At 46.9% G+C, this 230,686-nt stretch carries 156 protein-coding genes and 4 pseudogenes (1 of these 160 only partly in view); 72 read left to right on the top strand and 88 right to left on the bottom strand.

What is annotated here, in order from left to right:
• Window positions 1-4, top strand: the 3' portion of a protein-coding gene (locus tag CSD97_RS02450) for a DEAD/DEAH box helicase (protein ID WP_022401898.1). The gene continues 1,952 nt to the left of window position 1, outside the view; the window shows 4 of its 1,956 coding nt (coding positions 1,953-1,956); its start codon lies off the left edge, out of view; it ends in the stop codon at window positions 2-4.
• Between the two features lie 89 nt (window positions 5-93).
• Here the strand turns inward: CSD97_RS02450 and CSD97_RS02445 are convergent, their stop codons facing one another.
• Window positions 94-582, bottom strand: coding sequence for a Dps family protein (locus CSD97_RS02445; RefSeq protein WP_061412240.1), 489 nt, complete (start codon window positions 580-582; stop codon window positions 94-96).
• 140 nt (window positions 583-722) lie between these two features.
• Between CSD97_RS02445 and CSD97_RS02440 the strand changes: the two genes are divergently transcribed.
• The 3 genes from CSD97_RS02440 to ahpF all read left to right on the top strand — a co-directional run bounded on the left by CSD97_RS02440 (window position 723) and on the right by ahpF (window position 4,184).
• Window positions 723-1,649: a hydrogen peroxide-inducible genes activator gene (locus CSD97_RS02440; protein ID WP_098031941.1), complete on the top strand. Its 927-nt coding sequence runs from the start codon at window positions 723-725 to the stop codon at window positions 1,647-1,649.
• A gap of 195 nt (window positions 1,650-1,844) precedes the next feature.
• Complete coding sequence (ahpC, locus tag CSD97_RS02435) at window positions 1,845-2,411, top strand: alkyl hydroperoxide reductase subunit C (RefSeq protein ID WP_005826106.1); 567 nt, start codon at window positions 1,845-1,847, stop codon at window positions 2,409-2,411.
• A gap of 213 nt (window positions 2,412-2,624) precedes the next feature.
• Window positions 2,625-4,184 carry an alkyl hydroperoxide reductase subunit F gene (gene ahpF / locus CSD97_RS02430; RefSeq protein WP_005833897.1) on the top strand — a complete coding sequence of 520 codons (1,560 nt, stop codon included), beginning with the start codon at window positions 2,625-2,627 and terminating at the stop codon, window positions 4,182-4,184.
• A 38-nt stretch (window positions 4,185-4,222) separates the two neighbouring features.
• On the opposite strand, the gene CSD97_RS02425 is transcribed toward ahpF, so the two are convergent.
• From CSD97_RS02425 to CSD97_RS02395, 7 genes and pseudogenes are all read right to left on the bottom strand, one after another.
• Complete coding sequence (locus CSD97_RS02425) at window positions 4,223-6,361, bottom strand: S46 family peptidase (RefSeq protein WP_005833898.1); 2,139 nt, start codon at window positions 6,359-6,361, stop codon at window positions 4,223-4,225.
• 16 nt (window positions 6,362-6,377) lie between these two features.
• Entirely contained in the window at window positions 6,378-7,748 is a 1,371-nt protein-coding gene (locus CSD97_RS02420) for a TIGR00341 family protein (RefSeq protein WP_005826112.1), read from the bottom strand.
• Window positions 7,749-7,800: 52 nt separating this feature from the next.
• Window positions 7,801-8,433, bottom strand: a pseudogene (gene dinD / locus CSD97_RS02415) (DNA damage-inducible protein D); the annotation flags it as partial.
• Window positions 8,434-8,613: 180 nt separating this feature from the next.
• Entirely contained in the window at window positions 8,614-10,056 is a 1,443-nt protein-coding gene (locus CSD97_RS02410) for a lipopolysaccharide biosynthesis protein (protein WP_009037445.1), read from the bottom strand.
• A gap of 42 nt (window positions 10,057-10,098) precedes the next feature.
• Window positions 10,099-11,136: a Holliday junction branch migration DNA helicase RuvB gene (ruvB, locus tag CSD97_RS02405; protein WP_034525480.1), complete on the bottom strand. Its 1,038-nt coding sequence runs from the start codon at window positions 11,134-11,136 to the stop codon at window positions 10,099-10,101.
• A 51-nt stretch (window positions 11,137-11,187) separates the two neighbouring features.
• Window positions 11,188-11,856, bottom strand: a complete 669-nt coding sequence (locus tag CSD97_RS02400) for a DUF4276 family protein (RefSeq protein WP_016272130.1) — start codon at window positions 11,854-11,856, stop codon at window positions 11,188-11,190.
• A 1-nt stretch (window position 11,857) separates the two neighbouring features.
• On the bottom strand, window positions 11,858-13,243 hold the full coding sequence (locus tag CSD97_RS02395; RefSeq protein ID WP_016272131.1) for an ATP-binding protein: 1,386 nt from the start codon (window positions 13,241-13,243) through the stop codon (window positions 11,858-11,860).
• 299 nt (window positions 13,244-13,542) lie between these two features.
• Between CSD97_RS02395 and CSD97_RS02390 the strand changes: the two genes are divergently transcribed.
• The gene (locus CSD97_RS02390) at window positions 13,543-13,977 is read left to right on the top strand and encodes a DUF6078 family protein (protein ID WP_005833904.1); all 435 of its coding nucleotides are present in this window, start codon (window positions 13,543-13,545) and stop codon (window positions 13,975-13,977) included.
• Between the two features lie 178 nt (window positions 13,978-14,155).
• Here CSD97_RS02390 and CSD97_RS02380 read toward each other — a convergent pair whose 3' ends face one another.
• Window positions 14,156-14,923 carry a DNA alkylation repair protein gene (locus CSD97_RS02380; RefSeq protein ID WP_098031915.1) on the bottom strand — a complete coding sequence of 256 codons (768 nt, stop codon included), beginning with the start codon at window positions 14,921-14,923 and terminating at the stop codon, window positions 14,156-14,158.
• Between the two features lie 131 nt (window positions 14,924-15,054).
• Here CSD97_RS02380 and CSD97_RS02375 point away from each other — a divergent pair, with 131 nt between their 5' ends.
• From CSD97_RS02375 to ybeY, 3 genes are read left to right on the top strand one after another with little or no spacing between them, the layout of a single operon-like run.
• A complete protein-coding gene (locus tag CSD97_RS02375) occupies window positions 15,055-16,059 on the top strand; it encodes a M20/M25/M40 family metallo-hydrolase (protein WP_005826125.1) in 1,005 nt (334 codons plus the stop codon).
• 25 nt (window positions 16,060-16,084) lie between these two features.
• Complete coding sequence (locus tag CSD97_RS02370; protein ID WP_098031914.1) at window positions 16,085-17,317, top strand: nucleoside recognition domain-containing protein; 1,233 nt, start codon at window positions 16,085-16,087, stop codon at window positions 17,315-17,317.
• Between the two features lie 60 nt (window positions 17,318-17,377).
• Window positions 17,378-17,791, top strand: coding sequence for an rRNA maturation RNase YbeY (ybeY, locus tag CSD97_RS02365; protein ID WP_005826129.1), 414 nt, complete (start codon window positions 17,378-17,380; stop codon window positions 17,789-17,791).
• Window positions 17,792-17,862: 71 nt separating this feature from the next.
• On the opposite strand, the gene CSD97_RS02360 is transcribed toward ybeY, so the two are convergent.
• From CSD97_RS02360 to CSD97_RS02295, 14 genes are all read right to left on the bottom strand, one after another.
• The gene (locus CSD97_RS02360; RefSeq protein ID WP_057281859.1) at window positions 17,863-18,399 is read right to left on the bottom strand and encodes a hypothetical protein; all 537 of its coding nucleotides are present in this window, start codon (window positions 18,397-18,399) and stop codon (window positions 17,863-17,865) included.
• Between the two features lie 90 nt (window positions 18,400-18,489).
• On the bottom strand, window positions 18,490-19,626 hold the full coding sequence (locus CSD97_RS02355) for an aldose epimerase family protein (protein WP_098031913.1): 1,137 nt from the start codon (window positions 19,624-19,626) through the stop codon (window positions 18,490-18,492).
• 30 nt (window positions 19,627-19,656) lie between these two features.
• On the bottom strand, window positions 19,657-21,687 hold the full coding sequence (locus CSD97_RS02350) for a hypothetical protein (protein WP_098031912.1): 2,031 nt from the start codon (window positions 21,685-21,687) through the stop codon (window positions 19,657-19,659).
• Window positions 21,688-21,720: 33 nt separating this feature from the next.
• Complete coding sequence (locus CSD97_RS02345) at window positions 21,721-24,447, bottom strand: family 78 glycoside hydrolase catalytic domain (protein ID WP_098031911.1); 2,727 nt, start codon at window positions 24,445-24,447, stop codon at window positions 21,721-21,723.
• Window positions 24,448-24,452: 5 nt separating this feature from the next.
• The gene (locus CSD97_RS02340) at window positions 24,453-25,460 is read right to left on the bottom strand and encodes a family 43 glycosylhydrolase (protein WP_035447558.1); all 1,008 of its coding nucleotides are present in this window, start codon (window positions 25,458-25,460) and stop codon (window positions 24,453-24,455) included.
• Between the two features lie 27 nt (window positions 25,461-25,487).
• Window positions 25,488-26,456, bottom strand: coding sequence for a glycoside hydrolase family 43 protein (locus CSD97_RS02335; RefSeq protein ID WP_098031910.1), 969 nt, complete (start codon window positions 26,454-26,456; stop codon window positions 25,488-25,490).
• Between the two features lie 3 nt (window positions 26,457-26,459).
• Window positions 26,460-27,428, bottom strand: a complete 969-nt coding sequence (locus tag CSD97_RS02330; RefSeq protein ID WP_057256598.1) for a glycoside hydrolase family 43 protein — start codon at window positions 27,426-27,428, stop codon at window positions 26,460-26,462.
• Window positions 27,429-27,672: 244 nt separating this feature from the next.
• A complete protein-coding gene (locus CSD97_RS02325) occupies window positions 27,673-30,315 on the bottom strand; it encodes a family 43 glycosylhydrolase (protein WP_098031909.1) in 2,643 nt (880 codons plus the stop codon).
• A gap of 84 nt (window positions 30,316-30,399) precedes the next feature.
• Window positions 30,400-31,977: a RagB/SusD family nutrient uptake outer membrane protein gene (locus CSD97_RS02320; protein ID WP_035447546.1), complete on the bottom strand. Its 1,578-nt coding sequence runs from the start codon at window positions 31,975-31,977 to the stop codon at window positions 30,400-30,402.
• 22 nt (window positions 31,978-31,999) lie between these two features.
• Window positions 32,000-35,050 (bottom strand): TonB-dependent receptor, encoded by a 3,051-nt coding sequence (locus CSD97_RS02315; RefSeq protein WP_035447543.1) that lies wholly within the window; start codon window positions 35,048-35,050, stop codon window positions 32,000-32,002.
• Window positions 35,051-35,349: 299 nt separating this feature from the next.
• Window positions 35,350-39,303 carry a hybrid sensor histidine kinase/response regulator transcription factor gene (locus CSD97_RS02310; protein ID WP_061412244.1) on the bottom strand — a complete coding sequence of 1,318 codons (3,954 nt, stop codon included), beginning with the start codon at window positions 39,301-39,303 and terminating at the stop codon, window positions 35,350-35,352.
• 105 nt (window positions 39,304-39,408) lie between these two features.
• Window positions 39,409-41,226: a sugar-binding domain-containing protein gene (locus CSD97_RS02305; protein ID WP_061412246.1), complete on the bottom strand. Its 1,818-nt coding sequence runs from the start codon at window positions 41,224-41,226 to the stop codon at window positions 39,409-39,411.
• A 331-nt stretch (window positions 41,227-41,557) separates the two neighbouring features.
• The gene (locus CSD97_RS02300) at window positions 41,558-43,048 is read right to left on the bottom strand and encodes a RagB/SusD family nutrient uptake outer membrane protein (RefSeq protein WP_061412247.1); all 1,491 of its coding nucleotides are present in this window, start codon (window positions 43,046-43,048) and stop codon (window positions 41,558-41,560) included.
• 19 nt (window positions 43,049-43,067) lie between these two features.
• Window positions 43,068-46,229, bottom strand: coding sequence for a TonB-dependent receptor (locus CSD97_RS02295; protein WP_005826161.1), 3,162 nt, complete (start codon window positions 46,227-46,229; stop codon window positions 43,068-43,070).
• 295 nt (window positions 46,230-46,524) lie between these two features.
• Between CSD97_RS02295 and mnmG the strand changes: the two genes are divergently transcribed.
• The 6 genes from mnmG (at window position 46,525) to deoC (ending at window position 52,683) form a co-directional block, all read left to right on the top strand.
• Window positions 46,525-48,399 (top strand): tRNA uridine-5-carboxymethylaminomethyl(34) synthesis enzyme MnmG, encoded by a 1,875-nt coding sequence (gene mnmG / locus CSD97_RS02290; RefSeq protein WP_005826165.1) that lies wholly within the window; start codon window positions 46,525-46,527, stop codon window positions 48,397-48,399.
• Window positions 48,400-48,455: 56 nt separating this feature from the next.
• Window positions 48,456-48,980 (top strand): adenine phosphoribosyltransferase, encoded by a 525-nt coding sequence (locus CSD97_RS02285; RefSeq protein WP_044468052.1) that lies wholly within the window; start codon window positions 48,456-48,458, stop codon window positions 48,978-48,980.
• Between the two features lie 122 nt (window positions 48,981-49,102).
• Window positions 49,103-50,923: an excinuclease ABC subunit UvrC gene (uvrC, locus tag CSD97_RS02280; RefSeq protein ID WP_008662172.1), complete on the top strand. Its 1,821-nt coding sequence runs from the start codon at window positions 49,103-49,105 to the stop codon at window positions 50,921-50,923.
• A gap of 80 nt (window positions 50,924-51,003) precedes the next feature.
• The gene (dtd, locus tag CSD97_RS02275; protein WP_005826171.1) at window positions 51,004-51,456 is read left to right on the top strand and encodes a D-aminoacyl-tRNA deacylase; all 453 of its coding nucleotides are present in this window, start codon (window positions 51,004-51,006) and stop codon (window positions 51,454-51,456) included.
• Complete coding sequence (locus tag CSD97_RS02270; protein WP_005826173.1) at window positions 51,456-51,794, top strand: nucleotide pyrophosphohydrolase; 339 nt, start codon at window positions 51,456-51,458, stop codon at window positions 51,792-51,794. The genes dtd and CSD97_RS02270 overlap by 1 nt, the downstream gene beginning before the upstream one ends.
• On the top strand, window positions 51,781-52,683 hold the full coding sequence (gene deoC / locus CSD97_RS02265; RefSeq protein ID WP_009037467.1) for a deoxyribose-phosphate aldolase: 903 nt from the start codon (window positions 51,781-51,783) through the stop codon (window positions 52,681-52,683). Before CSD97_RS02270 ends, deoC begins: the two co-directional genes overlap by 14 nt.
• Before the next feature lie 85 nt (window positions 52,684-52,768).
• On the opposite strand, the gene CSD97_RS02260 is transcribed toward deoC, so the two are convergent.
• Window positions 52,769-53,743 carry a polyprenyl synthetase family protein gene (locus CSD97_RS02260; RefSeq protein WP_008662178.1) on the bottom strand — a complete coding sequence of 325 codons (975 nt, stop codon included), beginning with the start codon at window positions 53,741-53,743 and terminating at the stop codon, window positions 52,769-52,771.
• 87 nt (window positions 53,744-53,830) lie between these two features.
• Between CSD97_RS02260 and polA the strand changes: the two genes are divergently transcribed.
• The 3 genes from polA to CSD97_RS02245 all read left to right on the top strand — a co-directional run bounded on the left by polA (window position 53,831) and on the right by CSD97_RS02245 (window position 58,114).
• Window positions 53,831-56,686 carry a DNA polymerase I gene (polA, locus tag CSD97_RS02255; protein ID WP_034525482.1) on the top strand — a complete coding sequence of 952 codons (2,856 nt, stop codon included), beginning with the start codon at window positions 53,831-53,833 and terminating at the stop codon, window positions 56,684-56,686.
• A 278-nt stretch (window positions 56,687-56,964) separates the two neighbouring features.
• A complete protein-coding gene (locus CSD97_RS02250; protein ID WP_005826180.1) occupies window positions 56,965-57,357 on the top strand; it encodes a DUF3836 domain-containing protein in 393 nt (130 codons plus the stop codon).
• Between the two features lie 133 nt (window positions 57,358-57,490).
• Entirely contained in the window at window positions 57,491-58,114 is a 624-nt protein-coding gene (locus tag CSD97_RS02245; protein ID WP_005833925.1) for an HD domain-containing protein, read from the top strand.
• A gap of 270 nt (window positions 58,115-58,384) precedes the next feature.
• Here CSD97_RS02245 and CSD97_RS02240 read toward each other — a convergent pair whose 3' ends face one another.
• Entirely contained in the window at window positions 58,385-60,001 is a 1,617-nt protein-coding gene (locus tag CSD97_RS02240; protein ID WP_057097381.1) for a family 43 glycosylhydrolase, read from the bottom strand.
• A gap of 252 nt (window positions 60,002-60,253) precedes the next feature.
• Between CSD97_RS02240 and ychF the strand changes: the two genes are divergently transcribed.
• The 6 genes from ychF (at window position 60,254) to CSD97_RS02210 (ending at window position 68,956) form a co-directional block, all read left to right on the top strand.
• Entirely contained in the window at window positions 60,254-61,357 is a 1,104-nt protein-coding gene (gene ychF / locus CSD97_RS02235) for a redox-regulated ATPase YchF (protein WP_057097379.1), read from the top strand.
• Window positions 61,358-61,434: 77 nt separating this feature from the next.
• Window positions 61,435-62,247: a carboxypeptidase-like regulatory domain-containing protein gene (locus CSD97_RS02230; RefSeq protein WP_005824864.1), complete on the top strand. Its 813-nt coding sequence runs from the start codon at window positions 61,435-61,437 to the stop codon at window positions 62,245-62,247.
• A 14-nt stretch (window positions 62,248-62,261) separates the two neighbouring features.
• Window positions 62,262-63,182 carry a ketopantoate reductase family protein gene (locus CSD97_RS02225; protein WP_005833928.1) on the top strand — a complete coding sequence of 307 codons (921 nt, stop codon included), beginning with the start codon at window positions 62,262-62,264 and terminating at the stop codon, window positions 63,180-63,182.
• A gap of 86 nt (window positions 63,183-63,268) precedes the next feature.
• Window positions 63,269-64,171 (top strand): prolipoprotein diacylglyceryl transferase, encoded by a 903-nt coding sequence (lgt, locus tag CSD97_RS02220; RefSeq protein WP_022401919.1) that lies wholly within the window; start codon window positions 63,269-63,271, stop codon window positions 64,169-64,171.
• 101 nt (window positions 64,172-64,272) lie between these two features.
• Window positions 64,273-66,609 (top strand): alpha-xylosidase, encoded by a 2,337-nt coding sequence (locus CSD97_RS02215; RefSeq protein WP_057097378.1) that lies wholly within the window; start codon window positions 64,273-64,275, stop codon window positions 66,607-66,609.
• Between the two features lie 169 nt (window positions 66,610-66,778).
• Entirely contained in the window at window positions 66,779-68,956 is a 2,178-nt protein-coding gene (locus tag CSD97_RS02210; RefSeq protein WP_098031908.1) for a glycoside hydrolase family 3 C-terminal domain-containing protein, read from the top strand.
• 111 nt (window positions 68,957-69,067) lie between these two features.
• On the opposite strand, the gene CSD97_RS02205 is transcribed toward CSD97_RS02210, so the two are convergent.
• The 10 genes from CSD97_RS02205 to CSD97_RS02160 form a co-directional block, all read right to left on the bottom strand.
• A complete protein-coding gene (locus CSD97_RS02205) occupies window positions 69,068-71,695 on the bottom strand; it encodes a glycoside hydrolase family 78 protein (protein WP_005833932.1) in 2,628 nt (875 codons plus the stop codon).
• A gap of 15 nt (window positions 71,696-71,710) precedes the next feature.
• On the bottom strand, window positions 71,711-73,861 hold the full coding sequence (locus tag CSD97_RS02200; protein ID WP_005833933.1) for a GH92 family glycosyl hydrolase: 2,151 nt from the start codon (window positions 73,859-73,861) through the stop codon (window positions 71,711-71,713).
• Between the two features lie 142 nt (window positions 73,862-74,003).
• A complete protein-coding gene (locus tag CSD97_RS02195) occupies window positions 74,004-75,137 on the bottom strand; it encodes a glycoside hydrolase family 76 protein (RefSeq protein WP_061412255.1) in 1,134 nt (377 codons plus the stop codon).
• A 14-nt stretch (window positions 75,138-75,151) separates the two neighbouring features.
• Window positions 75,152-76,300 (bottom strand): SusE domain-containing protein, encoded by a 1,149-nt coding sequence (locus tag CSD97_RS02190; RefSeq protein ID WP_005833935.1) that lies wholly within the window; start codon window positions 76,298-76,300, stop codon window positions 75,152-75,154.
• A gap of 33 nt (window positions 76,301-76,333) precedes the next feature.
• Entirely contained in the window at window positions 76,334-77,944 is a 1,611-nt protein-coding gene (locus CSD97_RS02185) for a RagB/SusD family nutrient uptake outer membrane protein (RefSeq protein WP_005833936.1), read from the bottom strand.
• Between the two features lie 15 nt (window positions 77,945-77,959).
• The gene (locus tag CSD97_RS02180) at window positions 77,960-81,136 is read right to left on the bottom strand and encodes a TonB-dependent receptor (protein ID WP_005824843.1); all 3,177 of its coding nucleotides are present in this window, start codon (window positions 81,134-81,136) and stop codon (window positions 77,960-77,962) included.
• Between the two features lie 142 nt (window positions 81,137-81,278).
• A complete protein-coding gene (locus CSD97_RS02175) occupies window positions 81,279-82,742 on the bottom strand; it encodes a glycoside hydrolase family 125 protein (protein WP_098031907.1) in 1,464 nt (487 codons plus the stop codon).
• A 19-nt stretch (window positions 82,743-82,761) separates the two neighbouring features.
• Complete coding sequence (locus tag CSD97_RS02170; RefSeq protein ID WP_098031906.1) at window positions 82,762-83,991, bottom strand: glycoside hydrolase family 76 protein; 1,230 nt, start codon at window positions 83,989-83,991, stop codon at window positions 82,762-82,764.
• Window positions 83,992-84,216: 225 nt separating this feature from the next.
• Window positions 84,217-86,283 carry a beta-L-arabinofuranosidase domain-containing protein gene (locus tag CSD97_RS02165; RefSeq protein WP_098031905.1) on the bottom strand — a complete coding sequence of 689 codons (2,067 nt, stop codon included), beginning with the start codon at window positions 86,281-86,283 and terminating at the stop codon, window positions 84,217-84,219.
• 147 nt (window positions 86,284-86,430) lie between these two features.
• On the bottom strand, window positions 86,431-90,060 hold the full coding sequence (locus CSD97_RS02160; protein WP_098031904.1) for a glycoside hydrolase family 38 C-terminal domain-containing protein: 3,630 nt from the start codon (window positions 90,058-90,060) through the stop codon (window positions 86,431-86,433).
• A gap of 331 nt (window positions 90,061-90,391) precedes the next feature.
• Here CSD97_RS02160 and CSD97_RS02155 point away from each other — a divergent pair, with 331 nt between their 5' ends.
• The 3 genes from CSD97_RS02155 (at window position 90,392) to CSD97_RS02145 (ending at window position 100,854) form a co-directional block, all read left to right on the top strand.
• Complete coding sequence (locus tag CSD97_RS02155; protein ID WP_098031903.1) at window positions 90,392-92,341, top strand: glycoside hydrolase family 97 protein; 1,950 nt, start codon at window positions 90,392-90,394, stop codon at window positions 92,339-92,341.
• A gap of 160 nt (window positions 92,342-92,501) precedes the next feature.
• Window positions 92,502-96,569: a hybrid sensor histidine kinase/response regulator transcription factor gene (locus CSD97_RS02150; protein WP_022401927.1), complete on the top strand. Its 4,068-nt coding sequence runs from the start codon at window positions 92,502-92,504 to the stop codon at window positions 96,567-96,569.
• Between the two features lie 22 nt (window positions 96,570-96,591).
• The gene (locus tag CSD97_RS02145) at window positions 96,592-100,854 is read left to right on the top strand and encodes a glycoside hydrolase family 2 TIM barrel-domain containing protein (RefSeq protein WP_098031902.1); all 4,263 of its coding nucleotides are present in this window, start codon (window positions 96,592-96,594) and stop codon (window positions 100,852-100,854) included.
• A gap of 94 nt (window positions 100,855-100,948) precedes the next feature.
• Here CSD97_RS02145 and mutS read toward each other — a convergent pair whose 3' ends face one another.
• The 5 genes from mutS to CSD97_RS02120 all read right to left on the bottom strand — a co-directional run bounded on the left by mutS (window position 100,949) and on the right by CSD97_RS02120 (window position 106,957).
• The gene (gene mutS / locus CSD97_RS02140) at window positions 100,949-103,564 is read right to left on the bottom strand and encodes a DNA mismatch repair protein MutS (RefSeq protein ID WP_098031901.1); all 2,616 of its coding nucleotides are present in this window, start codon (window positions 103,562-103,564) and stop codon (window positions 100,949-100,951) included.
• 686 nt (window positions 103,565-104,250) lie between these two features.
• A complete protein-coding gene (locus CSD97_RS02130) occupies window positions 104,251-105,063 on the bottom strand; it encodes an SPFH domain-containing protein (RefSeq protein ID WP_005824816.1) in 813 nt (270 codons plus the stop codon).
• 449 nt (window positions 105,064-105,512) lie between these two features.
• Window positions 105,513-105,977 (bottom strand): DUF3836 domain-containing protein, encoded by a 465-nt coding sequence (locus CSD97_RS02125; protein ID WP_117719961.1) that lies wholly within the window; start codon window positions 105,975-105,977, stop codon window positions 105,513-105,515.
• Between the two features lie 211 nt (window positions 105,978-106,188).
• Window positions 106,189-106,329, bottom strand: a complete 141-nt coding sequence (locus CSD97_RS18890) for a hypothetical protein (RefSeq protein WP_005824809.1) — start codon at window positions 106,327-106,329, stop codon at window positions 106,189-106,191.
• Window positions 106,330-106,600: 271 nt separating this feature from the next.
• A complete protein-coding gene (locus CSD97_RS02120) occupies window positions 106,601-106,957 on the bottom strand; it encodes a cupin domain-containing protein (RefSeq protein WP_005824807.1) in 357 nt (118 codons plus the stop codon).
• Between the two features lie 199 nt (window positions 106,958-107,156).
• Here CSD97_RS02120 and CSD97_RS02115 point away from each other — a divergent pair, with 199 nt between their 5' ends.
• On the top strand, window positions 107,157-108,422 hold the full coding sequence (locus CSD97_RS02115) for a S41 family peptidase (RefSeq protein ID WP_005833947.1): 1,266 nt from the start codon (window positions 107,157-107,159) through the stop codon (window positions 108,420-108,422).
• A gap of 85 nt (window positions 108,423-108,507) precedes the next feature.
• Here CSD97_RS02115 and CSD97_RS02110 read toward each other — a convergent pair whose 3' ends face one another.
• The 3 genes from CSD97_RS02110 to CSD97_RS02100 form a co-directional block, all read right to left on the bottom strand.
• Entirely contained in the window at window positions 108,508-108,933 is a 426-nt protein-coding gene (locus CSD97_RS02110) for a DUF3836 domain-containing protein (protein ID WP_005824804.1), read from the bottom strand.
• Between the two features lie 290 nt (window positions 108,934-109,223).
• Window positions 109,224-110,090 (bottom strand): hypothetical protein, encoded by an 867-nt coding sequence (locus CSD97_RS02105; protein WP_098031900.1) that lies wholly within the window; start codon window positions 110,088-110,090, stop codon window positions 109,224-109,226.
• Between the two features lie 110 nt (window positions 110,091-110,200).
• A complete protein-coding gene (locus CSD97_RS02100; protein WP_034532712.1) occupies window positions 110,201-110,899 on the bottom strand; it encodes a response regulator transcription factor in 699 nt (232 codons plus the stop codon).
• Between the two features lie 171 nt (window positions 110,900-111,070).
• On the opposite strand from CSD97_RS02100, the gene CSD97_RS02095 reads away from it, so the two are divergent.
• Window positions 111,071-111,544, top strand: coding sequence for a metalloprotease family protein (locus CSD97_RS02095; RefSeq protein ID WP_244284009.1), 474 nt, complete (start codon window positions 111,071-111,073; stop codon window positions 111,542-111,544).
• Window positions 111,545-111,546: 2 nt separating this feature from the next.
• Here CSD97_RS02095 and CSD97_RS02090 read toward each other — a convergent pair whose 3' ends face one another.
• The 25 genes from CSD97_RS02090 to CSD97_RS01975 form a co-directional block, all read right to left on the bottom strand.
• Entirely contained in the window at window positions 111,547-113,772 is a 2,226-nt protein-coding gene (locus CSD97_RS02090) for a HAMP domain-containing sensor histidine kinase (protein WP_008662206.1), read from the bottom strand.
• 136 nt (window positions 113,773-113,908) lie between these two features.
• Window positions 113,909-115,993, bottom strand: coding sequence for a DUF2961 domain-containing protein (locus tag CSD97_RS02085; protein WP_098031898.1), 2,085 nt, complete (start codon window positions 115,991-115,993; stop codon window positions 113,909-113,911).
• Between the two features lie 11 nt (window positions 115,994-116,004).
• On the bottom strand, window positions 116,005-119,466 hold the full coding sequence (locus CSD97_RS02080; RefSeq protein ID WP_244284011.1) for a glycoside hydrolase family 38 C-terminal domain-containing protein: 3,462 nt from the start codon (window positions 119,464-119,466) through the stop codon (window positions 116,005-116,007).
• Window positions 119,467-119,472: 6 nt separating this feature from the next.
• Complete coding sequence (locus tag CSD97_RS19000) at window positions 119,473-119,616, bottom strand: hypothetical protein (RefSeq protein WP_005824785.1); 144 nt, start codon at window positions 119,614-119,616, stop codon at window positions 119,473-119,475.
• Window positions 119,617-119,656: 40 nt separating this feature from the next.
• Complete coding sequence (locus CSD97_RS02075; RefSeq protein WP_098031897.1) at window positions 119,657-120,829, bottom strand: glycoside hydrolase family 76 protein; 1,173 nt, start codon at window positions 120,827-120,829, stop codon at window positions 119,657-119,659.
• A 23-nt stretch (window positions 120,830-120,852) separates the two neighbouring features.
• Complete coding sequence (locus CSD97_RS02070; RefSeq protein ID WP_022400933.1) at window positions 120,853-121,998, bottom strand: DUF4185 domain-containing protein; 1,146 nt, start codon at window positions 121,996-121,998, stop codon at window positions 120,853-120,855.
• 22 nt (window positions 121,999-122,020) lie between these two features.
• Window positions 122,021-123,964 carry a glycoside hydrolase family 172 protein gene (locus CSD97_RS02065; RefSeq protein ID WP_005824777.1) on the bottom strand — a complete coding sequence of 648 codons (1,944 nt, stop codon included), beginning with the start codon at window positions 123,962-123,964 and terminating at the stop codon, window positions 122,021-122,023.
• A 122-nt stretch (window positions 123,965-124,086) separates the two neighbouring features.
• Window positions 124,087-124,965: an Ig-like domain-containing protein gene (locus CSD97_RS02060; RefSeq protein WP_005824774.1), complete on the bottom strand. Its 879-nt coding sequence runs from the start codon at window positions 124,963-124,965 to the stop codon at window positions 124,087-124,089.
• A gap of 20 nt (window positions 124,966-124,985) precedes the next feature.
• Window positions 124,986-126,908, bottom strand: coding sequence for a RagB/SusD family nutrient uptake outer membrane protein (locus CSD97_RS02055; RefSeq protein ID WP_005824772.1), 1,923 nt, complete (start codon window positions 126,906-126,908; stop codon window positions 124,986-124,988).
• Window positions 126,909-126,924: 16 nt separating this feature from the next.
• Window positions 126,925-130,026 (bottom strand): TonB-dependent receptor, encoded by a 3,102-nt coding sequence (locus CSD97_RS02050; protein ID WP_098031896.1) that lies wholly within the window; start codon window positions 130,024-130,026, stop codon window positions 126,925-126,927.
• A 179-nt stretch (window positions 130,027-130,205) separates the two neighbouring features.
• Window positions 130,206-131,399, bottom strand: coding sequence for a glycoside hydrolase family 172 protein (locus tag CSD97_RS02045; RefSeq protein WP_022400938.1), 1,194 nt, complete (start codon window positions 131,397-131,399; stop codon window positions 130,206-130,208).
• A gap of 31 nt (window positions 131,400-131,430) precedes the next feature.
• The gene (locus CSD97_RS02040) at window positions 131,431-132,879 is read right to left on the bottom strand and encodes a glycoside hydrolase family 125 protein (RefSeq protein WP_009037497.1); all 1,449 of its coding nucleotides are present in this window, start codon (window positions 132,877-132,879) and stop codon (window positions 131,431-131,433) included.
• Window positions 132,880-132,980: 101 nt separating this feature from the next.
• Complete coding sequence (locus CSD97_RS02035; RefSeq protein ID WP_022400940.1) at window positions 132,981-134,963, bottom strand: glycoside hydrolase family 97 protein; 1,983 nt, start codon at window positions 134,961-134,963, stop codon at window positions 132,981-132,983.
• A gap of 41 nt (window positions 134,964-135,004) precedes the next feature.
• Entirely contained in the window at window positions 135,005-137,983 is a 2,979-nt protein-coding gene (locus CSD97_RS02030; RefSeq protein WP_022400941.1) for a GH116 family glycosyl hydrolase, read from the bottom strand.
• 27 nt (window positions 137,984-138,010) lie between these two features.
• A complete protein-coding gene (locus tag CSD97_RS02025) occupies window positions 138,011-140,107 on the bottom strand; it encodes a hypothetical protein (protein WP_055288458.1) in 2,097 nt (698 codons plus the stop codon).
• Between the two features lie 22 nt (window positions 140,108-140,129).
• On the bottom strand, window positions 140,130-141,536 hold the full coding sequence (locus CSD97_RS02020; protein WP_022400943.1) for a DUF4185 domain-containing protein: 1,407 nt from the start codon (window positions 141,534-141,536) through the stop codon (window positions 140,130-140,132).
• Between the two features lie 94 nt (window positions 141,537-141,630).
• The gene (locus CSD97_RS02015; RefSeq protein ID WP_225982630.1) at window positions 141,631-142,044 is read right to left on the bottom strand and encodes a DUF4945 domain-containing protein; all 414 of its coding nucleotides are present in this window, start codon (window positions 142,042-142,044) and stop codon (window positions 141,631-141,633) included.
• A 24-nt stretch (window positions 142,045-142,068) separates the two neighbouring features.
• Window positions 142,069-143,877, bottom strand: coding sequence for a RagB/SusD family nutrient uptake outer membrane protein (locus tag CSD97_RS02010; RefSeq protein ID WP_022400944.1), 1,809 nt, complete (start codon window positions 143,875-143,877; stop codon window positions 142,069-142,071).
• Between the two features lie 13 nt (window positions 143,878-143,890).
• Window positions 143,891-147,109 carry a TonB-dependent receptor gene (locus CSD97_RS02005; protein WP_057097367.1) on the bottom strand — a complete coding sequence of 1,073 codons (3,219 nt, stop codon included), beginning with the start codon at window positions 147,107-147,109 and terminating at the stop codon, window positions 143,891-143,893.
• Between the two features lie 97 nt (window positions 147,110-147,206).
• Window positions 147,207-148,388 carry a glycoside hydrolase family 172 protein gene (locus CSD97_RS02000; protein WP_057097365.1) on the bottom strand — a complete coding sequence of 394 codons (1,182 nt, stop codon included), beginning with the start codon at window positions 148,386-148,388 and terminating at the stop codon, window positions 147,207-147,209.
• Window positions 148,389-148,416: 28 nt separating this feature from the next.
• Window positions 148,417-150,057 (bottom strand): ribulokinase, encoded by a 1,641-nt coding sequence (locus CSD97_RS01995; RefSeq protein ID WP_009037506.1) that lies wholly within the window; start codon window positions 150,055-150,057, stop codon window positions 148,417-148,419.
• An 11-nt stretch (window positions 150,058-150,068) separates the two neighbouring features.
• Window positions 150,069-151,499: an L-fucose:H+ symporter permease gene (gene fucP, locus CSD97_RS01990; RefSeq protein WP_055288462.1), complete on the bottom strand. Its 1,431-nt coding sequence runs from the start codon at window positions 151,497-151,499 to the stop codon at window positions 150,069-150,071.
• Between the two features lie 25 nt (window positions 151,500-151,524).
• Complete coding sequence (locus CSD97_RS01985; protein WP_008662244.1) at window positions 151,525-152,748, bottom strand: DUF6786 family protein; 1,224 nt, start codon at window positions 152,746-152,748, stop codon at window positions 151,525-151,527.
• Window positions 152,749-152,762: 14 nt separating this feature from the next.
• Window positions 152,763-154,550: an L-fucose isomerase gene (locus tag CSD97_RS01980; protein ID WP_005824683.1), complete on the bottom strand. Its 1,788-nt coding sequence runs from the start codon at window positions 154,548-154,550 to the stop codon at window positions 152,763-152,765.
• 77 nt (window positions 154,551-154,627) lie between these two features.
• Window positions 154,628-155,632, bottom strand: a complete 1,005-nt coding sequence (locus CSD97_RS01975) for a LacI family DNA-binding transcriptional regulator (protein ID WP_005824684.1) — start codon at window positions 155,630-155,632, stop codon at window positions 154,628-154,630.
• 230 nt (window positions 155,633-155,862) lie between these two features.
• Here CSD97_RS01975 and CSD97_RS01970 point away from each other — a divergent pair, with 230 nt between their 5' ends.
• Both CSD97_RS01970 and CSD97_RS01965 read left to right on the top strand, forming a co-directional pair.
• Window positions 155,863-156,927, top strand: a complete 1,065-nt coding sequence (locus CSD97_RS01970) for a hypothetical protein (protein ID WP_055288463.1) — start codon at window positions 155,863-155,865, stop codon at window positions 156,925-156,927.
• Window positions 156,928-157,221: 294 nt separating this feature from the next.
• Window positions 157,222-158,295 (top strand): annotated as a pseudogene (locus tag CSD97_RS01965) (IS4 family transposase); the annotation flags it as partial.
• 91 nt (window positions 158,296-158,386) lie between these two features.
• On the opposite strand, the gene CSD97_RS01960 reads toward CSD97_RS01965, so the two are convergent.
• Window positions 158,387-159,265 (bottom strand): DMT family transporter, encoded by an 879-nt coding sequence (locus CSD97_RS01960; protein WP_055288464.1) that lies wholly within the window; start codon window positions 159,263-159,265, stop codon window positions 158,387-158,389.
• 548 nt (window positions 159,266-159,813) lie between these two features.
• Between CSD97_RS01960 and CSD97_RS01955 the strand changes: the two are divergent.
• From CSD97_RS01955 to CSD97_RS01945, 4 genes and pseudogenes are all read left to right on the top strand, one after another.
• Window positions 159,814-162,078 (top strand): annotated as a pseudogene (locus CSD97_RS01955) (class I tRNA ligase family protein); the annotation flags it as partial.
• Between the two features lie 24 nt (window positions 162,079-162,102).
• Complete coding sequence (locus CSD97_RS19225; protein WP_334312626.1) at window positions 162,103-162,786, top strand: class I tRNA ligase family protein; 684 nt, start codon at window positions 162,103-162,105, stop codon at window positions 162,784-162,786.
• Between the two features lie 5 nt (window positions 162,787-162,791).
• Window positions 162,792-163,694 carry a YitT family protein gene (locus CSD97_RS01950; RefSeq protein ID WP_005825197.1) on the top strand — a complete coding sequence of 301 codons (903 nt, stop codon included), beginning with the start codon at window positions 162,792-162,794 and terminating at the stop codon, window positions 163,692-163,694.
• A gap of 37 nt (window positions 163,695-163,731) precedes the next feature.
• Complete coding sequence (locus CSD97_RS01945) at window positions 163,732-164,310, top strand: non-canonical purine NTP diphosphatase (protein ID WP_005833965.1); 579 nt, start codon at window positions 163,732-163,734, stop codon at window positions 164,308-164,310.
• Between the two features lie 93 nt (window positions 164,311-164,403).
• On the opposite strand, the gene nadA is transcribed toward CSD97_RS01945, so the two are convergent.
• Window positions 164,404-165,342, bottom strand: a complete 939-nt coding sequence (gene nadA / locus CSD97_RS01940) for a quinolinate synthase NadA (RefSeq protein ID WP_057097360.1) — start codon at window positions 165,340-165,342, stop codon at window positions 164,404-164,406.
• Window positions 165,343-165,806: 464 nt separating this feature from the next.
• Here nadA and CSD97_RS01935 point away from each other — a divergent pair, with 464 nt between their 5' ends.
• The 3 genes from CSD97_RS01935 (at window position 165,807) to CSD97_RS01925 (ending at window position 168,490) form a co-directional block, all read left to right on the top strand.
• Window positions 165,807-166,334, top strand: coding sequence for an RNA methyltransferase (locus tag CSD97_RS01935; protein ID WP_009037513.1), 528 nt, complete (start codon window positions 165,807-165,809; stop codon window positions 166,332-166,334).
• Between the two features lie 323 nt (window positions 166,335-166,657).
• Entirely contained in the window at window positions 166,658-167,620 is a 963-nt protein-coding gene (locus tag CSD97_RS01930; RefSeq protein ID WP_005825206.1) for a YitT family protein, read from the top strand.
• Between the two features lie 129 nt (window positions 167,621-167,749).
• Window positions 167,750-168,490: a DUF5131 family protein gene (locus tag CSD97_RS01925; protein ID WP_009037514.1), complete on the top strand. Its 741-nt coding sequence runs from the start codon at window positions 167,750-167,752 to the stop codon at window positions 168,488-168,490.
• Here CSD97_RS01925 and CSD97_RS01920 read toward each other — a convergent pair.
• The gene (locus CSD97_RS01920; RefSeq protein ID WP_005833968.1) at window positions 168,485-169,117 is read right to left on the bottom strand and encodes a DUF4294 domain-containing protein; all 633 of its coding nucleotides are present in this window, start codon (window positions 169,115-169,117) and stop codon (window positions 168,485-168,487) included. The two genes, CSD97_RS01925 and CSD97_RS01920, sit on opposite strands and share 6 nt — an antisense overlap.
• Before the next feature lie 97 nt (window positions 169,118-169,214).
• Between CSD97_RS01920 and CSD97_RS01915 the strand changes: the two genes are divergently transcribed.
• From CSD97_RS01915 to CSD97_RS01905, 3 genes are all read left to right on the top strand, one after another.
• Window positions 169,215-171,260, top strand: a complete 2,046-nt coding sequence (locus CSD97_RS01915) for a helix-hairpin-helix domain-containing protein (protein WP_098031894.1) — start codon at window positions 169,215-169,217, stop codon at window positions 171,258-171,260.
• 138 nt (window positions 171,261-171,398) lie between these two features.
• Entirely contained in the window at window positions 171,399-172,172 is a 774-nt protein-coding gene (locus tag CSD97_RS01910) for a radical SAM protein (RefSeq protein WP_008662280.1), read from the top strand.
• A 10-nt stretch (window positions 172,173-172,182) separates the two neighbouring features.
• Window positions 172,183-172,692, top strand: coding sequence for a flavin reductase family protein (locus CSD97_RS01905; RefSeq protein WP_009037517.1), 510 nt, complete (start codon window positions 172,183-172,185; stop codon window positions 172,690-172,692).
• Window positions 172,693-172,697: 5 nt separating this feature from the next.
• Here CSD97_RS01905 and CSD97_RS01900 read toward each other — a convergent pair whose 3' ends face one another.
• Window positions 172,698-173,537 carry a DNA/RNA non-specific endonuclease gene (locus tag CSD97_RS01900; protein WP_057259077.1) on the bottom strand — a complete coding sequence of 280 codons (840 nt, stop codon included), beginning with the start codon at window positions 173,535-173,537 and terminating at the stop codon, window positions 172,698-172,700.
• 7 nt (window positions 173,538-173,544) lie between these two features.
• The gene (sulP, locus tag CSD97_RS01895; protein ID WP_005825218.1) at window positions 173,545-175,227 is read right to left on the bottom strand and encodes a sulfate permease; all 1,683 of its coding nucleotides are present in this window, start codon (window positions 175,225-175,227) and stop codon (window positions 173,545-173,547) included.
• A 321-nt stretch (window positions 175,228-175,548) separates the two neighbouring features.
• On the opposite strand from sulP, the gene rbr reads away from it, so the two are divergent.
• Window positions 175,549-176,127, top strand: coding sequence for a rubrerythrin (rbr, locus tag CSD97_RS01890; protein WP_005825226.1), 579 nt, complete (start codon window positions 175,549-175,551; stop codon window positions 176,125-176,127).
• Window positions 176,128-176,420: 293 nt separating this feature from the next.
• On the opposite strand, the gene CSD97_RS01885 is transcribed toward rbr, so the two are convergent.
• The 4 genes from CSD97_RS01885 to CSD97_RS01870 form a co-directional block, all read right to left on the bottom strand.
• Window positions 176,421-178,604, bottom strand: coding sequence for a DUF3857 domain-containing protein (locus CSD97_RS01885; RefSeq protein ID WP_098031893.1), 2,184 nt, complete (start codon window positions 178,602-178,604; stop codon window positions 176,421-176,423).
• A 30-nt stretch (window positions 178,605-178,634) separates the two neighbouring features.
• The gene (locus tag CSD97_RS01880; protein ID WP_098031892.1) at window positions 178,635-180,383 is read right to left on the bottom strand and encodes a transglutaminase domain-containing protein; all 1,749 of its coding nucleotides are present in this window, start codon (window positions 180,381-180,383) and stop codon (window positions 178,635-178,637) included.
• Window positions 180,384-180,401: 18 nt separating this feature from the next.
• The gene (nadB, locus tag CSD97_RS01875) at window positions 180,402-181,973 is read right to left on the bottom strand and encodes an L-aspartate oxidase (RefSeq protein ID WP_005825234.1); all 1,572 of its coding nucleotides are present in this window, start codon (window positions 181,971-181,973) and stop codon (window positions 180,402-180,404) included.
• 76 nt (window positions 181,974-182,049) lie between these two features.
• Complete coding sequence (locus CSD97_RS01870; protein WP_098031891.1) at window positions 182,050-183,969, bottom strand: tetratricopeptide repeat protein; 1,920 nt, start codon at window positions 183,967-183,969, stop codon at window positions 182,050-182,052.
• A 221-nt stretch (window positions 183,970-184,190) separates the two neighbouring features.
• Between CSD97_RS01870 and CSD97_RS01865 the strand changes: the two genes are divergently transcribed.
• Both CSD97_RS01865 and CSD97_RS01860 read left to right on the top strand, forming a co-directional pair.
• Window positions 184,191-184,565, top strand: a complete 375-nt coding sequence (locus CSD97_RS01865; protein ID WP_009037523.1) for a hypothetical protein — start codon at window positions 184,191-184,193, stop codon at window positions 184,563-184,565.
• A gap of 33 nt (window positions 184,566-184,598) precedes the next feature.
• Entirely contained in the window at window positions 184,599-184,991 is a 393-nt protein-coding gene (locus CSD97_RS01860) for a PH domain-containing protein (protein ID WP_005833977.1), read from the top strand.
• 33 nt (window positions 184,992-185,024) lie between these two features.
• Here the strand turns inward: CSD97_RS01860 and CSD97_RS01855 are convergent, their stop codons facing one another.
• The gene (locus CSD97_RS01855) at window positions 185,025-185,630 is read right to left on the bottom strand and encodes a hypothetical protein (RefSeq protein ID WP_005833978.1); all 606 of its coding nucleotides are present in this window, start codon (window positions 185,628-185,630) and stop codon (window positions 185,025-185,027) included.
• A 202-nt stretch (window positions 185,631-185,832) separates the two neighbouring features.
• Here CSD97_RS01855 and CSD97_RS01850 point away from each other — a divergent pair, with 202 nt between their 5' ends.
• Window positions 185,833-186,579, top strand: a complete 747-nt coding sequence (locus tag CSD97_RS01850; RefSeq protein ID WP_005833979.1) for a LytTR family DNA-binding domain-containing protein — start codon at window positions 185,833-185,835, stop codon at window positions 186,577-186,579.
• Window positions 186,580-186,732: 153 nt separating this feature from the next.
• On the opposite strand, the gene CSD97_RS01845 is transcribed toward CSD97_RS01850, so the two are convergent.
• A complete protein-coding gene (locus tag CSD97_RS01845; RefSeq protein WP_098031890.1) occupies window positions 186,733-187,944 on the bottom strand; it encodes a hypothetical protein in 1,212 nt (403 codons plus the stop codon).
• Window positions 187,941-189,257: a DUF4270 family protein gene (locus CSD97_RS01840; RefSeq protein WP_022400618.1), complete on the bottom strand. Its 1,317-nt coding sequence runs from the start codon at window positions 189,255-189,257 to the stop codon at window positions 187,941-187,943. The genes CSD97_RS01845 and CSD97_RS01840 overlap by 4 nt, the downstream gene beginning before the upstream one ends.
• A 242-nt stretch (window positions 189,258-189,499) precedes the next feature.
• Here CSD97_RS01840 and CSD97_RS01835 point away from each other — a divergent pair, with 242 nt between their 5' ends.
• Both CSD97_RS01835 and CSD97_RS01830 read left to right on the top strand, forming a co-directional pair.
• The gene (locus CSD97_RS01835; protein WP_005825248.1) at window positions 189,500-190,579 is read left to right on the top strand and encodes a kelch repeat-containing protein; all 1,080 of its coding nucleotides are present in this window, start codon (window positions 189,500-189,502) and stop codon (window positions 190,577-190,579) included.
• 25 nt (window positions 190,580-190,604) lie between these two features.
• Window positions 190,605-190,937 (top strand): DUF4907 domain-containing protein, encoded by a 333-nt coding sequence (locus CSD97_RS01830; RefSeq protein WP_005825250.1) that lies wholly within the window; start codon window positions 190,605-190,607, stop codon window positions 190,935-190,937.
• On the opposite strand, the gene CSD97_RS01825 is transcribed toward CSD97_RS01830, so the two are convergent.
• A complete protein-coding gene (locus CSD97_RS01825; protein WP_061412812.1) occupies window positions 190,934-191,881 on the bottom strand; it encodes a hypothetical protein in 948 nt (315 codons plus the stop codon). The genes CSD97_RS01830 and CSD97_RS01825 overlap by 4 nt on opposite strands.
• A gap of 188 nt (window positions 191,882-192,069) precedes the next feature.
• Here CSD97_RS01825 and lpdA point away from each other — a divergent pair, with 188 nt between their 5' ends.
• Window positions 192,070-193,428, top strand: coding sequence for a dihydrolipoyl dehydrogenase (gene lpdA / locus CSD97_RS01820; RefSeq protein ID WP_098031889.1), 1,359 nt, complete (start codon window positions 192,070-192,072; stop codon window positions 193,426-193,428).
• A 34-nt stretch (window positions 193,429-193,462) separates the two neighbouring features.
• Window positions 193,463-193,885, top strand: a complete 423-nt coding sequence (locus CSD97_RS01815) for a DUF2007 domain-containing protein (RefSeq protein WP_005825260.1) — start codon at window positions 193,463-193,465, stop codon at window positions 193,883-193,885.
• Window positions 193,886-193,893: 8 nt separating this feature from the next.
• Here the strand turns inward: CSD97_RS01815 and CSD97_RS01810 are convergent, their stop codons facing one another.
• Complete coding sequence (locus CSD97_RS01810) at window positions 193,894-195,165, bottom strand: M1 family aminopeptidase (protein ID WP_022400617.1); 1,272 nt, start codon at window positions 195,163-195,165, stop codon at window positions 193,894-193,896.
• A gap of 177 nt (window positions 195,166-195,342) precedes the next feature.
• Here CSD97_RS01810 and dacB point away from each other — a divergent pair, with 177 nt between their 5' ends.
• A complete protein-coding gene (dacB, locus tag CSD97_RS01805; protein ID WP_022400616.1) occupies window positions 195,343-196,782 on the top strand; it encodes a D-alanyl-D-alanine carboxypeptidase/D-alanyl-D-alanine-endopeptidase in 1,440 nt (479 codons plus the stop codon).
• A gap of 97 nt (window positions 196,783-196,879) precedes the next feature.
• Here dacB and CSD97_RS01800 read toward each other — a convergent pair whose 3' ends face one another.
• On the bottom strand, window positions 196,880-197,791 hold the full coding sequence (locus CSD97_RS01800) for a helix-turn-helix domain-containing protein (RefSeq protein ID WP_022400615.1): 912 nt from the start codon (window positions 197,789-197,791) through the stop codon (window positions 196,880-196,882).
• Window positions 197,792-198,013: 222 nt separating this feature from the next.
• Here CSD97_RS01800 and CSD97_RS01790 point away from each other — a divergent pair, with 222 nt between their 5' ends.
• Genes CSD97_RS01790 through CSD97_RS01780 form a run of 3 tightly spaced genes read left to right on the top strand, consistent with a single transcriptional unit; the run spans window position 198,014 to window position 203,773 of the window.
• Window positions 198,014-199,120 carry an efflux RND transporter periplasmic adaptor subunit gene (locus CSD97_RS01790; RefSeq protein WP_034523281.1) on the top strand — a complete coding sequence of 369 codons (1,107 nt, stop codon included), beginning with the start codon at window positions 198,014-198,016 and terminating at the stop codon, window positions 199,118-199,120.
• A 37-nt stretch (window positions 199,121-199,157) separates the two neighbouring features.
• A complete protein-coding gene (locus CSD97_RS01785; protein ID WP_098031888.1) occupies window positions 199,158-202,337 on the top strand; it encodes an efflux RND transporter permease subunit in 3,180 nt (1,059 codons plus the stop codon).
• 29 nt (window positions 202,338-202,366) lie between these two features.
• Complete coding sequence (locus tag CSD97_RS01780; protein WP_022400613.1) at window positions 202,367-203,773, top strand: TolC family protein; 1,407 nt, start codon at window positions 202,367-202,369, stop codon at window positions 203,771-203,773.
• A 431-nt stretch (window positions 203,774-204,204) separates the two neighbouring features.
• Here the strand turns inward: CSD97_RS01780 and CSD97_RS01775 are convergent, their stop codons facing one another.
• Together CSD97_RS01775 and CSD97_RS01770 are read right to left on the bottom strand one after the other, a co-directional pair.
• Window positions 204,205-205,701 carry an acetyl-CoA hydrolase/transferase family protein gene (locus CSD97_RS01775; RefSeq protein ID WP_022400612.1) on the bottom strand — a complete coding sequence of 499 codons (1,497 nt, stop codon included), beginning with the start codon at window positions 205,699-205,701 and terminating at the stop codon, window positions 204,205-204,207.
• 73 nt (window positions 205,702-205,774) lie between these two features.
• Entirely contained in the window at window positions 205,775-206,155 is a 381-nt protein-coding gene (locus tag CSD97_RS01770; RefSeq protein ID WP_005825277.1) for a hypothetical protein, read from the bottom strand.
• A gap of 394 nt (window positions 206,156-206,549) precedes the next feature.
• Between CSD97_RS01770 and miaB the strand changes: the two genes are divergently transcribed.
• Window positions 206,550-207,923 carry a tRNA (N6-isopentenyl adenosine(37)-C2)-methylthiotransferase MiaB gene (gene miaB, locus CSD97_RS01765; RefSeq protein WP_098031887.1) on the top strand — a complete coding sequence of 458 codons (1,374 nt, stop codon included), beginning with the start codon at window positions 206,550-206,552 and terminating at the stop codon, window positions 207,921-207,923.
• 102 nt (window positions 207,924-208,025) lie between these two features.
• On the opposite strand, the gene CSD97_RS01760 is transcribed toward miaB, so the two are convergent.
• Entirely contained in the window at window positions 208,026-208,529 is a 504-nt protein-coding gene (locus CSD97_RS01760; RefSeq protein ID WP_098031886.1) for a DUF3836 domain-containing protein, read from the bottom strand.
• A 372-nt stretch (window positions 208,530-208,901) separates the two neighbouring features.
• Here CSD97_RS01760 and CSD97_RS01755 point away from each other — a divergent pair, with 372 nt between their 5' ends.
• From CSD97_RS01755 to metK, 8 genes are all read left to right on the top strand, one after another.
• Window positions 208,902-209,801 (top strand): class I SAM-dependent methyltransferase, encoded by a 900-nt coding sequence (locus CSD97_RS01755; RefSeq protein WP_057089640.1) that lies wholly within the window; start codon window positions 208,902-208,904, stop codon window positions 209,799-209,801.
• A gap of 82 nt (window positions 209,802-209,883) precedes the next feature.
• Window positions 209,884-210,759 carry a permease-like cell division protein FtsX gene (locus CSD97_RS01750; protein ID WP_005833998.1) on the top strand — a complete coding sequence of 292 codons (876 nt, stop codon included), beginning with the start codon at window positions 209,884-209,886 and terminating at the stop codon, window positions 210,757-210,759.
• An 83-nt stretch (window positions 210,760-210,842) separates the two neighbouring features.
• Window positions 210,843-211,082: a DUF3098 domain-containing protein gene (locus CSD97_RS01745; RefSeq protein WP_005833999.1), complete on the top strand. Its 240-nt coding sequence runs from the start codon at window positions 210,843-210,845 to the stop codon at window positions 211,080-211,082.
• A gap of 156 nt (window positions 211,083-211,238) precedes the next feature.
• Window positions 211,239-212,030: an undecaprenyl-diphosphate phosphatase gene (locus CSD97_RS01740; protein ID WP_005834001.1), complete on the top strand. Its 792-nt coding sequence runs from the start codon at window positions 211,239-211,241 to the stop codon at window positions 212,028-212,030.
• 115 nt (window positions 212,031-212,145) lie between these two features.
• The gene (gene truB / locus CSD97_RS01735) at window positions 212,146-212,853 is read left to right on the top strand and encodes a tRNA pseudouridine(55) synthase TruB (RefSeq protein ID WP_005825294.1); all 708 of its coding nucleotides are present in this window, start codon (window positions 212,146-212,148) and stop codon (window positions 212,851-212,853) included.
• Between the two features lie 116 nt (window positions 212,854-212,969).
• Window positions 212,970-214,028 carry a tRNA preQ1(34) S-adenosylmethionine ribosyltransferase-isomerase QueA gene (queA, locus tag CSD97_RS01730; RefSeq protein WP_005825296.1) on the top strand — a complete coding sequence of 353 codons (1,059 nt, stop codon included), beginning with the start codon at window positions 212,970-212,972 and terminating at the stop codon, window positions 214,026-214,028.
• Window positions 214,029-214,030: 2 nt separating this feature from the next.
• A complete protein-coding gene (gene folK / locus CSD97_RS01725) occupies window positions 214,031-214,507 on the top strand; it encodes a 2-amino-4-hydroxy-6-hydroxymethyldihydropteridine diphosphokinase (protein ID WP_005825297.1) in 477 nt (158 codons plus the stop codon).
• Window positions 214,508-214,808: 301 nt separating this feature from the next.
• Entirely contained in the window at window positions 214,809-216,101 is a 1,293-nt protein-coding gene (gene metK / locus CSD97_RS01720) for a methionine adenosyltransferase (RefSeq protein ID WP_025834620.1), read from the top strand.
• A 104-nt stretch (window positions 216,102-216,205) separates the two neighbouring features.
• Here the strand turns inward: metK and CSD97_RS01715 are convergent, their stop codons facing one another.
• Entirely contained in the window at window positions 216,206-218,152 is a 1,947-nt protein-coding gene (locus CSD97_RS01715; protein WP_098031885.1) for an ATP-binding protein, read from the bottom strand.
• Window positions 218,153-218,307: 155 nt separating this feature from the next.
• On the bottom strand, window positions 218,308-219,030 hold the full coding sequence (locus CSD97_RS01710) for a helix-turn-helix domain-containing protein (protein WP_005825301.1): 723 nt from the start codon (window positions 219,028-219,030) through the stop codon (window positions 218,308-218,310).
• Window positions 219,031-219,210: 180 nt separating this feature from the next.
• Here CSD97_RS01710 and CSD97_RS01705 point away from each other — a divergent pair, with 180 nt between their 5' ends.
• The 11 genes and pseudogenes from CSD97_RS01705 to CSD97_RS18800 all read left to right on the top strand — a co-directional run bounded on the left by CSD97_RS01705 (window position 219,211) and on the right by CSD97_RS18800 (window position 230,509).
• On the top strand, window positions 219,211-219,354 hold the full coding sequence (locus CSD97_RS01705) for a hypothetical protein (RefSeq protein WP_229081966.1): 144 nt from the start codon (window positions 219,211-219,213) through the stop codon (window positions 219,352-219,354).
• Between the two features lie 101 nt (window positions 219,355-219,455).
• Window positions 219,456-219,770, top strand: a complete 315-nt coding sequence (locus tag CSD97_RS01700; RefSeq protein WP_008662326.1) for a hypothetical protein — start codon at window positions 219,456-219,458, stop codon at window positions 219,768-219,770.
• 47 nt (window positions 219,771-219,817) lie between these two features.
• Window positions 219,818-220,681, top strand: a complete 864-nt coding sequence (locus CSD97_RS01695) for a DUF4373 domain-containing protein (protein WP_057097298.1) — start codon at window positions 219,818-219,820, stop codon at window positions 220,679-220,681.
• A 184-nt stretch (window positions 220,682-220,865) separates the two neighbouring features.
• Window positions 220,866-221,354, top strand: a complete 489-nt coding sequence (locus CSD97_RS01690; protein ID WP_005825310.1) for an HU family DNA-binding protein — start codon at window positions 220,866-220,868, stop codon at window positions 221,352-221,354.
• 158 nt (window positions 221,355-221,512) lie between these two features.
• Window positions 221,513-221,953: an N-acetylmuramoyl-L-alanine amidase gene (locus CSD97_RS01685; RefSeq protein ID WP_005825313.1), complete on the top strand. Its 441-nt coding sequence runs from the start codon at window positions 221,513-221,515 to the stop codon at window positions 221,951-221,953.
• A gap of 26 nt (window positions 221,954-221,979) precedes the next feature.
• Entirely contained in the window at window positions 221,980-222,081 is a 102-nt protein-coding gene (locus CSD97_RS18805) for a smalltalk protein (RefSeq protein WP_005825315.1), read from the top strand.
• Between the two features lie 106 nt (window positions 222,082-222,187).
• Window positions 222,188-225,448, top strand: a complete 3,261-nt coding sequence (locus CSD97_RS01680; RefSeq protein ID WP_005834034.1) for a hypothetical protein — start codon at window positions 222,188-222,190, stop codon at window positions 225,446-225,448.
• 14 nt (window positions 225,449-225,462) lie between these two features.
• The gene (locus CSD97_RS01675; RefSeq protein ID WP_244284008.1) at window positions 225,463-228,501 is read left to right on the top strand and encodes a DUF6443 domain-containing protein; all 3,039 of its coding nucleotides are present in this window, start codon (window positions 225,463-225,465) and stop codon (window positions 228,499-228,501) included.
• A complete protein-coding gene (locus CSD97_RS01670) occupies window positions 228,498-229,085 on the top strand; it encodes a hypothetical protein (protein WP_225982724.1) in 588 nt (195 codons plus the stop codon). The genes CSD97_RS01675 and CSD97_RS01670 overlap by 4 nt, the downstream gene beginning before the upstream one ends.
• A gap of 62 nt (window positions 229,086-229,147) precedes the next feature.
• Window positions 229,148-229,687 (top strand): annotated as a pseudogene (locus tag CSD97_RS01665) (RHS repeat-associated core domain-containing protein); the annotation flags it as partial.
• Between the two features lie 684 nt (window positions 229,688-230,371).
• A complete protein-coding gene (locus tag CSD97_RS18800) occupies window positions 230,372-230,509 on the top strand; it encodes a hypothetical protein (protein ID WP_005825331.1) in 138 nt (45 codons plus the stop codon).
• The last annotated feature ends 177 nt before the right edge of the window (window positions 230,510-230,686 follow it).

Below are 230,686 nucleotides of genomic sequence, written 5' to 3'. Positions count from 1 at the left end.
GTGATATAAACTATAGAAAGATAATAGGGTGATAAAACCGGCAGCATCCGCTACCGTTTTATCACCCTATCCTTTTTCACAACTCTTTATCCTTTATTTCGTACAGCTTTTCGTACTGAATGCAACGAGCATCCAAACCATTTTCTCCTGCTCTTTCAAGTAGCCGGTCATCAAATCTGCCGTCACGTCATCGCCGGCTTCATTTGCCAGTTCAATTACCTTTCTCTCTTCACCAATCAGGTAGCCGTAAGTCTCGAGGATATGGTCCACAGCCTCACTGCCGCAAGAGATATCGGATACTTCCTTCACGTTAGCAACCTTCAGGTATTCACTGAACTTATTCTCGGGCACGCCACCCAGCATCAAGATGCGCTCTGCAATCTCGTCAATCTTCTCGGCGGTATCGTCATACATACTCTCGAACTTCTCGTGCAGCACAAAGAAGCCGTGTCCCTTGATGTTCCAGTGCATACCGCGCAGATTGGTGTAATGTACCTGGAAGTCGGCCAATAATTGGTGCAATGCTGATGTTACGCCAGCCACTTTCTTTTCATTCAAATGCAAGTAATCTAAAGTTTTCATAATTCTATTGTTTTAAATATTTATACTATTTTTCTTTTGGGTATTGCAAAGATAAGGGGTAAATCAAGGCTTGTCAAACAGATAATTTCTATCTTTGCATAGACGAACTCTATACATAACCTTCAAATGCCTTGTTCATCATGACTTTACAACAATTGGAATACATCCTTGCCGTCAACCAGTTCCGCCACTTTGCCAAAGCAGCCGAATATTGCCGCGTGACACAGCCCACCCTCAGTGCCATGATTCAGAAACTGGAAGAGGAACTGGACACCCGGATTTTTGACCGCAGCCAGCAGCCGGTATGCCCCACTCCCGTCGGTATCCACATCATAGAACAAGCACAGAATATATTGGTTCAAGCCAACCGTATAAAGAATATTATAGAAGAAGAAAAACACTCACTGACCGGCACCTTCAAGCTGGGCATACTTCCCACCGTAGCTCCTTACCTCCTGCCCCGTTTCTTTCCGCAGCTGATGAAGAAATACCCCAACCTCGACATCCGGGTAGTCGAAATGAAAACAAACGACATCAAGAAAGCCCTGCAGACGGGAGAAATAGATGCAGGTATCGTAGCGAGTCTGGCAGGTATGGAAGAGTTGCAGCAGACGCCGTTGTTCTATGAACAGTTCTTTGCCTACGTGTCGCGCGAAGATGCCCTCTTCAACAACGAGGTAATCCGTACTTCCGACCTGAACGGCGAACAGCTTTGGCTGCTCGACGAGGGCCATTGCTTCCGCGACCAGCTGGTGCGCTTCTGCCAGATGAAGTCGGCACGTGCCAGCCAGCTTGCCTATCACTTGGGCAGCATGGAGACCTTTATGCGCATGGTAGAAAGCGGCAAAGGCGTGACCTTCATCCCCGAACTGGCCGTTCTGCAACTGGGCAATGCCCAGAAAGAGCTGGTACGTTCCTTCGCCATCCCCTGCCCCACCCGCCAGGTCGTGCTGCTGACCAATAAGAACTTTATCCGCCACACGCTGCTCGAAGTGCTGGTTAAGGAGATAAAACTTTCCGTACCCAAGGAAATGCTCTCACTGAAAGCAACCCAAGCAGTCGTATAGATTTCATCTATCGCTCCATAAAATCTTTCAATCGGATTTTTTGTTCTATCGGGGAAAAATGCTATATTTTTGCAAACAGAAAAAGCGAAGGTCGGTTGCACCTCAGCATCATCAAGCAAACTGGCTTCTACATTCTGTCTGCACAATCTTCGCATTGGTAAAACAAAAAACTAAACCTATTAAAAGAGAAAAATTATGGAACCGATCATCAACTCACAACTCCCTGAATTCAAGGTTCAGGCTTTCCAAAACGGAAGTTTCAAAACAGTATCCCACGAAGACGTAAAAGGTAAATGGGCCATTTTCTTCTTCTATCCGGCAGACTTTACCTTCGTATGCCCTACCGAGCTGGTAGACATCGCAGAGAAATATGACCAATTCCAAGCAATGGGCGTAGAAGTATATTCTGTAAGCACAGACTCGCACTTTGTGCACAAGGCATGGCACGATGCTTCCGAAAGCATCCGCAAGATTAAGTACCCCATGCTTGCCGACCCCACAGGCGTGCTGAGCCGCGCATTCGGCGTGATGATTGAAGAGGAAGGCATGGCATATCGCGGCACATTCCTCGTAAATCCCGAGGGTAAAATCAAGATTGCCGAGATACAGGACAACAACATCGGACGCAATGCCGACGAGCTGCTGCGCAAGGTAGAAGCTGCACAGTTTGTTGCCACACACGATGGAGAAGTCTGCCCTGCCAAGTGGAAGAAAGGAGCGGAAACTTTGAAGCCGAGCATCGACCTTGTAGGAAAGATTTGATAAGTAATAGGAGGAGCGGGCGCTTTCACCATAGAAAGACGTCCGCTTTCCTTTAAGACGTCCGCAGTACTTGTACAGAAGTACTGTAGTACTTTCAAAGGAGTACCGCAGTACTTTCGAAGGAGTATTGGAGTACTTCCTCACAAGTTCTGCAACTACTCTATATCAAACATATTAAAAGACTATTTTCTCACCCCAAACACCCTATTAATCATGTTAGAAACAACTATATTAGACCAGGTGCGGAGCGTATTCCAGCATTTGGAAGCCCGCTACGTCTTTCACATCACCTATCATCCAGGTCACGAGCAGGCACAAGAGCTTATCGGATTCTTGAAGGATGTGGCAAGCTGTTCCGACAAGCTCTCCTGCCGGATGAGTGAGATAGAGAACCCCGTGTTGGAGTTCACATTGCTGAAAGACGATGTGGAAACCGGCATCAAGTTCCGCGGCATCCCCGGCGGACACGAGTTCACTTCCCTCCTACTTGCCGTGCTGAATGCCGATGGAAAGGGGAAAAATCTGCCGGACGAAGCAATTCGTCGCCGCATCCGGGCGTTGCAAGGCGACATCAGCCTGCAAACGTATGTATCGCTTACTTGCACCAACTGTCCGGATGTGGTGCAGGCACTGAACATCATCGCATTGCTGAATCCGCACGTCACCCACGAGATGGTGGACGGGGCGCTTAATCAAGAGGAAGTGGATGCGCTGAAGATACAAGCCGTGCCGTCAGTCTACGCTAATGGCAAGCTGCTTCACGTAGGTCGCGGTTCTTTAGGAGAGCTTTTGCAGAAGCTGGAAGAAGCCTTCGGCAGTGCTCCGCAAGAGGACGAAGCGCCGATAGAGAGAGATTTCGACGTGCTGGTATTGGGCGGCGGACCAGCCGGAGCTTCCGCAGCCATCTACTCTGCACGCAAGGGCCTACGGGTGGCGATTGTTGCCGAGCGCATAGGCGGACAGGTAAAAGAGACGGTAGGCATAGAAAACCTTATCTCCGTGCCGCAGACTACTGGTGCAGAACTTGCCGACGCACTCCGCACACATATAGAGCACTATCCGATAGAGATTTTCGAGGAGCGTAAGATAGAGAAAGTAAAGTTGCAGGGAACGGAAAAAAGTGTCTCCACCGTAGGCGGCGAGGTGTTCCATGCACCGGCGGTAATCATTGCCACAGGGGCAAGCTGGCGCAAACTGAATGTGGAGGGCGAAGCGGAATACATAGGACGCGGCGTGGCATTCTGTCCGCATTGCGACGGTCCGTTCTATCAAGGCAAGCATGTGGCGGTTATCGGTGGAGGTAACTCGGGGATTGAAGCTGCCATCGACCTGGCAGGCATCTGCCGGAAGGTAACGGTATTCGAATTTGCCGATACACTGAAAGCCGACCAAGTGCTGCAAGAGAAAGCCCGGAGCCTGCCGAATGTGGAAATCTTCACCTCGTCACAGACCGTAAAAGTCGATGGAAACGGGGAAAAAGTAACTTCTATCCGCATCAAGGACCGCCTTACCGGCGAGGAACGCGACTTCCCGTTAGACGGCATCTTCGTGCAAATCGGTTTGGCAGCCAACAGCGCTCCTTTCCGCAACAAGCTGGAAACGACTCCGACCGGGGAGATTAAGATTGACGCTTTCTGCCGTACCACACTTCCGGGGGTATATGCGGCAGGGGATGTATCGAATGTTCCCTACAAGCAGATAGTCATTGCCATGGGCGAAGGGGCAAAGGCAGCACTCTCGGCATTCGATGACCGTATCCGTGGAGTGATTTAGAAAATATCACCCATAAAAGTATAGGCAGGGGGCACACGTTAAGGATTGGCAAGCTTCAGTTCCTGAATCAGATTTCCTGCCTTCCCATACTTCTCAATCATAAACAGTATGTAGCGTACATCCACCCCGATGGTACGCTGCATCTTCGGCTCATAAAGGATGTCGCTGCTCATGGCTTCCCAGTTCCCATCGAAGGCAAGCCCCAGAAGTTCTCCTTTGGCATTGAACATGGCACTGCCGGAATTGCCTCCCGTAATGTCATTATTGGAGATAAAGCAGACATTCATTTCTCCCTTCTCATCGGCATATCTACCAAAATCACCGGAGGAAAGAAGGGATAGCAACTCAGGCTGCACTTCAAAATCCACATCGCCTGCATGGGCTCTGACTTTCTCCAGAATACCTTTCGCGGTGGTATAATAATCATATTCCGCTCCGTCGAAGGGGGCATAACCGCAGACAGTGCCAAAACTCAAACGCATGGTGGAGTTGGCGTCGGGATAGAAGTTACGGGATGCGTACATACGTCGCACGGCAGAGTTGAACAAACGTTCATTCCGCTCGATTTCACCGGAAGCCTGCTGTACCTGCATATTCATCTCGAATAGCTTCGTGATGAGGTCGATGCCCAAGTTGATGGCAGGGTCATTATATATCTGATAGGTGGTGTCCTGCTCCAGAAAACGCTTCAATCCACGGGGGGTGGTCAGCTCCGAGCGGGCATAAAGACTATCCACATAGGTACGCTCGTTACCTCCGTATTCTGTCGCAATCGTCTGGTAGAGCTCGGGCAGATAGGTGGAATCCACTTGGGAGCGGTATTCTTTCAACAGTGCTGTAAACACTTCCTTGTCAATGCCCAAGTCCAGATTGGCATATTTCTCAACGATAGCTTTCAGATTGGCAACCACCGTTTTCTCTTCCCCCTCAAAGTCGAAGTTGAGGATGGACAAAGCAAGCTGCACCAGTTCCGGACCGTTCAGGAAAGATTCGGCAAAGTAAGCTCTGGCACGATAAGCATCACGGCGGCTCTTGTAGTTCAGCTCCAGGTCGGAAAAAAGATGCAGCAGATGTTCCCGCTCCTCCGGTGTCTGCTGTATCCAGCGACGGAGTTCGGTCTCCATGGCACGCTTCTTGTCCAGCACATGCAGTTTCTTGATGGTGCGGTTCACTCCTATGCTGTTCTTCCAATAATTGGAACTTTCGTCGTATTTGGAAGCGTACTTGATGCGGATGCTGTCACGGCTATCCATTTCACGCTTCCAGATGGCCTGCTTCACACCACGGACATCTATCTGAGCCTGGTTGGTGGTGGTCATCATCTCTTCGATGCCAAAAGAGGAAAGATAGCGTTCCGTACTGCCCGGATAGCCCATCGTCATACAGAAGGAACCCTCACGATAGCCGTCCAGGGATATCGGAGCCACGTATTCGGGATGGTAGGGAACATTGTCGGGAGAGTAGTCGGCAGGACGGTTGTCTTTGCCGGCATAGATACGGAATACGGCGAAGTCGCCCGTATGGCGTGGCCATACCCAGTTGTCAGTGTCCCAGCCGAACTTGCCCACTGAAGAAGGGGGTGCAAATACCAGACGCACATCATTGTAGTCGCGATAAACGGAAAGCCAGAATTCATTGCCTCCATAGTAAGCATCCACAATGCCTATCAGCGTGGAGTCTTTACGAGAAACCTCTTCGCCAATGACCAGCATCACCGAATCTACTACACTTGTACGCTCAGATTCGTTCATATCCGGTTTTACTGCTCCAAGTACCCGACGGGTCACGTCTTGCTGGTGCAAGAGGAAGCGGACGTAAAGTTCCGGATTAGGCAGTTCTTCACTAAGATTACGTGCCACAAAGCCGTCTTTCAGATAGTCGTGCTCCACAGACGAGTGTTGCTGTATGCTGCTGAAGCCGCAGTGATGATTGGTAAACACCAGCCCGTCCCCGGACACCACCACTCCGGAACAAAAGCCTCCGAAGCTGACTACCGCATCCTTCAGAGACGGGCGTTTCGTATTGTATAGCTTGTTGACAGACATCTGCAAGCCCAACTCTTTCATGGTCTGGCGTGTCTGCTTGTTCAGATTTCCCAGCATCCACATCCCTTCATCCGCTTGTCCCGGCAGAGAAAAAAGGAAGCAGACAGCTATCAGTATAAATCTTATTTTCATTCCGTCAATTCTTGTATTATTCAGTAATCAGCCTCAATTGCTTGGCACCCGTACGCGCCTTGAGCCACTCCGCAATCTTTTCCTTCTCGTGCGCACCCGGATGCTTGCCGAATTTCAAGACGGCAAGGGTCACAGTATCCACCCGTACAGAATCTACCGCCAGTTCAATCGCATGAGATATTGATACGGTCTTTACCGACGGGTAGAGCACTTTCAGTTCCGGAATAATCTTCTTGCCCAATTCATCGAAGGTTTTGTATCTTTCCAAATTCTGCTCCAGTGTGGCAATCTTCTGTTTCTGTTCCACCAGACGCTGCTCGCTGTTCTTGTAGAAGTCTTCCATCACCATGGCACGGATGGAAGAAATATCCACTGCTTCATTGTTCATGCCTTGGAGGACTATCAGCTTGGTATTGTCCAGCTTATAGTCTTTCATCTTGCTGCGGGCAATGGCGATGGAAGCTTCGGGCACCTCCTGCCCAATCAGCACGACACGTATTTCGTGGCCCTTGCCCTCGTGATGGATTTTCTTGTCCAGCACCTGCGTATTCTCAAAGGAGAGCTGCTCGTTGACAAAACGGTTGGCAGCACTCTCAAAGAAGGTATCCTGGACGATACCTACCGTCAGATAGACAGCGGGACACATGGTCAGGATAGCAATCAGGACGATATATTTACGTACTTTCTTCTCCCGGTTCTTATCCACAAACTCCTTGCGCTGGAAGTGCATCACGCGCACGCCCAGGAAAGTGGCAAGACTGATAAACACGGAATTGATGAAATAAAGATAGAATGCACCGAGGAAATAAATCAAGTTACCCGTTGCCAGCCCGTAGCCTGCCGTACAGAGAGGCGGCATCAAAGCCGTAGCAATGGCAACACCCGGAATCACATTTCCTTTCTCTTTGGTAGAGAGCGCCGTCACACCTGCCAAGCCACCCATCAAGGCGATGAATACGTCATAAATGGTGGGTGACGTACGTGCCAGCAATTCCGACTGCCCCTCGGCAACGGGACTCACCAGAAAGAAAATGGTAGCAGTGGTCACACTGAACAAGGTAGTTATCAAGAAGCTCTTCAAAGACCGCTTCATCAATTCAAAATCATTCAACCCCACAGAAAGCCCCACGCCCATGATAGGCCCCATCAGCGGCGAGATGAGCATGGCACCGATAATCACGGCTGTGGAGTTTACATTCAATCCCAACGAGGCCATGAATATGGCGAATATCAGAATCCAAAGATTGGCTCCTTTGAATTCCACTCCCTTACGGATGGAATCTACAGTTTCCAGTTCATTGTCCTTGTCTTTACGCAAATCAAGATAGTCTTTCAGAAAAGTCTTGATAGCGAAGGTATTTCTGTTGTCGGTCGTCTTTTCTTCCATTATCAATTATCAGTTTTCAATTTTCTCTCAATGAAACGCCTCGTAAAACACTGCTGGTCATCTCGGCAGCAAAGTCCTTTGCCTTAATGCCAAGAGTTGGCAAGAAATCTGCCAAAGCACGTTTTTCCGGTGCCCCAAGTTTACGTTTAAGCATAGCAGTGTTCATGCGAAAAAGAGCTTGGTCGCCCTTACTACGTATGATTCCGAACCCCTTGTCATCCACACCACGCTCGTAAAGAACACCAAAGAGGCGTTTCTCTGTCTCTGCCAACTTATGGCGAGCCTGGACACGGTCGTAGTCAAGAAGTCGTTGCTCTATTACCTCTGCCACACGTGTTTGTACAGCAAAGTAATTTTGGGCAAAAGCAATCTCCGACTTACGAGGGTCACCATTTTGTGCCACGAGGTAGCAGGCATAGCGAGTGAGCATAAAGTCTTCAATGTCCTTTGATGCACCTTTAGGCATAAGTATCGTTTTACTGATGCCGGTAAAATGATTACTCGTCTCTACACCAGCGTTTTGGCAAGCCTCCTTAGCTTTTCCTAAAACATTCTCAAACGTTTGCCATTTGGCATAGCCCAGAATGGGATATAATTCGCGAGCACTCCAGCACTCCACGCCTTCGTATTCACACGCAATGGATTCGAATCTTGCGAGGAGATTCTGAATTGCTTCTGATTTAATCATACTTGATTCTGAATTTATTGTTTGCTCTTCTGCACAATCCTTGATTTCAAAACAATCTTTATGCGATTGATTTTTCTGTCCATTGTGTCACTTCAGTTTTAATAACAGTACAAAAGTAATGCTTTTCTTGACAAAACTGTTAAATACGCAATGTTTATCAATCTAACTTCTCTAACCTCACTTCACCAGCCTACCAATGAACGGAATCTGCCTCAACGGCAAGTCGCACTTCACGATATAGGCCACAAAGAGCAGCAACAAAACGGTACGGTACGCCATACGCAGGTAAATATTTTCTATCGGGACATATTCGGCAGCCAGATAGAGTACTGCCGCAAGCAGCACATAACTACCGATAGCCCTCAGGTCATACTGAATGGGATACTTCTTCTGCCCTACGAAATAGGACAGAAGCATGGCGATGCCATAGCCACAGAATCCTGCCCAGGCACAAGCCATATAACTGTATCGGGGAATCAGAAGTATGTTCATCACTACCAGCACCGTGCAACCTATCAAGGAGAAATAAGCTCCCCAACGCGTTTCGTCAATCAGCTTGTACCAGAAGGAAAGATTGAAATAGATACCCATAAAGATTTCGGCAGCCATCACGATAGGCACTACCCGCAATCCCGGCCAGTAATCAGGGCCGATGATATAGCGCAAAATATCCAGATAGAACATGACAGCCAGGAATGCCAGCAGTGTAAAGATGATGAAAAACTTCATGGCCTGCGCATATACCTGCTTATTGTCTTTGTCCCGGCTCTTTCCGAAGACAAAAGGCTCGTATGCATAGCGGAAAGCTTGTGTAAGCATCGCCATCACCATAGCAATTTTGCTGGCAGCTCCATAAATGCCCAACTGCACGGTAGCTTCCGCCTCATCCGGATAGACAAAAGGAAAAATAATCTTATCGGCCACCTGATTCAAGATACCCGCCAAGCCAAGTACCAGTAACGGCAGACTGTAAGCAAGCATCCGCTTCAACAGTTTTTTATCCAGCACATAAGCAAACCCGCGTAACTCCGGAATCATGCAAAGCATAATGGTAGAGGTGCATATCAGATTGAAAAGGAAGGCATAGCCCACGTCATCCCCTTTCATCCCTACATAATAGACCAGATTCAGTGCTATATTCAGGAAGATAAACAGCAGTTTGAGTGCCGCAAACTTAATGGGACGCTTCTTGTAGCGCAAATAAGCGAAAGGAATGCTTTGAATAGCATCCATCGCCACCACAATCATCATCATGCCCACGTACCAGGGATGCTCACTGTACTCCATCCATCCGGCAATAGGGTCGAGAAACAGCAGCCCCAATGCAAGGAAAGTAAGCGCCCCCATACTCACACTGAGTAATGTCGTGGAGTACACACGCATCGGGTCATCCTCCCCTTTATTGGCAAAGCGGAAGAAACCGGTTTCCATGCCGCACGTCAATAATACCAGCATGAGGGCCACCCACGCATATACATTCGTCACTACGCCATAGCCGCCGCTCTGTGCAGACATCGCCATGGTATATACGGGCACCAGTAGGTAATTGAGGAAACGCCCCACAATACTGCTCAGCCCATAAATGGCAGTTTCTTTTGCCAATGATTTTAATCCGGCCACTTCTTTTTAATGATTAATGGTTAGTGATTAATGATTAATGAATCACTCGTCGCCAAACAAGGTACGCTGGCTACTATAGAGACTCCGCCCCAAATGCTTGTAGGCAAGCTCCGTCACCTCACGCCCACGGGGGGTACGTTTCAGGAAACCCTCTTTTATCAAGAACGGTTCATAGACTTCCTCTATCGTGCCGGCATCTTCGCCCAAAGCGGTGGCAATGGTGGTCAGTCCCACCGGGCCGCCTTTGAACTTGTCAATGATGGTGCAGAGTATCTTATTATCTATCTCATCCAGACCGTATTTGTCGATATTCAGGGCTTCGAGGGCAAACTGTGCGATTTCCGTATCGATACTCCCCGAACCTTTCACTTGGGCAAAATCGCGTACACGCCGCAGCAATGCATTGGCAATACGCGGTGTGCCACGGCTGCGGCTCGCAATCTCGGCGGCAGCCCTTACGGAGCAAGGCACATCGAGGATGCCGGACGAACGACGGATAATGCCGCTCAACACATCATCATCGTAATATTCCAGATGCAGGTTGATACCGAAACGGGCACGCAACGGAGCTGTCAACAGACCGCTACGCGTGGTAGCTCCCACCAACGTGAAAGGATTCAAATCAATCTGTATGCTTCGGGCAGAAGGGCCTTTGTCTATCATGATGTCTATGCGGTAGTCCTCCATGGCTGAGTACAGATATTCCTCCACTACGGGGCTCAACCGGTGTATTTCGTCGATGAAAAGTACATCATTGGGCTCCAGGCTGGTAAGCACTCCCGCCAAATCCCCCGGCTTGTCGAGTACCGGACCGGAAGTTATCTTGAAACCTACGCCCAGTTCGTTGGCTATGATATTGCTGAGTGTTGTTTTTCCCAATCCGGGAGGGCCGTGAAGCAACACATGGTCCAGCGCCTCGCCACGCAGGCGGGCAGCTTTCACAAATATGCGCAGATTGTCCACCACCTTGTCCTGCCCGCTGAAATCCTCAAAATTCAACGGACGGAGAGCGTTCTCGAAATCACGTTCTCGGCTGGTGACGGGCTGCTGGTTGCGTATATCAAAATCTTCTTGTTCCATACTATCTATCATGTTCCAAACACTGCTTTATTTCCTATTGATTTTTCCACATTACCGTAACAATCCCAACTGTCTGTAGGCTTCTCTGACCTCATCCACAAATTGCCTATATGAAGGAAGCAGATGCAACTTTTCCAATTCCAACCTCGCACCAATGGAAGCATATAGTTCACTAATATCCAAATCCTTCCTATGCCTACGTGTCGTAGTCCGATTAGATTTACCTATGGCTTGTATAATGGTAGCCTTAGGATCAAGATAAAGTTCCGGCATACGATTTATACCCAATTCTTCATCCGACATCCTTGTACCCATTTCCTCTTTTAATAGTTCTTTGTCAGCAAGCATCCATGCTTCTACCATCCTCACTGGAACAATAGGAATCAGACTCTTGCAAATCTCCCCTTTCTTATCAGACAAGAACTCTTTGGCCGGATTTATCTTTTCAGCATAGGCTCTTTTAGTATCCTTACTATCAGCATCTGTATGGACACAAAGTATATCCATACCCATCTCTTCCATTCCTCGACGTGAAGCTTTCTCTACATATTCATTAAAACTAAGTCGCACTTTTTCCACAGTCAAGCATTTCACGTATGGTTCTAAATCATTCTCGCATTCAAAAGCCACATCAATAAAAGTCCTTTCCACCACACTCTGCAAGAAACGTACATCCGTAGGGCCTTCCGTGATTAATCCAATAAATAATTGTCTAGCCATATTACCACTCCTTTAGGGTATTTTCTAAGTACTCCTTAATCATTTGCAAAGAAAGCTTTCGTTCTTGCTCAGAGAAATTGATAGTCAATTGCCCTTCTTTAGGAACTTGTATAATTTTCGAAACATCGAGTTTCACCTTATTGCCCGATGGCAAAGAAAGCACTCTTGATTTCATCTCCGCAAAATGGATGGAAACATTCAAATCATCTTCCCATTTCTGAATTTCACCGACAAAAACGGTAGAATGCGTATTCACAATCACTTGTCTTAAAGGTAGATCATGGTCTTCAAAGTTAGTGGTCAAATCCTTCAATAATTTCGCCATTGATTTTATCCTAAATGGGTGAATGCCATTCTCCGGTTCTTCAAAACAAAGCAAACCGGAGTATTTCATATCGTGTTGCAGGATGCAAAGCGTAAGCAATCGCAACGTACCCTCGGACAACACGCGGGAAGAGTATTTCTTTCCGTCCACATTCTTCAGATAAATGATATACTGCTTGTTTTCTGTATCATCTTCTACAAAGACCTGGGTATAGTTGGGAATAAAACTATTTAATTCACGAGATATCTCTACCAATGAATATTTATCTTCCTGCTGAATCCTAAATAATGCTGCAGCCAGGTTTTTCCCAGAAACACCAATGACATCTTCTCCCGTCCTCTTACTTGTGGGTTGACGTAAATCCTCCGGGTTCAACTGTAAGAAACGCCAACTGATCATTTCCTGCTTCACGGCCAGAATATGGCGGAAATCAACAGAATCAATGCTGCTCAATACCGTACGCGTAGCATTTCTCAGGGGAAAACTTCGCTTGTTACCTCCACCACCATCTTGAGGAACAAATACCGTAGGCAATTCATTTTGCTCTTGTGTATAGATATAAGGTTGACCACGTTTCCCTGTAATTACTTTAGGTCTCCAAAATTCTATTTGTTCTTTAGGCAAAAGTTTTATCCATTTGTCTTCTTGATGTTTCAATGTAGCCAAATGTTCATAAACAACTTCTAAATCATCAATACCACTGGAGTTTACAAAGCGATGTATTTTTAGTTCATAACGCAACCTCGTATATTTCAATCTTGCAGTAGCTCCCCAAGCATCAGTCACTTCACGATTTACCAGCACTTCCACACAAAACTCCATTTCATCGGCATAAGCATGTTCATCATACTGAGTGAATAGTTCAAACAAATCACCTCTTTGCCCTTCTCTGAATGCTGTATGTATTTTGTCCACTTCAGCCAAGCGTGACAACAGATTCAATGCATCAAACAAGTTACTCTTCCCAGCAGCATTTGTTCCTGCAACAATGGTCAAAGGGGTAAACTCCATTTCAAAATTATGAAATGACTTAAAACCATTTATTTTAAGATAAGTAATCATAGGGATATTCCTTTTGTTTCCTGCAAAATAACGAATTTATTTTGAGATAGCACTCATCCCCTTTCTTTTTTCACATAAGTAAAAGGCGTATGACATACCTGGTACGCTCCATACAACGGAATATTATGCTGCCCGGAGGCAAATTACAGAAAAAACGATAGAAGTAGCAAGATATATACTTGAAATATATTTGCAGGCTCACACTTTCTTCCTACATTTGTGCAGAATAACCAGCCATTTACTGACAGCAAGCCGAATCTCCCCCCTGCTGAAAGCACAATGCATAGAACACGCTACTTATGAAAGAAGAAATATCCTTTACCCAAGTCCCCTTCGACTACCCCTTATGCCTCAACGGGCAATGCCCCAAGGCTGCCACCTGCCTCCGCCAGCTCGCCATGCAGAGCATGCCTACCGAAAAGGATTACTGGAAAATCATCAGCCCCAAACGCCTTGCCACCGTCAAAGGGGAATGCCCCTTCTACCGCTCCAGTCAGAAGGCGCGTTACGCCAAAGGCTTCATGAACATGCTGAACAGCCTACCCTACAACAAGCGGGGAATCGCCATCGCCAACCTGATAGCCGGCTTCGGCCAACGCACCTACTACCGCGCCCGCAAAGGCGAACGCCTGCTGCTCCCCGAAGAGCAACAATCCGTACTGAACGTCTTCAGACATCTGGATGCCGGCATGGCTACAGAATTTGATAGTTACGCAGAAGGCTACCTTTGGTAACACACTGACCATCAGAGACTAATTTTGCCAACTCTTTGCCTCACCTTTGGCAAAACTTTGCCATGCCTATGGCAAAAGTTTGCCAACGCGGTGGCAAAGTCTTGCCAATAAGGTGGCAAAAACTTGTCAACTTGTTGGCAAGAAGAGCAAAATACAGTTTAACGATTTTCATTCCCCATCAGCGCTTCATAAACTCCTTGCGCTCCTCCTCTGGAAACTTCTCTATGGCATAGCGCAACATCGTTCGCGGCATCGTCCTGCAATGCTTCTCCAAGAATTGCACCAGCAAGTCCTTGTCCCGCTTACCCATCTCCCGGAGCATCCATCCTACCGCCTTTTGCATCAAGTCATGCTTATGATGGAGCAGCCGTTCCGAAAGGGCTAATATATCGATGAAATCACCATTTTTGATAAGTGTATAGGTAGATACCACGGCAATGCGCTGGTTCCAAAGCAGCGGACTATCCGCCAGCCGGTAGAGGTCTTTGCGAGGTTTGTCTTTCAGATATTCGCCCACAATGCCGGGGGCAGACAAATCGACCAAATCCCAATTATTGATACGGGCTGTCTGCGAAAGGTAAAAGTCATAAATCTCCTTTTTCCCCTTTTCATCGCTCTTTTTGAACCGCTCCACCAACATCAGCAAGGCACAAAGGCGACACTCGTGCCATTCACTCTGAAGCAAGGCTGCCATTACCCCGAAAGGTTCGTGCTTGTGCTGCTTTGCCACCTGCCGGGTGTTGGGTACCACCACTCCCAGAAACTTATCCCCCTCGCCATACTGCCCCTTTCCGGTCTTGAAGAAACGGGGAAGATACTCCCTTTTCACCGGGTCGATATACGCCTCCAATTCCTGCTGAATCTGTACCGAGATGCACGCCACTTCTTCTGCCGAAAGCACACGTTCGCACAAGACGGTTTCCACTGCTTCATTCTTCTTTTTCATCCTTCTCTCATTTGATTTACACGGATTTGAATTCATCCACCAATGGACAAAAATACAACATTTATATAGAAACTATGGAAAGTTATCTTTAATTTTGCAACCGGTATGTCCAATCCTTAAAACCGTACGACATGTATAAAGCTGTTTTGGGAGCAATCTGCTGCCTTTCTTTCGCACTATCCTTACATGCACAATCTCCACAAGAAAAGGGGTTGCAAAGCATCAGCCGCACTTCAGCCAAGGCTATTGTCGGCTTTCTGGCCGATGATGAGCTGCAAGGACGCGAAGCAGGCATGCACGGTTCACGACTGGCTGCCCGCTATCTGGCATCCTGCCTGAAAGAAGCCGGCATTGCCCCGCTGGAAAAGGACAATTATTACCAGCCCTTCGAGGCTTACAACAAGGAACGCCAACAACGGGGACGGTGGCAAGTGCATCCCGACTCCATCGCCATCCTTAAACAAGGCGTCCACCGCATCCTGCAGATGAGTAATGTATTGGGAACCATCCCGGGAGAACGACCGGATGAATATGTCATCGTAGGTGCCCACTTCGACCATCTGGGTGTGGACGAGACGCTGGCAAACGACCGGATATACAACGGTGCAGACGACAATGCCTCCGGTGTCTCTGCCGTCCTGCAGATAGCCCGTGCATTTCTTGCCACCGGACAGAAGCCTCTGCGCACGGTCATCTTTGCCTTTTGGGATGGGGAAGAAAAGGGATTGCTCGGCTCAAAATACTTTGTACAAAGCTGTCCTTTCATCAGCCAGGTGAAAGGTTATCTCAATTTCGACATGATAGGCCGTAACAATAAGCCCGAGCAGCCTCAACACGTTGTCTACTTCTACACCGCCGCCCACCCCGTATTCGGCGACTGGCTGAAGCAGGACATTGCACGCTACAGCTTGCGCCTGCAACCGGACTACCGCGCCTGGGACCGCCCCACGGGAGGAAGTGACAATGCTTCTTTTGCCCTGTGCAACATCCCCATCATCTGGTACCACACAGACGGACATCCCGATTATCACCAGCCTTCGGACCACACCGACCGGCTGAACTGGGAAAAAATGATAGAAATAACCAAAGCAGCTTTCCTCAACGCCTGGAATCTTGCCAACGAAAACAAATATTAATCCACTAGAAACAAAGTAACGATACATGGTTTTAAATTACATCTGGGTAGCTTTCTTCGTCATCGCATTCATCGTAGCCCTCTGCAAACTCATTTTTATGGGTGATGTGGAGATATTCACAGAACTCGTCAACTCCACCTTCTCCTCTTCCAAAACAGCTTTTGAAATATCCCTGGGACTGACAGGAATACTCGCCCTCTGGCTCGGCGTGATGAAAATAGGCGAAAACAGCGGCATGATCAATGCCCTCTCCCGTTGGCTGAGTCCGGTATTCTGCCGTCTCTTTCCCGAAATACCGAAAGGACATCCTGCCATGGGCTCCATTTTCATGAATCTCTCTGCCAACATGCTGGGGCTGGACAATGCCGCTACTCCGATGGGACTGAAAGCCATGAAGGAACTTCAGGAACTAAACCCGAAAAAGGATACTGCCACCAATCCGATGGTAATGTTCCTTGTCCTCAACACCTCGGGACTGATACTTATCCCCGTCAGCATCATGATGTATCGCTCGCAGATGGGTGCCGCCCAACCCACGGACATCTTTATCCCCACACTGATAACGACTGCCATCTCGACCATTGTCGGTGTCATTGCCGTCAGCATTGCACAACGCATCAACCTGCTGAACAAGCCCATACTTATCCTGATTGGCTGCATCAGTCTTTTCTTTGCCGCACTCATTTATCTGTTCACACAGATTAGCCGTGATGAAATGGGTGTATATTCCACTTTAATTGCCAACATACTGCTGTTCTCCATCATCCTGCTGTTCATCCTCTGGGGGCTATGGAAGAAAATCAATGTATACGATGCCTTTATAGAAGGAGCCAAAGAAGGCTTTACCACTGCCATACGCATTATCCCTTATCTGGTTGCTTTTCTCGTTGGAATCGCCGTTTTCCGCACTTCCGGCGCCATGGATATACTGGTGAACGGTATCGGTTATGTAGTAGGACTATTCGGTGTAGATACCAGCTTTGTAGGTGCCCTACCCACTGCCCTGATGAAGTCACTGAGCGGCAGCGGTGCCAACGGACTGATGATTGACACCATGAAACAGTATGGCGCCGATTCATTTGTAGGACGCATGAGTTGCGTGGCACGTGGCGCTTCGGACACCACATTCTATATTCTTGCTGTGTATTTCGGCAGCGTAGGTATCACCAAAACGAGGAATGCCGTGACGTGTGGGCTGATTGCCGATTTTTCCGGCATCATTGCAGCGATCATTATCAGTTATATGTTCTTCTTCTAAAGAAACTGTCTTAATCACAGGAATGTAATTTCAATCGTAAATCGCAAAATTGTAAATAAAATGATTAGTTATCAGACAGACGGCGTGGAAATGCCTTCCATCAAGAAGCGTGAAACAACGGAATGGATAAAATCCGTAGCCGCCACTTACGGAAAAAGAGTCGGTGAAATAGCCTATATCTTCTGCTCGGACGAGAAGATACTCGAAGTGAACCGCCAATATCTGCAACATGATTATTATACAGATATCATTACCTTCGACTATTGCGAAGGAAACCGTCTCAGCGGTGACCTCTTCATCAGCCTTGATACCGTACGCACCAATGCGGAACAGTTCGCCGATAACAACTACGAACGTGAACTGTACCGTGTCATCATCCACGGCATCCTCCACCTTTGCGGCATCAATGACAAAGGGCCGGGAGAACGGGAGATTATGGAGGAGGCGGAGAATAAGGCGCTGGCGATGCGGTAATTCCAAAGAATAAAAACTCTGTCTTGATAAAGTGCTGATTTTACCAAGACAGAGCATTTAAGAAAAACAAGTTACTTTGTCAACACAACGACAACTAACGGGTGATATTTGTCTGCTCCTAATTCGATGCGGGCATCCACACCATCTATAGTTACTCTAATAAGTTCAACACTGCCATAACCATCATTATACTTCCAATGGGAAATAATAGAATGTTCCTCTCCGTCACCAAAGATATAGGGACAAACAAACGTACGCCTCAATACTTCAGGCTTCTTGTCATATTTATATCCATCCCATAGTGCATCAAAGATTGCCAAAGTAAAAAGTCCGTCCCTGCTTTCCACATAGATACAGTCCGGTCCGGTAAAGTCATCTTTAGAATCGGGTTCTACCAATTTATAGGAGTAATCTTTCTCTCTCAAAGCAGGCTTACCATTTCTTCCAAGACCGGTTTGCATTCCCTCAATCAAATCATTGCCATTTTCATCGACAAATGCTAAATTGTATCCATAATGAATAGGAGGATAAGAGTCTTCCTCACTTTTGCAACCCATGAAAATCAAAGGGAATAAAGTAGCCAATAAAAAAACACTAAAGTGTCTCATTGTATATTATATTTTAGATTCACAAAAAAGGCCATACAATAAGAGGGTATCAAAACGGTTGATAGCACACAGATGACACATCCCCTATATTTATTTCTTCACCGAGAAGCGATAAATGCAATGACTGTCATACTTCTCTCCCGGCTTCAGCAATGCAGAAGGCCATTCCGGCTTGTTGGGCGTATCGGGATACTTTTGAGTCTCCAGACAGACAGAAGCACGATGACCGTACACAATACCTTTCTTTCCGGTCAGTGTGCCATCCAGGAAGTTACCGGCATAAATCTGAATGCCCGGTTCGTTGGTATAGACATCAAGCACAATACCCGTTGAGGGAGATTCGAGGGTGGCACACGGGCGGGTGACATCGCCCTTCGTATTGAGTACCCAGTTGTGGTCATAGCCCTTGCCGTTCTTCAACTGCTCAAAGTCATTGTCGATACGGGCGCCAACAGCAGTAGGAGTGCGGAAATCCATATCCGTACCTTCTACGGAAACAATCTCACCGGTAGTCATGAAGGTACTGTCCACGGGGGTATAAGCATCTGCATCGATAGTGAGCAGATAATCCGAATTGGACTTGGAGGGGTCACCGTCCAGGTTAAAGTAAGAATGGTTCGTCATATTGACAACAGTGGTACGGTCTGTTTCGGCACTGTAACGAATGTCGATGGCATCGTCATCTGTCAGCGAGAAAGTGACCTTGCAGATCAGGTTACCCGGGAAGCCCTCCTCTCCGTCTTTCGACAGATAAGTCAGTTCCAAAACCTGATTACTCAACTGGCGGGCATCGAACACTTGATATTGGTATCCCTTGGGACCTCCATGCAGGCAATGACCGTAATTGTTGCGCGGCAGCTGATACTCTACCCCATCCACTGTAATCTTACCCTGATTGATACGGTTGGCATAACGTCCGATGGTAGCGCCGAAATCCGAAGGGAACTTGATGTAGTCCTGAATGGAATCGAAGCCCAGCACCACATCACGCATAACGCCATCCTTGTCTGGCACCATCACTGATACAATACGTCCGCCGAAATTCGTAATACAAACTTCCATACCATTCTTATTCTTCAAAACAAACAAGTCTGTCTGCTTGCCATCCACTTCCGTACGGAAGTTCGCAGGTTCCAGTCCAGAAGCAGTCTTTTCGCTCGCCTGCTTGCCCGTGCAAGCCGATGCCAATAGCATCACGCTTGCCAACAAAGTCATCATCTTATTCATAAATACAAATATTGGTTACTGTTTAGACTATCATTTTTTCAACAAGAACTGCTCCGCACGTCCCGGAGTGAACAACTCCCACAAAGAAGCAACCGTCCAGCCCGGAGCGAAGATATTGTTGTAATATCCCTTTCCGTTACGTCCGTAATCCCAATTGGTATGCTGCACCACTTCCGGGTAATAGCCTACTTTGGCAATGCCGCACATGTGTCCTTCATATGGCAGTAACTGGCGCATGGAAGTGGAAATCACCTCGGCAAAGTCAGAGAAGCGCGGCTCGTTGTACTCCTTGGAGAGCCAATGCAGCACATCGGCAAATTCGAAGATAAATACATCGATATGGTTATTCTCTACCGACACATTTCCCCAACCACGGGTTTTCAAGCCGATATCTCCCAGCATCTGACCTTCGGCAAAAGGAACATCCCAAGTATAATACCACGACAAAGCAAAATAAGCGGCTTTCTTTGCCAGACCGGCATAGTGTGCACGCTCTTCTCCTTTGGTAACCAAAGCCAGGTAATAAGCAGCCGTAGCAGCATACAAGGAGGCTTCCTTGTCCTCGCAGTTGGCATCCAGCGTAGAAGAGAAATAATCGGCTTTGGATATCAGTTCCTTCTCCAGATAGTCTACCGTACGCTTGGCGCTTGCCAGATAACGTTTGTCCTTGAAATACTTGGACGCCATCACCAAAGGCAATGTTGCCGAAGGCGTGCTACCACCGCTGGCATCCACGATAGAGAAATCATCCTTGAACTTGCGCGGGAAGCTGCCGTCCTCGTTCTGCAACTTGAGGAAGCTGTCCAGCATGCCCCTGATGCGTTTCTCCCATTCGGGGTGTTTACGCTTCTGCTGTTTCTCATAGTTCAAATAGTTCAAGATGGCATACACTCCCTCGGACTGACGGCGGATGCTATGTCTGGTTTCCTTGAAGCCGCGGTTGTAGTGTACCACTTCGTTGAAGAAACCGGCAGGCGAAAAACCATTCTGGAGATAAGTGTCAAAGATATGGTTGGCATTATCCACCAGGTCTTGGCGATTCTGCTGTTTGCCATACTCCAAAGCATTGAAAGCGTTCAGCAACGTACGTCCCACAAAGCCCACTTCGGCAACATCGGTATTGGCACAAGTAGCAGTCTCCAACTCTACACCGGAGTAATAATGAGTGGGGGTATTGCTGACATAGCTTTCCACAAAGAAGTTGCTCATCACCTCCTTCATGCGGTCTACCGTGTAAGGTGTGTCAACCGGTTTCGGGCGGTTAGTGTCATAACAATACTCCCAGGTGCGCTGTACGCATTCCGAGAAATCGGCAGCATTCCTTTCGGACACCTCCCAAGTCATGGAGATGCTGTCGCCCTTACGCAGCAACTGGAAAGCCTCAACGGCAGGAGCCAACGTCAATTTGCGGATATATGTCTTCGGTGCTTCCTTATAGGGGAAACCGTATGCCAAGACAGTCATACCATCCACATTGCAGAAACCGGTATATCCGATGGAAGTCTCACCGGACAAGATTACCTCTCCCTCCTTATGAGTGGTCAAAGCTTCCTTGTCGAACTTGTCAATACGGATAACCGACATGGACGTACCACTTGCCGGATTGAAAGCTGCCGTCAGCGGAGTGCTCAAACGGTCCTCACGCACCAGCCAACTGTCCGATGTGTGGAAAGAAGGAGCTTCCTTCGGCGAACGCAGGTTGCGGCGATACCAGAAGCCCGGCATGTAGAACTGGCAGTCTGAATGCTTGTAACCGGTCTTTATCTGTTCCCCGTAGTTGAAATACACATTTTCCAGCGCCTTGAGTGTGACGGTAATGCGCTGTTTGCCATCCTTGTCCACCACCTGGCGGATGATGTCCAACGGTAACTTTTCCGAAGCCCGGCAGCTGTACATACCATCCTGCATCTTCTGCAAGGCCAGCGGATATTGCTTGGCATCATTCCCCGGCACTTTCAAGGAAATAGAAGCAGAGATGTCTTCCGGAGCAGCATTTGTCGCTCCGGCACCCGTAATGCCCACCAAAAGCATTACCCCCAAAAACAATCTTTTTAGTCTCATAGTTACATCTGTTTTATTGTTGTTAGAAAAATATCATTCAGACATGAATACATACTTGCCGGAGCCCAATTCGACTACCAGCTTACCGTCAGCCTCCTCCACGGAATGAATCCCCGCCTGACCGGCATCTACCTGTACATGGAAGTCAAGCGGCAGCTTGACCGTAGCGGTTGTATTGGCAGGAATCTCAACGTTCCACTCCAGCTTATTGCCATCACGTTTCCAGGAACTTCCTATTCTGCCATAAGGCGATACATGCGAAGCATTCACATAATTCAGTTTTTCCGGGAATACCGGTTCCATCAGAATCTGCTTGAACCCGACGGAAGCGGGAGTATTCTTTATGCCGGCAAGATCCTCATAGAACCATATCAGCAGATCTCCCAAAAGCATCACATGGTTTCTTGAATTCATCGCCGGATTTGCCGTGTCACCATTCCATAATTCCCAAATGGTGGTTGCACCCTTCTTAATCATGTAGCCCCATGAGGGATAAGTGTCATTGGTCACTATCTTATAGGCAAGTTCCAGTCCACCGTACTCGGTAAGTCCGCGCATCAGATGCTGGATGCCAAGCACACCGGCACTGACATGTCCCTTACAGTCTTTTTCCGTCTTCTCCACGACATTGGCAAATACTTTATCTTCATATCCGTCGGGAACCAGGCCCAGTCTAAGGGAAAGCAGGTTTGCCGTCACCGTATTGTTGTCATACTGTGCAGTCTCAGTATTGAAGAATTTCTTGTTATAAGCGTCCTTGACCTTAATGGCAAGTGCTGCATACTCTTCAGCATCTGCCGGAAGTCCGTTCATTTGCGCGAACTTCTCCATCAGTTGCAGAATGCTGTAAAACACCGTTGTACTCAGCACTTCGCCGTTCGTCTTCCGGGCAGGGTCCTCCGAATGAATCAGCTCCGGCGACTCGGGAGGCATGCACCAATCCCCGTATTCATCCTTCACCAGAATATAGTCCTTCATTTTGGTCTCCGTCATGTGGTTTACCCAGCGCTTCATGGACGGATAGCGCCCTTTGATGGAGCTATCATCGCCAAACTGGCGGTAAAGCATGTCGGCTACGTAAAAATAGGCAGCCGGCCAAGTCACGTCATCATGGAAGATGGTCCAGTAACGGGGAGATACCACAGAGATACTTCCATTTTCATTCATGGACTCTTCTATATCCACCAGCCACTTCTTATACATCAAGGCATTGCCGAAAATGAAACTTTCACCATAGGCACCAGTAGTGCGGTCGCCCAGCCATCCAAGACGTTCATCACGCTGGGGGCAGTCGGTAGGCATACCGCGATAGTTTCCACGGATTCCCCAATAGGCATTCTTGTGAAGTCTGTTAATCAACTCCTCAGAAGTCTCGAACGTACCGTTCGTTGCCATTTCATCATACACCACCTTACCGGTGAAATCATCCGCTGCCGGTTCATAGTCCAAACCGGATATTTCCATAAAACGGAAACCATGGTAAACAAACAACGGTTCCCAAACAAACTCACCGTCAGCGGCAGGAGTATAAATATCCGTGACAAGGGCACTGCGCAGGTTGTCAAGATACAGTTCCGTACCATTGTCCTTCAGCACTTCGGCAAAACGCATAGTAATGGGCTTGTCCTTCTTGCCACGCAGTTTCACCTGCTGTATTCCTACCATATTCTGCCCCATATCCACGATATATCTTCCATCACCTACCGATTTAACGGATATTGGCTTTATCTCCTCCATCACCTTCAGACTCGGAGAGAGCTGTGCCACAAGTTTTCCTTTGGGAGCCTCCATCCGTTCGGCCAACTGCCATCCGGAATCATCATAGCCGCTTTCCGTCCATTTACCCAATTCCAAGCGGGCATCGTAATGTTCACCGTCAAATTCGTTGTTCGCAGTTATAGGACCGTGGTTCGTCGCTTTCCAGGAATCATCGCTGACTACCGACACCGTCTCACCATTGTCGCACTCTATATTCAACTGCGCCATGAGACGGGGCAAACCAAAACCTACCATCCCATTGGCGCGCATGGAAAAATAGCGGCCGTTGCCCAGAGCCACGCCTATCGCATTGGTACCGGACTTCAACAAGGGGGTGACATCATAGGTCAGATAAGATACAGAAGCATCGTACCAGGTAGGCAAAGGACCGAATACATCATTTCCAATCCTCTCGCCATTCATATAGCATACGGAAGAGCCTACTCCCGAAACATAAAGGACTGCACGCTTCGGCTGTGACGGCAAATCAAACTCCTTCCGCAGATAACGTGCCGGAAGGATGGTCCGCTCACCGTCCAGTTTCAAGTTTGTACTGTCGTTCAGTCCAATCCAGCCGGCTTTCCAGTCCGAACTGTCCAGCAAAGCCATTGACCAATATTGGATACTACTTTGCGCCTTGTCACCGGTATTTGTCCATACAGTGACACGCCACCAATATTTCTGTCCCGACTCCAAAGACGCCCCTGCGTACTTCACTAGCACCGATTGGCCAGACTCCACACGACCGCTGTTCCATACCAGCCCGGAGCCGGCCTGCAAGCCCTTTTCCGAGTCCGCCACTTCAATCTGATAAGCAGTCTGCATCACATCCTGCTTGTCGGTTACCAGTTGCCATGAGAAACGGGGAGCCGATACAGCTACTCCTTCGGGATTCTTCCGCATTTCAACAGTGGTTTCCTCCACTTTCAAGGAACTGCCACCCGATACTTGACAGCCCATCATCAATAGGGCCAACAAGGAGACTAAAATAGATTTCTTCATACTTGTCAGAATTTCGGTTTCTCCGCTTCCGTGGATGCAACGGAGCCTTCTACCGTCGGCCATCCGTCTTCCCAGCTAATCTTATCCAACATCAATACACGGCCTTCAGGCTTCTTTGTGCTCACCGCATGATAGAAGAACCAGTCATTGCCGGCATTGTCCGTCACAATCTCCGAATTATGACCGGTACCCACAAAGGAATTGCTTTTCTGAATCAGCACTTCGTGCTTGTTATCCATCATGCTACCGCCATTCTTGTCGACATAGGGGCCGAAAAGATTATCTGAACGGCCTACAACAGTAGTGTAAGTACTCTTCAATCCCTCACAACAACTTCCTATGGAAGCGAAGAAGTAGTAATGCCCGTCCTTCTTGTGAATATAGGTACCTTCGTAAGCGGTTCCTGCCACTTGCTGCGGTGTGGCGCCGTCCTTCAGAGAGAGTCCGTCATCAGACAGTTCAATCGCATAGATTCCTCGAAAACTGCCCCAGAAAAGATATTTCTTCCCTCCATCCTCTATATAGAAAGGGTCGATGGAGTTCTGTACATTGATTTCATTGCTGCGGAACATCTTTCCGTGGTCCGTAAAAGGTCCCTCAGGCTTATCGGCAGTAGCACAACCGATGCCGCAAGTTAACTCGCCTCCCCAAACAGACATAGAATAATAGAGCACGTATTTATCACCTATCTTGTTGATGTCCGGCGCCCACAAACCGCCGTTCGGCTCAAAATCAGGCCGCGTACGGTCGGTAAAGGCAGTACCTACATACTCCCAATCCACCAGGTTCCTGGAACGGTGAATCGGCAGATTGCGTATGTCCTCGGTGGCATACAGATAGTAGTATCCGTCATCTCCCTCAATGACAGAAGGGTCTGGCAAACTATAATCTATCACCGGATTGCGATAAACATTCTTCGGCTGTTGTTCTTCCGGTTTATCCTCTTTCGTAGCCGATGACGAGGAACAGGCTATCAGACTGCATAACACTGATAATACAAGAAACTTCTTCATACAATGTATTCTTTTCATTCTTTCATTTTACTTTTCGGGTGATGTACTGCCCAATACCTGCGGACGGACAAGAGTGCCGCCGATGGAAACCGTTCCCTGGTCGGAAATGGCAAAATCCTTGATGTACGAAGTGCGCGGCTGTACCTTCACAGAATCCCAGTGTGCATGGAAAATATACTTCCAACTGCCGTCCTTGCAGCGGAAGGGCGCTCCGTGTCCGGTGCCCGTCAAGCCGTCGGCACGTTGCAGAATAGGGTTTCCCTCGTATTTCTTCCACGGTCCCATCGGGCTGTCCGAAGTGGCGTAGCCCACACCGTAGTTCTTGCTTTCAAAGTGATTGGCCGAATAAACCAGGTAATATACATCCTCTTTCTTCAAGACGGAAGGACCTTCGGCAACCCTGGCGGGCTTGTCCTGCGAAAGCTCCCAAGGCTCTCCCACCTTAATGCACTCCGTCAGCGTTTCCTGCTTAATGCCGGTCAAATCATCGTTCATCTCTGCCACCCAAATAACGTTGCCATCTGTAAAACGCACGAAATAAAGGTAAGGCGTACCGTCATCATCAATGAATAGAGAGGTATCGATACTCTTCTCATCCCATATCGGCTGCTTCACTTCCTGACGGAACGGGCCTTGGGGAACATCTGCCGTTGCCACGCAGATATGCTCCTCGGTGGAGTAGAACAGATAAAACTTCTTTTTCGATTCGATGTAGTAGACCTCCGGCGCCCAGAATCCCCACGTACCGTAGGAATCTGCGGCCGACAACGCCTGGCCTTCACGCGTCCAGTTTTTCAAGTCATCGGAAGAGAAGCAGGCAAAGCCTTCTCCTTCTACCGTACCTCCAGTGCCGTAAGCATAATACTTACCTTCGTAAAGCATTACGTAAGGGTCGGCAATCGGCAGATAGTCTGATTCTACAACCGTCTTCTCCTTGCATCCTGCAAAGCAAAGACAAAGCAACAGTAGCAATATATAATTCTTTTTCATATCCATCTCTTATTTTACTATTTTGGGCGTCATATAGTCCTTGCTGATTCTCATGCGGTCCACACCGTCCACTTTCTCGAAAGAAACGTCACTGATGTACATGGCACGTGGGTGGATACTACTCTTGTCTTTATGGGCATGGAAAACGATACGAAGCTTGCCTGCCTTGTCTGTGAAGGTGGCACTGTGCCCCACTCCAACCAGTTCTCCGGGTTTCTGCAGCAAAGGATTCTCCTCGTATTTGGTCCAAGTACCCATCAAATCGGTAGCTGTGGCGCAACCTATGCCGTAGAAAGGACTTTCATAGCTATTGGCAGAATAGGTCATATAGTAGAGCCCATTACGCTTGATGACAAACGGGCCTTCATTCACACGGGGCCATACCTCCTCCCATGCCTGAGAGACGTGGATGCAAGGGTGCATGGTCTCCTTTTTGATAGTCATGAGGTCTTTCTCCAATTCGGCCACCCAGATGTTGAGCCCGTCGTTGAAACGGTCGAAGAAGAGATAAGGCGTGCCGTCATCATCAATAAACAGAGAGTTGTCAATGCATTTCTCATCGGCAATCATCGGTTCCTTCTTACTTTGGGTAAATGGTCCTGCAGGTGAGTCTGCTGTTGCCACACAGATATGCTCGTCTGCCGAGTAATACATATAGAACTTCCCGTTCACTTCGTAGACCTCCGGTGCCCAGAACCAGCGGTCGGCCCAGACATCCTTCTTCTGGAGCGCCATGCCCTTATACTTCCAAGTTTTCAAATCATCGGAGGTATAGACTTCGATGCCTTCATCCGCATGGGTGCCATAGGCATAGTAAGTGCCATCGTGCAACATGATGAACGGGTCGCCCAAAAGCACCGGCGTTTCAACTCCTTCGACAACAATATCGTCCACATCCTTATAGTCTGAAGAGCAGGACTGGCAGGAAGCCAGCGTGGCCAACAGAAACAGATACATACATATAAAATTCTTTTTCATGATTCTTTCTTAAACAATTGTTATGATGATAAATATTTACTTTCAAGAAGATGTTCCGTTACACCCGTATATTGAACCCTATTCAGTCGTATACTGAATCCTATTCAATCGTATACTGAAATACATTCAGTCGTATACTGAATCACCCCAGTCCATCACACTGATTCACAAGGAAATACAAGCACCGGCTTCTATATACATCTTTCATTACATATATACGGAACGGCACATCCCACGATTGCGTCTAATCGCGCCTCTGCCCTACATGATAATACAACGTACCACTATAAACCGGAGAGCCGCCCTCCGAACAGAATCCGATGCGGGATGCAGGGTAGCGTATATCCAAAGCTCCCAGCTCCCTGCCGTCGACAAACAGATACAGCTTGTCTGCACGACGCACGGCACGAAAATTATAGGATTCCTTCCACAATTCATGTACACCTATCTTATAGATATGGCGTTCCAAATCCTCCGCCTCCTTGTTGATGAAGCGGATGCCTTCTGCCTTTACCGGAGTAAAGGTACAATAATTATATGCAGGATGTTCTGCTATCCCCCTATCTTTGTTTTCTATCGGATGCCATTCGCCGCCATTCAGGTATTCTATGTCGAACTTGCCGAACATGTCATCCACAAATTCGGATTTATTGCCTGCTTCGTGACGATTCAGGTAAATTGTATCCAACCATGCAGGTGCGGCAAAACGATAACCTTTCTCAATGAAGTCGGTATACTTCACATCCGGATAGAGCGTTTGCAGGCATCCCAACGGGAATTCCTTCTTCCAGGCAGTTTTCCCTTTCTTCACGGCTGTCACCTCAAGCATACGGGTGATGCCATCGAACTGAGCCTTCACATAGTTATCCTTATCCACATAAACCGGATAGCTTCCTGCCTTGTCTTGTCCGGACAAGCCGGACAACTGGAAGCTGAATTCATAATCGTTCAAGAAATCGCCCTTCAACAACTCCTCATTCCCCGAAAGCTGGAAATGCACATCATCGAAGCCGATGGTATAGGTAGCCCCTTCGAACAAGGCAGACTTTGTCTCGTCAAATACTCCGGGAACACCCGCTTCTTCCGTCGGAAGAGCCTCTGCAAAGACATGTTTTCCCGGTGTGGGAATCTCATCCAGCCAAATTTTCAGACAGCCACCATTACGCTCAATGCGCAGATGATGGTACACACCCCAACGGAAATCTTCAGGCAGGGCATAGGATTCCTTATTTTCTTTACCGCCGACAAGTGTACGCAGGTACCAACTCCGGTTCTCGGCATCCAAACCTACATAGGCACAGTTATCTGCATCCTTCCACCAAGCAATGACGCCGGCTCCACCCTCGGTCTTGACTCCCGTCTCGAACAAGTAAGCCACGGACGGCTGTACTTGTTGCAACACACCGAACGAAGCTGTCTCGCCTTTGCCCGCAAAGGTAGGCATCGAAGGTTCGGGATGATAACCCATCGTGCGGGGGCTGGTGATACCATCCACAAACAATGTCTTGTCGAAGAACTGGACACGGTTGATATATTGTCCCCGATGCTCATTGTTCTTGTTTGCCATATAAATCAGCCACCATTCAAATCCGTTGGGGCCTCTCAGAATATTGGGCTGCCCGGGAGTCATCAGAATATCGTCGGCAATGCCGTCTTTCATATCGAACAGAGAAACGTCGAAGAATTGCGAACGTCCCTTGTTTGTTTCTACGGCAAGCAGATTCGTGCCTTCCTTCAAAGCAGCACGCAGCTTCTTGTCCAGGTTCACGATACAATAATCACGCCCCTGCTTCTCGTAGACAAGTGTTCCGTTCAGATAAATCCGGGTATCTCCGTCGTGAGCGACACGCAATGCCAGATTGCCGGTTTCGCTACCGGCAGAGAAAGTCTTTCGCAACCATAAGGAGGGCGTATTCCACAAGGTACCCAGATGCCGGGTGGTGGAACCTTTCACTTCACGGGACGAAAAGCCGGTCTCCCCCTTCGCCCAGCCGGAGTCATCGTAGGTCGCTTTTGTCCAATCGCTTCCCGGTTTGCTCTCCGTATAAGCAAACAACGGCTCATACGTGCGGCCATACCGCAATAAATCCACTTGCTTCTCCTCCAGTTGTGTCTGATTGCAGCCTACAACCGGATAGCTATATTTATTACCATTTTGAAAACCTAAAGGAGAGTCTGCCTCAGCAACTCCCAACTGATAATTGCCCCACTCTGTAGAGGTGTGGTTGGCATTATACATCATATAGTAGCGGTCTCTATACTTCATGACCCACGGTCCCTCCGCTACTCTGTTATCCATCGTTTCCCATGTATCCGGCAATGAGGCGAACTGGCACACCGGTTCGCCGGCAAATTCTGCCGGGTTCTTCATTTTACGTCCCCATATGGTATTTCCATCAGTAAAACGTACCATATACATGTATAGTTGTCCATCATCATCTCTGAATATTTTGGGGTCGATACGGTTATCCATCCATGTCTTCTTGTTCGGTTCTGTATAAGCGCCCAAGACATCTTTGCTCTGCGCATGTACAATGTGAACGGCATGCTTGTCCTTTCCCCAATAATTGACTGACCAGTACAAATGAAAATCTCCATTCAGATAGAACATGTCATTGGCATGAATCTGGTCATCTCCGGCTCCGCTGCCTCTGGTCCAGTCATTGTCCATGGATACGACATGGATAGGTTTCCCCCAATGAACCAGGTCATCGGATACATAGAAATCCCCGTTTGTACGGACCCCGCCAATATAATATTTGCCATTATATTTCATTACGCCGGCATCCGCCACTCCCGGAAGTACCGGATTCTGGATGTTCTGCGCAAACAAGCTGCCGCAGCAAGCAAAAGCGAATGGTAATAGTAGTTTTTTACAGACAAGCATATGGTATAAGATTTAAGAAAGAAAAGGCTATGCCGGAAGCATCCTGAATGAGAACAGGCTTCCAGGCATAGCCTTCTTTAGTTATTAATAGTTAGGATTCTGAGTAAGATGTGCAACACCACCTACCGTGCTGTTCATCACTTCATCTCTCGGAATGGGCAAACGTCTGTGCTTACCGACGATGAAGTTATTGAAGTCCTTGTCACGGGCTTTCAGCTCATCAATTCCAGCCTGAGAATCAAGTAATCCCCAACGCTTCAAGTCAGCCCAACGCCAACCTTCGAAACAGAGTTCCAAAGTACGTTCCATCTGCAGGCGCTTGATAAAGGCATCTTTAGAACTCAGGCAGTCTTTCCACTGACTGTCTTTCAACTTGGCCAGACCGGCACGTTCTCTTACCTTATCCACATAAACAGCAGCATCGGCAGGATTAGTACCCGTTTCAACAAGACATTCTGCGTAGTTCATCAAGATATCTGCATAACGCATGATACGATAGTTGTTACGGGCAAAGTAATCTTCTGCATCACGATAGTAAGCAGTATTGTATTTACGTATGTAGCAGTCTTCCGGGTCAGTTCCCCAACCGTCATTCCAATCGGCATTTTCAAATCCATAATATTTCTTCGGTTGATCGGGGAAGTCTTGTGAGAATCCACGGTACAGAATACTACCATACAAACGCAAGTCATTCTTTCCGTCAATACGTTTCTCTTTCAAGAACTCATCTACCAACCAGCGACGTGCCTTACCATCTCCCCAACCTATACCACTCGGAGCATAGAACTGAGTACGCTGGAAACCGAATGCCATACTGGCATCATTACCCGTACCACCCTTGTTTTGGTCATCGAACTGAATTTCAAAGATACCTTCCTTGTTGTTCTCATCCAAGTCAGTGAAATTATCTTCACGATTGGCGATAAGATCGTACAAAGAGCCCTCTTTATCAATCAGCCATTGCAATTGTTCCTTCGCCTTGTCATACTTATGTTGTTGCATATAGGCCTTGCCCAACAATGCTTTGGCAGCGCCTTTGGTGGCACGTCCCAAATTGGCAGCATCCCAAGATTCAGGAAGATAATCCATAGCAAACAGCAAGTCTTTCTCCACTTGATCCCATATTTCCTGCTCGGAAGCGTCTTCCGGAATATAATTGGCATCTTTAGGTTCCAAAGGCATCGTTCCTTTGTCCCACAACAGATTTACCTGAAAATACCACATTGCACGTAAGAAAGAAGCTTGTGCCAATACCTGGTTCTTTGTAGTCTCGTCCATTTCAATATTAGGCACATGACTCAACACTTGGTTGCAACGGAAAATACCTACGTAGAAATGTTCCCAATGTATATTGTTGCCTTCGTAAAAATTATAATTGTTGTAAAGAAAACGTGTCCAGTCACCCAATTCAATCCAAGGAGAAGAACTCCATCCCTCGTCCGAGGTCAAATCGTAGCGAAAAGAGAGCCAACGCATCCAAGTACCTTCCTTATAAAGAAAACTGTAGCAGGCATTTACACCAGCTGTAGCATCTTCCGGCTTATTCCAATAAGTATCGTTGGTCACTTCATTGGGATTATCAATATCCAATAAACTAGAACTGCATCCAGTGCACAATGTCAAGGCACCTGCGAGCATTAATCCATTATATATCTTTTTCATAATTTACAAACTGATTTATAAGTTAAAAGGTCAAATCCAATCCAAACATCACCGAACGGGTATTGGGATAAGCAAAGCTGTCCGTACCACTGTTCCAAACGGAATTCGCACCCTTGAAGTCAGGATCCAGACCGGAATATCCGGTAATAGTAATCAAGTTGCTACCGGTAGCAAACAGACGGAGTTTCTCAACGCCCAAGTTGGTCAGCCACTTCTGCTTGAAATTATAACCGATAGAGATATTCTTCATACGGAAGTAAGAACCATTCTCCAGGAAACGGTCGGCATCACGCGAGTTGCGGAAGTCACCGTAAATGATACGTGGGGTATTGGAGTTAGGATTCACCTGATAAGGCTCTTCGCCCTTCTCAAAGCGGATATAGTTGGAGTTGTCTGCAAACAGACGTCCTTGCCAACGGGATACGTTGTATATCTTATTGCCAAATTGACCGTTCCACATCATACTGAAATCGAAGTTCTTCCACTCTGCATTCAATACCAACGACATTTGCATCTTGGCCCATGGACTACCACAATAATCACGGTCAATATCAGTAATTTGACCGTCATCATTTAAATCAAGATACTTAACGTCTCCCAATTGCGGACGTTTCCCTTCAATCATGATCGGTGTACCGGCAGGTACTTTATCTTCATTAGGTCCCGGTACATGGTTACCTTTCGTCACATAATTGTCTATTTCCTCTTGTGTCCGGAAGATGCCGTCTGTTTTTCTCAGATAGAATTCGGCCAACGACCTTCCCGGCTCTGTTCTGGCTTGACCGGAATCAATAAAGTTTCTTTCCGACCCATCCCGTCCCAAGCTCAGAACTTCGTTATCCATCGTAGTCACATTCAGTAAAGCGCTGTACTTAAAGCCTGAAATCTGGTCTTTCCAACCAAATGTAAACTCGAAGCCCTTGTTGCGCAAGCTGGCAGCATTTTTCCACGGAGAGCCTCCTTGATTACCGGTAGAAATGGCAATCGGAGTCTCAGCCAATACGTCACTGGTTTTTGAATTATAATATTCCGCACTGACAGTCAGGCGTTGGTTCAGGAAACTGGCATCAAAACCTACATTCACCGTTTCTTTTGTTTCCCAAACAAGACCTGCATTCACCAGTTTCACCTGAGTAGAACCCGGAACAATAGCACCACCGAATACAGTTACAATACTCTGGTTGATAGTTCCGATATAATCCCAATCACCAATGGAAGAGTTACCAAGACGACCCCAGTTACCTCTAATTTTCAAGTCATTAATCCAAGGCACATCAAAGAATTCCTCCTTTGAAATTCTCCAGGCACCGGAGAATGAGGGGAAATTGCCCCAGCGGTTTTCCTTAGCCAAGCGAGAAGTACCGTCACGACGGAAAGTGGCAGTCAGATAGTATTTATCATCATAAACGTAGTTTGCACGTCCCAAATAAGAAATCATCGCATTCTCGCTGATGCTGTTTGAATTCTGCTGATTGCTCTGTCCTGCATTCAAAACTGTAAAGTAATCGCCGTTACCCGTCATCGGAAAGTTCAGACGGGAAGCCCACAAACCTTCCCACTCATGGTGCTGGTAAGTAGTACCGACCACGGCATCCACATGATGCTTACCAAAATCCTTATTGAAGTTCAACGTGTGCTCAATCAACATGTTGTAGGTGTTGTCACGTGCCTTCTGGCTTTCCGGATCACGGTGTTCCTGATTCTGAGTCCAGTTACCTTCTCCACGGAACCATGAGTTCTCATAGAAATAAAGGTCAATACCACCATTGAATTTATAAGAAAGGAATTCGAAAGGCTTGAATTCCAACCATAAAGAACCATTCAAACGATTCTGGCGGAAATGACGGTATTCCAAATCTTCACGGGCAATCGGGTTCACACCAAAAGTATTGTATTTGGCAGCATCACCATAGCCATATCCACCCGGATTATTCTCATCATAGATAGGAATAGTAGGCATCATACGCAAAAAGTCATTGTAGGTATTGGTCTGGTTCGGGTCTGTGTTTGTGAGTGAATAAGCCAAGTTTTCACCAAAAGAGAACCAGCCCTTTTTACCTTGTGTATTGACACGGAAGCTATAACGGTCGAAAGTATTTCCATAAGAAACGCCGTCATTGTTATAGTAGCCGGCTGATACAAAATAACTACCGGAGTCACCGCCACCGGAGAGTGATACGTTGTAGTCCTGCACCAATGCGGTCTTCAACACTTCATCCTGCCAGTTGGTATCATACTGTGAGTGTTTCTGAGTGCTGTTTACAGTAGCAATGCCATCTTTGATAGCTTCATTATAGGCAATATCATTATACTTGATATATTCTGCCGCATTCATCAAATCAAATTTCGGGCTCCATTCCAATGTTTCCTTTACGCTTACATTCACCTTCATGGGACCTTTCGTACCCTTCTTGGTAGTAACGATAATCACACCATTGGCAGCACGCGAACCGTAGATGGCAGCAGCAGAAGCGTCCTTCAGAATCTGGATGGATTCTGCATCTGCAGGGTTGAAGTCAACTCCCGGATCTGTAATCATACCATCAATTACCCACAACGGAGAGTTATTACTCAAAGAACCGACACCGCGAATTTCAATAGAGGCATCTTCGCCCGCCCTACCGCTACTGCGTACGTTAATACCGGTTGCCAAACCCTGCATCTGGCTGACCAGTGTTCCTGCAGCGCTTTTCTTCATTTCCTTGGTATCAACAACAGCAACCGCTCCAGTCAAGTCGGACTTCTTCACAGTCTGATAACCGATGACAACCACTTCTTCCAGTGCTTTCGAATCATCTTTCATCACCACGCGCAAGGCAGTTCCCTTATAGACAACTTCCTGCGTAAGCATACCGATATAAGAAAAAACGAGTGTACTTCCTTTCTTTCCACTCACTGAGAAATTACCGTCAATATCGGTAATGGCACCCGTGGTAGTACCCTTCACCAATACATTCACGCCCACCAAAGGCTCACTATTTGCATCCGTCACCGTTCCCGTTATGGTCACATCTTGTGAATAAGCGGTAGCTGCAAACACAACAAAGAATAAGAATAAGATTTTCTTGATCATTTTTTATAGAATTAGATTTTAAAACTATGCGGAAACTAACGTCCGCTTTTAAATACACTGCAGAAAGTGATTAGTCACTTCTGCCAATCATAGAACATTGATTAGGATTTGTTACGTCATAGGCATAGGGGTCATAGTATTATAAATTGTTGGTTTTCGGATGCAAATATATCCGCATAAAGCTAAAATTAATGCAAATATCGCTTCAATCTATGCAATTATAAATCCAAAAAATGCCCCTGAGATGTCTCTCAGGGGCATTTGATTGGATTGTTATATTTAGCAAGCATTCCATGCTATCATTTCACGAAGTCTTTGGGCAGAATACCAAATTGTTTTTGGAAGCACTTGGTGAAATAGGAAGGAGTATTGAAGCCGGTCATATAGCAAACCTCATTGATTTTACACTCTCCTTCCTTTAAAAGCTGCGCCGCTTTCTTCAACCGCTCCAGGCGGATGTAGTCATTGGGAGTCATATCCAATATGCCCTTTATCTTCCGGTTCAGGCTCGACCGGCTCATGTTCAGCAGGCTTGCCATATCATCCAGACAGAAATCTGGATTCTGCATATTGGCAACCACCACTTCCTTCAATGTTTTAAGGAAAGATTCATCTGCCTTTGTCATTGCCATACTGCCCGTCTGCACAAAAGGAGAATTGACAAAAGAAGCCCGTAGCTTCTCACGGTTGTTCAGCAGATTGGCCACACAAACTTTCAGATATTCCACGGAGAAAGGTTTCTCTATATATACGTCAGCCCCCAGCTTCATTCCCTCTATTTTGGCTTGAAGGGTCGTCTTCGCCGTAAGCAGGATAATCGGTATATGGCTATAGTCAAGCTCGGACTTCAGATGCTCGCACAGCTCCAATCCATCCATCTCGGGCATCATAATGTCTGAAATGACAAGATTTACAGTATGTTCCTTCAACACCTTCAAAGCTTCCACCCCATTCACGGCAGTCAGCACACGATATTCCGAAGAGAGCTGTTTCACAACAAATGCCTGCATTTCCAGACTGTCTTCCACCACCAAAAGAGTATACCGGTGCTGTTCCAAGGCAGTACCTGCACCACTTTCCTCAGAGGATTCCCCGCCCGTTACCGGTTCTTTATGCTCCATAGCCACCGTCTGCTCGTGCTTCAACGGAAGTGACAGCAGGAAACAGTTGTTCTCCATCGAATCTTCCATGCACAACGTACCCTCATGGAGTTCGGCCAATGAACGGGCAAGTGCAAGCCCGATACCGGTGCCGGGCACAGAGCGCAAGGTACCGGTTTTATACTGGATGAACGGCTTGAAAATCTCCTCGCGCATCTCTACCGGAATGACAAGGCCGTCATTGCATACAGAAAGCAGCAGTCTTTCACCTTCCGAATATAGCCTGATGCGTATATAGGTCTCCGAATACTTTATCGCATTGGTCAGCAGATTGCTGATAATCTTGGTAAGCCCTTCCCTATCAACCGAAGCATACAAGCTTTCGGGAGTCTCTATACTCAATGCCAGCCCCCTTTCACGTGCCAAAGGCTTGAAACGCTTATACGTCTTTTGTAAGAGCTCAGACACGTCACATTCCACAAAATTCAATTGGAAGCCTTGCGTCTCCGTCTTCCGGAAGTCCAGCAACTGGTTCACCAAGTCGAGCAGCCGGTTGGTATTCAGTTCCATGGTCTCCAAATCATCCCTGATGTCATCCGAAACAGAACGGGAAGCCAGTACATTCTCGAGCGGACTCTTTATCAGTGTAAGCGGTGTACGTATCTCATGCGCCACATTCGTGAAGAAGTCTATCTTCGCAGCATATAACTCCCGTTCCTTTTCCCGCTCAAACTTGTCCATAGCCTGCTGATGCTTCTGCCGGGTCCGTTTTCTGAAATAGATAATTACAGCAGCCAGTGAGCATAACGCCAATACCGTATAAACAGCATACGCCCAGGTGGAGAGATAGAAAGGAGGATGAATATGGATGTCGAGCACACGTTCCGTCGCGTTCCACTTGCCATCGCTGTTGGAACCCTTTATACGCAATGTATAGCTTCCATAAGGAAGGTTTGAATAGTTGATGATGGAATTCCGTCCTACCGTATACCAGTCGCGGTCAAAGCCTTCCAGCTTACATTCAAGACCATTCATTTCGGGTGCCTGGTAACTCAGGGCCGCAACCTGGAAAGAGAAAGAATTCTGGTCGGCATCCAGCTCTATCTCATCCGCATAGGTGATGCTCTTCTCCAAAGGAGAATCCGGACTGTCCACCGAAAGCCGTTTGTTGAACAGATAAAAATCTGTAATCACTACGGGAGGGAGAAAAGTGTTCTCCACAAAAGTTTCCGGGTCAAAGGCTATGAATCCGTTGATACTACCTAAATAGATGCGTCCCTTCTTGTCAATGTAACCGGACTGGAAATTAAACTGGTTGCTCAGCAGCCCGTTTGCCGTGGTATAGACATGTTTGCTCTCCGTATCGGGATTGAAGCAGACCAGACCATAATTGGAAGTAATCCATAAGTTTCCCCGCTTGTCCTCGACCATCTTGTAGATGGTATTACTCGGAAATCCTTTCGACATGTCATAACGGGTAAAATTGTCCGTTTCCGGATTGTAGCGGCAAAAGCCCTCACCCAGCGTCATGAACCACAGACGCTTCCTGCTGTCTTCGTAGATACTGATTACCTTATTGTAGGGAAGAGAGGTCGAATCATTCTCATTAGACAGATAATTCCTCCACTGCTGGCTTCTTACATTGTAGCAGAACACTCCATTAGAAAAAGTAGCAAACCACAGATTTCCGTTGAAGTCCTCCAGAATGTTATAAGTAAACATATTCTTCAGCTGAGGAATCCGGGTAAAGTCATCTGTGGAGCGATTGTACTTCAACAGACCGGACGTGGTGCCTATCCACACGTCTCCCGTAGTGGTCCTGCAAATGGTAAAGGCGTCATTGGCGACCATGGAATTCTCACTCTCACCCTTGGCATAATGTTTCACCTGCCTGGTCCGAAGATTCACCCGATTCAGACCACCGGAGAACGTACCTACCCACAAATCATCCCCGTCCAGGCAAAGGCCGTGGACATTCTGATAAATGGCCGGATGCTCAAAAGGCTCTATCTTTCCGTTTTCCGGATTGTAATTGAACAAGCCTTTGTCTTCGGTACCTATCCACAAGGTGCCATCATTACTTTCACAGATTTCCCGTACACGACGGCCGAAATGCCTGAGATTGTCTCTCGGATAGAACTTCTCGAAATAAGTCCACTGATAAGGGCAATAGTTCACTCCACCGAAATAAGACCCTATCCACATGCCGTTCTCCTTGTCGCAGCAGAGCGAATAAATAGCATTGTCCGATAATGCATACGAATCATCCTGGTCGGGAACGGTCAAATGGGTAATCTTGTCATTCGTCAGATTGTAAATATACAAGCCGGACTCTGCGCCCACCCACAGCTCGTTGTCAGATTTGAACTGCAAAGCCCTCACATAGGTGTTCAGCAGCTTCCGCGTCTTGCCGGTAGTCTGGTTTATCTCTGTCAACCCGTTCAGCGAAGCGATATACACACAATTATGGGGTCCGCTGACCTGCCAGTTGATAATATCATTCTTGAAAATCTCATTTCCTTCCGCATCCTTGAAAGGCTGCAGAGGAGTTTCAAAGTCAGCTTTCGTATAGTAAAGATTATCCGCATACAAGGCCAGCCAACACGTATTCCCATTCAGCCAAAAGCGGGTTACATTGGGCAGTCCCGAATCGTGCAGATGGTTCAGCAACCTCCCTTCATCCGGTTTATAGCAGAACAACCCCTGGTTTTCTACCGATATCCAGATATTATCGTCCTCGTCACTTCCAATCATGGTGACAAAATCCCTGATAACACTGCCATTATCACTGGCCTCATCGAAAGCGGTAAAGGAATCCAGTATCGGGTCGTAAATAAAGACTCCCCCATCGGTACCAATCCAGATATTGCCCCGGCGGTCCTCGTAGAGCGCGGTTATGAAATTCTTGCCTAAACCGGAGTTCTCTTTCTTGTAAATACGGAAAGACAATCCGTCATAACGGTTCAGACCGTCCTTGGTTCCGAACCACATAAAGCCTTTCCTATCCTGCAAAATCTGATACACGGTGTTCTGCGAAAGACCGTTCCGGATATCCATCGTTCTGAAATAGTAATGAACAGCATCCTGCGCACAGACCGGCAATACCGCCCATAGGCACAGACTAAGGAAAAGCTTTATAATCAATCGTTTCATAACAACATTTTTAATGTACAATTTACCATTTACAAAGTACAATTTAACTATGCAGATGACAGCGCAGCCAAATTGTACTTTGTAAATGGTAAATTGTAAATGCCCCTATTTCTTAAGTGAATTGCAGATACGTGTATTTATCTCTTTCACGCGTTTCTCATCCAGCTTTATCACCTTGCGGTCGTAAGTCATCAGACCGTTCACTTCCACCTCCACATCCGTGGTCTGTGTATAGACGGCTGCCGAGAAACCTCTTTTTATCATCTGATACAGCATATCGGCATATTTCACGTACTCATCAGTCACTTCTTTGGAAGAGTTGAACTGAACATATCCCCAATTGCGGTTCGGTTCCCAGATATGGTCTTTCAAGACAAGGCCAATGCCGCCATACTCACCCAAAACCGTGGCGCGCTGTGCATCATACAGATACATTTCCGGTTGGGGATAGTTGTGGAGGTCGAGCATGTCACCGCAAGTATAATGGTTACCGCCACTTGCCGGATTCACCAGGCGGGTCGGGTCATACTGTTTCGTCCATTCGGCTATCTCTACCGTCTTGAACTGCCCCCAGGCTTCGTTGAACGGTACCCATGTACCGATACACGGATAAGAGTAGAGACAATCCATTATTTCCTTCCATTCCTTGTGATAATAGGCTTCGGATTCGGCGGAGCGTTTCAGTTCTGTTCCGTCGAAATAGCGGCGGTTCTGCCATTCCGGATTACGGTCACCGCTCGGCATATCCTGCCATACGATGATACCCAAACGGTCACAATGTGTGTACCAACGTGCCGGTTCCACCTTGATATGCTTGCGAATCATATTGAAACCGAAATCTTTCGTCTTCTGTACATCATACAGCAAAGCCTCGTCTGTGGGAGCTGTATACAGTCCGTCGGGCCACCAACCCTGGTCCAGCGGTCCAAACTGGAACAAAGCCTCGTTATTTAGTTCCAGGCGTACGATGCCATCCGCGTCACGACGGGTGGAGTACTTACGCATGGCAGCATAGCTGTCCACCTTATCCACTACCTTGCCTCCACTTTTCAGAGTCACTTTCAGCGTATAGAGGAAGGGGGAATCCGGACTCCACAACTTGGCATTCCGGGGCATGGACACCTCCACCGGCTCTGCATTGATACTTTTGCCGGTGGCTACCAGTTGATTGCCGTCATACACATTCACTTCCACAAAGTCGGAAGGACATGCACTATTCAATTCAGCCTTCACTGTCAACAGATTACGGTCAATATCGGGAGTGATACGGAGATTCTCGATATGTTTTCCGGCAACCGGCTCCATCCATACCGTCTGCCAGATACCGCTTACGGGAGTGTACCAGATACCTTCCGGATTGCTGACCTGCTTTCCACGGGGTTGAGGTCCTTTATCCGTCGGGTCCCAAACCTTTACGACCAACTGATTATTGCCTTTGCCAGAAAGGGCGGCAGTAATATCGAAGGAGAACGGAGTAAATCCACCCGTATGGCTGCCTACTTTCACATCATTCACCCATACATCCGTTTTCCAGTCGACAGCACCAAAGTGCAACAGCACTTGTTTTCCCTTCCAAGCAGAAGGAATATCAAAACTGCGCTGGTAGACCAGTTCCTGGTTTTCATTGATTCTTTTTCCAACTCCGGACAAGGAGGATTCGATGGCAAAAGGAACAAGTATCTGCCCTTCGAACTCTGCCGGAAGATGCTCACCTTTATTTATAACGGCATAATTCCACAGTCCGTTCAAGTTCTTCCAGTCACTCCGTTCCATGATGGGACGAGGATATTCGGGCAACACATTTGCGGGATTGATCTGGGATGCCCAGTCCGTTTTGATTTTATCACCTGCCGGCTTCCATTGCGCCGAGCTTCCGATTGCAAACAACGTCAAGAATGACGATATGAGGAAAAATCTTCTCATAGTATTATAACTTTTTATTGGTTTCTACGAAAGCAAAGATAAGCCGATTCAGAAAAAAAGAATAGAAATTTCGAGCCAATAAATAGTATTTTTGTGGAATATCAAGGTATTACCGTCTCATTTTATCAAAGAAATTCATCAAAGGCACCTTTTTCCGCTTTTCTTGCCACGCCTATGACAAGGTTTTGCCTTCCCATTGGCAAGACTTTGCCACCGCGTTGGCAAAACTTTGCCATAGGCGTGGCAAAAGTTTGCCAAGGCAGTGACAACTTGTTGGCAAAATACCTCCCTGATATACAAGGAGTAGCAAACAATAGACAGCAGGGAACGACTAATATCCCGGATTCTGCTGGCTCTCCAATGCCGGATTGGCATTTATCTCATCCTGCGAAATGGGAAGCACAATCTTCTCGAAAGTACGGTCGATTGTTTTTCCACGGTGACTCACCGGAATATCTTGAAAATCGTCGTTGAATTCGATGGTTCTGCCCATACGCATCATGTCGAAGAAGCGTTGTCCTTCACCAAAAAGCTCCTTGCTGCGCTCGTCCAGAATCATATCATCGGTAATGGTAGCGGCAGTGGCCGGTGCCAGTCCGGGAGAACGCCTGCGGATTTCATTCAGGTAAACGGCGGCGGCATCTGCGCCTGCTTCCTGCTTCGTGGAGTGCAAGGCTGCTTCGGCGGCAATCAGATATATCTCGGAAAGACGGATTATCTTGATATTGACGGCTGTATTGGTTGCCTTGCCGTCACCTGCCAGGGTGGTACTGCCCATATACTTGTAGCAGGCTCCCTTGCGTTCAATCTCATTGTCCACCCAGTATTCATCGTTGTCCATGATTCCCCAACGCACATCCGTCTCGTCCTCACCCAGACGGTTCAGGAAATAATCGCTGGCAAGATACCAGCCCATGGCATTCTTCAACTGTCCGTAGCGCATCAGGTAAAAGCCCAAAGAAGAAGTTCCCAGGTCTGATTCCTCAGTGGTGATGCCCAGCTCAAAGATGGACTCGGAACCAAACTGCTTGCTCCAGGAAGCCGTCCAATCGGCAGGCTCATACAGTTTGTACACACCGCTTTCTATAATCTCCCGGGCAGCGTTCAAAGCACCGTCATAATCTTCCATATAGAGTTTCACACGCGCTTGCAGGGCTATGTTGGTGTAATAGTCCGCATATCCGCTCTGCTTTGTCTTCTTCTTGGCAAGCAGGGCCGCCCCGTCCGACAAGTCCTGCAGAATCTGGCGATAGTTCTCCTCCACAGTAGCACGGGTGGGCTGGGCGTTCACTGTAAGCGGCTCGGTTACATTGGGAACTCCATAAGAGGTTTTGTTGTAATTGTAAGGAAGCCCGTAGAGACGGACCAAATCGAAATAGAACAGCGCCCTCAGAGTCAACGCCTGCCCTTTGGCTTCGGAAAAGTCTTCCATACTGCCCGATTCTTCCAGCTTCTCAATGTTGCTCAACAAGGTGTTGACCTGCAGAATGCAGTAATATCCACGGCTCCAGAAACCGGAATAAGTATTGCTGTTGGAAGTGTGGTTGAACGTATAGAATGCATCCAGTCCGCGTCCGGCAGCAAAAATCGTGAGGTCACCGCCCTTGGCATCACCGTACATAAAAAGGTTTCTGCCGTAATAGGACGATGAGGTCATCGCACTCATCACACCGTTGATAACCACCTGCGCATCGGCTACCGTACCGACAGCACCTTCTGCATTTCCGGAGTTGGTGGGCTGCATATCCAGAAAATCGTCACACGAAGTGAATGTAAAGGCACCAAGTATCACAAGTGCCAATAAATGATATATCTTTTTCATTGTTAGTTCCTCCAGTTCATTAAAATTTCAATTCAACGCCAACGACAAATGTTTTTCCGATAGGGGTTTCCCAACCACGTGTGCCGTATTCGCTCACTTCGGGGTCTGCCTCCTTGTATTTGGCTATTGTCCAAAGGTTGCTGGCAGTGAAGAAAAGACGGGCATTCTCGATGAAAGCTTTGCGGGTCATGGCTTTGGGCAGCGTATAGGCCAATGAGAGATTCTTCAAGCGCAGATAACTGGCATTGAACAAGTGGCGGCTGCTGTATTGTTGCGGGTCATCGAGGTCTACACCTTCGATACGGGGCTCTGTACCGTTCGTATGGTCTGGCGTCCAAAGGTTGTTGTAGTAGCTTTTAGCACGGATACGCTCCCAATAATAACCGTCGTCGGCCACATCCATGTAGGCTCCATCGTACAAGTCTCCTCCTATCTTATAGGTAAAGCCCAACGAAAGGGCTATGCCTTTGTAGGAGACCGAGGTATTGATGCCCCCATACACTTTGGGAACGGCATTGCCGATGATGGTGTAGTTGGCATTGTTATAGTCATAAGTAGCTCCGCGTCCGTTATACTCAAAATCTCCGGCCTTGCCATTCTTGGGGTCATTTACATAGTAGACGTTCTTGCCGTTGGTCTTGTCCACACCTGCCCATTCGTATCCATAGAAAGCCAGCGTGGACTGACCTTCCCGGTATACATATTGCGCACGGCTGTCGCTACTGGTGGGGTCGTACCAGATAATGTCCGCACCGCCATACAACTCTTTCACCTCAGAACGGAGAAAGGTTGCGTTGACACCGGCACTCCATAACCATCCTTTACTATCAATGATGTCACCACTCAACTCCACCTCTACCCCATGGTTATTGATGCATCCTACGTTCCGCAACGTAGAAGAAAATCCCGTAACCATCGAAATGGGAACATCCTGGAGCAGGTTCTTCGAATCACGGTTGAAGTATTCCACCGTACCGCGCAGACGCTGGCCGAAGAAGCCGAAGTCGATACCCACATTCGTGTTGTAGCTCGTCTCCCAAGATAGCTTGTCATTGGTGACGGTAGTGATTGTACCGCCCGGGTTACCCATGTACTTACTGGTATAGCTCATCAAGCTCATATAGCCGTAATTGTCCGAAGGCAGCGTACCGTTAATACCATAAGAGGCACGTATACGCAGGTTGCTCAGGAAAGAATATTTGCTCATAAAACCCTCGCGCATGATGTTCCACGCTCCTGCCACTGACCAGAAGTTTCCCCAACGTTCCTGCTTGCTGAGCCGGGAAGAACCGTCGCGGCGGTAAGAACCGGAAATGAAGTAGCGTTCATCGTAATTATAATCCAACTTGGAGAGCACGGACACCATCGAGTTTCCCCAGGAATATCCGGCAGAAGTCTGCGTTCCGGCAGTAGAAACTGTATGAATGGTGCTGACCGCAAGATTACTTCCTGTGGCACGCACATAGTCTGTCTTGTTCTTCTCCGCTTCGAAACCCACCATGGTGCCAACTGTGTGTTTGTCGAAGGTGCCGGTATAATTGGCGGTAGTGGAGGTAACCATCTTCTCGTATGTAGTACGGTATTCGTTGACATTCCCATTGTCTGCCGAGCCTTTATAGTGATTGGCACTGTAATAGATATGGTCTTTTACAGTAGTATTGTCGTAAGAGTAGATAGAACGAAGGTCCAGGCCCGGCATCAGATGCAGGGTGAGCGTCTCCGCAGCCATGATTTTGGTACTGGTAGAACCGTTCTCCCACTCTTTGTCATAATAAAGCCCATTGTAGGCGTAGCTACCGTAACGTTCGGTCCAGAGCTCGCCGGTCTTGTAATCAGTGGGCCAGTAGAGTCCCCACAGCAAGTTACGGGTCTGCATGAAGTAATTGCTGCCCGTGTTGCGTGTATCATTATAACCGCTTTTCTTGGTACGCGCCAGGCTGGCATTGGTGGTCAGTTCAAGGAATTTCCCCACCTTCTGGGTGAGGTTCAGGCGACCGGAAACACGGTCGAAGCTGTTCATCTTCAAACGTCCTTCGTCCTGGGTATAGGAAAGGGAAGTGTAATAGTTGGTATTCTGCGTAGCACCACTGACGGACATATCGTAGGTCTGATAAATGGCGGTACGGAAATATGCCTTGTCCCAATCGTAGTATTTGCCTCCACGCCCGGAGTTGTCGTACTCAAGGATATTGACGTTCTCGTAAGCTCCCGTACCATTTGTGGTAAATTGGTAGCCATGTTTGTTGAAACGGCTGTTCAACTGGCCTATGGCATAGGCTGCCGCCTTTTCGTCCGTTTCGCCCTTACCGCTTGTACGGGCATCGTGAAATACGGTGTAGAGCATATTCACATTCTCCTGTACGCTGGCCGTTTCATAGTTGTCCGTTGCCCAGCAGGGCGTGAAGCCCACTTCGGCTTTCAGCGTCACCACCGGCTTGCCAATCTGTCCTTTTTTGGTAGTAATCAGAATGACGCCGTTTGCCGCACGCGACCCATAAAGCGAACTGGCCGCCGCATCTTTCAATACAGAAATAGATTCGATGTCTTCCGGGTTCAACGTATTCATGATGTTGTTGGTAGAATAGAGCTCACCGCTCATCTGCCCCGTATTGCCCGAAGAGACCGGAACACCGTCCACTACATACAACGGTTCATTCCCGGCATTCATAGAACCTATGCCACGGATGCGGATGGCCGGTGCGGAACCCGCCTGGCCGGAATTATTCGTCAGTTGCAAGCCCGCCACTTTACCGTTCAACGCGTTTTCAAAGCTGGTCGTCGGAATGTCTTTCAGCGCATCCGCTTTCACTAAAGAAGCCGAACCTGCATAGCTGCTCTTTTTGGCCGTGCCGTAAGCCACCACCATCACTTCATCCAGCAGTTCCGAATCCGATTTCAGCACCACCTTCATAGCAGGCTTTATGGCAGCTTCTACTTTCTGCATACCTACAAAAGAGACAATCACTGTCTTTGCCGTGCCCGGCACATTCAAGATTGTAAATTTACCTTCGATATCGGTCACGGCCCCCAGCGTTGTACCCTTCACCAATACCGATGCCCCAATAATCGGCTCATTGTTGTCCTCGGCAAATACTGTTCCCGAGACCGTAGACGTCTGAGCCATCACTCCCGCCCCCATAACCAGGCAGACAATGATTAACAAGAAGAATTTCTTTCTCATGCTTCTCTTCCTTAAAATTAGTCAATCAAAACACTTTTTAATATCCAAACGCTGCAAAGGTATGTATCTTTTTCAAAAAGAAAAGCAATAGTATTCAAAAAGCTTCATTTTGATTGTATTTTAAGCCAAACACAAGCAATATGTCTATAACCTAAGCATTCCAAGCAATAAGTATGATGCTGGATACGGAAATATAAGCAATGCCAAAGAAGATATATCCGGATTTTAAGATATGACACGTCCCGGCATACAACTTTTTTCGTAACTTTGCACAGTTTTAAAATACACTGAACGAATGGAGTTTAAGTATGACGTTATTGTAATCGGCGCCGGACACGCAGGATGCGAAGCCGCTGCCGCTGCTGCAAACCTGGGTTCGAAGACTTGTCTTATCACAATGGATATGAACAAAATCGGACAGATGAGTTGTAACCCGGCAGTGGGAGGCATCGCCAAAGGACAGATAGTACGCGAAATAGACGCCTTGGGAGGATATATGGGATTGGTGACAGACCAGACAGCCATACAGTTCCGTATACTGAACCGTTCCAAAGGTCCCGCTATGTGGAGTCCGCGCGCGCAGTGCGACCGCAACAAATTCATCTGGGCATGGAGAGAGATACTGGAAAATATCCCCAACCTGCATATCTGGCAGGATACCGTGCAGGAAATCCTCGTTGAAAACGGTGAGATTACGGGAGTAGTCACATTATGGGGAGTAACGTTCCATGCCAAATGTGTAGTACTCACCGCAGGAACTTTCCTCAATGGACTGATGCACGTGGGACGTACCATGCTTCCAGGCGGACGTATGGCAGAACCTGCATCCTACCAATTAACCGAATCCATCGCAAAGCATGGCATCACCTTTGGACGCATGAAGACGGGAACCCCCGTACGCATAGATGGACGCAGCGTGCATTATGAGGATATGGAAATCCAAGACGGAGAATGTGACTTCCACAAGTTCTCGTTCATGGACACTCATGTACGCCATTTGAAACAGCTCCCTTGCTGGACCTGCTTCACCAACGAAGAAGCACACCGCATCCTGCAGGAAGGTCTGCCGGATTCTCCCCTTTTCAACGGACAAATCCAAAGTATCGGCCCACGTTATTGCCCCAGTATAGAAACCAAGATTGTGACTTTCCCCGACAAACCGCAGCACCAGCTTTTCCTGGAGCCCGAAGGGGAAACAACCCAAGAGCTCTACTTGAATGGATTCTCTTCTTCATTGCCCATGAACATCCAGATTGCAGCATTGAAAAAGATACCGGCGTTCAGAGACCTCGTCATCTACCGCCCGGGCTATGCCATCGAATACGACTTCTTTGACCCCACCCAACTGAAACATACGCTGGAAACGAAGAATATAAAGAATCTGTTCTTTGCCGGACAAGTAAACGGAACAACCGGTTACGAGGAAGCAGCTGGACAAGGAATCATGGCAGGTATCAACGCCCACATCAATTGCCACGGCGGAGAACCGTTCACCCTTGCAAGGGATGAAGCATATATCGGCGTTTTAATCGATGACTTGGTAACAAAAGGTGTGGACGAGCCTTACCGTATGTTTACTTCCCGTGCCGAATATCGCATCCTGCTCCGTATGGATGATGCGGACATGCGACTCACGGAAAAAGCCTGGAAGCTGGGACTCGCCAAGGAAGAGCGGTACAAGCTGCTGACAGAAAAACGTGAAGCCGTGAACCGGATTATAGACTTCGCGCGGAATTACTCGATGAAACCGGCATTAATCAATCCGGTATTGGAGCAGCTCGGCACAACTCCACTGCGCCAGGGATGCAAATTGATAGATTTGATAAACCGTCCGCAGATAACGATTGAGAACATTGCCGAACACGTCAGTGCCTTTAAACGAGAACTGGATAAAATATCCGATAGAAAGGAAGAAATTGTAGAAGCTGCAGAAATACTCATCAAGTACGAGGGATACATCGGACGCGAACGGATTATTGCGGATAAATTGGCAAGATTGGAAAGCATCAAGATAAAAGGCAAGTTTGACTATAATTCCATTCAATCCCTTTCCACCGAAGCCAGACAGAAGCTGATGAAGATAGATCCGGAAACAATAGCCCAAGCGAGTCGGATTCCGGGAGTATCTCCAAGCGACATCAACGTGCTACTGGTACTTTGCGGACGATAGGGCGCAAAGTTCCACGTGAAACAAAGAATTCAATAAACGTATTAAATAAACTGATTATGAGCAAAGAAACTCTTACCAAAAGCATCCGAGAAATACCCGACTTCCCCATTCCGGGAATTCTATTCTACGATGTAACTACCTTGTTCAAGGAACCTGGCGCCTTGCAGGAACTCTCGGACACACTATACGAGATGTATAAGGACAAAGGCATCACCAAAGTAGTGGGTATAGAATCAAGAGGATTCATTATGGGCCCCATTCTCGCCACCAGACTAAGGGCAGGCTTCGTACCTATCCGCAAGCCGGGAAAGCTTCCTGCAGAAACCATTGAAGAAAGCTATGATAAAGAATATGGCAAAGACACCGTGCAGATGCACAAAGATGCCATCAATGAAGACGATGTAGTATTGCTACACGACGACTTGCTGGCAACCGGTGGAACAATGGAAGCCGCCTGCAAACTGGTGAAACAGATGAACCCCAAGAAAGTGTATGTAAACTTCATCATCGAGCTGAAAGAGCTTCATGGCAAGGATGTGTTTGGAGATGATGTGGAAGTGGAGGCTGTGCTGTCGCTTTAGCCATTTCATATTTCACCACAGATTACACAGATTAACACAGATTATTTATCCACCACAAAACACAGTTTTATCAAAGAGAAATCTGCGCTAATCTGTGTAATCTGTGGTGAAACGTCGGTATTATGGAAGAACTCAGAACTAACGACTACCTCAAAGGGATTGTGTCCAACCTTCCCGAAAGTCCCGGTATTTACCAATATCTGAATACCGAAGGGACTATTATATATGTAGGAAAGGCAAAGAATCTGAAGCGAAGAGTGTCTTCCTACTTCAACCGGGAGCACGAACCGGGAAAGACGAGGGTGCTGGTCAGCAAGATTGCAGATATCCGATATATCGTGGTGAATACGGAAGAAGACGCGCTATTGCTGGAAAACAATCTTATCAAGAAATACAAGCCTCGCTACAACGTACTGTTGAAAGACGACAAGACGTATCCCAGCATCTGCGTGCAGAACGAATACTTTCCACGTGTATTCAGAACCCGGAAGATAATCCGTAACGGTTCCTCCTATTATGGCCCTTACAGCCATATACCTTCCATGTACGCATTACTCGACCTCATCAAGCATCTGTACCCTTTGCGTACATGCCACCTGAACCTCTCTCCGGAAAACATACGTGCCGGAAAGTTCAATGTTTGCCTGGAATACCACATCAAGAACTGTGCAGGACCTTGCATCGGGAAGCAAAGCCAGGAAGAGTATCTGAAAAACATCGCTGAAATCAAGGAAATACTCAAAGGGAATACCCAGGAGATAGAACGGATGCTTTTCCAGCAAATGCAGGAACTGGCAGCCGAAATGAAGTTTGAAGAAGCACAGAAGATAAAGAAGAAATACCTGCTGCTGGAAAACTACCGGGCGAAATCGGAAGTGGTAAGCAACGTGCTGCACAATATCGACGTGTTCTCCATCGAGGAAGACAGCGATGAAAAGTCCGCTTTCGTCAACTACCTGCACATTACGAACGGTGCCATCAACCAGGCTTTCACCTTTGAATACAAGAAACGATTGAATGAGAGCAAAGAAGAACTGCTCTCTCTCGGCATCATCGAAATGCGGGAAAGATACAAGAGCCTTTCTCGTGAAATCATCGTGCCTTTTGAGCTGGATATGGAGCTGAAAGATGTCGTCTTTACCATCCCGCAACGGGGAGACAAAAAGAAACTGCTGGAACTCTCCATCCTCAATGTGAAGCAGTACAAAGCCGACCGCCTGAAGCAAGCCGAAAAGCTGAATCCGGAGCAACGGACCGTGCGCCTGCTGAAAGAGATACAGCAAGAGCTGCACCTGGACCGCCTGCCCATGCAGATAGAATGTTTCGACAACTCCAACATCCAGGGTTCCGACCCCGTGGCCGGGTGCGTGGTCTTCGTCAAGGGGAAACCTTCCAAGAAGGATTACCGCAAGTACAATATCAAGACCGTAGAGGGACCGGATGACTATGCCTCCATGAAAGAGGTCGTAAAACGGCGCTATCAGCGCGCTATAGAAGAGAAAGCACCCCTGCCCGACCTTCTTATCACCGACGGTGGAAAAGGGCAAATGAGCGCCGTAAAAGAGGTGATAGACGAGCTTGGCCTGAACATCCCCATCGCCGGACTTGCCAAAGATGGCAAACATCGCACTTCCGAGCTATTGTATGGCTACCCTCCCCAGACCATCGGATTGAAACAGAACACCCCCCTCTTCCGACTGCTGACGCAGATTCAAGATGAAGTGCACCGCTTCGCCATTACCTTCCACCGCGACAAGCGCAGCAAACGGCAGATTGCCTCCGCACTGGACGAGATAAAAGGTATCGGTGAAAAGACGAAAAGCGCGTTGCTCAAGGAGTTCAAAAGCGTGAAGCGTATCCGCGAAGCATCTGCCGAGGAGCTTGCCGCCGTGGTGGGAGAAGCGAAAGCCAAAATCATCCAGACCTATTTCTCAGAGAAATAATGACTGATAAATCAGCCTGCAAAGCCATGCACACAACGAATTAATTCGTAACTTTGTCCCCTCAAAAAGACAAAAACAACATGAGAGTAGTGATACAACGTGCCGGACACGCTTCCGTCACCATCAACGGAACCTGCAAAGCCTCCATTGGAAAGGGCCTCATGATACTCGTAGGCATCGAAGAATCCGATGGAAAAGAAGATATTGACTGGCTTTGCAAGAAGATAGTCAACCTGCGCATTTTCGATGACGAAAACGGCGTAATGAACAAATCCATTCTTGAAGCAGACGGAGAGATACTGGTTATCAGCCAGTTCACCCTCCACGCCTCCACCAAGAAAGGCAACCGTCCCTCCTACATACGGGCAGCACGGCCGGAAATATCCGTCCCACTGTACGAACAATTCTGCCGGGAACTGAGTTTAGCATTAGGTAAAGAAATAGGTACCGGCGAATTTGGTGCCGATATGAAAGTAGAACTGATGAACGATGGTCCCGTGACCATCTGTATAGATACAAAAAACAAGGAATAATGACGTTAGAAGAAGCACAGAAACAAGTGGATTCCTGGATAAAGGAATACGGAGTGCGCTATTTCAGCGAACTCACCAATATGGCGATACTGACCGAAGAAGTGGGCGAACTCGCCCGCGTCATGGCACGCAAGTATGGCGACCAATCCTTCAAGAAAGGAGAAAAAGACAATCTCGACGATGAGATGGCAGATGTTCTTTGGGTACTTCTCTGCCTTGCGAACCAGACCGGAGTGAACCTGACAGACGCCTTCTGCCGCAACTTCGAGAAGAAAACCAGACGTGACCAGACAAGACATATCAATAATCCTAAATTGAAAGACCATGGAGAAGAATGAGCCTACCCAGAGTAAGTATGACGCCGCCCTGGCTAAGTACAACACCCAACTGGATGATGCAGAAATAGCTGCACAAGCTGCCAGAATCATTGCAGAGAAGGTACCGGCAAACAATACACCGGAGGTAAAGAAATTCCTGTTCAACTGCATCGACCTTACCACCCTGAAGAGTGAAGACAGCGATGAAAGCGTCATGAAATTCACCCAGAAAGTGAATAAATTCGACGAAGAGTTCCCCGACCTGAAGAATGTGGCAGCCATCTGTGTATACCCCAATTTTGCAGAAGTCGTAAAAGACACGCTGGAAGTGGAGGATGTAAAAATAGCTTGTGTATCAGCAGGTTTCCCCTCCTCCCAGACTTTCATTGAAGTGAAAGTGGCAGAAACTGCCATGGCACTGATGGAAGGCGCCGATGAAATAGACATCGTTATTTCGGTGGGCAAGTTCCTGGCTGGAGACTATGAAGGCATGTGCGAGGAGATACAAGAACTCAAAGCAACCTGCAAAGAGCACCACATGAAGGTAATCCTCGAAACCGGAGCTTTGAAGACGGCTTCGAACATCAAAAAAGCATCCATCCTTTCCATGTATTCGGGTGCCGATTTCATCAAGACTTCCACCGGCAAGCAGCAGCCTGCCGCCACGCCGGAGGCCGCCTTGGTTATGTGCCAGGCCATCAAGGAATATCACGAGCTGACGGGTATCAAGGTAGGCTTTAAGCCCGCAGGAGGAATCAACTGCGTGAACGATGCACTGATTTATTACACCATCGTCAAGGAAGTGCTCGGCGAAGAATGGCTGAACAACGAGCTGTTCCGTCTGGGAACCAGTCGTCTTGCCAACCTGCTGCTTTCGGAAATCAAGGGTGAAGAGATGAAATTCTTCTAAGAGAAAGCTGTATTTACCTATAAATAAAGCCTGATGGAGTGGGTTCCATCAGGCTTTCTCATATTATCAACCGGAAACAGTTCCGTCATTTTTCCCGCTCTACCACATAATCCAGATACCCGGCTAGCGCTACTTTTACCTCCGTATCGGGCAAAGAAGCCAGCAAAGAAAGAGCCTTTTCCTTATAGTCATACATCACTTGCGAAGCATACTCTATACCACCATTCTGCTTGGTAAATTCGATTAAATGGGCTATTTCGCCAGGCGTTGCCTCCCCATTCTTTATCTTTACGGCAATTTCTTCCGCTGTTTTATCCTTCACGGTATTGAGCACATGAAGCGCAGGTAGAGTCAACTTCCCCTCCACCATATCATTTCCGGTAGGTTTGCCTATTTCCTTGCTCTCGGAGTAATCGAAAATATCATCCTTTATCTGAAAACAAAGCCCGATATATTCACCGAACAGACGCGCAGATTCCGCCTTTTCATCGCTGGCTCCCACCGAGAGAGCGCCCGCCTTCGTACAAGCTGCAAAGAGCACGGCCGTCTTCTTGCGGATAACGTCGAAATAGACTTCCTCGGAGAAATGGAGATTGCTGACGTTGGAAAGCTGCAGAAGTTCACCATCTGCCAAATCCTGCCCCAGGCAGGAGACGATGTCGATAATGTCATGGTTACGGGTCATGCCCACTTGCACCAACGCTGTTGCAAGCAGATAATCGCCTGCCAGTACGGCTACTTTATTATTGAAAATGGCATTAACGGAGAGTTGTCCACGGCGTTCAGTACTTTCGTCCACTACATCATCGTGCACAAGGCTGGCATTATGAAGAAGTTCCAACGCAACCGCAGCATGCAGGGTTGCAGGACATACCTTGCCAAAAAGCTTCGCAGCCAGAAGCACCAGAATGGGGCGCATCATCTTCCCGTTCTTCTGCCGGATATGCGCAATTACGCTGTTCAGCAAAAGGTTGGAACTGGAGAGAGTACTTTCAAAAAGCTTCTTGAAGTCCTCCAATTCCTCAGAAATCGGAGATTTTATCAATGATGAGTTGTCCATGCATCGCTATTTGCCTACAAAAATAGTAATAAAACGGTTAATACGGTATTTTTTTGTACTTTTACCATGAAAAAAAGGATTAAATGTATGAATTCAATCGATAAACTGTTTTTGCTCGATGCCTATGCACTGATATATCGAGCCTATTACGCGTTCATCAAGAACCCGAGAATCAATTCAAAAGGATTCAACACTTCGGCCATTCTGGGCTTTGTAAACACCCTGGAAGAAGTGCTCAAAAAAGAGAATCCCACACACATAGGAGTAGCCTTCGACCCGTCGGGCCCCACCTTCCGCCACGAGGCCTACGAGCAATACAAGGCACAGCGCGAGGAGACACCCGAGGCCATCCGCCTTTCCGTACCTATTATAAAGGACATCATCCGCGCCTACCGCATTCCCATCCTCGAAGTATCCGGCTACGAAGCCGACGACGTGATAGGCACGCTCGCCACCGAAGCCGGACGGCAGGGCATCACCACCTATATGATGACTCCCGACAAGGACTACGGGCAACTGGTATCGGACCGCGTCTTCATGTACCGCCCCAAGCACACCGGCGGATTCGAAGTGATGGGTACCGAAGAAGTAAAAACCAAGTTCAACATACAGACCACCGAGCAGGTCATCGACATGCTGGGACTGATGGGTGATGCTTCCGACAACATCCCCGGCTGTCCGGGTGTGGGCGAGAAAACCGCACAGAAACTGATTGCCGAATTCGGCAGCATCGAAAATCTGCTGGAGCATACCGACCAGCTGAAAGGCGCACTGAAAACGAAAGTGGAGACCAACCGCGAGATGATTACCTTCTCCAAATTCCTTGCCACCATCAAAACAGATGTTCCCATTCAGCTCGACATGGATTCGCTCGTCCGCGAAGAACCGAACGAAGAAGAACTCCGCAAGATTTTCGAGGAGTTGGAATTCCGCACACTCATCGACCGGGTACTCAAAAAGGGAAGCGGCAATTCGTCCTCCCCTACTCCAACCTCTCCGGTACCCGACCTCTTTGCCGGGACTCTGTTTGCCCAGCCGCAAACCTCCACTCCCGAAAATAGCGCCCCGATTCAAGGCGATTTGTTTGCAAATTTTGCGGGCGAGGGGACGGGCGTTTCTGAAAATTCAAACCTGACGCGGTTAGAAATGCTCGATATAGACTACCAACTCATTGATACAGAAGATAAAAGAGCAGAAATTATTCAAAAGTTACTTACAAGCGAAATTCTCTCAATAGATACCGAGACTACCGGAACCGAGCCAATGGACGCCGAACTTGTAGGAATGAGCTTCAGTGATGCCGAAAACCGTGCATACTACGTACCCGTTCCCGCCGAACGAGAGGAAGTCTTAAAAATTGTAAACGAGTTCCGTCCCCTCTTCGAAAACGAGAAATCCATGAAGGTGGGACAAAATATCAAGTACGATATGATTATCCTCCAAAATTACGGCGTCCAGGTGAAAGGCAAACTTTTCGACACCATGCTTGCCCACTACGTGCTTCAACCCGAACTGCGACACAACATGGACTATCTGGCGGAAATCTACCTGCACTACCAGACCATCCACATCGATGAGCTAATTGGAGCGCGAGGCAAAAACCAAAAGAACATGCGCGACCTTCCACCCGAAGATGTCTACCGTTATGCCTGCGAGGATGCGGACGTCACCCTCAAACTGAAAAACGTGCTGGAAAAGGAACTGAAGGAGCAAGGTGCCGAACATCTGTTCTACGAAATAGAGATGCCGCTCGTCCCCGTACTTGTTAATATAGAGAGCAACGGAGTGCTGCTCGACACGGAAGCCTTGAAGCAATCGTCCCAACACTTCACCGTCCGTCTGCAGGAGATTGAGAAGGAAATCTACGAGATGGCTGGCGAGACATTCAATATCAGCTCCGCCAAGCAGGTAGGCGAAGTGCTGTTCGACAAGCTGAAAATCGTGGAGAAAGCGAAAAAGACCAAGACCGGACAATACGTCACCTCCGAAGAGGTGCTGCAAAGCTACCGCAGCAAGCACGACATCATCGGGAAGATACTGGAATACCGCGGACTGAAGAAACTGCTGAGCACCTATATAGATGCCCTGCCCCAGCTCATCAACCCACGTACGGGCCGCATACACACCTCCTTCAACCAGGCGGTGACCGCTACCGGACGCCTCAGCTCCAGCAATCCCAACCTGCAGAACATCCCCATCCGCGACGAAGACGGAAAGGAAATCCGCAAGGCGTTCATCCCCGACACCGGCTGCGAGTTCTTCTCTGCCGACTACTCGCAGATAGAGCTGCGCATCATGGCACACCTCAGCGAAGATAAGAACATGATAGACGCCTTCCTCAGCGGACACGACATCCACGCCGCCACCGCTGCCAAGATATATAAGATAGATATAAACGACGTAACCGCCGACATGCGCCGCAAGGCAAAAACGGCAAACTTCGGCATCATCTACGGCATCTCCGTCTTCGGGCTTGCCGAACGCATGGGCGTTTCTCGCCAGGAAGCCAAAGAGCTGATAGACGGCTACTTTGAAACCTACCCACAAGTGAAGGAGTATATGGATAAAAGCATCCAGGTGGCACGCGAGAACGGCTATGTGGAAACCATCTTCCACCGCAAGCGCTTCCTGCCGGACATCAACTCAAGAAACGGGGTGGTACGGGGCTATGCCGAACGGAATGCCATCAACGCTCCCATCCAGGGAAGTGCCGCCGACATCATAAAAGTAGCCATGGCACACATCTATCAGCGCTTCCAAGCTTACAATCTGAAAGCAAAGATGATTTTACAAGTCCATGACGAACTAAATTTCAGCGTTCCAGAGGCAGAAAAAGAGCTTGTACAGAAAATCGTAATCGAAGAGATGGAGCAGGCATATCGCATGTACGTACCCCTGAAAGCCGATTGTGGGTGGGGAAACAACTGGTTGCAGGCACACTAAACAGCCCAATAACTTTATTTAACTTACAATCAGAAAGCAACAGAAGCAATCCTTTCCAAATACAGTTTGCTCATCAGAATATCCGGCGACCTCACTGCCGGATATTTTTTATTCACCAATCTTGCCAAAAGGAAAGCATACCGAAACCCTCACTACTGACATATTGATAAAATTTAATCCAATATTTATATTTATGTCAATTTAATACGTACCTTTGCAGCGAAATCAATGACATATTGATAGAAAATAGAAAGTTAAACTAAAAAAGACATAAAACCATGAAAGCAAAAGTATCTTTAAAAACAGTGATTGTTTCAGCACTTCTCTTAGTTTGCGGATTAAATGCCTCAGCCGACAATAAGAGCAACCTCATTTACAATTCGGAAGAAGTAAATGGCATGAAAGTGGCAGAGACCGTATACAAGATGGACGGAAACACGCTTGCCAACTATATGAAGTACAATTATAAGTACGACGACCAGAACCGCATGACGGAAAGCGAAGCCCTGAAATGGAACAGCACCAAGAATACATGGGGCAAGGACATGTGCATCCGCTATGCATACCAAGGCAAGACGATGACTACCACATACTACAAATGGAACAACAAGAAAGGCGAATACATACTGGTTCCCGAGATGACAGTAATCATGGACAACCCTAACATGTAATTGACAAACTCTCTCTTAAAGTAAGAAATCTTATTCCTAACAACAATAACCGAAACCTTTCATAAAAGAGCCGGAATGATTCGCACATTCCGGCTCTTTTATTATATCTTCGCCTCCTAAAAAGGAATGCCACATGATACCCAAGCCCCTCATTACCTACATCGAGACAGCAATCATCCCCCGTTACAAGGAGTTTGACAAAGCACACAACCTCTCACACGTCCGCACCGTCATCGAAGAAAGCCTTGCCCTCGCCCGGCAATATCCCGAAGCGGACGAACGCCTGGCATACGTCATTGCCGCCTACCATGACACGGGACTGTGCCGCGACCGCGCCACCCACCACCTTGTCTCCGGCGAGATACTGATGGCGGACTCTACCCTGCGGCAATGGTTCTCCGACACGGAAATCCTCCTCATGAAAGAAGCCGTAGAAGACCACCGCGCCTCTACAGACCACGAACCTCGTAGCATCTACGGCAAGATTGTTGCCGAAGCGGACCGTATCATCGACCCGGACATCACCCTGCGCCGCACCGTGCAGTACGGATTGAAACAGAATCCTGCCGCCGACAAGGAGTGGCACTACCAGCGGTTCCATCAGCATCTCATGGCAAAATATGCACCCGGCGGTTATCTGAAGCTCTGGTTTCCCGAGGGCAAGAATGCGGAACAGCTGAAGAAGCTCCAAGCCATTATCGCAGACGAAGGACAGCTGCGGCAAGTTTTCAACCGAATATTCGAGGAGGAAAAGTAATAGCGGTATCAATGAAGCATATGCCCCATTTCATTTCCGACTATGGAAACGGTTTGTTTCCTATAATGGAACAGAGTGTTCTCTATAAGGAAACAAAGTGTTTCCTATAACGGAACAAATCGTTTTATCCCGTCGAAACAAGTCGTTTCATACAAGAGAAACAATCTGTTCCGACGGGGTGTAACAAAGTGTTCAGTACTGTGAACTAATACAATAGCTCTATTTAGAAGGTCTCACAAGATAAGTATCCGCCTCCATAAGTATAAAGACTTATGGGCGTGCCAACATGAGGAAATCATAAAACTCACAGATGGACTGGCCTTCGGTTTCTGATTCGAAGACAAAGAAGAGCGGCTGCTTTCCCTTATGCAGCTTTGCCGGAATAGAGAGCGGAGCATAGAACTCCCTGCAAGTGCTGCCAGCCTTCACATCCACAAGTCCTATCTCTACACCGCCTTTTGTTGTCCAAGGGCTACCCAGCATGATGCGGATGCGTCCGTCGGTATCTTCAGCCTTCAACCTTAACTGCATCTGCAAAGACTTATCTCGCGGAACGGCATTCATATTCAAGTATTTATATCCTACAATCGACCCACTTGTATTATTCACCACCGGAGCGAACGGGATTTTGTGGTTGTTATCGCCGGCATAGGGATTATTATCCCGGTACACAGGCCGGATGTAAGACCCCGTGTAGACATAATGGGGATAGACCTCTTTGATACCTCCGGGATTGGTGTGCCAACAAGCCAACCCGGCCGAGATGCGCTGCATAGGATTGAGCCCTTCAAGAAGGAAACCCTCAGAGTTGAATTCCCCGCGCGAAATCACGACTTTCCCACCTTTTCCTTTTTCCACCTTTACATCAATGGCCGACACCATAGCCTGGCGTGCATAGCAATCGGTACCTATCTGGCGATGATAGAACACGTACCATTGCCCTCCTATCTTGCAGATACTGCCATGCGTATTTCCACCGGGCATGGCCGAAGCTATCACATTGCCTTTTTCATCATACTCGCGCGCACGGGCATCGATGATTGTTCCGCCATAGGTCCAGGGACCCAGAGGATGCTCGCTATAAGCGTATGCCAGCGTATAGTTGCTGGCGTTCGGCAAGCCATCTTCACCCTCAGCGGTAGTACGGCTATAGATAAACACATACTTATCCTCAATCTTGCGGATGGAGGATGCCTCAAAGAAGCGGAATATACCTTCCTGCCGATAGCCTGAAATCATGTTCTCCACCACTTCGGTACCCGGCTTTACCGTGCACATGGTAGCAGGGTCCAACTCCGCGCCATGCGAAATGCCAAATCCCCAATAACCATACACACGTCCATCATCATCGACAAACACTGCGGGGTCGAATCCCAAACAACCGAAAGTCTCGCGAGGACGCTCCTTATGCCAGTTGCATACCGTAAACGGGCCATCGGGACGGTCGCTTTTGGCAATCATGGAATTGCGTCCACCACCTTGATTATTCGGAAAGAGGTAGTAAGTTTTCTTACCATCGGCATCGGTAGTTACTGTCACGTCAGGGGCAAAAAGCACGTCGTCGGTTCCATCAGCATTCAGTTTATACAGCTCGGGCGACTCATTGACTTTAAATATCACGCCGTCATATCTCCAACGGGTCAGGTCCTCTATGGGTGCTGACCACACCACTTGGTCACGTCCGCAATACATCCACTTGAGATTGTCGTGCGAACCATAAATATAGACACGGTACTTGCCGGGACAGTCAGGATCCTCAAACACATAGGGCTCACCATCAGGAATAAATTCCCAAAGCGGCAGATAAGGATTCTGTGCAGATAATGTAAAAGACAAGCTGATGAGACATGATAAAATCATCAGAATTTTTCTTACTTTGTTTTTCATAATCGCATTGATTTATAGAATGATACTTAAATTTATAATTGCGACAAAACTATCAATTTATCATTTTACTCTCGTGCTTTTAATGCAAATTAACATACCCACTTTCCCCGGTAAGTACTATCTTTGCTTAAAAAAGTGAAGATAGGCTGCACCTCAGCATAAAAAATGAACGCGTTCATTTCATTCTGCCTTCGGTTTGCACTATCTTTGCATCCAATTAACTGAACAATAACTAAAAAACAAGATAACACTATGGCATTAAAAGCTGGTATCGTGGGCCTTCCCAACGTAGGAAAATCCACTCTTTTCAACTGCTTGAGCAGCGCAAAGGCACAAGCGGCAAACTTCCCGTTCTGTACAATCGACGCCCAAATGGGACAAGTGTCCGTACCCGACGAACGACTGACGAAGCTCGCCGAGCTGGTTCACCCGGGGCGTATCGTACCTGCCGTGTGCGACATCGTCGACATTGCCGGACTGGTGAAGGGCGCCAGCAAAGGTGAAGGACTCGGCAACCAGTTCTTGGGCAACATCCGCGAGTGCGACGCCATCATTCACGTGCTGCGCTGCTTCGACAACGGCAACATCGTCCACGTGGACGGTTCGGTGAACCCCGTGCGCGACAAGGAAATCATCGACACAGAGCTGCAACTGAAGGACCTCGAAACCGTGGAAAACCGCATCAAGCGCGTAGAGAAAATAGCCAAGGTGGGTGGCGACAAGGCTGCAAAGATAGAGTACGAACTCCTGCTCCGCTACAAGGATGCCCTGGAACAAGGACAAAGCGCCCGCACCGTCATCCCGCAGAACGACGACGAGGAACAATGCGCCAAGCAGATGTTCCTGCTTACTACCAAACCTGTGCTCTACGTCTGCAACGTGGATGACGTCAGTGCCGCCGGCGGCAACCAGTACGTAGAGCAGGTGCGCGAAGCCATCAAGGGCGAGGATGCCGAACTTATCATCATCTCCGCCCAGACCGAGGCCGATATTGCCGAACTGGAGACATACGAGGAAAAACAGATGTTCCTCGAAGACCTGGGACTGAAAGAGAGCGGTTGCAACCGTTTGATTAAAGCTATCTACAGCCTGCTGAACCTCGAAACCTTCATCACTGCCGGAGAGATGGAAGTAAAGGCATGGACCTATCGCAAGGGATGGAAAGCACCGCAATGCGCCGGCGTTATCCATACGGATTTCGAGAAAGGGTTTATCCGGGCAGAGGTCATCAAGTATGAGGATTATATCAAGTATGGCAGCGAAGCAGCCGTGCGCGAAGCCGGAAAGTTGGGTGTGGAAGGCAAGGAGTATGTGGTGCAGGATGGGGACATCATGCACTTCAGGTTCAATGTGTAATGATATTCATTCCAGATGGCAATGTACAAAGAAAGTACATTGCCATTTTCTAATAAACTCCATACAATAACAATACTGTGAAACAGATTATCTTCCTTTTATTCTTATTGTCCTGTACTGCCGTTTATGCACAACAGCAAGACTCGGTAACCATTCACGGACGGGTGACTGATTACAACGGACAGCCGATAGACAGTGCCAGCGTCTGGTGGCAAAACCCGCAGTTCAATGACATCATAGAAGCCATAACCGACAAAGACGGGCATTACACGGCCCGTATACCCAAAGGGAAATATCAAAGTGCAGCCTCTATTTATCTGCCCTCCTATGCGCACATTGCCATGAAAAGCGGGCTGCCCGAGACTGAACACCGCCTGGAGTTCTGGGCCTGGGATTTCATCGCCGACCGCGACACTACACTCGACATACGTTATCATCGTATGGAAGCTTATGGCCTGCGTGCTTTCTGCATCCCCGGAGCCATGCCTACTTATCAGATATACGTCCGTCCCATGAGCTTGACACGTACCTACCAATGGATGAAAGAAACAAAGCCCGAGTCATTGGTACACGGTGAAAACCTGAGTGACATTGAGCAACAAGAACAAAACAAAGAAGCCAGAGAATGCCAGATGGCTCCCCGCCCCGGGCAACTGAAAGTCACCGTCTGGATAGACGGCGAGAAAGTCCCCGTGCTGATGAAGCAGGAAATAAAAGAATATTTCGACAGCAACGAATATGGCAACGCCTATCTATTGACAGTAGACATGCCCAAGCATCCCAAAAAAGACCTTCCCTACCGTATCTTCAAAGTAGAGCTGGAAGACATGGAAAACGGTGACCGGGGCGAAGGGCTTTACTATATGGAAAAGGAAAACTACGTTCAATAAACCATACACAACAAATGGCAAACAGTAATCTGAAATACCTCATAGCAGGTACCGGCGGCGTAGGCGGAAGCATCGCCGCCTTTCTTTCATTATCCGGCAAAGACGTCACTTGCATTGCACGTGGCGAACACCTTGCCGCCATACGCGGGAACGGTCTGCAACTGCACTCCGATTTGAAAGGTGAACATTGTCTGAAAGTGGCGGCATTTACCGCAGAAGAATTCCAAGGCAAAGCGGATGTTATCTTCGTCTGCGTCAAAGGTTATTCCGTAGACTCCATTACGGAACTCATCAAACGTGCCTCACACGAGCGTACAGTGGTAATCCCCATCCTGAATGTTTACGGAACCGGTCCCCGTATCCAGCGGTTGGTCCCCGGCGTCACGGTGCTCGACGGCTGCATCTACATCGTAGGATTCGTATCCGGACGGGGAGAAATCACGCAGATGGGAAAGATTTTCCGGCTCGTCTACGGAGCACACCGCAGCACGATTGTTTCCCGTGAAACATTGGAAGCCGTGCAACGCGATTTGCAGGAAAGCGGCATCAAAGCCGAAATCTCCGACGACATCAACCGGGACACATTCGTCAAGTGGTCCTTCATTTCTGCTATGGCCGTCACCGGAGCCTATTACGACGTACCTATGGGCGAAGTCCAGAAACCGGGCAAAGTGCGCGACACCTTTATCGGACTGTCACAAGAGAGTGCAGCTTTGGGCAGGAAGTTGGGTATAGAATTCAAGGAAGACATCGTGCAGTATAACCTCAAAGTAATAGACAAACTCGCCCCTGAAAGTACCGCCTCCATGCAGAAAGATATGGCCAAAGGACATCAGAGCGAAGTACAAGGCTTGTTGTTCGACATGATTACGGCTGCAGAGGAACAAGGGATTGAGGTGCCGACGTATAGGATGGTGGCGGAGAAATTCAAATAAACTGCCACGATGAACTGCCAAACGAGATAATTTCATACCTTTGTCCCGAACAACCCCGTAATTCAGTAATTTAATTCTTCATAAATATGTTATCACTACTCACCATCAACTGGAACCCCGACCCCGAACTATTCAACTTCTTCGGCATATCCATCCGCTACTACGGTTTGTTATGGATTATCGGCCTCGCTTTTGCCTACCTTATCGTGCAACACCAGTACCGCGACCGCAAAATAGACGAAAAGAAATTCGAACCTCTTTTCTTCTATTGCTTCTTCGGCATACTGATAGGCGCACGACTGGGCCACTGCATATTTTACGACTGGGCATACTACCAAGACCACTTCGTTGAAATGATTCTCCCCATCAAGCAGACCGCCGCAGGATGGAAAATGACGGGTTACACCGGCCTTGCCAGCCACGGCGGCACGCTGGGCCTGATTATCGCCCTCTGGATGTACTGCCGCAAGACGAAGATGCACTACATGGACGTGCTCGACATGATAGCCGTTGCCACTCCCATCACCGCCTGCTGCATCCGCCTTGCCAACCTGATGAACTCCGAAATCATCGGCAAACCGACCGACGTGCCCTGGGCATTCATCTTCGAGCGCGAAGACATGCTGCCCCGCCATCCGGCACAGCTCTACGAAGCCATCGCCTACTTCATCTTCTTCCTGGGGATGGTCTGGCTATACAAACGCGGACAGAAGAAACAAGAGACCAAGCTCGAAACAGATTTCAGCACCACCAAGCGGAAATCAACCACCGTGCAGGCCGAAGCCTCCCTGCCCTATCACCGCGGTTTCTTCTTCGGACTCTGCCTGACGGAGATTTTCACCTTCCGTTTCTTCATCGAGTTCCTGAAAGAAAACCAGGTGAACTTTGAGGACAGCATGACGCTGAACATGGGCCAGTGGCTCAGTATCCCGTTTGTGATTATCGGGGTATATTTCATGTGTTTCTACGGGAAGAAAGCTTCCAAATAAACATTTCAGCCCTACATAAGCAACATACCCACCCCTTTCATCTGTGTGGATTTCTCTACTTTTACGGCATCGAAACAGTAACCGTAAATCATATATTTATCATGAAAGAGAAACAACTGATGAAAGGGGCAGCTTTTATGCTGCTAGCAGCAACTGTCATCCCGCCCGCACATGCCCAACTGAAAACAAATGCCGGCGTGCAATACCTGCTTTCCCAGTCGAAAGACATGAGCCAGGATTTTCTGGACCTCAGCAACACCTATTTCTTTGCCGACAGCCTGGTATCGTTCGACACCTCCACCGGCAAGGGGACTGTCCAGTGGAAACGCCAGCAACTGATGCCCCGCCAGGCATTCAATGCAAACACCTACCTGCACCAGCCCCTCCAGTCGCTGGACTTCCCGGAGACGGCCTACGACAACAATCCACAACTGACGTTCACCGTCGAACCGGTCAGCGAACGTACCCTCCGCATCCATATGCTTACCTCGCCCATCGTACCGAAAGAAGATGCCGATGACCCCATGCTCATAGGAAAGCCTGCCGACGGACGCTCCTTCTGGAAAGCCGAGAAGACGGATAAAGGTACCCTGTACACCTCCCGATACGGCAGCCTGCTCATCGAGAATTACCCCTGGCGCCTGGTGCTGAAAGATGCCGACGGACGCCTGCTGACACAGACTCGTTGCTGGAGCGACAACGACTCCACACAGGTCAAGGTACCTCCATTCAGCTTCATCAAGCGCGGCTCGGACAACTCACGCAGCATCAATCCCGTATTCAGCCTCGCGCCAAACGAGAAAATCTACGGTTGCGGCGAGTCCGCCACCGCACTGAACAAGGCCGGGCAGAAGGTCAACCTCTTTGTCACCGACCCGCAGGGCCCCGAAACCCCGGACATGTACAAGCCTATCCCCTTCTTTTTCAGTAACCGCGGCTATGGCATGTTTATGCACACTTCCGCCCCCGTGACCTGCGACTTCGGCTGCTCCTACATCGGAGCCACCAAACTCTTTATGGCAGACGAAGCGATGGACATCTTCATCTTCCTGGGTTCGCCGAAGGAGATGCTGAGCGAATACACCGCACTGGTAGGACGGCCCGAAATGCCCCCTTTGTGGAGCTTCGGCACCTGGATGAGCCGCATCACCTACTTCAGCGAAGCAGAGGGCCGCGATGTAGCCCGGAAACTGCGTGAGAACAAGATACCGAGCGACGTCATCCACTTCGATACCGGTTGGTTCGGCGTGGACTGGCAGTGCGACTACGCCTTTGCCGCCGACCGCTTCGACAATCCCCGGCAGATGCTCACCGACCTAAGGTCACAAGGCTTCCGCACCTGCCTCTGGCAACTCCCCTACTTCACTCCGAAAAACAAGTTCTTCCCCGAGCTGGTGGAACGCGGTCTGTACGTACGCAACGGTAAGGGGCAGCTCCCCTACGAGGACGTGGTGCTGGACTTCACCAACCCCGAAACCGTGAAGTGGTATCAGGAAAAACTCGGCAATCTGATTGAAATGGGTGTAAGCGCCATCAAAGTAGACTTCGGCGAAGGTGCCCCGCTGGATGCCATCTATGCCAACGGCCGTAGCGGACTGTACGAACACAACCTCTACCCGCTGCGCTACAACAAAACCGTGGCCGACATCATCAAGAAGCTGCACGGCGAAAACATCATCTGGGCACGCTCTGCATGGGCAGGCTCACAACGCTATCCGCTGCACTGGGGCGGTGATGCCGCCACCACCGAAACCGGTTTCGAGGGAACCGTCCGCAGCGGTCTCTCCATCGGATTGAGCGGGTTCTGCTTCTGGAGCAATGACATAGGCGGCTTCGTGACCCAAAGCCCCGAAAGCCTCTACCGCCGCTGGCTGCCCTTCGGCTTCCTCACCAGCCACAGCCGCGTGCACGGAGCACCTCCCACTGAGCCGTGGTACTACGGGAAAGAGTTCACAGACTATTTCCGCCGTTGCGCCGAGCTGAAGTACAAACTGATGCCCTATGTATACGCACAATCCAAAGAGTGCACCGAGAACGGCTGGCCGATGCTCCGCGCCCTGCTGCTGGAGTATCCCGACGACCCGGGTGCATGGCTGGTAGAGGACGAGTACATGTTCGGCTCCAATCTCCTCGTGGCCCCCATGCTCGAAGAGGGCAGCGGACGGGATGTCTACCTCCCCGGACGGCAGAAATGGATAGACTACCAGACCGGAAAGGTGTATGCTCCGGGATGGAACCATATCGAGTGCGGCACCCTGCCCATCATCATTCTTGTAAAGGACGGTTCGGCCATCCCCCATATCCCCGTGGCACAATGCACAGACCAGATGAAGTGGGACAAGATTACGTGGAAGAAGTATCTGGCAGACGAAAAGAAAGCCGAAGGGTTGCTCTGCCTGCCGCAGGACGGACGGTTGCAACGAATGTCCATCCCATAATCCCCTATCCTTTCATGTACGAGATGCGCATCTCAAGTTGCATGAAATATACATCTCGTACATCATGAGATGCACATCTCGTGCAGACAAAAGGTATAGATTGAGATAACAACCAAGAATGTTTGCTATGACAACCCACTACATTGAATCCATTAAACCCTAATGAACCATGAGAAACAAGTCACTACTCCTCATTTTCTCTCTGCTGCTTTGCCTGCAGACAAGCGCACAACAAACACAAGCCTTCCAAGATACCACGCTCACCGACGAACAGCGCGTGGACCATCTTCTTTCCATCCTGACATTGGATGAAAAGATAAACCTTCTTTCCACCGACCTCGGTGTCCCCCGCCTCAACATTCCCCGTTGCGGACACTACGAAGGACTGCACGGGCTGACCCTCGGCGGGCCTGCCATGTGGGGCGGACGCCAAAGAACGGAAGACGGGAAAGTAGTCCCCACAGACTGCCCCACCACCATATTCCCCCAATCCTACGGTCTGGGCTCCACATGGGACACCGATTTGGTGCAGAAAGTAGCGGAACAAGCCGCTGAAGAAGCCCGCTACTACATGCAGACCACCGGCAACAAGCGTCATGCCCTCGTGATGCGCGCTCCGAATGCCGACCTTGCCCGCGACCCACGCTGGGGACGTACCGAGGAGAGTTTCGGAGAAGATGCTTTCCTCACCGCCCAACTCACCATTGCCAGCGTACGCGGCCTGCAAGGCAATCATCCCCGCTACTGGAAAACTGCCTCTCTGATGAAACACTTCCTTGCCAACAGTAACGAGGACGGACGGGACAGCACTTCCTCCGACTTCGACACGCGGCTGTTCCATGAATACTACGCTTATCCTTTCTATAAAGGCATCACCGAGGGAGGCAGCCGCGCCTTCATGGCCGCCTACAACAGTTGGAACGGCATCCCCATGTCCATCCATCCCTGCCTCGAAGAGATTACCCGCAAGCAATGGGGCAACAACGGTATCATCTGTACGGACGGCGGTGCCCTGAAACTGCTGATTGAAGCGCACAAGAGTTTTCCGAGCTTTGCGGAGGGTGCCGCTGCCGTAGTAAAAGCCACCACAGGACAATTTCTCGACGCATACGTTCCTTACGTCAAGGAAGCTCTGGAAAAGGGATTACTGACCGAAGTCGACATCGACAAGGCTATCCGCGGGAACATCTTCGTCGCCCTCAAGCTCGGCTTGCTGGACGGGGACCACTCCCGTAACCCTTATCTCTCCATCGGAAAGGACAGTACGGAGACACCGCCTTTCATGACAGCAGAAGCCCGTAGGCTGGCACGGGAAGTCACCGCCAAGTCTGTGGTGTTATTGAAAAACAAGAATCTCCTGCCACTCGATGCCGGAAAGCTGCGTAAAATAGCCGTTATAGGCCCGTATTCGGACAAAATCGTGCAAGACTGGTATAGTGGTACCCCGCCTTACGAAACAACGATTCTGAGCGGCATACGCAATGCTGTAAAGGAAGATACCGAAGTCATCCACGCCGAAGACAACCGCATGGACCAGGCGGAAAAGGCTGCCGCAGCCGCCGACATCGCCATTGTATGTGTAGGAAACCATCCTTACGGCACACGTGCGGACTGGAAGTTCTCTCCCGTCCCCAGTGACGGCCGCGAAGCCGTGGACCGCAAATCGCTGATGCTGCCCGATGAAGACTTGGTGAAGCTGGTGCTCAAAGCCAATCCCAATACCATACTGGTGCTCGTCAGCAGTTTCCCCTACACCATCAACTGGAGCCAGGAGCACGTGCCTGCCATCGTCCACATCACCCACTGCAGCCAGGAGCAGGGCAACGGACTGGCCGACGTACTCTTTGGCAAGGTGAATCCAGCCGGACGTACCGTACAGACGTGGGTGAAAGACATCACCGACCTGCCCGACATGATGGACTACGACATCCGCAACGGACGTACGTATATGTACCACCAGGGCCCTGTGCTCTATCCTTTCGGCTATGGTCTGAGCTATTCCGACTTTACGTACGAGAAGATTGAATCCGTCAAGCAAGACAAGAAGAACATCCGCGTGACGGTATCAGTGAAGAATACCAGCGGACGCGACGGAGAAGAAGTCGTACAGCTCTATGCCAGCTATCCGGACTCCAAAGTGGAACGTCCTTCCAAGCAGTTGCGCGCCTTCAAGCGTATCCCCATCAAGGCCGGCGAAACCCGGAAAGTGACGCTTACCGTGCCCAAAGAGGAGCTCGGCTATTGGAACGAAGGAAAGCAGATGTTCGTTGTAGAACCCGGAACGGTGAAGCTGCTGATAGGGGCTTCGTCGGAAGATATACGGTTGGAGGGAAAGATCAGGCTATAAGAATGAAAAAGCCATCCCTTAACATACCGACTATAAAAATTAGCGAGTTATGCCACAACAACGTGGCAAACCCGCTAATTACATATTTGCAAGCATAAATGAAGTACAAGGTCACTTTACAATAAACTCATATCTTCCTGCCGCCAGTTCCACCACCCGTACATTCTCGGCCTTGTCAGGTAAAGTGAGTGTAGCTGTACTGTTAGCGGGCACTGTAACTTCATAATGCACACATTTCCCTTTCCATTCCCAGCGAGAAACAATTTCACCGTAAGGCGACCGATGACGAGCTTCAAACCGTTTCAATCCCTTTATGAAATGGGGACGGAGCAGAATGTTTTGAAAACCAGGTTGCGCGGGATCAGGGAAAATACCTCCCAGCCCCTTGTAGAACCAAGCACCTATTTCACCGAACATCATATGATTGTCCGAGATGTCACGAGTAGCCTGCAAATCCCAGTTCTCGAGCAGCGTAGTGGCACCGTTCACCATCCACCAACCCCATGAAGGATAAGTGTCCTGTACAGCCACCTTATAAGCTGTTTCAGCATAACCATTTTCGCTGAGTGCATTCAGAATAGCTTTAGCTCCTAATACACCCACATCCAAGTGAAAACCGTCCTCCTCTACCTTATGTGCCAAGTTAGCTGCCACTTTTCCTATCAACTCTTCGGGCACAATCTTCCATTGCAAGGGAACACTCAATTCGGTTTGTGAACCTTCGGCATAGATGCCTGTTTCTCGATTCAGGAACTTATCATTGACAGCTTGCTTTATCTCCTCCGACAAGGCATTATAATATTCGTAATCGGCCTGTTTGCCGAAGAGTTTGGCAGCAGCGGCCAAAATCTTGGTATCTACATAAAAGTAGACCGAGGAAGTCAGCTCTTTATTGGATTTTGACTTCACCGGCACCCAGTCTCCGCGCCCCCACGTAGTGAGATGATTGTTAGAGATACGCTCCACATAATCCACATAACGTTTGATGCTCTCGTAACAATCGCTCAAGGGCTTGCTATCACCGTAGAAGAGGTAGATATTCCAAGGGATGATGGCAATAGTACTAGTCCAGTCCAGCCCGTTGTCTGTACCATATCCCCATCCACCAGTTGGAATAATATCGGGCAGCACTCCGTTGGGCTGCTGTTCGTCACGATGGTCGGCCAACCATTTTTCGTAAACGGTAATTCCATCAAAGTTATAAAATGCTGCCTCAATGGCAAAATGACCGTCACCAGTCCAACCGTTCTTCTCGCGCTGAGGGCAATCGGTGGGGTAGCCCATCAGATTGGAAAGGTAAGAGTGATTGGCAGCATGGAGCAGCTTGCCTATCAGTGGACTCGAAGATTCCAAGCTACCTACTGCCGGCACATCACTGTGCATGAAGTAAGCAATCAAGCTGTTTTGGTCAAGCTCAATAGGCTTATCTGCCATTACCTCCACATAACGAAATCCCTTGTAATTAAATCGGGGCATGAACTCATCCTCTTCTCCACTCAGAATGAGAATGTCCGTCTGAAAAGGGTCTTTCTCCTTATCGCCTCGAAAGTAGACATCAATGTTCGAGAGATCGAGGCGGCCATTTGGATGTAAGCGTTCGCCATGTTTGATTCTGACCTCCGTTCCCCGTTCACCCGAAACATGAATACAAGTCACACCGGACATATTTTGCCCGAAATCATAGATGTATGTTTTCTCGTCCACTTTGCGGAAAGAGACGGCGGGGAAAATCTTTACATTACGGATGGGATGTACTTGCTGGGCAGTGACATTGGAAGAAGGTACACTCCGATAGGCTACTCCGCGCCACTTGGAATCATCGAATTCCGGAGTGCTCCATCCTTTCTGCTCCAGACGTGCATCGTAGTGCTCGCCAGTATAGATACTATTAAAAGTGATTGCACCCGACGCTGTCCGCCAACTGAGATCGGTGGGAATAGTCTCCACGCTTCCATCGGTGTAAGTAATGCGCAAGTCCAGACAGAAAGTGGGACGGTTGCGCCAAGGGGCACGGTCGAAGTCCCACACTGCTTTGGATTGATGGTTATACCAACCGTTACCCAAAAGTACGCCAATAGCGTTGTCACCATTCTGTAATTGTGAAGTCACATCATAAGCCACATACAAGTTGCGGCGATCAAAGCGGGTATAGAGAGGGGCAAGGCAGTGGTCTCCTATCTTCTCGCCATTGATGTAAAGCTCATATAGTCCAGCAGCGGCAATATAAGCACGCGCTGACTTTACCTTTTTGCCGGTCTTGAACTCTTTTCGGAAGTAAGGGGCAGGCCCATAATGAATATCCTTGCCATCGCCAATCCAAGCACCTTGCCAATGTTGCATCCCCATCATGCCCGTTTCAAAGTAAGAGACAGGAGAAGCAGTCTCCTTATATTCCATGTCGCTGCAGATTACTTTCCAATAATATCTAGTGAAAGGCTGCAGTTTTTTGCCCGCATAGGCCACAAGCTGATTACGGGAATCGTTCTTTCCACTATCCCACATCCTGCCACAGCCATTGACCACATTCAACGAGTCTTCGTCTACCACAATCCGCCAGGAAGTCTGCACAGCTCCCTGCCTACCATCTTCCATCCGCCAAGAAAGGCGTGGAACGGGATTATCCAAACCTATAGGTCTGTCAAGATGTTCGCTCCTCAGATCAACCAAACGAACCGGAGTCTGCCCTTGTACAGTAATGCAAGCAAAGAATGTGAATAGAAGCAGTATATTTCTTTTCATAACTCCATTGTTTATCTATTCCGTAGTAATCACCAGTTCCTTGCCCTCCCTCAGTTGGTCATGGGTGATAAAGTAACCGTCAATCTTTTTACCGTCATAAGTAATGTCAATAATCTTCTTGCCGCTTCCTTTCTTCACAATCGTAAAGGGACGACCATTCAGATTGAACGTCACTTTATCGAACAAGGGAACAGTAACAATATATTCAGGATCGGCAGGCGAATAAGTGTAAAGTCCAATAGCATTGAGCACATACCACGAAGACATCTCGCCGGCATCATCCATCCCTGCATAAGCCAGCTTGTCGGCACCCATGTCATAGTAGTGGTTCATCAGACTGTCAAGAATGCATTGGGCTTTCTCTTGTTTGTCTATGAAATAATAGGTGTAAGGAATGCTGTGTCCCGGCTGGTTTCCGTGGCAATAGTTTCCGATGAATCCGGTCAGGTTGTGGGCCTCGTAACCTCTCCACGGTTCGCTGAATAAGGAATCCAGTTTAGCCTCCACCGCCTCTTTACTGGGATAGAGCTTAATCATGCCTTCGGGGTCGTGGGGGGCGAAGAAGAGGGCGTTCCATGCATTGGCCTCACGGTACATGTACTGGTAATAGGGATAATACGGATCGAAATCCTGAATCCAGCTACCATCGTCAATCTTACCTCTCCAAAAGCCGGTAGAGGGGTCGAATAGCGTCTTGTAGTTGTTGGAGCGTTCCATCATCAGTTTGTAGTTGGCTTCATCTCCCAGCTCCTTGGCTACCAAGGCTACGGCATAGTCATCGTAAGCATATTCCTGGGTCTTGGTCACAGCCCCTTTGTATTCGTCCCATGTGGGTACATTCACTGTGTCTTTTTCAGCAATCCAACCTCGCTCCATATACTCATCCAAATAGCGACGTCCTCCTTTACCGGGCACCGTAGCATTTTTCAGAATCAACTTATAAGCACGCTCCAGATCGAAATCATGCAAACCACGCAACCAAGAACCAGAAATAAAAGTGGAAGCGTGATCACCATGGAAGAAGGTGGGCATGTAGCCGTCACGCTTCTCACCTTTGTCAATAATAGACCTAATGATGTCAGTAGTCACATCGGGAGAAATCATACCTATGAGTACCAGTTTGTTGCGATAATCGTCCCAAAAAGAAGGGTCAGTGTAATAGTGGAAGCCGTTATTCACTACTTCGCCACGGACATCAGTATATTCATGATTCACATCGCTACGCAAAGCCGGCCATTTAAAAGCATGGAAGAAAGTAGAATAAAACAATCTCTTTTCACGTTCCGTGCCACCTGCAACTTGAATCTTGGAGAGGAGTGCTTCCCAAGCCGCATCAGCTTCTTCTGCCACTTGTGCAAAACTTTTGTTCAACATTTCGGCCTTCAAATTCATTTGAGCATTCTCTATACTCACAAACGAGAAACCAGCCTTCACTTCCAAAGGTTCAACACCTTTGCTGTCGATAAAACGCAGCACAGCCACCTCATGTTTGTCGTCTTTTACCATTTCCACTTGGCCTATTTTATAGTTGGTCTTAGCGTAAAAGTAGATTTTACCATCGCCATCTTGATAACCCGTGAACGTATTATCGTCAACCTTCTCAATCTTCCAATCACGGACATCATTATTAGAACGGCGGATGTCTACCAATAATGACTTATCGTCGCCCTTGCCGAAAGTATATTTATGGTAGGCACAACGCAAGGTACTGGTCAACTCGGCGTTCACTTTATAGCGTTCCAGATAAACTTGGTAATACCCCGGATGCGCAGATTCCTTCTCGTGACTAAACCCGGAGCAATAATTACCCGGAGCGATAGTTCCCACCACTGGCAACATGGGGACATGCAACAAGTTCCAATGCCCTTTAGCAGTATGTGAAAAACCATAAATCACAGTGTCCTCATATTGATAGCCCGCACCGCTACGAAACTGTGTAACGGGGCTGAGCTGCACCATTGCGTTGGGCAAGGTAGCACCCGGATAAGTTTCCGCACCCCATGTACGTGACTTTATTTTGCGCGTATACCCTAAGTCCTCAGGCTCCCACAAAGTAGCCGTACCCAAGAAAGGATTGACATATTCGGTTAATTTCTTCTGCGTACCGCCACAGCCCGTCAGAACAATCAGGGCGAACAGTAGAAATAAATATTGATTCTGTTTCATCTTTTGTGTTTATTTTATATAAAAAACTGTTGTCTCTAAAAACATTATTTCCAAAATAACTGCCAATTAAAACTGGCTCTAAAAAAAAATGTGCCGAAACCCAATAACCAGATTGAGTTTCGACACACTTTTAATTGCTAACTTATTTCAGGCTCTTTTCAAAGAGAGCTTTGGCTTCAATCAAAGTACAACCACTTGTCTGCGTAGTCAGATGGTTGTTGCCGCTATTGTTCATTGCCCAGTTAGTATTATACAGCAAATCAAGTTTATTGATTCCCTTTCGCCACAAGATTTCAGCATTATTGTTAAAGAAAGTGATGAATTTCTTCTTATATATGGGGTCCAAATTCGGTTCCATAATCAACTGCACATAATAACGCATGAAAATACCCTTAAACAAACCTCCGTCACCATCGCCTTCATCACGAAGTAAATTGTTTCCAGTATCTATCATGCTGCTATTACTGATACCGAAATTGGCAGCCTTACGAGCATCTTTCAAATAGGACTCTTCTCCTGTGATCTTATACAGTTCGTAAGCAGCACCCAAGAATGTACCTTGGTTATAAGAAAGAGAAAGTGTACTCAACTCACCCGTTTCACCGTTCACATTATCATAGATGGCGCCGGTAGCAGGGTTAAATAAATTTTCACGCTCCCATTTATAAATATTGACAGCCCAATCCAAATCCTCCTGATTCCCGTTAATACGGTAAAGACGAGCAGCAATCAAAGCAGCAGGGCCGTTGGAACAAGCATTTTTGCTCCATAGCTGGTCGTGAGTCCAAGCAATGCCACCACCTGCGTAATCGTTCCAACCGGTCTTGATTTCATTCCACATCTCTTGAGAAGTTTCCAGATACTTGTTTTCATCAGTAACTTCGTACAAGCGAATCATGGTGAGAGCAATCCACTCCATATCATCATAAAAGTTGTTCCAATAACTGCCACCGTTCTTTGCCTTGATACCGACATACCATTTGTCGAACAAGTCGCTGTACTTGCTATCTCCGGTACGATTGTAAGCATCTATCATCACATCCATAGCATGAGCCTGCGGCCAATAATGGAAATCCTTGATTGAACCGTCATTCCCGTAGTTGAAATAATTCTCTTCCGTATTCCAGAAACGATCTATCAGGGTCACAGAACTGCTGTCGGCAGCCGCATCCCAATCTATGGTGTAAAGCCCCTTATCATACATATACTCATCTTCTATCTCGCACGATTGAAGTGCCAAAAGAAGCAGGGGCAGACAAAATAATATTTTTTTCATAATCTCTCCTTAAATTAGTTGGCCAATTCCACTTTATGAGTATAGTTCTCCACATTGAATATCACACTAATCTTGGTGATGGCACCCGGATTGTGGCCATCGGCCGCACCATCGAATTCATTGTTCAGTTTCCACTTCTGATCCCATTGGTTATCAGGAGTCTCCATAATGTAGAAATAAGGATCTTCGGGAGTAGCCGCACCAGGATTAGAGTCTGTAGTATTCTTGGTTCCCCAATACTGTATACTACCATCAGCATAAGTCATCAAGAACTTATAGCGTTGGTCGCGCCCCCATCCTTCTTGCTTGAACTCAATTTTATCCTGACCGCAGAACACACCGTTTCCAACATAAGGCAATTCAAAAGTTGCGGCACCACTCGGACAGAAGTAGAATTCCATCTTACTTACTTCCCTGACGGTTACAGATGCAATGGAGAAATCCATCTCAATGCGGTAAACTCCCGTCTTTTCTACGGTTGTCTCGCCTTCGCCTTCCATAATCTTATTGCCATTGATATAAAACACCTTGGCACCTTCGGCTGCTCTATCTACCAGTTTGTAAGTCTTTCCGCCTTCCAACTTCGTAAAGACTTCGAACTTATCCTTTTCGGGTGAAGCACACGCCACAGCCTTAGAAGCATCCATACCACCTTCAGTAGCACTTCCGGTCAAGTAAAGCTGTGCCGGAATCTCTTCAAATCCCACCAAGCGAGTGATGGTGAGCTTCTTGCTTTCCTTTGCCATTACAGAATTCAAACCTCTGGAAGCCATTACTGTCCAAACAAGTGTACCCGTCTCACCACTGTTCAATCCGGCAGCCGCACCAACCTTGTTCAATGTCTTGTGGCTGATGGTAGCATAGCTCAAAGAACCGCCATTGTCAGAAAGCACTTTGTAAATAGGCTTAGAAAAATCTCCACCTTCTTTATCGAATACCACTTCATAAAGAGGGGCACCGCTATCTTCAGCCTTGGCCGACTCCCATTCAAAGAACAGGCTGGCGCTGGCCGACGATTGCAAGACTACTTCCTTGCCGTCAGTGGGTTCATACAACTGATTTACTGAGGAAACTTTGGAATCCTTGTATTCCATGTCTTCCGTACAAGACGTAGCAAAGAGGACTGCCGAAAAAAGAGCTATTGTTGAGAATATTGTTTTCATTGTTCTATTGTTTTTAATGAGTTTAGATACACGTTAATTTCCATATCCCGGATTGTTAGGCGCCAGATTGGGATTCAAATTGATTTCACTGATAGGAACTGCCCAAAGATAATCTCTTGCCTCTTCGAACTTGCGAGTGTCAAGCTTGTTCTCGTCCACGAAGCTTGCACCGCGCACCTTGCCCGACAAGTATTCGTTACCAGCCTTCCAACGCTTAATATCATACCAGCGCAAACCTTCCATCGCCATTTCTACACGACGTTCGTCGCGAATAATCTGCCTCATCTCTTCCTTGCTCTTTCCGGCAGGAAAGTTCAAGGCTGCATCGGCAGTAAATCCGGCACGTTCGCGGATGGGACGGATGGTCTTGTTCCATACCTCTTCAGTCATACCGCTTGTTTCGTGAACAGCCTCAGCATACATCAGCAAGATGTCAGCATAGCGCATAGTGATGATATTCATACCGGAATTCTGGTCACCGGGAGCCTGCGGATTATAATACTTACGGGTGAAATAACCGGTAGAAGTGCCGTTTCCACCACCATCGTAGGCATCGGTTCCCGAACCCGGACGAATGTTGATGACTACGTCTTTACTGCCATCGTCCACATTGCCACTCCAGTCATAGCCATCATAAATGATAGTAGCGGTGAGACGTGGGTCACGGTTGTCGTAAGGATAAGCAGGGTTATAATCTGTCCCGGCTTCACTGATAGTCTTTCCACTAAGCATCAGATAAGTGTCTACCAACGATTGCTGCGGCACACGGTTCACGGCACGTCCGCCTCTTGACAAAGGAATCATGTCTACCATCTCACCCCAAGTAATCAAATTGGGTACATAAGAACGGTCCATGATAATCTCTTCATTATACTCATTGGCTTCATCAAAAAGCCCGGCATAATCAGGAAATAAGGCATAAGTACCATATTCGCCCTGTTTGTTCATCAGATTGTCGCAATAAAGCATCACATTGTTCCAGTCGCTATCCATCAAGTAGACACGAGCCTGCAAAGCACAAACGGCACCTTTAGTAATTTTGCCCTTGTCTTCTTCGGGCAATTGGTCGCGAGTGGGAAGCGCATCCTTGATGTCTTCCAATTCTTGGTGAATGAAGCTGATAATGGTTTCGCGGTCTGTACGACTTACACTCCGCGATTCTTCCAGCGTGATGTCCTCCGTAAAGAAAGGTACTGCACCATAAAGGTTAGTCAGACGGAAGTAGAGGCTTGCACGGATATAGCGTATCTCGGCAATCATACGTGCTTTAACAGATGCGTCCATGTTGGGTACCAGATCCACCTTTTCAAGGAACACGTGGCAGGTCTTTATGCCTCCGTAAAGGTCTTTCCATTCATTCTTGAAGATGTCGAGCGAGGGAGTAGCCATACCTTTGCGAATGGCACGTTGGTCGTCCACACTGCGACCGTCGTAAGCATTGTCACTCAAACTTTCATCGCTCCACATACGGCCTGCATTGTACATCTGGCTGTAAGCCATGTTCACCACATACTGGGCTTTGGTGGTGGAAGTCCAATAAGAGTTATCCGTAAATTTGTTTGTCGGTGCGTTCTCCATCTCGTTGCAACTGCAAAGCATCAGAACAGCCATTCCGGCAAAAGCTATATATTTTCTTAGTCTCATAGTTATCTGTTGTTTTTAGAATTCAATGTCTATACCGAAACCATAGTAACGGAGCGTCGGGTAGTTTCTACCAGAATTGGCGCCACTATTACCCATCTTAGAGTCGAACTCAGAAGATTCAGGGTCAATAAACGAGTTATTACTGAAAGTCAGCAAGTTTTGTCCGTTGACATAGATACGTGCCTTTTCCATACCCACCTTGCGGCTCCATGTTTTAGGGAATGTGTAACCAATCTGCAAGTTCTTCAGACGCAGGTATTTTCCATCCATCAAGAATAGGTCGGAACCTTGTCCGTTTCCGTAGTTGTTTCTGTTGGAAGTAGAACCCGGAGCAGTAAGTCTCGGCCAACGTGCATCGGTGTTGGTAGGAGTCCAGAAATCCAGTTGATGCTTATAGATATTATAAGAGTAATTGGCGTGGAACGGTTCAATCAATTCACCACGAAGCATCATGTCACGCTTGCCCACACCCTGCCAGAACATACCGAAATCGAATCCTTTCCATTCTACATTGTAGTTGAAACCGAAAGTAAGACGAGGGAAGGCATTACCCAAGATAAACTTATCCTTCGAGTCGATGACACCATCTTCGTTACGGTCTACAAACTTCACGTCACCCGGCTGTACCTTTCCACCTACAGGAATAGCCGATGCCTCAATCTCCTCGTAGCTTTGGAAAAAGCCGTCCATCTTGTAACCGTAGTAAGACTCCAACGGACATCCTTCACGGGTGATACGGCTCAACTCCTCTATTTGTGAGATTCTTTCGTGACCAGGGTACTTCAGCACTTCATTCCAAGAGTCACCAAGATTGAAGTTGAAGTTATGATTTGCGGCTCCCGTTTTCAAACGATAGTTGATAGAGAGGTCCCAACCTTGATTCTGCATCTCACCAATGTTGTCCATCGCCATATCCGTACCGAATACCGAAGGCACAAGGGGCTTCATTAAAATGTCGCTCGTACGCTTGTAGAAATAGTCGAACGTCACATTCAAAGCGTTATTGAAGAACGAAGCGTCTACACCCACGTTGAAGGTTTTGGTCTTTTCCCAAGTCAAATTATCCTTACCTAACTTAAAACCTGCGCCTGATACTGTCTGGTTGTTGTATGCGTAAGAGTTGTTGTACAGTTCGTAAACAGTAAAACGGTCATAAGTACCAATAGACTGGTTACCCAAGATACCAAAAGAAGTACGCAGTTTCAAGTCACCCACACGTTCCTTGTAAGCCTGCATAAAGTTCTCCTCGCTCAAACGCCAGCCTAATGAAACAGAAGGGAAGAAACCCCATCGGTAGTCTTTATGAAACTTGGAAGAAGCGTCATAACGGAAGCTGAATTCTGTATAATATCTGTCAGCGTAAGAATACCCCACACGTCCCAACAGAGAAGTCAGACTGGTACGGTTGGATTCATCTACAAATGTTTTTCCTGTGATGTTTCCCACAGTACTATTGGTAATGTCTGTACCGATACCCAAGTCGGGATCTACCCCCTTCTTCTCAATCTCATTGCTAGACGAAGTAAACGATTCATTGGTTACTCCAAAAAGCCCGCTGACATTGTGTTTACCGAATGTCTTGTTGTAATCCAACAAAAGTTGGCTATTAATAAGGTAAGCCGTATGATTCCAGTTACTGGTCCGATAGTCAGTATCTTTCACTGGACGTGGTTCGGTAGCCTCTTCATTCAAGTAATAGGATACGCCCAAATTGCGGGTAGAACGCATGTCGTTTATCACATCCGCACCCAACACTCCACGCAACTTCAATCCGTCAATAAGCCGGAATTCAGCATTGACATTAGCGTTCAGATAATTGTTACGATACTTGTTACGGCCACCAGCTTCCAATGCTCCCAATGGGTTAAATTCAGTCAATACATCATTTAACAAATATCTTCCATCTTCCGATTTCATTTTGTAATAATAATAAGTAGGTACACGGGCGGCATCCACTTCCAAACTCCCACCGGTGGTACTTACACTATTATTACGTGTATAAGCCAAAATAGCATTCAGTTTCAAACGTCCCACTTCCGTGCTAACATTGGTACGAAAATTATAACGCTGCACGCCAAAATCACTGTTGCCCACATAATTACTTTCCTGGTCATAATAACCCATGGACACCATGTAAGTAGTTTTATCACTACCTCCAGATACGCTTAGATTGTAATTCTGCTGTAAGGCTGTGCGGACTATCTGATCAAAAAACCAGCTTTCTTCATTTTGATGGGCAGCCAGGTCACGGATTTGATCGGGTGTATACAAAGGAGCCTCTCCAGCATTGGTGGCAGCTAAATTGCGCAAAGTAGCGTTCTGATAGCCTTTCACCGGAGAAAACAAGATATCCGGATTCTGCCATCCCATCATACCACTTAACCGAACTGTCGCACGCTGGTTCTTCTTACCTTTCTTAGTAGTAACCAAAACTACACCATTGGAAGAACGTGAACCATAAATAGCAGCTGTACCGGCATCTTTCAAGATGGAAATGTTCTCAATATCATTGGGATTCAATTTATCGAAACTACCGCCATCAGCTACCAATCCGTCTATGACAAAAAGCGGACTATTGTCATTCACAGTGCTGATACCACGGATATTAAAGTTAGTCTTACGATCATTAGGATTGCTACTGCGCTGCTGGATAACCACGTTGGGCGCAGCCCCTTGCAAAGCATCTGTCATGTTAGCCACGGGACGGTCTTCGATCATGGAAGCCTTTACCTGGTCTACAGCACCTACGGCACTCTTGCGGGTAGTAGTACCATAACCGATGACAATAACTTCATCCAGCACCTTGGTATCCTCCTTTAAGACAACATTCAATTGTTTTTGATTTTTCACAGCAATTTCCTGAGTGGCATATCCCACATAGGAAAAGACGAGAACATCTTGGGCACTACAAACAATGGAATAGTTTCCATCCACATCTGTAATGGTACCCACACCTTCTTTACCCTTAACAGTAACACTCACTCCAATCAGGCTTTCACCTGTGGCATCCTTAACGGAACCTCTCACCGTGGCATTGTTTTGCTGCACCACAGTAATAGTCTCCGCATGTGCATAAACCGCAGGAGCCTGCGCCAGCATAGTCACAGCAGGCAAGGCAATAAGCCAGAACTTATAGTTCCCACCTATCCGAGCCAGCAATGAATTTACTGTGTACACTCGATTCTTTTTCATATTCTTTAAGATTAAACATTATAATAAATCACGATAAAAAAAGGAAAAGAACACAAATAATACCAACGAACAACCAATTCATGCAATTTGTATCCTAATCCTCCTTCCAGCGCACTTTATTGATTTTAAATAATTCCTGTTTTTACAAGCTGTTCAGCAAATCCACTTTACCCTCGTTCACTAATTTCAAAATCAATTCTCCAAACAGCGTATTCTGCCAAGCAAACCATGCACGGGTAAAGTTAGTGGGGTCATCCTTGTGGAAAGACTCGTGCATGAATCCCGTACCGGCATCCGTATCCATCAGCATTTTGATACAAATCTTTATCTCCTCATCATTCTGGCTGGTGAATGCCTTCATCATGATACTCATAGGCCATACCATATCATAACCAATGTGCGGACCTCCGATACCTTCACCGGCTTTACCTTTAAAAAAGTAAGGGTTGCTGCCACTCCACACAAAGCGGCGTGTATTCTGATAGATAGGATCGTTTACGTCCACATCACCCAAATAAGGCATAGCAAGAAGGCTGGGTACATTGGCATCGTCCATTAACAGATGATTGCCGAATCCATCTACTTCAAATGCATAGATTGTCCCAAACTCAGGATGATTGTAAGTGGCATATTTCTTCAGGGCTGCCTCCACTTCGGCTGCTAAATCGGTGCATTCTTTGGCCAAGGATGTTTCCTTGTTTACTTCCGTCAGAATTTCAGCAGCCTTTCTCAGAGAAGAGACAGCGAAAAAGTTGGAAGGGACCAGGTACTGAAGCGTAGTGGCATCGTCCGATGGGCGGAAAGCGGAAACAATCAGTCCCACCGATTTGACCGGAGCACCCAAGCCGTCGTTATTCAGCGTATCCAGAGCACGTTCCGTCTTACGTTGGAAACGGTAAGGGCCTACACCGTCCTTACGCTGCTGTTCCTTGAAAGTCTTCAGGATAGCAGTAATTGCCTTCATCCATTCACCGTCGAAGATACTGCTGTCACCAGTTACTTTCCAATACTGGTAAGCCAGACGAAGCGGGTAACAAAGAGAGTCTATCTCCCATTTGCGCTCGTGCAGTTCGGGCTTCATATCTGTCAAGTCAGTCATCCAGTTGCCACCCGTAGGTCCGTCGTTGAAAGCATTGGCGTACGGATCAATGTTGATGCAAAGGAACTGACGGCGAATGACACCTTCGAGCATCTCTTTCAATTGCGCATCATTGTTGGCTAACTGCACATATGGCCACACCTGCGCACCGGAGTCACGCAGCCACATAGCATGGATGTCACCGGTATAAACAAAAGTATCGGGTTTACCGTCCAGCATGCGAAAGTGTACAGTAGTGTCAAGCGTATTAGGAAAGCAATTCTCAAACATCCACGCCAACTTAGGATTGGTAAGCAGTTTCTTCACGCGAACAATCTCAGCTTCCACCGCTTTTGAGGTGAAAAGGCGTTTCTTCATTTTTGGACGATTGCTCTTGTAAGCAGCAGTCATCTGAGCATAGTTCTCCACACAAGTGTTGTCACCTTTCAGAATAAAAGTGTCTGCCTTAGCATAGCCTTGCATACAGAGCATGGCAACAGCGCACAAGGTAATGTTTCTCTTTTTCATTTGGTCTGATTCGTTTTAATTATAAAGACTGATTAGCGAACACGGCCAAACGCGCGTACATCTCTACCATGGCGGCTTGTGTCAGCAGCCATTTACGATTGTCGCGGCTCTTGCCGGTGAAATCAGTATTGAAAAGGCCGTTCTCTTCACGGGCATGCGTCCAAGCATAGTCCAGACTGCGGGCAAAGGAATCAAGATAAACCTTGTTACCGTCCACCTGATAGAGTTCCATAAAACCACGCAACATAACGGCGGTGAACCACACATCACCCTTCTTCAGCATATGAAACGGTTCTCCCTGTCCGGGGGTGAATTCCATGAAGAAATAATTATGACAAGCAGCAGCAATCGCTTGCGCATCCTTCAGATACTGCCCATTACCGGTAAGCTGATAGAGCAAAGCAGCCGACTGCATCATCTGACCGCTGTTATAGGCAAATTTGGCACGTCCTATCTCACCGTCCAAACGCATGTTGTCGAAGTAAAGGCAGTCTGTTGTGTCCTGCAATGTTGCTTTAGTCCACTCGTACAAACTCTTCCCTTTCTCAAAATAGGAGCTGTCTTGCGTAGCCTTGAAAAGTTTCAGGGCAAAGACGGAACCAGGGGCGTTGGAACAAGTGTTCTTTGATTCCTTCTTCTGTTCGCACCAATAGATACCTCCTCCCAAACAATCGTCCATACCGCTTTCTATAAACTTCCAGATAAGCTTGGCGCTCTGCAGATAGTTCTCTTGGCTAGTCATCAGATAGACGTCTGTGAAGTCAATGCCGAGCCACACGTTGTCATCGTAAAAGCGGTCGGACAACGGAGCGTCCTTGATGTAAGAAGCATACGCTTTGGGCATACGACGAGCATCGAAATATTCAGCAAGTCCCGGAAGCACTTTCTCATCAAGCAACTTCTGATAGTTCCCGAAATCTTTCTTGTTATCTTTAGTGGCCTCCATCAACGCATTCACTGCGGAGAAGGTACCGGAATAAGGCCACAAATAAGAGTAGAGATTGGGACGGTTCTTCTGTTCCTCGGAAGCCAAATAAGTAGCGGTATAGCCTTCCATGTCCGAAGGATAATTCTCACGCAACAGACAAGTGCCCGGTGCGGAATAGTGAGCATATAAGGAATCAAGTGTTTGTGTAGATCTGACCAGCATTGCGTTGTCTGCCACAGCCGGTTCTTTCTGTGTCTTGCATCCGGTTACTGCCAAGGCGCATGCCAATAGGCAGAGGAGTGCTTTCTTGGAATTTTTCATCTTTTTTCTACGGCATTAAATTGTTCGACTTGTTTTTCACTCCGTTGCAGGAGTCTTCTTTTATATAATATATAAACCCTATTAAAAACGATTGCAAAAATAGACAGTAAGGTTAAAAGCCAACTATAAATCCGTGACATAACCGTCCACATTCCGGACATGGCAGAATTCTAAAACAAGTTTGTCACAAAACAGACACACCGTTTCCCCCATACTTCGGAAACATCATTTCCCAACAACTGGAAATTCTGAAATACGCAGGGTTGTACAACCGTAGGGTATCAGCGTGATTTCTTGCTCTCCTCCTTCGGCACTGCCACAGAAAGAGAAAGGCTGGGGCCCTGCCATTTCATTATATACTGTCCAAGTAGGGATAAGACGAGCCTTCATCTTTATTTCAACCGGTGCATTTTCCTGATTCCAAGGAAAGTCCAATTGCTGTTTTTGGCTATTGATACTTACTTGGGCCACCTCGTTCATTCTGTTACGGTCAAAATCCACCAATCCGTAGTTCCATGGATCCGAAGAAGTCACCTGATAATAATAAGAACCATACCAACTATCCTTAAACTCTTTCTTTTCCCAATTTTCTTCCATTTTCAGGGCATATACCAACGGACCTCTTTCAATAGATACTGCGTTTTCATACCAAGTGCTAGTAAAGACCTCCATGGGCAGATACAGTTCAATCTTATCATTCCGCTTCCATATACGGTCTACGATAGCTATTTTCCCACCTTTGACAGTTTGCTCCATCTTTCCATTTACCCGTATTTCAGCTTGCTTGCACCACTTCGGAACACGCAGGTGAAATGGAAATTTCACTTGTTTCACCTTATTCCTCACCTCTTTAATGGTAAAAGTTATCTGATGATCCATCGGATAGTAAGTATCTTCACTGATAACCACCGGTACATTATCACCCACATTGGCTGTTACTTCCGACGGAGAATAGACAATGGCTGCAATGCCGTTATCAGGTGTGGCATACCATAGGTGCTGTGTAAATTTTGGCCAACCTTGGTGCATATTCGAAAAACAACATGGGTATCCGGTCAGAGTGCCAAAAGCAAGGTCTGTCCCTTCATGATCCTGGTCGAAGTTGCGACGATGGCGTGTTACCATCACCTGATTCGGTTGCTGGAAATATTGCTTAGTCATAAAGTCATCGGATATTTGGGCTGGTAAAGCATTAAAAGCAATGCGTTCCAAATGGTCGGCAAAGTCTATGTCTCCTGTAATCTCCACCATTTTTTCCAGCGAGTACATCAACTCTACGGCCGAACACAACTCCGAGCCTTGTGTAGGATTGTTTCCATGCAAAGCCTCATCGCCTCCATACATGCCTTGCGGCTGTCCGTGGAACCGGCGAATATCTCGAAAGCCTTCCTTGACAGCATCAATATATTTCCGGTCGGTATCTTGCTGATAATAAATAATCGGTTCTTTGATGCCTTGTGCCAAATTAACACAGTGTATAGTGCAGGGTCTGCGCAAGTCTCCCCTATCTACCATATCTATGAAACTGAAACTCTGCCGGTGCAGCAAATGCCCCAATTCAAGCAAAAAATCCTCCCCCGTAAGATTATAAAGCCAATATACAGCTTGCAAATTGTCACAAGCACGGAATTCTGCCCAACTGCTCCAGTGTCCTAAAGGTTTTTGCGGCAAGGTATTCAGTTGATAACGGAAATATTTTGTCATAAAAGCGACGACTCTCTTATCGTTCGTTGCCGAATAATACTGCTGTAGGATTTTCAGCACGACCATACGCGGCCACCAGTCTTGCGAGTTATCACGTTGCAGTCCAGGCTCTCCCGGATAATCTTTTTCAGGACCGAAGAATCCGTCCTTACGCTGGCTCTGCAAAGCCCATTCTATCCAAGGTTGCACTTTGGCTTTCAAGACATCATCATCCAGTATATACGCCAAAGGAAGTAGACCGTCTATCCAGTATGGACCGCGTTCCCACTGGTCTCCATCACCACCTAACCAACCATTGCGTTTGCCCATAACCGAAGGGTAAAGAACATCCATCTGACCACTGGCGCCATTTTTCTGACGAACCAGCATTTCGTGCAACCAGCCTTTAGGTTTGATACTGCCTAAAGGAAGTTCCATTAAGGGCTTACGGAGTAGAGGATAGCGATTATTCTTGTAGTTTCCTTCTACTACCTGGCTCAAAAGAGCATCCACTTGTTTCTCCGCCTCAGGCGTAAACCACTTTTGAGCAGATATTGTAAAGAGATTAGCAGCTAATAAACATACAACAGCAAATATTTTAATTTTCATTTTTCAAGGTATTTGTTATTTCCAATAAATTTACTTCAATAGAGTTGTTAACTTACTCACATTAAGCACTTACACCTGAGAATCATCAGATCCTTGTGTCTGTGGTGACAGACACAAGGATCTGAAAAATGGGAATATAATAACTGTTTATTCGTATACTTCCATTTCATAAATGCGCACATCTTTACCAGAAGCCGATTGCATGGGCTGTGTCACTAAAAGACGCAGGTAGCGAACACTTTCAGACTTATTTAGCGTGCGATTCAGTACATTCTTACCATTACCAGAAACATAGTCCAGTGTGCGCCATTCACCATTCTTGTCGCTCTTACCTTGCAGAAAGCAGGAGGAAGTGACGTAGGAATGGTTTTCGCCGGCAGCGTTCAGTAACTTCCAGCCATTAATGCTTCTTTCACCGCCCAAATCAAAGTCTACGTAGTGGGGCATTTCAGCAATAGCACACCACTTTGTGTTTTCGTCGCCATCTACCATGAAAGCCGGCTTCTCTTTCTCGTTCACATAGCTTGAATAGCCCATTACCATGTCCTGCTTCAGAATGTTCACTCTCTCTGTGGAGCTTTCCGTCTGATAGCGATTGCACTTGTTTGCCGTACGGAACAGTTCGGAAGCGGGACAAACAGAAGTAGCAGCAACATCAGTCAAAGTGGCGGCAAAAATAACAATATCCTTATTATCGGGCAATACCACCTCAGTAGCCTTTTCTGGCAGGTCTATTGCGAACTTAAACATGTAAGTGAACTCATACGGCTGATCGCCTTCACCGGAATGGCGGTGCGTACCCACATAGGCAACTTCAGCATCTTTCAGATAACCTTCCGTATGTCCGGTGTGCCCCCACTGACCGATGAAGCCAGTATAAGAAGGAACAATGACTTCCTGCACATACTTGCCTACGCGGAATATCCCCTTCACATCTTTATCAGAAGCGGCAGCAGCAAGGATATAGAGTCTGTTATAAGTACAGTCGGCGGGCAGTTTCAGTACATTGCCCTTGCAAGCCATACCATTCAGCTCTTCACGTGTCTCCAATTTGAAAGGCACTCCATGCACATTCATCTCGGCAGGTATCAATTCAGCAGCATAAGAATAACCAGACTCAAAGTTGGCAGCAGCCTTGAACTCGTTCCAACTGAAGCACTTCTTGTCATAAACAAGGGGCAATGGTTCGGCCACCGTCTGCACCTTTTTATTGGAAGCAAAACGTACCTTGTAGGTCTTAATGCTGTTTGGATTGACTGACACTTCCAAGCGATTTCCACTGAATGTAGCCTTACCGATGGTCTTTTCCGTACCATCTGCTTCTACAGCAGCCACAAGGTTGTCGGCAAAGACAATCGAGGCTTTCTGCGCCTGCTTGCCTGCGGCTTCATACACGCGTACCACATATTCATCTGAACTTTCGGCTTTCTTTAAGGCTTTAATAAGTACATTCCGGTTATCGGAAAAAGCCAATGAATAGCTCTTACCTAATTCGCCGCGATGCTTTCCAACAACGAACGCCTTGATGCGCTGGTTCAGCAACTCAGCATTCTCGCGGGTTTGAACTACGTCCAAAGCGCCCACATGACCTACCAAGCTGTAAGTAAAGGTATGGTGACCGAAGTCCTGACGATCTTGATAAGCATAGTTCTTTTTTGTCTTCGGAGTGTGCAGCAAAGTGAGACGCAGGGTGTTGTTATCAGGCTTGTCCCAGCCATATTTGCTGTCGTTCATGATGGAAACACCATAAGAACCGTTAGCGTCCGTTAAATCTGCCCAATATTGAGCATATACTTCGTAAGCGGTCAAGATGTTGTTTCCTCTCTGCACGCTGCCTACGCCCAAGTCGTAAGTGGCCACCTCATTATTCAAATTGAGGGGAAACTCAGCCTTCAACAGAGCGTTGGTAGACTGCCAGTCCACTTCGTTAGTAAAGTCAATGCGGTGGGCCAATACACCTTCATACAAATGGATGTACTGGCGGAAAAAAGAATCATCGTGACGTTTCTCCACGCAGAGAGTCTTACGTAATGCACCGTTTTCGCAAAGAGTCACTTTCACATCCTCGGTGATGGAGATAGGAGTAGCGTCCACAGTCTCTTTCAATATCTCCCATGCCGGCCATTCGAATGACTTGTTTTCAGTGAAGAGGGCTAAACGAATAGCCTTACCAGCCTTTACCAGTTCCTTGTTGATTCTCTTGTCGAACAGTGAAGTAATGTCACCGTTCTCATTCAATGTCAGTTTGTAGAACGAATTTTCAACACTTGCAGCTTCAACAGCAGACATCTCTTTTCCTTCGCCGGAGAGGCGGACATCGTAAACTGCGTATCCATTGGCGGGTACAGTGGCTTCTACTAACAAGCGGACCTTTCCATCAGTATATGAAACCAACTGAGAAACCACCAACTTGCCTTGTTCGTTATATACAGCCACACTTTTGGGAAAACGGGAAGCCTCCACTTCGATGGTCACCACATCTGTAACCTTGAAGCCCGAAGCGTTATAGAGCACTACGGGAATCCCCTTGACACGAGTATCAAGCTTGCCTGCCACACTTCCCACAGAATGAGTCAGGATACCGGAGAACTGTTTCAGAGAGAGAAGTTCATCGTTCCAAGAAAATTCATAGGCACGGGGAATGCTAGTACCGGTCAAATCATCGTGGAATTGGTGGAATATGAAGCGCTGCCAAGACTCCGTCAGGCTCTTGCCAGGATATTCGGCAACCCCCAAAAGGGCAGCAGCCACAGAAGCACGTTCAGCGGCATCACCCAAAAGTTCATTTTGACGATTATAGAGTTTCATAGCAGCCTGTGAAGTGTAGCAGCCGGTTCCATGAACGTCCATCAGCAATTCACCGTCAAATACGGGGAGCTCGGGATGGCTGCCATAAGGCTGGTAATCCTTGAACAACTGGTCACTGGCTGCACTGATAATCTTCAACGGACCGTCTCCCTTGATACCTTTCTCCACGGAAGCCACAGAAGCGATGGTAGGTGAACCGCCCACATCACCTGTTCCATAGTAGCGGTAAACGGTATTCAGGGGAGTGCATTTGGAGAGTTCCATCAAATATTTATTTTCTGAAAGGTCTTCATTATCCCAACGACGACCGTAATCATATCCGTGAGCCAGCATGACGGACGCTCCATCCACTCCTTTCCACAGTCCGATGGTAAAGGGATGCTTGCTTTTACCGTAGAAAGGATTGTTACGCCAATCCAGCTTCTGTGAAGAGAAACCTATCAGTCCACAATGGGCAGCAACAGTAGGCAATGTCCAACCGAATCCGAAGCAATCGGGAAGGAAGATGTCGGTACTTTCTACCCCCAGCTCCTTACGATAGAACTCCTGCCCCAGCATAATGTTGCGAATAAACGATTCAACAGACGGCACCAAAGTGTCGGTAGCATCCCAACTGGCCCCACTCACATGCCATCGACCTGCCTTTACAAAAGCCTTCATCACTTCGTATTCACGAGGATAATATTCCTTCATCCAAGCATATTTCACTCCACCTTCAAAATTAAAGATATAGTCGGGGTACTGGTTCAAAAGGAAAAGGTTCTGATTCAAGGTATTCCAGACATAATCCTTAATAGTAGTCTGAATGTCCCAGTTCCACTGCGTGTCCAAGTGGGCATCTGCCACCATGTACGCTTTTGCTTTCTTCGGTGCAACGGTCTGAGCCGATAATTGTCCTCCTGCAACGGCCAACATCACGGCTCCCGCTATCAGATGGGTCTTCCCCATCAGTATTCGTCTCTTTTTCATGGTTTTGTTATTATTGTTTTTTCGTAAAAGATAATGTCAATTCGATATAAACCACCGCATTCTTTGTTATAAATGTGCTGCTTCCTCTAGCCGCAAACCGCTCTTTCACCTTCTCTCTTTAGCCTCCATCCGGCAACAATAGTTCTCTGACATGTGGAATGTTGGTAACAAAAATAGCCCATCCTTCACTCTCATACTGTACAGATTCGCGACATAGATATGTAAAAAGTCGTCTGTGGCATGATTTTATATATTTATGTCATAAATAGCATACATTTCCTACAGAATACAAACTACTTTTGTATATTGTAAAAATCCAAAAGCTAAGAACATGAAAAAACAATTCCTACTCTCGGCAGTTCTCTGCCTCTCACTGACCGCTTTCGGACAGAAAGTACATCAACTGGCCTCACCCAGCGGAAACATCCGCATCTCGGTGGAGCTGACCGATCAAATCCAATATGATGTAACCCAAGGAAATCAAACACTGATGGACAACTGTGTCATTGGTCTGGAAACTGCCAACCACCAGCTGGGCATCCATCCTAAACTAAACAAAGTAGTACGCCAAAATGTAAACGAGGAACTGACTCCCATCGTACCCCTGAAATTCTCTACTATAACCAACCGCTACAACCAATTGCTACTGAAGTTTAAAGGAGGCTATTCAGTAGAGTTCCGTGCCTTTGATGACGGATTCGCCTACCGCTTCCTTACTGACCTGAAAGGCGAGCAAGAAATAATGAATGAAATCCTCCGCCTGAACTTTGTGGATGATTGCCTGCTACATCTTCAGCAACCTGACGGCTTTAAGACTTCCTATGAAGAAGAATATCGCCACCAAACAAGCAGCGAGTGGAAAAACTCCAATCGCATGGCTCTGCTTCCCCTTTTAGCCAGCACACCCAAAGGTGACAAAATCCTCATGAGTGAAACCAATCTGACAGACTATCCCGCCATGTTTCTGAAAAACGATGGACAAGGCGGCATTACCGCCGTCTTCCCCCGTCTGCCTCTTGAATTCGGAGAAGACGGTGACCGCAGTCTCAAGATTCTGAAAGAAGCCAACTGCATAGCCCGTACCGCAGGCAAGCGCAGTTATCCATGGCGTTACTTCGTCATTACCGACGATGACCGCAAACTTATAGAAAACACTCTATCCTATCGCCTCGCTGAAAAGAATGTCATAGAAAACACCTCTTGGATTAAACCAGGACTAGCCAGCTGGGAATGGTGGAACGGAGCCACACCCTACGGCCCCGACGTGGACTTCAAAGCAGGTTGCAACCTTGACACCTACAAATACTTCATCGACTTCGCATCCCACTACGGCGTAGAATATATAGTAATGGACGAAGGCTGGGCCATGAACACCCGCAACCCCTATAAACCCAATCCCTCGGTAGACATACACGAACTCATCCGCTACGGCAAAGAAAAAAACGTAGGCATTGTGTTATGGCTCACTTGGCTTACGGTAGAAAACCACTTTGACCTATTCGAAACTTTCGAAAAGTGGGGTGTGAAAGGCGTAAAGATAGATTTCATGGATCGTAGCGACCAATGGATGGTAAATTTCTATGAACGCGTAGCACATGAAGCCGCCAAACACCATCTCTTCGTTGACTTTCACGGTGCTTTCAAACCTGCCGGATTAGAATACAAATACCCAAACGTACTCTCCTACGAAGGCGTAAGAGGTATGGAGCAAATGGGCGGATGCCGTCCCGACAACAGTGTCTATTTCCCCTTCATACGCAACGCAGTAGGAGCCATGGACTATACTCCCGGCGCCATGCTTAGCATGCAGCCTGAAGTCTACCATTCCGAACGTCCCAATTCTGCCAGCATCGGCACACGTGCCTATCAGATGGCACTCTTTGTTCTTTTTGAAACCGGCCTGCAGATGATGGCAGACAATCCTACCCTCTATTATCGCAACGACGAGTGTACACGTTTCATCACCCAAGTACCCCAAACATGGGACGAAACCATCGCTCTCGAAGCCAAAGCAGGAGAATATGCCATCGTGGCCAAACGCAAAGGAGAACAATGGTATATAGGAGGCATGACCAACAACCGCGAACGTGAACGGGTCTTTAACATCTCCCTTGATTTCCTGCAAGAAGGAAAAAATTATCTCATGACCTCTTTTGAAGACGGCATCAACGCTGACCACCAAGCCATGGACTACCGCAAGCAAGAACAATCCTTGAAGAAAGGCGACCATATCACAGTCCGTTTGGCACGCAACGGTGGATTCGCTGCGGTCATTCGCTAATCATATCCATACCTATCTGCTCCGTACAAATACATTTCTAAGGATACGGAGCAGATACAAAGCAAACTGTAAGCCTACAACTAAAGAAATATATTGCAAATATTGACTGTTTCCACCTTAAAATATATCTTTGCAACTCAAAATCAATACAACAAGCCACATGAAAGACATATACTGGAAAGGCCATACGATTTTATTGCTTATCAGCCTCTTATGCTGTTTTCCGGATTTTGTGTACGCTTACAGCCTACGGCAATTCTCCAATAAAAACGGTCTTTCCAATAGTGCCATCCAATCCCTTTACCAAGATAGCCAAGGTGTACTATGGATAGGAACATGCGACGGACTGAACGTGTTTGACGGCAACAATATCCACCTATATACGCCCGTTGATGTGTCACGCAACCTATTGTCAGGCAACATTATCAGCCAGATCGTAGAATCAGAGCCAGGCATACTGTGGTTACAAACCAACTACGGGTTAGACAGATTGGATACATACCGACAGACCTGCCGGACCTTTACCGAATTCAAGGACAACATCTTCTTGGCACGAAGCAACAACAAGTGCATGTTAGTGCTGAAAGATGACGGAAATCTGTATCACTACCAACAAGAGAACCAGAAATTTCTCCAGTTAAACATCTCTTCCATGGATTTTAATAAAGTACTGTCCATGACCATTGATTCCAACAACCTGCTTTGGATATTCGCAACTGGAAACAACACTCGTTGCTATCGTCTGAACCACACGGGAAAAAGCGTGACACTGATTCCGGAAAAGCCATTTGGACATCACGGCTTGAAGCATGCCTTCATCGGAGAAGATTCAGCCTACTTCATTGATGAAACCTATGCCCTCTACGAATATAGTTTCAGCAACCGACAGTGTTACTACATTGCCGACCTGAAAGACGAAATAGAAAAACGAGGTGAAGTATCTTCCATCATCAAACGAGAAAATGACTTCTGTATCGGTTTCAAAAGCAGCGGCTTGATAGTACTGAAATATGAAGCAAACCAAAAGATTAAATACCGTATAGAATACACTGAAATACAGTCGGGCATCTTCTGTCTGATGAAAGACAAATTTCAAGATATCGTATGGGTAGCTACCGACGGAGAAGGGTTATACATGCTTTACAATGACACATTCACCATGACCAACACCCTGCTCAACACTCCCGCATATCAGGTGAACAACCCGGTACGCAGCCTTTACCTCGACCCACAGCAAACCTTATGGATAGGAACCAAAGGCAGTGGCATATTGCGTATACCGAATTATCTTGTCAACAATACACCCGAAAAACATGATCGTCTCATCACCGGTAACAGCACATTGACCGACAACTCCGTCTACTGTTTTGCACCCGGTGGAAAAGACCGACTTTGGATAGGTACGGAAAACGGAATCAATTATTATTCCTACTCTACCCACCAATTGAAAGAACTGGCGGTACAAGCCAATGGAACCAAAGTGAAATATGTGCACTCCATTGATCAAACCAATGACAGTACACTTTGGATTTCCACCGTGGGCGAAGGAATCGTAAAGGTGACATTAGAAAATCAGAGAAAAGATCCTATTGTGAAGCATGCTACACGGACTTTGGTGAGTAACGGACATATGGCATCAAACTATTTTTTCACCTCCTACCGTGAAAGCAGCTCTACGCTGTGGTTCGGGAACAGAGGGCTCGGAGCCTACCGCATTGATGTACGTACTGGAGAAATGGCACAGTTCCGCTTCAACAACTTGGTAAACAGCCAAACCGCCAACGATGTGTTCGCCATACACAAAAACGAGCAAGGCTACTGGCTGGGCACTGGATCAGGGCTTCTCCGCTTCTACTCAAACGAAGACGGAAACCCAGACAGCATCAGTGCAAAGCTCTACACCAACAGCACCGTACATGGTATCTTGGAGGACAACCGAGGCAATCTCTGGGTGAGTACTAATCAAGGATTAATGAGACTCAATCCCCAAGAACAGACCAAGCAGACCTACAACAACGGAAACGGACTGGCCGTGACCGAATTTAGTGATGGAGCCTTCTACAAAGACAATGCTACGGGAATCCTTTTCTTTGGAGGTGTAAACGGCTTCGTCACCGTGAAGCCCGATTCTTACATCACCACGGACTATATGCCCGAAATCAGCCTGAAAGGACTTTCCATCTTCGGTAAGGAATACAACCTGCATGACTTTTTACATTACAAAGACGGGAAGCCCGTGCTACAACTGGACTACAAACACAACTTCTTCCAGCTCAACTTCCGGATAACAGACTACATTAACGGAAACGACTATTTCTACTCCTATAAACTAAAGGAAGCAAGCGACCAATGGATAGAAAACGGAGTTTCACCCAATGCCATCTTCTCCAACCTTTCCCCCGGAGAATATACTCTGTTTGTGAAATACCGCAACAACATCAACGGTAAAGAAAGCCATCCGCAAGCCTTCACCATTTACATCGCTCCTCCCTGGTATCTCAGTACCTGGGCCTATGTGGGCTACTTTTTGTTAGGGTTACTATTATGTACAGGCATAGTCGCCTATGCATTCTATACCTACCGCCTGAAGCGGCAGCACATGATGAAGAAAATGGAACGACAGAAAAAAGAGGAAGTCTATGAATCAAAACTACGCTTCTTCACCAACATCACCCACGAGTTTTGCACCCCCCTCACCCTGATTCAGGGACCGTGCGAGAAGATACTCACCCACAAGGAGACAGATATCTACACGCACCGCTACGCCAAGATGATTCAGCAAAATGTGGAAAAGCTGAATGGTCTCATTGTGGAATTGCTGGAGTTCAGAAGACTGGAAACGGAAAACAAAATGCTCTCCATACAGCCGCAACCTGTTTCCGAAAAGTTAAGGGACATCGCCGAATCCTTCGGTGACATGGCGGAAAACAGAGAAATGAACTACTGCCTTGACATAGCCCCCGAACTGACATGGAACACCGACCTGAGCTGCTTCAACAAAATAGCCGGAAACCTCATATCCAACGCTTTCAAGTACACACCCGACAAGGGGAACATCAGCGTAACATTGTACACGAAAAACGAACGTCTTATTTTGAAGATAGCCAATACCGGCAAAGGCATCACACCGGAAAATCTCGGAAAGATATTCGACCGCTATAAGATTCTCGACTCCGTGGAGATGAACGGCAAAAACTCAAGAAACGGACTGGGGTTGGCCATCTGCAAAAACATGGTGACACTGTTGGAAGGAGACATAAACATCGAAAGCACACCGGGCGAACTGACCACCTTCACTGTAAGCCTTCCCTCGCTCCCCCCCAACGGACAAGAAGTACCGCAAACAGCATACGAAGCGGCTTCTCCAAGCATTCCCACCGAAGAAGTGCAAGAATTGCCCGAAAAATACACCCAAGAATTCGACGCAAACAAGCAGACGGTCATGGTGATAGATGATGACCCTTCCATGCTGTGGTTCGTATCCGAAATATTCACAGAGAAATACAACGTACTCTCTTTCAATAATGCCCAAAAGGCATTAGACAGCCTGGAGCAACGACAGCCAGATCTCATCATCTCAGACGTGATGATGCCCGATATAGATGGGTTATCCTTCACCTCCACCATCAAGCAACACAAGCTGTGGAGCCATATTCCCCTAATCCTGCTCTCAGCACTGCATCACGAAGACGACCAAGTAAAAGGACTGGAATCGGGGGCGGATGCCTATGTCACCAAGCCTTTCAATGTGAAATATTTGGAAAAGATGGTCTATCATCTCATCCGCCGCGAAGAAAACCTGAAGGAATATTATAGTTCGGCACTCAGCACCTTTACCTGGAAAGAAGGAAGCTGCTTGCACAAAGAAGAACAAGAATTCTTAGAGAAAATGACAGAAGTCATTGAAAAGAACTTAGCCAATCCAGACCTGCAAGTAGAACTTTTGAGTAAGGAAATGGGCTACAGCAGCCGGCAGTTCTACCGCAAACTGAAACCACTTACTGACAAATCGCCTGCCGACATCATCAAAGAATACCGCCTCTCCACGGCGGAACGCTTGTTAGTCTCCAGCAACTTCACCATCGAAGAGCTGATGGACCGCACGGGATTCACCAACCGAAGCACTTTCTATAAAGCTTTTTCACAACGTTACGGAATGCCGCCCCGTCAATACTGCGAACGGCAAAAGAAGAACGTGAGGGAAGGACAGGAAATCACTAATACTTAATCATCTTATACCATCTGCATTTATGAAAAGAAGCTCTTTTTTGAGTATCGCATTCACCGGGCTGCTTGCTACCGCAGCCGCAACAGCACAAACTCACGAACAGCCCGAATGGAATGACCTGAACATTTCGGGAGTGAACAAAGAAACGGCATGCCAAACCGCCATTCCCTTTGCCGACGAAGGACAAGCCCTACGCCTGAGCATCGAGGAATCCCCCTATTATCAAACTCTGAACGGTACATGGAAATTCCATTGGGTGGCCGACCCCGAAAAACGGCCGAAGGATTTCTTCAAGCCCGACTACGACGTAAGTGACTGGGATAACATCAAAGTGCCCGCCACATGGCAGATAGAGGCTGTACGCCATAACAAGCCCTGGGACAAGCCTTTGTATTGTAATACCATTTACCCTTTCTGTGATTACAGTAAAGGAGTACAATGGCCCAACGTCATCCAACCTCGCCCGGCAGACTATACTTTTGCCAACATGCCCAATCCCGTAGGCAGTTACCGACGTGAATTCACTTTGCCCACATCTTGGAAGGGCAGAGATGTATTTATTCGCTTCAATGGAGTGGAAGCAGGTTTCTATCTTTGGTTGAACGGTAAAAAAGTGGGCTATTCAGAAGACAGCTACTTACCTGCCGAGTTCAATCTGACTCCCTATTTACAAGAAGGAAAAAACACATTGGCAGTTGAAGTGTACCGTTTCACCGATGGAAGTTTTCTTGAATGTCAAGATTTCTGGCGGTTCAGCGGTATCTTCCGCGATGTATTCCTATGGTCAGCACCACGCACGCAAATTAGGGACTTCTTCTTCCGAACCGACTTGGACGGAGATTATCGTAATGCTACAGTTTTTTTGGACGTGGAAATCACCGGTAAGAAAAGTTCTGCCGAACTCATAGTGAAGCTCTCCGACACAGAAGGAAAGGAAGTGCTATCACGCACTATCCACGCCACAAAAACAGGTAGTACCCATCTGGAATTCGATGTGGAGAACCCACTGAAATGGACAGCCGAAACACCCAGCCTCTACAACCTGACCCTGACCCTAAAACAGAAGGGAAAAGTGACAGACCTACGTAGTGTAAAGGTAGGCTTCCGCGAAATAGAGTTTGCCAAAAACGGACAACTGCTGATTAACGGCAAACCCACTCTTTTCAAAGGTGTCAACCGCCACGATCACAGCCCATTGAATGGCCGTACCGTCTCCAAAGAAGAGATGGAAAAGGACGTACAACTAATGAAAGCGCTGAACGTAAATGCTGTCCGTACCTCCCATTACCCCAACAACCCTTACTTTTACGACCTATGCGACCGCTATGGCATCTATGTATTGGCAGAAGCCAATGTAGAGTGCCACGGCGAAATGCGTCTCTCACACGAGCCACAGTGGGAAAAATCATTCACCGAGCGCAACGAGAACCAAGTGAAACGTTTCCGTAACCACGCTTCCATCGTAATGTGGTCCATGGGCAACGAATCGGGAAACGGAAACAACTTCTCCACTGCTGAAAAGGCCATCAAACGTTTGGATACTACCCGCCCCACCCACTACGAGGGAAACAGTTCCTTCTGCGACGTGACCAGTTGCATGTACCCAAGTGTGGACTGGCTGGAAAACGTAGGCCGTGAACGATTGGAGAAAATACAAAAGGGCGAGATCGTGAAACCTCACGTAGTATGCGAGTATGCCCATGCCATGGGAAATTCCATAGGAAACTTCAAGGAATACTGGGAAACCTACGAACGCTATCCGGCACTCATCGGAGGTTTCATTTGGGATTGGGTGGACCAAAGCCTGCGTATGCCCACTCCCGACGGCAAAGGCTTCTACATGGCCGTAGGCGGTGACTTTGGTGACAAGCCCAACGACGGTAACTTCTGTACCAACGGCGTCATCTTCTCCGACCGTACATTATCTGCCAAATCCTATGAAATGAAGAAGATACATCAACCCATCCGCATAGAAGCATTAGGGAATGGCAAATATAGAATCAGCAACAAGCGATTCCATGCCAATATGGAAGACCTCTACGGGAGATACGAAATAACGGAAGATGGAAGGACCGTCTGCTCAGGCAATCTGGAAGATTTGAAGCTGGAAGCACAGGCAAGCAAAGTCATCACCCTGCCAGACATACCCGCAACGAAGGTACCCGGAGCAGAATACTTTATCAATTTCAGTTTCTGCCAAAAAAGAGATACCGAATGGGCAAAAGCCGACTACGAGGTAGCCACCGAACAATTCAAGCTATCAAGCAGCGAGAAACCTATATTCGTACCCGAAAAAGGAAACATCAATCTAAACGAAACTGCCGACGCATTGGTGGTGAAAGGTGAACGTTTTGAAGCTGTCTTCTCCAAGGAAGAAGGAACTTTATCGGCATATACATTGAATAATATCCCCCTGATAAGTAAAGGACTCGAACTGAACCTCTTCCGTGCTCCCACCGACAACGATAAACAGGTAAGTGGCGATTGGCAACGCAAAGGCCTTTACCAGCTGCAAGCGGAAACCGGCAAATGGGAAACCCACCAAGAAGAGGACAGAATAATCCTGCACATCCGGAACTGCCACAAAGGTAAACTCGGTTTTGAGTATCGCACAGAAATAGAATACACCGTAAATGCCGATGGTTCCATCATGGTGAACAGTGTCATCATCCCGGTATCCGACAGCGAAATCATTCCGCGTGTGGGCTATCGAATGGAACTGCCCGAAGGCTTCGAGCGTATGCGTTGGTATGGACGTGGCCCATGGGAAAACTACGTAGACCGCAAGGATGCCACCCCAATAGGCGTATACGAAAGTACAGTATCCGACCAATGGGTGAACTATGTAAAGCCTCAGGAGATGGGTAACCATGAAGAGGTACGCTGGATTTCCATCACCAACGCCGACGGTATGGGCTTCGTTTTCGTGGCAGGCGACCAAATGGCGGCTTCTGCCCTGCATGTCAGAGCACAAGACATGGCAGACCCCGACCATCTGCAAAAACTGATTCACAAATACGACATCCCGATGCGCAAGGAGACAGTTCTTTGTCTTGATGCCCACAATCGTCCTCTGGGCAACGCAAGCTGCGGTCCAGGCCCGATGAAAAAATACGAACTGCAAGCAACTCCCGTAGCATTCAGCTTCATCATGATGCCTTTGGAAAGAAGCTACACGCAAAGTGAGCTTACCAAGAAAGCACGCGTACAGATGCCTGCATGCATGCCCGTAATGGTAGAACGCGATAACAACGGTTACCTGCAAATGAGTACCGGAACTCCGGACGCGACCATCTTCTACAGCCTTAACGGTAACGAATACCGGGAATACACAGCTCCATTCGAGTTCATTGACGGTGGAAAGATACAAACATACGCTGTTTCTGGAAAATTAGGCAAGAGCCTGGTCACTACTATGGAACTACCCATATTCGTAGACCACTCGGCATGGAAGGTGGTCTCCTCCAGCAGCGACAGCCAAGGAGAAGAGGCGCAAAACGCCATCGATGGGGACCCTTCCACGTATTGGCACACCCGTTGGCACGAACCCATTCCAGAGTTTCCACACAGCATTGTGGTAGACATGGCTTCCCTACTGGTAGTGGACAAATTCATCTACACAGCACGACATTCCAATGATAACGGACACGTCAAAGACTACGAGCTAAGCTTCAGCAAAGACGGAAAAAATTGGGAAAGCACCGTCAAAGGTACATTCTCCAATCTGACGTCTGCCCAAACCATAACATTGGAAACACCCGTCACTGCCCGTTACTTCAAATTCGTTCCCTTGTCCGAAATGCACGGCAGGAAATGGGCTTCGGCAGCCGAACTGAATGTGAGCATCCTGAAAAACATCAGCGGAGCATCCCAGAGACAAATAGTGGTCTCCGTAGACAGCGATGCAGACAACAGCATGAAGCTGGCGGCAGACGGTAACATAAACACCTATTGGCACACGGTACACAACCAATTCTACATAGCTCCCTACCCTCATGAGATACATCTTTCCCTATCCAAAGAGGCCACTATAAAGGGTATCCGCTACACTCCGCGACAAGATAGCGAAGAAGGACGGATAGCTTCCTATGAAGTATATGCAAGCAAAGATGGAAAAAATTGGGGGCAGCCCATTATCTATGGCACCTTCCATATAGGTACAGCAACGCAAACTATAGAATTTACTCCTTGCCGGGCACGCTATGTGAAACTATTGGGATTATCGGCCCATGACAAAGGAAAGAAAGCTGCCATAGCAGAATTAGAGATAATCTTGGAAGAATAATTTTAGAGGAAAAACTATTAACCATGGAGTTTCAGGGCTTGTGCAAAAACTTGTACAAGTCCTGAAATTCCACGTTTTCTCCTATAAGTAAAAATCACTTTCCCTTCACTATCCGCTTAATATCATTCAGCTTGTTCAGTGCCTCCAGCGGCGTCAAGTTATTCACATCCAGATTCAGTATCTCATCGCGTATCTGGCACAGCACCGGGTCGTCGAGCTGAAAGAAGCTGAGCTGCATACCACCGCGTGTCTCTCCCACTTCCACCATCGGTTTGCTGGAAATCCCCTGCTGGCGGTTGTCTGTTTCCAGTTGTTTCAGAATGTCATTGGCACGCTTCACGATGCTTTTGGGCATACCCGCCATTTTGGCTACATGAATACCGAAGGAGTGTTCGCTGCCACCGCGCTCCAATTTGCGCAGGAAGATGACTTTGTTATCTATCTCCTTCACCGAAACGTTGTAGTTCTTTATACGCTTGAAGCTCTTCTCCATCTCATTCAGCTCATGGTAGTGCGTGGCAAACAAGGTTCGGGCTTTTGCCTTGGGATGCTCGTGTATATGCTCCACAATCGCCCAGGCGATGGAAATACCATCATATGTAGAAGTACCGCGCCCCAGCTCGTCGAACAGCACCAGGCTGCGGGGAGAAAGGTTGTTCAGGATATCCGCCGCCTCGTTCATCTCCACCATAAAGGTAGACTCGCCCACGGAAATATTATCGCTGGCACCTACACGGGTGAATATCTTATCCACCAACCCGATATGGGCACTCTCCGCAGGCACAAAACTGCCGATTTGAGCCAGCAGCGTAATCAGCGCCGTCTGCCTCAGCAAAGCAGACTTACCCGCCATGTTGGGACCCGTAATGATGATAATCTGCTGCGTCTGGCTATCCAGCATCACATCATTGGCAATATACTTCTCGCCGATGGGGAGTTGCTTCTCAATCACCGGGTGGCGCCCCTGGCGGATTTCCAGTACGTCGTCGTCGGCAATGACGGGGCGTATATAGTTGTTCTCGCGCGCTGCCGTGGCAAAGGAGAGCAGGCAGTCCAGACGCGCTATCTGGTTCGCATTGATTTGAATGGCGGGGATGAACTCGCTCAATGATTGCACCAATTCTGCATAGAGTTGTGTTTCCAGTACCAGTATCTTGTCCTCCGCACCGAGAATCTTCTCCTCGTACTCCTTCAATTCCTGGGTAATGTAGCGTTCGGCATTGGCAAGGGTCTGCTTGCGTATCCACTCTGCCGGCACTTTGTCCTTATGCGTGTTGCGCACTTCGATGTAATAACCGAAGACATTGTTGTAGCCTATCTTCAAGCTGGGAATCTCCGTCAGCTCACTCTCGCGCTGCTGTATCTGCAACAGATAATCCTTACCGGAGTAGGCTATCTGGCGCAACTCGTCCAACTCGGCACTAACACCGGACTTGATGACACCGCCCTTATTAATCAGCAACGGCGGGTCATTGTCTATCTCCCGGTCTATGCGGTCGCGGATGGACTGGCAGATGTTCAACTGCTCGCCTATATGATTCAAGCTGGCATTATCGGCATCCATGCAAGCCGCTTTGATGGGTTCTATCGCCTGCAAAGCCACCTTCAGCGCCACTACCTCACGCGGAGAGACACGGCCTACCGCCACTTTGGAGATGATGCGCTCCAAGTCACCTATCAAATGCAGTTGCTCCTCTATCAACTCCTTGAAATCGGGCTGGCGGAAGAAGTATTCCACTACATTCAGCCGTTCGTTAATCGGCTGCACGTCCTTCAACGGGAATACCAGCCAGCGTTTCAGCAGGCGGGCACCCATCGGGCTGATGGTCTTGTCTATCACATTCAGCAGACTGCTACCGCCGTCGTTCATCGACCCCATCAGCTCCAGGCTGCGCACTGTGAACTTATCCAGACGGACGTACTTATCCTCCTCGATGCGTGCCAGCGAAGTGACATGCCCTATCTGCGTATGCTGCGTCATGATGAGGTATTGCAGGATAGCTCCCGAAGCGATGATACCGTTCTTGAGATGCTCCACACCGAAACCTTTCAGGTTCTTCACCTCGAAATGCTTCAGCAGCTTCTCGCGGGCGGAAGTCTCGGTAAACACCCAGTCGTCCAGCTCGAAAGTGAAGAACTTGCTGCCGAAGTTCCCTTCGAACATCAACCGCTTGCCACGCTCGAAAAGCACCTCTTTGGGGGCAAAGTTGTTCAGCAACTTGTCCACATAGTCGAAAGGGCCTTCCGCCGTCAGAAATTCGCCCGTAGATATGTCCAGGAAAGCCACACCGCAGGCACCCTTGCCGAAGTGTACGGCAGCCAGAAAGTTGTTCTCCCGGTAGTTCAGCACATTGTCGTTGATGGAGACTCCCGGCGTCACCAGCTCCGTGATGCCCCGCTTTACGAGTTTCTTTGTCAACTTCGGGTCCTCCAACTGGTCGCAGATGGCCACGCGCTTGCCGGCACGTATCAGCTTGGGCAGATAGGTGTCGAGTGCATGATGCGGAAAGCCCGCCATTTCGATGGTTTTCCCCTTGCCGTTGGCACGTTTGGTCAAGGTAATACCGAGGATTTCGGACGCGACGACGGCATCGGTGGAATAGGTTTCATAGAAGTCACCACAACGAAACAGCATGACAGCATCGGGATGCTTTGCCTTCAAGTCGAGGAACTGTTTCATCATCGGGGTAAGGACAATATCTTCGTGCATACAAGTCTTTAATTTTTAATTTCCAGGATTTTGAGCCAAGAGAGCAGAAAATCGTCAAGTAAGGCCCAAAACTTAATGTGACAAAGATAATTCTTTTTTAGAAAACAGCTGCGTAGAGGCTTCAAAACCTTAGCAAGCCTTAACAAAGAGACGTATTTTCCTAAAACATGTTATAAAACAGCCTTTTTTATTTGCTTTATTTGGAGATAAGCAAAAAGTCCGTACCTTTGCAATGTGTTTTTCATAGTATTAGATTTAAGGTTAACAAAGGTTGGAGTACAGCGGTACTCCTTTTTTTATGCCCATACCTTTCGTATCTTTCCCCTTTTCCCTTACAAAAGTACATATTCACTCGGCGAAACGCCCTTTATCTTCTTGAAAACCTTGTTCATGCGATCCCAACAAGGATGAGCAACAGTTGTCTCCCATTTACTACATTCCCTATTTAAGCAACAATTCCTGCAATACTGCATTTTAAATTCTTGCTTACTAAAACTTATTCGTCCGATACTTGTTGAATTATCGTCCGACAATTGTCGGACGATAATTCAACAAGTATCGGACGAATAAATCTTAGCAAATAGAGAGATAGATGGCTTACCGCTTGATTTATTTGTGATTATCCGCGCACACAATCAGTACCTCCCCAAAAGAATCAAGTTGCCAATGGGGTCTCATAGAGATTGTCATTGCAACTTCAGGAATGGCAACGTATTTCCACCGGTAGACAACGGCAATTTCCCGTCCCATTTCTCCACAGCCTTTAGTTGAATCAATTCCGGCGTGATGCTTTGTTGAAGGATACGGTTGGCATCTGCCTTACCCTTGGCGGCAGCTACTACCTTTTCCGCCTCGGCTATAGCGGCTTTCTTTTCATTCTCCACCTTCAAGGCATTCTGCACAGCAGTATTCTTTTCGTCAATGGCAGCTTGCAGCACATCGTTGGGTTTCACGGACGACTGTATGTTGGTAAACGTAAAGCCACGGGTACTGAGACGCTCCTTCAGTAATGCCTCCACCTCCTTCTCGAAAGCCGGACGGTTGTTGATGAGCGAATCCGTCTCATAGAGTCCTGCCACGTCCTTATAAGCGTTCTTCACTTCCGTCAGGATAACACTCTGTTCCAATTCTTCGGTAGTCTTGCGATAGCGTAGAAAAACTACTTTGGCATCCTCCCGCTCAATGAAGTATTCTATAGTAGGGTCTGTCTTGAAGATGGTTCCCTTCTTGTCCTGAATGTCGAAAGGTTCGTAGTCTACAATCTGCGCAAATGCAGGATATTCGAATAGCTGCTTGGCAAAACGGTTGTAAACCACCCATCCGGTCTCCACCTTGGCATCATCTACTCCACGCTCACTACCGGCCAGATTGACGATGATGCCCGTCTGTCCCGAATCAATACGCTCCACGGCAAACATGACCAAGAACAATACTATAATTCCAATGACTGCGACTCCTGCCGCGCCTACTCTCACTGTTGATTTGTTTGTGACTTTCATGGTGTTTTCTGTTAGTTTAATGAGTGAATAATGCTCCAAAGATATTTATAATTGTTTGTTCAAGAAAGGCAATCCGTTATTTTTGGAAGAGAAGAAGGCCTCCCTCCCGCACACAGTGTAGAAAGGAGGCCCATAGTCTCTATATTTTCAGAATTTACTCAGTCACGATACGACCTGCCAACAGTGATTTCTTCAGATAACTTTCAGCACACTATAGGAATTACCCTCACTCCCACTGGACATGGTGCTGATTTCCTTTGCCACTTCTTTCAGTCTTGCCGGATTGCTGTATTTATATATAATTGTAGGATATACCTTTTTACAGAATTCTGTGCCAAATTACTTAAACGTTCGTGTTTGCGAAATAATATTGCCATAATGTCTTGGTTTTTAAAATAAATAGAATAGAAATCGTGTTTTCTTATTTCTCTGCCAATAACTGCACAGATTCACCCGTCATGTGATGGTGCTGTCAAGCTCCAGTCATTGTTCTTTTCGTCCCATTCGTAACTGAGGTAGCGCAAGACACTGCTGTCGGTCTGCCGATAGACGGCTTTCTGCTTGATGTCGGTGTAGGCATTGCTTTGCTCGTTCCAGAGGGCGTATTCCACAGTGACGTCGTCCGTATAGAAGAAGTTAAGACTGTGGTGCTTCTCAAAGCTTTGCGTGGATTCGTTCCATTTCAGCACTTCTTTTTGGGAGATGCGACCGGAGTTGTCGTAAATGTAATTGTACTTCAGGTGGCGGTGCAGGAATTTCTGATTCTCCACTTTGAATACGGTTTGTGTTTCCACACGGCCGTCGTTGGTTTCGGTATTATAGGCAAAGTTGTCTGTACGGTTAACGGCTGCTGCGCTTACTACGTTTACTAAAGAGGTCATTGCGATGATTGCTGAAATTACTAAAGTCTTCATAATGGTTCTATTTTTTAAGTTATACATTTTGTTTCAAGTTCTTGTCTTTGGGGGAGTTGTTCCCTTTCGACATTGCAAAGATAGGAGGTGGTAAAAAGCTTTTAGGTTATCGTTACGTTAATGTTAGGTTAACGGAGATATTTATTACTTTTGCGCCCAAAACAAGAACAAAATGAAAACACGTTTCCTCTTATATCTTTCCTTTTCCAATCTATCGGAGACGTAACTGGATAGGCATACAGCAGACTGTCACCACATCTACTATTGAGAAGTACCATCTTTCTTCTATGTCGTCCCAAACGGTTCGGACTTTCTTCGCTTCGAAAAGCTTGATGGCATTATGCTGGGTCATGATATTATGTTTTCAATTTTTAGTTTTAAGCTCTTTGATTGGGTCCTCGTTATGTGACAGAAACAATGCTCTTTCTTCAATTTAATCATAATTTCTGTTTTATTGCATCAGTTGACATAGTCTGTTTTCTTAGGTATAGTACAAAATATATGATTATTTTGACTTAAAACAAATCGCAGTCAATAAATCACTGCACATCATATGACAATAGGGAATAGCCTGCACCACAGACCATCCCCTATCACCTTAATTCTACTTGTGTGACTTCCTCTTACTTCACCACACCGTCCGTCATCGTAAAGCCTTCCAGAGAGCCGGCTTTCACCTGAATACAAATCACACTGATGGCGCTGTCTGCCGCAGCCGACAATTGGCGTTCTCCTGCCGGAGCCACGCGAAGCCAGTCACCCGCCTGCAGTTCTACGGTTTCTCCGTCAACCACCATGGTGCCGCGTCCGGAGAGGACGGCATAAATTTCTTCATTTTGCTTGTGCGAATGCACAAAAGGTACTCCTGCACCAGCCGGCAAATTGCTGATAGATACTTCTGCACCAGTCAGATTCAATGAATCGTGCAACTCGACACGTGCCTCGCCTGCAGGCACATTTACTTTCTGATAGTTCTTCATAATCACTTCTCCTTAGTATGTTTTGATTTACGGCTGCAAAGTTAGCCAACTACCAGACATCGTACAAGAAGGCACTTGAAGCTCAGTTAGTTACCTCCATGTTACCATTATTGGCAAATAAGGAGTTAGAAAAATAAGATTAACAAAAATTATTACTATTTTTGCCGAAAAAGCAAATATCGACTAAACTCTATAAAACATGAAGATTCTGAAAAAAATTTCAAAAGTAATAGTCATCGTAATGGCTGTACTGGCAACCATTTGGTGTGGTTTGTATGTTTATGCCAACTATTTCTATAATGACAAGCAGATTGATGTAGAAAACTTCTACATCGCGGAACTACCGTTACCCCCCTCGCAGTTTGAAGAAGATTTCAAAGAAATACACCAGATTGTCATGGAGAATTATTCATTATACCAGGCCAAGCATCTGAATATGGATTCATTGTATCAAGCTTGTGACGCCCGCGTTCGCCAGGCGCAGACCACCACAGACTACGGACTGATAGTGCAGGAATACATCTCTGCCTTACAATGCGCCCACGCCATTACCTGCTACAAGAGGTACACAGCCAATCAGCGCGTAGCCTTTATAGAGGATTCCTTGTTCGTTGACAAACCCAGTGACTATCTGACAGAATACGGCTTCCAGGACAAAGACCGGATTATAGCTATCAACGGACTCCCCTATAAACAATGGATTGAACAGAACGAAAAATATACCGAAGCATCTACCGTCCCCCACAGACGGCTCCGTACAGCCTATGATGCGTTCCGTAGTTATGCAGACACCCTAAGAAACTATACACTGCTGAGAGGGGGCGATACTCTGACCGTCACCCTTCCCTTGAAACAAAGGGACTATTTTCCGGATAACGAAGAACAAACTGTGGAGAGCAGGATATTACAAGACAGCATTGGTTACCTTACCATCAAAACCATGATGAACCCCGTCATGGAAGATTTCAAGGCGGTCTATCCCAAAGTCAAGGATTTACCATACCTCATTATAGACGTACGTAGAAACGGCGGAGGAAACAGCATGAATGGAGTAAACATCTGCAAGTACTTCATCCGCGAAGCACAACCACACTGCGTCAGCAAGAGCTACATCATGCAGCCCGAAGCCGACGCCTATAAAGGTAAAATCTATCTGCTGACCGACACATATACGCTCTCTGCTGCCGAGAGCTTCACACTCGACATGAAGGAAAGCGGAAATGTCACCCTCATCGGCGAAGCTACCGGAGGGGATACCGGCAATGGCCCCCGTCCTTTCTGTACCAAACAGCGGACCTATTTCCGTATCCCTACCCGCCAGCCGGACGTCTCTTCTAAAGGTTTCCCCATGGAAGGTATAGGCATACCGCCCCATCATCAAGTATCCCAAACCGTAGCAGATTTCATGAAGGATGAAGATACAGTGCTGAATTATGCTGTCGGACTGATAACAGAGAAACAATAATACATTTCCTCAACGAAAAAGAGCCAAGTATCAAAGGTGTGTCACCTCACGATACTTGGCTCTTTTGTATTTGATATATTATCCTTTATTTGGTACTTGCCAACATCAAAGCCGCATTGCTGTCATTCAGTTCGTAAACGGTAGTTTGCGTATAGCTGTCGTAACCATTAGTTCTACTGTTCCAACGGGCATAGTTCAACTCAACTTCACTGTCAGTGTATTCAACATCCAGCTTGAAATAAGGCACCCAGGCTTCCTTTACGCTATCCCACTTGAAAGCTTCCTTGCTCGTCACACGGTTCTCACTGTCATAAGTGTAAGTGTAGCGGAGGTGACGGAAAAGGTGTCCGTCCTCATTGCGGAAGATAGTCTTGGCGGTCATCAGTTCTCCGGTCATCTCCTCGTTTTTCACATAATCGGCAGGAGTTGTCGCGCTTGCAGAAAAGTTCATTACACTTGCCATTACCACTGCCATCATTACCACTGCTTTTGAAAATACTGTTGCTTTCATAATCGTTATTTTTTATTGTTATTACTTCTTTCTCTGAGGAGGTTGTTGTTTCATAACCGCCTTCGCCTATATATAGTCAATCTGCGTGCCAAAGAATTAAATCACTGATTATCAAAGAATAGCTATTTTATAGTAATGTCCATTTTCGGACAACTGTCCGCACAAAAACGAACAGCAAAACAAAAAATAAACGAAATATCATGAAAGTATTTCTACATTAGCAATAATATTATGTAACAGTAGTAAATTGTTTGATGATTGTCCCTACAAAAAGCTGATTTATACTTATCTTATCTCAATGGCGGCATCTGAAAACGTGGTGGGGCAATAGTCGCTCCGCCACTGCCCCCTCTATTATCAAAGACGGTGTTACGCAGAATCTCATACAAGATTCCACCTACATCCAGACTTAATTTAAACTTGTCGAAATTATAATAGGGAATCACAACGGGAACCGTCTCCCAACGACCGCGATAAGCATCGTAATAACGTTGTACTCCAACTTCCATACCAAAACGTTCGGACATATCCAGAGACATGGTGGCACCGTAGCGGTGGGTATCCATCCCGTAAGTATTTCCTATGGCATACGAACCGAAAACCTTAAAAGCTACACGGTCCGAAGCCTGATACCGCAAAGCTCCCGAAGTATTGAAAGCCTGCCCGGTGGAATGAATCATATTTATCTTCATGGCATCTACGCCAAGCTGGAGCGTCAGCCTTTGGTTAAAGACATGCTGATATCCCAGGGAAGCATTGTTGAAACGTCCGATACCCGATACGCTGGTCTGCCCACCGGAACCGAATAACATACCGTGAGGAAACTGTCTTAATACACCGCTTGTACTGTAATCTCCCCGAAATAGCAGGGAAGGATTGGTCTGATAAGGCAGACGAAGAGACTCTTTCAGTGAAAAATCGGGCAGGGAATAGGAGTGCTCCGGATGAAACATGGAAGAAGGGGCAGAGTTTTCAGAAGGAAGCTCAAAAGGAGAGAATAGAGATTCATTGAATTCCGGCTGTATCTGTATACTGTCACGAATGAAACGTACACTGTCTTCCTGCGCAAAAAGCAATTGCGGCACAAAAGCCAACAGCAGGCAGATTCCCAAACGACCACCAAGACAAGAGATACTGACTTTCCGTTTTATACGCATATACCCTCCTTCTTTATATTCATATAATACTGCTATACAAAAATAACGAAAATAAACCAGAAGAACAGTACATGTACTGCTAAATTATTGCAATATAGAAGGATACATTATTAATTTTCTATCAGTATCAATCCTACTCCTTTCACTGTTTTAATGGTTACCGACTCGTCTTCCGAAAGAAATTTCCGAAGTCTCGTCACAAATACATCCAGGCTGCGGGAAGCAAAGTAATCATCTTCCGTATTCCAGAATTTATCCAAGATAGCTTCCCGGCGGATAACGTCTCCCCGCTTCTCACAAAGCATCTGCAACAAACCTGTCTCGCGCACAGTCAAAGTCTTGTTTACACCCGAAGCATGTTTCAAAGTGGCATGTGTGGCATCCAACACATATTCCTTGCCTATCTTGTAGCATTGACTCGTGTCTTTCGATTTTTTGCCTTTGGAAAGCTTCAATAAGGCGTGGACATGTGCATCCAGTTCTTCGGGAATGAACGGTTTCTTTATATAGTTATTGGCACCGATTTCATAACCTTTTACCACATCTTTAGGAGATATCAGGGCAGAGGAGAACAGAATCGGAGTTTCCCCATCTGTCTCGCGGATACGCTTCACCATCTCGTAACCGTTCATAACGGGCATTTCTATATCAGATACTATCACATCAGGATGTTGTTCTTTCCACTGTTTCAAGCCCTCCTCGCCATTGGCGGCAGTAATCACTTCATAACCGCCTATCATATCTTCCAACCCTCCCTGAACTATATATCTCAAGCTTGCATCGTCTTCTACCAACAATAACTTTATCATAATGCGTTTATTATATATTGCAAAAATAAGGAAAAGAATGAATGCAACAGTCATATTGCTATAAAATAAACGAGGAAAACAACGCCTCTTAACCTAATATTAACGTAGCGATAACTTATGAAGCATGTGCCCCACTCTACCTTTGCAACATCAATACAAAAAATCCACACTATGAAAGCAGATATTTCAATAACAAAAAGCCGAAAAGAGACAGAGATAGTAGTTTCGGGCAAGAGGATTAATAAATACGGCATCATAGCTGCCATAGTATTTGCAGTACCAATGCTGATTCTGTTTCAGTCGATACATGGAGAAACAACCAGCCATCTATCGCTGGTCAGATTCTTCATGTGTATATTGGCAGCTGTCCTGGTAAATCTATTCCTACATAAACTGTTGTTCAGATTGTTTTCGCCGATACGCATGTGGCAATATCGCACCACATGCCTGCTGCCCTTCCTGCTACTGGGTATATTGCCCCTTATATATGGTATGACAAGTGGCAATTATGATGTCACACGATTTGGAATATTACTGGCTGTCATGAGTTTCGACGACCTTTACATCCTCTGGCAATTACGCTCATTCGGCGGAGACTCCTATATTACTGACAAATCAGAAGGATTGAATCTCCACGTGTGGTAAATTTATACAGTCTCAATAGGAAAGTAGAGTGTAAATTCACTGAAGCACCCCTCTTCACTTTCCACTTCTACCCTGCCGCCATGTGCCAGCATCACCTGCTGTACATAATTCAGGCCCAGACCAAAACCTGCAGCACCGCCCCTTCCACTTCGCCCGACTGCTGCAGAACGTTCAAAACGGTTGAAGATAAGAGACTGGTCTTTTAAGGGAATACCCAATCCGTTGTCACACACCTTTATCTTGCAGAAGCCTTTCTCCGATTCGCAAATAATATCTATCTTTACCTCTTCATGGGAATATTTAATGGCATTGTCCAGCAGATTGCCCAACACTTCACGCAAACAGAAGGCATCGGCATACACCATTTCACAACGATGATAAACGGTCGTAAATTCTACCCTTTTGCTGGTTTTCAGAGAAATTTTGGCAATCATATCATCAAGTAAAGGCCGCAAAGGCACCTCTTCCTGATGGAGTTCCAAATGTCCCTCATCCAGCTTGGTAAGTACCAGTACACGATTGGAAAGGGTAAGCAGATGCTCACACTCTTCCATCATCGCCTGCCGGTATTTCTCTTCTTTTCCGGGCTTACCGGACAATTTGCCGCTATTCAGAATATGAGCTCCCATCAGGATGGAACTCAGAGGAGACTTCATGTCGTGTATCATAGCATAAGTAAAATCCTTCTGGAATTGCTCCAAATGCCGCTGTGTACGCAAAACTTTCACCTGGCCGAGAATACAGTCCAACACCACCAAAAACATCACCCAAAGAGGCAGAAACAGATACCATACGGAACTTATGACGTAGCGATACGGATTCTTCACCACACCTTGTATACAAAGGATGCTGTCCTCCTTCAACGGTATAAACCGGGAAGAAATATCCTGATATTTTGCCGAGGCATATCCTGCTTCCACCACTGTACTATCGGAGGGAGCGTAGTACTGGCGGATACCACTCTTATAGGTCATTCCCAAGGCTTCCAACCTGGAAGCAAAAGCAGAATCGAGGTACTGCACGGAGAGAGGAAGTTCCATTCCGCTTTCATTGATGCTGCGCTGCATAATCAAAGCAGAGCGTAGTCGATAATTCAAATCGACCGGATTGTACATATGTACCACTCCAAAGCGGTTCACCTTATACTTCGACTGCTCTTTCTCCAGAAATTCCCTTTGCTCCTTTGCAAAAGGCGATTCAACACTCTCTTCCCATTCATCCTTTCCATCCCTATCAGTCTGTTCGTAGAGCAAAGAAAGGCGGCGTTTCAAGACCTCGTCATAAAAAGCTGCTTCAAAACAATCATTTACCTGATAGGCAGTTTCTTTGAAAGAAGCACGGTACAGATAGACAAACCAGACTACCATCAGCAGACAGCCGGCAATCAACCCGACAATCGAAAAGACTTTAAAAGAATATTGCTTGCGCACCTGCCGCTGCCGTTCGCTTTGCTTAGCTCCCGTAAGCGTATGTTCTGTCATGTCCAGCAAATGTTGCCCCGAGGCTTCTATATCTGCCCACCGGCTCTCCGATATCTGACTACGTACCTCACCTATCGGCAACCTCATCTTCTCTGCCAGCACATAAAAAGCAGACCGCTGCTTCTCAATATCATTACCTTGTTTAAGTATGGAATCCATTTGCCTGGCCCAACTGTACACCAGAAAAACAACCAAGAGAAGCGTAGGAAGGAACAAAAAGACTATATCCTTGACAAGCGGTATAAAAGGAGAAAACATGACAGCTTCAATGGCCTCTCCTTTCTTCTCATTCAACCAGGCTTTTTCCGAAAGAACAGACTTGAACCGTACATATACCGAACGCTTGCTTCTGTCCGTCGCAGGACGGATATTTACAGTCCGGTCTATATTTTTCCATTTCAGTTTCTTCTCTACCAACCTCGCCATCACATCTAATGGAATGGCGACATGATATACATCTTCGAGAAAGGAAGCTGCCTGCTGATAGTTTAAAAACATCTCATCTTCGAAAGACCTGATACTGTCTTTGGATAGATACGAGTAAAAAGGGATAGTCATGTCAGGAAACGGTAAATTATTAATCTCGTTGTCCACCGTTTCGATAAAAGCCAGACGAAAACATTCGTTCAGTGCGCGTTCCGCCTCTTTCTTGGTATTGTCGTAAGCATACATCATACCACCAATCTGCACCACAATTACCAGTAGCAGCCCTACAATAGAAAGGATATAGAGTGAACGAAGTTTCATCTTACCTATTATTTTGAGGACAAAGATAGCATTTTATCATAGAAAAAGAACTGATACAAAAAAGATAGCCTTGGACTTTTATTTATCCAAAGCTATCCATACAAGTACAATCCCTGCGATAGAGACGTCTACAGAATTATTTGCGAAGAGTCAACTTATCAATCCCAAAGAAACCGGTATCATGTCCCGGAGCCAGTGCAATCGACTCAATCTGCAACTCATTCTTTCCTTTTTTCAAATTGACCCGCCCAAGATTCACCAAAAGCAGAGACACTTCTCCATTGGTCAGACTGACTTCCGGAGTAATCACCTTATCATTTACACGAAGGGCAAATGTACCATAATCAGGCGCCACAGTGAACTGTATTTTCGCATAATAAGTTCCTTCCACTTCACTGTCAAAAACTAATGACAGCTTATCTCCCGGTTTAAACTCTTTCCAGTAGAGCTGCATACCCTCACTCCACAAGGGGTGGAAGTTGGTCTGCAATTCAACGGAACCCATATGCCCCGGACGAGGCTGCATGACTTCGCCCTCCACAACCAGACTCATCCCTGAACCGAAAATATCTGACGGTTGGTTGGCAACCCGTTCGCGTACATCGCTCACAAAGGGTTTTGGCTGTATTTCGCCTCCGGGAAGCATATACCAGAAGGTTATCGGAGCATAATTAAGGTGTATATTCGACCAATCGAATAACTCCATGTCAAAGCGCAGGCTCCGGGTAAACGGAATCGCATCCAAACTACGAACACGGGTATTCTGCGCCAAACCTATGTGAGCATAACAACCATCTCCTATGGGTTGGGCAACAAAAGGATGGTTTATCCACGGTTCATAGCGCCCCCAGGCATAGCCATAATAATCTTCTGTACCCGTTCCAAAGTGTGACGGAAAGGTTTCACCGTCCACATACACCTTTTCATCTCCTTCTCCCCACCAACCCAAGTTGGGGTTATAGACAGTAACCGCATCTCCCACATACACGCCCCTACCTTTAAGATCGGCAAACGTAAGGTCCTGGGCAAACTCATCGCCCCGGGCATGGATATGCGTAAACTGCTGCCATGTGGTACCAAAGTGCATGGAGCGCTCATCCCACTGCCACTTTCCACTAACTGCAGCAGCCTTGGATATCTCCACCGGCTGTTCCCCATAATTGGTCAAGGTAATCGTACAGTTCCGCTCGAAAGGCATCACCCACCATGCACTCATCACATCATCCTGCACGGCCCGCGTATACCACGTACCAGTTGCAACGGGATAATAGCCTACCCCAAAAAACTCACCGACCGGAGCCCAGACAGTTAGTTCCCCATCAAAGGCAATGGACAAGACCGTAGAGCGAAGTGCTTGGCGACGGTCATCGGCATCAATCCGCATCGAAAGACGACGAATGGCACGAGAGCCGTCAATCGTAAAACTACGGCTTTCACCCGGAGCCAGAGAAGCCGCCAGATTGAGCGTACTTTCTCTTCCCGCAAGCGGAGTATCAATACCAGGTGTTCCTTCCGACAGCTTCTTATTGACAGCAGCTATCAGCCGGGCATTCTTCTTCAACTCTTTGGCCGAGAAAGAAATCACCTTGACCGGAGAAGTATAAGTGCGGTAATTGATAGCATAGTATACAATGGTCTTACTCTCAATTTTCCCCTCCGGAGTAATCTTCAAGTCCGGCGATTCGATAGTCACCTTGCACCGCTTGGCATAAGGTATGGGCAAATATAAATTATGCCCTCTTTCTTCCATCGGAGCCCCATCGGGTACTGAAGTTGAAAGAGGTTCTCCACAAAGGACTTGTCCGCTCAATATATCACGTACATTGCCTTCAATTACCGGTTTTTCCTCATTGTCTATGTAGATACGCAGAGTCCCTTGTCCCCGATTTATGCCGGAGAAAGTCATCCAGAAACGAACTATGGCACCGGGGCCTTCGGCATCCATCATCACATATTCCGTCCTCCCTCCGTTCTCTTCCTGGCGGATAAACTGTCCTTGGTCGAAATTACCAAACCAGGCACGCTTATCCGTCATGTTATGCGAACTACGGTCGTAGCTGCTGAACTGCTTACACGTATAGGCATTTTCGGGCCAACGCGCCAGCACGGAACGGTCTGTCATCTCATGCAACAATGTCTTAAGAGAGATAACCGGGTCGGCCATAGCCAAACCGCTATAGAGAAATATCAACTGAATTACAAAAACTAGTTTTTTCATCATAACCGATTATTTTAGTAAATCTCCATCTCATTGATGCGTAACACCTTTCCTCCTGCATGCTGCATAGGACGGGTTATCATCAAGCGTACATAGCGTACCTGCGCCGGAGTGTCAATCATACGTGATACGACATTCTGCCGGTTTCCATCTATATTGTCAAGTGTCTTCCATTCTTCAGTCTGGCTGTTTCTGCCTTGCAGGAAGCAAGCGGAAGTAATGTACCCTTTGTCCTCACGGCCTGCATTCACCAGTTTCCAACCGCTCACAGTTTTCGCCTCACCCAAATCAAAATCCACATAGTTCAACGCACTTCCCACTTCACACCATTTGGTATCGACATCCCCGTCAACGATGCGTTCGGGCTTCTCATTATCATTAAAATAGCCGGAATAGGCGATAATCTTCGCGCCCTTCAACAGATTTTCTTTTTCCACCTCCACACTGTTCAACTCCATCTCATTGTCACGGATGGCTGTATGGAACAAGCTAGTGGCAACCTGGACGGGTTTCAGAGTTTCCTCCACCAATGTGGCAGCAAAAAGAACAACCTTTTCATTCTTCGGAAGTATAAGGCTGGCAGCACCTGTCGGAATATCAACACCGAACTTGAACATATAGGTAAACTCATAGGCCTCATCGGCTGTAGGAGAGTGGCGGTGAGTTCCCACATAAGCCACTTCGGCATCCTTCAGATAACCTTTGGTATGTCCCGAATGTCCCCACTGTCCGACAAATCCGGTATAGGAAGGTACAATGACCTCACTCTTGTTCCCTCCGCACCGGAAAGTGGCGGCATAGTCCCCGTCCGTAGCGGCAGCCAGAAAATACAGTTTATTATACTTTTTACCTTCCGGTAGAACAATAGTATCACCATTGCACGTCATTCCGTTGGCGGCATCTTTCTCGCCTAGCTGGAAAGGAATCCCGTTTACAGTCAGGGATTCGGGCAACAGTTCTGCCGCAAACGAATAACCCGACTCAAAATCAGCTTCACCGCGGAACTCGTTGAATGAGGAACATTTACAGTTATAGGACAACGGTAAAGAGGCATATTGCAATTGATAAGCGTCCTCGCCCGATGACTTCAAACGTACCTTGAATGTCTTTATAGAATAAGGCTTTATACTTACAGACAGCCCGTTTCCACTGAATTCGGCCGAACCGATACTCTTTTCAGTGCCATCCGCTTCGCAGGCACTGGCAATCTCGCCTGCAAAAGAAAGTACCGCATCCTGCACCTTCTCACCGCCTATCTCATAGACACGCACTACATACTCATCCGAGTTCTCGGCTTTCTTCAATGCCTTGATAATGACATTGCGGTTATTGGAAGAGACGAAAGAGAACTCCTTACCCAATGTACCCCTATGTTTATCGGTACGGAAAGCTTTCAGCTTCTGGTTCAATATCTCCGCCTTCTCTATGGTGACAGCCTTGTCAAGTCCACCGGCATGACCCACCAGACTGTATGTAAAGCAATGATGCCCGAAGTCCTGGCGGTTCTGGTAAGCATAATCCTTGTCTGTTTCGGGGGTATGCAGCAGGGTCAGGCGGAGGGTGTTGTCGTCCGGCTTGTCCCAGCCGTATTTGCTGTCATTCAAGACAGATACGCCATAGTTTCCACTACGGTCAGTCAAATCGGCCCAATACTGTGCATAGACTTCGTAGGCAGTCTCCGTATTGTTGCCCCGCCTCACACTTCCAAGTCCCAAATCGTAGGTGGCTTCCGTATTTGCCATGTTCAAAGGAAATTCGGCCTTCAATAAAGCATTGGACAACTGCCAGTCCACCTCATTGTAAAAGTCTATGCGGTCGGCACGGCTACCCTCATACAAACGGATGTACTGCTTGAAGAGTGACTCTCCATAACGTTTCTCGATGCAGAGTGACTTGCGCAGCTCACCATCCTCCACCAGTGTCATCTTCACATCCTCTGTGATGGAAACCGGTTCCCGGTCTATAGTCTCCTTCAAGATCTCCCAAGCAGGCCACATGTAGGACTTGTTCTGCGTGAAGAGTGCCAGACGAATGGATTTACCGGGTTTCACCAGCTCCTTGCCGTTCTTCTTGTCAAACAACGAAACGATATCACCCTTTGTATCCAGCGTTATCTTATAAATGGAATTCTCCAATGCATTGGAATCCACAGATACCCGGGTGTCAGCCGACGGACCAGAAGTACGGACATCATATACCGCATAACCGGTAGCGGGCACAATAGCCTCTATCAAGAGTCTGGCTTTACCGTCAGCATAGGACAGCAATTGGGCGGCCACTTTCCGGCCATTCATATCATATACGGTAATCCCTTTCGGTTTCTTTGGCAAGGCAAGTTCTACCTCTGCCACATCGGAAACCTGGAATCCAAGCGCATTGTAAAGCACCACCGGTATCCCTTTCACCCTGGTATCCATCTTTCTTGCCACAGCGTCAATGGAGGAAGTAAGAATACCGGAGAACTGCTTGAGGGAAATCAACTCGTCATTCCATGAGAATTCATAAGCCCGCGGTATACTTGTTCCCGTAAGGTCATCATGGAACTGATGGAAAATGAAACGCTGCCAGTTCTCAGTCAATGCAGCTCCGGGATAGGAAGCCTGGTTCAGCCATTCGGCTACAACGGAAGAGCGTTCCGCTGCATCCCCCAAAAGCTCATTCTGACGGTTGTACAGCTTCATGGCAGCCTGGGAAGTATAACATCCGGTACCGTGAACATCCATCAACAGTTCACCGTTGAACTTGGGCAGTTCCGGATGGCTTGCGTAAGGCTGGAAGTCTTTATATATCCGGTCACTCGTGGCACTGACAATCTGCAACGGACCATTGCCTTGCAAGCCTTTCTCTACGGCACGTACAGACTCCAATGTAGGTGAACCGCCTATGTCTCCCGTACCGTAATAGCGGTAGACCATGTGAAGCGGAGAGTGGCCGGTCAATTCCAACAAGTCCTTGTTTTCCGACAGGTCCCCGTCCTCAAAACGTTGGTTATAATCATATCCATGGGTCATCATGATGGTAGAGCCGTCTATACCTTGCCATAAGCCGACAGTGAAAGGATATTTGTCGTTACCGTAGAACGGTTTGTTGCGCCACTGCAACTTCTGGGAGGAGAAGCCGATCAGTCCGCAATGGGACGCAATGGCAGGAAGTGTCCAGCCAAAACCGAAACAGTCTGGCAAGAAAATGTCCGTGCTCTCCACACCGAATTCCTTCCGGTAATAATCCTGGCCGAGCATGATGTTACGAATCGCAGACTCTATGGAAGGAACCAGCGTATCAGTGGCATCCCAGCTGGCTCCACTGATATGCCAACGACCGCTCTCTATGAATTTCTTCATCTCTTCGTATTGCGCCGGATAATATTCCTTCATCCAGGCATACTTGACCGCACCTTCAAAATTAAAGATGTATTCCGGATACTGCTTCAGCAGAAACAAATTCTGACTGATCGTGTTCCATACATAATCCTTTATTGTGGTCTAGATATCCCAGTTCCACTGTGTGTCCAAATGTGCATCAGACACCATGTAGGCTTTCGGTCTTTGCGCCTGAGCACCATTCTGAGCATAGGTACCGCCACCCATTAGCAAGGCGGATACCAATACTGCAATCTGTCTTTTCATTTTCTGTTTATTTATTGTTTATTGTGTTTAAAGGTTTTATTCATTGCAATTCGCTGATCTCGGCGAAAAGCTCAATCATACAGGCATTCTCCAGTAGACTCTTGAACTGCTCTTTTCTGTTTCCCGACCAATCATTACTAAACAAGCCATTCTCATCACGCGTATAGTTCCAGGCATAATCCGCATTCTCAATCATGGTCTTTATGTACGCCTCATTCCTATCCACCAGATATAGCGCCTTCAAACCTCTGAACAAGATTACATTAAACCAAGGAGTTCCCGGGAAGAATTTCATCTCTCCTGTTGCGATAGGCTGTACCTTCAGAAAGAAACGGCAGGCACCCTCGGCTGTCTGCTGCGCTTCCTTCAAGTAATGCTTCTCTCCAGTTACCTGATAGAGAAGTACACCGGCCTGAATCATCTGCCCGCTGTTATAAGTATATTTGGCCGGATCCACTTTTCCCTGCAAATTCTTGTTGTCCCAATATACAAAGTCAGAAGGGTCACAAAAATTGTCACGGGTCCATTGATAGGTCTTCTTAGCTTGCTCAAGGTATTTTGCATCCTTAGTCAACTTAAACAGCTTCATACAAAGAACAGTAGCCGGAGCATTCGAACAAGTGTTTTTTGATTCTTTCTTCTGTTCGCACCAATAGATTCCTCCCCCCAACTCTTCGGACCATCCGGAATAAATATAGTCATGCAGCTGGATGGCTTTTTCCAGATACTCCTTGTCACCAGTCCGTTCATAGTAATCACAGAAATCAATGGCCACCCAGTCATTGTCATCGTAATAACGATCATTATGACCTGCAAAAGCCGGATACGACTGGTAACAATGGGGAATCCGGGTAGAGTCCCAATAAAGGTCCAGTCCCGGCTTTATCTGCCGGTCCATCAGTTTTCTGTACTTCTTTTGCCCGGAAACCTTATACAAAGAAACACAACCGGATACCAAGGCTGAATAAGGCCACAAGAAAGAGACCTCCTGCTGGTTAACAACAGCGCCGGTATTGGCCGTATATGTAATTCTCTGCTCCGGGTTTCTTGGATAAGTTTCCGTCAGCAGGCCATACTTCTCCACTTTATAGAGAGTAAGTATCTGCTGAAGCAAAGAATCGGCTCGTTGCAGATAGATTTGTTTGCTTGTCTGTGCAGACAAGCAAACCGGTAACGAGAGAGCTATTAATAAAAATAAATTCCTAAGCTTCATATCCAATTCAAGTCAAGTGATTATTATTCCAGCTTCATATCGGCACACATCAGGAAAGCATTGTATGGCCCCCACATGGACATGATGAACCAAAGCTGGTCATCATTGTCTTTCAACGGATGTATGTAAGCGCAATACAAAGCTGGATATCTGTCCGCTTCCGCCAATACTTTCGGCTCGCTCCACTGGACGAGATCCTTCGATGTACAATAAAGAATGGCATGCCTTTTGGTCAAAGGAGTCTCGTCATGATTCGGATCATAATTATAAGTCAGAATCCAACGCTCAAACTTCTTGTGCCATATCAGCGACGCTTCTCCTACGGGACCTCTCAATACCGGAGTAGCGGCAGCCTCATTTCCACGTATCCACTCTTTACTTTCACCGTTCCAGTATTCATAGGCCTTCATATCCAGAAGATCTTTCTCAAGGAAACGCGCCAGATACGCAGCATCACCACGTCCGGCCTGTGTGCCGAGCATATAAATCCATCCGTCACATTTGGCATAAGCCACTTGCGAAAAATGACTGTCGGGAGAAAAAGTCACCTCTTCACGCCGCTCCCATGTCCGACCGTCATCATTGGAAGTATAGACAGAAGAAAAATTGGTAAGCCAGCGTCCATGAGGCGCTCCCCAATCATAGATGTTCATAATATGGACACAATCCGTTTTACCGGCCCGAATAGCACTCGTAGGGATGGAAGTCTGGTATACCTCCGGATTCGTCTTACCGCCCGCACATACCTCAAGCGCCTTACCATCGGCATCAAGCAGCATTGAATCTATTTTAAGACCGTCTGTAAGCTCTGTATCCGATGAAAAAGCCAGTACGTTGGAACGCCAGTTGGAACCATTGCCACCATTTTTATTCACGACAAAACCTTCTCCACTGGTATCTCCGAAAAACATGCCCACACGGTTTCCATCCATATGCCACATTAACCCCAAATCCGTTCCATATACATCAAAGTCAGGTCCGGTATTATTGGGATTCAGCAATGTATCTCCCGGCAAAGGATCACCCGTGACACGGGATATCATACGTACATTATCAATACACAGCGTTTTTTCACTATCAGCATCCTTACAAGCCATATTGCCCGTCAAACTACAGGTAACAAGCCCGAACAGTAAAATTTGTTTAGTTCTCATTCTTATCAATTCCATATACAAGTACACATTCCCACATCTATTCCTTTATTCTTTCCAGGATAATCAGTCCCAGTTCAAACTGGTCCCCACCGTTATTATTTCTCACATGGAAAGTGACTGAATTGGTTTGTTCCGTCAAATTGATGTCTCCTACATGTACTCTGTCTTTAGACACTTCTTTGTCCTTCTTAGTAGAGATCCATCCGGACAGTTGCTTCTGGCGTTGCCAAACCTGGAAGTCGGCACCATTCGGTTTCTCAAAATAGTTTATCAGCACTTTATATTTTCCTTCGGGCACATCGTTCAGCATGATGCGCACTACTCCTCCATGCTGGGTGGTCATACGGATTCCACGCTCATTTGTTACCTGGACACCTCCACCAAGACTCAGCTGCATCAGTTGAGGGAAATAGATATGTTCTGTCGGCTGATATACAGTGCGTAATTCAGCAGTAGGCTCTTCTCTGCCTTGCAATGGCTGGGCTGCATAGAAGAATCCAACAGATGTATAATCTACCGGAAAATTATTTTTTACTTCACCATGTTCCATTCCATGATAGATTTCCTTCTCATAGGACATTTTGTCGGCCAAGAAGAAACGGTATCCACCGGTTCTGGCCATCGGAAGCGAATAATCCAGGCAACCATGGAGGGGGAGGCTGTTTCCTCTGTCCCAACGATCCAATAAAGCATACCAGCCACCGTTGTAATAGTCTTCGGAGCCAGTGCCGTGCAGACGCATTTTATTATCTACGTAAGTGCTGTCATCCCCTTCGAAGAACAAGGTCATTCCCGGACGCAGGCCTTGTGCCTGATGGATGGTTCCTACATAATGTCCTTTTCCTTTTTGTGCAGCAAACTTATGGAAAATGCCGAGAGGAGTTTTCTCTCTACGCCATACAGAATAGAACTTACCCTCTTCCTTCACATTACGCTTATTACTGTTATAGTACACTTTAACGTTTACAGAAATAGGAGATTGCTGAATACCTTCTCTCTTTTTATAAATCATCTTCATAGAAGCTGACTTGTCAAAAGGCATTGGCAGATAGCAGTAGTTGGAAGTACCTTGCTTACCCATTAAGATACTCCGCATTGCTCCTTTTCCATAGGCATATCCAAAAAAATCAGCAACGGGGGCATAAATAGCCTCCACCTTCTCATTATCCCATTTAGCTGAAAGAATCACATCTTTGTATAAACCTTCGAAAGATGTTCCGCCATCAATCGACATACCTACAATACGTCCCGGTTCTGCCATCTCAAAGAAAGAAACTTCTTCTCCCGGACTCAGTGTAAATACCTTTTCTTCCGTCTGTACACCAGCTGATTTTCCAAAGGTATAATTCGTTACAGCAGGAGACAAGTCAGCCCATATTCTATTCACCTCAGCCAACAAATCCTTATCCTGCTGTGAGAATTCACCGGTATAGGTTTCCACCTTCTTTTCCGGCAAGTTACGGTATTGTATCTGAATGAATTCCAATTTAGGTCCATCGAAAACAATTTTGCAGGACTTTTTGTACGTAATGGGCAGATAACAATAAAAACCACCAATTTCATTACCACAAACGGGCTTTGTAAACGGATAAACCTTACCGGAAAACAAATCCGAGAACTTTATTTTCAGACCGGGCTCTTTCTGTCCATCAAAATAGAAATAGAGCATATTGTCCGTCGGTGTAGGAGTCCAGATTCGGTTGATGACTCCGGGGCCTTCCATCTCAGCAATCACCAACTTATCACCTTCCTTACGAAGGAAAGAATAAGTACCCGCAAAACCATCATCATTGCCTCCGGTACGGTCGTAACTCGAGAACTGCTCCACATAAGAGCCAGTGCGATACTCCGGCAATTTATCCACTCTTTTCAATAACTCCAGCTCATCCGTCCATCTGTATGGATTCTGAGCCACGGCATACGAGCCTGCCAATAGAATGGCAGACAAGAAAACAGAAACTTCTTTCAAATTAATTTTCATAAACTATTTTACTATATGTTTTTTAAAAAGGCAAGGAGAGAATGCCTGTTTAAACGGTATCTCTCCTCACTGACAGTATTATTTCAATAGAAAAGATTATGGTCTATAAAACCACATCAATTCTACTCTTCTGAAAGTACCATGGTATTTACGCCAAAGAATTTGGCCCATTGTACATTGTTCGGGCCCGGTTTCATTTCGATATAAACAACACCTTCGTCATTAGGCTCAATACCCTTAATCTCTACCGTTCTATCGAAATTATCGTCATTAACCAAATAAGCAACGCCATCGTTCTTTCCGATTACATGGAACTCGGTTTCAGTTCCACGGTCATTGATGTGACCATAGAAACTGAACGTATATTTTGTTCCTTGAGAGAGACCTGTCACCTTAAATCCACTGAGCGGAATAGCAATACCGTCGCTGAAAAACATATCCTCAGAAGCTGTTTTTGGAAGACCCAAATTATTATTCAAACCGCGAGCCAATTCTCCGGAAAACGGTTTGTCCACCTCGATGCCGAAAGTAGTAGGACGACCTCTATGGTCGAGCATATTTACCAATCCGGGGTCTCTGGGATTCCTATAGTTGTTAAACGGAGCCGGAGAATCAATGACACCAAAGTCAATGTAACACGTCTTAGGAGTCTTGGTAACAGTCAAGTCGCTAAAGTAGCACAACTTGCCATCAGCCGTTTCTACCTTGATGACCGTTTTTCCAACAGCAACAGGTGTAATTACAGCTGCATTATTTTCCACACCTTCAATGGTAGCCACATCGGAGTTGAGGACACTCCACTTCAACTGATAGGAATCGCCTGCCAGGTCATCAACAGAAGCGGTAACTGTGGCAGTTTCGTCAATCTCCAAATAAACCGATGATTGGTCAATACGTACAAACTTACGATTGGACAAGTCCACACTGTTATCATCCGAACAGGATGTCAATGCAGCAAATGCCAATGTCATCGCACTAAAAATGAATTTTATTGATTTCATACTTGTTCTCTAATTATTTATTAATATCCGGGAGCTTGTCTCAAATTGGGGTTGATGTCCATCTGAGCCTGCGGAACGGGCCATAAATACATTCTTTTGTTGAAGGTACGGCTCTTGTAGTAAGTTCTCTTATAAAAAGCCTTCGGATTGTTCACATCATCGCTCTTCTCAGAACCGTCATGATTCATACCATAAAGCTTGCCGCCCAGGTATTTGTCGGCAATCTTCCAACGACGGAGGTCATGGAAACGGATACCTTCACAATTGAACTCTACCCGACGTTCTTGCTGAATGGCGGCACGCATTTCTTCCTTACTCAGCCCTTCCTTCAAAGCGGGAATTCCGGCACGTTCACGAATCAAGTTCACATACTTATATACATCGGGAGTGGGAGCTGGCGAAGACTCGTTCAATGCTTCCGCATAGCCCAAATACGCTTCAGCCATTCTGTATAAGATACCCGGCTGATATACATACTTTCCATCTCTGGGAAGTACATCCAAAGAGATTCGCTTACGGACATTATAACCGTTCTGCGGAGAGTCGAAAGTCATATCCGTATCACGGCCTCCTTGAAGGAAGTCCACACGACGGTTATCAACTCCCAGCCATGCGCCATTATAGATGACGGAAACATAGAAGCGAGGCTCCCGGTTGCAATACATGTTGTAGGTACCTTCTTCTGTTACCGGGCTTACACCGGTTTCTTTATTGGCAAGGTTCGAAGGTCCACCGCCCGGCCACTTCGTGGTTCTATACTCTGTATTGGTAGAGAATCCGTTTTCCACATACCCCGATTCCGGGTTGATAATGGGCGAACCATCCTCGTTATATCCCAATATAGGCATTTCACCGTTCTTCATATAAAAAGCGTCCACCAGTTCCTGAGTAACACCCATAGCGGCATTTCCACCGATACCTTTCGGCAGATGATGAGCCTGCCAGTAGTTCAGGTCCACATTTTCGGGGCGTCCGAAAAGAATCTCCTTGTTGCCTTCTGAGAAGCGTTTCAACGACATGTTGTAGTAAGACATGAAGGGGTCGATACTTCCATCCACATTATACTCATAGTACAGCTTATGTCCGGCCGCTTCGGCTGCCTTTATCAAGTCGAGATGAGCTTTGGCAGCCTTTTCCCATCTTTCCGGCTTGGCTTCGGCATCAAAGAGGAATTCTCCTTCCGAATTCTTCCAGTCCTTGAGATCCGGATTGCCGTTGAACAATGGACTTGCGGCAAATAACAGTGTTTTGGCACGTATTGCCAAAGCCATGATAGAGGTAGCCCTGCCCCAATCGGTATTATTGGGATAGACAGCGGGCAAATGCTCTGACACTTCCAGCAGCTCTTTGTCAATCCAATCTACCACTTCGGCATAGGGTCTTTGGGGAGTCATCATCTCCGATTCGGGCGCATCGACGGAAACAAGCACACCGGGAGTAAACGGTATGGCACCATACAACTCAATCATCAAAGAGTAATAGTAGGCTATCAGGAAACGGACTTCGTACTTCATCTGGTTGACATAAGATTCCTTCAGGTCTTTTTCCGGAAGTACTTTTGCCTCTTGCAAGAAGATAAGGCCGGAACGTATGCGCTTGTGTAATTCTACCCAATAATAGGGGTCCCATGTTGAGATAGGACTCCAGTTTCCGGTGGTGTAGGCATACACATTGCTCCATCCATACGGCGACCAATCTTGGGGAATAGTGATATCATCGCCCATAATGTTATAACCTTGTGCCTTGAAATACCCCCACATGGGGCTGGGAATGGATGAATAAACACCTGCCAACCAGTCCTCAGTCCTTATCTTGTCCGTGAAAATCATCTCCATGGTAAGCTGGTCGTCGGGAGCCTTGTCCAAGAAATCGTTGCAACTCGTTGTCAATGCCAGGGTGCACGACAATAAGACAGCTTTTGCTATAGATTTATATTTTTTCATTTTCTTCGTATCTTAATTAATTGTTGAAATTGATGCTAAAACCCACTGATACAGATTTCATCTGTGGGTATCTCAATCCATCGGTAGTTTCCAGTTCGGGGTCCCAAAGCTTGAAGTTGGAGAACGTCAGCAGATTGGTTCCTCTTGCAAACAAACGGCAGCCGCGGATGCCAATTTTGGTAGTCCAACGTTGCGGAAGGGTATATCCAAGTTCCAGATTCTTCAAGCGCAGGAAACTCATGTCACGCAACCACCATGTGGAAGCTTGTTCATTGTTTGCCACAGCCTTGTCTCCCATACGGGGCCAGAATACATCTTGCCTCGGATTTTCGGGTGTCCAACGGTCGTCAATGTTCGAATAGATGTTACCAGCACCTAAGGAAGAACCCGGCAACCAGGTCTCTCCGCCCAAGAGCTGGTAGGTTTTACCTGTTCCTTGGAAGAATACTCCCAAATCGAACGACTTATAGCTTACTGTAGCTCCAAAACCATAGACAATCTCGGGAATACGTGTACCACCAATGGCTGTTTTATCTACTGCGGTCACTTCACCATCCCCGTTCAAATCTTTGTATTTAATGTCACCGGGACGTAGGTTACTCATATCACTGAACTTCTGTGCCGGAATTCCTTCCTTAAGCATACCGTTTTCATCGAAATCATCTTCCGTAAAGAGCCTTTCGGCTATCAAGCCAAACAATTGCCCTATAGGCTTACCGGTTTGCGAACGGTATGTACCCAAGATGGCGGCAGGTTCGTCTATTTCCACAACCTTATTGTGTGCGTAGGTATAGTTTGCCATAGCGGAAATGGCCCAATCGCTATTGAACTTATGGTTGACATTCAAAGACACATCAAATCCCTGATTCTCGACCTTGCCATAATTGGCCCAAACGGGGCGGTTGAATCCGGTAGAACCAGGTACATTGGTACGCTTCATAAAGATATCTTCACGCTTCTCCTTAAACACATCCACAACAATATTCACGCTATTGTTCCATAACCCCAAATCTAGTCCAGCATTCATCTTAGTCACAGTCTCCCAGGTCAGGTCAGATACACCAATCTCACCTTCCGAACGTCCCAAGCGATATATCTCTGCATCCGTACCCCAGCGATAAGAACCCGTATCAACGATAGTGGAAATATATGCAAAACGTCTGTAATCTGCGCGTCCCCTGATTCCCAACTCACTGTTTCCTGCCTTACCCCAAGTAGCCCTCAACTTTAAATTGGAGATGATACCTGAAAGCGGCTCCATAAACTTTTCCTGAGACACAATCCATCCTATCGCCGCTGCCGGGAAAAAGCCGAAGCGTTTGCCCTTGGCAAAGTTCTCGGAACCGTTATAACCGAAATTCAGCTCGGCGATATAACGGCTGTCATAAGTGTACGAGAGTCTTCCAGCTATACCTTGTGTACGATAAGGAAGCGCTTCTCCGTTGTTGTAGTCCTTTTGATTGTACAAAAACATCCCCCCCACATCATGTACGTCACCGAAAACATGATTGTACGAAAGCATTCCTTCCAGATAGATGGACTGGTCGCCCCATTCAGCTCCTTTTGCATAGCCCAGGAACTCTTGTCCGGTGGTCTGCACATCAGTGATGATGTTGCCCTCTGCATCGCGTGCGGTGGCGGGATTGTAGTAATAGGGGTTCTTGGAACGTGTTACGGAAGTTGCCGAGAACTTGTCGAAAGAGAAGGTTCCTTTGAACTTCAATCCCGGTGTAACGAACTTCAAATCTTGTTCCAACGATACTAAGGATTCAATCTTATTATGATTTAGTTTTTCGTATCCACGCTGCGTGGCCCACGCCCAAGGGTTCTCCTTGTACATCACACGTGGAATGCGCCCATCGGCATAGATAGCCGGATGCACGTAGGGAGGTACACGCATGGCTTGATAGAAAATGCCCTGGTTGGTTTCCGTGTCTCCCGGAGGAGCGTTACGAGTTTGCAGGAATACGCCCACATTGGCGCGGAACAAAGTGGTGGGAGTCACATTCACATCTACATTGGAACGCACCGTATATCGGCTCACCTTCAGGGAAGAGTCCCACTCCTGGTTTTTGTCGCGTTCAATGATACCGTTCTCATTGTAATATCCTGCCACCAACGCATAACGAAGAATGTCCGTACCACCGTTGACACTAACGTTCGCCTTTGTGTTGTCTGCATGGTCTTTGGAGATAACATCCCACCAATTCACATCGGGATAGAGTTCCGGGTCGGTCTGGTTCTTGTAGTTCAGCAGGGTGGCTTCGCTTACAAACGGGTTTCTACCCTGCTCGGCATACATTTCGTTAATCAGTTCCAGATACTTCACACTGCCGATGTAGTCGGGTATCTTGATGGGTTGCGTAAAGGAGTGTTCGAAGCGGACGTTCACCTGCGGCTTTCCAATCTTGCCGCGCTTGGTCTCAATCATCACTACACCATTGGCACCGCGCACACCATAGACGGCACTGGCGGCAGCATCCTTCAACACGGAAAAGGAGGCGATTTCTTCAGGGTCGATGTCGTGGAGCGAACGCTCGACGCCGTCCACCAATACCAGCGGATTGGTATTGCCAGTAAAGCTACTGATACCACGAATCCAGAAGTCGGAGTTATTGAACCAAGGGTCACCGCTACGCTGAACCGCAATCACACCGGGAACCATACCCGCCAAGTTGTTACTAAGCGAACGGCTGGGAGCCGCGGCAAGTTTGGCCGGCTCTATATTGGTAATGGAGCCGACCACAGAAGCTTTCTTCTGCGTTCCGAAGCCCACTACCACCACTTCGTCAAGGGCTGCCACATCTTCTTCCAAAGCTACATCAAGCACTCCTTTGGAGCCTACCGCTACCACTTTATCCTTAAAGCCAATATAAGAGAATTTTAATGACGGCTTATTACCTTTCAACGTAATCGTATACGTACCGTTGATGTCCGTCACCACACCATTAGAAGGGTCTGCCGCCTCCGTCACATTCACACCGATGAGTAACTCACCTTGTGCATCCATCACACGTCCGGTCACCTTCTTAGGCGACTGGGCAAATGCCGAGATACTGATGCACAACAGTAGCATCAGCATCCAGCCCGCAAATTGCTTTTTGGGAATATTCTTCATTTCGTACCTTTATTAATGATTTATTGAATTTGCTGCTCCGTAGAACTATTTTTCCATAGTCGTGCCAATATAGTGGCACAGTTTTGCCAATATAGAGACACAGTTTTGCCAATATAATGGCAAAACCCCGGATATAAATATCAGCCTATGAACGTATAAAAAAAGAGCGTTACAAAAGTTTACTCGTTGCCCCACAGAGTGGCTTTGTTACCCTTGGACTTACGCCAGGCATCCCGCCAACGATGTATATCAACATGGTTGATGAAAGGTTTCGGAGCACGCTGTGCCTTTGTAGGAGCTTCGGGAAGAGCCACAGCCGAATCTTGGTACCAATAAGCCACGGTAGACAAATCCAACGTCAAGTTGTTGTTGGAGCCATGTTCGATGGTTCCCTTCAGGCTCTTTTCAAAGAAAATGGGATCTTCAATGAAGAATCGGTAAACGTGGGTACGACCCAGCCAGCCTATATCATTGTTCACACGGGGATAACCGAAGTAAGGATGCGAGAAGGCTTCTTTAGGACACCAGGCCGTATTGAAGAAGTCTTCCGTACCTGTACCTATCAGCGAGGGAACCTTTTCTCCATCAATGAACCACATGTCGTCACCTTCGCCATACCACATGGGAGTGGGACAATGCACATAGTAATTGATACCTACAAAGTGTCCCTTGCCTTGGGTTTCCATGAACACATAGTTGCGTTCGCCGGTGGTGTTCGGCTTCTGGGCACCGGTAACTCCCCACTCCGTCTCGCCTTCGGGAAGTGCTTCAGTCAGGTTGTGGTTATACCAGGCATGAAAGCGGCCCATGTCCTTGGGAAGCTTCGCCATCTCCAGATAATCCACGTAGAAGTAGAAAGCATCTATGTTGCGGTCGCTCTGGTTCTCAATTTCAATGCGTGCGCCCTTCTCGAAAGGCATAGCGAAATAGCACGACAGACCGGTACCGTTTTCAGGACCGGCCGAAAGAGGCAAGGATGCGTAGTTGTATCTCTCATCCCAGCCTTGTCCGAAGAAAGGGCCGATGGGAGACTCTACCGAAGGATAATCGTTGCCGTCCCAATACATGCGAATGATAATGTCGTTTCTGCTCAAAGTGGGAGGTGGAGGCGCAATCGTCACCCAAATGTGGTTGATGACTCCCGTTCCCTTGATGTCTGCAATGATGCGTTTCTCACCTGGTTTGAAGGGCTCCAAGTGATCTCTGTTACCTCCGGTAGGATCTGTACTGGAGATTCTTTTGTTTTTTACACCCGACTTCAACTTTGCCAAGTCAAACATTTCGTTCGTCATGTTCGACTGTGCAAAAACAGTAGGAAAGTACAATCCCAGAACAAGGGAGAGTAACAAACTGAATTTTGTAATTCTTCTCATAAATTTTTGTTTACATTGATTAATTAGATGATTAATATTCCAATAAATATGGTTTCTCATTGAATGTTTTCCACAGCAATTCTCCAAACAATGTATTGGCCCATGCAAACCAGCTCCTTGTGAATTTCTTGGGGTCATCCTTGTGGAATGACTCGTGCATGAACCCGGTACCGGCATGCGTTTTCTGGAGCATCTGGATACATTGCTGTAACTCTTTATCGTCTTGAGCAGTCAGGGCTTTCATTATCAGGCTCATCGGCCATATCATGTCCGTACCAATATGATGTCCTCCTATCCCTTCAAAATAAGAACCTTTAAAGAAATAAGGATTGTATTCCGACCACACGAATCTTCTGGTATTGGCATAAATTGCATCATCACTATCAACACCACCCAGATAGGGTAACGCCAGCAGATTAGGGACGTTGGCATCATCACTAAGATAAGCCGATCCAAAGCCATCTATTTCAAAAGCATAGATTTTACCGAACTTCGGATGATTCACCACGGCATAAGTCTGCAAAGCATTATAAACTTCTTTACTCAACGCCAACAGTTCATCAGCCAGTACATTGTCTTTGGTTATCTTTTGAACCATTTCGGAAGCCTGCCTCAAACTGGCCACCGCAAAGAAATTGGACGGGACGAGAAAAGGAAAGATAGTGGCATCATCACTAGGCCTGAAAGTAGAGCAAATCAATCCGACCGGATTTACTTTATAGCCCACTCCACCCATAGGAACAGCATCTATAGCCCATTCCGAAGTTCTGCGAAAGCTATAAGGCCCGTTACCATCTTTTCTCTGCTGTTCCTTGCAGACCCTTAAAACGGTTTCTATCGCCTTCTTCCATTGCGCATCGAAAGGAGAAGCATCATTTGTCTTTTTCCAGTATCCATATGCCAGGCGAATGGGATAGCAAAGCGAATCCAACTCGTATTTACGCTCATGAATACCCGGTTTCATCTCCGTATGGTCGCTGTTCCATCTTGTATACTTCGTATCATCATCATAAAAGGCATTGGCATACGGATCCTTCAATATAAAGGAGGTCTGCTTATTGATAACGCCAATTATCAGTCTTTGCAGGTTCTTATCTTCAGACATGAAATCCAAATACGGATATACTTGGGCAGAACTATCCCTTAACCACATGGCATCAATATCACCGGTAATCACATATGTATCCGGTCGGCCATCCTTTTCTGAATAAAAAACGGTTGTGTCCAACGTATTCGGAAAACAATTCCCAAACAGCCAGCCCAGTTCTTCATTCTTGACCTTCTGTTTAAAAGTAGCAATGGCCTTTTCAATGGCAGGACTTTTGAAGTTCCTTTCCGATATAGGCTTCCTTACTGTTGGAAACGACGAAAAAGAGGCAGCTGTCGAAGCTACGCCTGAATTCGCAAACATCAAGTTTTTATTCAGCGCATATCCTGCCCCCAAAAGGCCCACTCTCTTTATAAAATTTCTTCTGTTCATGTTATAAATCCATTGACTAAAAATATTATCCTGGAACAATCTTCTTATCCTAACAAACTAACAACTGATTGAAATACAATTTCAACTGATAAACATCACCCTTATAACCTTCTGATATGTAATAGCGCTCCTCCATCCTTTGCCAGATTCAGTTCAATGATATCCTTCCTTGTAACTTTCCGTACCTGTCTGTCCAGATGGTTTGGATTCCGGTCTACATCCTCTGCATCGGTATAGATCGTTGCTTGGTAGTCTCCCTCACTAAGGAAGTCCAATTCCAATTTCAGATTCCTTTCCGCACCGTTGTTTAGCGAGCCTACCCACCAGTCCGAACCGCTCCTGCGGGCCACCGTGACATGCTCATTCATCTTTGCCAGCGGAACTCTTATCTCATCCCACGTTCCCGGCACGGTACGGAGCACCTCGAACCCCGGTTGACCTTCATAAGCCTTTGGCGTATCGCACAAAGAGGTGAGATGGTTTTCCAAAACCACATACATGGCCAACATATGGCAGCGTGTGCTCATTACATGAGGATTTACATACTGTATCTTGAACTCCGAGCGCGGCAGTGCCCTGAACCCTCCCAGGTGATAGTCCGTCGCTCCCGCCAGCATCCTGGTGAAGGGTATCGCAATGTCATGGTCCGCATTCACCAGCGTGTCCCATTTGCATACTTCATAGTTGAGTGTCCCCTCCCGTGTGAATTCATTCGGATACGTCCTTACCAGTCCGGAAGGCTTGCTCGACCCATGGAACTGTATGAAGAGCCTGTGTCTTGCCGCACATTCCAGTATCTCTTCTTGGATGCGTATCATCTCTTGGTCATTACGGTCCATGAAGTCCACCATGAGTCCTTTTACTCCCCATCCCTCATAGAGCGCAAAGGCTTCTTCGAGTTTGTCGTACAACGGTCTCCAGTGTACCCACAGATGTATGCCAACCCCCTTGCTCCTTGCATATTCCACAATTCTCGGCATGTTCAGGCACGGTATCGGTTTTGTAACGTCCGCATTGGGTCCCGCCCATCCGAAATTGAAGTTGTCATCATAGTACCAAGGAGTCTCCGCATATCCGTAGATTCCATGTGCATCCAAGCCATTGCGTGCTGCAAAATCAATGTAGTACTTGTTTGTATCGAAGTTGTTTCCCGGAGAGAACGTGCTGTCCGGCACGACATTCCCGTTCCACCATGTGAACGTGGTCCTGCAAGGCTTAATCCATGAAGTGTCTTCAATCCTGCAGGGCTCGTTCAGGCTTGTTAGTATATTCGTCTCCAGCAATCCTCCCACCCGGTCTGCAACGGAGATTACGCGCCACGGGGTACGGTGCGGGAAACTGTCTGTCTCGACCTTTATCTTCTCCTGCCCCAGTTTTGGCGAGAGCTTTCCCACCAGTCCACCCTTCTCCTTCACCAGGTACATTCCCGCATAGTCCCTTATGGCCGCTTCAGTTATAACCACTGCCACCCCGTTGTCGAACTCGAATGTCGCCGGCATCTCTATCAGCCTTTTCCTTGCCACCTTGTCATATCTTACATGACTGTATACCCCTTCGTGTGTATTCACATACCCGGGCAGGTACATGAGCAACGCCATCGGGTTTCCTTGCAAGTTGAACTGTGTCCTTTCATCATACATCACGTATGAATCCCATGCTTTCTGTTCCGGAAATTCATATCTGAATGCTATCCCGTCATCGAATGCCCTTACAACCAGGTTTATCAGACGGCCGGAATCTGACCGTTCCTGCATGGGAACGGTCATTTCATTGCAACGGCTACGTACACTACTTGTCTTGCCGACAATGAGCTTGTATGTCTCATCAATCTTTTTACGCTGCACCTTTCCTGCTTTAAGATTCCTTCCGAACTCTCCGCTATCAAAGCTGAAACCAAGCAAAGAATTTGCTATAAGAGACTGCTTCCTATAGTCGATGTCATATGAAACACTCTCCGGCGTTACTTTCAGAGAAAATCTAAGTTTTCCGTCAGGAGACGATACAGACATTCTCTGCTGTGCAGAAACAGCTATAAAACAAAATAGTGCAACACACAAAACAAGAAGTTTCTTCTTCTCTGTCATCTTAATCTGTCTTTGATTGTACATCCCTATCCTAATTGACCTCAATCCACAATCTTGCCTGAAACATTATAGCGTTTCACATCAATGTTGCCATAAACCACGTTCAACACAGGCTTTCCTGCTTTCCATTCAATAGTTCCGAAACCGGTATCAGTACTGATGAAACTTTTGAAATCACCAATCTTAGAATTGATGTACATGGTTTTGTCAACAGCATCATACCGCACTCCTGTAAGCCCCTGCAACATTCCATAGCTTGCCATGGCACGTGCATACCAATGCCCGCACTCTATCTCATTGAATGGGTTTCTTACTCTTCCATCATATCTCTCACGGCATTCACGGACAATATCCAAGCCCTTTTCCACCTCACCTTTCATCATCAAATGACTGGCAACCTGATATTCGATACCGGTCCAGACTTCATTGCTGTATACAAAAGGCAGTGACAGCATACCACCCTTCGGCCATGTGCAAAGCAATAATCCGCCATCCTTACCACAAGCATACACCGGTCTTTGAGGATTGAAATGGTCTACCAAGTCATGTTTCAGATTGTATTTGTGTACGGCCACCAGATGGCTCCTGACCTTTTCATTGTCCAGCACTTCATCCAGTCCGCATACGGAAGCCATCCACATCCCTAAAATTCCATCGGACAGACAACCGGTACCGTATTGGTATTTTGGCCCTTCTTCCTTCAGCAATTTCAGGGCCTCATCGGAATAACTTCCCCCGAAAGACATTACATCAACCGGATTGGGAGCCTGAAGCCCTTCCCACTGAATCTTCTGTATGAAATATTCTCCATCGAAGAGTGCAGTTTCCATATATTTCTTGCCCTTTGACAGCAGGGCCGTATATTCCTTAACGGGTTGCTTCAGCTCCTTGCCCATCTCTATAAACGCAGTCAAAGCTCCCAAATAGAAACTTGTACACATGCCGTCCGGTCCCCAGAACTCGATGTCATAAGTATTGTGGTGCGGCTCTTCAAGATAGCCCTTATGCAAGGGGTCCCATGTACGGATGCAATAGTCAAGACTCTTTTTCACTGCCGGGAAAAGGTCTTTCATCCACTGTGTATCCCCGCTGATACGCCATTCACGGTAAACTTTCATAATCCCGCCCAACTGTCCGTCGGCAGCAGCATGGAAGTTGTGAGGTGGTGCCGAAATAGGCAAGTTTACTCTAAAATTCTGGTGTCCTTCCGTATTCTGGCTTACCCTGAATTCCGTTTCACGCAAGGTTCTTTCCAAAGACGGGAACAAATGGGGCAAAGCCTGTGCATAGTTCCACACATGCGTACAACTTCCGTGACAAGAGCCAAAAGAATCCTGACATCCTTCCCAAGCCCAAAATCTTCCATCCCATTGACGTAATACCGTAGGAGATTTCAATATAGTTAAATTAGTAGCAACAGCCTCCAGTACTTCTGCCGGCAAAGAGGAACTATAGAATGCATCACTGAACAGCCGGCTGTTCTTTTCCAGCATCGCCTGATTTGCATCCCAATAGCCGATAACCTCATTCAAACTCTTGAAACGCTCCGAGTACCAAGGTCTGTAGGTAGCTTCGACATCTCCTTCATCTGCCAGGAATTGTTTTTCTTCTTCAGAAGAATCCACAACCTGCCAGTCTCCCCAACTGTTGCTTTCAAAATCGGCAAGTAAGGTGGATGTAGAAGACAAGTTGTAAATATCTTCATTCCTATTGTCTGTCAACACAAACTGGTCGGCCAGAATATGTCCCCACGGGTAAACATCCAAATCAATGACTTTCACAAAAGCCTTCTTTCCTTGATAAGGTTTCAAATCCCATACGGTTTCACTCAGAGTCTCCGTCTGATTTCCGACCGCCGTCTCTACAATCTTTCCGTCTACTACAAGATTTACAGAAGTACGGTCAGCCTGACTGCCTCCACCTACCAGAAACTTCAGATATCTTTTCCCAATATTGAACTCAGGAGACTGAATAATACCCGTCAGTCCATCTCCACCCTTATCGAACGAGTTCAGCAACTGCTTGCCGACAAAGCCGCTCACAGGTTGCTGACCGGAAGCCGTTCCCTTGCAGGGCATCCCCGTAAATGCCTGTCCTACCTTTCTGGCACCACCGATAGAAAGGTTTGAATCGGGCAGATACCAGCAGAAGTTTACCTTGACTGTTTTTGTCTCTCCCGGCTGCAACGTCAGCGGAACATAAACAGACGCTCCCGGAGCAACACCCTTAACCGGCTGCTTATCAGCGATCCGCCCATAGCGAATATTATCCCAAACCACAGTCTGCGGATCGAACCAGGCACCACGGAACCAACAATGGTCTACAACAGCAGCAGCATTGTCCACATAAATAGCTAGCCCACTGTTGTTCTGATCGGATTCTAAAACAAACCCGTTCTTTACTCCTCGGATAGTACCCTGACCATCAATGAAATTTTTGGTATTATAAGAAAACACGGTTTCGATAGCCTTATCGGAAGTGTTTGTAAACTGATATTCCAGTACTCCAACCGGTAAGCTGGAATTGTCCGCATCCGTCGGAATAAAAGGACTCCAACCCGTAATCTTTGCCACCAAAGGCATATCCTTGTCTCTTAAATCAATAGTCGCAAAAGGAAAACGTGTCTGGAAAACCGCCTCCTCAAAGCGGGGAAGGCCATATGTCTTGTCTCCCCTACCTAAACCACTCTGTGCAGGACCAAATAACTTCCAAGTCGGAACCTGCCCTTCCAATACCTTTGCTCCGTTCTCAACCCCCTTTACATAAATCGCAGCAAAGGTATACGGCTCATTCATCACATCAGGATGGTGCCTGAGAGACACATGCGAAATGGCACCGGTTCCCTCCAAACAGAACATTCCGGCGCCGATTCCCCCTATAGGAAATGCAATCTTATCCAGATATTCCTTTTGATACTTACCGTTAAACTCCCGCCCTTCACTGTTCTGGGACATTGCTTTACCCGGAAACAGTATAGCCACATTAAATAGGGCCAATAAAGTTAAAGTTGATCTTACCATAGCTGAATTATTAATGTTAACGAATCATTATTCTATTTTTCCAAATTTATCAAGGAGGCGGTTGTACGCTTCAGCCGCTGCTCCATTTCCCCAATCATAGATTGTAAACTCACCCATACCTTCACCTGCCGGATTTGTACGGCCGCCATGCCCGTAATTTTCCATTATGAATCCATAATCCTCTGAAGCAAAGAACGGATGAACTTTTTCCCATTGCTGTTTGGTTTGAGGATTTTCAGTACAATACATCATTACAAAAGATGCCTTAAGTGCAGCATATCCCCGTTCTATATACTCTGGCTTATCAAGAAGTTTTCCATATTGAATGATGAGTTCGGAAAAAAGACTTTCGCGTGAATCATTCCATTCACCATCGGCATTCAACACACCAAAACCACCCAATACATTTACATACATGTATGGCGGCTGCCACGATGCTTGGGTCATCAGCAATTCATCAAGTGTACGCTGTCCATAATCAAGATATTCTTTATTTGAGGTAAGACGATAGCACTCCAGTAAGGCTTCAGCTGTCCAGAACATTGAAAAATTATTCTGTTTATGCATATTGTTCCGCAAAACTTTTTTACCTACCAAGTTATCCGAACCGTAACGAGAACAAGACCAATAGGTTTCAAAGTCTTCCCACTTCCCAACCGGGATAATTTCATGGATAACTGCATTCATGGCTTTAAATGCTGCCCGTTTATACTCTTCCTTATGTGTAAGCTCATACAGTTTAAGTAAAAAAGTAACTGATAAAGATGTTTCAGGAGAAGCATTCAAATGGTTCATCGGCTGCATTGTCTTTAAGTCAAGCCAGCCAGGGAAAAAACCATTTTCATACTGTATTCCAAGTAAAGCCATCGCATAATCTTCTGCATAAGCCAAAAGACGGGCATCTTTTTCTAATTCATCATACCACCGAAGCATCAACAATGCTGTCCAACTCATATCAAGAATATGATACGGAGATTCTTTCGGATTCCAGGTATAAGGATTTCTGTTGGAATTTCCCCAATAATAGGTATTCCACCCCTTGCTCCGATTATACTTTTTACCATCAATCTCTACTTCATGCATTTCCGTACCGATAAGTCCATAGAAAAAACCATTCCTCTGCGGAAATGACAGAGCCAGTTCTTTTGTCAAATTTGCTTTTGCAAGAAGCTCCCTATTACCGGTTCTTCTTGCATATCGATATAATCCACTTGCAGAACGCAATGAACTGAACCATGCCTGATTCCAGATAGAACGAAATTCACGTTCATTAATCTCTCCCGGATAATTAGGACTTTGAGTAACATTCACAATGAATACGGGAGCACCCACTTTTTTCCCATCTAACTCAAATTGCTGCCACACATTTTCTGACCATGAATTAAAAGCCCAATTATAAGTATGTTTCACATACGTTTCTAGGTTTTCCTTCACCGGATTACCTTTCTCATATGCAGCATGCCCCCATCGACTCCACATAAATTCTAACGGCTTCTTAAAAGGATTCCGCAATACTTCCTTGCTATCAGAATACATCAAATAAAAGCCTATTTCAATATCTCCTTTTGGGTAAGTAGTTTCTTGATCACGCTCAAACAGAACGTGTTCGAATACATGGTTATTACACATTCCGAGAATAAGTGTATTAGAGGATGCGTCCATATCCATATACCATCGTACAGGAGTCCCCTTCTGCATAATATCCAAATCGGGAATAAGAATAAGAGTTTGATGATCGTCTGCTACAATAAGGGCAGGAGAACGGAATACATGTTGATCGATGACATTTCTATCAGTAGGAGTAAGATGTGGCGCCCAATGGAACGAAGGTAAAAAATCCGGCTTTACGGCTATACGCCAATCACCTTGTTGAACAGAGTTTTTAAGCGAAAAAGAAAGGTTTATGTACAAAGTGTTGTTATCTATCACTTTCACATGGCTTTTTCCTCTCTCAATTCCTAATAAATCATACTGTATAGCATCAATAGCTTTACTAAAATTTTTCGGAAAAACACCCTTATTCAACTCAATTCTCTCTTGTGCATCCCAATGCTCTTGAGCACAGATGCCTATGTTGGACATTATCATCCAAACAAAAGTTATAATTAATGTGCGTGTGTTCATGATATTATATTTATCAATATAATTAAAACTCTCCCATATCAGCCAATTCAGCCTTCATTAAAAAAACATTATAAGGCATCCACATTGACATCGTAAAATATAAATTATCACCAGTTACCGACAACGGATGAATGTAAGAACCATACAATTGGGCATACTCTCTACCATTAGCAAGCTCATAGGGTTCACTCCATGGGCCAGTTATGTCTTCTGCCGTACGCATAGTTATATTATATCTATCTGCATTGAAATAAGCAATTATCCATTTCTTATGTGTCTCGTTATATATAAAAGAAAGTTCACCAACCTTATCTTCTATTAATACTGTTGCCTCATTTTCATTGCCTTTTATCCATTGATTAGTAAAAGCATTCCAATATTCATAAGCTGTCTTATTCTCAATATCTGTTTCATGAAATCGTGCTAATTTAGCATTGCTATCCCTCCCCGTTTGAGTACCTATCATATAAACATATCCATCTTTCTTAAAGTACCCTACCTGGCCAAAAAAACTATAAGATGAGAAGGTTATATCTTTACATTTAGCCCATGTCAAACCATTATCAACCGACTTATATATTCCCGAATAATTTGTAATCCATCCCGTCCAATTTCTCATATTAAAATAATGCACATAATCTATTCCATTAGCACGAATAGCAGCTGTTGGGATAGAAGTCCAATCACCATTACCTGACGAATCTTTTCCCCCATATACTATCTCGCGGGCATACCCTTTATCATCAGTAGCCATATTGCTGAATGACAATCCATCTTCTAAATCATTATCCTCCGAGAAAGCCAGCACATTACTACGCCAACTCCCTCCGTTAGGTCCAGGATTAGCCAGATTAGGCTTAAAGTCATACCCAAAAGTATCACCAAAGAAAATTCCATATTTTCCGGGCTGCATCTCCCAAATAATGCCAAGATCTGTTCCTCCTACATTCCATTTTGTCGCAGTATTATTAGGGTTTGGGAAGTTTTCTCCGTCCATAGAACTACCAGTTACACGAGCAGTACGACTGACGCTTCGGATAAAGAATCCCCAACGGTTATCCACATTCAAAGAAAGGTCATTCGATTTGTTTCCATCTTTATAAACTGCTACCAATATCAATCTAAAATTCTGGGGATCCGTCTTCTGAACCACATAATTAAATACATAATCTGCAGTTAACTCATTTCTATCTATTTTGACTGAATAACTATTTCCTCCACTTTTTCGAACCATCAGATAATCTATGGCATCTATATTCTTAAAATTCAGAATCGTTGAAACAACCTTCGTGTCTTTATTTGGAATCAGAAAAGTTTTCGCAGAGATAATCTCATCAACTGGTATAAAAGGCTCATTTTCCTCTTTATCCGAACAAGAAAACAACAAGAATATAGAGAAAGAAAGAACCATAAATAGAATATTTTTCATAGCGTCTGTTTTAAGTCAGTTTACTGTATCTATAGATGCAGTACACGGGAAGCATAGAAATACCGGACTGCATCTATGATACAGCAAACTTTAATTATTGAATGTCAATTACCTGACCTTCGGAGTATATTCTGCTGGATATTCCGGTTTCTACAACTTCGTCTGTCAAGTTTCCTACCAATTTTACAACGAATCTGTACCTTTTATTCGCATCGATTGCAATGCCTTCGGCAAATGTCCCTTCATTACCAATGGTTATCACATCTCTATAGATGTCATTCTCCACTTTCTGAATACTTACTTCAAGAGGCCTCAAAAACTCATCAGGTATATTATCTGGAATTTGCCATGTCAACTTCACTGTATTCCCTTGTACTGAATAATCAAGGTTTTCCACTTTAGGCAAAATATAATGTGTTCCTTTACTGCCTACAACATCTCTGTCGTAACAACCAGTAAACAATAAACAAGTAAATATTACCATGCATATTCTTACTATATTTTTCATAATCATAATTCTAAAAGTTTAATATTAATATCCCGGATTTTGTGTATAATTACCTTTTGCCCACTTCATCTGAGCCTGTGATATGGGGAAGAATTCATCTCTACCAGCAGTAAAGCGTGCTATATTCATCCAGTCAAATCTATTTCTTTCCACTGCAAAATAAGCATTCATCGTTTTCTCCAGAGTTCCCCAACGCTGCAAGTCGAAGAAACGGCGTCCTTCACAAGCTAGTTCAAGACGGTTTTCCCATTCCATGGCCTTCCATGCAAATTCTTTGGTCCATGTACAATTCACACCAGGTTTATACAACTCACATTTGTAGTTCAGAATATAGCTTCCATCCGCAGTTTTCAGATTCTCAAGACTATTGGCGGCACGCTGACGAATTTTATTAATCAAAGGCAAAGCTTCATCTTGTCTGTCCAATTGAATTAGGACTTCTGCTTTCCATAGTATCACTTCATCATATCTGATTAATCTCTTGTTCATAGAGTTAAACTGCCAACCATCGTACAGCAAACAGTCACAATTAGGATGCGGTAATTCCTTCACAGATTTCAAATAACCATACTCAACACCATTACGAATACCACGGGCCTCAAAAATCAAATAAGGGTCATACTTCCAAGGCTGTCCGGGTGCACATATCGTATGACTGAAACGAGGGTCGAAAGTGTAGCGGTCGAAGAAAGCCTTATTACCGGCATCTACAAGTGTAATATCATCCGAACCATCGGCTTTCTTTATGTAATCACCATAGCAATCATCATTATAGGTATCAAACAACGGTAATCCATTTTCACCAGTCTTGAAAGCATTACCCATTGTATAGCTTGCATGATGGAAACCACAACACTGAAAACCTCCCCAATTCCACGGATGATTCAGTCCTTCACTTCTATTGATTTTACCCCCAGTAGAACTATTATCATTGATAGAATACTGAATCTCCCAAATGGATTCTTTCGTATTGTTATCAGACTCAATCATGAAATTCTCACCAAAATTGCTACATAAGTCCAAAGCTTTACCTTCTTGTTCCGTCAACTTGTTCAGATAAATCAAAGCTTCATTCAGCCGTTCTTTGTTTACATTAATCACCTGATGTCTCTCATCTTGCTCATAAGCCATAAACATCAATGTTCTTGCAACCATTGCCGTTGCCGCATTCTTATTGACTCTTCCTTTATCTATCTGTACTTCTGGAAGATATGACTCTGCATCCTTGAAATCCTTAAGAATTCTCTCCCACAGATACTGATCATTCGGATAGTTCTTGTCCCTATTCGGTACAGCCTCAAAATCTGCAGAAGTACCTGTTATAGTTTCATCCATGTAAGGTATATATTTGAAGAACTCTTTCAGTCTGAAATGAGTAAATCCGCGAAGAAACAGCATCTCACCCATTCGACTGTTCTTTACTGGAAAATCTTCTTCAGAAATCGGCTGCATTTTCTGGATTGCAGTATTACATCTTTGGATAACTTGATAAGAAACATACCAAGGGTAATCAATAGGCCAGCCATTAGGAGTCAAATTCACAAAGGTTTCCATATATCCCCATCCATCGCCGCCGTCCCAGACGCCTCCTCCTCCTTTATAAGAGTCATCAGAACGAAGAGAACCAGACCACCAAGGTGAGAATGGTGAATCCCAAGACGGAATATCTGTCATTCTTGCATAAGCAGCTGTTACAAAGCCTTCCATATCACTTGGTTTAACAAGCAAGTTCTCATCCAAAACTTGTTTGGGATTTACTTGTAGGAAATCCTCACATCCGGTCAAGCCGAATGTAGCGGTTAAAATCAATAATGATGATATAAACTTTTTCATTGTGTTTTTTTAATTAAAATGTAACATTAAGTCCGAAAGTCATTGTGAATGGAGTCAAATATCCATAACCAGACATTTCCGGGTCAAAACTTGTAAATTGGTCATCTCCCCAGAATTTCTTCAAAGTAAATACGTTTCTTGCAGAAGCATATACTCTCAAATTTTTCATCATCATCTTGTTGGTGATTTTAGCAGGAAAAGTATAACCCAATTCTATATTTCTCAACTTCAAGTAAGAACCATCTTCTATATAATAAGTAGACATTCTCTGTTCATTATTGGTCATAACATTTGTCATCGCCGGAATATCTGAATCAGGATTGTCAAACGACCAAGCATCCAATAATCTAGTCGGATGATTTTTTCCGACAGGAACGGAACCTGATATATGCCAAAAATCACTCTGACGCTTCCAATCATTACTTACCTGATTACCAAACACACCTTGGAAAAACATATTCAAATCAAAATTACGATATTTGAAATCGAAAGTGATTCCTCCAAAGAAATCTGGATCGGCTGTTCCGATATACGTTCTGTCAGTCAATTCATCTACACGACCATCACCATCCAAATCTTTATAACGAATTCGACCAATAGCTTTTCCTGGTTGTTCAGCATGGTTATCCACTTCCTCTTGTGTCTTGAAAATTCCATCAGCTACAAGACCATAAAATACATTGGGAGACCTACCAATAACGAAGTCACGGACACCATCTCCCGGATATTTATTAATTACGTTTTCAGGAAGCTCTGTCAATTTCGTCTTATAAGTACCTATATTTGCTGAAATAGTATACTGGAATTCGGCACTTGGGTCATTCCTAAAACTAACTTCAAATTCAAGACCTTGATTATTCATATTTGCACCATTAATCCAAGGTTCTCCACCTTCTCCCATCACAGCAATATAAGGAGTCTGTACAAGAATATCCTTTGTCTTCTTGAAATAGTATCCTAAAGAACCTGTAAGACGTTGGTTGAAAAATCCGAAGTCGACAGCCAAATCCGTCTGCGTAGTAGTTTCCCACTTCAAGTCAGGATTACCAAGCCAAGTTCTCTTATAACCGGAATACAAGGGACCGCTCTCATTACCCTGAATAGGATAAGATGTTCCAAAATAATCTGTTGTAAACGGAGTGGTAGTATATCCTCTCGGAAGACCTTGCACACTTCCGTTTGCTCCCCAGCTAGCACGTAATTTAAGATCGGACAGAAAGTCAAAATCTTCCATAAAAGCTTCATCCTTGATTCTCCAACCAACGGAGAAAGCAGGGAAAGTAGCATAACGGTTATTCTCACCGAATAAAGAAGAACCGTCACGGCGAACGGTAGCAGACAGCAAGTACTTTCCGTTATAAACATAGTTGGCCTTACCAAACAAAGAGAAATAGGTATATTCATCTGCAGAACTACCTAAGTTATATTTCTCTCCGGTAGTTACACCAATATGTGCAAAATCTCTATCTTCCAAATAAATACCTTCTCTTCTTGCAGAAAATCCTTCTTGAACGAATCTGGTTGCCTCAGTACCCAACACAACATCCAAATTGTGTTTACCAGTACTCAATGTATATGACAAAGTGTTAGTCCATACATAACTCAACGGATGTGATTGATAACTGCCTACATAGTTTTCTCCATCGCTATTTCTTCCTCCAGTTTCCGACCAAACACCATCAACAGCACGATTATAAGCATTGCCATAATCAAGACCGAACTGGGTTCTTGCCGAAATGCCTTTCCAAATATTCAAATCGAGGAAAATATTACCAATAATCTTCACATAATTATTGATATTATCCTTATTCATTGTCAATAATCGAACAGGGTTGGTAAAATCATCAAAACCCGGAGCACCAGCCCATCCACCATTTTCATCATATACAGGAGAGGCAGGAGGATTAATCATCGCCCACCATGTTTCACTTTGGTCTCTATACTGCAAATAAGATACTGCAAGATTTTCACCAACTTTCAAATGATTTTTTATCAAACTATATTCAGTATTAGCACGTATCGAATATTGTCTGAAGAATGTATGTATCTGTGTACCTTCATTATTGAAATAACCCAACGAGAACAAGCTTTTGGATTTCTCAGAACCATTAGAAATGGTCAACTGATGATTATGAGAAATAGCAGTCTGAAAAATTTCTCCCATCCAATCTGTATCACTTCCTCTTACAGTTTGGTCTGCATTAAGGTATTCAGCAACTTTAACCTCGTCCAAAACAGCTATTCCATTATCACCTCTATGCCATGTATAATTATACGCTGAAGGCAAAGAAATAGAAGTACCATATACTCTTTCATCATAAGCTTGAGCTTGGAATGCCGCTCTACCATATTGTTCAGCATTCATCAAAGTAGGTTTGTTCAATACAGTATTGATAGAAACACTACCATTATACTCAATGTTTGTCTTACCTGCTTGACCCTTTTTTGTCTGAATCAAAATAACACCACCGGAAGCTCTTGCACCATAAATAGAGGCAGATGCTGCATCTTTCAAAACTTGAATAGATTCAATATCACCAGAATTTATATCACGAAGATTCAAATTTTCAGTAGGCATACCATCCAAAACAATTAAAGGCTTAACTCCTCCCGAAAGAGAAGACAATCCACGAATCTGCACCGTAGTTCCTTCAGCAGGATTACCACCATTTGTAGTGATATGCACACCAGCCATCTTTCCTTGTAATGACTTCATGGCATTGGCAGAAGCATTTTTCTTTAAATCACTCGCATTTGCCATTGCAACAGAACCTGTCAAATCCGCTTTCTTCTGTGTCATATAACCAGTGTATACCACAACTTCTGACAACATTGTAGCATCACTCTTCATGATAACATTCAAAAAGTTTAAGCCTTTAACCGAATATTCTTCCGTTTTTTGACCAATATAAGAAAAGACTAATATTGCCTTATCAGAAGGTATTTTTATAGAGTATTTTCCATCAATATCAGTCGTGGTACCGATAGTAGTTCCTTTAACAACAACATTCACTCCAACAAGAGGTTCATTCGTTCCTTCTTCCAAAACCGTTCCTTGTATTATCCTCTCTTGTTGAATCACGTTAGAAGTATCTATACCATGTCCAGATACTTGAATAAACTCTTTTGTCTCCGATACAGCCACAGAAAGAGGTAAACTATCCCCTGCATAAGCTGTCAATGACAACATTGATACCAATGCCACGAAACCATTTCTTTTGAAATATTTCATAATATAAATAAAAAAGGTTAATAATATAATATTATTTACTATACAATACGTTTTTCCTAAAATTGTACTGCACAGCCTCTATACTCAAACTTTTATTTTACCATCTTGGAATTTCCAAACCGTCCTTGCTCGGCAAGGCCGGGAATTTGGCATGCGGCTCAGCCTGGTACCAGAAAGTGGTCGACGAGATATCCGACTTCTGGTTGTTGTAGCGTCCGTCATGGCGCCATCCCAGGTCCTGTATCGTGACCTTCAGGTCCTTGTCGAAGCGTACCGGGTCAAGGATATGCCAGCGGTACAGCCCGAAAGCGGTCACCGCACGGTACAGCCCGTCGGGACGGATTACCTGGTGCATGCCGGCATAGGGGGTGGTGAACTCCTGGTACTGGCGCGTCTTCTGGTTCTCGAAATTGTACGAGCCGCAGAAGTAGTCCTCAATCCCGGTCCCGCAGATAGTCGGATATTCCCTGTCACCGTCCATGTAGAACTTGATTTCCCCCTCACCCCACCAGCAGTTGTCGTTTACACGCCATGCCAGGTAGGTACCCACGTACTGTCCCTTGCCCTTCACACCGTCAATCAGCGTGTGCAGCGACCCCTGGGTCGGATTGGAGCGGCGGAACTGCGCGTGGAAGTAGGCCTCGTCCTCAGGAACTTCTGTCAGGGTGTAGTTGATTTGGTAGTACAGGCGCATCTCCTCGGCGGTGTTGATGTTCTCCAGCGTGATACGGGCTTTCTTGCGGAAAGGCATCTTCCAGTAGCAGTTGAAGGCGCTGCCCGGATTCACGCAGACGGCCAGTGAGGAGAGCTGTGCATATTCATTGTATGCGCTGCAGAAGAAGTCACCCACCGGACATTCGACGGAAGGCTCCTTCTCGTCGTCCCAGTACATTCTCAGGATGGAGAAGCGCCAGTTCCCGGTCGGTGTCATCCAGATCTGCTGGATGGCTCCCGGACCCTCGATCTCCGCAATCGTGATTGTCTCTCCCGGTTTCACGATGATGAAGGGGTTTACCTTCCAACCCTTGCCCAGGTCCTTGGCCGCATGGTGGGCGTTGGCCACATTGCGCTGATCCTTGTCCCTGACCGGATCGGCCATGCCGCCCTTGCCCTTCTCGCCTGTAAAGTTCTCAGGGCTGATGGAACGTGTCTTGGCATCGGACAGTCTTGACAGGTTACCCATGTTCATGTCCAGACCGTTGAACGGGTAGTTGCTTTGGGCGTAAACACCCACGGTGACCATGCATAAGGCCGCCAAAATTAATGATTTGATTCTCATGTTTTAAATAGATTAATGGTTTGTATACTTAGTTAATGGTTTCAGCAAGTTTTGCCAGTTCAAGATATTTCTTGTATAGTTTTTCGTAGATGAGGGCTCTTTTCTCATCCGGCCGGTATTCAGCCTCGATGTCCGACCCCATGTGCCTTGTCGCCTCATTGATATCCTTGTACACCCCTGCGGCAACTGCCGCGAACATTGCCGCTCCCAAGGCACAGGTCTGTTCCGAGCGTACCACACGGATGGGCATGTCCAGCACGTCCGCCAGCGTCTGCATCACGAAGGGCGCCTTCTTGCTGATACCCCCGATGGCATTGACCGAATCAATGCGCAGCCCCTGGCCCTTCATATGCTCCACAATACGGCGGGAACCGAAGGCGGTGGCTTCCACCAGCGCACGGAATATTTCCGGGGCGCTGGTACCCAGCGTGAGTCCCGCAACGGCACCCTTCACGTTCTGGTCCGCATCGGGGGTACGGCGGCCGTTCATCCAGTCCAGGGCGACAACACCGTCCTCGGAGGGTTCCATGTCCTGGGCCTCACGGGTGAGTTCCACCAGCATGCCGTCCAGAACTTTCTGCCTGGCCTCCCCTCCGGGGATATCTTTCAGTGTCCATGCCAGCATCTTCCTGAACCAGGCGTAGATGTCTCCGAAAGCCGACTGTCCGGCTTCGAAACCGACGAATCCCGGAAGCACCGAACCGTCCACCTGGCCGCAGATTCCCTTGATACAGCGTCCGCCTACCTCGTCTTTGCCGGCAACCATGATGTCGCAGGTGGATGTTCCCATGATACGTGTCAGTATCCCCGGGGCGACGGATGCGCCTACGGCTCCCATATGGGCGTCCAGCGCCCCCACGGCCACGGCGATTCCTCGGGGAAGTCCAAGCCTGTCTGCCCACTCGGGTGTCAGTTCCCCTGCCTTGGTGTCGCTGGTGTGGGTTTCTGTGAACAGATGGGGGAGCATTTCCTTCAAGGCCGGATTAAGTTCTTCGAGAACTTCGCCGGAAGGAAGACCCCAACTGGCATGCCACATTGCTTTATGTCCAGCAGCACAACGGCTACGAAAAATCTGTTCCGGAATAGTGTTACCAGTTACTAATCCAGTCATCCAATCACAGTGTTCTACCCAAGCATAAGCAGCATCCTTTATAGCGACGTTTGTGTTGATAATATGTAAAACCTTTGACCATACCCATTCTGATGAATAAGTACCACCTTCATAAAGTAAATAATCAAGGTTACGTTTATTAATCAGTGCGTTGATTTGCTCAGCTTCTCGAACAGCTGTATGATCTTTCCAAAGAATAAACATAGCATCCGGTTCTTCTGCAAACTCGGGACATAAAGCTAATGGCATTCCTGCCCTATCAGTTAAAGCAGGAGTACTACCAGTTGTGTCAAAACATAATCCACAAATAGAAGCAATCTCTTCTTCCTTCAAATCAGATAAGGCTATATGTACAGCCTCTGTCATGGATTCAATATAATCCAATGGATGTTGGCGATAGCGATTGTTGTGTGCATCGCAGTAAAGCCCCGCTTTCCAACGGGGGTAAAAACTTACCCCCGTAGCCATTTCACGGCCAGTATATGTATCCACTACCAGTGCACGACAAGAATCCGTACCAAAATCAAGACCAATAACGTATTTCTTGTTTGATTCCATAGTCTAAAGCATTATTTGGTTGTTAACTCTTGTTTTCTTGCAATGAAAAACCCATAATAGGCAATCACTGCAAAAGCAACGGCCGGTACAGCATATGCAGCCATAATACTACCTGTCTGGTCGGAGACAATACCCTGAATTTGGGTCAGAACGGCAGCACCGGCAATAGCCATTACCATGAATGAACCGCCGATTTTAGTATCATCCCCCAAACCTGTAAGACCAAAACCATAAATGGTCGGGAACATCAATGACATACATCCGGAAATACCCATCAGGCAATAGACGCCGAAACTGCCCTTACCGAACATGGCACCCAAACAACACATTACAGCAAGAAGCGCAAGTCCTATCAAGAGTTTATAAGCTTTCACGTACTTCATCATTGCAGTGCATACAAACCTCATGGTCACAAAGAGAATGAGCGACATGATATAGTAAGTGGCCGCAGCCTGTTCTGCCGTACGCGGCAGCAAGTCATCCAATCCAAGCCATTCACAACAATTATAGAATGCGGCAGCTACCGGTTCCACTCCCCGTAATGCATTTACAACAGCATCTGCAGAAGCAGAATCTCCTAAAGAAGCCAATACACCGTCAAAATTCAGCTGTACCATAGCATAACGGATCACGAATGACCATACGGCTATCTGTGCACCAATATTGAAAAATTGTGCTATTACACCCCATACATAATTCTTATTCTTTATAAGACGACGAAGAGTGGCACCAAACTCTATTTTTTCACCTTTTTCACTAAGATTAGGCATTTTGGTAAGCCGAATAGCAAGTAAGAGCACCAACATCACCAGACCAAGTACCACATAAGCAGTAGTAACAGCATTCAATTCCTGCCCCTGGATGGCGGCCAGCTCCTCAGCCGGAAGTTGGGCACGCTCTGTCGCTGTCATTCCATTCAGTTGTGAGAGGATGAAAATCTGACTGATCACCACTCCCGTAATCGCTCCGAACGGATTGAAGGCCTGAGACAGATTCAAACGGCGTGTCGCGGTACTTTCAGGACCGATTGCCAATACATAAGAATTAGTAGACGTCTCCAGAACTGAAAGTCCGGCAAAGAGAACAAAGATTGCCAGCAGATACATAAAGAAGCTGAAGTCAACATTCACTCCCGAGCTAAGCATGGCAGGATAGAACAGTAAAGCCCCAAATGCATATAGACCAAGCCCCAGCATCACGCCTGATTTATAAGTGTATTTCTTGATAAACAAGGCACCGGGAACAGCACAACATCCATATCCCAACAAATAGCACACTACCTGTATCCAAGCTGTTTTTGAATCACTCATACTCATGATGCGCTTGAAAGCTGCAAGCATAGTATCTGTCAGATTATTCGGCACAGCCCAGGCAAAGAAAAGAGTAGTGAGCAGAATGAATGGGAAGAGGATTCCTTTCGGTATTATTTTATTTGATTCCATACGAATTCTCCATTATATAGTTACCCTATTGAAACTTTGTTTTTATTACATTCAAATCTGCTCCAAATAAATCTTGCACGATAGGAACCAATTGTTCATCCTTACCTTGTATATGAATCACCTTTTGCGTATGGACCAATGAGGCACCGGGAGCCAGCTCCGCACCAGGAGAAGACGTTTCAATTTCATAGAAAGGTCCCATTATAGAACCGTCTTCTACCGGACCGTCATTATAAGAGTTGATTACATCGCCAGCAAACGGATCTTCCTGAGGTCCCCATTGGCCATTTACGTAGACTGAAGGAGTTTCGGGAAGACTACACCACAGGATTGTGAGTACGCCTTTCGATGAATCATAACTTCCGCAAATATCCGTTGCCCGTGAAGCCGGCAATCCCAGCTTGGAACGATAGAGCCCGTCAATCTTGAAATAGATAATACCATTTTCCTTTATCAGCCTATCCGCCGGTATCTTACCGAAATATTCATCATTCACAATTGTTCCTTCCGCATCTTGCTTATAAGGAATGAATACAGTAGTGGTCGGTGTAGGATTAAAACAGCCGAGCATCCACACAGATACAAGACCACCCTCTTTTGTCCATGCCTTGTCACCTGTATTGGTAATCTTATTCTCACTCTTGTAAGCTACAATTTTCATATCATTTGTAAGCTGGATATTAAAATCGGCAGCCACTTCACCAGCATCCATCAACGATACAGTACGGTCAATATTCATATCAAAAGTAGTACCGGAAGCATTTGTCAAACGAGTATCTTTCACAAAACGGATACTACTGTTGTCTTGCGACTTTATGTCAAAAGCTTCAGTATCAAGTACCGGAGGAACTATCCAATTATCATAAACCTGCTCTTGTCCTTCCTTAAAATAAAGTGAGAACGGACCACCTTCCGGACCAAGCCAGAAGCGTTCCTCACCTCCTACCGGATTAAATTGAGAACTGACTTTGCCTTCATTTATGAAACGATAATTAATCCAGCCGTAACTATCACCTTCATCGCCGGAAGCAGAAGTAGTCATTACACGGCCTTGCCATGCAGGAATAACCATCACTTTAGAATTCCCATCAGCAGATACCAATTCAGTATATTCAATGCCGTGGTCCTTTAAGAACTGGGCATCATAAGCATAACTTCCCATCTTGATTTCTTTTTGTCCGCCGCATGATACAAGTATTGCAGTTGCACCTACCAGCAGAGTGTTTTTCAGTTTGGTTGATTTCAACATAACGCCTGTTTCCTTTATTTATAGAGAGGTCCATAATTCTTGCAAGCTCTATAGTCACTGCCTTCCATATCCTCGCCAAAAGCGGTCCATGCACTGGGACGGAAAATATTTTCCTCAGAAACATTGTGCATGCATACCGGGATACGAAGCATGGAAGCCAGAGTAATCAAGTCAGCACCGATATGACCATAACTGATAGCGCCATGATTAGCCCCCCAGTTATTCATAACAGTATATACATCACGGAAATACCCCTTACCTGTCAGACGTGGAGCGAAGAAAGTGGAAGGCCATGTACGGTCAGTACGTTCATTGATAGCCTTGAAAACATCCTTATCCAAATTTACTGTCCAGCCTTCGGCAATCTGCAATACCGGACCTTGACCTTTTACGAGATTCAAACGGCACATTGTTACCGGCATTTCACCACGAGTCAGGAACTGGGAAGAATAACCACCGCCACGCATATATTCGCGACTGGCCGGATGCCACTTGGTTACAGAAAGACAAGCTTCTACTTCCTCTTCCGTAATTTCCCAGAAAGGCTTCATTACCGGTTTATTGTCACGTGTCTGACAGCCTGTTCCATCAAGCGTACAAGAGCCGGAGTTGATCAGGTGAATGAAACCGTTTGCCGCCTTACCTTCCAATTTCTTACCCGTTACCCGTTCTATGGCATTCGGACTCCAATAAGTACGCACATCCGCAAATATCTGTGCAGTATTGGTCAATAGATGATTGAAGAGCATTGAAGTACAATTCAACGTATCATTTTCCGTAGCGAAAGTAAATGCTTCACGGATACCGTTCCAATCGAAAGAAGTATTCAGTATAGCTTCTGAAAAATCACCGTCAGGCTTATAATCCGTCCACTGGCGCTGTCCCTGGAAACCCGCAGCAATCGCATTGTGTCCCATTGACTCTTCCTTGAACCCCATTTCAGCCAATTTGGGATTGCCAATCATCATATCACGGAAAATAAGAGTCATTTTTACCACGTATTCCCAACGGGCATCTTTCTCTTCACGGGAATATACCAGATGTTCCGGATTAAAGTCTGTCCCTTCATTACTCTTGCAATACTTTTCTGTCCATGCCATGGCACGTGCGAACTCTTCATGGTCATAAATGCCCAACTGGACACGACGTTCTATCTCACTGGCATCCACATACTCATTACGCATGCCCAAATACTCTTGGAAGAAATCAGGATTGGGAATAGAGCCTGCAATGCCCATGGATACACTGCCGATTGAAAGATAGGATTTCCCCTTCATTGTAGCCACAGCTATACCTGCACGGGCAAAACGCAACAATTTTTCCTGTACATCTTCCGGTATCTCCATATTGGTCACCTCCTGTACATCACGTCCGTAAATGCCAAAAGTAGGCAATCCCTTCTGTGTATGGCTTGCCAATGCTGAAGCCAGGTAAACCGCACCCGGACGTTCTGTACCATTAAAGCCCCAGATGGCTTTTGGCATTTCTCCGTCCATATCAATAGTTTCGAATCCATAACACCAGCAAGGAGTTACAGAAAGTACAACACCGACTCCACTATTACGGAATTTTTCAGCCGCCATGGCAGCTTCAGCCACTCCACCAATAGTTGTATCTGCAATGACGCACTCTACGGAAGTGCCGTCACTATGACGTAAGACAGAAGAATAAAGCTCGGCCACTTTATGGGCCATGGCCATAGTCATATCCTCCAATGACTCACGGATACCTCCACGACGACCGTCAATAATAGGTCTGATACCAATTTTCGGCTTTCCACCGATTAATCTTGAATTTCTCATGGTTCAACTGATTTTATTGAGATTAATATAAAAATTAACTAAATCGATTAAGCTATCATGTAAAAAAAACAGCTCTCCTAAGGAGCCATTTCAATAAATTCTCCCTCGGCAAGCACAGACTGCACTGTATTACCGTTAATAATGATATCTATCAGTATTTCAAGTGCTTTCTGTACTAAAACATCTATAGGCTGCTGAATATAGGATATAGGGGCATCAAAAAAGTCAAATACCGGATTACCGTCAAAACCCACTAAACCTATTTTACCAATAATTCCCTCTCCCATGTCCTTTATTGTATATAAACAAGCCAATGAAATCATGTTGGTGGCAAAAAGAAAAGCGTCTACACCGCCATCAATCATTTTAGGCAACAAACGGTCTGCGGACTTTCTGGGAGCATCCTGCCTCAAAAAGACCACGTTAGCCAAGTTTCTCTTACCGGCTTCATCCATAGCCTTTTTATAACCACGGATACGCTCTTTCATATGGATAAGGTTGACATCATAAGCCACCATACAAGGAGCGTTATAGCCTGCATTCAAAAGATGTTTGGTTGATATATAGGAAGCATTGAAGTTATTCAACGCCACATAGCTGACATTGATTTCCGGAAAATAGCGGTCGAACAAAACAATAGGGATATTATTGTTCACAAGTGAAGCGATGGATTTCTCAGAATTGTCACAAGGAACAATGATGAGTCCATCTACCCCTTTATTAATAAGGTTACTAACAACACGGGTCATCTTATCCTTATCCTCATCTGAACTTCCAAAAAGTACGGTATATCCCCGTTTGGTTGCCTCATCTTCCAATACACGCGCTAATTGAGAAAAAAATGGGTTGGAAATATCAGAAACCACTAATCCTATTGTTTTTGTTTTGCCACTACGAAGACTTTTGGCCGCAAGATTAGGCTGGTAGTTCATTTCATTGGCAATTTTCAATATGCGTTGGGCAGTTTCTTCTCCCACGCGATACTCTTTCTTTTTCCCATTCAAAACGAACGAAACCAATGCTGTTGAAACGCCTGCAGCTTCAGCAATATCCTTCAGCGATATTTTTTTTAGTGACGACATATATTTGTGTAACGTTTTTGCTATATAATAGTATTATACTTTTAGGTTACCTCTTGAATCAGTAGCACTTATCGTATTCTCACGATGCAAATATAAACATAAAAATTAAATCTGCAAATTATCTTGCTAATTCGTTATAACATTTTTATATTTGCAGTACCAAATCATGCTAAAAACGATATGAACTACCATAAACGACACATAAAAATTAATTTTAAACTTTTAAAATCATGAAAACCAAGATTCTATTTACACTTTTATTCTTTGCATGCAGAATACACTACCTTTATGGACAGACTAACCTACAAATAGCTCCGGAAACTTTAGCAACTCCGGAAAAAAATGGAATATGGTTACAACCTGCTCAAAATACAAAAGCACAACCCATTTGGGGATTTGCAAATGGTATCCGAATAGGAATTGCTCCATTAGGAGGTCCACGTGGGCTAATTCGTATCTATACACCTTATTTAGAACATGATGAATTTGTTGTTACCAATTTCATTGCTTTTGAACCAATTGATAAAGCAAAAAATAATAGGGGGCTCTCAGAATTGGAATGGAGTCAACTTGATAATGTTCGTGGAAAACGTTTTTGGAGTGGGAATACTCCTGAAGCTCCCTCATTCCCAAATCAATATTATCCAGCTCACGGAGTAATAGCAAAGGAAAATGGAGTTGAAACACTTACTGTGTATTTCTTTTGTGAAACTTTTGATAATGGTGCGGATATCTATGTCCGGACTAAATTCACAGAAGGAAAGCCTTATGAGTTTGAATTAACTACGTATACCACGGAAGAGTCAGATGAGCTAAATCGTTTTATACTCACAGCTACTATGGGAAACAAAGCAAGACTTAGGACATTACATCTCGCAGATGGTAAAACGAAAGAAGCCGGCCAATTATGGCCGAGCTATAAAGATTCTAATTTCACAGAACATAACCATACTCCAGTGGCAGAAATGATAAAAGATAAAAATGGAGGTGTATGGTTTATAGCGTCACCTGATGAGAAAGACCCTACAAAAGCTGTATATGCTGAAGATACACATACACATTGGAAATATACTGGTAAAAAAGCAACGCAATATTGGTATTGTTCCAATCCAAGTAATGAGTTAGAAGGAGTTGTGAATGGTCGTTATACTTATTGGGCAAGTAAATCTCCGATACCTGGTGGTATCGCTTATGAGAACTTTGAACTGACTGAACCATTTCAGTCTGGTCAAAGCTATATTTTTGGTATCACACCTCTTTCATCGGAAGAATTAATAAACCACATTATGAAATAAGAACGGACTACTTTTTGGGTAGAACTTCTTTTCCTCCTTATTTATCCCCTCTTTTGTTCTTAATTTATAGAACAGAAAAGGATAAAAGGTGGATAAAAATAAGAAAAGGATAAATTACAAAACTTACTAAATAGCTTATTACTCTAATGAGAACAGCAGAAAATAGATACTCTATTTCTACTGTTCTCATTTTTTATATATATACAACTTTTCATAGTATAAAATCTCAAAACAATCTTTTAAAGTCAACTTAAGAGATACTTCTTAACTATTGTTGGGGTCTTCCTTCCGGCGAAGTTCTCAAAGCATTTCACTTGCTGGAACCAGTTGCTATCTTTGATGTTTGGCCAACTCTCGAATCGTGAGAGTCTGAGAGATTTGATTGTCGCTCTTGATGCTCATCATTCTAAATGTTATCATCTGGGGATGGGCAGAAATGTTTCAAGATCATCCTTGGCTAGAGCCAACGGGGACAGGGACTATCACATCTTTGAGGCGTATGCTTACTACTTGGTAAACGAAGCAAGACAAAAGCGTGTTACCGACATCTTCAAACTCGGTGGAAACGTTTACGCCTTTGATTCAACAACCATTGATTTATGCCTCTCCGTATTCTGGTGGGCTAAATTCCGTAAGAAGAAGGGTGGTATCAAAGTGCATACATTATATGATGTGGAAACGCAGATACCTGCATCCTTTCACATTATCGAAGCTTCCGTGCATGATTCAAAGGCGATGAATGAAATTCCCTATGAATCTGGCTCCTATTATATCTTTGACCGTGCTTACAACAACTTCAAGATGTTGTATCGGATTCATCAGATAGGTGCTTACTTCGTTGTCAGAGCCAAGAAAAATCTTCAATACATGCCTATCAAGTGGAAGCACAGGTTACCTAAAAACGTATTTTCAGATATGACTATTGGATTGACGGGCTTTTATCCCAAACAATACTATCCCGAACCTCTTCGCTTGGTTAGATATTGGGATGAAGAACAAAAACGTGAGTTTGTTTTTTTAACGAATGCAACACACATTTCTGCCCTTCAAGTTGCTGAACTTTACAAAAAACGATGACAAGTGGAACTGTTTTTCAAATGGCTGAAGCAGCACCTCAAAATCAAAAAGTTTTGAGGTACTACCGAGAATGCCGTTCGGATACAAATCTACGCTGCTATATGCACCTACTGCCTGGTCGCAATTGTTCAACACGACATGCAACTGGATAGGAGCACGTACGAAATTCTTCAAATATTGAGCATCTAGTTGACAGATAAAACGCCTCTTCGAGACCTCTTTGACAAAACTAAATTGCAAAATGACAAAGAACGATTTGGACCAAATGGACCAAGTTTATTTGATTTTTAATAACGTCCCAATTTTAATGGGACACTAATGTTCAATTGCCATTTATAAAAAATCTGCGATTTACAAGAATTTCAAAGGACTATTCTATTCATCACCTTTTTCCCGCCCAATAAACTCCCCCCAATATCAGCACCGCCCCCATCAGAGCAACCATCGTCAGCCGTTCTCCCAACAGAAAAGCAGAACCTATCAGCGTGAAGAGAGGATTCAGATAAATATAGTTGGAAGCTCTTATTGTTCCTAATTGTTTCAATATTACATTCCAGACTACAAAGCAAATCAAGGAAGCCAATACACCCAGGAAAAGTAAATTGAACAGAATAGCCGGCTCGAGAAGACGGGCAATGTCGAAATTCCAGGGATGAATCAGAAATGCAGGAAGAATAGTCAATACTCCATAAAAAAATATCTTACGGGTAATGAAAGTTATACCATAACAATTGGACATTTTTCTCATTATCAAGCTATAGAATGCCCAGGAAAAAGCAGCAAGCAAAGTAAGGAAATCACCTAAAGGAGAAATTTTCAATACAAAGCTACCGTTGTAAACCACCAATGCCACACCAACCAATGCCAGCAAAGAACCAGCCATCAATCCACGGGTAGCCTTTTCCTTTTTATAAACCCACAAAGAAAGAATGGTGGTGAGTAACGGAGCCGTACAGACAATAAACGACACATTCGTCGCCAATGTAATCTCCAAAGCTGTATTTTCTGTAAAAAAGTAGAATGAACCGCCTGTCATGCCTCCTAAAAACATCCAAAATTCATCTTTCCAATTGTCGGCAAACAGTTTTCGGGGAGAAATAAGCCAAATGCCCATATAAGCTATCAGGAAACGAAGCAAGAATATTTCCTGCGGAGAAAGACCGTGCCCAATCAATACTTTCGTTGAAATAAAGGTCAGCCCCCAAATACCTACCGTAAGGACGGCAACAAGATGATAAGTATAATTTTTCATTGCGTTCATACACTTCCGACAAGTCGCACAAATATACGTACTTTCTTTTTTCAATACAATGAAACCAACCATAAATAATGTTCAGGGAGGATTTACTAAAACTCGAAGGAAGATTTACTAAAACGGGAGGAAAGATTTAGTAAATCTTCCTTCGAGTTTTAGTAAATCTTTAAACCCCTTATTAGAAGCCTATTGAACGAACTCTCATTTATCGGCAGAATAATAAACAACAATCTGCCGAATACACAGACAAAAAACACAAAGGATGAAATCTTCCCAGACTTCATCCTTCGCTATATCCTAAAAATCTTTTAGTAAATATCCTATTGAATTAATTTAGCTATTATTTGTATTACAAACAAAAAATTAGTTTTAAAAGCACATCACAAATGTAAGTAATAAAAAGTGAATTATCAAGTCTTTGCCATTGTTTTTTATGTTACTTCGCTACAAATCTGAAAATAAACCCGTAACTTTGCACCGATATTAACCGAATACTAACCGGTTTTAACCATTGAATAAACAATGTTTTCAACAAAATATTAATAAGTACCACTATGGAATACAATTTCAGGGAAATTGAAAAGAAATGGCAGAAAAGGTGGGTGGAAAACAAAACCTACCAAGTGACGGAAGACGAAACGAAGAAAAAATTCTATGTACTGAACATGTTCCCCTACCCCTCCGGTGCGGGATTGCATGTAGGTCATCCGCTGGGATATATTGCTTCGGATATTTACGCCCGCTACAAACGACTGCAAGGTTTCAATGTACTGAATCCCATGGGATATGACGCTTACGGACTTCCAGCAGAACAATATGCCATACAAACGGGACAGCACCCTGCAATTACGACCGTCAACAATATCAACCGATACCGTGAACAGTTGGATAAGATAGGTTTCTCTTTCGACTGGAACCGCGAAATCCGTACCTGCGAACCGGAATATTACCATTGGACCCAATGGGCATTCCAAAAGATGTTCAACAGCTACTACTGCAACGATGAAAAGCAGGCACGTCCCATCCAGGAACTGATTGAAGCATTCAGCCAAACCGGTACCGAAGGAATAAACGTGGCTTGCAGCGAAGAACTGAGTTTCACCGCCGCAGAGTGGAATGCCAAGAGCGAAAAGGAACAACAGGAAATCCTGATGAACTACCGTATAGCCTATCTGGGCGAGACGATGGTAAACTGGTGCCCTCAGCTGGGAACCGTACTTGCCAACGATGAAGTGGTGGACGGCGTAAGCGAACGAGGCGGCTTCCCCGTCATTCAAAAGAAGATGCGTCAATGGTGTCTCCGTGTATCTGCCTATGCACAACGCTTGCTGGACGGACTCGATACCATCGACTGGACCGAATCCCTGAAAGAAACCCAAAAGAACTGGATAGGACGCAGCGAAGGCGCTGAAATAGAATTCAAGGTAAAAGACAGCGATTTGGAATTCACTATCTTCACCACCCGTGCAGATACCATGTTCGGCGTCACCTTCATGGTATTGGCTCCCGAAAGCGAACTGGTACAGCAACTTACCACCGACACACAGAAAGATGAAGTAAACGCTTATCTGGAACGCACCAAGAAACGTACTGAACGCGAACGTATTGCCGACCGTAGCGTTACCGGTGTATTCTCCGGAAGCTATGCCATCAATCCCTTTACCGGTGAGGCAGTTCCCATCTGGATAAGCGACTATGTACTTGCCGGATACGGTACGGGTGCCATCATGGCTGTGCCTGCGCACGACAGCCGTGACTATGCTTTTGCCAAGCACTTCGGTCTCGAAATCCGTCCGTTGGTAGAAGGCTGCGATGTAAGCGAAGAGAGCTTCGATGCCAAGGAAGGCATTGTATGCAACTCTCCACGCGAAGGCGTTACTCCCTATTGCGACCTCTCACTGAACGGGCTGACCATCAAGGAAGCGATTGCCGCTACCAAGAAATATGTGAAAGAGCATAACTTGGGACGTGTAAAGGTGAACTTCCGTCTGCGCGATGCCATCTTCTCACGCCAGCGCTATTGGGGCGAGCCGTTCCCGGTTTACTACAAGGACAACATGCCTTACATGATTGACGAGAGCGCCCTACCCTTAGAACTGCCCGAAGTAGCCAAATTCCTGCCTACCGAAACCGGTGAACCTCCATTGGGACATGCCACAAAATGGGCTTGGGATACTGTGAACAAATGTGTTGTGGAAAACGAAAAGATAGACAACATCACCGTCTTCCCGTTGGAACTCAACACGATGCCCGGATTTGCCGGTTCAAGCGCCTATTATCTGCGCTACATGGACCCGCACAACAACCAGGCACTTGTAGATAAGAAAGTAGATGAATACTGGCACAATGTAGACCTTTACGTAGGCGGTACCGAACATGCCACCGGTCACTTGATATACTCCCGTTTCTGGAATAAGTTCCTGTACGACCTCGGCATTTCCGTAGCCGAAGAACCGTTCCAAAAGCTGGTGAACCAAGGTATGATTCAAGGACGGAGCAACTTCGTCTATCGTTTTTCTCCTTGGAATAAGACTATAAAAGAACCTATAGCAACTAATATCTTCATATCAAAAGATATTGTAGATAGAATGTTATCAAATGAAGGAATACCACCTTATGAATTAAAAGAAATATTTGATAAAAATAATATCAAATATGAACAGAATTGGCTAATTTATCAAGGTATTAATCTTAATTGTAATGAAATTCACGTTGATGTTAATATTGTATCAAATGATATTTTAGACGAAAAATCCTTCAAAAATTGGAGACCAGAATACCAAGATGCTCAGTTTGTACATAACGAAGACGGCAAGTACATCTGCGGATGGGCTGTAGAGAAGATGAGCAAATCCATGTTCAACGTGGTCAATCCCGACATGATTGTCGACAAATACGGTGCCGACACTCTCCGCATGTACGAAATGTTCCTCGGCCCGGTAGAACAATCAAAGCCGTGGGATACAAACGGAATAGACGGTGTGCACCGCTTCATCAAGAAGTTCTGGTCACTGTTCTACGACCGCAACGACAATTATCTGGTAACGGATGAACCTGCCACCAAGGAAGAACTGAAATCCCTCCATAAACTGATTAAGAAAGTGACAGGAGACATCGAGCAATTCTCTTACAACACAAGTATCAGTGCCTTTATGATTTGTGTAAACGAGTTGTTCGGAATGAAGTGCAGCAAGAAGGAAATCCTGAACCAGTTTATCATCGTTCTGGCTCCCTTTGCTCCGCATGTATGCGAAGAGTTGTGGGAGACACTGGGCAATGCAGGCTCCGTATGCGATGCCAAGTGGCCGGTATGCAACGAAGAATACTTGGTGGAAAATACGGTCAACTACACCGTTTCCTTCAACGGAAAAGCACGGTTCAACATGGAGTTCCCGGCAGATGCGGCATCGGATGCCATCCAGACTGCTGTATTGGCCGACGAACGTTCTGAAAAATGGATGGAAGGCAAGTCCATCGTCAAAGTAATCGTAGTGCCGAAGAAGATTGTGAACATCGTTGTCAAATAACAGATATGCAAATTACAAAACCAACCAAAGCGGAAGTGACGAGAGAGCTGAAGGATTATATCTTCATCACTCTGGGACTCATCAGCTATGCACTGGGATGGGCGGCATTCCTCATTCCCTATCAGATTACGACCGGAGGTACTACCGGTATCGGTGCCATCATCTATTATGCCACCGGATTTCCCATCCAGTGGTCATACTTCATCATCAATGCCGTACTGATGACTTTTGCCATCAAGATACTCGGACCGAAGTTCAGTATCAAGACTACGTTTGCCATCTTCGGACTCACTTTCTTCTTATGGTTTTTTCAGTTGCTGGTGAACGGTTCGGACGGCGTCCCTCCCCAACTGCTGGGCGAAGGACAAGACTTCATGGCTTGCCTGATAGGTGCGGCAATGTGCGGTGCCGGACTGGGTATCGTGTTCAACTGCAACGGCAGCACGGGAGGTACGGACATCATTGCAGCCATCATCCATAAATACAAGGATGTCACGCTGGGACGCATGATTATGGCTTGCGACTTCATTATCATCAGTTCCTGCTATGTGGTATTCCATGACTGGCGACGCGTGATATTCGGTTTTGTAACTTTGTTTGTCATCGGATTTGTACTGGATTACATAGTCAACAGTGCCCGGCAATCCGTTCAATTCTTTATTTTCTCCAAAGAATATGAAAAGATTGCCGACCGCATCACCAAAGAAACCCATCGCGGTGTAACGGTACTCGACGGTATCGGCTGGTACAGTAAACACAACGTGAAGGTACTGGTCGTCCTTGCCTACAAACGCCAATCGGTAGAAATATTCCGGATGGTGAAAGATATAGACCCGAACGCTTTCATTTCCCAAAGTTCCGTCATCGGTGTATACGGAGAAGGTTTCGACCGGTTGAAAGTGAAATAGGGACTTGTATAAGCCACAAGTATAAGGAGAACATAATATGAGAAAGAAATTTGTATTTGCCACCAACAATTCACACAAACTGGAAGAAGTGACTGCCATTTTGGGAGAGAAGGTCGAACTTCTCAGCATGAAGGATATCAAATGCGATACTGACATTCCGGAAACTGCAGACACACTTGAAGGAAATGCTTTGCTGAAAGCAAGATATATCTTCGATAACTATCATCTGGACTGTTTTGCCGATGATACCGGTTTGGAAGTGGAGGCCCTTGGTGGGGCACCGGGTGTATATTCCGCCCGTTATGCCGGCGATGCACACAATTCGGAAGCAAACATGAAGAAGTTGCTGAAAGATATGGAGGGCATCGAGAACCGGAAAGCGCAATTCCGTACCGTATTTGTACTTATCATCGACGGAAAGGAACATCTGTTTGAAGGCATCGTGAAAGGAGAAATCACGAAAAACAGAAAAGGCGCTTCAGGCTTCGGTTACGATCCCATATTCATTCCCGAAGGATATACGCAGACTTTTGCAGAAATGGGGAATGAACTGAAGAATAAAATCAGTCACCGGGCATTGGCCACTAACAAGTTGTGTAAGTTCTTAATGAGATAATGTTTTTAATGTGCTGATATGCTAATGTGCCAATGTGCTAATTGGCTGCGCTGTCACGCCGAAAGGTCATTGGCACATTGGCATATCAGCACATTATAACCCCAGTTGAGCCGATATTTCCAACATCCTCTTAATCGGTTTCACTGCTTTTTCTGCAATCTCAGCATCCACCTTTATTTCCGGTGATTCGTTTTTCAAACAATCATAAAGCTTTTCCAGTGTATTCAGCCGCATGTAACTGCATTCATTGCAGGCACAAGTGCTGTCGTTGGGAGGAGCCGGAATAAATGTTGTCTGCGGGCATTGTTTCTGCATCTCGTGCAGGATACCGCTTTCGGTAGCTACAATGTAGCTCTTTTCGGGATGTGCCACTGCGTACTTCAGCAAAGCTGCCGTAGAGCCTACCACATCAGCCAGTTTCAAGACTGTACTCTTGCATTCGGGATGTGCCAGTACCACCGCATCGGGATGCTGCCGTTTTATTTCAACAATCTTTTCAACCGAGAATTCCTCGTGTACATGGCATGCGCCATCCCATAATAACATATTTCTTCCGGTAATGGAGTTGATATAATTACCCAAGTTCCGGTCCGGGCCAAAGATTATTTTCTCATCTTTGGGGAAGCTTTCCACAATCTGCTTTGCATTGGTAGAAGTTACCACCACATCGGTCACCGCCTTTACGGCAGCCGTTGTGTTCACATAGGATATCACCGTATATCCGGGATGCTCTTTGACAAACTGACTGAATTTGTCTGCCGGACAACTGTCTGCCAACGAACAGCCTGCCGCCATATCAGGCACCAGTACCTTCTTGTCGGGACAAAGCACCTTCGCCGTTTCTCCCATGAAGTGCACACCGCACATCACGATGATGTCCACCTCCGTTCGGGCCGCCCATTGCGCCAAAGCCAGACTGTCGCCCACGTAATCGGCTATATCTTGTATTTCACCTTTCTGGTAGTAGTGCCCCAGAATGATTGCGTTCTTCTCCTTCTTCAGCTGCTTGATAGCTTCTATAAGATTATCCATAATTATATTTTTTAATTTCTCTTTCTTCTTTAAAAATCCTTTGATAGTAATGATAGGCTGTTAACAGTGTGGACAAATAAATACGATTTTTCTTGCCTATGAAGTTATTAGTATCAAGCTGAATTTTACTCTTATGCTTATAAACCGGGGTTTTTAAGTTTATCCGTTGATAATAAGACTTCTGCTAAACAGCATTAACATGTTGTTAATAATATGCAAAGTTAATAACTTTAGAGTTATAAACCGATGAAACCAGGCTGAAAAATATGTTGAATGAAGCCTGGAAAATTCTCCTTAACTTTTTTGGTTTGTTCGTTTCACTGCTGTAATATGCAGACCTTTGAATAATGCAAGGATTATTTTTAAAATTGTTTCCCTATTGTATTGACACCTTTTCAACGGTTATTAACCGGGATATAAACGGAAAAAAGTATCTTTGCAGGGAGATTTAAAAGTATATTGTCATGCGTAAACTGAAGATAACTGAACTGAATCGTATTAGTGTAGAGGAATTTAAGGAAGCCGAAAAACTGCCTTTGGTAGTGGTATTGGATAATATCCGCAGTCTCCATAATATAGGTTCCGTTTTCCGTACTTCGGATGCTTTCCGCATCGAATGCATTTATCTTTGTGGCATTACAGCTATCCCACCCCATCCGGAGATGCACAAAACAGCTTTGGGAGCGGAATTTACCGTAGATTGGAAATATGTTGATAACTCTGTTGAAGCTGTTGATAACCTAAAATCCGAGGGATACATCGTTTATTCTGTAGAGCAGGCAGAAGGTAGTGTGATGCTGGACGAACTGGTGCTGGACAAGACTAAAAAGTATGCTGTGGTAATGGGAAATGAAGTGAAGGGTGTTCAACAAGAAGTGATTGACCATTCGCACGGTTGCATTGAAATTCCTCAATACGGCACAAAGCATTCGTTGAATGTATCGGTTACGGCGGGTATTGTTATTTGGGATTTATTCAAGAAACTGAGATAATAACAGGGCTGTTAATAAGCTGTCAATATATCGGGTTTGTTGGAGCTATAGATCGAACACGGTGCATCTATAGATCCAGCGTGTTGCATCTATAGATCCAATAAACTAGTTCTATATAGGTATGATGAGAGATTTTATGAACAGTGGTTGATTATAAAAATCAACCACTTTATTCATTGTAAATTAATGCTTTATCTCCTACTTTATCCTTTTTGTTAACCATGTATTCAACACATATCGGTTGTATGTGGAAAACTTGCTGTACAGTTGGTGTCTTTTCTTATTTTTTGTATATTTGCTGAATATATATAAATCATATCGATATGAAAAAGATAATATCTTCATGGATAGGCATTTTTGTAGGTTGTACTATTCTGGCAGCAGGTTTTGTTTACTTTATCAATCCTTATAATCTTGTTCCTGGCGGGGTGTATGGAGCTAGTATTGTGCTTCATAATCTGTTCCCTTCTATTCAGGTAGGTACTTTCGGTTATATGTTTGATATTCCTTTGCTTATCATTTCCGTGCTGGTACTGGGAGCAAAATTGGGAGCACGTACTATCGTGGCGGCACTATTCACTCCGCTTGCCATGAATGTGCTGTCTCTCCTCTCCTATCCTTCTGAAGAAGCGCTCCATCAGTTGGACCCTACACAGTTGCTGGGTGGCAGTCTGAATATGTCCGACCATTTGATGCTGACTTCTGTGATTGGTGCGGTGGTTATCGGTATAGGCTGTGGTATTGTAGTGCGTAGCCGGGCTACTACAGGAGGTACGGATATTGTGGCGATGATATTGCAGAAATATTGCCATATACGTTTTTCAAAGGCGATACTGCTGGTAGATGGTATTGTGGTGGGATTCGGCCTATTGGTTATCGGTTTCGGTATCGGAAATCCGGATGATGCTACACAACCTTCGTGGCATTTGTCTTTCTATTCACTGATAGCTATTTTTGTCACTTCGAGGGTATTGGCCTATGTGATAAATGGGGAGAAGAATGACAAGATACTGTTTGTCATCAGTGATATGCGCCTTACCGCTTTGCACGACTATATTCTTAAAGATTTGGACCGTACAGCCACTTGCATCAAGAGTAGTGGTCTTTATACCAATGTAGACAAGGAAATGCTGTTTCTTGTGGTGAGTTACAAGGAAGTGGTAGGTATCAAGCAGAAGATAAGGGAAGTAGACCCAAAGGCTTTTGTAGTGGTTACCGATGCTTATGATGCATTTGGTGAAGGTTGGAAAGAGCTTCCGATGGCAGGAGAGGTACAACCCGAATAGGTAGTAATAAACAATTGTTCATTCTATTATTAACTGAATATATAGCTTAATATCAATTGTTTAATAACTAATTATTTGTGTTGCTAACATAGTTTTCAACATGGTGTTAACGATAAGTTTTTTGTTTGAATGAACGGTATTGTTGCGAAGTCGATGATGTGGAACTTATGGCATGGTTGCCATAAATTGAGTGCAGGTTGTAAGCATTGTTATGTTTATCGTGGTGATGCCCGGCGAGAGGTGGACAGTTCGGTGGTGGTGCGGACAAAAAACTTTGACCTGCCTTTGCGTAAAAAGCGTAACGGAGAATTCAAGATACCACCTGGAACATTTGTCTACACCTGCTTTACTTCCGATTTCTTTGTGGAAGATGCTGACAAATGGCGGGCCGAAGCATGGGAGATGATTCGTTGTCGCAGTGACCTGCATTTTATGATGATTACCAAGCGTATAGACCGTTTTTCTGACTGTCTGCCCGATGATTGGGGAGACGGATATGATAATGTAACCATCTGCTGTACGGTTGAAAACCAGGCTTGCGCCGATTATCGCTTGCCCATTTATAAGAGGGCTCCTATAAAGCATAAGATAATAATCTGTGAACCGCTGCTGGAAAGGATAGATTTAAGTACTTATGCTGTTGGCGAATGGATTGAACAGATAGTTGCAGGGGGAGAATCCGGTTACGAAGCCCGCCCTTGTGATTTTGAATGGGTGATGGACCTTCGCAGAATTTGTGTGGAAAATAAAGTGGACTTCTGGTTCAAGCAGACCGGTTCTAAGTTCGTCAAAGACGGAAAGACATATAATGTGAAACGCCAATTTCAACATTCGCAGGCACGCAAGGCGGGAATAAACATCAGTTTATAATTGTCCGCTTTCTACCATCAATATCACCCGTTCGGTCAATGCATCGTCTCCCATAGGGTCGTATTGCTTCTTTAGACTGGCGCCGAAGAGTGCGGCAAAAGTCTGGTAGAAACCGGCTTTGAAAGGGCCCATAAAAGCTTTTACCAGTTCATATCCGGTGGAGTTGGTCTGTCGGTCTACCAGTTTTATTAACAGTTTGCCTTGGGCAAAGGTAAGTTTCTTCATGCGGGGAGTGTATTGCTCCTTCAAGCTTTTCTCTACTGCTTTCATGTGTTTCTGGCGGGCTTTCTCGGTGGGCAGGGTCATCATGTATTCGTAGGTTTCAATGATGGCACGGTTAATCTCCTTGGAGATGGGAAGTACCTTCTTTACGTCACGAATGAGTTTGTAGTACTTGTTCATGTCGCGCTTGTTCTTGAATTTAAGCGGCTTGAAGATGTAGACAGTGGGGAGCTTGACATAAGGGATGGTATCTCCTTCGTAAACGCACATGGGAGTAAGATAGACACTCTTTTGCGCAGCAGACTGTGGTTGCTGCTGTGCAAAGCATTTCAGGCTTCCGAGAGAAAGAAACATGATGAGTATTACTATGTTAAGCCTTGCGTTCATGTTGCAAAAGTACACCATTCTGTGTAATGTTGTTGCATCATGTTGATTTTTCCTTGCTCAATTAACTTATTTAAGGTAACTTCGCTTCCCAAAACATGAAAGTGACCTACTATTAATGGAATTACTCAAGATAGGAGTTTTTGTAAGTATGCTGTCAATGACTCCTATGCTTGAAGCTCAAAATATATCCGGCCTTCAGAAAGAACAGCCTTTACTTCTTTTGGAAGAAAATTTGGAACAACTTTCCATCGGGAATGAGGAAGAATACGGTTGGGAAGATGAATTGGAGGAGTTGTCCCGACGTCTGCAAGAGCCTGTCAACCTCAATGCCGCCACTAAACGGCAATTGGAGCAGTTTCCTTTTCTTACGGATATACAGATAGAGAATCTTCTGGCTTATGTCTATATACACGGACAGATGCAGACCATTTATGAATTGCAACTGGTGGAGGAGATGGATAAACGTACCATCGACCTACTGCTGCCCTTTGTCTGTGTGCGGGCAGTGAAAGCGGGTAGGGGGTATCCTGCTTTAAAATCTATACTGAAATACGGGAAACACGAAACATTGGCACGTTTGGATGTACCGTTCTATATCCGTAAAGGATATGAGAAGAATTACCTGGGACCTTCCCTTTACCATTCTTTGCGCTATAATTTTCATTATGGAGATTATTTCCAAATAGGCGTGACGGGAGAGAAGGATGCCGGAGAACCCTTCTTTGCCCTGCACAACAGAAAAGGCTATGATTACTATTCTTTCTATTTTCTGATAAAGAATCTGGGGCGGCTGAAGGCTTTGGCATTGGGCAATTACCGTCTGAGCTTCGGGCAGGGACTGGTACTTAGTACGGATTTTCGTTTAGGAAAAACATTCTCTATGTCTACAACAGAATATCGTACCGGAGGCATCCGTAAGCATAGTTCTACCGATGAGTACAATTATTTCCGGGGAGTGGCGGCAACGGTGGGAGTATTGCCTTACTTGGATATTTCGGCTTTCTATTCGCATCGCTCCATGGACGGTGTGGTGGAGGATGGCGAGATAACTTCCATTTACAAGACAGGGTTGCATCGCACGCAGAAGGAGGCAGATAAAATGAATGCCTTTGCCTTGCAGGTGATAGGTGGAAACATGACCTATGAAAAGAACTCTCTGAAGGTGGGAGTGACGGGGATTTACTATTTTTTCGACCGTCCTTACAAGCCTCGGTTGAACAAGTATGCAAAGTACAATCTTCATGGAAGTGATTTCTATAACGTGGGCATGGATTATAGGTATCGTCTGGGCCGTTTTGTCTGGGTGGGGGAAGCGGCAACCGGCAGTAAAGGCTATGCCTTGCTGAACCGGCTGAAGTATAATCTTTCTTCCGATTATCATCTGCTACTTGTTCACCGGTATTATTCATATGATTATTGGACTTTGTTTGGGCGTTCCTTTGGCGAAAGCAGTATGCCGCAGAATGAGAACGGATGGTATCTGGCAGCAGAGGCCACACCTTTCGCCCATTGGAAGTTTTTCGCTTCACTGGATGTGTTTTCTTTTCCTTGGTGGAAATACCGTATAAGTAAGCCCTCAAAGGGAGTGGATGCCATGTTTCAGGTTACTTATACTCCTCGAAAGAGCCTTTCGATGTATTTTAATTATCGGTACAAACAGAAAGAAAGAGACGTGACGGGTACAAGCGGTGCAGTTATCGAACCTATCTATCACCATAAACTCCGTTATCGGCTGACCTATATGCCGGGAAGATATATCTTTCGTACTACAATAGATTATAACCACTTCCGTCAGCAGGATGGGGAAGGGTATCGCTTTGATAGACGGCAAGGTTATCAGTGTACTCAATTTTGCTCGTACACTTTCCCCTTCCCTCTGTCAGTTTCCGTGCAGGGAACCTGGTTTCATACGGACGATTACGATTCGCGTGTTTACGCCTCCGAGCGTGGATTGTTATATACTTTCTATACCCCTTCCTTCTATGGCAAAGGGTTCCGTTACTCCGCTCATCTGCGATATGATTTGAGTAAGAACTTCATGTTTCTTGCCAAATTCGGACAGACGGTTTATCAGGATAGGGAGACGATTGGTTCGGGCAATGATGAGATACCGGGAAATAGGAAAGCGGACTTGCAGATGCAACTGCGTATCAAGTTTTAGAGGAATGATTGATAGCTTTTTTATTTCTTTCTTTATCTTTGTCCGTATGATAATCCAAGGATGAACTCTGGAGTGCTAAGATTAATAGATACTCGGAGCATTAAATAGTAAATAGTAAATCGTCAAATCGTAAATAGTATGACTGTCATTTATCCGTCTCCCATATTCGGTCCCGTTCATTCTCGCCGTCTGGGAGTATCTTTGGGAATAAATTTATTGCCGGCAGACGGCAAAGTATGCACTTTCGACTGCATTTACTGTGAATGTGGTTTCAATGCCGACCATCGTCCCAAACAGCCGCTGCCCACACGCGAAAAAGTCCGTTCGGCCCTTGAAGCCCGCCTGCGGGACATGCAGCAAAACGGACCTACACCGGATGTTCTGACTTTTGCCGGTAATGGAGAACCGACGGCACATCCCCGTTTCCCCGAAATCATAGAAGATACACTTGCCTTGCGCGACAAGTATTTTCCGAATGCAAAGGTGAGCGTACTGAGCAATTCTACCTTTATTCATCGTCCTGCCGTATTCGAGGCTTTGAACAAGATTGACAACAACATCCTTAAACTGGATACGGTGGATGAAGAGTATATCCGTGTACTTGACCGTCCTACCGGACATTACTCCATCCGGGAGATTATAGAAGGGATGAAAGCGTTCAAAGGGAACTGCATTATCCAGACCATGTTTCTCAAAGGAAGTTATAAAGGACAAGATATGGATAATACATCCGATAAATTTGTTCTTCCCTGGCTGGAAGCTGTCAAGGAGATTGCTCCCCGCCAAGTGATGATTTATACCATCGACCGCGAAACGCCCGACCATGATTTGCAGAAGGCCACTCATGAGGAACTGGATCGCATTGCGGAACGGATACGTGAAACGGGTATACCGGTAAGTGTTTCTTATTAATAATATACTTATGAAATCAATAGCAATTAAAGATTTAAGTGAGAACTTCTTCGAAGTGATAGGCAAAGAGTGGATGCTGGTTACGGCAGGCAGTAAAGAACATTTCAACACCATGACTGCCAGTTGGGGAGGTATTGGCTGGCTTTGGAACAAGCCGGTGGTGTTTGTCTTTATACGTTCCGAGCGCTATACGTATGAGTTTATGGAGGAGAACGAATATTTCACCCTTTCTTTTTTAGGAAAGGAAAATCGGAGCATTTACAATCTTTGTGGCAGTAAATCGGGTAGGGAAGTGGATAAGGTAAAGGAAACTGGGCTGAATCCTATTGTTACCGAACGGGGAAACATTCTCTTTGAGCAGGACCGCCTGGGATTGGAGTGCCGCAAGCTTTTCATTACCGATATGAAAGAAGAACTCTTCCTCGACCATTCCGTCTACGAACGTTGGTATGGCGGTGACCACGGCGGATTGCACCGGGTTTATGTAGCCGAGATTGTAGATGCCTGGGTAAAGGAATAACTCCTTTACCACAGTTTCAAGTCATATTCGGCTTCCACCTTCTCTTCTATTTCATCCGGAAGGGTAGGGAAAAAGTCTATACCTGTAATTCGTTCCACTTCGTCCACTGTATTGACGTAGCTGTCCAACGGATGATTGCCCGATGCATTCTTATAAATGAAGCCGATGGCTTTGGGGGGATTGCTGTCTGCACACAGAACGACCTTGAAGAATGCTTCGGGCACTGTAATCTTGTGCTTCTTGCCGATAGTGCGGTGACGTTGGTCATAGAGAATAGGACCGCATACAATGTATATCTTGCCTTCTTCTTGTGCCCAACGGCGGCATGACTCTTCCAGTTCTTTCCAGTCGCCACGGTTCAGATTGTGGTTCTGCGGGCAAATGTTTGTCATGTAAAAGCTCTCTTGCATGGCTTTCCAGTGCCAGCGGTTGTCACCGGCGGGACACATATGTCCGCGGTCCATGCCGGCTCCCTTGTAATCATCGGTGGTTACTGCCTCGTGCTCAGGCAGGTCGGGGTCGGGCAAGAACTTGTCTGTACGGCTTTCACGCTCCACCAGTTTTTCGGGAGTGAGTTCCCAGGCTACCCAGTTGGGTATCTTTAAATCCTTGTTGTAGGATACTGTGTAGCCTTTCCGCTGGAGAATCTGTTCGGAGACGTTCTTCAGCTTTGCTGGTATTTCAAGGCGTGTGCCTGCTGTGAGTTCTATCTTGGCAGGCGTAGAATTCTTTTGCCTGGCATCCGAAAGTATCTTTGCAACGGGTTCATAGGCAAGGCAGACTGCACATATAAACAATATAAGATAATAGACGCCCTGCGATTGTTTCTTTTTTTTTCGTGCCATGCCGGGATTAGTGTTGGATAATCATTTTGGCCCTTTCCAGTGCCACATTTATGTTCGGACAGATATTTTCTTCGCCCAACAGCTCATAGAAGCCCGATTTTTCCAGTACCTTATGTACCTTTTCATTGACACCGGAGAGCACAATGGTTATTTTTTCCTTTTGGGACATCTCACAAAGGCTTGTCAAGTTATGGATACCGGTAGAATCGATGAACGGAACTTTACGCATGCGGATGATGCGCACTTTGGGGCGGTCGCCCAGCCGCGCCATGATTTCTTCGAATTTGGTGGCGATGCCGAAGAAGTAAGGACCGTTTATTTCGTATACTTCCACATCCTCGGGGATTATCAGGTGCTCGTCATTGCTTGCAATGTCCGATTCTGCATTCGGGTCTATTTCATCTTTGATGACGGATATTTCGGTAGTCTCCATGACGCGGCGCATAAACAGCACGCAGGCAATCACCAGACCTACTTCAATGGCAATAGTCAGGTCGAAGATGACGGTCAGGAAGAAAGTAATCAGCAGTACCGTGACATCCGATTTAGGATTCTTCAATAATGCCTTGAACGTACGCCAACCACTCATGTTATAGGATACTATGACCAGTACACCCGCCAGGCAAGCCATTGGGATATACTGTGCCAGCGGCATGAGGAACAGTAGGATAAGCAGCAATACCACTGCATGCACCATGCCTGCTACGGGAGTTTTTCCTCCGTTGTTGATGTTTGCCATGGTACGCGCGATGGCTCCGGTGGCAGGGATACCGCCAAACAGCGGGGTAGCCATGTTGGCAACACCTTGTGCTATCAGTTCCGTGTTGGAATCGTGTTTGTCGCCTATCACACCATCGGCCACGGTGGCAGACAGCAAAGATTCGATGGCACCCAGTACAGCGATTGTAATGGCTACGGGGAACAAGTTCTTTATCGCTTCCCAATCCAGGGCAGGCATCACGGCATCCGGCAGTTCGGCACGGATGCTGAAACGGTCGCCGATGGTATCGATACAATCAATGCCTCCATATACTTTCATCAGCCAGACTGCCACTGTCACCACGATGATGGCAATAAGTGACCCCGGAATCTTCTTCGAGAACCGCGGTGTAATGGCAATGATGAAGATGCTGACAATACTTACAATCGTGTTCCACCAGTTTACGGTATCGAAATGTCGGAAATAAATCATCCATTTTCCTACAAAGTCTCCCGGAACTTTCTCTCCTCCGAACGTCAGCCCGAAAATGTCGGCAATCTGCGTAGTGAAGATGGTGACGGCAATACCGCTTGTAAAACCTACGATGATGGGATAGGGGATAAACTTAATGACAGCTCCCAGCTTGAAAACTCCCAGCAGGATAAGCAGTACGCCTGCCATCAGTGTGGCGACAATAAGCCCCGATTCACCGTATTGCTGGATGATGCCATAGATAATGACGATGAACGCACCGGTCGGTCCTCCAATCTGTACCTTGCTCCCACCCATCAGGGAGATGATGAAACCGGCTATGATAGCCGTAATGATACCTTTCTCCGGTGATACGCCGGAGGCGATACCGAATGCAATGGCAAGCGGGAGGGCAACGATACCTACAATGATACCTGCCATCAGGTCTGCCATGAACAGTTCTTTAGAGTAATTTTTTAAAGCCGTGTATAGCTTTGGTCTGAATCCGAACGCTTTCATTATAATCTACTTTTTTATACGTTTTTTTATACAGAATGTAATGTATATATTGCAAATTGCCTGCAAAAGTAGATAAAATAATGGATATTAGTGAACACAACTGTGATGTATTTTGTTTTCCTTATCAGATATGTGCTATTAATTATGTCTGAAATGCCTCTTCGGGTTATCGGTGAAGATAGATTCTTTCTATAAGACGATAAATAAATCCGATGGGGAAGAGGTGTGATTATTCCAAATTAAATTCGTAATTTTGTGTTGTTTATAAACAGTACGAACGACATTTATACGTAATTATATTAACTAATAAAAAAAGAGACTATGGCTAAAAGTGTTAAAGGAACTCAGACTGAGAAGAATCTGCTGACTTCATTCGCTGGTGAATCACAAGCAAGAATGCGTTACACTTATTTTGCAAGTGTAGCCAAGAAAGAAGGTTACGAACAAATCGCCGCTATTTTCACAGAAACGGCTGACCAGGAAAAGGAACACGCTAAACGTATGTTCAAGTGGCTGGAAGGCGGTATGGTGGAAATCACCGCTTCTTATCCTGCAGGTGTTATCGGCACTACCCTGGAAAATCTTCAGGAAGCTGCTGCCGGCGAACACGAAGAATGGTCATTGGATTATCCTAAGTTTGCTGATATTGCAGACGAAGAAGGTTTCCCCGAAATCGCTCTTATGTACCGTAACATCGCCATTGCCGAAAAGGGACACGAAGAACGTTATCGCGCTTTTATCCAGAATATAGAGACTGCCAGCGTATTTGCCAAGGAAGGCGAAGTGGTATGGCAGTGCCGCAACTGTGGTTTCATCTACACCGGTAAGGAAGCTCCTCAGGTATGTCCGGCTTGCTTGCATCCGCAGGCTTATTTCGAAGTAAAGAAGTCAAACTATTGATGATAATTTCCTCATAGAGAGAACAAAGTCCCGCAGAGCGAAAGCAAGCTCTGCGGGGCTTTTTGTTTGCTGTGACAGTCATATAGCTTGTAATTGCTGCACATTTGCTGCAGCGTCACTGCAAACAAATTGCAGTGCGACTGCAAAACTGTTGCAGTGCTGCTGCAAATCAATTGCAGTACTGCTGCAAACCGGTATGCAGTGACGCTGCAAAAAGTATGCAGTCGTTTTGCAGTGGCTGTACAGTACGACAGCAAGCTGTGTATGGCGATGCTGCAGCGGGTAGAGAAGGATTAATAGCCGGTTGTTGGAGATGTAGGGGGATTAATGGTTGCTTGGAACACTATTGAAAGTGCTTCATAACTGTTGGCAGCATCGGTTATTTCAAGCAGTTTCTCCCAGTTGGCTACCGGTTCCGTCTTGTGGTTGATGCGTTTTTCGGCTTTTATTCTTAATGTTCCGTCTTCAGTGGTGGCTTGGACAATGAAAGCGCCGCAGTCGTTTTCTACTTTTACGTTCAGTCTTTCCAGGCCTTCGGGAGAAATTCGATAACCTTCCGGCAGATTGACTGTGATGTCCCATTGGTAACAACGGGGCATCTCCCAATAAATGTCCTCCTTGCGCAGGCGTTGTTCGCCTTTCAGCTCTGGCTGTGACCCTATCAACCGACCTACGGAGAGAACAAAGTTTGTACCCGCTTTCTTTACGTATCCGTCCAGTACATAGTCCACTTGATAGACAAGTGCCGCACTGTCTGCCCGGTTTCCGATGCTGAAAAGCTGGTAGCCGAGGAGTGTTTCCAGTCCTTCTTCTGAGCCATGATAACCGATGATTTCATTGTGGTAACGCTCTTTCTCCTGCTCCCGTTCACGGCGGTAACTTTCGCGCAGGTCGGCATGGAATTTTTCTTTGGTTTCGTCGTAGATGGTGGCTGTAATACCCAGTTGGCGACGAACGGAGTTGTAAAGGTCCTCGTCCATAATGAGGTAGGGTTGGAAGTGTTCTTTCAGTGCACCGCTCATCTCTTCCCGGCGGCTGATGTGGAGAGTGGTGCCGCTTATAGAAGCGTTTATGGTAGCCATATCCCGGTTGTCTTGGGGGGTGGTGGAGGGAAGGGTAAGGCATGTGTTGTCTTCCAGTATGGCTTCTTCGCCTTGCAGGCTGGCAGGCACTTCACCGGGAACAGCATAGCAGGCCGGTGGAGTATAGCATTTTCCGTTGGATTCCAGATAGATAAACCAAGTGGTATTGCTGTAGTTGATGAGCTGGTCCAGAGGCTCCCGGGTATCTTTGGTCGTGATTCCTGTCCGGTGGGGAATACCTGCTTTTTCCAGAAGTTCGTGCATCAGCAGGATGAAACTGGCGGGAGTATAGTCTGCACCGTTTTCCATATACCGGTAATAGCAGTATTGGTAGAGGTAGTCCATCAGTTTCTTATCGCTCCATCCTTCGGCTTGACGGGCTTTGAGGGCTTTGGATATTTCGCCTTTCCGTCCGCTGCGCAGACCGGACCAGTTGGTGCCGGGAGCCTTCATGGAGGCACGTGTGTCATCTGTCATCAGTTTTGGATTGGGGTTGGCATATAGTCCCGGCTTGCGGGCGCTGGGTGGCATCCAGGCATAGGGTGTCTTGCTGTTGTAGATGTACATCAGAATCATGGGCGTTTGCCGGGCACTGTTGTACCAGAAGTCGGGAATGACACGTCCGGAGTCTCCGGTATGCAAGTCGAGGATATGGTTTCCTTCGGTATCGGTGCTATGGTCGAAGTCCCTTGCTCCGTTCAGGCAACGGTAGAAAGTGCTCAGCTTGGGGTCTATCTCGCAATGGACGGAATAGGCAAGCAGAGGATAGCTGTCCATAAAGTAAAAACCGAAAGGTTCGGGGTTCTGGTTGTTCAGTATGGTGTATCGTACGAAGAACAAGTCGATGATGTCTCCGATTTCCAGTCCGGGTACGGCCAGCTTGTTCCATTTCTCTTGGATGTTGTGGCTACGTGGGTGGCTGCCTTCATCGGTTTCCATGTACTCCTGCGGGGCTGTTTCCTGAATTGTTCCGTCCGGTTTGATGATGCGCACACCCAGTATACGCTGTTGTTCATTGCGGGTGTAGCGTTCTTTTTCCTGGGAAAGGAAGCTGAACTGTGACATCTCTTCCAGTGCCCTTTGGCTGTTGATGTATACCATTTGGCGGTAGATGCTGCGGCAGGTTATCTGTTGTTTGGTCAATCCCATTCCCCACCAGTCCAACTTGGTTTTCCGGGTTACCTCCAGACGGCTGTGTGCGGCAAGGATAACGGCGGGTTCGTTTCTGTATTTCTCGGGTACAGTCATATTTTTAAAGTCGGGCAGGTTCAGCGACCATACTTCATTGCGCACTTCGCTTACGAGCGCAGCATATTTGTCTTCTTCCTTTTGGGCATTTAGTCCCGAAGTGGCAAGTAACATCAGCAGCAGTAGGAAAGAACGTGTTGTTTTCATGGTGATGGCGTTTTATGTTCAATTATTTGTTTAAAGGGTGCTTTGCCGGATTACTATCTGTTCGTTGCAGGCTTTTTTCCATTGTCGCAGGGCATCATTCCAAGCAGGGATAAGAGCAAGTGGAATACGTTTTCTGCGTATCTCCATCACTTTTCGGAAGTGGATATATCCTGCTCCAGCGCGGTAGGAGCAACTGAGGATGCCCTGATTCGTTTCAATGTGAAAGTCTGCAGGCAAATAAGACACGGCATATCCTTGTGGAATATCAATCGTTACCTCGCGTATAATACGGCATCTCCACGGCAGTAGGTAATCCTGCTTGCGGCGGGTGGTGTCAATGGGCTGGTGGAAGAAATCTTCGTGCGGGTCTGCTTCGAGGCAGTACTCTCCATCGGCCGATTGTACGGCAGCGGTATTGTTTATCTGATTGTTTAGCAGGTCTGTCTGCTTCTCCTTGGGGGTGTCATGGTAGAGACTGAGCAGGTATTCCTTGTATTCACCCGTACTTACGCGGATGGCGGTGCCTTTCAGGGTAGGGGGATTGCTGTCCGTCATCAAGCGATAGTGATAATTGAGACTGTCCGTAGAGGTAGAGGCATCCTGCTGGGGAAGAGTCAGTATCAGGCAGCTGTCTCCGTTTTCTACCAGTGCTTTTCGGCCTTGTATACCTTGGGGGATGTCTTCGGGCGGTAGGTATCGGTAGGTGGCATCCAGGCAATATCTTTTCCCTTGATGGAAAAGAAGGCAGAAGGCATGGTTGATGGCAGCCAGTGTCGGCACTTCGTCGGGAGAACTGGCGATGTCGTCCGTACCGATATAGGCCATTCGGGCATCGAATCCTTGGGCTTTCAGCAATGTGCGCAGCAGGAGTGCCATTCCCTTGCAGTCGCCGTAACGCTTGCGCAGCACTTCGGCAGGCCGGTCGGGCCGATGTCCTGCCAATCCGTTTTCAAAGGCGATGTAGCGTATGTTCTGCTGTACGTAGGCATAGGTGCGGCGTATCTTCTCCAGTTCATCGGTGCATCCGGCAGTAATTTCATCCGTCAGCATTTCGGCTTGGGGGAGAGTGCAGTCCACCTCGGCCAGTCCGTTCAGCCAGCGGTACATGGCCTGTACATCGGCAAAGGGACCGGTCACCAGCAGATGGGGATAGAGGCAGTTGTCTGCGGGAGCAGCTTCTTCCTTTCGGGTGGCAGGCACTCCTTTTAAGGTGTAGACAAAAAGGGAATCCCCTTCCTTATTCACGCTCTTTTCACACCGGATGCCGGGACCGAAGTTCTTCTCCACCAGCCGGAAACGGGACAGTGCGGCAGGAATGGTGACGGTGATACGTTTCTTGCGGATGAAGTATTCCTCCGGAAAGTAGATGTGTGTAAAGTAGCGCAGGTCATGGAAGGTACGGTTGAACTGTACGGCCGCCTTTTTCCCCTGCCGGCTTAGGGAGAGGTTGAAGTAGCAGATGCGGGTATCGTCGAAGAATACATTTTCCGGTGTGGCATGGCGGTGGATGGCTTTGGGGGCAAGTACTCCCTTGGCTTTGGCTTCGTCCAGGGAGATGAATTCGCCATAGAACATATGAGGTTGTACGGTAGCTCCCATCCGCAAGGCTTCATATTCGGTCTTTCGGGTGTTTTGTACGATGGGGTTGTCTCCTGGTCCTTCTTTGAAAACATAGCTGTCTTCACAGCAGTTGATGATGATATTGTCGTCCATCGTCTGACTGTAGAGACAGCTTGAGAAAATATACAAAAAAATGAAAGAGAAATATTGTTTCCTCATGATGGAGAGGATTTATGTTTATTTCTTGGCGTGCGGATAGTCTATCGTGTAATGAAGTCCGCGGCTTTCCTTGCGTTCCATGGCTTGCTTTGTTATCAGGTATCCTACGTTTATCATGTTGCGTAGTTCGCACAGCTCTCGGGTAGCCTTGCTCCGCTTGAAGAGTGCTTCTGTCTCCTCGTAAAGTATGTCCAGTCGGTTCCAGGCACGTGTCAACCGGGTATTGCTGCGGACAATGCCTACGTATGCCTCCATAATCTGGTTCACTTCCTTCATGCTTTGTGTGATGAGGACACGTTCTTCGGTGGAAATGGTACCTTCGTCGTTCCATTCGGGAATGTCTTCGTTGAAGTCATAACGTTCCAGTACGCTCAGCGCGTGTTTGGCTGCCGCGTCGGCATAAACCACGGCTTCAATCAGTGAGTTGCTTGCCAGACGGTTGCCGCCATGCAGTCCAGTGCACGAACATTCGCCGATGGCGTACAGGCGGCGGATGCTGCTCTGTCCGTCCAAATCCACCTTGATGCCACCGCAGAGATAATGGGCGGCGGGGGCTACCGGTATGTATTCCTTTGTAATGTCTATACCGATGCTGAGGCATTTCTTGTATATGTTAGGGAAGTGCTTCTTGGTTTCTTCGGGGTCTTTGTGGGTGACGTCCAGATACACATGGTCCTCACCGCGCTGTTTCATTTCGTTGTCGATGGCACGCGCCACGATGTCACGCGGGGCCAGTGAGAGTCGCGGGTCGTACTTCTGCATGAATTCTTTTCCGTCTTTGGTACGCAGCACGCCGCCATAACCGCGCATGGCTTCGGTGATGAGGAACGAGGGGCGGTCTCCCGGATGGAAAAGGGCTGTGGGATGGAATTGGATGAATTCCATGTCTTTCACTGCTCCCTTGGCACGGTAGACCATGGCAATGCCGTCTCCCGTGGCCACCAGCGGGTTGGTGGTATGGCGGTAAACGGCTTCGCAACCGCCCGTTGCCATGATAGTGACTTTGGAAAGGAAGGTATCCACCTCGCCCGTCGCTTCGTTCAGCACATAGGCACCGTAGCACTTGATGCCGGGGGTGTGGCGGGTAACGATGATTCCCTGGTGATGCTGGGTAATGATTTCCACAGCGTAATGGTCGGTCAGTACGGTGATGTTGGGGTGTTGCTTCACAGCTTCAATGAGGCTGGTCTGTATCTCTGCACCCGTATTGTCCTTATGGTGGAGGATGCGGAATTCGGAGTGGCCGCCTTCTTTGTGCAGGTCAAACTCTCCGTCCTCCTTTTTGTCGAAGTTCACTCCCCATTTGATGAGTTCCTTGATTTGTTCGGGGGCATTGCGCACCACCTTCTCTACGGCTTCACGGTCGCTTATCCAGTCACCCGCAATCATGGTATCTTCGATATGCTTTTCAAAATTGTCTACGGCCAGATTGGTGACAGAGGCGATACCTCCTTGTGCAAAATAAGTGTTTGCCTCTTCCAAACCTGCCTTACAGATGAGGGCTACTGTTCCTTTATGCGCTACTTTCAGCGCAAAACTCATACCGGCAAGTCCGGAGCCGATAACGAGAAAATCGAACTTTCTTACCATAGGTTTTGTGTATTAAACGCTGCAAAGATAGTGTAAACCAAACGTAGAGCAAAATAAGCGGGCTTATTTTTATTTGTTATGTAAGGTATTGTTTCAATACTTCATCCAGGGATTTTTCTTTGGGCAATTCCATGTTCTTGCGCATGCGCGAACGGACTACGTTTACACTATTCCGGTTGATTCCCATGATAAGGGCTATTTCGTCGGTACTTTGGTTCATGCAGATGAGCATGGCCAATAATTCTTCATTGCGGGTCAGTTGAGGGTAACTTTCGCGGAGCTTGGGCAGATAAGAAGGATGTATGGTGGCAAACGACCGGCGGAATGCGTTCTCATCTTCCCTGCTGAGCAGGCTTTGCACGGTGAGCTGGCGAATGGAGTTGAGGTTATTGGTAGCCATGGCCCGTTCTATTTCTTCCGTCAGTTGTTCGTTGCGGCGGTTCAGGCCTTGCTGCCGGGCGATGAGGGTCTGTATTTCCCGTTTGTTGTTTTCTATAAGCTGGTGGTTGGCCTTCCTTCGGATGATGAAATAGGCTGTAGTGGTGATAAGTAGCAACAGTAATGTAATGGAGATGCAGATGTTGTAGAACAACTGCTGTTGCTGCCATTGCACTTGTGCCGAGAGCAGTTTGTTTTCTTTCTCTTTTTGGTTGGTATCAAACCGGATGTTGGCTGCTGCCACAGCACGTTTCTTTTCGTTATTGTCCAGAGAATCGGCAAACTGTCGGTTACGGATGTAGCAACGAGCAAAATCGTCGTTCATGCCTTTGGCCAGATAGTAATCCATTAATATCTCGTTGGCATCGCGGCCTTCCATGAACTTCATGTTGATGAGGTCTTGTGCAGCCCGGTCTATCAGGTGTATGCCGTTTTGCTCCTTCCCGGTTTGCAGTAAGGCCCGGCCTAGGTGGAGGTTGAGTTGGTATTTGGCCCATTGGGGCATCCGCACGGTATCGGGACAGATGCTAAGGGCAAGTTGCAGTGCTTTTTCCAAAGAGTCGGGATAGTCCAGATAACTGTTTACCGTTTCTACTTTGTTTACGAATACGCCCTTAAAGCTGTTTTGTATCATTGACAACTTTTCTCCCAGCCTGAGGTAGTGGAATACAGAGTCCTTTTGATTCATGTTACGAAAGATCTGGGCACGGTAGCGGTACAAGTCTCCCAGTCCGAAGCTGTCTTTCAGCATGGAGTAGTATTGGGCTTTTTTGTTCATTTCCAGGGCCTGGTCGTACATACCCAGTTCGGCGTAGAGATTAGCTTGTTCTCCGTAGGCAATCACTACATTTCCAGGTGCTATGCTGTCGTTGTAAGTGGCTATGGCTTCTTGGTTAGTGGCTATAGCTTTCTCGTATTCGCCACTGAGGTGGTAATAGATGCCCAACCGTGACATTATCCGCAGCATGTTCGGGAAGTTTCCACCTTTCCGGTAGACATCTATTGCTTTTTCCAAAATTTGGATAGCTTTGGGTAGATTGTTTCCGGAGTACATGTAGACACCGCTTATGATTTCTGCCTGCCGGATAAAGTCATTGGCACTGGTACAGACCGGTAACTGGAGGTAGTCTTCTGCCAGTCGGACAGCTTCCGGGTTATTGCCATACAGTTGGTTCAGTCCGGCCTTGAAACTCAGCAGTTCGTGCGGGCAATGTTCGCGGATGAGGGGATGGTTCCCAATGCTGTCCATATAGTCGATGCCGTCTTTGTATTGTTTGGTGTTTATGTAATTGTTCCCGCAGGCATTAAATATCTTGCGGGCATAGTAAATCAGGGTATCTGTAGTTCCGTTTTTTTCTGCCGATTCCAGGATTTCGGGCAAGGTCTGTTTGGCAAGATCCAACGTTTGTCGCGCTTTGTTTTCGAGTAGTAAGGCATTGATTTGTTGAAGGACATTGTTCCAATGCCTCATTTCGTTTTGTTCCGAAGAGGTGGAGCGGTTGGTGCAGGCTACAGCTACGAGAATCAGAAGTAAAAATGAAAGTTTTTTGGCATTCATATTTTGTGGACTGTTTGTTTTGTAAGGCAAAGATATAATTTCTTAATTTAAAATTTACAACAATGGACTTGTTTTTTTGTTTCTTGTTAATTATTTGATAATAAATATAATATGAAATTGTATATCAGATTGTATATCGTATTCTTATGGTTAGGTTGTGCATATTTTGCAAATTTGTATCAAAACGATTGTAAATATGTATAATGGTGAAATAAGATACAATGAAAACAAAGAAAACAGTGACACCTTTTAATATGCAGGAGATTGCCAGAGCTTTGCGCGAAATGATTTCGGAAGATTCTCCCAATGCTTCGGAGGCTTTGTTGTCCGGAACTCGTGAGGCTGTATTCCGTGAAATCTTTATTTTTCATTATCCTTCTTTTTTAGAGAAACTTTATCAGTCTATTCCGGAGGTGGATAAGGATGAAGAACTGATATGTATGCTGGTAGCTCTTGGACAGTCTGTAAAGGAGATTGCAGAACTGATTTATTTTTCGCCGGAACGGGTAGAATTGTTATGTGCTTCGGTCTGCCGCAAGCTGAATGTGACGGAAGTTCGAAAAATGGAGATACTAATGAAGAAGTTGTTATCATAAAAATACGTACCTTAGCGGCAAAAATCAGATAAAATGAATCGAATCTTTCATGCGCGCATTGCTATGGGGCAGTATCTGTTTCTCATCCTGATAGGTATTCTCGCCGTCTATATGCTTTGGTACAAGTCTCCGTTCCTGGCTGCTATTTTCATGCTTTGGCTGGTGGTTATTATCGAGAAGCTGATTCATACCACCTATACCGTAACGCCCGACGGGAAGTTGGTGCTGTCCTTCGGCCGTTTCTCCCGGAGTAAGGAAATTCTGATGAAAGACATCACTTCTGTGGAGCGTGCTTCTTCCATGCAGGTAGGGCGGTTTGCGGTGATGCGCTATGTGCTCGTGAAATATGGCGAGGGCAAGTGTGCAGTGCTTCTTCCCGTCAAGGAGGAGGAGTTTATCCGGTTACTGGAGGAACGGAGAGGGTGAGCAATAGGGTGTGCCCACGTATGCGATTCCGTTTTAATCTGCCGTTATCGGTTCCATGGTAATGTCTCCTGTGTAGCTTTCCGGAGTTGTTTGTATGAACTTTCCCTTTATCTGTTTTTCCGTTTTTGTATATTCACCTGCGAATGTCAGCGTATAGGTAGCTACAAGCTTGCTGTAGTGTAGTGTTCCTTTTATGATGAGCCGACAGTGAGGTTGTATGCTGATGGTGGAAGTACTGCTGTTTGGACCTTTGGCTTTTGTTGTTTCGCTGCCATATTTTATGGTTGCCCCACTTAACAATAGTTCATCTCCAAACATGTAAGGGGTATTGACGAACACATCTTCTTCCCCCATCCATACAAATGCTTCGGGGTCGTTGCTCTGAAAGGTGGTTTCCTGCCATGTGTCTTCGAAGGGGGAGTTTGTGGTGGTGATACTATTGTTTAAATTGTTTTCCATGATGAAGGGCAGGAGCTCTACATCATACGTACTGAATCCATCCCCTTCTTCAAAAGAGTATTGAATATCTTTGAACAGATATTTTTCAGCATCTTTAATTTCGTCTTTATCATAACAGCCGGTCGTGCAGACAATCAGCATGGCGGACAATACGAGGTGGAATAGTTTCTGTTGTTTCATAGCCTTTACTTTTTGTGGGGATGTACATGCAAAGATAAGTTTATTTTTTGAAACTGTTCATAATAAGCACTTTATTTTCCTGATAATATAGTCTTTCCGTAGAGGCAGATTGTTTTTGAATCATAAATAAAGCTTAATTTTAGCTCTTCTGTTTGCAGTTTTTTGGATGTGGCAGCGTCCATTATGTAAAAAAGAAACGGATATGAACTTGAATTGTGCCATTTTGCATGCGGACCCGGAGATTGCCGGAAGATTGGAAGAGTATATCGGCAAAGTTCCTTTTCTCTCTTTGCACGGAAAGTACGGCAATCCTCTTGAAGCGCTGAAGGATTATTATGAGACAAAAGTGGAAGTTTATTTTGTCGGCATCTATCCGGTGGAAGAAGGTGAAATCAACGGAATGGATTTTTGCAGGCTCTTGTCCTCGTCCACTCGTGTCATTTTCATTACAGACACCGACCGCTATGCTGCCGAATGTTTCCGTCTGGATGCGTTGGACTATCTGATGGACGGGCTCAATTTCTCCACGTTTTTCCAGTCTGTCAGCAAAGCGGCACGCTGGTTCTCTTTGCAGGATGCAGGTACGTCCGCCCCCAAGCAAAGGCAAGGTCCGGAAGAGGTTCCGAAGGTGATTTACATGCGGTGTGACAACCGCATCATGCGGCTCGACCTGGAACGGATAAACTATATAGAAGGTATGGGCGATTATGTGAAGATTTTCTGTAAAGATTCCCCTAAGCCTATCTTGAGCTTGTGTAGCATGAAGTATATGGAAGAAAAACTTCCGGCCGATGAATTTATCCGCGTACACCGTTCTTTTATTGTCCGCATGGACTGCATCAGCGCCATCGGGCGCAGCACATTGCTCATCGAGCAGAAGGATGTCCCCATTGGCGATGCTTACCGCGAAAGGGTGAAAGGGTATGTGTCCAGGCTGGCAGTGTTGTAATACCCTGTTTTCAGATACTATATACTTTGTTTGTTGGATCTATAGTTCCAGCGTGCTGCATCTATATATGCAACGCGTTGCATATATAGATCCAACAAATGATAATCATTCGGTGTAAAATCCGTGTAATCTGTGGTGAACCGGAACCTTGTATTACTTTAGTTTTGCTCTCGAAATCCTTTCCCCGAACGTCAAGTTCAGATTCAGGCTGAATCGGCTTTCCTGCATCAGATTGCTGCGTGTGTTCAGTTGTTTCCGCCAGGTGGCGCCCAGCGAAAGATAGGAGTACCGGATGGGGAAGCTCGCCCCTACACTGGCTTCCAGATACTGCATCTTCCCGCCTTTCAGGTTGATATAGGAGTTGCCGAAACCTATTCCGCCCATCAGCTCGGTGGAACGTGCCAGACGTGGCTTGGTAATGTAGCTGCCTCCCAGGTTCACTTTGTGCTGGTTCTCGTATTTCATGGAAGTGTAGGAGGAGGAGTTGCGGCTCCAGTCCAGGTAGTTGTAGTCGGCGGTCAGCACCCAGCGTTCGGTGGTTATGCTGAGGCCGGTGCCGAGGTGCATGGGCAGATATTGTGTACGGCTGTGGTATCCTTTATCGAGGTTCTCGCTGGTAGATGAGTTGCTGTAAGTCAGTGTATTGTCGTGGCTGATGGGAAGGGAGGGAGCAAATACCAGCCCTGCCGCCCACTTCCGTTGTCCGGTCGCACCCCATTCGTAATGTATGCCGAAGTCCGCATAAAAGGCCTGTTTAGAAGATTCGTACTTTACGACGGCGCTTTCCTGCGTTTCGCTTTGCGTCACTGTGCCCGCTATCATCCCCAGGTTGATGCCGACCGACAGTTGCCTGCTCAGTGCAAAGGCATTGGTGACGTAGCACCGGTATAGTCCGCCCGTACCCTCAAAGAGCGAGTAGGTGTAGTTGCCGGGCATTCCCTTTATCTCTTCTTCGGTCTGGATGACATAGCCCACACTGCTGTATGGTGCTGCACCTACAAGGGCATACCAGCGCGGCAGGACACGGAAGCCCATGCTGATGCGGTTGGGGTTGCCGGTGAAGTTGGAGCTGTGTTCGCTCAGAAAGGAGTAGCGGGCATATGAGGCAGATACACCCACATCGAACGTGAAGCAGGCGGTGTCCATGCGGGTGATGGCTGCGGGGTTCAGCGTGTTCAGAAATCCGGTACGGTTCAGGGCGATGCCCGTGTTGCCCATGCCGGCATAACGTCCGCCGTCACCGGCACTCAGTTCGCCCACTCCGTACATGGAGGTGGGCAGGTTGGTGGTGTTCTGGGCCACGGCGGTGAGGCTTGCCGTACACAGACTGCACAGCAGAAGGGGAATCCGGTAATGGCGTTTCATTGCTCGTTGTATATTTTGAATCTTACGTCTAATCTGCATTGTCTCTCTTGTTCGGGGTCGTTGGTGAAGATGACCTGGTTGAAGGTGGTGGTGCTTTCTTCGTCTGTCAGACTCATCAGCAGTTTCTGCCGCTTGATGCCCGAAGTGCCGTAATTGTTGCGGATGAATTCGGTGAGGTCGAAGGAGTAGTAGGTCTCTTTCCCGTACATCTCGTCGATGGTCAGGTCGCCGGTCTGTACGGTTACGCCGTCACTGCCGTATACGTAGTCCTCCAGCACATTGTTCTCGTCCGTGATATAAAGGCGGATGTCATTGGGAAGCTGGCTCACTTCGTTGTAGCTCCGGGCCAGAGGATAGAGGTAGAGTGTGGCGCTCTCTATGGAGACTATCTGTCCGGCACTTCCGAGGCTGTTGAGGTAGGGGAATTCCAGTTGGTTGTAGTAACCCGTCAATCCCTGCATATAGGCCAGGCAACCCATGTCGTTGGAGTGGACGAGGTTCTCTATTCCGCTTTTCAGGGAAGCAAGGTGGGTGCCGGTGGGGTCGTGCCGGATACCGGTATAGGCATAGTCGGTGTTTACGCTGAAAGTCAGCACTTGTCCGGTACGTTGGTTGGAGACTTCCTGGTAGTGGAGGTTGATGCTCATGGCAGAGTCGTTCACCATGAATCCGGTGATACACTGCCCGTCGTTTTCGGGAACAAAGACCAGTCCGGGGAATTTCTTCTTGAACTTGTCTTGGGTATCGAAGTAGTCATCTTGGGCCACGAGGTCATTCAGCAGTTGTTGTCCCCATGAGTCGGGCAGGCGGACGCTTACTTCCTTCTTCCGCCCCGGGCAGGGGGTGAAGGTAAAGCTGAAGAGTGGGGCATCTTCCGTCGGGAGTACGGTGCTGTTGTAAAGGTCCTCGTCGTTGTCCAGCACGATAGGGCTTTTCAGCCGGTAGATGGAGATGCGCTGTTGCGTCAGGGTATCTCCCCAGAAATGGCCCGAAGGTATCATTCGCAGTACGAGGGAGTCGAGGGTATAGGTATAGTCTGTGTTGGGGGTGAAGTCGGACGTGGAGTATTCGGCATAGTAGGTGGCGGATACTTCTCCCCAGGCGCTGCTCCGGTAATGTCCTAGCTGGCAGATGCTGTCGCCCCGGGTCTCTATGGAGTCTAGCAGGATGGTGCTGATGTCTACCGAGCAGGTGTCTGCGTATACATTATAGAAGGAGCTTTCCACGAGGCTCTTTCCAAGCTGCGAGTTCTCGTCCTGGCAGGCGCAGAAGATAGCGAGGACTGCGAATAAGCTGTACAATGACTTCTTCATTTCTGTTCTTTTAGTTGGCGGCAAAGGAAAGGCAAAACTTTTATATCTTCCTACAAAAATCGGCGTTCGGACGGTTTTTATCGGTAAAGGCGTTTAACGGGAATTTCGGACTGTTCGTCGGTTATTTTTGTCGGTGTGGTTGCGGTGGTTTACTTTTGCGGACAGACAAAAAGGACCTCCCGCAGCTTCTTGTTTTGGAAAGTGGGAAGTATAAAGCTTAATCATTAAAAAAACAATAAACAATGAACAGACTATTGGTAGGAATAATGTTGCTGGCCATCGTGTGCATTGCCGGCAGTTGTACGGACGAGGATGAATACACTCAGGGGCAGTGGATGAAGAAAGCCAGCTATAACGGTGTGTACCGCGCTTATGCCTCCGGCTTCACCATCGGCAATTATGGATATTTGTGTGGCGGCTTCTACGGAGCGAACAAGGATTACCTGAACGACCTTTGGGAGTATGACATGAGCCGGAACAGCTGGACGCAGTGTGCCGACATGCCCGTTGCCGGGCGCAAGGCTGCCGTGGGCTTTGCCGTGAATGGCAAGGGATACATTACGACCGGTTCCGTAAAGGACGGCTCCTCGTCCTACTGTGTAGCAGATACCTGGGAGTATGACCCTGCCACGGATACCTGGACACGGAAAGACGACTTCAAAGGTGGAGTACGCGATGGTGCCCTGGCTTTCAGTATAGGCGGATATGGCTATGTCGGTACGGGCTGCAACAGCGACGCTACCGGCAGCGAGAGTGCCTACAAGATGGACTTCTACCGTTTCAACCCCAATGGCGCCGAAGGTTCGCAATGGGAAGCGGTGAGCGGGTATGGAGGCGAGAAGCGCTACTTCGGTACGGCATTCGTCATCGATGAGGTGGCCTACATCTGTTGCGGGCGAAACAACAGTACCGATCTGGTGGATTTCTGGAAGTTCGACGGAAGCAACTGGACCCAGTTGCGTGACATTGCCGATACGGACTCCGACAATGACTATGACGATGACTACGCCATCACACGGTCCGAAGCCGTATCCTTCGTCATCGGTGGAAGGGGATTTGTGGCTACGGGAATACGTAACAGCACTTCCTTGAGCAGCGACTACTGGCTGTACGACCCTGACAAGGACTTATGGTACGGCGATTCCGATGACGACTTTACCCCCATTACAGATGTACATAATTATCCTTCCGGTGCTTCTTCGCGCAGGGCTGCCGTTGGTTTCTCTACCGGCGAACGTGGTTTTGTGCTGACGGGAACAAGTGGTACCAGCTACTTTGATGATGTGTACGAACTTCTACCCGATGAGGAAGAGGAAGTCTGATTCGCCCCATAATTGAACGGAACTTATGAAGCTGATGTTTATTATGATAAAGATAGGTGTACCGGCTGTGATGGCGGTATGCCTTTCTTGCTGTTCGGGTCATACTGCCGGCGGTGGCAATGAGTTGAAATGCCGGGTGATGGAGGTGGAAGGCGGTTACGGCTACGTGGTGCTGCATGGAGCCGATACCCTGATATATCAACCTTTTATACCTGCTTTGAGCGGTCGCCTGCCATTTGCAACAAAGGTGGAAGCGCTGGCGGCCGGTCGGCTGGTATGCCGTAAGCTTGCCGATGGGCAAGCTCCGGCATTGAGCAGGGAGGAGGTGGAGTCTTGTCTGACAGACACCGGACTCTAATCTTCTAAAGAATCCTTTACTTCGTGATGTATTTCCGAGCAGTCATAAGGGTATCTCTGCATGAATTTACCCTTGAGTACCTTCTTTGTATCGCTACCGGGACGTGAAAGAGTGGCGGTGAATGTCACTTGAAGCCGTTTGTAGTAGATGGTTGAAGTGTATATGTTCCATTTCATACCTACTATGTCTACTTCAAAATGTTTATATCTCAGTTCGTCTTCTTTGTAATACTTGCCTTGGTTGATGAAGAATAACAGTTGTTGTCCCATGATTATTTTTCCGTCTTCTATGTGGTTGGGCAGATAGATGCTACGTTTCTCCGGGTCTATGCTTTTGAAGGTTTCATCAGAGTGCCCATCGGGTATGAATGCGTATTCTGTCCATTTATTGATGAATGGATAGTAGTCATGCTTGTCGGTTGTGTTTCCCAGATTTTCATTTTTATAGGTACTCTTATCAGGTCCTGTTCCGGCTTCTTTCACTCCGTCACCTTCTTCCACGCTGTATTCGATGGACTCTATCTGATAGAAGTTAGTGCACGGTTCTTGGTGTATGATGATTTGTTCCTTGTAGAGTCCCGTTTTCATCTCAAGGTTGATGATGAGGCTACGGGATTCACCTAAGTCAAAGTTGTCTTTAAAGTGCAGGATGAGATGGCTGTCGGTGTCCCGTTCCAAGTCCCACCATTTATAATGCAGGCTTCCCGTACCTTCCAGTTGTGGGAGCTTGTTGCCATCCATCATGAGGTCTCCCCATGGGGTGGTGATGGAGGTTATGCGCCAGTCGCCGCGTGTTAGGTCTATCTGCAGGGTAGAGGCTTCGCCCTTCACGGTAGTTTCCTGAAAGGGCGAGAGGCGGATTTCATCGCTATCATTGCAAGCCGTCAGGCCGCAAAGGAAAAGAGCGAACAAAAGGATGGATTGGAATAAGTCAGTCGTTTTCATGTTGGTTATTATTTGATTATGTCCATTGGACGTGGCATTCTTTGTAAATGCTGCACGACAAAGATAATTATTTCCTCTTTACGCTGTATTCTCCGAAAGAAAGAAGTACTCTTTTTTGCCGGATAATACGGGTTTTATTAACTTGCGCACAAATTATCGCTAATCATTAACCACTAACCATTAATTCCATGAAATACCAAGTTGCCATTATCGGTGGAGGTCCTGCGGGATATACTGCTGCCGAAGCTGCCGGAAAAGCAGGATTGAGTGTCGTACTATTTGAGAAGCAGAGTCTCGGTGGAGTGTGCCTGAATGAAGGGTGTATCCCTACCAAGACCTTGTTGTATTCGGCCAAGACCTATGACGGAGCCCGCCATGCTTCGAAGTATGCGGTCAGTGTGCCCGAAGTATCGTTTGATTTGCCCAAGATTATTGCCCGCAAGCAGAAGGTAGTACGCAAGCTGGTATTGGGAATCAAAGGAAAGCTGACTGCCCATGGTGTGACGATTGTCAGCGGAGGGGCCACAGTGACGGACAAGAATCATGTGGAGTGCGGCGGAGAAACCTACGAATGCGATAACCTGCTGCTCTGCACCGGTTCCGAAACCTTTGTCCCTGCCATTCCCGGCATAGACAAAGTGTCCTATTGGACTCATCGTGATGCACTGGATAACAAGGAACTGCCCGCTTCGCTTGCCATCATCGGCGGCGGTGTCATCGGTATGGAGTTCGCTTCTTTCTTCAACAGCCTGGGAGTGCAGGTAACCGTCGTCGAGATGTTGGACGAGATACTGGGAGGCGGTATGGACCGAGAGCTGGCGGGTATGCTCCGTGCAGAGTACGCTAAGCGGGGAATCAAGTTCATGCTGAGTGCAAAAGTGGTATCTGTTGCACAGGATGCTGCCGAAGCTTCTTCCCTTATCCAGGTGAATTATGAAACTGCCGACGGTCCCGGTTCTGTCGTTGCCGAAAGGCTTCTGATGAGTGTCGGGCGCCGTCCGGTAATGAAAGGCTTCGGATTGGAGAATCTGGGCTTGGAAAGAACGGAACGCGGAAATGTCTTTGTCAACGGACAGATGCAGACCTCCGTTCCCGGAGTATATGCTTGCGGTGACTTGACGGGATATTCCTTGCTGGCGCATACAGCCGTCCGCGAGGCGGAAGTAGCCATACATTCCATCATTGGCAAGAAGGATGCCATGAGCTACCGTGCCATCCCCGGCGTGGTATATACCAATCCCGAAATAGCCGGTGTGGGCGAGACGGAAGAATCCCTTCAGAAGAAAGGCGTAGCCTACCGTGCAGTGAAGCTGCCGATGGCGTACAGCGGTCGTTTCGTCGCCGAGAACGAAGGTGTGAACGGTGTCTGCAAGTTACTGTTGGGTGGCGACGATACCGTATTGGGGGCACATGTTTTGGGTAATCCCGCTTCGGAAATCATCACGCTGGCAGGCATGGCCATCGAGCTGAAACTTACTGCCGATGGATGGAAGAAGATTGTCTTTCCGCACCCCACGGTGGGAGAGATATTCAAGGAGGCATTGTAGAACCCATGACTATTGTTTCATATAAACATAAAAGATGAAAACCGTAAAGCTAATCACCTGCGACGATGCCTTCCAGGCACACGTCATTCAGGGTGCCTTGAAGAATGAGGGCATTGCGTCTGTTTTGCATAATGAAAACATGTCTTCCGTGATGCGCGGATATGTCCGTGATGTCACGGGAGTGGATATATTTGTTTATGAAGATGAATATGACAATGCCCTCCGCCTGCTTGAACGGAACCAGATGATTCCGGAACAGTTGAGGTACTGCCCCCATTGCGGTTCGGATGAGATTAAGTTTGTGCTGAAGAAGAGCCATCGGGTGCGTGCTGTGGTGGCTGCTGTTATTGCGGCATTGTCGGCCGCACCTCCGGGCACTGAGCATTGGGAGTATGTATGCAGGAAGTGCGGCACTCATTTTGAGAAGCCGGTGGCGAAAGGAACAGTTGAAGAATAATTAGGTGTTTATTCTTTTAACCGCTTTTCAATCCAGACCCGGTTTTTACGTCCCAATCGGCTTTCCGCAAAATCCAGGAAAGCCGATGTGTCTGTTATATGGGCTTGGATGACACCTGCCAGAAAGTTGAAGAAAGGTTCTTCACCCACCCGGACAAGCAGGTCGGCGAGTAGTACTGACCCTTTCCTATAGAGGGCAAGATGCGCTTCGCGGTCGTTGCGGTCAATACCCCAGATAGGACGGATATGGCGTGTTTCCTTACGGTAGGCGTCGATGTAAGCGGCATAGGCTTTTTCGCCGCGGGCGTGGCGTATGTATTGCAAAGCACTGAATTCGGCAAAAGATTCGTTCAGCCAGTCGTGCCAAGATTCCACCGGAGCCTTGTTCCACCAGAAGTGGCCGATTTCGTGGGCGGTGTTCTTGAGTACATATTCATTGAATGTTCGGGAACTGAGCATAATGAAATTTTTACGGCTGTACCCTCCTGAGGTGCCGGAAGCTGAAAGCAGGAATTTCATGTAAATATCCTCATCTCCCGCAATTTTATAAAGGCGTCGGAAGAATTTCAAGGCATTGTGGCAACATTGAAGTGCCGAGTCTGCACCGGCATCCGGGAAGTCTGTATAGATAAGTTCAATGGTAGTTCCGTTATCATTGATGCGGCGGCTTTTCAGCATGGGTGAAGCCAGGATAACATTGTCGAAATTCTCCCAAGGTTGCTCCATTTCCCATATCCCTTCTTCTGTATGGGAAATAATACCTGAGCCGCTCACCGTATAACCGTCAGTGATGCCGATTCGTAAGTGCGAATAATCTGCCCGGTTACCGTTGCAGACAGGATACCATCCCGTATAGTAACCAAGTTCAATCCAATGGTCATTGAATGATTTTGCAGGGCCCTGCACTTCCTGCATGTAGAGTGTGTAACGGGTATTTATGCGGCAGCGGTCATCGGCTCCTGCCGGCCGGTAGAGGGTCAAGGTCCGTCCGTCGGGAATGAATTGGGCAGGTGCTGGGGCAAGCGTATCGAAACGGTAGGTTATCTCCCGGCTGCTGTGGCGTAGTGTGTCGATACGGGCATGGCGCCATAGTACCAACGAGATTGAGTCACTGTCATGGAAATCGACTTCAAACGAACCGCCAACTTCGACTTGTCGGTTCGGTACATCAATCTGTACGGTTAAGTCATAACTGACAATGCGCGGAGATTCTTGTGCCCGAAGCATGGGGGAGAAAAGGAGGCATATTGTAAAGCTGGCAATTGTAAGTTGTAGTTTCATGGTACATCAATTTTAGAGTGATAGTAACTGGGAGATTTTGCCTATGCAATCTATGCAAAAGTAGTATTTTTAAAGGAATATTAAGATGGATGGCTGGATATAATTTATGAAAAGACTACCTCGTTGTTGTTCATTTGTAAGATTGTCGTACTTTTGCCTTTAAAGATAAATATATTTATGAAAAGGATATTGTTGCTGTTAATTTTATCCGTCTGCCTGCTCCCATTATGGCCCCAAGAGACGGTAACTCCGGTGAAGCCGCTCTCTGCGCGGATTGATGCGTTGATAGAACACAAACTTCCCGCAGGCTCTAATGTGGCCATTTCGGTCTATGACCTGACTGCCGGAAAGCCCTTGTACGGCTATCAGGCGGACAAGCTTTCCCGTCCCGCTTCCACCATGAAGCTGCTGACCACCATTACCGCCCTTTCCCGTCCCGAAGCCGACGAGCCGTTCCGTACGGAAGTGTGGTATCAGGGAACCATTGAGCGCGATACCTTGCAGGGGGATATATATGTGATAGGCGGTTACGACCCGGAGTTTGATGAAGAGGCATTGGATTCCCTGGTGGCTACCGTGGCCCGTTTCCCCTTCTCTGTCATCAAAGGCAAGGTGTATGGAGATGTCTCCATGAAAGACTCCTTGTACTGGGGCAGCGGCTGGTTGTGGGATGATACTCCCTATTCCTTCCAGCCCTACCTCTCACCGCTGATGCTGAATAAAGGAGTGGTGAAGGTTACCGCCACACCCGGCGAACGGGGCGACAGCGCACGCCTTGAATGCACTCCCGCCTCTTCCTATTATACACTGACGAACAAGACCCAAAGCCGTACCCCTTCTGCCGGACGTTTCCGTGTGTCGCGCGACTGGCTGGTGAACGGGAACAACATCACCGTGACGGGCAACGTCGATGCCCGCCGTGCAGGTACGGTCAATATATTTTCTTCGCAGGACTTCTTCATGCATACCTTTATGGAACGGTTGCAGGCACGGGGCATCCGGTGCATTCCGGCGGTAGATGCGGAAGTCTCTTACCTCTTCGGCGAGTTCAGGCAAGACAGCCTCTCCGTACGGATGGCTTCCTACGAAACTTCCGTGCAGGATGTGGTGAAACAGATAATGAAGGAGAGCGATAATCTCAATGCCGAAGCCATGCTCTGCCGGTTGGGTGTGCAGAGCAGCGGAAAGAAGCGTGTCTCTGCCGAGGACGGGCTTTCTGCCATCCGCATGCTGATAAAAGAGATGGGATATAACCCCGATAGGTATAATCTGGCAGATGGTTGCGGTCTTTCCAATTACAACTACATTTCACCGGAACTCTTGGTTTCTTTCCTGCGATATGCCTACTCGCGTACGGATGTTTTCCAGAAACTTTATAAGGCTTTGCCCATTGGCGGCGTGGACGGTACACTGGAGTTCCGCATGAAGAAAGGCACCCTTTCCCACAGAAATGTACATGCCAAGACGGGTTCCTTTACCGCCATCAACTGCCTGGCCGGCTACCTTAAAGCCCGCAACGGACACGAGATAGCCTTTGCCATCATGAACCAGAATGCACTGTCGGGCAGGGAAGCACGCGCTTTCCAGGATGCGGTGTGTGATGAAGTGATACGTTGAGGTTTAGCCATCGTAAAGTTGACCTTTAGCGTCGTAAAGTTAAGGTTTAGCTTCCTAATGCAGACCTTTACGGAGTGAGCCCCAAGAGTAGGGGAAATCATTCCTCTTTCGTATTGCGGTAGCGTGCCGGAGACATACCCAGATAAGACTTCACATACTTCCCGAAGAAAGACTGGTTGGGGAAATTAAATTCTTCTGCAATCTCCTTGATGGACTTGTCCGAATGCTTCAGCCGGTACTTGATGTGTTCAATGGCATTCTCGTTTATCAAGTCCAGCGGTGTACGTCCGCATGCCTGCTTGATGACCTTCGAAAAGTGTTTGGGGCTATAGCAGAGTGCATCGGCATAATATCCTACAGAACGGTGTATGCCGTTGTCTTTGGACAACATCTCTATAAACTTACGCAGGATATAGTCGGACTGTTTGATGCTTTCTTTTGTATCGACTGTCATTTCTGAAGGGTTCACTTCTTTGTTGAGGTGTCCCAACATCTCACAGAAAATGGCAGAAAACAAGTATTGCATCACTTCCCTGTGATAGTGATGAGGCTCGTCGTTTATCTTTGCCATAAGCAGTTCCCGGTAGAATTTGAAGATTTCCTTGTCCCCTTCCTCCCCGACAGACTTTATGGGATTGTTGTGGATATGCATAACGGTATTCCATGTATCCTTCTCCATCTTGACCACGCGTTGTAGGAACTGTGTGGAGAATGCGGCAAGCCTTATCTTGTGCTTTGGGCTTACCATCGCGTGGCTGATAATGGTATTGGGAAGGCCGAGCAGTAAGTCGCCTGCTTCCAGTTGGTAGGTTTTGTAGTTGACGTCCAACTGGATGCAGCCTTCTAGACAGATAGCGATAAGGAAGCATCCCAATCTTATTGTATCTTCATTGTAGGGGCTTCCCTCCAGACTATTGATTATGACAAAGTCATTGTCTACATAGTCAAGGACATGTTCGCTGTTTTTAAAGTCCGCGATTTCTACGATTTTTATGTTCCCTTTCTCCATATTCTTCCTTTTTCGTTTTGCAAAGTTGGTGAATAATGGGAAATATGGGATGTTCCATTATGCGGCTTTCTTGTTCTATATGTCATTTATAGACAATTCATTATCCTTAAAAAAGATGAATGTCGAAAAAGGAACATCTTTGGAGTGTAATTGGTCATTATGGCGTTGTTCCTTTCTCCTACTTTTGCCACCAGTTTTAACAAAAAGACAATGAGAAAAAGTATGATTACATTGAACAGGAAATGGATACGGCTGATAGGGATTGTCGGTTGTACAATGTGTTTGGCATCTTGCAAGCAGGCATCGGATGCTTCCGGAATGAAACCTTCTTATGCTACCATGAAAGTGGAGGCGACGGACAAAGAGCTTTCCACTTCGTACTCAGCAACGATACGCGGACGGCAGGACATAGATATTTATCCGCAAGTGTCGGGCACCATCGAGAAGCTTTGTGTGACCGAGGGGCAGAAGGTGCGCCGGGGACAACTGCTTTTCATCATCGACCAGGTTCCCTACAAGGCTGCACTCAAAACGGCCGTTGCCAATGTGGAAGCGGCACGTGCCGCACTGGCTACTGCCGAACTGACTTATAACAGCAACAAGGAATTGTATGCGCAGAAAGTGGTTTCGGAATTCAGCCTGAAGACTGCCGAAAACAGCTACCTTACCGCCAAGGCACAACTCTCGCAGGCCGAGGCCCAGGAGATAAGCGCACGCAACAACCTCTCCTATACGGAAGTGAAGAGTCCCAGCGACGGGGTGGTGGGGGCATTGCCCTACCGTGCAGGGGCATTGGTCAGCCCCAGCTTGCCGCAACCGCTGACAACGGTCAGTGACAACAGCGACATGTACGTTTACTTTTCCATGACCGAGAACCAGTTGCTCGCCCTGACACGCCAGTACGGCAGCATGGACGAGGCGCTGAAGAACATGCCGGCGGCAGAGCTGCGTCTGAACGACAATTCCGTCTACGACAAGAAAGGTACCATCGAGTCCATCAGTGGTGTCATCGACCGCCAGACGGGTACGGTAGTGGCACGCGTGGTCTTCCCCAACGAATCGCGCCTGCTCCATAGCGGGGCATCGGGCACGGTGGTGGTGCCTGCCACGTATAAGAACTGCATTGTGATTCCGCAAGAAGCCACCGTACAGTTGCAGGACAAGACGTTGGTATACAAGGTAGTGGATGGCAAGGCCGTCTCTACCCTGATTACCGTGGCAGGAATAAATGACGGACGCGAATACGTGGTGCTGGACGGACTGAAAGTGGGTGACGAGATTGTTTCCACAGGTGCCGGACTGCTGCGCGAAGGAACGCAAGTGAAATGATGATTGCTATTTTATCAACTATCAATGACCCATTAAGATGAAAGGAAACATATTTATAAAACGGCCGGTGATGGCTATCTCCATCTCCGTACTGATTCTGGTGATAGGGCTCATTTCGCTCTTTACGCTGCCGGTGGAACAATATCCTGACATTGCGCCTCCTACGGTATATGTCAGTGCCAACTACACCGGCGCCGATGCCGAAGCCGTGCTGAACAGTGTCATCATGCCGTTGGAGGAGAGCATCAACGGTGTGGAGAACATGATGTACATCAGTTCTACCGCCACCAATGCCGGTTCTGCCACCATACAAGTCTATTTCAAGCAGGGCACGGACCCCGACATGGCTGCGGTGAACGTACAGAACCGCGTATCCAAGGCGCAGGGACTGCTGCCCGCCGAAGTGACGAAAATCGGTGTGACTACCCAGAAGCGGCAGACCAGCTTCCTGCAAATCGGCGCTTTGGTGAGCACCGACGGGCGCTACGACCAGACGTTCCTTGCCAATTACCTCGACATCAACGTGATTCCGCAAATCAAACGTATCGAAGGTGTGGGTGACGTAATGGAGCTGGGTGATACCTACAGTATGCGCATCTGGCTGAAACCGGAACGGATGGCGCAGTATGGACTGGTCCCTTCGGATGTGACCGCCGTATTGGGCGAGCAGAACATCGAAGCGCCTACCGGTTCGCTGGGCGAGAATTCAAAGAACGTGTTCCAGTTTACGATGAAGTATCGCGGACGTCTGAAGAGTGTGGAGGAATTCCAGAACACGGTGGTACGCTCGCAGAGTGACGGTTCCGTGCTCCGTCTGAAGGACGTGGCGGATGTGGAGCTGGGTACGCTGACCTATAGTTTCCGCAGTGAGATGGACAGCAAGCCGGCGGTACTTTTCATGATGTTCCAGACGGCAGGCTCCAACGCAACCGCCGTCAACAAGCAGATTACCGCACAGATAGACGAGATGAGGAAGAGCCTGCCCGAAGGGACGGAATTTGTGACGATGATGAGTTCCAACGACTTCCTCTTCGCTTCCATACACAATGTGGTGGAGACACTGGTCATTGCCATTATACTGGTAATTCTGGTGGTGTATTTCTTCCTGCAGGACTTCAAGAGTACGCTTATACCCTCCATTTCCATTATCGTGTCGCTGGTCGGCACGTTTGCCTGCCTGGTGGCTGCGGGGTTCAGTCTCAATATCCTGACGCTGTTTGCGTTGGTGCTTGCCATCGGTACGGTGGTGGACGATGCCATCGTGGTGGTGGAGGCGGTGCAGTCCAAGTTCGATGCCGGATACAAGTCCCCTTACCTTGCCACGAAGGATGCGATGGGCGATGTGACGATGGCCATCATCTCTTGTACCTGCGTGTTCATGGCGGTATTTATCCCCGTGACGTTTATGGGCGGTACTTCGGGCGTGTTCTATACGCAGTTCGGTGTCACGATGGCAACGGCGGTGGGCATCTCCATGATTTCGGCATTGACGCTTTGTCCCGCCTTGTGTGCCATCATGATGCGTCCGTCGGACGGTACGAAGAGTGCGAAGAGCATCAACGGACGGGTGCGTGCGGCATATAATGCCTCGTTCAACGCCGTGCTGGGCAAATATAAGAAAGGTGTGATGTTCTTCATCCACCGCCGCTGGATGGTGTGGACTTCATTGGCGGCTACCGTCGTATTGCTGGTTTACTTGATGAGCACCACCAAGACAGGGCTTGTGCCGCAGGAGGACCAGGGTGTCATCATGGTGAACGTCAGCACCTCACCGGGAAGCACGCTGGAAGAAACTACGAAGGTGATGAACAAGCTGGAGGACATCCTGAAAAACACTCCCGAGATAGAACACTATTCCAAGGTGGCAGGATACGGATTGATGTCCGGTCAGGGCACTTCCTACGGTACCATCATCATCCGTCTGAAGGACTGGGGCGAGCGGAAGGGGAGCGAACACACGTCCGACGCTGTGGTGGCCCGTCTCAATGCACAGTTCTACGGTGTGAAGGAGGCACAGATATTCAGCTTCCAGCCGGGTATGATTCCGGGCTATGGTATGGGTAACTCCCTGGAGCTGAACCTACAGGACAGAACGGGTGGTGACATGGCTACGTTCTACGAGGCAGTGATACAGTTTCTGGGTGCGTTGAACCAGCGTCCCGAAGTGGCTATGGCGTATACCTCTTATGCCATGAATTTCCCGCAGGTATCGGTAGATGTGGATGCTGCCAAGTGCAAGCGTGCGGGTATCTCGCCGGGTGCGGTGCTCGACGCATTGGGCAGCTATTGCGGCGGTGCCTATATTTCCAACTACAATCAGTTTGGTAAGGTGTACCGCGTCATGATGCAGGCATCGCCCGAATATCGTCTGGACGAACAAGCACTGGGTAATATGTTTGTGCGCAACGGTACGGAGATGGCTCCGGTCAGCCAGTTCGTGACGTTGAACAAGGTGCTCGGTCCGGAGACGGCAAACCGTTTCAATCTGTACAGCGCTATCGCCGCTAATGTGAATCCGGCGGAAGGATATTCGTCCGGTGAAGTGCAGAAAGTGATTGCGGAAGTGGCAGAACAGACATTGCCGCTGGGCTACGGTTACGAGTACGGAGGTATGGCACGTGAGGAAGCCAATACTGGTGGTGCGCAGACTGTCTTTATTTATGCCATCTGTATCTTCCTTATCTATCTCATCCTGGCATGTCTTTATGAGAGTTTCCTGATACCGTTTGCGGTCATCTTCTCCGTACCGTTCGGGCTGATGGGTTCATTCCTCTTTGCCAAGGTTCTGGGATTGGAGAACAACATCTATTTGCAGACGGGTGTGATTATGCTGATTGGCTTGCTCGCCAAGACGGCCATCCTGATTACGGAGTATGCCATCGAGCGGCGCCGCAAGGGAATGGGCATTGTGGAATCAGCTTATTCGGCCGCCCAGGTCCGTTTGCGTCCTATCCTGATGACGGTGCTGACGATGATATTCGGTATGCTTCCGCTGATGTTCTCGAGTGGTGCGGGCGCCAACGGTAACTCTTCGCTGGGTACGGGCGTAGTAGGCGGCATGCTCATCGGAACGCTAGCGCTGCTTTTCGTCGTTCCGGTGTTCTACATCATCTTCGAGTACTTACAGGAGAAGGTTCGTCCGCCAATGGAGGAAGAAGCCGATATGCAGGTATTGCTTGAAAAGCAGAAGAGTGAGGCAGAACGGGCAAAAGATTGAGGAAAATAAAATAAAAACAGATTGGAACAATGAAGAAACATATCATCCTATTGTCCGCCGCCGGTTTGCTGTTCAGCAGTTGCGGCGTGTACACCAAATACAAACCCGCTACCGAGGTCCCCGACGGCCTCTACGGGGAAGAAATAGCCACTTTTACGGAGAGCACCGACGGTTCTCCGGTGGCTCCCGAAGACAGCCTGGACCTTGGCCTGGGCGGCATGGACTGGCACGAGCTTTTCACCGACCCACATCTGCAGGCACTCATCGAACAAGGGTTGCAGAACAATACCGACTACCAGTCGGCACAGCTTCGCGTGGAAGAGGCCGAAGCCACCCTGCTGTCCGCAAAGCTTGCCTTCCTGCCCTCCTTTGCCCTTGCGCCGCAGGGCACGGTGAGCAGCTTTGACAGCCACAAGGCCACACAGACCTATTCGCTGCCCGTTACTGCCAGTTGGGAGCTGGATGTTTTCGGCCGCATGCGCAATGCCAAGAAACAGTCGAAGGCGCTCTATGCGCAGAGTCAGGACTATCGCCAGGCCGTGCGTACCCAGCTCATTGCCGGGATAGCCAATACTTACTATACCCTGCTGATGCTGGACCAGCAGCTTGCCATCTCCAGGCAGACCGAAGAGACGTGGCGGGAAACCGTTGCTTCCACCCGTGCCCTGATGAATGCGGGCATGGCGAACGAATCCGCCGTGTCGCAGATGGAGGCCACGTACTATCAGGTGCAGACTTCCGTGCTTGATTTGGAAGAACAGATAAACCAGGTGGAGAACAGCCTTGCGCTGTTGCTGGCAGAGACGCCCCGTCATTACGAGCGCGGTGTGCTGGCAGAGCAGCAGTTCCCCGTGGGCTTTTCTATAGGGATTCCTGTTCAGATGCTTTCCTGCCGTCCTGATGTCCGCTCGGCTGAGCGGACACTGGAAGCGGCGTTCTACGGCACCAATGCGGCGCGCTCTGCCTTCTATCCCTCCATCACGCTGGGCGGGAGTGCGGGCTGGACCAATTCCGCCGGTTCAATGATTGTGAATCCCGGCAAGTTCCTGGCTTCGGCAGTGGGTTCGCTGACGCAGCCGCTCTTTGCCCGCGGGCAGGTCATTGCACAGTACCGCATAGCCCGTGCCCAGCAGGAGGAGGCTTCCCTTGCCTTCCAGCAGACATTGCTGAATGCAGGCAGCGAGGTGAACGATGCCTTGACTGCCTGGCAGACAAGCCTATCCAAAAGCGAACTGCTGGACAAGCAGGTAGCTTCCTTGCAGACAGCTGCCCGCAGCACTTCCCTGCTGATGGAGCATGGCAACACCACCTATCTGGAGGTGCTTACCGCCCGGCAGACATTGCTCAACGCTCAACTGGCACAGACGGCAAACCGATTTTCTGAAATACAAAGCCTGATTAACCTCTACAAGGCGTTAGGGGGAGGTCAGGAATAGAGTGTCATCATACTACTCTCTCTGCATCTTCACTTTAAATGTGAAGGAAGGGCTGTCCGGGAAGTGATTCCAGGCAGCCCGTTTTCAATGAATAGGAGGGATCAAATGGAGGCAAGTATTTCTCTGGACAAATTATTGCAGTTTTTCACTCAATGCGAACGATAAGCGTTGGCTCGGTGAGAGATCGATTGAAGAAACTGAAAAGGAAACTGAAGCAAAAGATAGTGAGTTTACCGGTAAGAAGGAGGTTTTGCCAGGAATTGATACAGGGATGTAGTAGGTACTGAAATAGCTTGTTGTTGGAACTATAGATGCAGCGTGTTCCATCTATATATGCAACGCGTTGCATATATAGATCCAGCAAACCGGAAATATACATGCAACGCGGTATATCTTTCGGGCGGTTTTTCTCCGCCTTTTTAGGGAGCAGTTTATTTATACTGTGCCCAGTCTACATTCTTCATGTCTCCACTTTTGGCCAGCTCAGCGTGCATAGCCAGTGCGGCGCGCAGGGCATGGGGAGTCTGTGACTTGCCGTCAGTCAGTTTCAGGTAATCCCACAGAATGTTCTTGTAGTCCGGATGAACACAGTTTTCGATGATGGCTTGTGCACGTTCTTTCGGACTCTTGCCGCGGAGGTCGGCCACACCTTGTTCGGTGATGATGATGTTGACGTCATGCTCCGTGTGGTCCATGTGCGAAACCATCGGCACGATAGCCGAGATTTTACCTTCCTTGGCAACGGACGGACAGGTGAAGATGGAGATATAGGCATTGCGGGTGAAGTCACCGCTTCCACCGATACCGTTCATCATCTTCGTACCGCCGATGTGCGTGGAGTTCACGTTGCCGTAGATGTCGGCTTCGATGGCGGTGTTGATGGAGATGATACCGAGCCGGCGCACCACTTCCGGGCTGTTGGAGATTTCCGACGGACGGAGCACCAGTTTGTCGCGGAAGAAGTCCATATCCTGGTAGATACCTTCCAGACAGTCGTTCGTTACGGTCAGTGAGCAGGCGCTGCCGAATTTCACGCGGCCTTCGCGGATAAGTCCGATAACAGAGTTCTGGATGACTTCTGTGTACATTTCAAAAGCGGGGATGGTCTTGTCACGTCCCAAAGCACCCAATACGGCATTGGCAATGTTGCCCACACCGGATTGCAGCGGCAGGAAGGTAGGCGGAATGATTCCGCGTTTCATGTCGGCGGCAAGGAAGTCGGCCACGTTCTGTCCGATTTTGTCGGTCAGCGGGTCGGCGGCGGCAAACGAACGTGCCTCGTCCGGCCAGTTGGTCTCCACTACGCCGACAATCTTTTTCGGGTCTACCTGGATGTAGGGCAGGCCGATACGGTCACTCGGTTTGTAGATGGGGATTTCGCGGCGGTAAGGAGGGTCGAGGGGTTCGTAGACGTCGTGCAGGCCCATGGCGTTCTTGCTGTGGGCGGCATTCAGTTCCACGATAATCTGGTCGGCCAGGCGGCAGACAGTCGGAGCGATACCGCCGGCTGCCGTCAGGTAGATTTTACCGTCGGGAGTAACCTCGCATGCCTCGATGATGGCAACGTTTACTTTTCCCATGAAACCATAGCGTACTTCCTGCGCCATCTGTGAGAGATGGATGTCGTTGTAGGCTATTTCGCCATTGTTCACGGCTTTGCGGAAGTCGGAGTTGGTGGTGTAGGGCGCGCGGTAGCGGATGGCCTTGACGCGCGAGAGCACACCGTCGCAAGAGTCTCCGGTAGAAGCACCGGTGAAGATACCTATCTGGAACGGGTTTCCTTTTGCATGTTCTGCTTCCGCGATTTTTGCTAATTCAGCCGTAACGGCTTTGGCTGTTCCTGCGGGAGTAAATCCGCTCAAGCCGATGTTGTAGCCATGTTTAATCAGGCTCGCAGCTTCTGCTGCCGAAATGTAATTGAGTGCCATAATATAAATAGTTATTTTTTCGTGTAAAGATTCTGAAGGGGCTCGTAATTGGTTCTGCAATTATCGACTGTCTTTAATATTTCCGTTGAAGTATTTCTGACCAGATGATGGCTTTCCTCGCTTCTTCTGCCGAGTGGATGCCGTATTCGGACGTTACTTCATCGGATTCCTGCGGACGGGATGCCGGGGAGGGAGGGGAAGCCTTTATGGAAGTGTGCTTGGATTTGGCAGACGGTTTGGATACCGGCTTGGGCTTTTCTGCCGGCTTGGGGCCTTCGGGAATAAAGCCTCCGTAAGTATCTCCGCCCCAGTATTCGGGCAGTGGGTTGTCAACGTCGGGCATAGGTATGTCGGGACTCTTGTCAGCATTTTTATTTGCTTCTTTCTTAAACTGCTTGACGAGTCCGATTACTATGACAGCCGCAACTAACAGAAACTTGAAGACATCTTCCATATTCTTTTTGATTTTCCACCCAAAGATAGTGCAATTATCTCTTATCTTTGCTTTTGGGCAAAGTTAATTATTTAATCTGATTACAGCCAAGGAATTGGTAATAAAAAAGGGCAGCTTCACAGCTCCCCTTAATTTTTTTAACCTAAACCTTAACTATGAAAAAATCTAATGTTTCTTTCATTCCACAAATTTGTGAATTAATTTGCTCTATGCCAAATTAACACTCGGAAAATGTTTGCTCTCTTAACATAAATTAGCTGATAAGGCGCAGATTGACAACTTGTAATGGCATTTTTCTTTCATTTCATCCGTTTATTGGGAGGGAAGAAGTATCTTTGCGCTCCGAATGACAGATACCAACTTATGATATAAACTGATTTTAAACGAACTGATTATGGAAAAAGTAACGGGAGCAGACTTTAAATCTGCAACTGCTGATGACAACAAGAAGTTGTTTATCGAGACTTACGGCTGCCAGATGAATGTGGCCGACAGTGAAGTGATTGCATCCGTCATGCAGATGGCGGGATATTCGGTGGCCGACACCCTGGAGGAAGCCGATGCAGTGTTTATGAACACCTGCTCCATCCGCGACAATGCGGAGCAGAAGATTCTGAACCGTCTGGAGTTCTTCCACTCGCTCAAGAAGAAGAAACGCGGCCTGATAGTGGGTGTGCTGGGCTGTATGGCAGAGCGTGTGAAGGACGACTTAATCACCAACCATCATGTGGACCTGGTGGTGGGGCCGGATGCCTACCTTACTCTGCCCGAACTGATTGCCTCGGTAGAGGCCGGTGAGAAAGCCATCAACGTGGAGCTTTCCACCACAGAGACCTATCGGGATGTCATTCCCTCGCGCATCTGCGGAAACCACATCTCCGGCTTCGTGTCCATTATGCGCGGGTGCAACAATTTCTGTACCTACTGCATCGTTCCCTACACCCGTGGCCGCGAGCGCAGCCGTGATGTGGAAAGCATCCTCAATGAAGTGGCCGACCTTGTGGCAAAGGGTTATAAGGAAGTCACCCTGCTGGGACAGAACGTCAATTCCTACCGCTTCGAGAAGCCGGACGGAGAGACGATTACTTTCCCAATGCTGCTGCGCACCGTGGCAGAGGCAGCGCCGGGCGTACGTATCCGTTTCACTACCTCGCACCCTAAAGACATGAGCGACGAAACTCTCCAGGTCATTGCCGACATGCCCAACGTATGCAAGCACATCCACCTGCCGGTACAGAGTGGGAGCAGCCGCATCCTGAAGCTGATGAACCGCAAGTACGACCGCGAGTGGTATATGGACCGCGTGGCAGCCATCCGCCGCATCATCCCCGATTGTGGCTTATCTACGGATATATTCTCCGGTTTCCATAGTGAGACGGAGGAGGACCACCAGCTTTCCCTCTCGCTGATGGAGGAGTGCGGATACGATTCCGCCTTCATGTTCAAGTACAGCGAACGCCCCGGTACGCATGCTTCCAAGCATCTGCCGGACGATGTGCCCGAGGAGGTGAAGATTCGCCGTCTGAATGAAATCATCGCCTTGCAAAACCGTCTCTCTGCCGAGGCGAATGCCCGTTGCGTGGGCAAGACGTACGAGGTGCTGGTGGAAGGTGTTTCCAAACGTAGTCGTGACCAGTTGTTCGGCCGTACGGAACAAAACCGTGTGGTGGTGTTTGACCGTGGCACGCACCGTGTGGGCGATTTTGTGATGGTGAAGGTTACCGAATCCAGTTCGGCTACGCTGAAAGGAGAAGAGGTAGCCGGCTGACGGGATAGAAAAGTCTCGATGACATCAGTATGATGACACCGGTATATAGAATAAAAGCACGAGCCGTGAGGCTCGTGCTTTTCATATTATAAACTTTAAATTTTATTCTGCCATGGCCAGAATATTCGCTACGTAGTCGGTCTTGTTGTAGCTTACCAGGGTCAATTCGGACTTTGGCGCGTCCTGATTGTAGAGTTTGTAAGCTACCGGCATGTTTTCATCGTTCAATTCATACACACTTTTCTTCATGTCTTTGTCATAAGCCTTGTGAGACTCGTTCCAACGTGCGTAGGACATGGTGATTTCATCATTGCCATATTGGTATGTCATCTTAAAGTAAGGTGTCCATTTGTCTTTTGCACCGTCCCACTTGGAGGCTTCCTTGCAGGTCAGGCGTTTCTGGTCGTCATAAGAGTATTCATAACGGATGTGCCGGTAAAGTTGTGCACCGTCTTGCTTAAAGATGGTCTTGGCAACTACTAATTCGTTTTTCACTTCTTCATTGGTGATGAAGTTGTTTTCCTGAGCTTTCACTTCTGTATTCATAATGCTTACGATAGTCATTGCTACGAATGCGACTGCCTTGAATAAATTTGTAGTTTTCATAATCTTTATTTTTAATTGTTGTTACTTACTCTGTTTCTTTTAGACGTTGTTCCCGATTAAAAAGTTGCATTCCAACTAATCTTTTTCTCAAACGCCTTCGCCTAATTATAGTCAATTCCCATGCCAAAGATTTAAGTTGTTGATAATCAATGAATAGATGCTTTCGAAAACTGTTCATTATCGGACAGTTGTCCGCTTAATATCGAACAGTTGGTCATTCGTTCCGCCAGCTGGCCGGAGCAAGTGTTTGTTTTCTTAAATCTCCTTAATGGAAACCCTATAAATCACTTTTTATTTGTTATTTTGCACCAAATTTAGGTATGGTGTGGTCTGTTTCATTCGGGCTGCACTTCCTTATTGGCAGAACGTTCGATGAATAAACTCACTATAAAAGCTTGTCCGTTATGTGGTGGAACGCATTTGGAGCGTGCCCTGACATGTGTAGACCATTATGCCTCGGGCGAAATGTTCCACTTGTGCCGCTGCCGGGATTGCGGTTTCCTTTTCACACAAGACTTTCCCGTGGAGGCTGAAATCGGTCGTTACTACGAAACTCCTGATTACATTTCACATACCGATACCCGCAAGGGGGCGATGAACTCCGTGTACCATTGGGTGCGCAACTATATGCTGGGACGCAAGGCACGCCTTGTGTTCCGTGAAGCACACCGCAAGGAGGGCCGCCTGCTGGATTTGGGTACGGGGACCGGTTACTTTGCCGATGCCATGCAGCGTCGCGGCTGGCAGGTGGAAGCTGTGGAAAAGAGTGCGCAGGCGCGTGCCTTTGCCAAAGAACACTTCAATCTGGATGTGAAACCCCATACGGCATTGAAAGATTTTGCACCGGGCAGTTTCGACGTCATCACCCTATGGCATGTCATGGAACATCTGGAACCCCTCAACGAAACGTGGGAAACCCTGCACTCCCTGCTGACTGAAAAGGGGGTGCTGATTGTAGCTGTGCCCAACTGCTCCTCCTTCGACGCAAAGAAATACGGGGCTTACTGGGCTGCCTACGATGTGCCCCGCCATTTGTGGCACTTCACACCGGGCACCATCCAGCAATTCGGTTCCAAGCATGGTTTCATCATGGCAGAGCGGCATCCCATGCCGTTCGATGCCTTCTACGTCTCCATGCTGACAGAAAAGCACATGAGGCACTCGTGTACTTTCCTGCGGGGAATGGTGACCGGTACACTGGCCTGGTTCAGCGCGTTGGTGAAGAAGGAACGCAGCAGTTCCATGATTTACGTGTTCAGGAAGAAAGGGTGAGAAAAGGGATTAGGGATTAATGATTAATAGCGACTGATTTACATAACTTGTAGCTTGTAACTCGTAACTTATAATTGATATAATGAAAGGAAAGAATAACTCGGTATCCTATTTTGACATGCAGTTCATTACGTCCAGCATCAGTACGACGCTGGTGTTACTGCTGTTGGGGCTGGTTGTATTCTTTGTGCTCGCGGCTCATAATCTTTCCGTGTACGTCAAGGAGAACATCAGTTTCTCCGTGCTTGTCAGTGACGACATGAAGGAGAGCGACATCCTGAAGCTTCAGAAGAGGCTGGACAAGGAGGCTTTTGTGAAGCAGACGGAATACATTTCCAAGAAGCAGGCACTCCGCGAGCAGACTGAGGCGATGGGTACGGACCCGCAAGAGTTCCTCGGCTACAATCCTTTCACTGCCTCCATCGAAATCAAGCTGCATTCCGACTATGCCAATTCGGACAGCATCGCCAAAATAGAGAAACTGATTAAAAAGAATACCAATATCCAGGAAGTGCTCTACCAGAAAGACTTGATAGATGCCGTGAACGATAATATAAGGAATATCAGCTTGATGCTGCTGGGGCTGGCTGTGATACTGACGTTTATCTCCTTTGCGCTGATAAACAACACCATCCGTCTGGCTATATATTCCAAGCGTTTCCTTATCCACACCATGAAGCTGGTGGGAGCAAGCTGGGCATTCATCCGTCGTCCGTTTCTGCGGCGCAATTTCTGGATAGGTGTGCTGGCCGCTTTCATAGCCGACAGCATTCTGTGGGGAGCCGCCTATTGGCTGGTGTCCTACGAACCGGAGTTGGTCAAGGTGATTACGCCCGAGGTGATGGTGCTGGTGTCGGGTGCCGTGCTGGTGTTCGGTGTACTTATTACGTGGCTGTGCGCTTTGCTTTCCATCAACAAATATCTGAGGATGAAGGCAAGCACACTGTATTATATTTAACGCCTTGAAGTGCATAGAGAGAAAGTACTGTTATCGCAGCCTCCAAATAGTAAATTGTAAATAGTAAAATAGTAAATGTATAGATGAGTAAAGAGAAATTCGCTTTTGATAAGACCAATTTTATCCTGCTTGGCATCGGAATGGCGGTGGTTATCATTGGTTTTCTTCTGATGACCGGCCCCGTGTCTACCCCGACGACCTTTGAGCCGGACATTTTTAGTGTGAGACGCATCAAGGTGGCTCCGGTAGTTTGCCTGCTGGGGTTTGTGTTCATGATATATGCCGTGCTGCGCAAGCCTAAAAGCTGTCGTGCAGAGGAGTAAACTTTCAGACGCGGATTACACAGATGACGCAGATTGGAATATTAGAAATCCGTGTCATCTGCGTTATCTGCGTCTGAAAAATAATCAGAAAGAAAGTAGTAACAGAGCTTCCGGACAGCCCCTCCGGCAACTCAAGAACTTAAAAACTTAAACAAATTGGAATGGTTTGAAGCGCTTATCCTTGGGCTTATTCAAGGACTGACCGAATATCTGCCGGTGAGCAGTAGCGGACACCTCGCCATAGGTTCGGCATTGTTCGGTATTGAGGGAGAGGAGAATCTTGCTTTTACGATAGTGGTACATGTGGCTACGGTGTTCAGTACGCTGGTGATACTCTGGAAAGAGATTGACTGGATTTTCAAGGGACTGTTCAAGTGGCAGATGAACGAGGAGACACGTTACGTCATCAATATACTGGTATCCATGATACCTATCGGCATTGTGGGGGTATTTTTCAAGGACGAAGTAGAGGCCATTTTCGGTTCGGGACTGGTCGTTGTGGGCTGCTGCCTGCTGCTGACAGCTCTGCTGCTGTCTTTCTCCTATTATTATAAGCCGAAGCAGAAGGAGAACATCAGCATGAAGGATGCCTTTATCATCGGTCTTGCACAAGCATGCGCGGTGCTTCCGGGGCTTTCCCGTTCGGGCAGTACCATTGCAACCGGTCTGTTGCTGGGCGACAACAAGGCGAAGCTGGCACAGTTCTCTTTCCTGATGGTGATGCCTCCCATCTTGGGTGAGGCACTGCTGGATGGGATGAAGATGATGAAAGGTGAGGCGGTTGCGGGGGATATTCCGGCGCTTTCGCTGGTGGTAGGTTTCCTGGCTGCTTTTGTTTCGGGCTGCCTGGCCTGCAAGTGGATGATAAATATTGTGAAGAAGGGCAAGCTGATTTATTTTGCCATCTATTGCGCGATAGCCGGTGTCATAACGCTCATATTAAGCTAAAGTCCCCTCCTTGTGTGGGGGAAAGACTGATTACTCCGGAAATCAATAAGAGAAAAATATTAAGTTGTACCATTTTATCCCCCTCCCTACCGGGGAGGGGTTAGGGGAGAGGCCAATGAATTTTAAAGAAGGAGAAGTCCTCTATTTCAATAAACCGCTGGGATGGACATCGTTCAAGGTTGTGGGACATGCGCGTTACCACATCTGCCGGCGGATAAAGGAGAAGAAGTTGAAAGTAGGCCATGCCGGTACCCTCGACCCGCTTGCTACGGGGGTGATGATAGTCTGTACGGGCAAGGCCACGAAACGGATTGAGGAATTCCAGTATCACACGAAGGAGTACGTTGCCACCATCCGGTTGGGTGCCACCACTCCCTCTTACGACCTGGAACATGAGATAGATGCCACCTATCCCACGGAGCACATCACCCGCGGACTGGTGGAGGAGACGCTGAAGAAGTTCATCGGCGAGATACAGCAAGTGCCTCCCGCCTTCTCGGCATGTATGGTGAACGGGAAACGTGCCTACGACCTTGCCCGCAAGGGAGAGGAGGTAGAGCTGAAACCCAAGTTGCTCGTCATCGACGAGATAGAGCTGCTGGACGACGGGCTGGATATTGCCGAACCGTGGATAAAGGTACGCGTAGTATGCAGCAAAGGAACCTATATCCGCGCCCTGGCACGTGACATCGGCGAAGCCCTGCAGAGCGGCGCTCACCTCACCGCCCTGGAGCGTACCCGCGTAGGCGACGTCCGGCTGGCAGACTGCCTCAATCCCCTCGATTTTAAAGAGTGGATAGAGGCGCAGGAGATAGATATTTAGTTATAAGTTATGAGTTATTTGCTATGAAGTGTAGCATACTGCCGGATAACTCATACCCTCTTATGACTAAAACAGACTGATATAAATAATAAATAACTTATAACTCATAACTAATTATGAAACTGTCGCAATTCAAATTCAAGCTTCCCGAAGAGAAGATAGCTTTGCACCCCACGAAGTACAGAGACGAGTCACGTCTGCTGGTGTTGCACCGTAAGACGGGTGAGATTGAGCACAAGATGTTCAAGGATGTTCTGGACTATTTTGATGACAAAGATGTGTTTATCTTCAACGACACCAAGGTTTTCCCTGCCCGCTTGTACGGTAACAAGGAAAAGACCGGTGCGCGTATTGAAGTGTTCTTGTTGCGTGAGTTGAACGAAGAGCTCCGGTTGTGGGATGTACTGGTGGATCCTGCCCGTAAAATACGTATCGGCAATAAGCTCTACTTCGGTGACGACGACTCTATGGTGGCTGAGGTTATCGACAACACCACTTCGCGTGGGCGTACGCTTCGTTTCCTTTACGACGGTCCGCACGATGAGTTCAAGAAGGCGCTCTATGCGCTGGGCGAAACGCCGCTGCCCCACAGCATCATCAACCGTCCCGTAGAGCCGGACGATGCCGAACGTTTCCAGTCTATTTTTGCACGCAACGAAGGAGCTGTTACAGCGCCTACCGCCAGCCTGCACTTCAGCCGCGAGCTGATGAAGCGTATGGAAATCAAGGGTATTGACTTTGCCTACATCACCCTGCATGCCGGCTTGGGTAACTTCCGCGACATTGATGTGGAAGACCTCACCAAGCACAAGACAGACTCCGAGCAGATGATTGTGAACGAGGAAGCCGTGCGGATTGTGAACCATGCCAAAGACCTGAACCGCCAAGTCTGTGCCGTAGGTACCACCGTGATGCGTGCCATCGAGAGCACCGTCAGCACCGACGGACATTTGAAGGAATACGAGGGTTGGACCAACAAGTTCATCTTCCCGCCGTACGACTTTACCGTGGCCAATGCCATGATATCCAACTTCCACATGCCGCTCAGTACCCTGCTGATGATTGTTGCCGCTTTCGGCGGTTACGAGCAGGTGATGGAGGCATACAATGTGGCATTGAAGGAAGAGTACCGCTTTGGTACGTATGGAGATGCGATGCTGATTACAGACCGGTAATTATGGTTGTTTATTTCAGTCTTGGTACCAATCTCGGCGATAAGGAGCAGAACCTCCGCATGGCCGTCCAAAAGATAAGAAAGCAGATAGGTGAAGTGATTTCCCTATCTGCTTTTTATGCTACTGCTCCGTGGGGCTTTTCTTCCGATAATACTTTTCTGAATGCCGCACTCTGCGTAGACACTGCTTTGGCGCCTTTGGAGGTGTTGCAAACGACGCAGGAAATCGAGCGGGAGATGGGGCGTACGCATAAGTCTGTCAATGCAGTGTATAGCGACCGTGTGATAGACATCGACCTGTTGCTCTGTTTTGCCGATGACGGTACTCCCGTTTTGCTGGATACTCCCGAACTGAAACTTCCTCATCCGCTGATGCAGGAACGCCGTTTCGTGATGGAGCCGTTGGCGGAGATTGCTTCAGGCGTGGTGCATCCGGTATTGGGAAAGACAATCGGGGAATTGTTGCAAAATCAGTGTTAATCTCTGCTATCTGTAGCGCAGATACAAGATTTCTTTTTTATCTTTGCCTCCGGAAAGCGAAGATAGGCTGCACTTCAGCATAAAAAATGAACAAGTTCATTTTGTTCTGCGTTCGGTTTGCACTATCTTTGCCCCCGAAAAACGATATGTGGAGAGATTTGAGTAGCTTGCAACCACAGAAAAAAATGCTAAAACACATCCTTTTCTGACGGCACGTTTGTGTGCCGGATGCATCTACTCCACACACCTCCTTCCGCCATTCGTTGAATTATCAATTATCAACTATCAATTCTCAACTGAAATGGGATATTTATTCACATCCGAATCGGTGTCTGAAGGACACCCCGACAAAGTGGCCGATCAAATATCGGACGCTGTGCTTGACAAACTGTTGGCCTACGACCCCAGTTCGAAAGTAGCTTGCGAAACTCTGGTTACTACCGGTCAGGTAGTGCTGGCTGGAGAAGTGAAAACCAAAGCGTACGTTGACATGCCTCTCATCGCACGCGAAGTAATCAAGAAAATCGGCTATACCAAAGGCGAGTATATGTTCGAGAGCAATTCGTGCGGCGTGCTGAGCGCCATCCACGAGCAGAGCCCCGACATCAACCGCGGCGTGGAGCGACAGGACCCCATGGAACAAGGTGCCGGAGACCAGGGAATGATGTTCGGTTACGCCACCAACGAAACGGAGAATTACATGCCGCTTTCACTGGACCTTGCACACCGCATCCTGCAAGTGCTGGCAGATGTCCGTCGCGAGGGCAAGGTGATGACCTACCTCCGTCCCGACGCCAAGAGCCAGGTGACCATCGAATATGATGACAACGGCACACCCGTACGCATCGACACCATCGTAGTCTCCACCCAGCACGACGACTTCGTCCAGCCTGCCGACGACAGTGATGCCGCCCAGCTGAAGGCCGACGAGGAAATGCTCGCCCAAATCCGCCGGGATGTAATCGAGATTCTGATGCCGCGTGTCATTGCTTCCATCCATCATGAAAAGGTGCTGGCACTGTTCAACGACCATATCACATACCACGTCAACCCCACGGGCAAGTTCGTAATCGGTGGTCCTCACGGTGACACCGGGCTGACGGGACGCAAGATTATCGTAGATACCTACGGCGGCAAGGGTGCCCATGGCGGCGGCGCTTTCTCCGGAAAGGACCCCTCTAAGGTAGACCGCAGCGCAGCTTATGCAGCCCGCCACATTGCCAAGAATCTGGTGGCTGCCGGCGTTGCCGACGAAATGCTGGTACAGGTAAGTTACGCTATCGGTGTGGCACGCCCCATTAATATCTTCGTAGATACTTATGGCCGCAGCCACGTCAATATGAGCGACGGTGAGATTGCCCGTAAAATTGACGAGCTGTTCGACCTCCGCCCCAAGGCGATAGAAGACCGCCTGAAACTGCGCAACCCCATCTATCAGGAGACTGCCGCCTACGGACACATGGGCCGCGAGCCGCAGACCATCGTCAAGCACTTCAAGAGCCGCTACGAAGGCAACAAGGACATTGAAGTGGAACTCTTCACCTGGGAGAAGTTGGACTATGTGGACAAGGTGAAAGCCGCATTCGGTTTATAATCAGCATAGCTTTACGGCTATTTATATAGAAGGCTGCCCTTCTGCAGATACCGGTGTTTCGGAGGATGCAGAAGAGGCAGCCTTTGTTGTTTTGGTCTTGCTCTTCAAATGGATTTTTTCATCGGCAGGATAAACACGAACCTTGCCCCCTCCTTGTACTCCTTGTCCAGCAGCACTTTCCCTTTCAGCCGTTCGGCGATGAGGCGACAGATATTGAGTCCCAGGCCGGTGCCTTGCCCGAAGTTGTCGGCCTTTTCAAAGCGTTCGAAGATGGTTTCCGAGTATTCCGGGGGAATGCCGGTACCGGTATCGGTGACGGAGAAGGTGACGTATCCGGGATGCTCTGTGAGGGAGCAGTGCAGGCGGATTTCGCCTTGTGTGGTGTGTTTCTCTGCATTGGTAAGGAAGTTGATGAGTATCTGGCACACACGTTGCCCGTCGGTGCTCAGTTCGTAGCAGTCGTCCACTTCGGAGGTGTAGTAGAGCTTCACGCCTTCGGGCTTGCGGTGTTCAACGGTGGTTATGGCTTCCCGGCAGAGCTTGTTGCAACTGTGCGGCGCTATCTTCATGGTGTATCTGTTGCTTTCCAACTCGGCTGCGCTGAGGATGTCCCCCACCAGTGTAAGGAGGAGGTCGGAATTGTGCTGTATGAGATGGCAGAAATCCTGCCTTTCCTCTTGGGAAAGGTTCGCGTCGGGGGAAGTGATGAGTTGTGAGAAGCCCACGATAGAGTTGAGCGGTGTCCGTATTTCGTGACTCATGTTCTGCAGGAAGATGCTCTTTGCCTTGTTGGCTGCTTCGGCTTGGTCGCGTGCTTCGGAAAGTTCCTCGTTCTTGTGGCATAGTTCGAGGTTGACTTTACGTTTGCGGTGGAGGTAGAGCATCAGGAAAAGCAGGGATAACAGCAAAAAGCCGGTGACAATGCTGAAAAGAGTGATGCGGTAGCGCGAGGTGGCCTGTATGTTTTCCATTTTCAGACGTTCGGCGCCTATTTGGGTGTTCAGTTCGGCGATGTCCGACAGTTGCAGGAGATTGTTCGTCGAATCCAACTGCTGGTGGTATTTTTTCAGATATTTGATGGCATTGGGATAGTCTTTGGCGTATTCGTAAATGTAAGCATGTTGTTGCAAGCCTTTCTCGGACAATTGGTCAGCGTGGGCATGGGCCTGCTCATACTGTTTGTCCAGTATGTTCTTGCTGATGTGGGCTATCAGTAGGGAAACGTTGGCAGAGAGCTTGCAACGGTCTGCCATTTGTACGGCTTCTTTATAGCAGTCGTTGAATTCATCTATACGCCCCTGCCGGAATAGTATCAGGCATTTCTCTATCATGGCTTGGGCTATGTTCCGTTCTGTTTTGGCGCTCTTCAAGGCTTTTTCGCAATAGTCCAGTGCGGTGGCGTAATCTTTTTGGGTGTTACGGTAATATTCGGCAAGGCTTGAGTATAGTTGGCTGGGATCCTGGTCGGGCATATTCTTCAGCATATAGTCCAAGGCTTCCTGATAGTATTGGGCGGAGAGGTCGAAGTTTCCGCGTGATTTGTAGATATGGCCCATGGTTCGGATACAGCTGAAGATACCGTAAGGGTATCTGTCGGCAAAAGCTTGCTTTTTCATTTTTTCCGCTTTCTGCAAGGCGAGCAATGAGCGTTGTTGGTTCAGGAAGTAGATGATTTCGCTGCTCCAAGCGTGATAATAATATTGCAGATAGTTATTGGCACGTGAAATCTCTTTCAGGTCAGTGGATGCCTTTTCTATTTTGCTATCATCTTTTTGGGATATATAGAACTGCAGGGGGATGATGTATGCCAGGCATTGTGCTTTTTTGTCACCGAGCTTCAGAGCCTGTTGATACAAAGTGTCGGCCACCAGCAGCCCCTCCTGCTGGCGTGCCTGCTTGGAAGCCCGCTGGTAGATGGGGTAGAGTGCATCGTCTATCTTGTAGGGATTGTTCTGTGCTGCGGAAGGTAGGGACACCCATACTGAAAGCACTAGAAAACATAACCTTGAAAGAATGCACTCCCTCTTTGTTCTATTGGATGGAATAAGCATGTTTTTTTCCGGATACTTATTATTATGCCTATGGCATCGCAAAAATAAGATAAAAGAATAAATTACAAGCTTTTTTTGTATAATTTCTCTGTTTACTTATTAAACAATCCTTGCCAGGAGCTTTCTTACGAAATTTCCGGTGATAATGCCGCCCTCTACATCATCATATTCTTCCTTATCGAGAACTTCACGATGGCCATTGCATTGACTGCCGCCAGCGGCAGGTCCATGGGGTCGTGGTGGTTGTTGTAGCTCACCAGACGGATGCAGTCCGGCCGTTCCGAGTGGTTGACGTATTTCACTGCCAGGTATTCGTCGCCGCCCCGTTCGAAGGAGACGAGATACATTTCACCGTAGATGACGTCGGTGAAGTCGCGGATGGACTTAAAGCCTACGATGTCGCCGGACTTGAGGATGGGATACATCGAGTCGCCCGAGACGTAGACGGCACCGTCGCACACAGGGATATTGGGAATTACAATCCGCCCCAAGGCGTACTGCGGGCGGTCAGCCAGCAGTGTCTTCAGGTTGGCGGCGGCAGAGATGTCATAGAGGGTCACGCTACGGTCGTCCATAGGGTCGGCTGTTTTTGGTGTGTGAAGTATTTCCACTTCACCTTGTACCAAGTCATTGTCACAGAATTTTGAATGATGTGCAGGCGAGCCCTTTCCCGTCAGCAGCCAGTTGTAGTCCACGTCGTCCAGGCTGCCCAGCAGCAGGGGGAAGTCGATGCTGTTGCGGGCGTTCCAGTTGCTCAGTGTGGAGCGTGATATACCCAGAAAGGCGGCAAGTTCGCTGTCTGTCTTGAATTCTTTCGCCAGTTTGGCACGTTTTATGATGTCTGCCGCACAAAATACCGGGTCTTTGTCATTCGCCATATTCTTCAGTTTTTACGTGTAAATTATTCAGAAACTATTATCTCCTCATTTATACTGTCTTACGTCTTATTTAAGAATTTAATTCCCGATTTGTTTGTTTTATAAATGAAAACAGTATTATCTTTGTTGGGACAAAAATACATATCATGTTTTATAAATGCAAATAAAAGGGAGGGATTTATGGAAAATACACATCTGGTCTTTTATCCGGAAGCATCCGAATTTAGCAAAAATACTTACGAATTTGAAAAAATGGGCATCTGCCTTGCCGGATGTATAGATGAGGTGCGTTGGAAGTATAGATGCAACGCGCTGGATGTATAGATAGAATACGCTGGATATATACTTCCAGCAAACAGCCCCTACAAGCATCTTTGGCAGGGGCGTGCCGAAAAAAATATTATTGTACTAATTCTTAACAAAAAATGGTTATGGAACAGATTATTGAAAAAAATGTTCGTTTCTGTGGATGTTGCCACAGAGAACTGCCCGTTGATTCTTTTTATGTAGACAAGCGTACGCTTGCCCCCGACAATTATTGCAAGGAATGCCGTAGGGCGATGAGCAACGCCCGCTACCGTCGCTCACTTCCTGCAAGCAATCCCCTCCGTTATCCGGTCATCACTGAAATTTCGGACTGTACTCTTCGTATGTATCTTATTCTGAATGCTTTGAAGGTAGTGCGCGAAAGCGTGCTCCGCAAGCGGAAACGCCTATGCGAAGCAGGTGATATAGAATGATACAAGCCGCTCTCTCCCCCTAATCACTAACCCCTAATCATCAAACCATGTCCAGAATCAAAAAACGGGGACTTGACTATTTCCCCTTGAACACAGACTTCATGCACGACCGTCTGGTGCGCCGCATCATGAAACGTGAGGGTGACGGCTCCTTTGCCATTCTGCTGGGCGCCCTCTCCTGCATTTATGCCGACGAAGGCTATTACGTGTGTGCCGACGAGCTTTTCTACGAAGACCTTTCCGCCTGCCTCTATGAAAAGACGGCTGCCGACGTGAAGCGCATTCTTGCCCTGGCTGTGGAGTACGGCATTTTCAATGCCGCCCTTTTCGGCAAATACGCCATCCTGACTTCTGCCGAGATACAGCGGCAGTATCTGTTCAGTACCAAGCGCCGGAAATCTTCCGCCATAGACACACGTTATTGTCTGGTGGATGATTCTCAGAGCGATGACGAGGCCGCGCCGACTGCCGCCGGGAGAGTGCCGTCTGCCAATGGAAGCGTGCTGTCCGCTGCCGAAAGTGCAGCATTTAAGCCCGAAAATGCGACATCGGGTACATATAGCACAGCAGAGCATAGCACATCACAACACAGCAAAGAAAATCCCCTCCTCCATAGTTCCCCCGGAACCGGGGGCACTGAGGGCGCGGATGTGCCATCCGCGGAGGGGGAATATCTTCGGAAAATAGAGCAACTGCAACCGCCGCAGGATGGCACGGACCGCAACCTGGACGGGTTGCTTTTCAATCTGAAGCAGTTCCATATTCCTCCGCAAGAGCAGTATGCCATTATCCTCAAAAGTAATTTCGGTGCTATCGGCCACCCTTTGTGGAAGGGGTTTTATGCCTTGCGCGAGAGTCATGGCAAGATACGGCAACCGGGGCGATACCTGCTGAGCCTGTGCTGTAAGTAAGTTTTCGATTTGTGAATAAATTCATGAAGAAAAACGGTTTTTTAATTTGCACACTTTTCCGGATAGCGTTATCTTTGCAATGTGGTTAAGCTTAATACACGTAAATAAAACAATGTTGTTTCATTTGAAAAAAACGAATCCTTGAATTTCAAGACAAACTATTAATTTTTAAAACAAAACTACTATGCCAGTAATTTACAAATCATTTCAGTCGGTTCTTGCCAACAAAGAGGGCAAGAAGCTTTTCTATCCCCGCGTGGTGCTGACGGGGAATGTGGACACCGAGCAGGTGGCCAAGGAGATTGCGGAGTTGTCTTCCCTCTCTACGGGTGACTCGAAGAATGTCATCGACAACCTGGTGACCGTGATGACTCGCCACCTGCAGTCTTCCGAGAGCGTGACGCTGGACGGTCTGGGTACTTTCCGCCTTACGATGAAGTCCACCATGAACGGTGTGGAAGACCCTCTGAAGGTGTCGGCTACCCAGTCCACACTACGAGTGCGTTTTCTGCCCACCTCCAAGCGTAATCTGGACCATACGGTGTCTACCCGTTCGCTGGTGACCGGGGTGAAGTGCGTGCGCTTCGACCTTCAGGACACGGCAGGTTCGGGCGGCAACGACGGTGGCTCGGGCGGTAACGACGGTGACCAAGGTGAAAATCCGTTGGGATAAGGCCATTTACGATTTGACGATTTACGATGTACGATTGAAATTCGTACTGCTAAATAACCGCGCCTATGCAGGCATTTATGATACGAAAAGTAATCGTACATCGTAAATCGTCAAATCATAAATTACTAATCTTTAATCATTAATCACTAACTAATCTTATGCGAAAAATCAACTACATCGTGGTGCATTGCAGCGCCACGCGGGAGGGCTGTACGCTTACTTCCGAGGCTCTGGAGGCAGAGCACCGCCGCCGTGGCTTCCGCACGACGGGCTATCACTACTATATCCGGAGAGACGGTACTGTGCTCGGAACCCGTTCCTTGGAACTGCCCGGTGCGCATTGCCGCGGTCACAACAAGTATTCGATAGGTATCTGCTACGAAGGCGGGCTGGATGCCCGGGGAAATCCGAAGGATACCCGTACGCCGGAGCAGCGTTCGGCCCTGCACCTGCTGGTGTACCAGCTGCTACAACAGTTCCGGAACGCCCGTGTATGCGGCCACCGCGACCTCAGCCCCGATTTGGACGGAGATGGGACGGTGGAGCCGTGGGAGTGGGTGAAGCAGTGTCCGTGCTTCGAGGTAAGTAAAGAATTTTAGAACAATCATCTTTAAAACATGGAATTATGAAAATAAGCAAAGAAACCTGGAAAGATATCTTGAAAATTGTGGGCACCATCATTGCCACCATAGCCAGTGTGCTGGGCGTGCAGGCGATGCCACTGTAGGAGGCTGAAAAGCCAGCAAGGGAATGGGAGAGGCTTGGAAAACAGCTCCCCCATCCCTTATCCCGCAAAACATATTGAATAATTTTTCTAATAACAACGATTTATCATGAAAAGAATATCCTTGTTTTTATTACTGTTCCTTTTACTGAAGGCAACGGTTATGTATTCGCAGGATGGCCATCCTGAAACCAACTTCCGGATTGTTCCGGTATCTCCCAATGCAGCTTCATTGGGAACTTTCGGCATGATACCTACCGACAATTATGTGGGGCAAGCCAATCTGACTATCCCGATCTACGAGATTGACCTTGACGGAAAGAAGTTCCCCATTGCACTATCGTACCATACGGACGGAACACGTGTTGCACAAGAAGCTACTTGGATCGGCCTTGGATGGACCCTCCAGGCAGGAGGGTGCGTCGTCAGACAAGTGCAGGGTACGGACGACTTTGCAGCACGTGGGTGCTATAACCTTACTGATGCTCCGTGGCTGACCAATCCCAGATTTGAAGTGACCGACCAGAATTTGGAGAAGTATATGGGTTATTTCAAAGGTGACTATGATGCCGAACCTGATATGTTTTACTTCAATGCAGGCGGACATTCGGGCTCCATGTATTTCGACGTATTGAAGAACAACCGACAACTGAATGCCGTCCCTACCATCCAAACACAAGAAAAAGTGGTAAAGATGGTATACAATACAAGTAACAAAACATGGACCATGACGGACTTGGAAGGATATGTCTATTCCTTCTCGACAAAAGAAATCACATACTATTTCTTAAATACCATTGATTTTTTTCAAACAGATATAACTAGAAGTCATATATTTCCATACTATAACGAACCGCAGATTGTAACAGCCTGGATGCTTGACTCTGTGACATCTCCCAACGGTGGAAAGATTATGTTTAGTTACAAAAAAGAAAGTATTTTTACTCCCATTTCTACTACAGAAGACGTTATATCTTTGTCTAAAATAGTGAATGGCCAATTGTCTTCACAATCTCCGCAGTATTTCACCAATAAGTTCAACTACAATTACTCATACTCCAAGATAGAGCAATGGACATTGTCGGCTATTACTTTTGAAGGGGGTAAAGTAGAATTCGGTACAACTGATCGTGAGGATATAGAGAGTGCGGAAACCGGAAAAAAGGTACAGAAGCTGTCGAGTATCAAGGTGAGTGATACTGCCGGTAACCTTATCAAGACCACCATGCTGGAGTATAAATATCTGCTTAGCGGAATGGCTGCCACTACCAATGGTTATGATGACCGTTTGTTATTGTCGAAGGTATATGATGTGGCTGGTTCGAAGAAGAACAATGTATATACCATGGATTACAATATGGGGAAATTGCCGCCCAAACGCTCTCTGTCTGTAGATGCCTGGGGATTCTACAACGGTGCGTCACCAATGACTGCTTCTTTAAAGATTAGCCCCAGCATTTATTGGTCGGAGTCGATAAAGCCGAGCAGTAAGACGAGCTTGTTTAAAGAAGGTATGGACCGTTCATTCAATGAGGCGTTGTGCAAGATAGGGACGCTGCGCACTATCACCTATCCTACGGGTGGCACAACTACCTTTGAGTATGAAGGACATCGTTTTGAAACTTTGCCTATGATGCCCCCCTTGCGCGAAGGAACCCTTAACCTGGTAGACAACGGTATGCCGCCCGTAGCACCCGGAGCTCCTGTCCTTATGTATATTGGCGAGCCTTTTGAAGTGGACGATGCCAATCCCAAGATTATCATCCGCAGAAGACATGACGAACCTCATCCCAGTGAACATCTTGCTTCGTCGCTTACTTACACAACACAACTCGAAAAGAAAGAGGGTAATGGTTATAGAACCTTGTTCTCTTCTCCCGATTATGATGTGATGGAGCCCTGGCCTGATGACACTGAAAAGCAACTGGACAGAGGTACGTATCGTGTGACATTGGCAGTGCAGAATGTAAGGTTGGAGTATCCTATCAATATTTCGGTAGAGATAGTAGGCAAAACGAATGCTCCCTTGGATAAGGATTACCTGGGTGCCGGGCTGCGCATCAAGTCCATCACGAATACGGACGGCAACGGTAACCAGAGTTGGCGTAAGTTTGAATATCAGGATGCAAAGCTGATGGTGAAGCCGGTATTCAACGCACCGGTCTATGTAGAACAAATGCAAAGTTGGGCAGGAAACTGGATGAATGCTTACTATGAACTGATTCAATCTGCTCCTTATATCCCTTTGACGAATCTTTCCAGAGGAAACCTTGTGGGATATACGGCGGTCAGTGAATCATATGGCGACATGGATACTCAGGGATATACCACTTACAGATACCATAACGTTCCGGATGAGGTTACTGATATATACCTGGCCGGTATTCCTACGGTGCCTGACTATGAGAACGGTAAACTTTCGTCGGTAGAATATAGGGATAAAAATCATAAACTGCTGAAGAGAGAGGAGTACACCTACTCACCTTCTTCTTCGGAAGAGGTTTGGGCACCGAAAATACGCAACTATTATTTCAATCCGGATTATTCCCATCCTACCCGTACCATGCAGCCTTACAATCTGTGGGCACAATCGTACTATCTCAGCAAGAAAGTGACTACCGACTATCGCGCTGAAGGCAATATAGTGGACGAAGAGAGATATGCCTATACTGATTATGGGGTACTTTCTTCTTTAAAGAGTAACAAGCATGGGGTGGAGAAAGAAAAGCAGTTTAAATATGCAAACAGCTTTACAGATGCCGTTTCCGTCAAGATGAAAGGGAAATATATGGTGGGTATGCCTATAGAACATGTCGAACTCTCTGCCGGCAAAGTGGTGAATGCGTCGAAGACGGAATATAAAGATACGCTTAATATGATATTGCCCAAACGTACGTTGAGATTCAACTCTACTACTCCCAAGACGCTGGCCGATTATGCGGGAGCCTATGTGCAGGATATTTGGTTTGGCAAGTACACTTCGAGAGGCCGGCTGCTGGGTTATATACGCAACAATTTGCCGGTGAGCTTCCTATGGGCCTATAACAATCTTTATCCGGTGGCCAAGATAGAAGGAAAGACGTATGAGGCTGTAGAGAAAATCTCGTCGGCGAGCATCAGCCAACTGCCGGCCAATGCGAATACTGCGTCTATTACAGCTGTCCTGAACACAGTGCGAAACGGGCTTGCCAACGACAATGCTTTGGTTACTACCTATCTCTATCGCCCGCTTGTGGGTGTTACGGAAATTGTAGAACCGAATAAAGAGAAAGCGACCTTTACCTATGATGACTTCAACCGCTTGTTCCAGGTTAAGGAGCATAATGGAAAGGTAGTGAATGAATATCAGTATAATTACAAACCCCAATGAAACGAAAGAACTGTATGAAACGAAAATATATGTTTATGGCGTTGTTGTGTTATGCATTGACAACAGCGGCGCAGGATGCCAGCCATAATTATGTGCGTACCCGTAGCATGCTGGATGAAACGGGAGGTAAATATCTGGACAAGGTGGAGTATTTTGATGGCCTGGGACGTCCGTTCCAGACGGTATTGAAGAAGGTGACGGCAAGCAGCAGCAATCTGGTGACGTTGCAGGAGTATGACGTTGCAGGACGTGCCGCGAATTCCTGGCTGCCGATAGTCTCGTCTGCCGAGTATGTGGCGCCTGCTTCTTTCAAGAGCAGTGCGCCCGGCAACTATGGCAACGACTCGCGTCCTTACGGCCAGCCGGTGTACGAGGCTTCTCCGCTGAACCGTACCGTCAAGGAATACGGACCGGGAGCCGCATGGCATGGCGGGCATTCCGTCAATACGGACTATCTGGCCAACAGTACGGCTAACGCGCAGTTGAACTGCATCAACTATAGCGTAAGCAGTGCAGGCGCACTGACGAGCAACGGCAGCTATGCTTCCGGCCAGCTTTCGGTCGTCAAGACCACCGATGAAGACCTGAACGTGAGCTACACCTTCACCGACAAGATGGGACATGTTGTATTGTCCCGTCAGATGAAGGGCAGCGAAACGCACGACACTTACTATGTGTATGACGACAAAAGCAATCTTTGTTTCGTGCTCCAGCCTATGTACCAGAGCTCGGCCAATCTCGACCAGTATGCCTTCCAGTACAAATACGACGGACGTAACCGTTGTATCTGGAAGAAGCTTCCCGGTGCGGGATATATGGAAATGGTGTATGACAATGCCGACCGTCTGGTATTCTCGCAGGACGGCAACCAGCGTGCCCTTACATCCGGTAACTGGACGTACTACAAGTACGACGGCTTGAACCGTCTGACGGAGCAAGGTGTATGCACCAACAAAGTGACTACTTCGGGCACCACTGTGCACATCAGGAATTACTATGACAACTACGCTTTCCGTGCGCAAGCAGGTTTCAATAACAGCAATTTCCCTGATGATGCTTCGGGCAACGGGAAAGGGGCACTGACGGCAAGTGTGGCAACGGTACTCGGTAGCAGCAACAAGATTTATACGGCACACTACTACGACATCAAGGGACGTGTGGTGAAGACTGTGCAAAGTAATCCTTTGGGTGGTTATGATGTAGCAGCTACCGTCTATACTTTTACAAACAAGCCTGCTACAGTGACCCATACCCACACGGCAAGCGGAAAAACAACCCGCACGGAAGTGTATACTTACAGCTACAACCATGCGGACAGACTCTTGAAAGTAGAGCATACATTAGGCGGCACCAAGATAACCCTTGCCGACTATGCGTATGACAACTTGGGCAGACTGCAATCAAAGTCCCTGCACGGAAGTGCCACCAACAAGCTGACGTATGCCTATAATGTCCGTGGCTGGCTGACGGGTATCAGTGGAACGAAGTTCACACAGAACCTGTACTACAATACCGGTAACGGCACTGCCAGGTACAACGGCAGCATCAGCAGCATGACCTGGAAGGCAGGGAATGAAAGCACCGTCCGCGGCTACAAGTTCACCTACGACGGGCTGGACAGGCTGCTGAACGCGACCTACGGCGAAACAGCCGGCATCAACGCGAACACCGACCGTTTCAGTGAGAATGTAACCGCCTATGACAAGAACGGCAACATCAAGACCCTGCAACGCTACGGTCAGACCGCTGCTTCCGGTTACGGACTGATTGACAACCTGACTTTCACCCTCGCCGGCAATCTGTTGAACCGCGTGGACGATGCGGCAGCGGCTTCCGCCTACGGTGGCGGCTTCGAGTTCAAGGACGGCGTGAAGCAGGCGAATGAATACACCTACGATTCCAACGGTAATTTAACTAAAGATTTGAACAAGGGAATTAGTACTATTTCGTATAATTTTTTAAATTTGCCTAGTGTGGTGACTTTTAGTGATGGTAGTACGGTTGCCTATACTTATGGTGCCGACGGCACAAAGCTGAAAACTGTCCATAAGACAGGCAGCACTACCACCACGACGGACTATTGCGGAAACGTGGTCTATGAGAACGGTGTTCAGAAGTTGCTGCTGACTGATGAGGGTTATGTTACTTTGAGTGACAGCAAGTATCATTACTACTTGAAAGACCATCAGGGTAATAACCGGGTAGTCATCAACCAGAGCGGCACGGTAGAGGAGACGAACCATTACTATCCGTTCGGTGGTGTGTTTGCAAGTTCAGGCAATGTGCAGCCTTACAAGTACAACGGCAAGGAGCTTGATGCGAAGAAAGGGTTGAACTGGTATGACTACGGTGCAAGGCATTATGATGCGGCGCTGGGGAGGTTTACGACGGTGGATCCGTCTGCGGAAAACTATTATTCAACGAGCCCGTTTACTTACTGTTTAAATAATCCGTTGAATTATATTGATCCGTTGGGAACTGATACTGTAGATGTAAAGGACGTTGATTGGAATAAATTTGATCCGAAGAAGGACGTTGTGGCTTTGGATGAGGTGGCTGTTTCTGTACCTAATGCTTTGACAAAAGTAGGGACTAGAGCTTTAGAACCAATTTCCGGCTTTTGGGGGTATGTGGGTTATTATCTTTTAGATATTGGCTCTACCTATCATAGTGAACAAACGCGGTTTACATATAAGGTAGGAACAGATGGAGTAATAACGGGTGTTGCTCCAATGGTGGGAACCCCTCCTTTGCCTGGTTTTGCAAAGACGTCAAATTTGAATACAATTAGAGGATTATGGAGTTTGACCAAACAAGGATCCTCTAAAGTAATGAAACATCCCATTAGAGGTCTATTTTATAAAAGTAAATCAGATGGGCTATGGTGGGTAAAAGACCAGACAAAGCATGGCGGTAGTTTTTATAAAGTTTATAAAGAGACAAATAAAGGCTTAGAATGGCATAAAGATGCTGATAAGTATGGAAATTTCATAATTAATAAACATAAAAGTGATGTAGGGATTTTTATCCCATGGAAGGAGCTTTCGAAATGAGAAAACAGATATTAAAAATGCAAGAAGGTGAATCTTTCCCATTCTGTTGGGTAAAGTTTGATTCTGATTCTTGTATTGATGTTCAAGGGCATAAAATCGAAATATACATAAAAAAAGATTCAGTTAGCATTGACGACATGAAATCTCTATTTTGTGATTTGTTTGGTACAGTTGTAGATGAATTATCTATCTTTAGTCCATCATGGTGGGACTTTTGCATAGATACTTGGAATATTCAAGAGAATACATTTTGCTACGACCCTCAATTTTTGTCTAAAGAAACGGTATCTTATTTGCATATCTTGCAAGATTCGAATATTGCTAAAGGATATTCTGGCTGTTGTGTCTGTAATGATTGGGATACTTACCTATCTGTTGCATTAGATTGTATTATGAAAGGAATTGCTCCTTATGGAAACTTTATATATAACTCAAAGGAACAATTCTTCTTCTATTTTCATCATACCGGTAGTATAGGGCTTTATTATGAAAATGAAACTCCATCTATATTTGCATTAAGAAAGAATGATAAATATGAGGTGTTATCTTGCTCTGATGTGAGTAGATTATCTCAAATAGAATGATTTTTAATCGCTATCCTAACATCAGATATCCTATATCTTACATGTTAGGATAGCCTTTTTCAGATTTAACCGAAGGAATTAGCAGCATTCAATATAATGTATTAAATTTGCCAACGGGCGTCACTTTTGCTTCCGGCGGTTTCATACAGCATGGCTATACTGCCGACGGCATCAAGCGGCGCATGATGTATAAGGAGGCAGATGGTTCGGGCAATCCGGTTCCTACTGTGTATTGCTGCAATGTGGTCTATGAAAACAGTGTTGGCAGGCTTCTTCTTACGGAAGAGGGGTATGTTACGCTTTCGGACAAGAAGTACCACTATTACCTGCAGGACCATCAGGGAAACAACCGCGTAGTCCTCAGTTCCAGCGGTGCTGTTGAGGAAGCGAACCATTACTATCCCTTCGGTGGTGTGTTTGCAAGCTCAGGCAATGTGCAGCCTTACAAGTATAACGGCAAGGAGTATGATGCGAAGAAGGGGTTGAACTGGTATGATTATGGTGCAAGGCATTATGATGCGGCATTGGGTAGGTTTACGACTAATGACAGATTTGCTGAGAAGTATCATTCGATGTCTCCGTATCAGTATGGGGCTAATAATCGTAGTTCAAAAATCATTAAATAAAGCTGGTATAGAAACAATGAACAAAATGAGAGTAATCAATAGGCAAACTGGGGACATTTTCAATGTAAAAGTAAATCCTTATTTGCCAAGTAAGGCATATCAGGCTATAGAAAAGAACAATCCATTAGGATACATAATAAGGAGAAATAAATGATACTAAAAGGGAATATGTTAAAATTAACAATACCGTTTTTTTGGGCTGTACAAAGTATTTGGCTTTTATCGTTTAAATCCATTGAGACCTTTATTGCCGCAATCATATTGTTATTAATATCATTTCTTGGAATAGTTATTAAGAGTAATACCTATAACATTATATTTTTAGGTATATGCTTTTTATATTCAGTAGCTTTAGGTCTTATAATGTTCCTTTTATTTCTATTCTTTGAATTGCCTATGATATATATATTGGTCCCTATTATGAATTTTATAGTTTTGGTATATATGTTAAGGAAGTATGGACGAAGGTAACGAAGTGATTTGCAGCAGATATTCTTCATCTGATGTGTTTTAATATTGCTGAGATGCCCCCTAAAAGTATTTTATCCAACTTTTAGGGGGCATTGTATCTAATCTTTGGACTTTTTAGTATTCCTGACACCTTGAGAGGTATTGTCTTGTCGGACATCTCATAATCAGCCTGTTCAACGTGAACTATTCTTGAAGTATCAGGTTGATGATTCGAGTAAGGTAACGCTTGCCGCCTACGCTTATGACAATCTGGGCCGTCTACAGAGCAAGTCGTTGCACGGTTCTGCCGTGAACAAGCAGTCGTACACTTACAATGTCTGCAGCTGACTGACGGGTATCAGTGGAAGCAAGCTTACGCGGAATTTGTTTTACAACAGCCAAATACAATAACAGCATCAGCAGCATGACTTGGAAGGCAGGGAATGAAAGCACCGTCCGCGGCTACAAGTTCACCTACGACGGGCTGGACAGGCTGCTGAACGCGACCTACGGCGAAACAGCCGG

The organism is Bacteroides sp. AR29, from assembly GCF_900217715.1.
Classification (GTDB): domain Bacteria; phylum Bacteroidota; class Bacteroidia; order Bacteroidales; family Bacteroidaceae; genus Bacteroides; species Bacteroides uniformis.
The sequence above is the reverse complement of the archived record's forward strand: the minus strand, read 5'-3'. Positions and strand labels throughout refer to the sequence as shown.

Excerpts from the sequence above, each read along its gene's own strand:
- CSD97_RS02190 (WP_005833935.1), bottom strand. The coding sequence starts at position 76,300 with ATGAAAACAATATTCTCAACAATAGCTCTTTTTTCGGCAGTCCTCTTT.
- ahpF (WP_005833897.1), top strand. The coding sequence starts at position 2,625 with ATGTTAGAAACAACTATATTAGACCAGGTGCGGAGCGTATTCCAGCAT.
- CSD97_RS01825 (WP_061412812.1), bottom strand. The coding sequence starts at position 191,881 with ATGAAAACGACTGACTTATTCCAATCCATCCTTTTGTTCGCTCTTTTC.
- dtd (WP_005826171.1), top strand. The coding sequence starts at position 51,004 with ATGAGAGTAGTGATACAACGTGCCGGACACGCTTCCGTCACCATCAAC.
- CSD97_RS02065 (WP_005824777.1), bottom strand. The coding sequence starts at position 123,964 with ATGAAAATTAATTTGAAAGAAGTTTCTGTTTTCTTGTCTGCCATTCTA.
- CSD97_RS01780 (WP_022400613.1), top strand. The coding sequence starts at position 202,367 with ATGAAGAAACATATCATCCTATTGTCCGCCGCCGGTTTGCTGTTCAGC.
- CSD97_RS02175 (WP_098031907.1), bottom strand. The coding sequence starts at position 82,742 with ATGAAAAAGAGAAACATTACCTTGTGCGCTGTTGCCATGCTCTGTATG.
- CSD97_RS02070 (WP_022400933.1), bottom strand. The coding sequence starts at position 121,998 with ATGGAATTGATAAGAATGAGAACTAAACAAATTTTACTGTTCGGGCTT.
- CSD97_RS02315 (WP_035447543.1), bottom strand. The coding sequence starts at position 35,050 with ATGATCAAGAAAATCTTATTCTTATTCTTTGTTGTGTTTGCAGCTACC.
- CSD97_RS02285 (WP_044468052.1), top strand. The coding sequence starts at position 48,456 with ATGAGCAAAGAAACTCTTACCAAAAGCATCCGAGAAATACCCGACTTC.
- CSD97_RS02310 (WP_061412244.1), bottom strand. The coding sequence starts at position 39,303 with ATGAAACGATTGATTATAAAGCTTTTCCTTAGTCTGTGCCTATGGGCG.
- CSD97_RS01760 (WP_098031886.1), bottom strand. The coding sequence starts at position 208,529 with ATGAAAACTACAAATTTATTCAAGGCAGTCGCATTCGTAGCAATGACT.
- mnmG (WP_005826165.1), top strand. The coding sequence starts at position 46,525 with ATGGAGTTTAAGTATGACGTTATTGTAATCGGCGCCGGACACGCAGGA.
- CSD97_RS01745 (WP_005833999.1), top strand. The coding sequence starts at position 210,843 with ATGAGTAAAGAGAAATTCGCTTTTGATAAGACCAATTTTATCCTGCTT.
- CSD97_RS02155 (WP_098031903.1), top strand. The coding sequence starts at position 90,392 with ATGAAAAAACAATTCCTACTCTCGGCAGTTCTCTGCCTCTCACTGACC.
- ruvB (WP_034525480.1), bottom strand. The coding sequence starts at position 11,136 with ATGGAACAAGAAGATTTTGATATACGCAACCAGCAGCCCGTCACCAGC.
- CSD97_RS01845 (WP_098031890.1), bottom strand. The coding sequence starts at position 187,944 with ATGAAACGCCATTACCGGATTCCCCTTCTGCTGTGCAGTCTGTGTACG.
- CSD97_RS01685 (WP_005825313.1), top strand. The coding sequence starts at position 221,513 with ATGCGAAAAATCAACTACATCGTGGTGCATTGCAGCGCCACGCGGGAG.
- CSD97_RS01885 (WP_098031893.1), bottom strand. The coding sequence starts at position 178,604 with ATGAAAACAACACGTTCTTTCCTACTGCTGCTGATGTTACTTGCCACT.
- CSD97_RS01855 (WP_005833978.1), bottom strand. The coding sequence starts at position 185,630 with ATGAAACAACAGAAACTATTCCACCTCGTATTGTCCGCCATGCTGATT.
- CSD97_RS02445 (WP_061412240.1), bottom strand. The coding sequence starts at position 582 with ATGAAAACTTTAGATTACTTGCATTTGAATGAAAAGAAAGTGGCTGGC.
- CSD97_RS02400 (WP_016272130.1), bottom strand. The coding sequence starts at position 11,856 with ATGGCTAGACAATTATTTATTGGATTAATCACGGAAGGCCCTACGGAT.
- CSD97_RS02425 (WP_005833898.1), bottom strand. The coding sequence starts at position 6,361 with ATGAAAATAAGATTTATACTGATAGCTGTCTGCTTCCTTTTTTCTCTG.
- CSD97_RS01755 (WP_057089640.1), top strand. The coding sequence starts at position 208,902 with ATGAATAAACTCACTATAAAAGCTTGTCCGTTATGTGGTGGAACGCAT.
- CSD97_RS02350 (WP_098031912.1), bottom strand. The coding sequence starts at position 21,687 with ATGAGACTAAAAAGATTGTTTTTGGGGGTAATGCTTTTGGTGGGCATT.
- CSD97_RS01785 (WP_098031888.1), top strand. The coding sequence starts at position 199,158 with ATGAAAGGAAACATATTTATAAAACGGCCGGTGATGGCTATCTCCATC.
- miaB (WP_098031887.1), top strand. The coding sequence starts at position 206,550 with ATGGAAAAAGTAACGGGAGCAGACTTTAAATCTGCAACTGCTGATGAC.
- CSD97_RS02160 (WP_098031904.1), bottom strand. The coding sequence starts at position 90,060 with ATGAAAAAGAGACGAATACTGATGGGGAAGACCCATCTGATAGCGGGA.
- CSD97_RS02375 (WP_005826125.1), top strand. The coding sequence starts at position 15,055 with ATGTATAAAGCTGTTTTGGGAGCAATCTGCTGCCTTTCTTTCGCACTA.
- CSD97_RS01810 (WP_022400617.1), bottom strand. The coding sequence starts at position 195,165 with ATGAAACTACAACTTACAATTGCCAGCTTTACAATATGCCTCCTTTTC.
- CSD97_RS01790 (WP_034523281.1), top strand. The coding sequence starts at position 198,014 with ATGATTACATTGAACAGGAAATGGATACGGCTGATAGGGATTGTCGGT.
- CSD97_RS02325 (WP_098031909.1), bottom strand. The coding sequence starts at position 30,315 with ATGCTTGTCTGTAAAAAACTACTATTACCATTCGCTTTTGCTTGCTGC.
- CSD97_RS01870 (WP_098031891.1), bottom strand. The coding sequence starts at position 183,969 with ATGAATGCCAAAAAACTTTCATTTTTACTTCTGATTCTCGTAGCTGTA.
- CSD97_RS02395 (WP_016272131.1), bottom strand. The coding sequence starts at position 13,243 with ATGATTACTTATCTTAAAATAAATGGTTTTAAGTCATTTCATAATTTT.
- CSD97_RS02040 (WP_009037497.1), bottom strand. The coding sequence starts at position 132,879 with ATGAACAGAAGAAATTTTATAAAGAGAGTGGGCCTTTTGGGGGCAGGA.
- CSD97_RS01980 (WP_005824683.1), bottom strand. The coding sequence starts at position 154,550 with ATGAGAAATTCAAGATTAATCGGTGGAAAGCCGAAAATTGGTATCAGA.
- CSD97_RS02250 (WP_005826180.1), top strand. The coding sequence starts at position 56,965 with ATGAAAGCAAAAGTATCTTTAAAAACAGTGATTGTTTCAGCACTTCTC.
- CSD97_RS02185 (WP_005833936.1), bottom strand. The coding sequence starts at position 77,944 with ATGAGACTAAGAAAATATATAGCTTTTGCCGGAATGGCTGTTCTGATG.
- CSD97_RS02210 (WP_098031908.1), top strand. The coding sequence starts at position 66,779 with ATGAGAAACAAGTCACTACTCCTCATTTTCTCTCTGCTGCTTTGCCTG.
- CSD97_RS02145 (WP_098031902.1), top strand. The coding sequence starts at position 96,592 with ATGAAAAGAAGCTCTTTTTTGAGTATCGCATTCACCGGGCTGCTTGCT.
- rbr (WP_005825226.1), top strand. The coding sequence starts at position 175,549 with ATGGCTAAAAGTGTTAAAGGAACTCAGACTGAGAAGAATCTGCTGACT.
- CSD97_RS02225 (WP_005833928.1), top strand. The coding sequence starts at position 62,262 with ATGGCAAACAGTAATCTGAAATACCTCATAGCAGGTACCGGCGGCGTA.
- lpdA (WP_098031889.1), top strand. The coding sequence starts at position 192,070 with ATGAAATACCAAGTTGCCATTATCGGTGGAGGTCCTGCGGGATATACT.
- CSD97_RS19000 (WP_005824785.1), bottom strand. The coding sequence starts at position 119,616 with ATGAAAAGACAGATTGCAGTATTGGTATCCGCCTTGCTAATGGGTGGC.
- ahpC (WP_005826106.1), top strand. The coding sequence starts at position 1,845 with ATGGAACCGATCATCAACTCACAACTCCCTGAATTCAAGGTTCAGGCT.
- polA (WP_034525482.1), top strand. The coding sequence starts at position 53,831 with ATGAATTCAATCGATAAACTGTTTTTGCTCGATGCCTATGCACTGATA.
- CSD97_RS02005 (WP_057097367.1), bottom strand. The coding sequence starts at position 147,109 with ATGAAATATTTCAAAAGAAATGGTTTCGTGGCATTGGTATCAATGTTG.
- CSD97_RS01880 (WP_098031892.1), bottom strand. The coding sequence starts at position 180,383 with ATGAGGAAACAATATTTCTCTTTCATTTTTTTGTATATTTTCTCAAGC.
- CSD97_RS01750 (WP_005833998.1), top strand. The coding sequence starts at position 209,884 with ATGAAAGGAAAGAATAACTCGGTATCCTATTTTGACATGCAGTTCATT.
- CSD97_RS02060 (WP_005824774.1), bottom strand. The coding sequence starts at position 124,965 with ATGAAATCAATAAAATTCATTTTTAGTGCGATGACATTGGCATTTGCT.
- CSD97_RS01815 (WP_005825260.1), top strand. The coding sequence starts at position 193,463 with ATGAAAACCGTAAAGCTAATCACCTGCGACGATGCCTTCCAGGCACAC.
- CSD97_RS01700 (WP_008662326.1), top strand. The coding sequence starts at position 219,456 with ATGGTTATGGAACAGATTATTGAAAAAAATGTTCGTTTCTGTGGATGT.
- CSD97_RS02055 (WP_005824772.1), bottom strand. The coding sequence starts at position 126,908 with ATGAAAAAATATAAATCTATAGCAAAAGCTGTCTTATTGTCGTGCACC.
- metK (WP_025834620.1), top strand. The coding sequence starts at position 214,809 with ATGGGATATTTATTCACATCCGAATCGGTGTCTGAAGGACACCCCGAC.
- CSD97_RS01800 (WP_022400615.1), bottom strand. The coding sequence starts at position 197,791 with ATGGAGAAAGGGAACATAAAAATCGTAGAAATCGCGGACTTTAAAAAC.
- queA (WP_005825296.1), top strand. The coding sequence starts at position 212,970 with ATGAAACTGTCGCAATTCAAATTCAAGCTTCCCGAAGAGAAGATAGCT.
- CSD97_RS01995 (WP_009037506.1), bottom strand. The coding sequence starts at position 150,057 with ATGGAATCAAACAAGAAATACGTTATTGGTCTTGATTTTGGTACGGAT.
- CSD97_RS02340 (WP_035447558.1), bottom strand. The coding sequence starts at position 25,460 with ATGAAGAAGTTTCTTGTATTATCAGTGTTATGCAGTCTGATAGCCTGT.
- CSD97_RS02390 (WP_005833904.1), top strand. The coding sequence starts at position 13,543 with ATGAAAGAAGAAATATCCTTTACCCAAGTCCCCTTCGACTACCCCTTA.
- CSD97_RS02085 (WP_098031898.1), bottom strand. The coding sequence starts at position 115,993 with ATGATGAAAAAACTAGTTTTTGTAATTCAGTTGATATTTCTCTATAGC.
- CSD97_RS02380 (WP_098031915.1), bottom strand. The coding sequence starts at position 14,923 with ATGAAAAAGAAGAATGAAGCAGTGGAAACCGTCTTGTGCGAACGTGTG.
- CSD97_RS02215 (WP_057097378.1), top strand. The coding sequence starts at position 64,273 with ATGAAAGAGAAACAACTGATGAAAGGGGCAGCTTTTATGCTGCTAGCA.
- CSD97_RS02440 (WP_098031941.1), top strand. The coding sequence starts at position 723 with ATGACTTTACAACAATTGGAATACATCCTTGCCGTCAACCAGTTCCGC.
- CSD97_RS02045 (WP_022400938.1), bottom strand. The coding sequence starts at position 131,399 with ATGAGAAGAATTACAAAATTCAGTTTGTTACTCTCCCTTGTTCTGGGA.
- CSD97_RS02360 (WP_057281859.1), bottom strand. The coding sequence starts at position 18,399 with ATGAGACACTTTAGTGTTTTTTTATTGGCTACTTTATTCCCTTTGATT.
- CSD97_RS02165 (WP_098031905.1), bottom strand. The coding sequence starts at position 86,283 with ATGAAAATTAAAATATTTGCTGTTGTATGTTTATTAGCTGCTAATCTC.
- CSD97_RS01695 (WP_057097298.1), top strand. The coding sequence starts at position 219,818 with ATGTCCAGAATCAAAAAACGGGGACTTGACTATTTCCCCTTGAACACA.
- dacB (WP_022400616.1), top strand. The coding sequence starts at position 195,343 with ATGAAAAGGATATTGTTGCTGTTAATTTTATCCGTCTGCCTGCTCCCA.
- CSD97_RS01935 (WP_009037513.1), top strand. The coding sequence starts at position 165,807 with ATGCGTAAACTGAAGATAACTGAACTGAATCGTATTAGTGTAGAGGAA.
- CSD97_RS01715 (WP_098031885.1), bottom strand. The coding sequence starts at position 218,152 with ATGCTTATTCCATCCAATAGAACAAAGAGGGAGTGCATTCTTTCAAGG.
- CSD97_RS02015 (WP_225982630.1), bottom strand. The coding sequence starts at position 142,044 with ATGAAAAATATAGTAAGAATATGCATGGTAATATTTACTTGTTTATTG.
- CSD97_RS01860 (WP_005833977.1), top strand. The coding sequence starts at position 184,599 with ATGAATCGAATCTTTCATGCGCGCATTGCTATGGGGCAGTATCTGTTT.
- CSD97_RS01915 (WP_098031894.1), top strand. The coding sequence starts at position 169,215 with ATGGAATTACTCAAGATAGGAGTTTTTGTAAGTATGCTGTCAATGACT.
- CSD97_RS01830 (WP_005825250.1), top strand. The coding sequence starts at position 190,605 with ATGAAGCTGATGTTTATTATGATAAAGATAGGTGTACCGGCTGTGATG.
- CSD97_RS01925 (WP_009037514.1), top strand. The coding sequence starts at position 167,750 with ATGAACGGTATTGTTGCGAAGTCGATGATGTGGAACTTATGGCATGGT.
- CSD97_RS18805 (WP_005825315.1), top strand. The coding sequence starts at position 221,980 with ATGAAAATAAGCAAAGAAACCTGGAAAGATATCTTGAAAATTGTGGGC.
- CSD97_RS01920 (WP_005833968.1), bottom strand. The coding sequence starts at position 169,117 with ATGGTGTACTTTTGCAACATGAACGCAAGGCTTAACATAGTAATACTC.
- CSD97_RS01850 (WP_005833979.1), top strand. The coding sequence starts at position 185,833 with ATGAACTTGAATTGTGCCATTTTGCATGCGGACCCGGAGATTGCCGGA.
- CSD97_RS02110 (WP_005824804.1), bottom strand. The coding sequence starts at position 108,933 with ATGAAAGCAACAGTATTTTCAAAAGCAGTGGTAATGATGGCAGTGGTA.
- CSD97_RS02050 (WP_098031896.1), bottom strand. The coding sequence starts at position 130,026 with ATGAAGAATATTCCCAAAAAGCAATTTGCGGGCTGGATGCTGATGCTA.
- CSD97_RS02125 (WP_117719961.1), bottom strand. The coding sequence starts at position 105,977 with ATGAAGACTTTAGTAATTTCAGCAATCATCGCAATGACCTCTTTAGTA.
- CSD97_RS02355 (WP_098031913.1), bottom strand. The coding sequence starts at position 19,626 with ATGAATAAGATGATGACTTTGTTGGCAAGCGTGATGCTATTGGCATCG.
- CSD97_RS01985 (WP_008662244.1), bottom strand. The coding sequence starts at position 152,748 with ATGTTGAAATCAACCAAACTGAAAAACACTCTGCTGGTAGGTGCAACT.
- CSD97_RS02150 (WP_022401927.1), top strand. The coding sequence starts at position 92,502 with ATGAAAGACATATACTGGAAAGGCCATACGATTTTATTGCTTATCAGC.
- CSD97_RS01970 (WP_055288463.1), top strand. The coding sequence starts at position 155,863 with ATGAAAACCAAGATTCTATTTACACTTTTATTCTTTGCATGCAGAATA.
- CSD97_RS01905 (WP_009037517.1), top strand. The coding sequence starts at position 172,183 with ATGAAATCAATAGCAATTAAAGATTTAAGTGAGAACTTCTTCGAAGTG.
- ychF (WP_057097379.1), top strand. The coding sequence starts at position 60,254 with ATGGCATTAAAAGCTGGTATCGTGGGCCTTCCCAACGTAGGAAAATCC.
- CSD97_RS01680 (WP_005834034.1), top strand. The coding sequence starts at position 222,188 with ATGAAAAGAATATCCTTGTTTTTATTACTGTTCCTTTTACTGAAGGCA.
- CSD97_RS02330 (WP_057256598.1), bottom strand. The coding sequence starts at position 27,428 with ATGAAAAAGAATTTTATATGTATGTATCTGTTTCTGTTGGCCACGCTG.
- CSD97_RS02100 (WP_034532712.1), bottom strand. The coding sequence starts at position 110,899 with ATGATAAAGTTATTGTTGGTAGAAGACGATGCAAGCTTGAGATATATA.
- sulP (WP_005825218.1), bottom strand. The coding sequence starts at position 175,227 with ATGAAAGCGTTCGGATTCAGACCAAAGCTATACACGGCTTTAAAAAAT.
- CSD97_RS02090 (WP_008662206.1), bottom strand. The coding sequence starts at position 113,772 with ATGAAACTTCGTTCACTCTATATCCTTTCTATTGTAGGGCTGCTACTG.
- CSD97_RS02170 (WP_098031906.1), bottom strand. The coding sequence starts at position 83,991 with ATGAAAAATTCCAAGAAAGCACTCCTCTGCCTATTGGCATGCGCCTTG.
- CSD97_RS02010 (WP_022400944.1), bottom strand. The coding sequence starts at position 143,877 with ATGAAAAAGTTTATATCATCATTATTGATTTTAACCGCTACATTCGGC.
- CSD97_RS01775 (WP_022400612.1), bottom strand. The coding sequence starts at position 205,701 with ATGGCACTCAATTACATTTCGGCAGCAGAAGCTGCGAGCCTGATTAAA.
- nadA (WP_057097360.1), bottom strand. The coding sequence starts at position 165,342 with ATGGATAATCTTATAGAAGCTATCAAGCAGCTGAAGAAGGAGAAGAAC.
- CSD97_RS02035 (WP_022400940.1), bottom strand. The coding sequence starts at position 134,963 with ATGACAGAGAAGAAGAAACTTCTTGTTTTGTGTGTTGCACTATTTTGT.
- CSD97_RS02240 (WP_057097381.1), bottom strand. The coding sequence starts at position 60,001 with ATGAAAAACAAAGTAAGAAAAATTCTGATGATTTTATCATGTCTCATC.
- CSD97_RS01710 (WP_005825301.1), bottom strand. The coding sequence starts at position 219,030 with ATGGCGAATGACAAAGACCCGGTATTTTGTGCGGCAGACATCATAAAA.
- CSD97_RS02180 (WP_005824843.1), bottom strand. The coding sequence starts at position 81,136 with ATGAAAAAGAATCGAGTGTACACAGTAAATTCATTGCTGGCTCGGATA.
- CSD97_RS01900 (WP_057259077.1), bottom strand. The coding sequence starts at position 173,537 with ATGGCACGAAAAAAAAAGAAACAATCGCAGGGCGTCTATTATCTTATA.
- truB (WP_005825294.1), top strand. The coding sequence starts at position 212,146 with ATGAATTTTAAAGAAGGAGAAGTCCTCTATTTCAATAAACCGCTGGGA.
- CSD97_RS01945 (WP_005833965.1), top strand. The coding sequence starts at position 163,732 with ATGAGAAAGAAATTTGTATTTGCCACCAACAATTCACACAAACTGGAA.
- CSD97_RS01930 (WP_005825206.1), top strand. The coding sequence starts at position 166,658 with ATGAAAAAGATAATATCTTCATGGATAGGCATTTTTGTAGGTTGTACT.
- CSD97_RS02335 (WP_098031910.1), bottom strand. The coding sequence starts at position 26,456 with ATGGATATGAAAAAGAATTATATATTGCTACTGTTGCTTTGTCTTTGC.
- CSD97_RS02305 (WP_061412246.1), bottom strand. The coding sequence starts at position 41,226 with ATGAGAAGATTTTTCCTCATATCGTCATTCTTGACGTTGTTTGCAATC.
- CSD97_RS01960 (WP_055288464.1), bottom strand. The coding sequence starts at position 159,265 with ATGAACGCAATGAAAAATTATACTTATCATCTTGTTGCCGTCCTTACG.
- CSD97_RS02105 (WP_098031900.1), bottom strand. The coding sequence starts at position 110,090 with ATGCGTATAAAACGGAAAGTCAGTATCTCTTGTCTTGGTGGTCGTTTG.
- CSD97_RS02260 (WP_008662178.1), bottom strand. The coding sequence starts at position 53,743 with ATGGACAACTCATCATTGATAAAATCTCCGATTTCTGAGGAATTGGAG.
- CSD97_RS02300 (WP_061412247.1), bottom strand. The coding sequence starts at position 43,048 with ATGAAAAAGATATATCATTTATTGGCACTTGTGATACTTGGTGCCTTT.
- CSD97_RS01690 (WP_005825310.1), top strand. The coding sequence starts at position 220,866 with ATGCCAGTAATTTACAAATCATTTCAGTCGGTTCTTGCCAACAAAGAG.
- CSD97_RS02295 (WP_005826161.1), bottom strand. The coding sequence starts at position 46,229 with ATGAGAAAGAAATTCTTCTTGTTAATCATTGTCTGCCTGGTTATGGGG.
- uvrC (WP_008662172.1), top strand. The coding sequence starts at position 49,103 with ATGGAAGAACTCAGAACTAACGACTACCTCAAAGGGATTGTGTCCAAC.
- CSD97_RS02270 (WP_005826173.1), top strand. The coding sequence starts at position 51,456 with ATGACGTTAGAAGAAGCACAGAAACAAGTGGATTCCTGGATAAAGGAA.
- CSD97_RS01840 (WP_022400618.1), bottom strand. The coding sequence starts at position 189,257 with ATGAAGAAGTCATTGTACAGCTTATTCGCAGTCCTCGCTATCTTCTGC.
- CSD97_RS02025 (WP_055288458.1), bottom strand. The coding sequence starts at position 140,107 with ATGAACACACGCACATTAATTATAACTTTTGTTTGGATGATAATGTCC.
- CSD97_RS01675 (WP_244284008.1), top strand. The coding sequence starts at position 225,463 with ATGAAACGAAAATATATGTTTATGGCGTTGTTGTGTTATGCATTGACA.
- CSD97_RS01770 (WP_005825277.1), bottom strand. The coding sequence starts at position 206,155 with ATGGAAGATGTCTTCAAGTTTCTGTTAGTTGCGGCTGTCATAGTAATC.
- CSD97_RS18890 (WP_005824809.1), bottom strand. The coding sequence starts at position 106,329 with ATGACCCAGCATAATGCCATCAAGCTTTTCGAAGCGAAGAAAGTCCGA.
- CSD97_RS01670 (WP_225982724.1), top strand. The coding sequence starts at position 228,498 with ATGAGAAAACAGATATTAAAAATGCAAGAAGGTGAATCTTTCCCATTC.
- ybeY (WP_005826129.1), top strand. The coding sequence starts at position 17,378 with ATGATTAGTTATCAGACAGACGGCGTGGAAATGCCTTCCATCAAGAAG.
- CSD97_RS02130 (WP_005824816.1), bottom strand. The coding sequence starts at position 105,063 with ATGAAAGTCACAAACAAATCAACAGTGAGAGTAGGCGCGGCAGGAGTC.
- CSD97_RS02205 (WP_005833932.1), bottom strand. The coding sequence starts at position 71,695 with ATGAAAAGAAATATACTGCTTCTATTCACATTCTTTGCTTGCATTACT.
- CSD97_RS02420 (WP_005826112.1), bottom strand. The coding sequence starts at position 7,748 with ATGGAAGAAAAGACGACCGACAACAGAAATACCTTCGCTATCAAGACT.
- CSD97_RS02345 (WP_098031911.1), bottom strand. The coding sequence starts at position 24,447 with ATGAAGAAATCTATTTTAGTCTCCTTGTTGGCCCTATTGATGATGGGC.
- CSD97_RS02245 (WP_005833925.1), top strand. The coding sequence starts at position 57,491 with ATGATACCCAAGCCCCTCATTACCTACATCGAGACAGCAATCATCCCC.
- CSD97_RS01705 (WP_229081966.1), top strand. The coding sequence starts at position 219,211 with ATGGAAAATACACATCTGGTCTTTTATCCGGAAGCATCCGAATTTAGC.
- fucP (WP_055288462.1), bottom strand. The coding sequence starts at position 151,499 with ATGGAATCAAATAAAATAATACCGAAAGGAATCCTCTTCCCATTCATT.
- CSD97_RS02075 (WP_098031897.1), bottom strand. The coding sequence starts at position 120,829 with ATGAAGCTTAGGAATTTATTTTTATTAATAGCTCTCTCGTTACCGGTT.
- CSD97_RS02370 (WP_098031914.1), top strand. The coding sequence starts at position 16,085 with ATGGTTTTAAATTACATCTGGGTAGCTTTCTTCGTCATCGCATTCATC.
- CSD97_RS02120 (WP_005824807.1), bottom strand. The coding sequence starts at position 106,957 with ATGAAGAACTATCAGAAAGTAAATGTGCCTGCAGGCGAGGCACGTGTC.
- nadB (WP_005825234.1), bottom strand. The coding sequence starts at position 181,973 with ATGGTAAGAAAGTTCGATTTTCTCGTTATCGGCTCCGGACTTGCCGGT.
- CSD97_RS01835 (WP_005825248.1), top strand. The coding sequence starts at position 189,500 with ATGAACAGACTATTGGTAGGAATAATGTTGCTGGCCATCGTGTGCATT.
- deoC (WP_009037467.1), top strand. The coding sequence starts at position 51,781 with ATGGAGAAGAATGAGCCTACCCAGAGTAAGTATGACGCCGCCCTGGCT.
- lgt (WP_022401919.1), top strand. The coding sequence starts at position 63,269 with ATGTTATCACTACTCACCATCAACTGGAACCCCGACCCCGAACTATTC.
- folK (WP_005825297.1), top strand. The coding sequence starts at position 214,031 with ATGGTTGTTTATTTCAGTCTTGGTACCAATCTCGGCGATAAGGAGCAG.
- CSD97_RS02020 (WP_022400943.1), bottom strand. The coding sequence starts at position 141,536 with ATGAAAAATATTCTATTTATGGTTCTTTCTTTCTCTATATTCTTGTTG.
- CSD97_RS02000 (WP_057097365.1), bottom strand. The coding sequence starts at position 148,388 with ATGAGAATCAAATCATTAATTTTGGCGGCCTTATGCATGGTCACCGTG.
- CSD97_RS01910 (WP_008662280.1), top strand. The coding sequence starts at position 171,399 with ATGACTGTCATTTATCCGTCTCCCATATTCGGTCCCGTTCATTCTCGC.
- CSD97_RS02320 (WP_035447546.1), bottom strand. The coding sequence starts at position 31,977 with ATGAAAAAGATATATAATGGATTAATGCTCGCAGGTGCCTTGACATTG.
- CSD97_RS02195 (WP_061412255.1), bottom strand. The coding sequence starts at position 75,137 with ATGAAAAAAATATTATTTTGTCTGCCCCTGCTTCTTTTGGCACTTCAA.
- CSD97_RS02200 (WP_005833933.1), bottom strand. The coding sequence starts at position 73,861 with ATGAAACAGAATCAATATTTATTTCTACTGTTCGCCCTGATTGTTCTG.
- CSD97_RS01950 (WP_005825197.1), top strand. The coding sequence starts at position 162,792 with ATGCAAATTACAAAACCAACCAAAGCGGAAGTGACGAGAGAGCTGAAG.
- CSD97_RS01975 (WP_005824684.1), bottom strand. The coding sequence starts at position 155,632 with ATGTCGTCACTAAAAAAAATATCGCTGAAGGATATTGCTGAAGCTGCA.
- CSD97_RS01865 (WP_009037523.1), top strand. The coding sequence starts at position 184,191 with ATGAAAACAAAGAAAACAGTGACACCTTTTAATATGCAGGAGATTGCC.
- CSD97_RS02115 (WP_005833947.1), top strand. The coding sequence starts at position 107,157 with ATGAAGATTCTGAAAAAAATTTCAAAAGTAATAGTCATCGTAATGGCT.
- mutS (WP_098031901.1), bottom strand. The coding sequence starts at position 103,564 with ATGCACGAAGATATTGTCCTTACCCCGATGATGAAACAGTTCCTCGAC.
- CSD97_RS02095 (WP_244284009.1), top strand. The coding sequence starts at position 111,071 with ATGAAAGCAGATATTTCAATAACAAAAAGCCGAAAAGAGACAGAGATA.
- CSD97_RS02030 (WP_022400941.1), bottom strand. The coding sequence starts at position 137,983 with ATGGTAAGATCAACTTTAACTTTATTGGCCCTATTTAATGTGGCTATA.
- CSD97_RS19225 (WP_334312626.1), top strand. The coding sequence starts at position 162,103 with ATGAGCAAATCCATGTTCAACGTGGTCAATCCCGACATGATTGTCGAC.